The following is a 221,927-nucleotide window of genomic DNA, read 5'->3' as shown; positions in this document are numbered from 1 at the left end:
GGCCTCTGCCACCAGGGCCCGCTCGACGCCTTCTGGCATGAAGCGCCCCACAGCGGGCCCGACCGGGTCCTGCTGCGCCGCTTTGTCAGCTTCCTGATCGCGCGCAGCCAGCTCAACGGAAGCTTCTACAAGGCCTGGCCGAAGGCGGCGGCGAAATCCAGCAACCCGTGGTGCGCCACCGACTGGGGCGAATGGCTCGATCGGTCGCCTCCGGGACCCGAAAAAGGTCTGGCAACCCCCTAGACCGCGGCCCGCGGCCCAGCCGGTAAAATGGCCCCAGTCGTGAGAATACAAGGAACCCAGATGTCCAACCCCACCCCCATCGAACCCGGCCACGCCGCCGCGGTCGAACAAGACGCGGTCGAGTCGATCGTCCCTCTCATGCCCCTGGTTCTGCCGCTGGTGGGCGGGGTGCTGATGCTCCTCCTGGCCTCCATCGCCATCTACATGGCCTGAACCCGGCAGCGCCACCGCGCGGCATTGCGTGCCGCCGGCGGGGCGCAATGCCGCAGCCGGGTCGGTCGTCGCCGCGCCGACCCCTGCCCCGGTCCACACGGTCTTCCATCCAGCCCCCCTCCCTAGACGGAAGCGTTTTCTCCAACGGATTTCGATCGCCCCGCGGCGTCGCGTCCCGTTCGAAAAAACGATTTTCAACTTAGGAGATAGACGATGAACGCACCGCTGAAGGGTCTTGCCATGCAGGCGCCCTCCTACGTCAAGAACGCGAAGCTGATCGCGTGGGTGGCCGAGATGGCCGCCCTGTGCAAGCCCGAGCGCATCCACTGGTGCGACGGCAGCCAGGAAGAATACGACCGCCTCTGCCAGCAGATGGTCGACGCCGGCACCTTCAAGAAGCTGAACCCGGCCAAGCGCCCCAACTCCTTCCTCGCCACCTCCGACCCGAGCGACGTCGCCCGCGTCGAAGACCGCACCTTCATCTGCTCGGCCCGCAAGGAAGACGCCGGCCCGACCAACAACTGGATGGCGCCGGCCGAGATGCGCGCCACGCTCCAGCCCCTGTTCGACGGCTGCATGAAGGGCCGCACGATGTATGTCGTGCCGTTCAGCATGGGCCCGCTGGGCTCGCCCATCGCCCACATCGGCATCGAGCTGTCCGACAGCCCCTACGTCGCGGTCAACATGAAGATCATGACCCGCATGGGCCGTGCGGTGTTCGACGTACTGGGCGACGACGGCGAGTTCGTGCCCTGCGTCCACACGGTCGGCGCGCCGCTGGAAGCCGGCCAGCAAGACGTCGCCTGGCCCTGCAACAAGACCAAGTACATCGTCCACTATCCCGAGACGCGCGAAATCTGGAGCTACGGCTCGGGCTACGGCGGCAACGCCCTGCTCGGCAAGAAGTGCTTCGCACTGCGCATCGCCTCCAACATGGGCCGCGACGAAGGCTGGCTGGCCGAGCACATGCTGATCCTCGGCGTGACCAATCCGCAGGGCCAGAAATACCACGTGGCCGCCGCCTTCCCGAGCGCCTGCGGCAAGACCAACTTCGCGATGCTGATCCCGCCGGCCGGCTTCGAGGGCTGGAAGGTCACGACCATCGGCGACGACATCGCCTGGATCAAGCCCGGCACCGACGGCAAGCTGCACGCGATCAATCCCGAAGCCGGCTACTTCGGCGTCGCGCCCGGCACCAACATGCAGACCAACCCGAACTGCATGGCCAGCCTCGACCGCGACGTGATCTTCACCAACGTCGCGCTGACCGACGACGGCGACGTCTGGTGGGAAGGCATGAGCGAAGCCCCGGCCCACGCGATCGACTGGCAAGGCAAGGACTGGACGCCCGCGATCGCCAAGGAGACCGGCGCCAAGGCCGCGCACCCGAACGCCCGCTTCACGGTCGCAGCCATCAACAACCCGGCGCTGGACGCCGCCTGGGACGACCCCAAGGGCGTCGCCATCGATGCCTTCATCTTCGGCGGCCGCCGTTCCACCACGGTGCCGCTGGTGACCGAGGCCCGCAACTGGGTCGAGGGCGTCTACATGGCGGCCACCATGGGCTCCGAGACCACCGCTGCGGCCGCCGGCCAGCAGGGCGTGGTGCGGCGCGATCCGTTCGCGATGCTGCCCTTCGCCGGCTACAACATGAGCGACTACTTCCAGCACTGGCTCGACCTCGGCAAGAAGCTCGAGGCCTCGGGCGCCAGACTGCCGAAGATCTACACGACCAACTGGTTCCGCAAGGGCGACGACGGCAAGTTCGTCTGGCCCGGGTACGGCGAGAACATGCGCGTGCTCAAGTGGATGATCGACCGCATCGAGCAGAAGGCCGAGGGCAGCGAGCACGTGTTCGGCGTCAGCCCGCGCTACGAAGACCTCAACTGGACCGGGCTGGACTTCAGCGCCAAGCAGTTCGACACCGTCACCAGCATCGACAAGGCCGCCTGGCAGGCCGAGCTGAAGCTGCACGCCGAGCTGTTCGAGCAGCTGTCGCACCACCTGCCGAAGGAACTGCCCGCCACCAAGGCGGCGATCGAGCAGCGCCTCGCGGCCTGATTCGGCAGCGACGCAAAAAAGCCGCCCTCGGGCGGCTTTTTCGTGGGCGGGCCCGAAGGCCCGCGGTGCGCGATCAGTAGTACTGGCCGAGGTTCACGCGGCGCAGGGCGTCGTGCAAGGTCGGGACCGGCGCATCCACCGCCTGCTGGTGGGTGGCGATGACGTTGAGCTCGTTCATGATGCGCGGGTCGTGCTTGGCGTAGGCCAGGAAGCGCTCGTCGGCGCGGGCGGCGGCGCGGCGCTTGGCCACGTTCCGGGCCGCGGCGATGGCGCGGACCGCCAGCGAACGCGCCGTGCCTGCGAAGAAGGCCAGGCCGATGAAGGCCACGGCCCACAGCACCAGCCAGGCCACCATCAGGCCGCCTTCCTGGGTGATCGACACCAGGCGGTCGGCGACGACCAGCAGCGACGACACGATCGCGGCCAGCAGCAGGGCTGCCAGCCCACGCGCGCCGTCGAAACCGCGGCGGGCTGCGCGGACCTGTTCGATCGCCGCCTCGGCGCGAACGATGCCGGGATGGGTGGCGGGCTTTTCAACGTGGATGAAGCTGGTCATGGTGTTCCTCCTGAAAGGACGAGAGGCCGAAGCCGATGCCCTGATATTAGGGGTTACCCTAATGTTTTGCCAATTTATCCTGCTGATGTTTATCATTCACATCACTTATGGACGTCAACTTTCGCACGCTCGACCTGAACCTTCTTCGCGTCTTCGACGAAGTGATGGCGGAGCGCAACCTCACGCGCGCGGCCCGCAACCTGGCGATCACCCAGCCGGCGGTCAGCAATGCGCTGCGGCGGCTGCGCGAGGTGCTGGGCGATGAACTGGTGCGGCGCGCCGGCGCAGGGGTCGAGCCCACGCCGCGGGCCCTGGCGCTCTGGCCGACGGTGCGCGATGCGCTGCGGCAGCTCCAGCACACGCTGGCGCCGGGCGAGTTCGATGCCGGCATTGCCGACACGACCTTCCTGCTGGCGATGGCCGACGCGACCGCCGCCGAGCTGATGCCCGGGCTGATCCGGATCGTCGAGGAGGAGGCGCGCGCGGTGTCGCTGCGGGTACTGCCGCTGACCACCCGCGATCCGCGCCGGATGCTGGAGCAGGAGGAGGTCGACGTCGCGATCGGCTACTTTCCGGCCGTGGTCGCCAGCCTGGCGGCCCGCGGGCAGTCCGGGGTCGGCGAGCCCTTCGAGACCCAGCGGCTGTATGTCGGGCAGTATGTGTGCGTGATGCGCCAGGGCCATCCGCTGGCCGACGCGCCGCTGACGCTCGACAGCTTCTGTGACGCGCGCCACCTGCTGGTCAGCTTCTCGGGGCGGCCCTACGGCTTCATCGACCAGACCCTGGGCGCGCTGGGGCGCGAGCGGCGCATCGTGGTGACGGTGAACCAGTTCTTCACGGCCGGACGCGTGGTGGCCAATTCGGACCTGCTGACCGTGATGCCGCGGCATTTCGCGCGGGTGACCGGGATCGACGACCACCTGGTGCTGCGCGAGCTGCCCTTCGACCAGCCCCTGGTGCACGTGGATGCGCTCTGGCATCGGCGGGCCCAGCACGCGCATGCGCACGGCTGGCTGCGGCAGGCGCTGCTGCGCTCGGCGCAGGCTGCGTTCGCGGGTCCTTAGCGGACGACGCTGAGCCAGGCGCTGGCGGCGGCGCGCAGTTCCTGCGCGTGATGAGCGTCGAGGCCGGCGCGGCTGTCGGCGTTCTGCATCAGGATTGCGGCCGGGCTGGCATCGACAGCCTGGAGGGTCGGACGGAAAAAACGGGCCACGAGGGCAAGAAGGTTAAACATGATGTTGCGCTGCCCAAGCGGGCGGCGCGGAGTGACGATGAATCAAGAATAAGGGTTTTCCCCAATTCTTCAAGCCAAGCGCCATGCACAAAACGCATAACCTCATCCGCTAGACTGCACCCATCCCCATGAAGCTCCAGCTGCTCTCGGACCTCCATATCGAGGTTCATCCGCATCTCCAGGTCGCCCCGGCGGCCGGCGCCGACCTGCTGGTGCTGGCGGGCGACATCGGCTCCTACCAGGCCGGCTCATCGCTGGCCGAGCCCGATTTCGGCCTGGCCCGCTTCTCGCCACGCCATGGCTGGCCGGCGCCAGTGGTCTATGTCCCCGGCAACCACGAGTACGACAACGCCGATTTCGATGCCGTCCACCAGCGGCTGCGCGAGACCTGCGAGGCACTGGACATCCTCTGGCTGGAGCGCGAGACGCTGGTCATCGACGGCGTGCGCTTCGTCGGCACCACGCTGTGGGCCGATTTCGATGCCCTGGTCGAGCCCGGCGACGACCTGGCCGAGGCGCTCAAGAAGCGCGGCAAGGCGATGCGCGCCGCCAACTTCTACCTGCAGAAGGCGGCCACCACGCGCGGTGGCGAGATTTTTCTCGCCGATGCCCTGAGGGAACACTCACTCATATGCCAGGCTTGGCTGCGTGAGGCGCTCGCCCAGCCGTTCGACGGCACGACCGTGGCGATCACGCACTTTGCGCCATCCCTGGCGAGCGCCGATCCCCGCTATGGCCTGAGCCCGGGCACCGCGGGCTTCTGCAACAACCTGGACGAACTGCTGCCGCAAGCCGACCTGTGGCTGCACGGCCACCTGCACTGCCAGTTCGACTACCTGAAGGACGGCTGCCGCGTGGTCGCCAACCCGCTGGGCTACCTGGGCAAGGGGGAGCAGGACAACTTCGACCCGGCGCTGCTGGTCGAGGTGCCGAGCCCCCGGCAGACCCGCGCATCCGCTGCCGGGCGCTAGGCGTGCTCAACGGCCTGTGGCTCGGCTTCTTCCTGACCGCGGCGGCCGCGGCACTCGGCCGCTGGCTGCTCGGCGGCGACGCCACCGTGTTCGCCTCGATGGTCGAGAGCCTGTTCGCGATGGCCAGGCTGTCGGTCGAGGTGATGGTGCTGCTCTTCGGCACGCTGACCCTGTGGCTCGGCTTCCTGCGCATCGCCGAGGCCGCGGGCATCGTCGACCGGCTGGCGCGGCTGCTCGGCCCGCTGTTCCGCCGGCTGATGCCCGAGGTGCCGGCCGGGCACCCGGCACTCGGCCTGATCACGCTCAACTTCGCCGCCAACGCACTCGGCCTCGACAACGCCGCCACGCCGATCGGACTCAAGGCGATGCGCGAGCTGCAGACCTTGAACCCGAGCGCGACCAGCGCGAGCAACGCGCAGATCCTGTTCCTGGTGCTCAACGCCTCGTCGCTGACTTTGCTGCCGGTGACGATCTTCATGTACCGGGCCCAGCAGGGCGCGCCCGATCCCACGCTGGTGTTCCTGCCGATCCTGCTGGCGACCAGCGCCTCGACGCTGGTCGGGCTGCTGTCAGTGGCGTTCATGCAGCGCCTGCGGCTGTGGGACCCGGTGGTGCTGGCCTACCTGCTGCCCGGCGCACTGCTGCTCGGCGGCTTCATGGCCCTGCTGGCGACACTGTCGGCCGCGGCGCTGGCCGCGCTGTCCTCGCTGCTGGGCAACCTGGTGCTGTTCGGGCTCATCGTCTTCTTCCTGGCGGTCGGCGCGCTGCGGCGGGTGAAGGTCTACGAGTGCTTCATCGAAGGCGCCAAGGAAGGCTTCGACGTCGCCAGGAACCTGCTGCCCTACCTGGTCGCGATGCTGAGCGCGGTCGGCGTGCTGCGCGCCTCGGGGGCGCTCGACCTGGCGCTCGAAGGCATCCGCTGGGTGGTGGCGCGCACCGGCTGGGACACTCGCTTCGTCGACGCCCTGCCGACCGCGCTGGTCAAGCCCTTCTCGGGCAGCGCGGCACGCGCGATGCTGATCGAGACCATGCAGAGCCAGGGCGTCGACAGCTTCGCCGCCAAGGTCGCCGCCACCATCCAGGGCAGCACCGAGACCACGTTCTATGTGCTGGCGGTGTACTTCGGCGCGGTCGGCATCCAGCGGGCGCGCCATGCGGTCGGCTGCGCACTGCTGGCGGAACTGGCCGGCGTGGTGGCCGCGATCGCGGTCGGCTACTGGTTCTTCGGCTGAGCGTTCCGGCCGGCGCCAGCGACCGCGCGGCCGATCGGCCAAAATGGACCTCCAACTGCCCCCCTCTTCCGTGACCGCTCCCGCCCAGGCGCAACCGCCCTCCTTCTCCATCGACGAGTTCCGCGCATCGCTCGGCATGTTCGCCACCGGCGTGACCATCGTCACGGCGCGGGCCGCGAACGGCGCCCTGGTGGGCCTGACCGCCAACTCTTTCAATTCGGTCTCGCTCGATCCGCCGCTGGTGCTGTGGAGCCTGGCGCGCAGCGCGGCCTCGATGGCGGCGCTCAGCACCGGCTCGCACTATGCGATCAACATCCTGGCGGCCAACCAGAAGAGCCTGGCGGAGCGCTTCGCGGCCAAGGACATCGACCGCTGGGCCGATGTCGCCTTCACCGAGGGCATCGGCGGGGCGCCGGTGCTCGTGGGCGCCGCGGCCAGCTTCGAGTGCTTCAACCGCAGCCGCTACGACGAGGGCGACCACGTGATCTTCGTCGGCGAGGTCGAGCGCTGCATGCACAGCGCGGGCGCCTCGCCGCTGCTGTTCCACGGCGGGCGCTTCTACACGGAGCATCCGCTTTGAGGGCCACGCCGGCGGTGCTGCTGGCGGTGGCCTGCGCGGTCGAACCCGCAGTGGCCCAGGAGCCGCCCAAGCCGGTCAAGCAAAACTGGTTCGACGATCCCTTCTTCCAGGTGGCGTCGGGCATGCGCAGCTGCCCGGTGCCCGAAGGCCCGCTGCTGACCGCCGAGGAGCGGCGCGCGCAGATGCACTCGCGCCTCGAGCGCGGCACCAGCTGCTGGCTGGCCGGCCGCTGCGCCGACAGCAACGCCTACCGCTACGACAAGCCGCTGGCGCCCAAGGTGCAGGCGGCGCTGGCCGCCGTGCCGGGCGTGCGGCGCGCCAGCGTCTGGGTCGTGATCCAGCGGCGCTGGGTCTACCTGCAGGGCTGCGTGCCCTCGCGCAGCATGGCCGCCGCGCTGGACCGCGCTGCCCGCAGCGTGCCCGACGTTGAAGTGGTGCTGCCCGAGCTGATGGTCGGCACGAACGGCCACCCGCCCTATGCGCTCGCATCTCCCTGACACCGCCCCGCCGGCCCCAGGCCGCATCACAAGAAGAACAGAAATCCCTGGAATGATCGAACGCAAGGAACACCTCGACACCCGCGCCACCGCCCTGCTGATCGCCTGCTGCGCGTTCTGGGGACTGCAGCAGATCCTGATCAAGACCACCGTCGGCGAGGTGCCGCCGCTGTGGCAGGCCTCGATCCGCATGACGGGCGCGGTGGTGCTGCTGTGGATCTGGTGCGTGCGCCGCGGCGTGCCGCTGTTCGCGCGCGACGGCACGCTGCCCGGCGGCCTCCTGGCCGGTGCGCTGTTCGCGGGCGAATTCACCTGCATCTATCTCGGGCTGCAGCTCACGACCGCCTCGCGGCTCACGGTGTTCCTGTACACCTCGCCCTTCGTGGTGGCGGTGCTGCTGCCGCGCTGGGTACCGGCCGAACGGCTGCGGGGCCTGCAATGGGTGGGGCTGGCGATCGCCTTCGCGGGCGTGGTGGTGGCCTTCAGCGAGAGCTTCGGCCACAGCACCTCGGCGCAGCTGCGCGGCGATGCGCTGGCGCTGACCGCCGGCGTGCTGTGGGGCCTGACGACGCTGACGATCCGCGCCACCCGGCTGGCCACCGCCAGCGCCGAGAAGACGCTGTTCTATCAAATCGCGGTGACCGCGGCGGTCTCGCCGCTGCTGTCGCTGCTGCTCGGCGAGCGCTGGGGTTTCGCGTACTCGAGCTACGCCTGGTTCTCGATCGGCCTGCAGACCGTCATCGGCGCCTTCGCCAGCTACCTGGCCTGGATGTGGCTGCTGCGGCACTATCCGGCCACGCGGATCTCATCCTTCACCTTCCTGACGCCGCTGTTCGCGCTGGTGTTCGGCGTCGTGCTGCTGGCCGAGCCGCTGACCTTGCAGCTGGTGCTGGCGCTTTGCGGCGTGGCGCTCGGCATCGTGCTCGTGAACCGGCGCCCGGGAGCCAAGCCATGAACTTCCAGCCCGTGCTCGATGCCATCGAGGCCGAGGTCCGCCCGCTGCTCGGCGCCGAGGGCCAGGTGGCGAGCTACATCCCGGCGCTGGCGCGGGTGCCGGCACGGCAGTTCGGCATCGCCCTCAGGACCTGCGAGGGCCTGGAGGCCGCGGCCGGCGATGCCGACACGCCTTTTTCGATCCAGAGCATCTCGAAGCTGTTCACGCTGACCCTGGCGATGCGCCGCCTCGGCGATGCGCTGTGGGAGCGGATCGGCCGCGAGCCGTCGGGCAACCCGTTCAATTCGCTGGTCCAGCTCGAGAACGAGCAGGGCAAGCCGCGCAACCCCTTCATCAATGCCGGCGCCATCGCGGTGGCCGACCGGCTGGTGAGCCTAGGGCGCGCCGAGGCCGAGCTGATCGCGCTGATGTCGAACCTCTGCGGCGAAGCGATTGCCTACGACGAGGAGGTCGCCGCCTCGGAAGCCGTGACCGGCTTCCGCAACGTCGCGCTGGCGAACTTCATGAAGAGCTTCGGCAAGATCGACAACGACGTGCGCGAGGTGCTGAGCCTCTACTTCCACCAGTGCGCGATCCGGATGAGCTGCCGGCAGCTGGCGCGCGCCGCAGGCTTCCTGTGCCGCGACGGCGCCCACCCGATCGATGGCGAACCCGAGATCACGACCGAGCGCCATGCGCGGCGCATCAACGCGCTGATGCTCACCTGCGGCACCTACGACGCCGCCGGCGACGTCGCCTTCTCGATCGGCCTGCCCTGCAAGAGCGGCGTCGGCGGCGGCATCGTCGCCGTGGTGCCCGACAAGCTCACGCTGTGCGTCTGGTCGCCGGCCCTCGATGGCAACGGCAACTCGCTGCTCGGGCTGAAGGCGCTCGAGCTGTTCACGGCCCGCACCGGCCTTTCCATTTTTTGAATGCTCTCATGACAGACACTGCCGCCCCGATCCAGGAAGCCACCCTCTGGAGCGACGCGCTCTGGACCGCCCGCGTGATCAAGAACGAGGACGACGACGGCTGGGCCGTCGCGATGACCCGCCAGGGCGACCCGGAGCCTGCGCTGGTCGGCCCCTGGACCATGGGCCGCGACAAGAAGAACCCGAAGCCGCTCGACGCGCCGGCCTTCCACACGCTGGTGAAGACCGCCAACGAGGTGCTGCGCCGCCACGAGCAGCAGCTCCATGCGCGCTTGAACAAGCACGTCAGCGTGGGCGCCGGCTCCGGGCGCATCCGCGTGTCGCTGCAGATCGTGCCGGACGAGGACAATCCGCACGCGATGCTGCGGGCACATGACGAATCCGGCAGCGAGCTGGCCGAGCTGCGCGTGAAGCCGGACTTCAGGCTCAACGCCGCCAGCGCCGAGGCCTGGATCGAGAGCGGCTTCGAGAAGCCCCGCTGAAGCCGCGGGCCGCGGCGTTCTGGTCTACGCTACGCCATGTCCCTCCTTCCCGCCCTCCTGCTGTTCCTCCACCTGCTCGCCGCCGCCTTCTGGGTCGGCGGCATGGCGACGATGCACTTCGCGGTCCGCCCTGCCGCGGTCGCGCACCTCGAGCCGCCGCTGCGGCTGCCGTTCATGGCGGCGGCGCTGTCGCGCTTCTTCGTCGGCGTCTCGACCGCCATCGGCGTGCTGCTGGCGAGCGGATTGCTGCTGGTCTGGGCCGCCGGCGGCTTCGCGCGGGTGCACTGGAGCGTGCATGCGATGCTGACGCTCGGGCTGGTGATGATGGCGCTGTTCCTGCACCTGCGCTTCGCACCTTATCCGCGGCTGCTGCGCGCGGTGGCGGCCGGCGAGTGGCCGGTGGCGGCCGCGAACCTGAACCTGATCCGCAAGCTGGTCGCCACCAACTTGGCGCTGGGCGTGCTCGTGTTCGCGCTGGCCGTGGTCGGGCGCGTGCTGTGAACGGCAACGTCGCGAACACGCTGCCTACCGCTGGCTGAACCGCTCGAGGATCTGGAGCACGCTTTCGGTTGCTCCGTCGAGCGTCGCGCGCGGCCGGTGCGCGATGCCCAGATGCCGGGTCAGCTTCGGGCGGAGCGGCAACACCTGCAGCCGCTCGTTGAAGTCCGCGCCCACCGGCTGGTGCAACGGCAGCACCGCCGCGCCGTAGCCCGCCGCCACCAGAGCGAGCATCGCCGCGTCGAAGTTGAGCTCGATGCGCGGGCGCGGCGATTCGCCGATGGCGGCGAACCATTCCATCGTCAGCCGGTACATGTGCGTGGTCGCCTCGTTGAAGATCAAGGGCCTCTCTGCCAGCCAGCGCGGCGTGGCCCGCTTCGGCGCCGCCCACTTCTTCGGGACGAAAGCCATCATGGGCTGGCTGCGCCAGCGCGTGACCATCAGGTCACGCATCGGTGGCTGCGGAATCGCCACCAGACCGATGTCCAGCGTGCCCATCGCGAGGCGCGACATGGCCTCGGACGAGCCGAGGATGCAGACCTCGACGTCGATGCCGGGGTGGTCGCGCTCCAGCTCTTCGAGCACCTGCGGCAACAGTTCGACCACGATGCCGGTCGACGTGCCCAGCCGGACGCGGCCCGTTCGCCCTTCGGCCTGGCGCCGCACGGCATCCACGGCGTCGTCGGCATCGCGCAGCAGGCGCCGCGCGCGCTCGACCAGTGCAGCACCCGCGGCAGTGGGCGTGATCCGGCGGCTGCCCCGCACCACCAGCCGGGTGTCCAGGCGCGATTCGAGTTCGCTGATGTGCAGGCTGACCGTGGGTTGCGCGAGGTGAAGGGCCCGGGCGGCGGCCGAGAAGCTGCCGAGGTCGGCGATGGCCACCAGGGTGCGGAGTTGGTCGAGGTTGAGTTGCCGCATCAGGAAAGCTGATTGGAAGTGACAGGATTCTCAACTTCCACAATAGCACGCAGGCTTGCAAGATGGCTGTCCGTCCATAAGGAGCCATGCCATGCCGTCGACCCAGTCCGCCCTCGTCACCCGCTTGCTCGATGGGGTGCACGCGCTGCGTCGCTGCTGGCTGGACCAGCGCCAGCTGCGCGCGATGAGCGAGCTCGACCTGCGCGACCTGGGCGTGGGCCGCAGCGAGATCCCGTGGCTGCTCAGCGATGCTGCGGCGCCGCCGCGTGCGCCACGCAGCCGTGCGCGGTGTGCTGCGGATGCTCGGCCAGCAAGGCGGCCGTGACGCCGTTGGTCCAGCCGAAGCCGTCCTGCAGCGGGTACTCGCCGCCGGCGCCGCCCGCGGTGTCGTCGCGCTCGACCCGACGCAGGGCGTATTTCTCGACCAGCTTGCCTTCGCGCTCGTAGAGCGCGGCCACGGTCGCAAGCCAGCGCCTGGCGATGGTGCGCGACAGCGCCTCGTGGCCGTAGTCGGCCAGCCCGCGGACCGCCATCCATTGCAGCGCCGCCCAGCCATTGGGGCGGTCCCATTGCTGGTCGCTGCCGCACTCGGTGGTCGACAGCCCGCCGTGCGCCAGCAGCCGCTGCGACACGGTCTCGGCCAGCGCCTCGGCCTGGGCAGCGGTCGCGAGGCCGACGAACAGCGGCACCACGCTGGCCGCGGTCAGGCAGCTGCGGCGCACGCCCCGCCGCCAGTCGTGGTCGAAGAAGGCGCCCTGCTGCGGGTCCCAGAAGCACTCGCCGATCGCGTCCCGGCGCGCCTCGGCTTGCTGCGAATAGGCCTGCGCGGCGGCGGCGTCGCCGGCCTGCCCGCTCAAGGTGGCGAGCGTGCATTCGAGCTGGTGCAGGAAGGCGTTGAGGTCGACCGGCAGGATGTCGGTGGTGCAGAGGCTGGCCAGCGAGGCGGCCGTGGCGGCGCGCACATGGGCGCAGGGCTGCACATCGCCCGGCGGCGGCGGCTCGCGCATCCAGCGGGTGCTGAAGTCCCAGCCCGACTCGCAGGCCGCGCGGATGTCGCGGTAGATCAGGGCTGGCTCGCGATCACAGGCCTGCGCCGTGGCCACGTCTTCGATCCACGACTCCTCGCGCGGCGTGTCGCGCTCGTCCCAATAGCGATTGAGCAGGGCGCCGCCGGCGAGCCGCACCACGCGCCGGCTCGCGTCGCCCGGGGCCAGGCCCTCGCTGCCGGCCATCCACCACGCATGCTCGCGCCGCAGCTGCGGCAGGAAGTCGATCGCATCGACCGCGCCCTGCTGCTGCGCGAGTTCGACCATCAGCGCGAACACCGGCGGCTGCGAGCGGCCGAGGTAGTAGCTGCGGGTGCCGTTCGGCACATGGCCGTGGGTGTCGATCAGGAAGGCGAAGTTTTCGACCATGCCGCGCACCAGCGGCCGGTGGTGTTCGCCGGACAGGCCCAGCAGGGTGAAATAGGAATCCCAGTAGTAGAGCTCGCGGAAGCGTCCGCCCGGAACCACATACGGATGCGGCAGCTGCAGCAGCGAGGAGCGCGGCGGATGCACCTGCGGATGCCGCGTCAGCACCGGCCACAGGTCGGCGATGTGGGCCGCGATCGGTTGGCCCGGCACCGAGACATAGTCGCTCGGCGCCGGCTCGACCAGCTCGAAGTTCGCCTGCACGAAGGCCGCGAGATCGAAGCCGGGTTCGCCGCACTGCGCACGGTAGGCGGCCAGGATGGCTTCCGGCTCGGCGCGCGGCGCGCAATCGACGAAGGTCTTGCTGTCGGCGAACACGCGGCCCGACTGGACCGCGACGAAAAGCTCCTGGTAGCGGTCGGCCGGCGTCAGCGTGTCGGGCGCGGGCGCCGCCGCGGCGCGCGTCGAGCGCTTCGCGGTGGAAGCGCCCGGCGCGTTCACACCACGCCCGCCGCCCGCAGCGCCGCGCGCCTGGCTTCGTCGATGCCGAACTCGGCCAGCACCTCGTCGGTGTGCTGGCCCAGCGCCGGCGGCGCCCGGCGCAGCACCGGGGGCGTGGACTGCAGCCGCAGCGGGCTGGCGACGCCGACGATCTGTTCGATGCCGTCGCCGGCATCGCGCGGCAGAGTCACGGCCAGGCCGCGCGCCTTGACCTGGTCGTCCTCGAAGGCCTGGGCGATGTCGTTGATCGGGCCGCAGGGCACGGCCTTGTCTTCGAGCAGCGCGATCCACTGCGCCGTGCTGCGGGTGCGGGTCACGGCTTCCATCTGGGGGATCAGCACTTCGCGGTGCCTGACGCGCAGCGTGTTGGTGGCGAAGCGCGGATCGGCGGCCCACTCCGGATGGCCGGCGGCTTCGCAGAAGCGCGCGAACTGCCCGTTGTTGCCGATCGCCAGCAGCATCGCACCGTCGGCGGTGCGGAAGTCCTGGTAGGGCGCCAGGCTCGGATGGCTGTTGCCCTGCCGCTGCGGCGCCACGCCGGTGTTGAGGAAGGCGCTGGCCTGGTTGGCCAGGATCGCCATGCCGACGTCGAGCAGCGCCATGTCGATGTGCTGGCCCTCGCCGGTGCGGTGGCGCACTTCGATCGCGGCCAGGATGGCCGTGCTGGCGTAGACGCCGGTGAACAGGTCGGTGAGCGCGACGCCGACCCGCAGCGGCCCGCCGCCGGGCACGTCGTCGGGCCGGCCGGTGATGCTCATCATGCCGGTGGTGGCCTGGATCATCAGGTCGTAGCCGGCGCGCATGGCGTGCGGGCCGTCATGGCCGAAGCCGGTCACGCTGCAATAGATGAGGCGCGGATTGGCGGCCCGCAGGCTCTGGTGGTCGAGGCCGTACTGCTTGAGCCCGCCGGTCTTGAAGTTCTCGACCAGGATGTCGCTCTCGGCCGCCATGCGCTTGAGCAGCGCCTGGCCGTCGGGCGTCGCCATGTCGATCGTGACCGAGCGCTTGTTGCGGTTGCAGGCCGTGAAGTAGGTGGCCTGGTGGGTGTCGTTGCCGTCCGCATCCTTCAGGAAGGGAGGGCCCCAGCCGCGGGTGTCGTCGCCGACCCCCGGTCGCTCGATCTTGATCACGTCGGCGCCCAGGTCGGCCAGGATCTGGGTGCACCACGGGCCCGCGAGCACGCGGGACAGGTCGAGCACCTTGAGGCCGGCGAGGGCGCCTTGCGTGGCGGCGGGGGCTGACATCAGTTCGCGAAGGCGGCGATGCCGGTCTGCGCGCGGCCTAGGATGAGCGCGTGGATGTCGTGCGTGCCTTCGTAGGTGTTGACCACTTCGAGGTTCACTAGATGGCGGGCCACGCCGAATTCGTCGCTGATGCCGTTGCCGCCCATCATGTCGCGCGCCAGGCGGGCGATGTCGAGCGCCTTGCCGCAGGAGTTGCGCTTCAGCAGCGAGGTGACCTCGACCGAGGCCGTGCCTTCGTCCTTCATGCGGCCCAGGCGCAAGCAGCCCTGCAGGCCCAGCGTGATCTCGGTCTGCATGTCGGCCAGCTTCTTCTGGATCAGCTGGTTGGCGGCCAGCGGGCGGCCGAACTGCTTGCGGTCGAGCGTGTACTGGCGGGCACGATGCCAGCAGTCTTCGGCGGCGCCGAGCGCGCCCCAGGAGATGCCGTAGCGGGCGCTGTTGAGGCAGGTGAACGGGCCCTTCAAGCCCTGCACTTCGGGGAAGGCGTTTTCTTCCGGGCAGAACACGTTGTCCATCACGATCTCGCCGGTGATGGAGGCGCGCAGGCCGACCTTGCCGTGGATCGCCGGGGCGCTCAGGCCCTTGAAACCCTTCTCGAGCACGAAGCCGCGGATCGGGCCGACCGTGCCGCTTTCGCTGACTTCCTTGGCCCAGACCACGAAGACGTCGGCTATCGGGCTGTTGCTGATCCACATCTTGGCGCCGGTGAGCGCGTAGCCGCCCGGCACCTTCTTGGCGCGCGTGACCATGCTGCCGGGGTCGGAGCCGTGGTCGGGCTCGGTCAGGCCGAAGCAGCCGATCCATTCGCCGGTGGCCAGCTTGGGCAGGTACTTCTGCTTTTGCGCCTCGGTGCCAAATTCGTTGATCGGCACCATCACCAGCGAGCTCTGGACGCTGGCCATCGAGCGGTAGCCGGAGTCGACGCGCTCGACTTCGCGGGCGATCAGGCCGTAGCAGACGTAGTTGAGGCCGGGGCCGCCGTACTGCTCGGGAATGGTCGGGCCCAGCAGGCCCAGGGCGCCCATCTCGCGGAAGATGGCCGGGTCGGTTTCACCGGTGCGGAAGCCTTCGATCACGCGCGGGGCGAGTCGCTCCTGGCAGTACGCGTTGGCGGCATCGCGCACCATGCGCTCGTCGTCCGTGAGTTGCTGGTCGAGCAGGAGGGGGTCGTCCCATTGAAATGCGGCGTGGGCCATCTGAAAGTCTCCGATGAGGGGGTGCTGGAAGTCGGCCCTGATCGTAAGCGCCGGGGACAGGGAGCGCAAACGACGATTCCACACCCAGTTATGAGTTTGTCGCACTTCAAAGCACAATGTGCCGGCGGGTCGCCGCTTGCGCGACGCGCCAGTCAACTATGTAGCCCTCGCATACCATGCGCCGAAAGATCCCTTCCACCCAGGCCCTCGTCTGCTTCGAGGCCGCCGCCCGCCACGAAAGCTACACGCGGGCGGCACAGGAACTGGCGCTGACGCAGAGCGCGGTGTCGCGCCAGATCACGGCGCTGGAGGACTTCCTCGGCATGGCGCTGTTCCGGCGCACCCGCCACGGCGTGGCGCTGACCCCGGCCGGCGCCGACTATGCGCGCCAGATCGCGCGCCAGCTCGACACCATGGAGCGCGACACCCTCGACGCCATGGCCCGGCAGGGGCTGGGCGGTTCGCTGCAGCTGGCCGCGGTGCCGACCTTCGCCACCCGCTGGCTGATCCCGCGGCTGCCGGACTTCGCGGCCCGGCATCCCGACATCACGGTCCACATCGAGACCCGCACCCGGCCCTTCCTGTTCAACGAGACGCCGTTCGATGCGGCGATCTACACCGGCACGCCGGCGCAGGCGGCCAACTGGGCCGGCACGCGCTCCACCGCGCTGCTCAGCGAAGACGTGCTGCCGGTCTGCAGCCCGGCCTTGATCGCGCCGCGCGGCCAGCTGTCGCCCGCGGCCATCGCCCGGCTGCCGCTGCTGCAGCAGAGCACCCGCCCCGACGGCTGGCGCCAGTGGTTCGATGCCCAACAGGTCGAGGCGCCGCGGGCCCGCAGCGGCCCGCGCTACGAGCTGTTCTCGATGCTCGCGGAGGCCGCGGCGCATGGCCTCGGCGTGGCGCTGATGCCGCGCCTGCTGATCGAGGCAGAGCTCGATCGCGGCGAGCTGGTCGTGGCCTGCGACCGGCCGCTGCGTGGCGAGCGCAGTTATTTCCTGGTGACGCCGGCGGCCCAGGACGAACGGCCGGCGCTGACGCTGTTTCGCGACTGGCTGCTCGCGCAAGCGGGTGGCGATGCCGGCGTGCGCTGATCGGGCGCCAGCGTTCAAGTCGCCAGCGCCGACGCGCCGACCGCGGCCACCAGGGCATCCTGCGTGGACTGCATCCCGGAGACCCCGATGCCGCCGATCACGGCGCCGTCCTTGACCAGCGGGAGGCCTCCTTCCAGGGGACAGGCGCCCTCGGTCGCGAGCAGCCTCAGGCCGATGCCACCCGCGGCCAAGGCTTCTTCGAATACCTTGGTCGGCCTCTTGAACCGCACCGCGCTGGCCGCCTTGTGCTGCGCGATCGCCACGCTGCCGGTTTGCGCGTGGTCCATCTTGTAGAGCGCCACCAGGTTGCTGCCGCTGTCGGTGACCGCGATCACCATCGGCCATCCCTGCTTGCCGGCTTCATCCATCGCCGCCGATGCGACCCGGCGGGCCTCCTCCAGCGTGATCGGGAAACCATAGGGAATCGGCTGTGCGAATTGATTCATTGCGAGCTCCATGTATAAGCAAAACCGTGATGCTATGGACCGATTCCCTTTGTGAGAACTCTCAAGATGCGCACAAGTGATGTGCAAAAACACCCAGTCACCGCAGCGCCCTTCGCCGCCTGGGACGACGTCCGCTTCTTCATCGAGGTATCGCGCGGCAGGGGAGCCTGTCGGGAGCGGCACGGACCCTGGGGGTCGAGCATTCGACCGCGGCGCGCCGGATCGCAGGCCTCGAGTCCGGCATCGGTCTGCGGCTGTTCGATCGGCTCGCCACCCGCTGGCGACTGACGCCGCAAGGCGAGGCGCTCCTTCCGGCGGCACGCCGCATCGAAGTCGAAGCCCTTGCATTCGGCCGCGCCGCCGCTTCCGCCACCGCCGCCGGCGCGACAGTCTGCGTCTCCGCCCCGCCGATGTTCGCCAGCCACTTCCTGGTGCCGCAGCTGGCGACGCGCTTCGACCGCTGGCACGACATCCGGCTCGAGATCGTCGGGGAAGTCCGGTTCGCCGATCACCAGCGCCGCGAAGCGGATCTCGCGCTGCGCTTCATGCGTCCGACGGAGACCGGGTTGGCCGGGCGCAAGCTCGGCGAGCTGGACTTTCGGGTCTACGCCACCGCGGACTGGCTCGGCCGCCCCGAATCGGCCTGGCGCTTCGTCGGCTACAACGAGCCGCTCACGGACGTGCCGCACCAGAAGGCGCTGGCGGCGTTCGCCGCATCCAGGCCGTTCGTCCTTCGCAGCAACAACCTGGGCGCACTCCACAGCGCCTGCCGCTCGGGCCTGGGCCTGGCCATGCTGCCCGGCTTCCTGGCGCACGGCGACGAGCGGCTGGTCGAAGTGCCGTGCGCGCCGAGCGCGACGCGCGAGCTGTGGTCCGTGGTCCACCCGGACGTGCGCCGGGATCCCCGCGTCAAGCGGATCAAGGACCTGATCGCGGTGCTTCTCGCCGAGACGCGGGAAGATGGGGCCGGTCAGGCCATCTAGACGCTCGATGCCGTGCGCCGGGCTCCCCGCCCGGGCTTCGCAGCGGGAGGCGGCTGCGGCCGGTGCGCCGCCGCCATCGCCTCCAGCCCGGCCATCGCGTAGCGGATGAAATCGTCGGCCAGTCCGCCGCTCTCCTTGGCGACCGCGGGCAGCACCCGGGCCGGCACCTCCTTCGGCGCCACCAGGATCACCAAGCAGGGCAGCAGCGCGAACATCAGGCCGCGCTGGACCGCAGGGTGTTCGGGCGGCAGGCCCAGCACCTCGCCGATCAAGCCGAGCAGCACGCGGGACTTGGGCCGGATCGCCTTGTCGATCAGCACCGAGACCGCGGCCGTCGGCGTCATGATTTCGCGCAGCACGACCCGGAAACCCCAGGGCGCCGAGCCCTGCGACGCGAAACCGATCAGGCGTGCCAGCAGCAGGCGAAGCTTCTGCTTCGGATCGCCCGGGCCGTGGGTCAGGGCCAGCAGGTCGTCCAGCGCCATCACCTGCCGATGGGCCTCGATCAGCACCGTCTCGTACAGGGCCTCGCGGCTGCCGAAGTGGTAGTTGACCGACGCCATCGGGGTGCCGGCGCGCTCGCAGATCTCCTTGCTGGTGCCGTCGGCGAAGCCGCGTTCGGCGAACACCTGGCCGGCCGTTTCGAGCAGCAGGGCGCGGGTGGCGTCGCCATCGGGGCGCGGCGTGCGCGCGGCGGATTTCTTCTTGGCGGGGGCGGACATGCGGGCCTTCAAACTTGAGTTTGAATTTAAATTCGGATTCTCGCGGCAAGTCTACTTCAGCCGCCGCCGCGCTTCGTGGATGATCTTGCGCATGACATTGGATTACCTGGATTTCGACTACAGCGAAGACACCGAAGGGGTCGGCGTGTTCGACGCCATGGCGAGCACCGGCCCGCAGCAGGTCGCTGCCGTGGAGGCCGAGGTGGTGCAGGTGCTGGACTGGGCGCACGCCGGCTTCGGCGCGCCGCGCGGGCCGGTCGGCGACGGCGGCGACTGGGACTACGACCTGCAGGGCATGCAGGAAAGCAGCCAGCCGCAGTCGATGATGTTCGACCCGGTCGAGCGCCGGCTGCGCGTGCAGCCCGGCGCGGCGGGCGTCGTGCGGCACACGGTCAGCCTGTCGATCAGCGGGACCGAGGCCTTCTGCGCCGCCTTCCGCGAAGCCTTCGAGCTCGGCTAACCTTCGCCCATGACCACCCGCCCGCCGCTCCCCCCCTTCACGCGCGACAGCGCGATCCAGAAAGTCCGCCTCGCGGAGGACGGCTGGAACTCGCGCGATCCGGCACGCGTGGCCCTGGCCTACAGCGAGGACACGCGTTGGCGCAACCGGGCCGAGTTCGTGGTCGGGCGGGCCGAGGCCGAGGCCTTCCTCGCGCGCAAGTGGGCACGCGAACTCGACTACCGGCTGATCAAGGAACTCTGGGCCTTCGAGGGCGCGCGGATCGCCGTCCGTTTCGCCTACGAATGGCACGACGATTCCGGTCACTGGTTCCGCAGCTACGGCAACGAGAACTGGGAATTCAACGACGACGGCCTGATGCGCGTGCGCCATGCGAGCATCAACGACCTGCCGATCAGGGACGACCAGCGCAAGTTCTTCTGGCCGCTGGGCCGGCGCCCGGACGACCATCCGGGACTGAGCGATCTCGGCCTCTGAGGGCGCCTGCCACACAATGCCTGATGCAGGGCCATGTTAGCGCCACCATCCCACCCGCCTTGAACGACTCCAACGCTCCGCCACGCCCGAGCCGCCGCAGCAGCGGCGGCATCACGCTCGACGACGTCTCCAAGCTCGCCGGCGTGTCCGCGATCACGGTCTCGCGGGCGCTGAACACGCCGGAGCTGGTGTCTCCCAAGACCCGCGAAAAGGTCCGGCTGGCCGTCGAGCGCACGGGCTACGTGCCGAACCTGCTGGCCGGCGGCCTGGCCTCGAACCGCAGCCGGCTGGTGGCCGCGCTGGTGCCGACGATCGCCGGGCCGGTGTTCCTGGAGACCATCCAGGCCCTGACCGAGGCGCTGGCCGAGGCCGGCTACCAGCTCATGCTGGGCCAGGCCGGCTACCACAACTCGCGCGAGGACGCGCTGATCGACGCCATCGTCGGACGGCGGCCGGACGGCATCGTGCTGACCGGCATCATGCGCTCGGCCGAGGGCCGCCGGCGCCTGCTGGCCTCGGGCATCCCGGTGGTCGAGACCTGGGACCTGACGCCGACGCCGGTCGACATGCTGGTCGGCTTTTCTCATGAGAAAGTGGGCGCTGACATAGCGCAATACATCCATCGCAAGGGCTATCGCCACCCGGCGGTGGTCACGGGCGACGACCAGCGGGCGAACCTGCGCCGGGCCGGCTTCGAGCAGGCCTGGCAGGCGCTGGGCGGCGCCGCGCCCCGGGTGCAGACCGTCCCCGCGCCGACCACGCTGGGCAGCGGCCGCGCCGCCCTGAGCGAGTTGCTGGCGACGGATCCGGCGGTCGACGTGCTGGTCTGCAGCTCGGACGCGCTCGCCCACGGCGTGATCACCGAGGCCCAGGCGCGCGGCCTGCGGGTGCCCGAGGACGTCGCCGCCATGGGCTTCGGAGACCTCGGCTTCGCGCGCCATGCCCACCCCGCGATCTCGACGGTGCGGATCGACGGCACCGCCATCGGCCGGCAGGCGGCGCGCTTCATCATCGACCGCGCCGAAGGCCGCGCCGTCGAGCACAAGGTGCTGGACCTCGGCTTCTCGCTGATCGAGCGGGACAGCGCCTGAACCGGGCCGCTGGCCGCTTCGGGCCGGCCTGACCCAGCGCCCCCCGCCGCGCGATTACCCTGTTGACGCGAAGCCGCTCCGCGCCTTAAGATAAAAATGACAGCGCTAACATTCCAAGAGGCAATCCCGATGAGCGAACCGCAATCCCCCCCGCCGGCCGACCCGGGCGACGGCCGCAAGAAGCCCGAGCAGCTGCGCTCGCACCGCTGGTACGGCGCCAAGGACCTGCGCAGCTTCGGCCACCGCTCGCGCACCGCCCAGATGGGCCTCTCGCGCGACGACTACCTGGGCAAGCCGGTGATCGCGATCCTCAATACCTGGAGCGACATGAACTCCTGCCACACCCACTTCCGGCAGCGCGCCGAAGAGGTGAAGCGCGGCGTCTGGCAGGCCGGCGGCTTCCCGGTGGAGATCCCGGCCATGAGCCTGGGCGAGGCGTTCCAGAAGCCGACCACCATGCTGTATCGCAACCTGCTCGCGATGGAGGCCGAGGAGCTGCTGCGCTCCTACCCGGCCGACGGCTGCGTGCTGATGGGCGGCTGCGACAAGACCACGCCGGGCCTGGTGATGGGCGCGCTGGCCATGAATCTGCCGACGATCTTCGTGCCCGCCGGGCCGATGCTGCGCGGCGACTACAAGGGCCAGTTCCTGGGCTCGGGCTCCGACACCTGGAAGTACTGGGCCGAGCTGCGGGCCGGCAACATCAGCGAGCAGGACTGGCAGGACGTCGAGGACGGCATCGCCCGCTCGCCCGGCACCTGCATGACCATGGGCACGGCCAGCACCATGACCAGCGCCACCGAGGTGCTGGGGCTCACGCTGCCCGGTGCGTCGTCGATCCCGGCCGCCGACTCCCGCCACGCGATGATGGCCACCCACACCGGACGCCGCATCGTCGAGATGGTCTGGGAGGACCTGAAGCCGCTCGACCTGCTGACCGCGGCCTCGTTCGACAACGCCGTGACCGCGGTGCTGGGCCTGGGTGGCTCGACCAACGCGATCGTCCACCTGATCGCGATGGCGCGGCGCGCCGGCGTGGCGCTCGACCTGGCGCGCTTCGACGCCCTGGCGCGCAGCACGCCGGTGATCGCCAACCTGCGGCCCGGGGGCAAATACCTGATGGAAGACTTCTTCTACGCCGGTGGCCTGCGCGCCTTCCTGCGCCAGATGGGCGACCTGATCGACGGCAGCCAGCGCACCTGCAACGGCCGCACGCTGGGGCAGAACATCGAAGGCGCCGAGGTCTACAACGCGGACGTGATCCGGCCGCGCGGCGACGCCCTGCTCGAGAGCGGCGGGCTGGCCGTGCTGCACGGCAACCTGGCGCCGAACGGCGCGGTGATCAAGCCGGCGGCGATGGAGCCGCAGCTGCGCCGCCACACCGGCCCGGCGCTGGTGTTCCGCAACTACGACGACCTGGCGGCACGCATCGACGACCCCGAGCTGCCGGTCACCCGCGACAGCGTGATCGTGCTGCAGAGCGCCGGCCCGCAGGGCGCGCCCGGCATGCCCGAGTGGGGCCAGCTGCCGATCCCGCAGAAGCTGCTGAAGGAAGGCGTGCGCGACATGGTGCGCATCAGCGACGCCCGCATGAGCGGCACCAGCTATGGCGCCTGCGTGCTGCACGTCACGCCCGAATCGCACGTCGGCGGCCCGCTGGCGCTGGTGCGCGACGGCGACCTGGTGACGCTCGACATCGAGGCCCGCCGCATCGACATGCAGGTGAGCGAGGCCGAGCTCGCGCGCCGCCGCGCCGATTGGCAGAAGCCGATCCCGAAATTCAGCCGCGGCTACGGCGTGATGTTCCTGAAGCACGTGCAGCAGGCCGACACCGGCTGCGACTTCGACTTCCTGGCGCCCGACTACCGCGCCGACGCGGCCGATGGGCAGCCCGAGGGAGAGCCCGAGATCCACTGATCGAAGCGCGACCGGTCCAGCCGGCGCGAGGGCCAGCGAAGCCGCCTCCTTTTTCTTCTTCCTGGAGCGAGACAACATGAACCCTGCCATCCCGCGCCGCACCGCGCTCCAGGTGCTCGGCGCCGCCGGCCTGGCGGCCGCACTCCCCGCCGTCGCCCGCGCGCAGTCCGCCGACGCCTGGCCGAGCCGTCCGATCACCTACGTGGTGCCCTTCACGCCAGGCGGCTCGACCGACGTGATCGGCCGCCTGATCGCCCAGAAGCTGGCCGAGGCCCTGGGCCAGCCGGTGGTGGTCGACAACAAGCCCGGCGCCGCAGGTGCGGTCGGCGCCAGCTACGTGGCCAAGGCCAAGGCCGACGGCTACACGCTCTTCGGCGGCACCATCAGCACGCATGCGATCAACGCCAGCCTCTACAAGAACCTGCCCTACGACCCGGTGAAGGACTTCGAGCCGATCTCGCTCGTGGCCTTCCTGCCGAACGTGCTGATCGTCGACCCGAACCTGGGCGTGCGCTCGGTGGCCGAGCTGATCGCGCTGCTGAAGAAGGACCCCGCGAAGCGCAGCTTCGCCTCGTCGGGTGCCGGCACCTCGACCCACCTGGCGGGCGAGATGCTGGCCGACATGATCGGCGTCAAGCTGACCCACATCCCCTACAAGGGCACGCCGCAGGCGATGCTGGATGTCTCTTCCGGCCAGGTGACTTTCATGTTCGACCAGATCACGGCCGCCTTGCCGCTGGTGCAGGCCGGCAAGCTCAAGCTGCTGGCGGTCACCACTTCGAAGCGCATGGCACTGGCGCCCGAATTGCCGACCATGGCGGAGGCCGGCGTGCCGGGCTTCGAAATGGCGTCCTGGCAGGCGGTCTATGCGCCGAAGAACCTGCCGCCGGCGATCTCGCAGCGCCTCGCGGGCGAGATCACGCGCATCCTCCAGCAGCCCGAGGTGCGCGACAAGCTCACCAACCAGCTCGGCATGGACGTGGTGGCCGGCTCGCCGGCCCAGCTGGCGGCGTTGATGCAGAAGGAAATCCCGCGCTGGGGCGAGCTGGTGCGCAAGTCCGGCGCCACCGCCAACTGACCCCCTTCCGACCCGACGAAGAAGCATGACCATGACCGACACCCCCCGTACGCCCCTGTCCGACGCCACCCGTGAACTGCTGCGGCACGTGAGCGTCGCCACGCTGTGCACCCAGCTGTTCAAGCGCGGTTTCCGCAATGTCTACCTGCAGGGCGTGGGCCGGCTCACCACGCCCAGCGGCGGCAACCTGGTCGGCCCGGCCTTCACGATGCGCAACATCCCGGCGCGCGAAGACCTCGACCAGATCAGCGCCTTCGACGACCCGAACCATCCGCAGCGCAAGGGCATCGAGAGCGTGCCGCCCGGCCACGTGCTGGTGATCGACTGCCGCGGCGAGACCCGCGTGGCCTCGGGCGGCCAGATCCTCACCACCCGGCTCAAGGTGCGCGGCGCGGCCGGACTGGTGTCGGACGGCCCGGTGCGCGACAGCGGCCCGATCTCGCAGATGGACTTCCCGGTGTACTGCGCCGGCGGCAGCGCGCCGCTGAACCTGATCCACCATCACGCGATCGACCTCGACGTGCCGATCGGCTGCGGCGGCGTGGCGGTCTATCCGGGCGACGTGGTGGTCGGCGACGACGAAGGCGTGGTGGTGGTTCCGCACCATCTCGCCGACGAGGTGGCGCGCGACGCCACCGAGCAGGAAAAGATGGAGGCCTTCATCCTGGCGCGCATCGAGGGCGGCGCCAAGCTCGCGGGCACCTACCCGCCGAACGCCGAGACGCGGGCCGCCTACGAAGCCTCGCGGGCCCAGGTCGCCAAGGATGGCGGCATCCCGCCCGAATGAAAGCAGCAGCGCCGGCGGCCTGACGAACGAACTGGGCCGCCAACCCCCCGTTGTTCGTCCGTTTCGAACGCCATGCCCCCACCGACAATCGGGCATGAGCATCCACAGCCTGCACTTCACGGGACCGGACCTGGGGCCCTGCGTACTGGGCCAGCCCATGCTCGCGCACTACGGCGAGACCCACATCGGCACCCTGGACCCGGTGCCGGTGAGCCGGGGCGGCACCCAAATGCGGATCGAGCACTTCACGCCCGCCGGCACCGAAGCCAGCCGGCACCTCCACAAGGCGAAGATCGGCCGGGTCCTCCTGCCCATGCTGGTGGCCTTCATCGCCGAGCATTTCTCGAGCATCACGCTGGTCCAGATCTCGCTGGCGCGCGACATCGAGGGCTATGGTGAAGGCTTCCGCCTGGCGGCCGAGCGCGCCGCGGTGCTGCAGGCCATGGGTGCCGGCCGCATCCTGATCACGCCCATGCCCGACACCCAGCGCATGGGCCATTTCGTGGTCGCCGGCGTCTGGGAATACAAGCAGGCCAACCTGGCCGCGCTGGCGGCGACGCTCCAGAACGAATGGGCCGCATTCGAAGAACGGCAGGCCGCCGCCGCCCGCGGACCCAGCCGCAAGCGCCGCTGGTTCTTCGCCCGCCGCCCGCTGAACGGCGGGGCCCGCTGGCCGCGGCGTTAAGCGGTTTCTAGTTCGCGGAAGCAGGCCAGCATCGCGGTCACGCCGGGGGCGTCGACCGGCCCCTGCCGCCAGTCGGGCGCCTCGTGGTCCATCTGGGCGCAGAGGTCGTCCCACGCCTGCGCAAGCGCCGCCCATTCGGCCACGCCGGGCTCGGCGATGCGCTGGGCCAGCAGCGGCAGCGCATGCCGCAGGGCCGGCACCTGCTCGATCAGCAGCCGGCAGCGCCGGAACGCGCCGGCGTCGCGCGGCAGCACCGGCAGCCGGTGCCGATAGTGGCGAGGCCGCACGCAGGTCAGCAGCACGAACAGCGAGAGGCTGGCCGGCCCCTGCTCGCCGGCCGCCAGCCAGCGCAGCGATTGCGGATCGAGCCGCAGCGCGGCACGGCCCAGCTGGGCCCGCATCCGTTCGATGGCGGCGGGTGTTTCGCGCAGGCGCAGCCGCGCCAGCGCCGCGGGGGTGCCGATGACGGCGGTGGCGTCCAGCATGCGCGCCATGCCGGCGTGCAGCAGTTCGGTGTCATGGGCCTGCTTCATCAGGGCCAGGAACTCGGGCAATGGCATGTGCCCATAGACCACCCGGCACCCTTCGCGCATCAGGATGCGATAGCCGGGCTCGCCGGATGGGGGAAGGCTCGGAGTGTCCACCCCAAGCTATCGGCAGCGATGGCCGGCCTGAACAGGGGGCGCAGGAAAAAAACTGCGCGCGCGGCTCGTGCAGAATCCGCGCCACCATGCATGCCAAGGTCGTCCGCTATTTCGTCGAGGTGGTCCGCGCCGGCTCGATCCGCAAGGCGGCCGAGCAGCTGCACGTGGTGCCGACGGCGGTCAATCGGCAGATCCTCAATCTCGAAGAGGAACTGGGAGCGCCGCTGTTCGAGCGCATCCACAACACCCTCAAGCTGACGCCGGTCGGGGAGATCGTGCTGGCCCATGCCCGCAGCACGCTGCGCGACTTCGACGCCGTGCGCCAGCGCATCGAGGAAGTGCGCGGCCTGCGCGAAGGCGAAGCCTCGCTGGCGACGATGGCCGGCCTGGCCGGCGCCTTCCTTCCCACCGTGACGCAGCGCTTTCGCGCCGCCCATCCGGGGATCCGGCTGACGCTGCTCGACCTGCCGATCGCCGAGGTGCTGCGCAGCGTGCGCGATGGCGATGCCGACCTCGGGCTGGCCTACGACGTGCCCGACAGCGCCGGCTTCCGGACCCTGTTCACCAGCGAATGGCCGATCGGCGCGGTCGTGCCTCCCGGCCATCCGCTGACCGCGCAGGCGACGACAGTGCTCTCGGAATGCGTCGGCCACCCGCTGATCCTGCCGGCGGCGTCGCTCTCGCTGCGCCCGATCCTCGATGGCGCCTTCCGGCGGTCGGCGATCAGCGTCGCGCCGATCATCGAGACCACCTCGACCGCGCTGATGCGCCGGCTGGTGGTGCAGGGCGTCGGCATCACGCTGCTCAACCGGCTCGACATCGACGAGGAGCGCCGCGCCGGCTCGCTGGTCTTCGTGCCGCTGCGCGACGCCGGCCTGTCGCCGCAGACGCTCAAGCTCGTGATGCGCGCCGGCGGCGAGCCCGAACCGGCCGCGACCCTGCTGGCGGGGCTGGTGATCCGCTGCCTCGACGATCTGCTGGCGCCCTGAGGCCCCTCCGCTGCGCGGCCTGTCCACTTTTTGTGGACGTCATGAGCTGAACAATGACTTTGCGCGTGCACACCCTCGCTGCCTAGACTGCGGCCGTCCTTGCCCCCTCGACGCCCTCAGAAAGGTCCCCTGATGCCTGCCACGCCATTCACGACCCGAGCCCCCGACAGCGACGCGGTCGACCAGAAGATCCCGCTTCCCCGCTGTGCCGCACTGAGCCTGCAGCACGTGCTGGTGATGTACGCCGGCACCATCGCCGTGCCGCTGATCGTCGGCAGCGCGCTGGGGCTGTCGAAGTCGGACATCGCCTTTCTCGTCAACGCCGACCTGCTCGCCGCCGGCATCGCCACGCTGGTGCAGGCGCTGGGCTTCTGGTGCTTCGGCATCCGCCTGCCGGTGATGATGGGCGTCACCTTCGCGGCGGTCGGGCCGATGATCGCGATCGGCGTCGACCCCTCGCTCGGCCTGCCGGCGATCTACGGCGCGACCATCGCGGCCGGCCTCTTCGGCATCGCGGTGGCGCCGCTGATGGGCCGGCTGCTCGGCGTCTTCCCGCCGCTGGTGACCGGCACCGTGATCACGCTGATCGGCGTCTCGCTGATGGGCGTGGCGATCCACTGGGCCGCCGGCGGCCAGCCGACGCAGTCGACGGTGATCGACGGCGTCCGCCATTCGGTGGCCAATCCGGCCTACGGCGATCCGGCCAACCTGGCGATCGCCGCCGTGGTGCTGGCGGTGGTGATCGTCCTGTCGCGCTTCGGCCGCGGGCTGGTGGCCAACATCTCGGTGCTGCTCGGGATCGTGGCCGGCGTCGCGCTGTCGCTGGCGCTCGGCCGCATGCGCTTCGACGGCATCGAGGAAGCCGGCTGGCTGGCGATCACGACGCCCTTCCACTTCGGCCTGCCGCGCTTCGAGTTCGGCGCCATCGTCTCGATGTGCATCGTCATGATGATCACGCTGGTCGAGTCGACCGGGATGTTCCTGGCGCTCGGCGCCATCACCGGACGCCGCATCAGCCCCGACGCGCTGACGCGCGGCCTGCGCGCCGACGGGCTCGGCACCGTGATCGGCGGCATCTTCAACACCTTCCCCTACACCTCCTTCTCGCAGAACGTCGGGCTGGTGACCGTCACCGGCGTGCGCTCGCGCTATGTCGCCGCGCTGGCGGGGCTGTTCCTGATCGCGCTGGCGCTGCTGCCGAAGGTGGCGCACGTCGTGGCATCGGTGCCCACCTTCGTGCTCGGTGGCGCGGGCATCGTGATGTTCGGCATGGTGGCGGCGACCGGGGTGCGCATCCTCGGCTCGATCGACTACAGCCAGAACCGCCATGCGCTGCACGTGATCGCGATCTCGATCGGCCTCGGCCTGGTGCCGACCCTGTCGCCCAACTTCTTCCAGCACTTCCCGGCCTGGACGCATCCCTTCACGCACAGCGGTATCGTGCTTGGAACTTGCGTGGCCGTGCTGCTGAATCTCTTCTACAACGGCGTGCTTTCGAAGGAGCGCGCCCTCGCGCTGGCCGCCGGCACTTCACATGGAACCGAATGACATGACTTCTCCCGCGACGCCCCCCCGCCCACTGATCCTCCGCCACGCCGACGTGCTGGTCACCATGGACGCCGCCCGGCGCGAAATCCCCGACGGCGCGGTCGTGACCGAGGGCCCGGCGATCGCCTGGGTCGGCGCCACGGCGGAGCTGCCGCCGGTCTACGCCGAGGCCCTGGCACGCGGCCAGGCCGAGGCGATCGACCTGCGCGGCCACGTGGTGATGCCCGGGCTGGTCAACACCCACCACCACATGTACCAGAGCCTGACCCGCGCCGTGCCCGAGGCCCAGGACGCCGAGCTGTTCGGCTGGCTCACGAACCTCTACCTGCTGTGGGCCAGGCTCACGCCCGAGATGATCCGGGTCTCGACCCGGACCGCGATGGCCGAGCTGATGCTGTCGGGCTGCACCACGTCGAGCGACCATCTCTACCTGTTCCCGAACGGCGCGCGGCTCGACGACTCGATCGAGGCCGCCGACGCCATGGGCATGCGCTTCCATGCGGCGCGCGGCAGCATGAGCGTGGGCCGCAGCCTCGGCGGCCTGCCGCCCGACGAGGTGGTGGAGAGCGAGGAGGCGATCCTGCGCGACAGCGAGCGGCTGATCGACCGCTGGCACGATCCGTCGCGCCACGCGATGCGCCGCATCGTGCTGGCGCCCTGCTCGCCGTTCTCGGTCTCGCGCGACCTGATGCGGCTGTCGGCCGAGCTGGCGCGCGAGCGCGGCGTCTCGCTCCATACCCACCTGGCCGAGAACGACAACGACATCGCCTACTCGCGCGAGAAATTCGGCATGACGCCGGCCGAGTACGCCGAGGACCTGGGCTGGGTCGGCCGCGACGTCTGGCATGCCCACTGCGTCAAGCTCGACCCGGCAGGCATCGCGCTGTTCGGGCGCACCGGCACCGGCGTGGCGCACTGCCCCTGCTCGAACATGCGGCTGGCCTCGGGCATCGCGCCGATCGGCGCCATGCGGCGCGCCGGCGTGCCGGTCGGGCTCGGGGTCGACGGCAGCGCCTCGAACGACGGTGCCCACCTGCTCGGCGAAGCGCGCCAGGCGATGCTGCTGCAGCGCGTGGGCTTCGGGCCGGCCGCGATGACCGCCCGCGAGGCGCTCGAGATCGCCACCCTGGGCGGCGCCCGCGTGCTCGGGCGCGACGACATCGGCGCGCTGGCGCCGGGCATGTCGGCCGACATCGTGGCCTTCGACCTGCGCGGGGTCGGCCATGCGGGTGCCGGCCACGACCCTGTGGCGGCGCTGGTGTTCTGCCAGCCGGGTGCCGCCGCGCTGAGCCTGATCAACGGCCGGGTGCGGATCCGGGACGGCCGCTTCACCGACCTCGACCTCGCGCCGCTGCTGGCGCGGCATCGCGAACTGGCCCGCACCCTCTACGAACAGGCGCGCCATCCGCACCTGAATTGACATTGCGGCCGACACCCGCTCACCGTTTTCCGTGATGGCGCGATCGCCGATCTCTTTGTAGTCTCGAGGGTTCCGCCCGGGGCGGAGCCCACATCAACGAAGTCAATCGGAATCTGGAAGAGCGAGCCATGCAGCCTGAGGTCGAGATCACGAAACGCGCGGACGGCAACTTCAAGGCGACCGTCGGGACCGGCGACGGCACCCACCACTACGCGCGCGAAGGCCTGGTCTCGCTCGCCGAGTGCCTGCAGGACGCGGCCTCGGTGCTCGGCGACGAATTCAGCTACGCGACCGTCATCTACGACCGCCTGCGCATCGGCAGCTATCCGGTGGCCGTGATGGAGCACCGGGCCTTCGAACTGGCGGACGAGCTGATGATGAAGCTGTCGAACCGGCGCACCTAGTCGATCTCCCGCTGCCAGGCGGCGAACACGCCGGCGACCAGCGCCACCACCGCCATCACGTGGAAGCCGTCGAGCGAGGCCATGAAGGTGGCCTGCTGCTCGAGCATCCGCGACAGGGTGGCGAGTGCCATGGCGTGCGCCTCGCCGATCGCGTGGCCCGAAGCCGTGAAACCGCGCGTGATCATGTCGAGCGACTGCACGAAGCTCGGGTTCGAGAGGCTGGCCGTCTCGCTCAGCCGGGTCTGGTGCAGCGCGACCCGATGCTGCTGGAGCGCGATCGCGCTGGCGGTGGCGAACGAGATGGCGAGCTGGCGCACCAGGTTCTTGAGCCGGTAGCCGTGCGCGAAGGCCTCGGCCTGGAAGGAGCGGAAGGTCAGGTTGGCCACCGGCAGCACGACGAACAGCATCATCAGCCCGCGCAGCAGCAGCGGGCCCGCCAGCTGCGCGCGGCCGACCTCGGGCGACATCCGGGCGAACCACCAGGCGGCTGCCGCGGCAATGCCGAAGCCCGGCACGATCAGCCACTTCTTGCGGGTCACGCGCGCCGAGTACTTCAGGTAGACGAACAGCAGCAGCCCCGACAGCAGCGAGGTCGCGCCAGTGAAATAGCCGGCGTCGCCGACCGTGAAGCCGAGCCCGCCTTCCATCAGCCTCGGCAGCAGGTAGCTCTAGCCGGTCGACAGGTAGTAATAGACCACGTAGAGCGCCAGCCCGACCTGGAAGGTGCGCTCGCGCAGCGCGTCCAGCCGCACCAGCGGCGCCGGATGGCGCCACTGCTGCCAGCCGAACCAGCCCAGCCCCGCGACCGCGGCGATGGCCAGGCCGATCAGGGTCGGCGAGCCCGAGAACAGCTCGAAGTGGGTGCGCGTCAGCACCACCTGGAGCGCCGCCTGCGCCAGGGCGAACACGCCATAGGCCAGGTAGTGCGGCGCGGTGCGCTCGTGCGGCGCGACATCGCCGATGTCCGGCAGCGTCCAGAGCGCGAGCAGGCCCGCGATCGCGGCCACCGGCGCGCTGCAGAAGAACAGCGAGCGCCATTCGAGATGGGTGACCAGGAAGGCGCCGGCGATCGGCGCCAGCACGCCGCCGAAGACGATGAACACCATGAAGGCGCGCAGCGCCCTGGCCCGCCGCTGCGGCGGGACGCCGATCTGGATCAGTATCCGGCAGGCGCCCAGCATGGGTCCGACGAAGTAGCCCTGGAAGGCCCGGGCCGCCATCAGCTGGACCGAGTTGTCGGACAGCGCCGCGCCGACGCCGCCGATCGCGAAGGCGAACATGCACAGCGCGAGGTAGCGGCGGTAACCCAGGCGCTCGATCCAGGCGTGCTGCTGCAGGATGCCGAGCACCGCGCCCAGCGCATAGGCGCTGGAGGCCCAGACCAGTTCGTCGGCCGAGGCGTTGACGCCGCCCGCGATGTAGCTCGCGAAGAAGGCGAACAGCGCGTTGTCGAAGTAGTCGATGCCGGTCACCAGGCCGATCACCCAGGGCATCAGCGCGGCCAGCTCGAAGCCGCGCCCGCCCGGCGCGGCGGCGGAGGCCGTCGGGATCGGCGCGTTCACTTCGGCCGCGGCGCCCGGCCGCGCTCCTTCAGGGCCGCCTCGAGCGGCTCGCCAGCCAGGCGGCGCTCGACGTAGTCGAGGTCGCGGCGCAATTGGGACTGCAGTGCCGCGGCCTCCTTGAGTTCGCGCCGGACCTGCGCGATGCGCCCGTCGAGCCCCGCGACCTGCTCGGCCAGCGTGTCCCGCAGCTCCTTCAGCGAGGCGTTCGACAGCCGCGGGCGGCCGCCGTCGACCGGCACCTCGAAGGGCTTCTGCAGCATCGCAGTGATCGCGGTCAGCGAGAAGCCGAGCGAACGCATGCGCAGCACCCTGGCCAGCTTGTCGAGATCGGCGGGCTCGTACAGGCGGTAGCGGCTCTCGCTGCGCACCGGCACCACGATGCCGAGCTCTTCGTAGTACTTGAGCGTGCGCGGCGTGACGCCAAGCCTGGCGGCAGCGTCGCGCACCGTGAGGGCGTCGGGGGAGGAGGTCACGGCGCCAGTCTAACCAAACGTGTACGTTCACGTACATGTTTGCCGGAATGACCCCGATCGCGACGCCGGCATGCCGTCCGGCGCCGATATGATGGCCGGTCATCTACGAACCCGCGAGCCCCCGTCATGCTGAATTCCCTGGCGCCCTTTCTCCTGCACTGGGCCATCACGGCACTCTCGCTCTGGGTCGCCAGCTACATCTTTCGCGGACTCAAGTTCGAGAGCACTGGCTCGCTGGTGATCTCGGCGCTGCTGCTCGGTTTCGCCAACGCGGTGGTCAAGCCGCTGCTGATCATCCTGACCCTGCCGCTGACCTTCCTGACCTTCGGCCTGTTCCTGCTGGTGATCAACGCGCTGATGATCCTGCTGGTGTCGGCGCTGGTGCGCGGCTTCAAGGTGTCGGGCTTCTGGACCGCGCTGTTCGCGAGCATCTTCATCTCGCTGCTGAGCGTGTTCCTGGGTGCGCTGGTGGACACCAGCGGCCCCGATGCGATCCAGATGCCTTCGAGCGGCAACTGGCTATAGCCGGCGTTCGGCGAAAGCCACGTACCAGTCGAGGCTGGCCGGGTTGGCCATTGCCTCGCGGTTCACGACCTTGTCGAGCGGCTGCCCGAGCAGCAGCTTCTTGATCGGCAGCTCCTGCTTCTTGCCCGACAGCGTGCGCGGGATCTCCGCCACCTGGAAGATGTCGTCGGGCACGAAACGCGGCGACAGCGAGCTGCGGATCGCCTGGTTGAGCCGGCCGCGCAGCGCGTCGTCGAGCGCGACGCCCGGACGCAGCACCACGAACAAGGGCATGTAGCTTTCGCGGCCAAGGTATTCGAGGTCGACCACCATCGAGTCGAGCACCTCGGGCAGGGCCTCGACCGCGTTGTAGATCTCGCTGGTGCCCATGCGCAGGCCCTGGCGGTTGATGGTCGCGTCGCTGCGGCCGTAGATGATGCAGCCGCCGTCGGCGCCGATCCGGATCCAGTCGCCGTGGCGCCAGACGCCCGGGTAGGTGTCGAAGTAGCTCGACAGGTAGCGCGCGTTGCCTTGGTCGCCCCAGAAACAGAGCGGCATCGACGGGATCGGCCGGGTGCAGACCAGTTCGCCGACCTCGCCGATGACCGGCCGGCCCTGGTCGTTCCAGGCCTCGACCGCATGGCCGAGCTCGCGGCACTGCATCTGGCCGGGCACCTCGGGCAGCTCGCGGTTGCCGCCGACGAAGGCGCCGCAGAAGTCGGTGCCGCCGGAAATATTGCACCACCACACCGCCTCCGAACCGGCATCGAGCACCTGCTGCGAGCCCCAGCGCTGCACCTCTTCCGGCAGCGGCGAGCCGGTGCTGCCGAGCGCGCGCACGCGTGAAAGGTCGCCGCAATCCCGGGCGATGAGGCCGGCCTTCATGCAGTGGGTAAAGTAGGCCGCGCCGGCGCCGAAGAAAGTGACCTTGTGCCGCGCGACGAAGCGCCACAGCACGCTCCAGTCGGGCTTCTCCTTGCTGCCCGCCGGGTTGCCGTCGTAGATGCAGATGGTGGCGCCGAAGGCCAGGCCCGAGAGCTGCGAGTTCCACATCACCCAGCCGGTGGAGCTGTACCAGTGGTAGCGCTCGCCGAAGTTGTTGGCGCCGTAGCTGGCGCCGACGTCGTTGTGCAGGCCGCAGGCATGCATCGTGAGGATGATGCCGCCCTGGCCGTGCACGATGGGCTTGGGCAGTCCGGTGGTGCCGCTCGAATAGACGATCCAGATCGGGTGGTCGAAGGGCAGCCACTCGGGTTCGAAGGCCGCCACCTGGGCATCGTCGCGCCCGGCGGCCTGCTGCCATTCGACATCGTGCGACACCTCGCCGGCGGCGAACGGGGTCTTCACCAGCAGCAGCTTCTGCACGCTCGGCAGCTGGCCGCGCAGCGCCTGCAGCACCGCGCTGCGGTCGAGCCCCTTGCCGCCGTAGTGCACGCCGTCGACCGCGATCAGCAGTTTGGGCTCGATCTGGCCGAAGCGGTCGGCCACGGCCGGCGTGCCCATGTCGGGCGCGCACACGCTCCAGATCGCGCCGATGCTGGAGCAGGCCAGGAACGCGATCATGGTCTCGGGCACGTTGGGCATGTAGGCCGCGACGCGATCGCCGCGGCCCACGCCGAGCGACCGCAGCGTGAGGGCCACAGAGGCGACCTGGCGCCGCAGCTCGGGCCACGACATCTCGCGCACTTCGCCGAGCTCGTTGTCGCTCACGATGGCCGGCATGCCCGCGGCATGGGCGGCGTCGGCGTGGCGCAGCACCTCGCGTGCGTAGTTGACCTGGGCGCCGGGAAACCAGCGCGCGCCGGGCATGCGGGCGTCGGCCAGCACCGCCGTGTGCGGCGTCGGCGAGCGCAGCCCGGCGTAGTCCCAGATGCTCTGCCAGAAGGCATCGAGATCGGTGACGGACCAGCGCCAGAGCGCGTCGTAGCTGTCGAAGCGAAGGCCGCGGGTCTGGTTCAGCCAGTCTTGATAGAGGCGGAGCTGGGGAATGTTGGGGGCACGCATGCACCAAGCCTAGCGCCGCGGCCGGCCGCGCTCAATCGGGGTTGACCTCAGGGTTTGTACGTGTGTTCAATTAATTTGTACAACCGTTCAATACGGGCCATGAACAGCCGTCCCCTGCCGGTCAAGCGCCGAGCGACCCGAGCGGCCGCCGCCGAGGCGGCGCGGCCCGATCGCAAGCAGGCGATCCTGCTGGCGGCCGAGAAGCTGTTCGCGCGCCACGGCTACCACGTGGTGACGATCCGCCAGATCGCCGAGGAAGCCGGCGTGCCGCTGGCGCTGGTGGGCTACTACTACGGCCAGAAGCACGAGCTCTTCCACGCCATCTTCGCGCACTGGGGCCACTCGATCGAGGAACGCCTCGCCGGCCTGCGCGCGGTCGACAACGACCCGGCCGACCCGCGCACCCTGCCGCGCATCATCGAGGCCTTCATCGGCCCGGTGCTGGCCCTGCGCGCCAGCGCCGAAGGCGAGTACTACGCGCTGCTGGTGGCGCGCGAGCTGTACCACGCGACCGAGGAGGCCGACCGCGTGCTGCGCGGCTACTTCGACCCCCTGGCCGAGGCCTACATCGACGCCCTGCACATCGCGCTGCCACATGCCACGCGCGGCGAAGTCGCCTGGGGCTACCAGTTCGCGCTCGGCGCCCTCTTGCACCACCTGAGCGACAACCGCATCGAACGGCTGTCGCGCGGCGAGAACCGCCGCGGCGATCCGGCGGCGGCGCCGATGCTGGTGCGCTTCATCGTCGGCGGCCTGCGCGCCGCGCTGCCACGGCCCCGGACCCCGAACAAGAAAACCCACCCCAGGAGACAGACATGATGAAACGACGCAAGCTGCTGTCGGCGCTCGGTGCCGCCGGCGTCGCGGCGGCGCTGCCCGCGCGCGCCCAATCCGCCGGCCGGATCGTGTTCGGCTACACCGCCGTGACCGATTTCGCCTCGGTCTTCGTGGCCGCCGAGGAGGGCTACTTCAAGAAGCGCAGCCTCGACGTCGAGCTCAAGTTCATCCCGCTGAACTCCACCATCCCGGCCGCGCTGCAGTCCGACTCGCTGCAGATCGGCGGACCGACGCCGTCGGTGTTCCTGCAGGCGGTCGACGGCGGGCTCGACCTGGTGCTGGTGGCCGGCGGCGGCCTGACCTCCAAGACCATCACCGGCTTCGGCCTGGTGGCGCGCGCCGGCTCGGGCATCAAGACGGCGCAGGACTGCGTCGGCAAGAAGATCGGCGTGCCGGGCCTGGGCGCCTTCCTGCACGTGACCTTTCGCGCCTACCTGAAGGACAACGGGGTCGACTACCGCAAGGTGAACTTTGTCGAGGCCGCCTTCCCGCAGCACGGCGACCTGCTGCGCGGCGGCTCGGTCGACGCGGTGGTGTCGGCGGACCCGTTCATGAGCCGCATCACCGACAGCGGCGCCGGCTACGTGGCCTCGTACTACTCGACCTTCCTGCCCGAGGGCAACCAGACCATCGTCCATGCCGCCAAGCGGGAATGGGTGCAGAAGAACGGCGCCGCGGCGCGCGGCTTCCGCGAGGCGGTGCAGGAGGGCGCGGCCTTCATGCAGCAGCCGAAGAACGACGCCCGTGTGCGCGCCAGCATCGGCAAGTACATCAAGCTGCCGCCGGAGGTGCTGGCCAAGGTGCAGATCTCGCCGCCCGGCCCGCTGGTGAGCGAGAAGCAGCTCGCCTACTGGGTCGGCCTGATGAAGGAGCAGGAGATGCTGAAGACACAGGTCGACGTCTCGCAACTGGTCGTGAAGTGAACGCGCGCGAGATCGAGGCCCCGGAGCTGCTCAGCATCGAGGCCGTCAGCATCCGCTACGACGGCCGCGAGGTGCTGTCGCCGACCTCGTTCGAGGTGGCGCGCGGCGAGTTCGTGTGCATCGTCGGCCCGAGCGGCTGCGGCAAGACCACCCTGCTGCGCGCCGCCAGCGGACTGGTCGCGCCCAGCGGCGGCGCGGTGCGGCGCCACGGCCTGCCGATGACCGGGCCGTCGCGCGAGGTGGCTTTCGTGTTCCAGGACTACGGCCGCGCCCTGCTGCCCTGGCGCACGGTCGAGGGCAACGTGAGCCTGGCGCTGGAAGCCGCCGGCGTGCCCGCCGGCCTGCGCGCCCCGCGCATCGCCGAGGCGCTGGACAAGGTCGGCCTGGGCCGGCATGCGCGCAAGTTTCCGCTGCAGCTGTCGGGCGGCATGCAGCAGCGGGCGCAGATCGCGCGCTGCCTGGCCCAGAAGCCCGAGCTGATGATGATGGACGAGCCCTTCGGCGCGCTCGATGCGCTCACCCGCCAGGGCCTGCAGGACGAACTGGCGCGCCTGGTGCGCGAGGACGGCCTCACGGTGCTGTTCGTCACCCACGACCTCGAGGAGGCGATCTACCTCGGCGACCGCGTGATCGCGCTGCAGGCCGACCCCGGACCGGGGCGGCCGAGCATGGCGCGGATGATCGCCGTCGACATCCCCCGCCCGCGCGACCAGCTGACGACCAAGGAACACCCCGAGTTCCTGCGGCTGCGGCGCGAGCTGTTCTCTTTCATCGCGCAGGGCCATGACTGACAGGCCCCCACGCTCGTCACTGCGTGTACTCGCTGCCCCCCCAGGGGGCGCAGGCCGGCTTGGGGCGGCCCGGCGCCGGCCTGAGCACCGCCGCATCGCCCCCTTGCTGCGCCCCTGGCTGCTGCCGGCCCTGCTGCTGGGTGCCTTCGAGTGGTATGCGCGCCGCGCCGCCGCCCTGGGCAGCGATGCGCTGGCGCCGCCGAGCGCCGCGGCGCGGGCCTTCGCCGGCGCGGCCCTCGATGGCTCGCTCTGGCAGGCCACCGCCTTCACCCTCGGCACCGCTGCGCTCGGCCTGCTGGTCGGCGCGGTGCTGGGGATCGGCGGCGGCGTCTGGCTCGGCCTCTCGCGGCGCGCCGCCGATCTGGGGCTGCTGTCGATCGAGGTGCTGCGGCCGGTGCCCTCGGTGGCGCTGATCCCGCTGGCGATGCTGATGTTCGGCTTCGGCGTGCGCATGGAGCTCGCGATCGTCGCCTTCGCCACCTTCTGGCCGATGCTGATCCTGGTGCAGGCGGCGGTGCGGCAGGTCGACCCGCGCCTGCTGGAGGTCAGTCGCGTGCTCGGCCTGTCGAAGCGCGACCGGGCCTGGAAGATCGTCCTGCCGGCCATCGTGCCGCGGCTGTTCGTGGCGCTGCGCCTCGGTGTGGCGGTGGCGCTGGTGGTCGCGGTGACAGTCGAGATCGCCGCCAATCCGAACGGCATGGGCTACGCGATGATGATCGCGCAGCAGAGCTTCGACCCGGCGCTGATGCTGGCCTGGCTGGGCTGGATCGGCATCGTCGGGTATGCGATCAACGCCGCGATGCAGCGGCTGCAGCGGCGCGTGGCGCGGCGCATGGGCGTCACGCCATGAACCGCCGCCTCGGCCCCTGGATCGGCTCGGCCGGCGTACTCGCGGCGCTGGTCGCGCTGTGGTGGGCCGCCAGCCACGCCGGGTGGGTCAGCCGGGTGTTCCTGCCCACGCCCGAAGCCACGGCGGCGAGCCTGGGCGAGGGTCTGCGCGGCGACCTGCTCGGCTACACGCTGGCGACCGTGGGCCGGATGCTCGAAGGCTGGCTGCTGGCCTCGGTCTTCGGCGTCGTGCTCGGCGCGGCCATCGGGGTGTCGCCGTCGGTGCGCGCCTGGGTCCAGCCGACGCTCGAATTCATCCGCCCGCTGCCGGCCTCGGCCCTGCTGCCGCTGGCGATCTCGATCTTCGGACTCAATCCCGCCATGGTGCTGTTCGTGGTGGCTTTCGGCGCCATGTGGCCGGTGCTGCTGGCGACCGTGCATGGCTTCGCGGCCGTCGAGCCGCGGCTGTCCGAGGTGGCGCGCTGCCTGCAGCTGCCGCGCGCCGCCTTCGTCTGGAAGATCGGCCTGCCGAATGCGCTGCCCGACATCCTGGCCGGCATGCGGCTGTCGATGACCATCTCGCTGATCGTCGCGGTGGTCGGCGAGATGATCGCTTCGCAGAGCGGGCTGGGCCAGGCCATCCTGCTGGCGGCGCGCAGCTTTCGCGCCAGCGAACTGTTCGCCGGCATCGCGCTGCTGGGCCTGATCGGCTTTGCCAGCAATGCGCTGCTGGCCGTCGCGGAAAAGAAATTGCTGCGCTGGCAGTACTCGTGAAACCTTGCGGGACAGACCAAGAAATGATGCAGTCATTTTTGCTCTGTCCTCAACTGATTGAGACCTTGCGGGACAGACCAAGAAACTGCGCAGCAGTCTTTGCTCTGTCCTCAACTAATTGAAACCCTTGCGGGACAGACCAAGAAGCGACGCAGTCATTTTTGCTCTGTCCTCAACTAATTGAACCCTTGCGGGACAGACCAAGAAATGACGCAGTCATTTTTGCTCTGTCCTCAACTGATTAAAAAAGGAGCCCACCATGACCCGCAAGTTCGTCGACCTGTCCATCTTCCTCGAGAACGACGTGATGTCGGACCCGCCCGCTTTCGCGCCGAAGATCCAGTACTTCACGCACGAGCAGACCTACGAGCAGATCGAGCCCTTCTTCCCCGGCCTGAAAAAAGAGGACCTTCCCGACGGCGAAGGCTGGGCCGTGGAGCTGGTGCAGCTGTCGACCCACAACGGCACCCACCTCGACGCGCCCTACCACTTCCACTCCACCATGGACAAGGCGCTGGGCGACAAGAAGCCCGCGATCGCGATCCACGACGTGCCGCTCGAGTGGTGCTTCCAGCCCGCGGTGAAGCTCGACTTCCGCCACTTCGAGGACGGCTACGTGGTGACGGCCGACGACGTCGAGGCCGAGCTCCAGCGCATCCGCCACACCCTCAAGCCGCTGGAGATCGTGGTGGTCAACACCCGCGCCGGCTCCCGCTACGGCCACAACGACTACGTGTCGGCCGGCGCCGGCATGGGCTACGAGGCGACGATGTACCTGCTGGAGCGCGGCGTGCGCCTCACCGGCACCGACGCCTGGAGCTGGGATGCGCCCTTCGTCCACACCGCGAAGAAATACGGCGAGACCCAGGACGCCTCGCTGATCTGGGAGGGCCACAAGGCCGGCCGCGACATCGGCTACTGCCACATCGAGAAGCTGCACAACCTCGAGGTGCTGCCGCCCGACGGCTTCTTCATCAGCTGTTTTCCGCACAAGATCCGCGGCGCCTCGGCCGGCTGGACGCGCGCAGTCGCGATCTTCGACGACGCGCTGATGGCGAGCGCCTGAGATGCCCATGCCACTCGACCACACGCACGACCCCGCGGCGCGCAGCTGGCTCGCTTCGGCCCAGGCCGCGGGCTGCGACTTTCCGATCCAGAACCTGCCGTTCGCGGTGTTCCGCCTCGCAGGTACGCAGGAGGCCTTTCGCGGCGGGGTGGCGATCGGCGACCAGGTCGTCGACCTGGCGGCGCTGGCCGCGGCCGGGCTGCTCGACGGCGCGGCGCAGCAGGCGGCGCTGGCGGCTGCGCAGCCCGCGCTCAACGACTTCTTCGCCCTCGGCCCGGCCGCCTGGCGGACGCTGCGCCATGCGCTGTTTGCCGCATTGAACGCAGACGCCGCCGCAACCACCGCCGATGCGATGCGCGCCTGCCTGCGGCCCCAGTCCGCGGCCGAATTCACGCTGCCGGCGCGCATCGGCGACTACACCGATTTCTACACCTCGATCGACCATGCGCTGAACATCGGCCGCCTGCTCAAGCCCGACGATCCGATCACGCCGAACTTCCAGTGGATCCCGATCGCCTACCACGGACGGGCGTCGACGCTGGGCGTCAGCGGCCAGCAGTTCCACCGGCCGATGGGGCAGATGATGGCGCCCGGCGCCGGCGCTCCGATCTACGGCCCCTGCGCGCGGCTCGACTACGAGCTCGAACTCGGCATCTACATCGGTCGCGGCAACCCGGCCGGCGAAGCGATTCCGCTCGACCGGGCCGAAGACCACGTCTTCGGCATCTGCCTGCTCAACGACTGGTCGGCGCGCGACATCCAGTTCTGGGAAATGGCGCCGCTCGGGCCCTTCCTGGCGAAGAACTTCGCCACCACGGTGTCGCCGTGGATCGTCACGATGGAGGCACTGGCCCCCTATCGCACCGCCTGGAGCCGGCCGGCCGGCCACCCGCAGCCGCTGGGCTACCTCGAGGGCGAGGCCAACCGCGCGCAGGGCGCGATCGACATCCGGCTCGAGGTCTGGCTCGAGAGCGCGCGCGATCGCGCCGCCGGCAGCGCGCAGACGCGCCTGTCGGGGACCAGCTTCCGCCACCAGTACTGGAGCATCGCCCAGATGGTCGCGCACCACACGGTGGGCGGCTGCAGCCTGAACCCGGGCGACCTGTTCGGCAGCGGCACGATCTCCGGGCCCGGGCCGGGCGAGGCCGGCGCCATGATCGAGCTGACCCGCGGCGGGCAGGCGCCGGTGGCGCTCGCCGACGGCGACACGCGGGCCTTCCTCCAGGACGGCGACGCCGTGATGCTGCGCGGCTGGTGCGAGAAGCCGGGCGCGGCCCGGATCGGCTTCGGCGAGAGCCGCGGGATGGTGCTGCCGGCCCGCGTGCCGACGCCGTCCTGACGCCCGCCTTGTCCGGGCCGGCCGATCGTGGTGTACTTTCCGCCAGCCCAGACAAGGACCGACTCCGGGATGGCCATTCCACTCGCCCGCTTCTTCTTGCTTGCCGTGACGCACCTGCGCCGGTGCGCCTGGCTGCTGGCCTTGGCGATGAGCGCGGCGGCGGCTGCCGCATCCGCCCAGGAAGCCCCGCCCACCGGCGCCACGCTGAAGGTCTGGAACCGCACGGTCTTCGTCTTCCGGGTGCCGATGTTCGGCCTGTCGCCGCAGCAACGCGCCGACCGTGCCGCCGAGCGCATCGGCGACCTGCCGCCGGCCAGCCTCGGGGCGCCGGTCGAGGTCGCCAACTTCAGCCACGAAGGCGTGCCCGGCTACGCGGTGATGCTCGACGGCGGCACCCTGTTCGCGGTGTTCGCCAACGACCTGGAGCCCGGCGACCCGGCGCTCGCGCAGGTGGCCGCGCAGGCGGCCTCGCGGCTGCACGAGGCGCTGCTGGCACGCCAGGCGCAGGCCAGCACGCGCCAGTTCGCAATCGCGATCGGCTGGTCCGTGCTCGCGACGCTGGCGCTCGCGGCGGTGGTCCTGGCGCTGCAGTTCATGGCCGGGCGCATCGAGGCGCGGATCCAGGGCCTGCGCGAGCGGACGTCTGCAAGGCCTGTGTTCCATGCCCACCGGATGGCCGTGTCCTTGCTGGGCTATGCCGTCCAGTGGCTCAAGATCGGCCTGGTCCTGATGGCGGCCTATGTCTGGCTGGCCTACGTGCTGACCCGCTTCCCCTACACCCACCCCTGGGGCGACACGCTCGACACCTCGCTGGTCGGGGTCGCCTCCCGGGTCGCGGTCGCGGTGCTGCATGCGTTGCCGGACCTGGCGATGGTCGCCGTGATCTTCTTCCTCGCGCACCTGGCGGTGCGCGGGCTGCACACACTCTTCAACGCCGCCCATGCGAGCGGCGTGAAGGTCGCCGCGCTGCAGAGCGACACCATCGGCGCCACCCGGCGGCTGACGGTGGTGCTGGTCTGGCTGTTCGCGGCGGTGGTCGCCTATCCCTTCATCCCGGGCTCGGATTCCAACGCGTTCAAGGGGCTCAGCGTCTTCTTCGGGGTCCTGGTCACGCTCGGGTCGTCCGGCGTGGTGTCGCAGATCATGTCGGGCTTCGTCCTGATCTACTCGCGCGCGCTGCGGCCCGGGGACTACGTCCAGATCGGCGAATCCGAGGGCTACGTGGTCGAACTCGGCACGCTCTCGACCAAGCTGCGCAACCGGCTCGACCAGGAGGTCACGCTGCCCAACTCGGTGGTGGTCGGCACCCGGATCCTGAATTCGAGCGACACCACCAGGCCCAGCGGTGGCGGGATCGCGCTGGCCACCTCGGTCACGATCGGCTACGACAGTCCTTGGCGCCAGGTCCAGGCGATGCTCCTTGTGGCCGCCGGACGCACGCCCGATCTGCTGGCCGCGCCGGCGCCGACGGTGCGGCAGGTGGCGCTGCAGGACTTCTACATCGCCTACGAACTGAATGTCTTCATGCGGGTGGGCGCGCCCAAGTACGACGTGCTGGATGCGCTGCACGGCCACATCCAGGACGTCTTCAACGAGTACGGCGTGCAGATCATGTCGCCGCACTTCGTGTTGCAGCCGCGCGACCCGGTGCTGGTGCCCAAGGAAGGCTGGCGGCCGGCGCCGGCGAAGTGAGGGCGGCACGGCCACCCCGGCGCTGACTTGCCGCCGGTCCGCAAAAGGATCATCCTCTCTGCGCGACAGGGGCCGAAGCCCCGCCACAGGAGGACTCGATGACCGCGTCGTTCCGTGATTTCGAGCATGCGGGCTGGACCGACCCCGCGGTGTGCGCCAGCTACGAGGACCTCATGGCGGGCCTGACGGCGCAATCGATCGAGGCCCTGCTCGACGGTGCCGGCGTGGCCCCCGGGCAGTCGGTGCTCGACGTCGCGACCGGCGCCGGACATGCAGCCGCCGCGGCCCAGGCGCGCGGCGCCGAGGTCACCGGGGTCGACTTCTCGGCCGAGCAGGTGCGGCTGGCCAGGCGCCGCTACCCGGCCGTGCGTTTCGAGGAGGGCGACGCCGGCCGGCTGCCCTTCGAGGACCGGCGCTTCGACGCCGTCATGGCCAACTACGGCGTGCTGCATTTCCCCGAGCCCGAGCGCTTCTTCGGCGAGGCCTTCCGGGTGCTGAAAGCGGGCGGCCGGCTGGCCTTCACGGTCTGGGACCTGCCGCAGAAGACCCGGCTGTTCGGCGCCGTGCTCGACGCCGTCCGCATCCACGGCGCGCTCGATGTCGGGCTGCCGGCGGGGCCCGGCATGTTCATGTTCGCCGACCCGTCGGTGAGCCGCCCCGTGCTGGCCGCGGCCGGCTTCGTGGCGTGCTTCGTGACGCCGGTGCCGCAGACCTTCAGGGCCGCCTCCGGCGAAGCGATCCTGCGCACCCTGAAGACCGCCACGGTGCGCATGCGCGGCACCCTGCAGCGCCAGCAGGACGGCAGCGCGGACGCGATCGACGCCGCGATCCTGAGGGCGCTCGAGCCCTACCGCGACGCCGAGGGCTACGCGGTGCCGATGCCGGCGATCCTCACGGTGGCGACGCGGCCCTGAGCGTGGAGACCCTCAGGACGGCAGCCGGAACAGGCTGGTCGCCTCGAGGTCGAGCACCGGCAGTTCGCGCTGGTTGAAGAGCCGCCAGCGCCAGCGCAGGATGCCCAGGTGCGGCCGCTTCTCGGAGCGCCGCACCTCGATCACGTCGGCCACCAGCCGCAGGGTGTCGCCCGGGCGCACCGGGTTCGGCCACTTGAGGAAGGCCAGCCCGGGCGAGGCGAAGGACTCGGAACCCGCCAGCGCGGCGTCGGTGACCAGCCGCATCGCGATCGCGCTGGTGTGCCAGCCGCTCGCGATCAGGCCGCCGAAAGGGCCCTCGGCGGCGGCCTCGGCATCGGTGTGGAACCACTGCGGGTCGTAGGCCCGGGCGAACTGCAGGACCTCCGCCTCGGTGACGAGGTAGGGCCCGGCCTCGATGGTCTGGCCCTCGTGGAAGTCCGCGAATTTCATCAGTAGGTTTCCAGGTGCAGGCGCCCTTCGCGCTTGAGCCCTGCGCCGACCGTGTCCCAATCCAGCCCGGCCTCGGTCGCGACATCGCGCAGCGCCAGCACCACCCCCTCTTCCATGCTCTTCAGGCCGCAGACATAGAAGTGCGTCTGGCCATCCTTCAGCAGTTCGGCCAGGTCGGCGGCGCGTTCGCGCATCAGGTCCTGCACGTAGCGCTTGGGCTGGCCCTGCGTGCGCGAGAAGGCGAAGTTGATGTCGATGAAGTCCTTCGGCAAGGTCTGCAGCGGGCCGAAGTACGGCAGCTCCTGCTGGGTGCGGGCGCCGAAGAACAGCATCAGCTTGCCGCCCTCGAACTTGCCGCTCTTGCGAAGGCGCCGGCGCCATTCGGTCATCGCGCGCATCGGCGCGCTGCCGGTGCCGGTGCAGATCATCACGATGTGGGACTTCGGGTGGTTCGGCATCAGGAACGACGATCCGAAGGGCCCGATCACCTGCACCTTGTCGCCGACCTTGAGGTCGCACACGTAGTTGCTGGCGACGCCGCGCACCGGCTTGCCCTGGTGGTCTTGCAGCACCCGCTTCACGGTCAGCGAGATGTTGTTGTAGCCGGGCCGCTCGCCGTTGCGCGGGCTGGCGATCGAGTACTGGCGCGCGAAGTGCGCCTTGCCGTTGGCATCGGTGCCGGGCGGGATGATGCCGATCGACTGGCCTTCGAGCACCGGGAAGGGCATGGCGCCGAAGTCCAGCACGATGTGGTGGGTCTGGTTCTCGTAGCCGGCCTCGGTGCAGTTGAAGTTGCCGACCACGGTGGCGGTGGTCGGGCTCTTCGGCGGATGCAGGTTGGTGTAGGCGTGGGCCGCCGACCAGGGCGGCACGGTGGCGCCGTACTGGGCCGAATTAAAGGCGGTTTCGCCGGGTGCGGCGGGCGGCTGCGGCGAGGCCGCGGGCACCTGCTGCAGCGCCTCCTGCGGCTCGCCCACGCCCTCGGCCTCCAGCTGCTCGGGCGTGAGCTCGGCCGGCAACTCGTCCCAGGTCAGCTGCTCCTCGATCGAATAGGCGCGCACCACGGGCATGGTGCGCCAGTTGTCGATCGAGCCGGTCGGGCACGGCGAGATGCAGGCCATGCAGCCGTTGCAGACATCGGCGCGGACGACGTAGTTGCGGTCGTCATGCGTGATCGCATTGACCGGGCAGGTGGCTTCGCAGGTGTTGCAGCGAATGCAGATCTCGGGGTCGATCAGGTGCTGCCTGATGACCGAAACGTCGACTGCCATGTCCATCGTGAATCTCCTTTATCGCCCGGACGGTCCACACCGTTCAGAGTATCTGTACTGCCCCGGCCGCGCAACGCGCAGGCCCCTTCGTGAAACACCGCGGAACTGGCTTTGCCAGGCCGCTGGTGTTGCCCCCGGCAGGGGGTGGGCGCCCGGACACGAAGTGCCGGGCAACCTGGGGGCGAGCAACATTTCAGCCGAAGCGGACGTATTCGAAATCCACGGGCTGGCGATTGATGCCCATCACCGGCGGCGCGATCCAGCCGGCGAACTTGCCCGGATCGACCACGCGGCCCATCAACGATGCCACGAAAGCGAAGTCGTCGGGGGTCGGCAGCCATTCGTTCTTCTTGGCGGCCCACTCCTGCTCGTTCACCACCCGGCCGTCAGGCGACATCTTGATGCCGGCCAGGGCACCGATCTGGCGGTTGAAGGCCTTGTGCGGCACGGTCAGGCGGGTCGGGATGCCGGCCTTCTCGAGCACCTTGTTCCAGCGTTGCACGCCGGCCACCGAATCCTTGATGAAGTCGTCGCGCAGCACTTCGTTGAGCGCGTTGAGCATCGGCACATCCTTCTCGACCAACTGGCCGTTGACCACCTCGAGCACCTTGTAGGTCTGGCCCTTGAGCACGTGGTCGTCGGTGCGCTTGCCCTCTTCGTAGCGGCCCTTGAGGCCCGAGCTGTAGAAGATCGCGGCGTTGCTCGACTGGTCGGCGCCGAACAGGTCGATGGTCACGCTGTAGTGGAAGTTCAGGTAGCGCTGGATGGTGCCGAGGTCGATGGCGCCGGCCGCACGCACCTTCTGCGGGTCGTCGGTCTTGAGCTCGTTCATGACCTGCGCGGTGCGCTGCAGCACGCGCGACACGCCGCTTTCGCCCACGAACATGTGGTGCGCTTCCTCGGTCAGCATGAACTTGGTGGTGCGCGCCAGCGGATCGAAGGCGCTCTCGGCCAGCGCCGACAGCTGGAACTTGCCGTCGCGGTCGGTGAAGTAGGTGAACATGAAGAAGGCCAGCCAGTCGGGCGTCTTCTCGTTGAAGGCGCCCAGGATGCGCGGGTTGTTGGCATCGCCCGACTGCCGCTGCAGCAGCGCCTCGGCTTCCTCGCGGCCATCGCGGCCGAAGTGCTTGTGCAGCAGGTAGACCATCGCCCACAGGTGGCGGCCCTCTTCCACATTGATCTGGTAGAGGTTGCGCAGGTCGTACATGCTGGGCGCGGTCAGGCCCAGGTGGCGCTGCTGCTCGACCGAGGCCGGCTCGGTGTCGCCCTGCGTCACGATGATGCGGCGCAGGTTGGCGCGGTGTTCGCCGGGCACATCCTGCCAGGCCTTCTCGCCCTTGTGGTCGCCGAAGTGGATCTCGCGGTTGGCGTCGCCCGGGTTCAGGAAGATGCCCCAGCGGTAGTCGCGCATCTTGACGTGGCCGAACTGGGCCCAGCCCTGCGGGTCGACGCTGACCGCGGTACGCAGGTAGACCTCGTAGGCGGTCGAGCCGTCCGGGCCGACATCGTCCCACCAGTTGACGAAGTTCGGCTGCCAGCCTTCGAGCGCGCGCTGCAGGGTGCGGTCTTCGCCGAGGTTGACGTTGTTGGGAATCTTTTCGCTGTAGTTGACCGTGCTCATTTGGTTGTCCTTGGTTCGTTGCGAAGCGGATGGATCAGACGCGGTTGAGGTCGAAGCCGGCCTTCTCGCCGGTGCCGTAGACCTTCAGGGCGCCCTTGGCGCCGACCGCGTTCGGACGGTTGAAGATCCAGTTCTGCCAGGCGGTGAGCCGGCCGAAGATGCGGGTGTTCATGTTCTCCTTGCTGGCGAAGCGCAGGTTGGCCTCCAGGCCGGTGAGCGCGTCGGGCGACATCGCGGCGCGTTCCTCGATCGCCATGCGGATCTCGTCGTCCCAGTCGATGTCGTCGGGCGCCATCGTGACCAGGCCGAGCTGGAGCGCTTGGTCGGCGTCGAGGGCCTTGCCGGCGGCGCCGCGGGCGGCTTCCAGCGGCGCGGTCTCTTCGTAGAAGCGGCGCTGCAGGCGGCTCTGGTCGTTGACCATCGGGAAGAAGCCGAAGTTGAGCGCGTCCAGCGTCAGCTTGGGCGCCTTGTCGGCATCGTCGGGCAGGGCCAGCATGTAGGCGCGGTCGGCGGCAAAAGCCAGTTCCGCCAGCAGGCCGGCGAAGCACGAGCCCGATTCGATCAGCGCGAACAGGCTGCGCGAAGAGACGTCGAGACGCGCCAGCGTGCGGCGCAGCGCGCCCAGCGTTTCGCGCACCAGCCAGTGGTCCTTGTTGGCCAGCATCGTGGCGTCGCTGGCCAGCACGGCCTGGGCGTCGCCCTCGGTCTTGAGCAGCCAGGTGCCGATGTCGAGTTCGTTGGTGCGCAGGTTCAGGATCGCGTCGTCGAGCTGGCGCGCCATCGCCAGCGGCCACCAGGCGGCGCCGGCGGCTTCGATCGCGGCGATGTCGGCCGGCTGGGCGCCGGTGGGCGCCTTCACGGTCAAGGTCGCGGTGCGGCGGGCGCGGTCGATCTCGACCGTGACATGCTCGTAGCGCAGGCTGTCGGCGCCGTCCTGGCGCTCCAGACGGGTCAGGCTCACGCCCTTGCCGTTGGCCGGGCGGTCGCTGCCCTCGGCCAGCTTGGCGGCGCGCTCCTGGACCGCGGCGCCGAACTGGGCCGGCTTGGCGATCGCGTCGACCAGGCGCCAGTCGACCGCGCGCTGGCCGCGCACGCCTTCGACGCTCGTGCAGAAGATATCGGCCAGGTCATGGCGCACGCGGCGCTTGTCGGTGACGCGGGTCAGGCCGCCGGTGCCGGGCAGCACGCCGAGCAGCGGCACTTCGGGCAGCGAGACGGAAGACGAGCGGTCGTCGACCAGGATGATCTCGTCGCAGGCCAGCGCCAGCTCGTAGCCGCCGCCGGCGCAGGCGCCGTTGACCGCGGCGATGAACTTCAGGCCTGAATGCTTCGAGGTGTCCTCGATGCCGTTGCGAGTCTCGTTGGTGAACTTGCAGAAGTTCACCTTCCAGGCGTGGCTGGAGACGCCGAGCATGAAGATGTTGGCGCCCGAGCAGAAGATCCGGTCCTTGCCGCTGGTGACGATCACCGAGCGGACTTCGGGGTGCTCGAAGCGCACGCGGTTGAGCGCGTCGTTGAGTTCGATGTCCACGCCCAGGTCGTAGCTGTTGAGCTTGAGCTTGTAGCCGGGGCGGATGCCGCCGTCTTCCGCGATGTCGAGCGACAGCCGGGCCACCGGGCCCTCGACGCTGAGTTTCCAGTGGCGGTATTGAGTGGGGTCGGTGCGGTAGTCCACGCGAAGGGCTTGGGTGCTGTCGGTCATGCAGGTCTCCTGGGGTGTAGCGGGGCTGGCTAGGAACAATAGTGCACTTGTCGATCGCCAGAACATGCATCATGCTGCATGTTCTGGCGCGCGTCAACCCTTCGAGGACTTTTTTACTTCCTGCGAAGACTCAGCCCTCAGTCGGCCTGCGCCATCGCCTCGCGCACCGCGGTTCGCAAACGCGCGAAGCTCTGAGCCAGGTCCTGCCCACCGGTGTCGACGCTGAGGTCGGCCTTCGAATAGAACGCGGCCCGCCCGCTCAGGATGCGCCGCAGGTCGTCCATGGCTTCCTTGCTGGCCGCCATGGGCCGGGTGTCGCCCTGGGCCGCCACGCGGCCCATGTGCTCCTCGGGCGCGGCCTGCAGCCAGACCGTGGTGCAGTGCGCCAGCAGCTGGTTGAAGGTGGCCGGATCGGAGACGATTCCGCCCGGCGTGGCGATCACCACCTCGCTGTAGATCTGCACGGCTTCTTCGAGTGCACGGCGCTCGTAGCGGCGGTAGGCGTTGGTGCCGTAGAGATCGTGGATCTCGCGCACGCTGCAGCCGGCGATCTTCTCGATCTCGCGGCTGAGTTCGATGAAAGGCACGTCGAGATCGTCGGCCAGCATCTGGCCCAGGGTGGACTTGCCGGCGCCGCGCAGCCCGATCAGCGCGATCCGCCGGTGCCGCGCCGGGTCGCCGGCCGCGGTGCCGAGCAGTTCGCCGAGCGCGACCCGGGCCCGGCGGAGGTCGGCCTCGCTGCGGTTCTCGAGCAGTTCGCGGATCAGCAGCCACTCGGGCGAAATGGTCGTGACGTCGCCGACCAGTTCGGCCAGCGAGCACTGGAGCGCGGTCGCCACCTGCTGCAGCACCAGGATCGAGGCGTTGCCGATGCCGTATTCGAGATTGGCCAGGTGCCGCTCGGACACGTCGGCCGCCAGCGCCACCGCCTTGCGCGTGAGGCCACGGCGGGCGCGCAGGTTGCGCACGCGCTCGCCGAGCGCCGCCAGCAAGGGGTTCTTGGCTTCCTCGGCCGGCGCCGGGACTTCGGGAGAGACGGACAGCACCGCCTCCTCAGCTCGCTGATTCATGACTCGCTTTCGCTCTGCCGGCGGTTCGGCTCAGGGTTAACACCAGTACATGCATTATATTGCTTGACACCTCAGTGCTCGGTGCTTATGGTTCGCTCACAGGCAAGATACTGCACACAGTCGATTGCCGCAAGTTCAATCCCACGCGTGAGCACACTTCCATGTCCAAAGACAGCTTCCACGAACTCGTCGCCGAGCTGACGGGCCAGATCGCCGGCCGCCCGCTCGACCAGGACCTCGACCGCTGGCTCAACAGCCAGCATGGCGCCGGCAGCCCGAGCTACGAAGCGCTCAAGCAGGCCTGCATCGCTGGCGTCGCCGAAGGCTGGATGTGCGACCGCGAAGGCGGCGGCATCCGCTACGGGCGGGTCTTCAAGGCCGAGGACGCGCTGAACCGATTCTCGGTCGACGTCGTAGACATGCGCGACCTCGCAGGCCCTCACCACACGCATCCGAACGGCGAGATCGATTTGATCATGCCGATCGAAGGCGACGCGACCTTCGACGGCCGGCCGGCCGGCTGGTGCGTCTACCCGCCCGGCAGCGCCCACCGTCCCACCGTCGCCCAAGGCCGCGCGCTGGTCCTCTATCTGCTGCCCGAAGGGCAAATCAAATTCACCCAATGACCGAACTCCTCTCCAACTACGTCGGCGGCCGCTGGCAGGCCGGCAGCGGCGCCGGCACGGCGCTGGTCGATCCGGTGCTCGGCACCGAACTCGCGCGGGTCGACGCCACCGGGCTCGACCTGCCCGAGGCTTTCCGCTTTGCGCGCGACACCGGCGGTGCGGCGCTGCGCGCCCTGACCTACCGCCAGCGTGCCGGACTGCTGGCCGCGATCGTCAAGGTGCTGCAGGCGAATCGCGACGCCTACTACGAGATCGCGACGGCCAATTCGGGCACCGTGAAGAACGACTCGGCGGTCGACATCGACGGCGCGATCTTCACGCTCGGCCAGTACGCCAAATGGGGCGACGCGCTCGGTGACGTGCGCGCGCTGCGCGACGGCGACGCGGTGAAGCTCGGCAAGGAACCGGTCTTCCTGTCGCAGCACCTGCAGGTGCCGACGCACGGCGTGGCGCTGTTCATCAACGCCTTCAACTTCCCGTCCTGGGGCCTCTGGGAAAAGGCCGCCCCGGCGCTGCTGTCGGGCGTGCCGGTGATCGTCAAGCCCGCCACCTCGACCGCCTGGCTCACGCAGCGCATGGTGCGCGACGTGGTCGAAGCCAGCGTGCTGCCGGCCGGCGCCCTGTCGGTGATCTGCGGCAGCTCGGCCGGCCTGATGGACCAGCTCCAACCCTTCGACGTGGTCTCGTTCACCGGCTCGGCCGAAACCGGCGCCGTGATCCGCTCGCACCCGGCCGTGGCCCAGCGCTCGGCCCGCGTGAACATCGAGGCCGACAGCCTCAACTCGGCCCTGCTGCTGCCCGACGCGGGCCCCGGCAGCGAGGCCTTCAACCTGCTGGTGCGTGAAGTGGTGCGCGAGATGACCGTGAAGTCGGGCCAGAAGTGCACCGCGATCCGCCGCATTCTCGTGCCCGCCGCGGTCTACGACGCTGCCGCCGAAGCCATCGGCGCCAAGCTGGCCGGGGTCACGGTCGGCAATCCGCGCAACGACAGCGTGCGCATGGGCTCGCTGGTGAGCCGTGCCCAGTTGGTCGCGGTGCGCGAGGGCCTGGAAGCGCTCAAGACGCAAGCCGCCGTGCTGCACGACGGCAGTGCCAAGGCCCTGGTCGACGCCGACCCGGCCATCGCGGCCTGCATCGGCCCGGTGCTGCTGGGCGCGCGCGATGCCGACGCGGCCGATCGCGTGCACGACATCGAGGTCTTCGGTCCGGTGGCCACGCTGCTGCCCTACCGCGACCTGGCGCATGCGGTGGCCCTAGCCCATCGCGGCCAGGGCTCGCTCGTGACCTCGCTCTACGGCGCCGACGACGCGGCGCTCGGCCAGGCCGCGGTGCAGCTCGCGGCCAGCCATGGCCGCGTGCACGTGATCTCGCCCGAGGTCGCGCAGGCCCAGACCGGCCACGGCAACGTGATGCCGATGTCGATGCACGGCGGCCCTGGCCGCGCCGGCGGCGGCGCCGAACTCGGCGGCCTGCGGGCGCTGGACTTCTATCACCGCAAGAGCGCGGTGCAGGCCAGCCCCGGCGTGCTGGCGCAGCTCGGCATCCAGTAGCCAGTAGCCAGTAGCCAGTAGCCAGTAGCCAGTGAGGAGACCCACGATGACCCTGCCCGACACCTTCAACTTCGCCGAGCACTTGTTCGCGCTGAACCGCGGCCGCGCCACCAAGGCGGCCTATGTCGACGACCGCGGCGCGCTCGGCTACGGCCAGCTCGAGGACCGCGCGCGCCGGCTGGCCGCCGCCCTGCTCGCCAGCGGCGTGCGGCGCGAGGACCGCGTGCTGCTGCTGATGCTCGACGGCAGCGACTGGCCGGTCAGCTTCCTGGGCAGCCTCTATGCCGGCGTGGTGCCGGTGGCGGTCAACACGCTGCTCACGGCCGACGACTACGCCTACATGCTGGCCCACAGCGGCGCCACCGCGGCGCTGGTGTCGGGCGCGCTGCTGCCGGTGCTGCAGGAGGCGATGGCGAAGGCGCCGAACGCCGTGCAGGCGCTGTTCGTGTCGCAGCCCACGGGCGCCCTGCCCGACGGCGCGCAGAACTTCGACTCGGCCATCGCGCGCAACGAAGCGCTGGCGGCGCCGGCCGCCACCACGCCGCAGGACCATGCCTTCTGGCTCTACTCCTCGGGCTCGACCGGCAAGCCCAAGGGCACGGTCCACACCCACGGCAACCCCTGGTGGACCGCGGAGCTCTACGGAAAGCCGGTGCTTGGCCTGACCGAAGACGACGTCTGCTTCTCGGCCGCGAAGATGTACTTTGCCTACGGCCTTGGCAATGCGCTGACCTTCCCGCTGTCGGTCGGCGCCACGGTGCTGCTGATGGGCGAGCGGCCGACGCCCGACGCCACCTTCAAGCGCTGGACCGGCCAGGGCGGCGTCAAGCCGACGGTCTTCTTCGGCGCCCCGACCGGCTTCGCCGGCATGCTGGCCTCGCCCCGGCTGCCGGCGCGCGAGGCAGTCGCGCTGCGGATGTGCTCGTCGGCCGGCGAAGCCCTGCCGGGCGAGATCGCCCAGCGCTTCAAGGCCCATTTCGGCTGCGAGATCGTCGACGGCATCGGCTCCACCGAGATGCTGCACATCTTTTTGTCGAACCGGCCCGGCGACATCCGCTACGGCACCACGGGCAAGCCGGTCGAGGGCTACGAGATCGAGCTGCGCGGCGAAGACGGCCAGCCGGTCGCGGACGGCGAAGTCGGCGATCTCTACATCAAGGGCCCGAGCACGGCGGTGATGTACTGGGGCAACCCCGAAAAAAGCGCCGAGACCTTCCGCGACGGCTGGACCAAGAGCGGCGACAAGTACTCGCGCGACGCCGACGGCTACTACACCTACGCCGGGCGCAGCGACGACATGCTCAAGGTCAGCGGCATCTACGTCTCGCCCTTCGAGGTCGAGGCCACGCTGATGCAGCACCCGGCGGTGCTCGAGGCTGCGGTGATCGGCAAGGAAGACGCCGACGGCCTGACCAAGACCAAGGCCTACGTGGTGCGCAAGGACGGCCAGCCGGTCGGCGAGGACGAGCTCAAGGCCTTCGTCAAGGAGCGCCTGGCGCCCTACAAGTACCCGCGCTTCATCGAGTTCGTGGACGAGCTGCCCAAGACCGCGACCGGCAAGATCCAGCGCTTCCGCCTGCGCGAACGGGAAAAAAAATGACCCCCACGTTCGGCACTTCGTGTCCTCTCTGCCCCCCGAGGGGGCGCGTTTCGCCTTGGGGCGGCCCGGCGGCGAAACAATGCTGACCGACTCCGAATTCGCCGCCATCCACTGGCGGGGCAAGGACGTGCGCGTCGAATACCAGCGAATCGCACCCGAGCGCAGCGACGCGCCGCTGCTGGTCTTCCTGCACGAAGGCCTGGGCTCGATCTCGATGTGGAAGGATTTCCCCGAACGCCTGTGCACGGCCGGCGGCTTCCGCGGCCTGGTGTTCTCGCGCCCCGGCTACGGCCGCTCGACGCCGCGCGACGCCGACGAGACCTGGGACGTGGACTTCATGCACCGCCAGGCGCACGAGGTGCTGCCGGCCTTCTTCGAGGCGATCGGCCTGCAGGAAAAACCCTGGCTGTTCGGCCACAGCGACGGCGGCTCGATCGCGCTGCTGTACGCGGCGGAATTCCCCGACCGCGTGGCCGGGCTGGTGGTCATGGCGCCGCACATCCTGGTCGAGGACGTGACCGTTGCCAACATCGAGCTGGCGCGCCAGGCCTACCTGGACACCGACCTGCGGCAGAAACTCGGGCGCTACCACGACGACGTCGATTCAGCCTTCTGGGGCTGGAACCGGATCTGGCTGCACCCGCCCTTCAGGCAATGGAACATCGAAGGCGAGCTGGCCACCATCCGTTGCCCGATTCTTGCTATCCAGGGAATCGATGACGAGTACGGCACACTGCGCCAGATCCGCGGCATCGCCGAGCGCGTGCCCCAGACCCGGCTGCTGGAGATTCCCGACTGCGGGCATTCCCCGCATCGCGATCAGCCCGAAACGGCGATAGTGGCGACCGTTTCATTTGTCAAGTCGGAAAGCTCTCCCTGATCACCCGCCTCGTCCGCGCGAGCGGAACGGTGGTCCTTGGGGGAAACTCTTACTTGAGTCATGAATAGTTTAGCAGTAAAGTAATTTCATCAACCGAAGGAGTCAGTTCAATGAGCCACCGCATCGCTCGCACCACCCTCACCGCCCTGGCGCTCGCTTGTGTCGCCACGCTCGGGCACGCCCAGCAGGGCAAGCTGAAGGTGGGCTTGATGCTGCCGTTCAGCGGCACCTACGCCGCGCTGGGCGTCGCCATCGAGAACGGCTTCCGGTTGCGCCTCGAGGAGCAGGGCGGCAAGTTCGCCGGCCGCGAGATCGAATTCGTCAAGGTCGACGACGAATCGGACCCGGCCAAGGCCACCGACAACGTCAACAAGCTGATCAAGCGCGACAACGTCGACGTCATCATAGGCACGGTGCATTCGGGCGTGGCCATGGCGATGGCCAAGGCAGCCAAGGAAAGCGGCACCGTGCTGATCGTGCCGAACGCCGGCGCCGATGCGGTCACCGGCCCGATGTGCGCCCAGAACATCTTCCGCAGCTCGTTCTCGAACTGGCAGCCGGCCTACGCGATGGGCGAGGTCTCCGGCAAGCAGGGCAAGAAGAAGGCGATGACCATCACCTGGAAGTACGCGGCCGGCGACGAGTCGGTGGCCGGCTTCAAGGAAGGCTTCGAGAAGGCCGGCGGCAAGGTCGACAAGCAGCTCACGGTGCCGTTCCCGAACGTCGAGTTCCAGGCCCTCCTGACCGAGATCGCGGCGGCCAAGCCCGACGTGGTGTATGCCTTCTTCGCCGGCGGCGGCGCGGTCAAATTCGTCAAGGACTATGCGGCGGCCGGCCTCAACAAGACCATCCCGCTGGTCGGCCCCGGCTTCCTGACCGACGGCACGCTCGAGGCGCAGGGAGAATCCGCCCAGGGCATGCAGACCACGCTGCACTATGCCGACGGCCTGAACACGCCGCGCGACACGGCCTTCCGCACCGCCTATGCCAAGAGCTTCAAGCTGCAGCCTGATGTGTACGCGGTGCAGGGCTATGACGCGGCGCAGATCCTCGGCATCGGCCTCGCGGCAGTGAAGGGCGACATCTCGAAGAAGGCCGAGTTCGCGGCCGCGGTCGAGAAGGCCAAGATCGACAGCCCGCGCGGCACGTTCACGATGAACAAGGCGCACAACCCGGTGCAGGACGTCTACCTGCGCAAGGTCGAGGGCAACGAGAACAAGCTGGTGAACATCGCCGTGAAGAATCTCGCCGACCCGGCGCGCGGCTGCAAGCTGTAATCGAGAGCGAAGACACTGCATGGACTTCGGTACCTTTCTCGTTCAGTGCCTGAACTCCGTGCAGTACGGACTGCTGCTGTTCCTGGTCGCTTCCGGCCTGACGCTGATCTTCGGCATCATGGGCGTGATCAACCTGGCGCACGGCAGCTTCTACATGCTCGGGGCCTACATGGCCTTCGCGCTGTCGCCGCTGTTCGGCGACCAGTTCATCGTGATGCTGGCGGTCGGCGTGGTGCTGGCCGCGGTGTTCGGCTACTTGCTCGAGTGGGCCTTCTTCAGCTATCTCTACCAGCGCGACCACCTGCAGCAGGTGCTCATGACCTACGGACTGATCCTGGTGTTCGAGGAGCTGCGCTCGATCCTGGTGGGCAACGACGTCCACGGCGTCAAGGCGCCGCCCTGGCTCGAGGGCAGCTTCGCGCTCGGCGATCTCATGAGCTACCCCTGGTACCGGCTGTTCGCCTCGGCGGCCTGCGTGGTGCTGGCGATCGGGCTCTATTACGTGGTCAACCGCACGCGCCTGGGCATGATGATCCGGGCCGGCGCCAGCAACCGCGACATGGTGCGCGGGCTGGGCATCGACATCCGGCGGCTCTACCGCATCGTGTTCGCGGCCGGCGTCGCGCTCGCCGCGCTGGCCGGCATGATCGCGGCGCCGATGTCCTCGGTCTACCCGGGCATGGGCGCCAGCGTGCTGATCATCTGTTTCGTGGTGGTGGTGATCGGGGGCATCGGCTCGATCACCGGCGCACTCGTGGCCTCCCTGCTGGTCGGCTTCGTCGACACCTTCGGCAAGGTCTTCTTCGCCGAGCTGAGCGGCATGGGCGTGTACGTGCTGATGGCGATCGTCCTGATATGGCGCCCCGAAGGCCTGATGGGGCGCAAGGTCTGACATGCATTGCCCCCACGCTCATCACTTCGTGTATCGCTGCCCCCCGAGGGGGCGCTCAATGCCCTTCGGGCGGCCGGGCGGACATTGACATGCAACGCCTCTCCCATTCCATCCCCCTGCTTTGCGCCATCGTCCTGGCCGTGTTCGGCCCGATGCTGAGCCCCTACCTGTCCGACCTGGTGGTCAAGGTGATGATCCTGTCGATCTTCGCGCTGAGCCTCGAGCTGCTGGTCGGCATGACCGGCCTGGTGAGCCTGGGCCACGCGGCCTTCTACGGCATCGGCGCCTACGCGACCGTGCTCGGCTCTGGCAAGGACGGCGGCTCGATCGCACTGCTGCTGCCGCTGGCCATGGGCTCGGCCGCGGCCTATGCGCTGGCGGTCGGGGCGCTGAGCCTGCGCACCCGCGGCGTCTACTTCATCATGGTCACGCTGGCGTTCGCGCAGATGGCCTTCTTCGTCTTCCACGACACCGCACTCGGCGGCGGCAGCGACGGCATCTACATGTACATCCGCCCGACCCTCGGCGCGCTCGACATGGAGAACCGCTACACGCAGTTCTATGTGGTGCTGGCGGCGCTGGTGCTGACCTATGGCCTGCTGGCGCTGATCCGGCGCTCGCGCTTCGGCGCCGCGCTGGCCGGCATCCGGGTCAACGAGCAGCGCATGCGCGCGGCCGGCTTCGCGGTCTACGGCTACAAGCTCGCCGCCTTCGTGATCGCCGGCGCGCTGGCCGGGCTGGCGGGCTTCCTGCTGGCTTCGCGCGACGGCGTCGTCAACCCCGAGCTGCTGGCCTGGCACAACTCGGGCGAGGTGCTGCTGATGATCATCCTGGGCGGCCTCGGCCACCTGCGCGGCGCGGTGATCGGCGCGGTCGCCTTCACCCTGCTGAAGGAGCTGCTCTCCACCCACGCGCTGGTCGGGCCGCTGGCCGACCACTGGCAGCTCACGCTGGGGCTGGCGATCATCGCCTTCGTGGCGCTGCTGCCCAAGGGGATCATCGGCATCGCGGCCCGCATCTCGCCCGCTGCGGCCAAACCGGCCAAGGGAGCTGCCGCATGACCACCCTGCTTGCGGTCGAATCGCTCACCCGCCGTTTCGGCGGACTGGTCGCGGTCAATGCGGTGAACCTGGACCTGCGGCGCGGCGAGGTGCATGCGGTGATCGGCACCAACGGCGCCGGCAAGTCGACCTTGATCAACATGCTGTCGGGCGAGATCGACGCGTCGGACGGCCGCATCTCGCTCGACGGCGAGGACATCACGACCCGGGCGCAGTTCCGCCGCGCGCTGGCCGGCGTCGGCCGCAGCTACCAGCGGACCACGATCTTTCCCGAGTTCACGGTGCTGGAGAACTGCCGCCTCGCGGCGCAGGCCGCGAACCCGCGGCCGTGGGCCATCTGGCAATCGTCCAGCCATTGCGCCGAGAGCAATGCGTCGGCCCGCGAGGCGCTGGCCGCGGCCGGCCTCGACGGCGTGGCCGAGCGCATCGCCGGCACGCTGAGCCATGGCGCCAAGCGCCAGCTCGAGGTCGCGATGTGCCTGGCGACCCGGCCGCGCGTGCTGCTGCTCGACGAGCCTCTGGCCGGCATGGGCGCCGAGGAAACCGAGCGCATGCTGGCGCTGCTCACGCGCCTCAAGGACTCGCACGCGATCCTGCTGGTGGAGCACGACATGGACGCGGTGTTCCGCATCGCCGACCGCATCACGGTGATGGTCAACGGCACGGTGATCGCGACCGGCGACCCGGATTCGATCCGGACCAATCCCGAAGTGCGGACAGCCTACCTCGGCGAGGACCATTGAATGAACCGCCCCGCTGACATGCTCCAGATCGAAGCACTCAACACCTACTACGGCGACAGCCACATCCTGCGCGGCGTCGACGTCGCGATGCCGGCCGCCACCTCGGTCGGCTTGCTCGGGCGCAACGGCATGGGCAAGACCACGCTGATCCGCTCGCTGATGGGCTACGTGCGGCCGGCCTCGGGGCGCGTGCGGCTCGACGACCAGGACGTGACCGGCTGGACGCCCGAGAAGATGGCGCGGCGCGGCATCGGCTACGTGCCCGAAGGACGCGGCATCTTCCCCAACCTGTCGGTGCGCGAGAACCTCGTCATGAGCGCGCGCCCCGGCATCGATGGCAAGCGCGAGTGGACCTTCGAGCGCGTGATGGCGACCTTTCCGCGGCTCACCGAACGGCTATCGCACGGCGGCCAGCAGCTGTCGGGCGGCGAGCAGCAGATGCTGTCGATCGGCCGCGCGCTGATGACCAACCCGCGGCTGATGATCCTCGACGAGGCCACCGAAGGCCTGGCGCCGCTGATCGTGGCCGAGATCTGGCGCGTGATCGCCGGCATCCGCTCGACCGGCATCGCGACTTTGATCGTCGACCGCGACTGGCGCCGCGTGCTCGGCCACACCGACCTCGCGGTGGTGATGGAAAAAGGCCGCATCGTGCGGCATGGCGCCTCGGCCGAGCTGCTGGCCGAGCCGGCCGTGCTGGAAGAGCTGCTGGGGGTCTGAGCGGTCCGCCGCTAGCGGGCCGGCGCAACCGCGAAGGCCTCGCCGATCTCGCGCGTGACCCGCAGGAAGCGGTCGATGTCGGCCGCCGAATTGCAATGCAGCGGCGACACCCGCACCGCACCTTCGAGGCCGAACGAATCCAGCATGCGCTTCGAGTACAGGCTCGACGCCACCCGCTCGTAGACGATGACGCCGCGCTTCTCGTACTCGCGCACCGCCTGGGCGTGCTCGAGATTGTCAATGCCGATCGCGAGGATCAAGTCGCGTTTCGTCAGGTCTTCGAAGTCGAGGAAGACCTGGACGCCGTCCATCGCGCGCAGGCCCGGCGTCTGCGCCGTGCCGTCGAGCAGGCGCGCCAGCAAGGCGCGTTCGTGCAGCTCGATCTTCTCGATGCCGGAGGCAAACCGGGCTCGCCGGTCGTCGCTGTCGACGAACTGGCCGCCCAGCCAGCACACGTAGTCGACGATCGCGGTGACGACCGCGAACTGCCACGGCGCGGCGCTGCCCAGGTCCCAGAAATCCTTCTTCTTGCCCGCAAGCTTGTGGTGCGGCAGCACGGCGGCGCGCTCCGACACCCACGACATGCCGGAGCCCCGGCAGCCGAAGAACTTGTAGGGCGCGATGTTGATGCCGTCCACCGGCGTCTGCTGCAGGTCGATCAGCCCATGCGGCGCGTGCTGCACGGCGTCCACGACGATGTAGAGGTCGGGCTTGATCGCCCGCGCGCGCTTGACGATCTCGCTCACATCGAGCTTGGCGCCGGAGATGTTGGAGGCGTAGATCACGCTCAGCAAGCACGTGTCCTGGTCAACCAGTCGGACGATGGCGTCGACGTCGACGCCGCCCGTCACGGGGTTCGAAGGCGCGACGCGCAGTTGCTTGCCGGTGCGCCCGGCATAGAGCGACATGGCGTCGAAGGAGGACGGATGCTCGAGCACCGTGGTCACCATGTTCTTGCCGGGCACGTTCTCGGCGATGGCGCGAACCATGTCGAACATCGCGCCCGACGCCGTCAGCGACGCGTACACGCTGCCGCCCCTTGCGTTGAGGATCGTGCGGAGGTCGTCGCTGCCCCTGGCCTGGACCTGCTGCAAGAAGATCGCAAGCTCGTGGATGCGCTCGGGGCAGTCGGGCAGTGCGTCGATCAGGGCGAACTGTTCGACCGCCGCCTTGAGGCGGAAGGACCCGCCAGCGTTGTCGAAGAACAGGCGCTCGCGGCCCGACATGTCGTGGTCGACGTAGTGGAACCGGCTCTTGATCTGCGCGATCAATGCGTCGGAGAAGAGCTCGCCTTGCGAGTGAGCGGTCATGGCTGGTTTTCCTTCATTTCTGGAAGCGATGTGATTCGCTACGATTCGGCGAGTAAAAGCGATCGATCACCACGCCAGGAGCCAGCCTTTCATGATGACCTTCAAGCAGCTCGAGGCGCTCTACTGGATCGGCGAACTCGGCAGCTTCGCGCTCGCGGCCAACAAGCTGCATACCTCGCAGTCGGCCATCTCCAAGCGCGTGCACGAACTCGAGACGGCCTTCGACACCGCGCTCTTCGACCGCAGCCAGCGCTCGGCGCGACTGACGGACAAAGGCGAGGAGATGTTCGTGCTGGCCAGGCAGCTGCTCGCGCAGCGCGATGCCGCGGTCGAGCAGTTCGGCCGCATCGACGTGATCGAGCGGCGCGTGCGCATCGGTGTCACCGAGCTCACCGCCATGACCTGGCTGCCGCGCTGGGTCGAGCTGATCCAGGTGCACTATCCGAAGGTCACGCTCGAGCCCGACGTCGACAGCAGCGTCAACCTGCGCGAGAAGGTGCTGGCCGACGAGCTCGACCTGATCATCGTGCCCGACGCCTTTTCCGACACCCGCATCCCGGCCAAGGCAGTGGGCAGCGTCGAGAGCGCCTGGATGTGCAAGCCGGGCGTCGTGCCGGCCGGCAAGCCGATCCGGCTGCACGAACTCGCGGGCCACCAGATGCTGCTGCAGGGCTCGCGATCGGGCACCGGGCTTCTCTACGACAGCTGGATGAAGGACCTCGGCGTGCAGCCGGCCAGGCCGATCGTGATCCACAACCTGGTCGCGCTGATCGGCCTGACCATCTCGGGCCTGGGCGTGAGCTACCTGCCGAAGGACGCGGTCGCGCAAATGCTCGACGACGGCCTGCTGGTGCAGCTCGACGTGCTGCCCGCCCTGCCCCCGGTGGCCTACGTCGCGATGTACAAGGGCGAGCATCGGAGTTCGCTCCTGGCCTCCATCATCATGCTGGCGCAGGAGTGCTGCGACTTCACGCGGATGTTCCAGGCCAGCTAGGGTGAACATGCCCTGGCTCAGACACCCTTGTTGTTCGGATGCCGGTAGGCGTCCTTGACGGCATCCGTCATCGGGAAGTTGAGGTTCGCATTGGCCGGCGGGATCGGCTTCATGAACCACTTCGTGTAGATCTCGTCGATGGCGCCCGACTTCATCAGCTCGGTCACGGTGCGGTCGACGATCTCCTTGAATTGCGGGTCGTCCTTGCGGTACATGATCCCGTAGGGTTCCTGGCGCAGCGACTCCTGCGTCAGGATCCTGAAGTCGCCGGGGTTGGGGGACGTGGCGATCAGGCCCGCCAGTTGCACGTCGTCCAGGATGTAGGCCGCGGTGCGGTCGGAAGCCAGCAGCAGGAAGCCGTCCGCCGTGTCCTTGGCCGCCAATTCCTCGACCTCGATGTTTCCGCTCTTGCGGTAGCCGCGCAGCAATTGGACGCCGGTGCTGCCGGCGACGGTCGAGATCTTCTTGCCGTTGAGGTCGGCGAACGAGTGGATCGCCGAGTTCTTCTTCACTGCCGCGGTGATGCTGGTGACGAAATGGCTCGGCGCGAAGTCCACCTGCTGCTGGCGCTGGACCGTGTTGGTCGTGGTCGCGCAGTCGAGGTCGACGGTGCCGTTGGTCAGGAGCGGGATCCGGTTGGTCGAGGTCAGCGTCGTGTAGCGCACCTCGAGTTTCGGCATGCCGAGTCTGGCCTTGACCGCATCGACGATCTTCAGGCAGACGTCGTTGGTGAAGCCGACCGGATCGGCACTGCCGCCCGGCTTGTACGAAAAGGGGATCTGGCTGTCGCGGCTGCCGATGGTGATGGCACCACTGGCCTTGATCTTGGCCAGCGTGTCGGACTGGGCGAAGGCAGTGCCGCCGGCGCACAGGAGCAGGGCGGCAAGGCCGAGCGACGAAGAACGGAGGAATCTCATTTCAAGGCCTTTCAGAGGTGGGCTCGCGGCGGGGGGCCGCCGAGGCGACGGCGAAGCCCGCATCACGCTTCGAAGGCCGATTCTGAAAGGAAGTCAGTGCGTCAAAAAGCGATTTAATTTCAAGACGATGCAGTCGAAAAAGTGATTGCCCCGGCCGTCAATCCACGAGGTCGGGGTCGCTGCGGATGATCTCGTCCCAGAGCGTCTGGAACGACAGCCAGCCGAAGGTCGGCGACCCGAGCACCGACGCCAGCCAGCGGGCGTCCTCGGGCGGCCACTGCGTCGGCGTGCCCGCGGCCTCGGCCAGCAGCTGCGCTTCGCAGCATCGGTTCATGAGCACGAACCACCAGGCGGCTTCGTCGATGGTCTGGCCGGTCGTGAAGATGCCGTGGCCGCCATGGATGGCCATGCGGTGCTGGCCGAATCCCTCGGCGAAGCGGCGCGCCGTCTCGGCGTCCCGCACCACGCGCGGCGCCAGGATGAGCGCCTGGTTCTCGAAGAAGATGCAGGCGTCCTGGGTGATGGGGTCCAGCCGGCGCTCGAAGGACGACCAGGTCGACGCATGCAGCGCATGGGCGTGGCAGACCGCGTTGACCTCGGGGCGCGCCCGGTGCACCGCGGTGTGGAGCAGCAGGCCGACCGGGTTGACCATGCCGCTGCCGCGCACCACCTGGCCTTGCGGATCGACCTGGACCAGGTGCGAGACCTTGACCTGGTGCATGGCGATCCCCACCGGGTTGACCCAGAAATGGTCGGGGAGCTCGGGGTCTCGCAGGGTGACGTGGCCCAGCAGCCCGTCGGAGAAGCCGCGCCGGCCGAAGATGCGGCAGGTGGCCGCGAGGCGCTGCAGCGAATGCGCGCGCTCGGCCTCCCTGGATTCGAAACGCGGCGGGGCACGGGTCGCGAAGTTCTGTACGCCGATCTGCACGGTGGCGCTCCTTGGGATGGCCGAGGCGAGGACCATACTCCGAAGGCGGCGCCGGGCCAAGCGATGCACAATCCGCTGCGCGCACCACCGAGGAGCCCTGCCATGACAGTCCCACTGACCCCGGCCGCAGAACTCGCAAGGCTGGCGAAGACGCCCTTCCCCGGCGCATCGGCCGACTACGAGACGGCCCGCCAGGCGCTGCTGGCGCAAGAGATCGAGTTCCGCCGCCACATGACGCGACTGACCGTGCAGCGCCGCGCGCTGCCGCCCGGGCCGGTGATCGAGAAGGACTACCGCTTCAAGGACGAGCAGGCCTTCGAGGTCGGCCTGATCGACCTCTTCGGCGACAAGGACACGCTGGTCACCTATTTCTGGATGTACGGGCCGCAGCGCGAACGGCCGTGTCCGATGTGCACCAACTGGCTCGGCGCGGTGAACGGCAATGCGGCCGACATCAAGCAGCGGGTGGCGCTCAAGATCCTGGGGCGCTCCTCGGTCGAGCGGCAGTTCGCCTTCGCGCAGGAGCGCGGCTGGCGCGACCTGAACTTCGTCCAGACCGTCGGCGACGACTACGCCAGGGACCTCGGAGTGCTGTTGCCGGACGGCAGCGAATATCCGGCGTTGATCGTGTTCCGGCGCGATGGCGACCGGGTGCGGCTGTTCTGGGCCAGCGAGATGACGCGCGAGATGGCCGACCCCGGCCAAGATCCGCGCGACGCGCCCGACATCGCCTCGCTCTGGTCGGTGCTGGACCTGACCCCGGGCGGCCGCGGCACCGACTGGTATCCGAAGCTCAACTACTGACTCGGTTCAACGCTCGCTCGCAGCACGAAGGGTCGCGGGTGAATGCCGCCGCAAAATGGCGCCCATGGACCTCCGCACGCTGCGCTACTTCATCGCCGTCCTCGAAGCCGGCAGCCTCTCGCGCGCGGCCGGTTCGCTCTACATCGCCCAGCCTGCGCTCACGGCGCAGATCAAGAAGCTCGAAGGCGAACTCGGCGCCCAGCTGTTCGAGCGTTCGCACGTCGGCGTGACACCGACGCCGGCCGGCCTCCAGCTCTACCAGGATGCGCGCCGGCTGCTCTCCGATGCCGACGCGATGCGCGACCGCATCCAGCGCGTGCCCGAGGGCCCCGAAGGCTCGGTCACGGTGGCCGCGCCCTTCCTGCTGGCGGCGCTGCTGCTCGGCCCGGTGCTCGCCGCGCTGAAGCTGTCGCATCCGCGGATCCGCGTCTTCGTGCTCGACGACCTCAGCCTCATGGTGAAGAAGGCCATGGTCGAGCGGCGGGCCGACGTCGGCATCCTGGTCGACGCACCGCTGGTCGACGGGCTGCGCTGCGAGCCGCTGGCCTGCGAGTCGATCTTCCTGTGCGGGCGCGATGCCGACGGCACGCTGGCGCCTCGGTTGCGGTCGCCGCGCGGACGCAAGGCCGCAAGGCCCGAGATCGACTTCGAGCAGGCGGCCCGGCTGCCGCTGGTGCTGCAGTCCAGGCGCTTCTCGATCCGCCAGCGCGTCGAGGATGCCGCCGCGACGCTCGGCGTCACCCTGAACGTGGTGCACGAGCAGGACTCGGCCCGCGTGATCCGCTCGCTCTATGTCTGCGGCGCCGGCTTCACGTTCACGCCTGCCTGCACCCTGGGCGACACGGCGCCCGGATCGCGGGACTGGATCGTCGCCCGGGTGGTGCGCCCGGAGCTGCAGCGCAGCTACTTCCTGGCCACGCCATCGGACCGCACGATCGAGCCGGCGACGAGCGTCGTCATGGATGCGCTGGCCGAGCAGACCGCCCGGCTGATACGCGACAAGGTCTGGGACGCCCGGCTGCTGTCCCCTTCCTGAGCCCTGCGCGGCCCGGCCATCACTTCGATTGATGGCCCGGCATCAGCAAACGGTATTTCCTTGCGCGGCACCGATTCTGGAACAGTCGGGTCCCGTGCCATGCAGCACATGGCGAAGACAAGGAGACACCGTTGAACACCAGCCAGAACCCACCCCGCGCCGTCGCCAATGTCGGTGAACTCGTCGCGCGCTGTGCGCGCGCCTACGGCCGGCAGACCGCCGTCAGGAGCCCGGCACGCAGCCTGACCTACGCTGAACTGGAGCAGCGCTCCAACCGCCTCGCGAACGCGCTGCTCGGCGCCGGGCTGAAGCGCGGCGACCGCGTCGGCATCTACCTGCCGAACTGCGTCGAGATCGTCGAGATCGAGCTGGCCTGCTACAAGGCGGCGCTGGTCAAGGCACCCTTCAATGCCCGGCTGTCGCCGAAGGAGGTCGGCGACATCGTCGCCAACAGCGAGGCGGCACTGGTCGTGACCACCGCCGAACGCGCCGAGTCGTTCCGGCCGCACCTTGGCGCCAGCGCTCCGCGCCTGCTGCTCGTCGACGGCCCGGCGGACGGGCCGGATGCCTACGAACGGCTGCTGGGCCGCGCCAGCGACAGCTTCACGCCGGCCGTCGTCGATGCCGACGAGGTGGCGGTGCTGCACTACACCTCGGGCTCCTCGGGCGTGCTCAAGGCCGCGATGCAGACCTTCGGCAACCGGCTGGCGCAGCTGCGCAAGTTCCTCACGCGTTCAGAAGGCATGCATGCCGGCCACCTGCTCGGCCTGGTCGGGCCGATCACGCATGCCTCGGGCATGCAGATCGTGCCGGCGCTGTGCAGCGGCGCCACCATCCGGCTGTTCTCGAACTTCGAGCCCGGCCGCTTCCTGGCCGACATGAAGGCCGACCGCGTGACCCACACCTTCATGGTGCCGACCATGATCAACATGCTGCTGGCCGAGCTCGGCGGACGCTACCGTCCGCTGCCCGACCTGCTGCGCCTGGGCTATGGCGCAGCGCCGATGGCGCCGGCGCGGATCCTGCGCGCCATGGACGTCTTCGGCCCGGTCCTGTCGCAAGGCTACGGCGCCGGCGAGACCACCTCCGGCGTCTGCGGCCTCAGCGTCGAAGACCACCTGTTCGCCCGGGCCGCCATGCCGGAACGGCTGGCGTCCTGCGGCCGCCCCTTCCTGGAATCCAAGGTCGAGATCGTCGACGACGCGGGCCGGCCGGTCGGCAGCGGCGAGATCGGCGAGATCGTGGTCAGCGGCGCCGACGTCTTCGCCGGCTACTGGCGTGCGCCCGCGCTGACGGCCGAGGTGCTGAAGGACGGCCGCTATCACACCGGCGACCTGGCGCGCATGGACGCCGACGGCTACGTCTACATCGTCGACCGCAAGAAGGACATGGTGATCAGCGGCGGCTTCAACGTCTATCCGTCGGAGGTCGAGGCGGTGCTCTACCAGCACGAGGCGGTGGAGGACGCCTGCGTCTTCGCGATCCCCGACGACAAATGGGGCGAGGCGGTGGCGGCGCAGGTCGTGCTCAAGCCCGACTGCGCAGCCGACGCGCAGGCGCTCGAGAGCTTCTGCGCCCAGCGCCTGGGCGGTTTCAAGCGGCCGCGCCATATCGAGTTCGTGCGCGCCCTGCCGAAGAACCCGAACGGCAAGGTGGCGCGCAAGCAGATCCAGGCCCCCTACTGGGCCGGCCACAGCCGCATGGTCAACTGACAGGAGCACCCGAACCATGACCACCTCTCCCCCCGCCGTGCCGCTGCGTCCGGCGCCGCTCTTCGCCACCGCCTTCGAGGGCTCGGCGCGCGCCGCCGAATTGATCGGGCGCATCGGCGACTTCCTGCACGGCGAGCTCGATGCGCTGGCGCGCACGCAGGGTATCGACCACGAGCACGGCGCCGACCGCCAGACGCTGCAGCGCATCTGGCGCCGCTCGCACGAACTGGGCTTCTACGGCATGACGCTGCCGGTGTCGATGGGCGGCCTCGGCCTCTCGGTGCTCGACCACGTGCTGATCAAGGAAGCGATCTACGCCAGCGGCTCGCCGCTGGCGCCCCATGTCTTCGGCGAGCTCAGCGGCCCGCCGCGGGTCGGTGCCCTGGCCCGCAAGGCCACGCCCTACCAGCTGGAGCGCTTCATCGTGCCGGTGGCGCAGGCCGAGAAGGCGATCTGCTTCGCGCTCACCGAAGCCGAGGCCGGCTCCGACGCGGGCGCCGTGCAGACCCGCGCGGTGCGCGACGGCGACGGCTACGTGATCGACGGCCGCAAGCGCTTCATCTCGGGCTCGCCCTTCGCCGACTTCGCGGTGCTGATGGCCTCGACCTCGGACGATCCGCAGCGGCGCGAGGTATCGGCTTTCTTCGTCGACCTGGCGCAGCCCGGCGTGCGCGTGGAGTCCGGCTACAAGACGATGGCCGGCCAGTCGCACACCGGCGACATCGTGCTCGCGCACTGCCGCGTGCCGGCCGCCAACATGATCGGCGAGCCGGGCCGCGGCCTGGCGCTGGCGCTGGGCCGGATCACGGTCAACCGGCTGCTGCACTGCCCGGCCATGGTCGGGCTGGCCACGGTCGCCCTGCGCGACGCCCGCGACTATGCCTGCCGGCGGCGCCAGTTCGGCCGTGCGATCGGCGAGTTCCAGGCCATCCAGCACATGCTGGCCGACATGGCGACCGACCTGGTCGCGGCGCGCTCGCTGATGATCGCCACCGCGCGCCAGATCGATGCCGGCGGCGAGGCGCGCGCCGAGGCCTCGATGGCCAAGCTGTTCTGTTCCGAGGCCGCCTTCCGCATCGCCGACAGGGCGGTCCAGATCCATGGCGGCGAAGGCATCGTGCAGGGGCGGCGGGTCGAGTTCCTGTTCCGCATGCTGCGCATGTACCGGGTGCTCACCGGCACCAGCGAGATCCAGCGCAACACGATCGCGCGCGAGCTGATCGGCGAGCCGGGCTGAACGCCTTCCCACCCACAAAAAAGGAGACTGAGATGAACCCCCTGCAACGACGCAGGCTGCTTGGCTGCGCGGCGGCCGCGGCCCTGCTGCCCGCCGCCTGGCCCGCCTTCGCGGCCGATCCCTGGCCCTCGCGACCGATCAAGTGGGTGCTTCCCTACCTGGCCGGCACCGGCCCCGACATCACGGCACGGATCCTGGCCGAAGCCGTGTCGCCGCTGCTCGGACAGCCGGTGGTGATCGAGAACCGGGCCGGCGCCGGCGGCAACATCGGCGCCCGGCTGGTGGCCAAGTCGCCGCCCGACGGCTACACCTGGATCTATTCGGCCGCCCCGATGGCCGCCAACATGCGCATGTACAAGGTGCCCGGCTACGACGCGCTGAAGGACTTCCGGCACGTGATGCGGCTCACCACGTCCGACATCGTGCTGATCGTGAACCCGGACTCGGGCATCCGGACGCTGGACGATCTGGTGGCGCGGGCCCGGGCCAACCCCGGCAAGCTGAACTATGCGTCGGGGGGCGTCGGCACGCCCTCGCACCTCGGCGTCGAACTGCTGCTGAACGCGGTCGACGCCCAGGCCACGCACGTGCCGTACAAGGGTGCGTCGGAGCTGGTCAACGCCGTGCTCGGCAACCAGGTGAGCTTCGGCACGCCGATCTTCTCGGTCGCCTTCACGCAGATCCAGGCCGGCAAGCTGAAGGCGCTGGCGGTGGCGGGCAGCGCGCGCAATCCGCTGCTGCCGGAGGTGCCCACGCTCGCGGAGTTGGGCGTGCGCGGCGTCGACCTGACCTCCTGGGGCGGCGTCTCGGTGCCGGCCGGCACGCCGGACGCCATCGTCGCGCGGATCCGTTCGGCCTTCGAGAGCGCGCTGAAGCAACCGGCCGTGGCGCTCGCGCTGGTCGAACGCGGCGGCCAGGTCAGCCCCCAGGGCCCGGAGGCCTATGCGCGCGGCTTCACGCAGGAGATCGCCCTGACCGAGGCGATGATGAAGCGCGCAGGGCTCGAGCCGCAGTGAGCGCGATGGCGCCGGTTGCGATGGCTACACTGGGCAGCCCGACTCCGACCCGGTTCCCATGCCCCCCGACGCAGCCGAACCATCGCCCCCTGCAGCCGGCTTCTTCGCGGAGCTGCCGCTGCTCGCCAACGAACGCGACACCTTCGAGCCGGACGGCTGGCGGCCGGCACCGGGCGACTGGGCGCTCGCGGTGACCGACATCGTCGACTCGACGGGTGCGATCGCCAGAGGGCTCCACAAGACGGTCAATTTCGTGGCGGCCATGGGCATCGCGGGCCTGCGCAATCTTTGCGCACCCGTCCGCATCCCTTTCCTGTTCGGCGGCGACGGGGCGGTCGTGCTGGTGCCGCCGGCATGCATCGAGCGGGCCCGCGTCGAGCTCGCGCGGGCCCGCGGGCAGGCGGCGCGCGATTTCGGCCTCACGCTGCGCGCGGGCCTGGTCCCGGTCGACACCCTGCGCCGCTTCGGCTGCGACGTGCTGGTGGGCCGGTTCGAGCCGACGCCGGGCAACAGTTTCGGTGTTTTCCTCGGCGGCGGTGTCGGCGTTCTCGAAGCCGCGGTCAGGGGGCACGGAGATGCCGAGCTGGGCCGCCTCGCCGCCATCCCCGAATCGCTGGACGACGGCGAGCCGGTCGACCTGGAGGGCCTGTCGTGCCGGTGGGGCACCCTGCATTCGACCCGCGGCACGATGCTGACCATGATCGTGCGCGGCCGGGCCGGGCTGCGCGAGGTCTATGCCGACATCCTCCGACTCGCCGGCCCGGACGACCAGTCGCGCCCGGTCAGCCTGAACACCCTGCGGGCGCGCTGGCCGCCGAAGGGCTTCATGCTCGAGGCGCGCGCGCGGCGACGCAAAGGGTCGCTGCTGGCCTGGACCGCGCGGGTGCTGGCAGAGACCTTGCTGGCGCGGATCGTCCTGGCGCGCGGCAAGCCCATCGGCGGCTTCGATCCCGAGCGCTATCGGCGCGAGATCGTCACCAATACCGACTTCTGCAGGCACGACGAAACGCTGTGCTTCGTCATCGACTGTCCGCTGGCGGCGGTCGAGCCGATCAGGAAGTACATGGCCGAGAAAGCACTGTCGGGCGGCATCCGCTACGGCATCCATCTGTCGGACACCGCGCTCATGACCTGCCTGGTGACCTCGCCGGCCGACAGCCTTCACGTGCACTTCGTCGACGGCGGCGGCGGYGGCTATACGAGCGCGTCCAGGAGCCTCAAGGGCGTGCAGCCCTAGCGCGCCGCGCCCAGCGCCAGCGGGATCTCGGTGCGGTCGTCGCCATAGCTGATCTCGAGCTTGCCGTCGGCGCTCCCACGCGGAATCACGAATTTCACGCGGCCCTCCTTGGCCGACCGCGCGGGCACCAGTTCGTTCAGGCCGCCATCGGGCGCCATGGGCACGCCGCCGACGATCCATCGGAACGAGCGGTCCCAGAAGTTCGTGTCGTAGTTGCCGTGGTTCGTGAGGCGCAGCCGGATGGTCAGCGCCTCCTGCTCGGCGGTCTGGGGCGACAGCTCGGCCTGCAGCAGCGTGAAGGTCACGTTGCCCGAGCCCGGGCCGAGCGTGTAGTCGCGCAGGGCGGGGAGCTCGACGGCGCGGGCGGCCGCGCCGGAGGTCGGCGGCGCGCTGGGCACAGGCGGGGCTGCTGGCACCTGCGCCGACGACTGCGTGGCGGCTGGCGGGCTCGGGGGCCCGATCCAGCCCGCCTGCCTGACCGCGACGATCAGCCCGGCCACTGCGGTCACGGCCGCGGTCAGGCTCGTGATGACACCGGGCAGGGTCTGCCACCAGCGCCTGGGCTTCTCTTCGTCGCTCATGGATCCTCCTGAAAGGCCGACAGGCATCGAATTCTGAGACGCGAAGGGGCGGCTGTCACTCGCCGAGGTCTAGCCGCACGGGGGCGCGTACGGCCGCTCGGCGCCGACGTAGCGTCGCCACTCCTCGACCGTCAACGCGCGTCCGGCGAGTCGGCAAGCCACTTGCGCCCATCGGCCGACGTCGGCCTCGAACACGTAGCGTTGCTCCGCCTGCGAACCGGTGCCGGCGATCCAGCCCGCGCCATCCGGTGCCGCGCCGAGCAGCCGGGCGCCCGGCGGCAGCGCGACCGCGGTATCCAGCGGCGCGGCGGCGGGCAGGTCCCAGAACAGCAGCCGGCCGCCGACCTGCACCGCGACCCGCGTGCTGTCGGTCGCGAACACGGGGTTTCCGGCGATCGATTCGCCCATCTCGCCCGGCAGCTCCGCGCCGTCCAGGACCGGCTGGCGATCGCTGGCGCGGACCACGGTCAATCGCGGCACTTCCACGCTGGCAAGACCGCTGGTGTCGACGTTGAAGGGCGACGGCGCCGGTGCCGTGGTGCCTGGCCAGACGATCCAGCGTCCGTCCGGGCTGCGCACGCCGCGCGCCTCGGACCGCGGAGGCGCAGGCGCCGGCCCGGTCCATGGCTGCCAGCGGCCGCGGTCGACCGGCAGCGTCACGAACAGCCTGCCGTCCTGGCCGGCCGAGACCAGCGTGCGTCCGTCGGCCGCGAACGCCAGGCCGCGCACGGCGCCCGCATGGCGCAGCAGCACCTGCCCCGGCCATGGCTGCGCATCGGCCGCCCATGACCAGCGCATCACCGCGCCGTTGCCGTGGCCGGTCGCGATGAAGCGGCCGTCCGGGGACACCGCCATCCGCTCGAGCGCGCCTTGCCCGGGCACGTCCTGCGTCGCGACCCGCTCGCCGCTCCGGGCATCGAAGACCTCGATGCGTCCGCCGCGCGAGGCGGCGAACAACCAGCGGCCGGAGGCGTCGAACGCCAGCGCCGCCACCGTGCCGATGGCCGTAGTCGCGAACCTGGGAGCGGCGGCGCCGGGCGCGACGGCGACGGCCTGCATGTAGCCCTGGTCGCCGCCTGCGACGACCCAGCGGCCGTCAGGGCTGAAAGCCACGGCCGCGAGGTCGACCGTCGAGCTCAGCAGCAGCCGGGCGCTGCGGCTGGCGAGGTCGTGCAGCCGCAGCGACCTGCTGCTGGACACGGCGGCCAGCGTCGTGCCGTCCGGGCTGAATGCCAGGCCGAAAACGAAGCTCGGTGTAGCCTCGCCGATCTTGTCGCCATCCGGCAGGGTGCTGCTGCCCGTGCCCGTGTGCACGCTGATCTCGCGGCTGGACCCGGCATGCGCCCAGGCCTGGCCATCGGGCGCGAAGGCGATGGCCGTGACGGCACCGTAGAGGTTGATGCCGACCTTTGGCGCCACGACAGTCTCGACCGCATGCTGGTCCAGCGCGCCCCGCAGCACCGCGCCATGCGCGTCGGCGAGCGCCAGCGCATCGCCCTGGGGGCTCACCGCCAGGGCGGCGAAGGCCGCCTGGTGCTGCTGCAGGCGCGTGACGGGCAACGACGACATGGCGCCCAGCAGGGCGGCGTCCGATGCGGGCGTGCGCGTGATCGCCTGCGACTGCACCGCCAGCAGCAGCGCGCGCACCGGATCGCGCACCAGCGACGCCGTCGACTGCGCCGCGAGTTGACGCGAGAGCGCCTGGTCGCGCAGCGCGTTGGCCCGGTCGCGCTCACGCACGGCGACCAAGGCCTGCCAGGCCGCGAGGGCCGCCAGCACGGCCAGGCCCAGCCCCACCCCGGCGACCAATGCACGCCACAGCCGGTTCGCCGTCAGCCTGCGCGGCGCCGTGAGCAGCCGCGCCACGAGCGGGTCGGTCGCCAAGCCTCGGGCCGCTGGATCGGACTGTTCATCGAGCCAGATGCTGCCGGCGTGCTGCAGCCACGGCTGCACGGCATCGGACAGCGCGGGGTCGCGGAAGCTGCCGTCGAGGCAGACCGGGATCACCGGCCGGCCCGGCCGCTGCGCCCTGAAGGTCTCGACCTCGGTGCGCACCCAGTTCGGCTGCTCCAGCGTGCCGCGGTTGACGACGACCACCAGCAGCTTCGAGCGCAGCAGCGCCCGCCTCAAGGTGTCGGACAGCGGTTCGCCGGGCGGCGCCTCGTCTTCGCTGAAGAACACGCTCAGGTCCCGCTCGCGCAGCCTCCTGGCGAGGTCCGATGCGTAGCTCTGCGTGCCGCGCGGCGGCCCGCCGAGCGCGAAGGAGACGAACACGTCGTAGCCGAAAAGTCGCGAGGCGAACGAGGCCTTCGGGGCTTGCGGGGAAGGCGATGGGGCCGGCGTGTCCTTCACGGGGGCATTCTGGCGGAAGGCGCCGGGTGGCGCACGCGTCGCTCGGCCTCGGCTCCCGCTTCACTGGCAATCAAAGGTCGCGATCGGCCACGGTCGCCCCTGCATCGACATCACCCTTCCTGGGGACGACACCCGGCCCGCGCGCGCCCACGATGCCCGAGCCGCCCCGAGCGCAACGCGATCGCTCGAGAGGATGCACGGACCACGAGAAGGGATTCGCCATGAGCTACGCAACAGCCCGCGACGACGAACAGATGAAGGTGCTGGGGCCTGCGATCGACAAATTCATCGAGCGGTACAACAACAACCCGGGGCTGGCAAATGGCAGACGGCGCACGGTCTTCCTGTTCCCTGGCGGCATGGCCAGCCGGTTGATCCGTGCGACGACGCCTTACGACCCTGCTGCTGCGGACCAGGACCTCAAGTACGAAACGATATTTCCCACACTCGAATGCTTCCTGGACGGCACCGCATGCGACATGGCGCTGACGCGAAAACCTGAGAACGGCATCGACTACTACGAGGACACCGAACAGCGCTTGGTCCTCGCCTGCGACGCCATCGACCTCGAAGGCGCCCTGATTCCGTTCGATCCGGTCCCCTTTCCTCCCGCCGAGGCGATCGAGCACTTCCTGAAGAGCATCTCGCCGTACGCCGACTTCCTGCAATGGTGCGAGGACAACCATCTCGACTACTTCGTGTTCGGCTGGGACTGGCGCCGGAGGATGCAGGAGACCGGCGTGTTCTTCAGGGACACGTTCCTGCCGGAGTTCCAGGCTCGAGTGAAGGCCGAGTGCGGCGCCGATCCGCTCGACGACTATTCGCTGGTCGGCCACAGCGCCGGCGGCATGGTGGTCAACTGGCTCCTGCGCAACATCGTCGACAGCAGTCACATCAGCCACGTCATCACGGTGGGCACGCCGTTCTACGGCTATGTCAGCCAGGTCCACCGCTGGTTCGAAGGGGATTCGTACTTCAACGGTCCCGGCAACATCTACCGGGACGCCATCATCCGGACGGTCTGTGCGCTGCCTGCCTGCTACGCCTGGCAGTTCCTGAACGAGCAGACCTTTGTCGACCACAAATATGACTTCCTGGCCGACACTGAATTCCCGCTCCTGAGCTATCCCAGCCTGGACAAGGCCACGGGGAACATGGCCGACCCCTACAACCCGCAACCGGGGCCGAATGGAGAGGACCGCTACCCGGGCAGCACGGGCTTCGACCCTGTGGAGCTCGACGCCGCGGAAGCGCTGGTGGTGGAGTTGGCGCAGCCACTCGATTCATACGACAAGTTCTTTAACGTCCGGGGTGTCCAGCTGAAAGTGCACTTCCCCAAGCCGAGGCCCGCGGACCGGACGAGGGGCGCCGTCTGGTGGGGGTGGGCTGACGAGGCGCAACCGATTGTCGATGCCGTCAGCGTGCCTGGAGACGGCACCCAGCCGGCGTACTCGGCGCGCCTTCTGGAACTCTTTCTGCAGCAGGGCGACCACGTCTTCACCCTCGAGGACTACAAGATCCAACACATGCTCATGATGAACCAGAAGCCCACGCGCGACGCACTGGCCGGACTGCTGCTGAATTGAGGAGATCGCCATGAAAAGGAAGCCCATCGCCCCCCGGACGGATCCCTACACGACGTGGGTGAGGCCGGCCGCGACGTCGGCGGACGCGCTCAGGTTCATCCGGAATGCGCAATCCATGTTCAGACACTACGAGCCCACTCCGGAGAACAGGGAGCGCCTGCTGAAGTACGTGTCTCAGGCGAAGCCCGCCTGGCTGCGCATGCTGTCGCGACGCATCATGATCGACATTGGAGAGGGGCGGCAGCCGGAGGCCGCGGCCTTCGAGCACCGCGCTCCCGGAAAAAAGGGACGGTGAAACGTCGCCGCGCCGCCCCGCTGGCACGGCGTGAGCGATCCCGACCCTGCGCCAGGTCCTCGAAGGTCAGCTTGCGCAGTTCCTTGGCGACATTCTCCGACTTCGAGAACGTCTGCAGCTCGAGGGCCCTGCAGGGCTTGCGGACCGCGGCCTGTCTCAGGACGTGGTCCGCAATCCCGGAAAGAGCTTGAAGGCGTCGTCGCGAAGCATCGCGATGGCCTCTGCGCCGGTGAGATTGGCGTCCGGCGAGACGGGGGGCACCGCGGCGCCCAGGGCTTTCTCGAATGCCAGCATGCTGTGCACCAGCGCCTTGCCGAGCGGCGACAGCGGCAGATCGGGTGGAAGCAAGGCGACATCGAACTTCGGAACCGGCCTTGGCGTGACCTCAGGCCATTGTTCCGGTGCCCTCGGCTGGTCGAGCGAAAGAACGGGCGCGAGGTCCGGTGCCGAGGCGTCGCGTGCGGTGAGAGGGCGCCCGAGCGACCACCGCTTGCGCAGGGTCTGGATCAATGCGGTGTGGCGGTATTCGTCATTGACCACGGTGCGCTCGGGAACCCATGCCGAGACCGCGATCGCAGGCACCCGCGCGCCTGACCGATTGAACGTGAACCCCATCTGGCCGGCAGGTGCCGAGCGGGTCGGCGGCACGGCGGGCGGGGGCGGGACATGATCGTAGGTTCCACCCGATTCGTCGAAGGTGACCAGCAGGAATGTATTGAGGTAGTTCGATCCGCGCGGCGACGACGAAGAACGAACTGCGTCGTAGACCGACGCGAGCAGCGCGTCGCCGCCCAGAAGCGATGACGGCGGGTCGTACGGCACGCCGTGAAGCAGCGCCGAGATCGGCGGGTGCATGTCATTGTGGCCGTGCCACAGGTTCGGCTCGATGAACGAGTAGGTCGGCAGGCGGCCTCTCCTGGCGTCATCGAGAAAATCGGCGACGGTCGAGAAGTTGGTTGCGAAGCGGATGCGCAAGCGTGAGGCGTGAATGATCCCGGTGAAGGAGGCCGGGCTCGGCGAGTCGCAATACACGCGCCATGTCAGCCCCTTGGCCTCCAGGCGTTCGAACAGCGTCTCGGCCTTGTTGCGAAGGGGAAAGGAATCCGGAGGAGACATGTTGACGACGAACCCCGAAGCCGTCCCCGCATGGAAGAAGGATCGGTTGGTGAACGTCTGCGACGGCACTTCACAGAACCAGTGGTCGAAAACAGCGAAGCCACGCGCCAGCGCCGAGGTCACCGGCATCTGCTCCGGCGTGTACCCCGTCATGATCCGGGCGTACTCGTCGTAGGTGGGCTGCCGCTTCATCTCGGCCGTGAAGGCGCTGATGTAGTCCATGACGAACCCGTCCATCGTCGGCTGCTGGCGCGGATCACTCGGCGCGTTGTACGGCGCCACCATGCGCTCCAGCGGCATGAAACGGTTCTTCGGATCCAGCGTCCCGAACAGATCCGTGTTGATGTGCGGATACTCCTCGCCAGGATCCGGTTGCGGCGTGTTCATCGTGGGCGACACGCCGTAGGGCACGAACTTGCGCTCGGCGCCTTGCTCGGCCCATTCCGGAATCGGGTTCTTGAGATCCTTGCCGATCACGCCCTCGAACGACTTGACTTCGCCCGGCGCATAGAGGCGGCCGAGCAGGTTGTCGAACGAGCGGTTCTCGAACATGAGCACGACCACGTGGTCGAGCGCCTTGCCCCGGTCGTTGCGGGACCGTTGAGCCCGAGTGATCTCGGGAAAGGCAACGCTGGCGGCTGCCGCACCGACGATCTCGATCACCTTGCGCCGTGTTGTCATGGCTTATCCCGCTGGCCTGAACATCGACCCGGACATTGCCGCGCACGCCGCGGCGATCGGTCGGGTCGCAGCGCGAAAGACTAGCTTCGTTGCGCCGTTTGACAATCCCAGCGCGCACGTAATCCACGTACGTGGGTCTTCGAGGCGGCTAGTGAGATGCTGATCAATTGATCGATCCGGCACCGCGTATGCATGCATGAAACCCCGGCGAAACGCCTGTGAGCGGCGACCGCCTTCGCAGACCAGCGCGACCAAAAATGCCCGATCCTTGCCGGAATATCCCCTCATTTGGGGATGTGGACGGCCATATCGAGCCCCCGAAGCGTTTCACCAGCTTATTGTCACTAAAATGTAACAAAAAGAATATGGAGAAACGAAATGCAAAGAAGAGATGGGAGCCCCGTGCCTCCAACCATCATCAATGTCTGGTCGGTCGGCTGGGTGATCCTGGCACCCTTGGCTCTATGGCTGCTCTTTGACAAGAGCAGCAAGGTCCTGTCCGCCTCGGCGTGGGCGGGGAGCATGCCTGATTCGGATGATTTCGTTTCGACAGTGCGCTGGCTCTCCAGCCTCAAACTGTTCCGGCTGGTGTTCGCGCTGTTCGCCGGGTATCTGATTCAACGCATCGTTTTCCCAGGCCGCCGCTGGACGGCGCCGCTGATCGGCGTGTCGATCATTGTCCTGGCAGTTCTTGGCGTCTCTGTCGCGCACCGCGACAGTCCGCTGGCCACCCTGTCGCACTGGCTCGAGGGCGCCGCACCACTCGGGTGGATGCTCCTGGTGTGCCTTTGGCGAGACGCGGTCTGCGTGGCGCTTCTAGCCATGGGCATCTCGACGCTGCTGGCAGTCACGCCGGCGTCCGCGCGGTGGTTCATCGTCCGTTCCGTGCAATGGGGTTCTGTCCTGATCTGTCTCGCGGTCGGCATCGAATGGACCTACGAGCTTGCAACGGGTCAACCACTGAGCTTTCGGGTCGTGCTCCTTGGAGCCCGGCATCCAATGGAATTCCTGCCAATGGTGAGAGCGGAAACCACACCCTTCAGGGTCTTTGCGCTGATTGGAGGCAGCGTATTGGCAATGTGGTGGGGATGGCATTGGCGCTGGCTGGCGAGCGCGTCATTGCAGCGCGTCCCGAAGCTTTCTGCTGCCACGCTGGGCGGGGCGCTCGGCCTCGCGGCATGGGTTGCTCCGGTGCCTGCACTGGGCTTCGTGGAGGCCGAGCGGCATACGGAAGGGACGTTGCACGCCCTCTACAAGAGCGCGCTTCCGAGCCTGTCCGATGAATTGCGGGACGAGGCGCAACTCGCCTACCAAAGAACTGGAAACGCTCGCTGGCACAACACAGAGATGGCTCTCGAGCCCACGGACCGGGCCCGCGCGGCGAATGTCGTGATCGTGATGATGGAATCGATACGTGCGTCATCGACCACGATGCATCGCTCGGAACTGGCAACCATGCCCTATCTGCAGAAACTCGCGAACTCCGGGATGTGGATCGACGACATGAACGCGGTCATCCCACGCACGACCGCGGCATGGCATGCGATCCTGACCGGCCTGTATCCGCTGACGAATGAGGAAACGCATGTCTGGGCCAAGGAGAATGCCAAGGCGGAGCGACCCCGGAAAACCCGCAGCCTGGTGAGTGCGATGGGCGAGATTGGCTATTCCACCGCGTTCTTCACGCCCACACATCTCGATTTGCTGGATGACTCATACGTCATCGAAGCCATGGGATTCGACCGGGTCTCGACAATGAAGGACATCCTCCGCCCAGGCGTGGAGAAGGCCAACTACCTTGGGGTGGCAGACGATTTGATCGTCGAGCCCCTCCTGGAGTGGGCGTCCTCACAAAGTCGGAATGGGAAACCCTCGTTGACCGTCTACATGACCAACGTGGGCCATCACGCCTATGAGACGCCAGACTCCTGGAAGAAAATCGATTTCCCGAACGTCACCAAGCCGATACTGAACGACTACTACAACTGCTTGCGTTACATCGACAGCGTGCTCGAAACGCTGGTCACGGGATATGAGCGCCTGGGCCTCCTGGACAACACGATATTCGTGATTCTCGGAGACCACGGTCAGATGTTTGGCGAGCACGGCCTCAAGCAGACGTTCAATGCCATCTATCAGGACGGCATTCATGTTCCGGCCGTCATTTACGCACCGGGCCTCATCAAGGAGGGCGTCAAGGTGAGCGGACCCAGGCAGCAGATCGACATTCTTCCGACGCTTGCGGATTTGCTCGGCTATCGCGTCGTGGATGCGGAGTTGCCTGGCATCTCTCTGCTGGCCGACGTCGACGCCTCACGCGCCCTCTTCTTCAGCAGCAGCATTGACTGGTCCTTTCTCGCAATGCGGAAGGGACCGCGCAAGTACATCTACGACTACGACCGCAGCCCTCTGGAGATCTACGACCTTGCCAGCGATCCCGGCGAGGCACGCCCTTTGCAGGCCAGCACCCTGGAGCGCAATGAAATTCGAACGCAGTTGCTGCGATGGAAAATTGACACAGCCTTGGCGATGTACGGCGTACCTTCGGCAAGTTATCGCGTGCGACGCTCCTGGAAGATGGAAGATCCTGCCGCGGATTGACGCAGACGCCTTTCGGACGCTTGCGCTCGCCTCTGCTGCCGTCGTCGCGATCACGCGATCCGTGGGCGCGACGCCGCAGGCCTGCTGCAGGTAGCCGGCCATGGCTTCGACCTGCGCCAGCAGTTCGGCGTAGCTGATCCCCGACGGCAACGCCGCCTACGAGGCGGTCATCCGGCCGCTGAATCGGCGGGCCGAGCCGACAGCCTGAGCCTTCCGGCCGCTCAGATCTGGTCCACGAACCGCCGCAGCCCTTCCAGGTCGACCACGGTGATCCCCCCATACTCGATCTGCAGCAGCCCCGCCGCCCGCAGCCGGTTCAAGGCCGCGTTGCAGCGCTGCCGCGACAGCCCGGAAAGATTGGCGATCTCCTCCTGCGACGTCTCCAGGTGCGCCTGCCCCAGCGGATGCAGCCAGGGGTGGAACAGCCCCGCGATCGCCCTGGCCACCTGGCTGTCGGCGTCCAGCAGGCGCTGGGCTGCGTAGTTGCCCATGAACCAGTGCAGCCGCTCGTTGATCTGCACCAGCAGGAAGTGGTTGAAGCTCAGCTGCGTGCGGTGCAGCCACTCGAAGGTCTCGATCGGCAGCACCGCCACCCGGCTGTCGCGCAGCGCGATGATGTCGGCCGTGCGCGGCACCGCGCGCAGCAGCGTGCCCTCGCCGAACCAGCTGCCCACCGACAGGCCGCCGAAGGTCACCGAGCGGCCGTCGTCCGAGGTGATCGACCACTTGAGCAGGCCTTCGAGCGTGCCGTACCAGTGCAGCGGGGTCTCGCCGCGCCGGCACAGCGCCGCGCCGGCCGCCACGTGCTCCTCGCGCATCTCGTCCAGCACCCGGGCCTGGGCGTCGGCATCGAGCTCGGCGAACCAGCCCGAGACTTCGAGCAGGCCCGGGATGGAGAGGGAAAGGGACTCGTGTTGTCTCTGATGGTGCGGCTTGTGGGGCATGGGCGATCCTCGCCTCGTAAACCCTGATCCAAAATGTCGTCGCGATGACTGCCAGGGGGATGCAGGCCAAAAATAATACCCTGCTGTTCACAGGAGACCACCGATGTCGAAGCGCAAAGTGATCGTGACCATCGCCCCCACCGGCGGCATGGCCCACAAGTCGCAGAACCCCCACCTGCCCACCCAGCCCGCCGAGATCGCCGCCGACGTCGTGGCCTGCTGGCGGGCCGGCGCCAGCGTGGTCGCCCTGCACGCCCGCCGCCCCGACGACGGCGCCACCTGCAACGCCGACGTCTACCGCGACATCAACACCCGCATCCGCGCGGCCGGCTGCGACATCGTCATCAACAACTCCACCGGCGGCGGCGTGCACGGCGACATGGTCAAGCCGCTTCCGGGCGACCGCTGGGAGATCGCCTTCGAGGAGCGCATCAAGGGCATGGACGCCGGCGCCGAGATGTGCACGCTCGACGCCACCACGCTCAACCTCTCGTTCGAGGGCCGCGAGATCCTCATGGACACGCCCCTGACCAAGGGCCGGGCCCTGGCCGCCGGCATGAAGGCGCGCGGCATCAAGCCCGAATGGGAAGTGTTCAGCCCCACCCACATCCTGCAGGACACGACCACGCTGATCCAGGAAGGGCTGGACGACGAGCCCTACTTCATCAACCTGGTGATGAACGTGCACCGCAACTTCCAGAACGCGATGCCCTACTCGCCGCGCAACCTGCAGCTGATGGTCGACACGCTGCCCAAGGGCGCGATCTTCGGCGTCAGCGGGATCGGGCCGTCGCAGCTCGAGGCCAACATCGCGGCGCTGCTGCTGGGCGGCCATGCGCGCGTGGGCCTGGAAGACAACCTCTACTACCGGCACGGCGAGCTGGCCACCAACCTGCAGCTGACCGAGCGCATCGTGCGGATCATCCGCGAGATGGACATGGAACCCGCCACGCCGGCCGAGGCGCGCGAGATCATGGGCCTGCCGCGCGTCGGCGCACCCCGGCCCGAGTTCGCGCCGCACTGAACATGACAGGCACCGAGATGAGCCACACGCCTTCGGACGTGAAACGGGCGGCGGTGGTCGCCACCGGCGTCATCGGCGCCAGCTGGGCCGCCTACTTCCTGGCGCGCGGGCTCGATGTAGACGCCACCGACCCTTCGCCCGGCGCCGAGGCGCGGCTGCGCGAAGCGGTGGCGCAGCACTGGCCGACGATGGTCCGCTTCGGGCTCGCCGACGGCGCCGCGACCGAGCGGCTGCGCTTCCACGCCCGGCTCGAGGACGCGGTCGCCCAGGCCGATTTCGTGCAAGAGAACGGCCCCGAGCGCATCGACATCAAGATCGACCTGTTCCGCCGCATGGATGCGGCGGCGCCGCCCGCCACCTTGCTGGCGTCGAGCTCCTCGGGGCTGGCGATCAGCGCGGTGCAGTCCGAATGCAAGCACCCCGGGCGCGTGGTGCTGGGCCATCCGTTCAACCCGCCGCACCTGATCCCGTTGGTCGAGGTGGTCGGCGGCGAGCACACCTCGGCCGAGGCGATCGCGCGGGCCATGGCTTTCTACAGCGCCATCGGCAAGCGCCCGATCCACGTCCGGCGCGAGGTCAAGGGCCACATCGCGAACCGGCTGCAGGCGGCGCTGTGGCGCGAGGCCTTCCACCTGGTCGAGCAGGGCGTGGCCACGGTCGCCGACATCGACACCGCGATCGCGCACGGCCCGGGCCTGCGCTGGGCGCTGATGGGCCCGTTCATGAACCTGCACCTGTCGGGCGGCGCCGGCGGCATCGCGCACCTGCTCGACCACCTGGGCGGGCCGATCGAGGACTGGTGGCACGACCTCGGCGCCCCTTCGATGACGGCCGAACTCAAGCGCCAGGTGGCCGAGGGCATGGCCGACGAACTGGGCGGGCGACGCAGCGCCGACCTCGAAGCGGCGCGCGACGCCCTGCTGCTGGACCTGATCCGCGCCAAGGCCGCCTCGGCCACGCTCGAATAAGACAAGACCACGAGGCCCGACAGCGGCCTGGAGACACTCGTATGGCCCCCAACGGCTTCCTGGACGACGCGCGCCAGATCGCGCCGCCGCGCGCGCTGCGCATCGACTTCGACGACGGCTCCTTCGCCCTGCGCTCGCCGGTGGCGCTGCGGCCCTACGCCCGCTGCGTCGGCGAGTGGCTCGAGCGCTGGGCGCGCGAGACGCCCGACGCGATCGCGCTGGCCGAGCGCGACGACAGCGGCGAGGGCTGGCGCCGGCTCGACTACCGCGCGCTGCGGCAGGCCGTGGGCGCGGTGGCGCAGGGCCTGCTCGACCTCGGCGTGCCGGCAGGGCGGCCGGTGGTGATCCTGTCCGACAACGCGATCGACCATGCCGTGCTGATGCTGGCGACCCTGCACATCGGCCGCACGGCCTGCTCGCTGTCGAGCGCCTACTCGCGCATGGCCAAGGACCCGGCGCGGCTGCACGGCATGCTGCGCGCGCTCGACCCGGCGCTGGTCTATGCGTCGGACGCCAGGCTCTACGGCGCCGCGCTCGACGGCCTGGCGCTCGACGCGGCGCGGGTCTTCAGCCGGCATGCCGACAGCGTGCCGGGCGCGCTGTCCTTCGAGCGCCTGCTGCAGACGCCCGAGACGCCGGCCGTGATGCAGGCCTTCGAGGCGATCCTGCCCGACGCCCATGCCAAGTACCTGCTGACCTCGGGCTCGACCGGGCGGCCCAAGGTGGTGATCAACACCCACCGCATGCTGTGCGCCAACCAGCAGATGATGGCGCAGACCTGGCGCTTCCTGGACGACGAGAAGCCGGTGCTGGTCGACTGGCTGCCGTGGAGCCACACCTTCGGCGGCAACCACAACCTGCACATGGTGCTGTGCCATGGCGGCGCGCTCTACATCGACGAGGGCCGGCCGGCGCCGGGACTGATCGAGAAGACGCTGCGCAACCTGCGCGAGGTGCGCCCGACCTTGCTGTTCAACGTGCCGCGCGGCTTCGACATGCTGCTGCCCTTCCTGGAAGCCGACGATGCGCTGGCGGCCGAGGTGATGTCGCGGCTGCGGCTGGCCTTCTATGCCGCGGCGGCGCTGGCGCCGTCGACCTGGCAGCGGCTGGAGGCGGTCGCGCGGCGCGTGCGGCCGGGGCATCCGCTGTGGCTCACCACCTCGTGGGGCGCCACCGAGACCTCGCCGGCCATCACCTCGGCGCACTGGCGGCTCGACGGCGCCGGCTGCATCGGCGCGCCGCTGCCGGGGCTGGAGCTGAAGTTCGTGCCCAACGGCGACAAGCTGGAGATGCGGGTCAAGGGCGTGTCGGTGTTCCCGGGCTACCGCAACGCGCCGCGCGAGACCGCCGAGGCCTTCGACGACGAGGGCTACTACCGCATCGGCGACGCCGGCTACCTGGCGGACCCGGCGCGGCCCGAGCGCGGCGTGATGTTCCACGGCCGCGTGGCCGAGGACTTCAAGCTCGCCAGCGGCACCTGGGTCTCGGTCGGCACGCTGCGGGTCGACCTGGTGTCGCGGCTGGCGCCGCTGGTTCAGGACATCGTGGTCACGGGCCACGACCGCAGCGAGATCGGGCTGCTGGTGTTCGCCAGCCCGCAGGCCGCGGCGCAACCGCGCGAGGCCCTGCACGCCGCCCTGCTCGGCGTGATGCGCACGCTGCGCGATGCCGGCGCCGGCTCCTCGCAATCGCCGGTGCGGGCGCTGGTGCTGGGCGCGCCGCCCGACATCGACGCCGGCGAGATCACCGACAAGGGCTACATCAACCAGCGCGCGGTGCTCACGCGGCGCGCCGCCGAGGTCGAGCGGCTGCATGCGGACGCCGACGACCCGGAAGTGGTCAGACTCGCGTAAGCGGCGCGCATCCGCCGCTGGCTAGAATCGAAAATTCATCGCCGGCGGAGATTTCTCGACGTGAGAAGGTGGTTCGTGTTGTTCGGATTGTTCGCCTGCCAGGTCCAGGCGCAGTCCCCCTGGTTCACCGTCACCGGCAATCCGGCCGATCCCGCCGTCGACACGGTCGAGGTCGATCCGGTCGCGGTGCGCGCCGACGGCGCGCTCAAGACCATGAACGTGCGCGTGAGCCGTGCCGCCGAGCGGCGCAACTGGGACGGCCTGCCCTACCGCTCCTATGAATCCCGGGTGGTGTTCGACTGCCGGGCCCGCAAGGCCTCCTACGTAGAGGCGACCTTCTATCCCGTGCCGCTGTGGCGCGGGTCCCCGAAAGCCACGGTCGACTACGGCGCCAACCCCCAGCCGATGCTGTTCCGCGACGTCGAGCCGAACCCGACCCAGCGGCTGATCCGCGCCGCCTGCCAGCCGCGCTAGCGTTTCGGGGCCCCCGGCGGGAAGTCGGCGAACAGGCGGTCGAGCGTGCGCTGCACCGTGGCGTCGAGCCGCGACGGATCGTCGGGCAGCACGCCCTCGGCACTGCCGCGCCAGATCGCGCGCCGGCTCTTGGCGTCGAACATGTCGACCACCAGCGTGCCGGCCCGGTAGTTGTCGACCGACATGGTCACGCTGTCGCGCGCGCCGCTGACGCCCAGCCAGCGCAGGTCGTGGCCGATGCCGCTGTAGAAGTTGTTGAAGGTCTGGCCGTCGCGCGTGGTCACGTGGGCCGCGACATGCACCTCGCCATCGGCGACCCGCTTCCAGCCGCGCGCCTGCAGCCGGGTGTCGATGCCCTGGATGACGCTCTGCGGCACCAGCGCCGGGTCGCCCGCCGGCTCGGCGATCCAGCTGTAGCTGCGCAGGGCGCCGAAATCGGTCTTGACGTCGAAGTCGGTCTTGACGGTCACCGGGCTCGCACAGGCCGCCAGCAGGCTCGCCAGCGCGAGGGCAAGGAATCGTCGTCCGATCATGGATTCTCCTGAGTGGCGAGCGTCCGACGGACGCCCTGCGGCAGGATGGTACAGCCGGGCCGCGGCGGCCCCGAGCTCAGGCGACGGCGGCGAGTGCGTTCGAGGCCAGGTGGCCGTTGGTGCGCGCGTAGTGCAGCGCCTGGGTCCGGCTGTTGACGCCGATGCGGCGGTACAGGCGCCACATGTGGACCTTGACCGTGTCCTCGCTGATCTCGAGCCGCTCGGCCATCTCGCGGTTGCCCAGCCCCTCGGCGATCAGCTGCACCAGCTGGACCTGGCGCCGGGTCAGGCCGGCGCTGCTCTCGGGCGCGGCGGCCGGCGCTTCGTCCTTGTCCTGTTCCGACTTCAGTACGCTGCGCAGGCCCTTGATCAGGCCGGCGGCGTCGGAAGCCTTCTCGATGTAGATGTCGGCGCCGGCCGAGAGGCACAGCGCCTCCATGTCGGCCGCGGGCAGCGCGGAGTAGACCGCGATCGGCACTTCGGGGTGCTCGCGCCGCGCCGCCTCGACGCCGTCGCAGCCCTTGGTGTCGGGCAGGTTGAGGTCGAGGCAGATCAGGTCGGCGGCGCCGTTGCGCTCGACCGCGCCGGCCAGCTTGTCGAGACGATCGATCTCGACGATGCCCGCCGCCGGCTGCAGCCGCCGCAGCATCAGGGCAATGGCGTCTCTCATCATCGGGTGGTCGTCCACCACGTAGAAGACATTGCGCGCTTTTCTCATTACCAGGTTCTTTCCGACACTCGGGATGGGCTACGGCGAACAGATTCGCCGAAAGGGCCGAGCGTAGTGGACGAAACAACCGATTGCGAGCACCTTCCGGCGTCCGGGCCCTCGCGAGCGCGACCTAAGTCTCAGTTTTCGGAACTCGATCGACTTCAGGAATCGCCCGGCGCTGCCGAAATGCGATCACCTCAACCAACCGAGCAACGAGATTGAAATGTCCAGACTCATCGTCCTGACCCGCCACGGAAGCGTCCGGCAGGTCAACATCAAGGGCCCGATCACCACGATCGGGCGCGATCCGTCATGCGGGGTCCACATCGACAGCCTGGGGGTCAGCCGCCATCACGCCGCGATCCACTGGACCGGCGACCGCTTCGTGCTGACCGACCTGGCCAGCCGCAACGGCACCTTCGTCAACAAGGTGCGGATCCGCGAGCGCGCCCTGGCCAACGGCGACGCGATCAGCACCGGCGACTGCCAGCTGCGCTTCCTGTACGAGACCCGGCCGCTGCCCACCGAGGAAGCGCTGCGGCTGGTCACGCTGTCGCACGCGCCGGTCGATATCGATGCCGCCGTGCGCGAGCGCAGCGACTGGGCGACCTTCTTCCGCCAGGGCGCCCGGGCCCGGCATGGCGACGGCCACCGTTCCGGCCGCGGCGAGCGGCGCGTCTGACCGGCCGCCGAAGCAAAAAAAGGCCCGCACGAGGCGGGCCGAATGATCCCTGGTCAGAAGATCCCTGGAGAACCAGCCTTGTTATCGACAGATCGTGGAAAAACTTGAGAGTTGGCCGCCAGTTCCGAAACTGTTACCGAGGCGACACGTGTAAGTGAACCCTCGCTCAGTCAACTTATCCTATGGAGTCCTCCCGCTACCACTCCAACACGGACATCAGATGAAGACGAAGTTTTTTGCACTCGCAGCCCTTGCCGCCCTCGGATCGGGCAGCGCCCTGGCCCAGAAGGCCGGCGATTGGCAGGTCGGTGCCGGCTGGCTGCACTTCGCGCCGCAAGACTCGAGCAAGCCCCTCACCTTCACCTCGCCGATCGCCGCCGTGGTGCCGGGCTCCGGCGCCAGCGTCGGCACCTCCGACACGCTCGGCCTCAACCTCACCTATTTCATCGACAGCCACTGGGCGGTCGAAGGCGTGATGGGCGTGCCGCCGAAGTTCAAGCTCTCGGGCGAAGGCACGCTGGGCCCGATCGGCGAGCTCGGCGAAGCCAGGCAGTGGAGCCCGACCCTGCTGGCCAAGTACTACTTCAACGACGGCGAAGCCAAGTTCCGCCCCTACGTCGGCCTCGGCGCAACCTACGTCTGGTACAGCGACGTCAAGCTCACGCCCGGCCTGCAGGGCGCGCTCGCCAACCGGCTGGGCCTGCCGCCATCGGCCCTGTCGGCGACCACGGCCAAGCTCGACAGCTCGTTCACGGCGGTGTTCAACGCCGGTGTCGCCTACCAGTTCGATCCCCACTGGGGCATGGCCTTCTCGGTCTCGTACATTCCGCTGAAGACCACGGCCAAGCTGACCACCACGGCCCGCGGCTTCCCGGTCGCCACCAGCGAGTCGAGCCTGAAAGTGAATCCGATCGTTCCGTACCTGGCGGTCACCTACAAGTTCTGAGCCGGGCCGCGCCCGACGGCCGTGATCCTGACGGACGGGGCGAGACCTCAAGTTTTTCGGCGGGCTGCCGATATACCTGGGCGTTCTCCCTTCGTCCCCTCTGGAATCACGACCATGTTCTTGAACAATTTTTCGATAGGCAGGCGCCTGGCCCTCGTGCTGGGCGCCATCCTGGCCCTGTTCCTCACCACCAGCTTGTTCGCGGTGCTGAAGCTGCGCGAGCTCGGCGTCGAGATCGAGGGCATGGTGACCGACAACGTCAAGACCGAGCGCGCCGGCTCCGACTGGCTGCGCCACACCAACTCGGGCGTGCAGCGCGCGGCCGCGATCGCCAAGAGCAGCGATCCGAGCCTGATCGCCTACTTCGCGCCGGCCACCGCGGCCTCGATCAAGGACACCAACGCACTGCAGAAGTTCATCGAAGGCCAGATGACCGCGCCCGAGGAACGGGCGCTGTTCCAGAAGGTGGGTGAGTTGCGCAAGGACTACCTCGCCGCCCGCGAAGAAGTGAGCAAGCTCAAGCTCGCCGGCGACCTCGAAGGCGCCGAACGGGTCTTCAGCTCGCGCTTCGAACCGACCTCGGTCAGCTACCTGGCCGGTGTCCAGCAGATGGTCGACCTGCAGCGCGCCGCGCTCGACGCTGCCGCCGAGCGGGCCCAGGCCATGCGCGCGCAGACCACTACCCTGCTGATGGTCTGCTCCGCGGTCACGCTGGTGCTCGGCAGCCTGCTGGCCTGGGGCCTGTCGCGCAGCATCACGCGGCCCCTGCGCCGCGCCGAGGCCACCGCCCAGGCAATCGGCGCGATGGACCTGAGCGGCACGGCCGAAGCCAGCTACGCCAAGGACGAGACCGGCCTGCTGCTGCGTGCGATCGACGGCATGCGCACGGCCCTGCAGACGTCGCTGCAGCAAGTGCATGGCGTGGTCGCGAACGTGTCGACCGCCAGCACGCAGATCGCGACCGGCAACCAGGACCTGTCGTCGCGCACCGAGCAGCAGGCCAGTTCGCTGGAAGAGACCGCTGCCTCGATGGAAGAACTGACCTCGACGGTGAAGCAGAACGCCGACAACGCCCGCCAGGCCAACCAACTCGCGGTCTCGGCTTCCGAAGTCGCCGTCAAGGGCGGCAGCGTGGTGAGCCAGGTGGTCGACACCATGGGTTCGATCAATGCCTCGTCGCGCAAGATCGTGGACATCATCGGCGTGATCGACGGCATCGCCTTCCAGACCAACATCCTGGCGTTGAATGCGGCGGTCGAAGCCGCTCGCGCCGGTGAGCAGGGCCGCGGCTTCGCGGTGGTGGCGTCGGAAGTGCGCAGCCTGGCGCAGCGCTCGGCGGCGGCGGCCAAGGAGATCAAGACCTTGATCGGCGACTCGGTGGAGAAGGTCGAAGAGGGCAGCAAACAGGTGGCGGAGGCGGGTCGCACGATGGAAGAGATCGTCGACAGCGTCAAGCGGGTGACCGACATCATGGGCGAGATCACGGCGGCCAGCCAGGAGCAGACCTCCGGCATCGAGCAGATCAACCAGGCGATCACGCAGATGGACCAGGTGACGCAGCAGAACGCGGCACTGGTGGAAGAGGCTGCGGCCGCGGCGCAGTCGCTTCAGGAGCAGGCCGGCAACCTGTCGCAGGTGGTGGGCGCGTTCAAGCTCGAGAAGAGCTACGGCTGAGCCTAGACCTCCGCCTCTTCGTCCTTCTCCGCATGCGTTTCGCTGAAGCGCCGTTCGGCGGCCGTGAGGTGGGTGGTGAGCACGTGCGAGATCAGGTTGATGCCGATCCCGGCGAACAGCGCCGGCAGCAGGTAGAGCGCCACCCGGATCTCCGAGACGAAGAACACGTCGTCCGCCAGCGAGGGCGTGACGGCGGCCAGGCTGGACAGCCGCTGCAGGAAGTAGACGTTGACGGCCGCTATCGCGACCAGCGAGAAACCCAGCGCCAGCACCGTCCAGCGTGAGATCGCCTGCTTGAAGATCATCACCGCGTAGAGCGTGAACGGCAGCACCACCGAGAAGGCCACCATCAGCCAGAAGATCGTTTCCGTGAAGACAGAGTTGCTGATGCGCATGGCGGGAACCTCGGGATGGGCGGTGCTGGCACGGGACGCGGACGTGGCGTCGGCGCGATTCTCGCCGCTGTCGCCGAGCGCCATCAATGCGGCTTCGCCGGCGGCTTCTTCTTGTCGTCGCTGCCGAACAGCCTTTCCATCTGCTGGCCGATGCGGGCACCGATCGCGGTGCCGACGCCCGGCAGCACGGCCGAGCCCACGGCGGCCCCGGTCAGCGCGCCGCCGGTCAGCGACAGCTCGGGCGCATCGAGCGTGCCGCCCACCTTGAGCGGCACGCCGACCACGCCGTCGACCAGGTCCACCGCCAGTTCGCCGTCGAGGCGGCGGTTCAGCACCGTGGCGCTGCCGCTGGCGGTCAGCACGCCCGAGCGCGCCTTGACGGCGCTGTAGCGCAGCACCGTGCCGTCCTCGCCGGCCTGGGTGTCGAGGATGCCGCTGAGGCTGTCGAGCGAAGTGCGGCCGCCCCGGCTGATGCCGGCGCTGCGCACCGCCTTGGCGAAGTCGAAGCCATTCAGCGTCGCGGGCGCGATCGTGAAGCGGGTGCGGGTGTGCAGCCGCCGCACCAGTTCGCCGGCATCGGCGCCCTCGGCGTCGACCGTGGTCTGGCCGCCGAGCTTGCCCTCGACCGCCGCGTGGCGACCAAAGCTGCGCAGCAGCGCGACAACGTCGACGCCCCGGGGCTCGAGCTCGGCGCCGAGGCGAACGCGGCCGTTGTCCAGCACCTGCAGCACGGTGCTGCCGTTCCAGGTGCCGCCGCCGATGTCGATCAGCGTGCGCCAGCGGTCCTGCCCGCCTTCGCGCTCGAGCCGCAGGCGGGCCGGCGGCGTGAGCCCGGCACGCCGCAGCTCGGCCTCGCGCGGGCGCCAGCCCGGATCGAACAGCACGTCGGCGTCGTAGGCCAGCGCGATCTCGCGGCGGTCGATCCAGACCACGTCGCGCAGGCGCAGGCGCGCCAGCGGCACTTCGGCCAGGGTCCAGGCGGCGCCCGCCAGAAGGCCCGGCGCGCCGACGCCTTCCGCGTTCCAGCGCCCGCGGAAGGCGCGCACCGAGGCCCGCGGCAGCACGGCGCCCTCGATCTCCAGCGACTCGATCGCGATGCGGCGCCCCCATAGCGCAGCCAGCCGCGGCCGGATGACGACCCGGCGCGCCGTGATCGGTGCCGGCTGCTCGGTCGCCAGGTCCGACAGCACGACCACCGGCGAGGGCCGCAGCGACCAGTGGGCCGACCCGACCTTCAGCCCGATGCCTGAAGCCTTCTGGAAGCGGGCACCGACTTCCGCCGCCAGTTCGCCATCCGTGGGCAGCCACAGGTTGAGCAACAGCGCGCCCCCGCCCAGCAAGAGAGCTGCCGCAGCGGCGAGGCCGGCGATCCATCGCAGGGGGCGGGTCATGTCGAGGAGCATCGCCCCGCCCGGCCGCGTGCGCTGTCAGCCATGGGCGCGTTTACGCCCTGCCGGCCGGCGCGACCTTGTCGCTATAGTTTTGACAATCCCGACACGGAGCTTTTCATGCGCATCTGGAAGAAAGACATCTCGATCGAAGCCCTGACCCGGAGCCACGCGAACACCGCGACGGCCTTGCTGGGCATCGAATTCCTCGCCATCGGCGACGACACCATCAGCGCCCGCGTGCCGGTCGACCATCGCACCGTGCAGCCCTACGGCATCCTGCATGGCGGGGTCTCGGTGGTGCTGGCCGAGACGCTGGGCTCCTGCGGCGCCTACTACTCGGCGCCCGAGGGCCAGCGCGCGGTCGGGCTGGACATCAATGCCAACCACATCCGCGCCGTCACCTCGGGCTGGGTCACCGGCACGGCGCGGCCGGTGCACCGCGGCCGCACCACGCAGGTCTGGCAGATCGACATGTACAACGACGCCGGCGACCTGACCTGCGTCTCGCGCATCACCATGGCGGTGCTGGCCCCGCAGGCTGGCTGAACGCTCCCCGGCCCGCGCGCCGGCCAAGAACAACAACCGAGGAAGAAGAAGACCATGAGCGATTCCTACCTGCCCCGCTGGCGCAAGGTGTCTGCCACCGCGGGCACCATCGTCGCACCCGACGAGCGCCTGCCATGGCCGCAAACGGCCGCGATGGGCGTGCAGCACGTGATCGCGATGTTCGGCGCCACCGTGCTGGCGCCGATCCTGATGGGGTTCAACCCCAACATCGCGATCCTGATGAGCGGCATCGGCACCCTGCTGTTCTTCTTCATCACGGGCGGCCGGGTGCCGAGCTACCTGGGCTCCAGCTTCGCCTTCATCGGGGTGGTGATCGCGGCCAGCGGCTATTCGGGCACCGGGCCAAACCCCAACCTGGGCGTGGCGCTCGGCGGCATCATCGCCTGCGGCGCGGTCTACCTGCTGATCGGCGTGCTGGTGGCCTTCACCAACGAGCGCCGCACCAAGGCGGCGCCGGTGCGCGGGCTCGAAGGCCTCGAGGTCGAAGAGGTCGAGCAGGATGTCGCCGTGCACTGGATCGAACGGCTGATGCCGCCCGTGGTGACCGGCGCGGTGGTCGCGGTGATCGGGCTCAACCTGGCGAGCGTGCCGATCAAGAACATGGCGCCGACCGGCTTCGACACCTGGATGCAGGCCGTCACCTTCCTCAGCGTGGGCCTGATCGCGGTCTATGCGCGCGGCATGGCGCAGCGGCTGCTGATCCTGATGGGCCTGATCGCCGCCAGCCTGGTCTACGCCGTGCTGACCAACGGCATGGGTCTGGGCAAGCCGATCGACCTGGGTGCGCTCGCGGCGGCGCCCTGGTTCGGGCTGCCGACCTTCTCGAAGCCGGTGTTCGAGGTCAACGCGATGCTGCTGATCGCGCCGGTGGCGATCATCCTGGTGGCCGAGAACCTGGGCCACCTGAAGGCCGTGGGCGCCATGACAGGGCGCGACCTGAACCCGATGCTGGGCCGGGCCTTCATCGGCGACGGCGTGGCGACCATGGTGAGCGGCGCGGTCGGCGGCACCGGCGTCACGACCTACGCCGAGAACATCGGCGTGATGGCGGCGACCAAGATCTATTCGACCGCGATCTTCGTGGTGGCGGCGCTGATCGCGCTGGTGCTGGGCTTCAGCCCCAAGTTCGGCGCCCTGGTGCAGGCGATCCCGCTGCCGGTGATGGGCGGCGTGAGCATCGTGGTGTTCGGCCTGATCGCGGTCGCCGGCGCCAAGATCTGGGTCGACAACAAGGTCGACTTCTCGCAGAACAAGAACTTGATCGTGGCCGCGATCACGCTGATCCTGGGCACCGGCGACTTCACGCTCAAGTTCGGCCAGTTCGCCCTCGGCGGCATCGGCACCGCGACCTTCGGCGCCATCCTGCTGTATGCGCTGCTGAGCCGCGCGCGCGACTGACGAAAAAAAGCCCCGCGCGGGCGGGGCCTTGGAGACCGCGCAGCCCGGGAGGGCCGCGCAGTGACTTGCTTCAGTTGGCCGGGATGCGGGTCGAGAATCCCTTCAGGAACAGCACCTGCTGCGCGCTGGTGGCGGAGAGCTGGAACAGGTTGATGCTGGTGCCGCCGTTATAGACCGAGTTGCCGTTGATCGTGGTGCAATGGTTGTCGGTGCCGCCTTCCGACGAACAGTAGACCTTCGCCTTGCGCGCCGAGCTGGCGACGTCGACCTTGTCCTCGAACTGCACGCTGCTCGACGAGGCGCCGTAGACCGTGAAGGCGGTCGGGGCCGGGGCGCCGTCGGGCACGGTCCAGGCGTCCAGGTCGCCCTCGGCGCTGAAGTCGACCAGGCTGGGCTCGTTGGCGGTCGGCGCATCGAAGACCAGCGCCTGGGCCGGCGCGATGCCCTTGATCTCGTTGCGCATGCCGGCCGTGAGGTCGGCGAACTTCAGCTGCCTGGCCTCGGCGATGGTCGGCACCCGGGTGATCATGCGGTGCGTCTGGACCACGTTGGCCTTGTTGGTGTCGACGTGGAAGAACTCGACCTTGAAGGCGCCCTGCTCCGGCAGCTGGCGCAGCTGCTCGTCGCTGAGCTGCGGGCTCAGGAAGTACGAGCTTTCGAAGTCGGCCGGGCTGCCGCTCTTCGACGTATCGCGGAAGCCCGCGGCCAGGCGCAGCAGCGAGGTGCCGGCCGAGCTGCCGTCCGGCTTGTCGACCACCAGGTTGGCATTGCCCGCACCCGGCCTGTAGGTGTAGCTGGCGCCGTTGGGTGCCGTCACGACCGCCTTGGTGAAGATCGCATTGCCCTGGCCGTCCTTCCGGTTGGGGATCGAGACGTCGTAGGACACGCTGAGGTAGTTGTAAGCAGGCGCGCTCACGAAGTCGCGGTCCTGCACGGTCGGCGCGACGCTGACCGAGTAGTTGTACTGGTTGCCGATCAGCTTGAAGGTGCCGCCGACGTCGCGCGCGACGATGGTCTGGTTCTGCACCGCGCCCGTGCCGTCGGTGGTGCGGTAGCTCAGCACCTGGTCGCCGTTGGCACGGAAGAACTGATGCTCGCCGCGGTCGTACTTGACGCCCGTGGCGCCAGGACGGAACAGGCCGGCGAAGGCGCCCTGGTTGTTGATGTCGCGGCCGACAGTGCTGCCGTTGCTGAGGTAGCTGGCCGGGTTGTCGTTGACGAACAGCGTGCGGCACTCGGTGGCGATGACCTGGTCCGGGCCACCCGTCACGGCGGTGCTGTCGTTGGCCGCGGTGACGCGCTTGCTCAGCGGCAGCGCGAAGCACTGGGTCAGGCGGTCGAACAGCGAGGCCACGGCCAGCGAGGCGCCGGCCGGCGCGAGCGTTGCGTTGGCAACGGATTGCGGCAGCGCCGGCAGCGTCGCGTCGCTGCGGAAGCTGATCGAGAGCGGGGCGGCGTCCTCGCTGGTGGGCACGGCCTTGACCGTGATCTCGATATTGGCGCCCGCGCCGTCGGGGCGCACGCTGACCGAGATCGAGTCCAGCAGCCGGTCGTGGCCCGAGCCGTCGGCCGTGAAGGCGCCGCTGATCGGGTCGACGGCGTCGCCCAGCAGGGTCAGCAACGGCTTCAGCGCGGCGACCAGCTCGGCCACCTGCTGCTTGACCGTGCTGTCGGTCACGGTGTCGGGCTTGGTCGCGATGGCACCCGCCAGGCTGGCCGGGTTGCCGTCGGGCGACAGCCGCGAGACGATGATGGTCGTCAGCGGCGTGACGTTGACGTTGCCGCCGGTGGCGCTGGCGGTCGTGCTGTAGAGGGTCAGGTCGTCGCGGGCGGCCGTGACCACCAGCGGCGCCTTGGTGTCGGCCGGCAGGGTGCATTCGTAGGCGCCCTTGGCATCGGTCTCGGTGGTGCACACCGTGACGCCGCGCTGGTCGACCACCGTCACCTTGGCGCCGGCGAAGGCGGCGCCGGTGGCGGCGATGCCGTTCAGCTTGGCGGCGGCCGTGGTGCCGCTGTTGCCGCCGCCGGTGGTGCCCGAGCCGGTGCCCGCGGTGGTGCCAGTGGGCAGGAAGCCGCCGCTCCCGCCTCCCCCGCCGCCGCAGGCGGCGAGCGACAGCAGCAGCGCTGTGGACAGGGCAATTCGGCTTTTCGGGTGGGTGCGCAACAAAATCAGACTCCTCGGGTGATATTTGGTCCGCTAACGAACTGTTACAGCGGTGCAACGAGTCTCGGTGCCGATGGCGGCGCGATGAATAGTGCAATTGCACTAAGCGAGTGCGGGCGCGGGCCGCGGGGCGTGAGGGATGTCACGGGGCGGGGCGAATCGATGGGTCGCCCAAGTGAAACCTGGTGCAAGAAATGTTGTCCGCGAGGCCGTTTGGAGCGCCCTTTTTCCACGCGGAGCCCCGTGCCCGTTAGACTCCAACGCTTTTCGCACCAAGCTTTTCCATGGCAGATGCATCCGCCGCGCGCACCAGGGCGGTATTCGAATTCAAGAGCGCCACGCTGCCGCTCATCGCGGTCATCCTCAAGACATCCGATCTCGAGGTGCTGGCGGAAGCGCTCGACGCCCAGCTGGCGGACTCGCCCGACTTCTTCGAGCAGGAGCCGGTGGTCATCGACCTCTCGCAATTGCCCGAAGAAGACCCGGCGGACGCCGGACGCGCGCTCGACTTCACCGCCCTGCGCGGCCTGCTGGCGCGCCACCAGACCCAGCCGGTGGCGGTGCGCGGCGGCAGCGATGCCCAGAACGCCGCGGCCCGCGCGGCCGGCCTGTCGGTCACCGCGATGCCGGTGGCGCCGGTGCCCCGCCCTGCCCCGGCGCCCGCCGAAGCCCCGGCGCCGGCCCCCGAAGCGCCCCAGATCGTGCGCGAGGTGCCGGTGCCGGCCAACGGCACGCTGGTGATCGACAAGCCGCTGCGCTCGGGCCAGCAGGTCTACGCCCGCGGCGGCGACGTCATCGTGACCGCGCTGGTGAGCTACGGCGCCGAAGTCATCGCCGACGGCAACGTCCATGTGTACGCGCCGCTGCGCGGCAAGGCCATTGCCGGTGCCCGGGGCGACACCTCGGCGCGCATCTTCACGACCTGCATGGAGGCCCAGCTGGTGGCCATCGCGGGCATCTACCGCACAGCGGAGGTGGCGCTGCCGGCCGAGATCGCCGGCAAGCCGGCCCGGATCTCGCTCGACGGCAAGAAAATCGTCATGGAGCCGATCCTGTGATCGGGGGCGTGTGCGCCCGGCGACCCAATAACTGAAACGAACGAACGAAGAAGGAATGGCATGGCCAAAATTGTGGTGGTGACCTCGGGCAAGGGCGGCGTCGGCAAGACGACCACGAGCGCGAGCTTTGCATCGGGACTGGCATTGGCAGGCAAGAAGACGGCCGTGATCGATTTCGACGTCGGCCTGCGCAACCTGGACCTGATCATGGGCTGCGAGCGGCGCGTGGTGTACGACCTGGTCAACGTGATCCAGGGCGAGGCCAACCTGAGCCAGGCGCTGATCAAGGACAAGCAGTGCGACAACCTGTTCGTGCTGGCTGCCTCGCAGACCCGCGACAAGGAAGCGCTGACGCAGGACGGCGTCGAGAAGATCCTGAAGGAACTGGCCGAGCAGGGCTTCGACTACATCGTCTGCGACTCGCCGGCCGGCATCGAGACCGGCGCGATGATGGCGATGCACTTCGCCGACGAGGCGCTGATCGTGACCAACCCCGAGGTGTCTTCAGTGCGCGACTCGGACCGCATCCTGGGCATGCTGGGCTCCAAGACCAAGCGCGCCAAGGAAGGCGGCGAGCCGATCAAGGAACACCTGCTGATCACGCGCTACAACCCCAACCGCGTGGCGGGCGGCCAGATGCTGTCGCTGGAAGACATCCAGGACATCCTGCGGATCAAGCTGATCGGCGTCATCCCCGAGTCCGAATCGGTGCTGCAGGCCTCCAACCAGGGCGTGCCGGCGATCCACGACAAGGACACCGACGTGGCGCAGGCCTACAGCGACGTGGTGGCGCGCTTCCTGGGCGAGGACAAGCCGATGCGCTTCGTCGACGCCGAGAAGCCGGGCTTCTTCAAACGCATCTTCGGAAGGTAGCCATGTCCCTGTTTTCCTTTCTGCTGGGCGAGAAGAAGAAGACGGCGAGCGTCGCCAAGGAGCGGCTGCAGATCATCCTGGCCCACGAGCGCAGCAGCCTGGGCGCCAAGCGGCCGGACTACCTGCCGGAACTGCAGCGCGAGCTGATCGCGGTGATTTCGAAGTACGTGTCGATCAAGGCCGAAGACATCAAGGTGCACCTGGAGAAGCAGGACGACCTGGAGGTGCTGGAGGTGAAGATCGAGCTGCCGGACGCGCTGGTGGTGCGGGGGTAGAGGTTCGGCGGGGCTGCGGCGGGATGTCGGCGCGCTTGCTTGAATGAAGGTCAATTCGATCACTCTGCATCGACTGTGGATGCTGCTCGCCCAAGCTGTGACCGTGGGTGCCGGCCTGCTGATCGCCTGGCAAGCATTCCGCCCTGCCGCGTCGCCGCCCGCCCGCAACGACATCGTCACGATTCATGAGGCAGGCGGCAGCTCATCGCTGGCGAACACGATACTTGGGCGGCGCGACACGGGCTATCGCTTGGCGGCGCGCAAGGCGTCGGCCTCGGTGGTCAACATCTACACGCGCGGCGCGCCAAGCCGCCGCAGCCGGCGCGGGCAGGATTCGCTGAGCCTGGGCTCCGGCGTGATCGTCGCGGCACAGGGCTATATCCTGACCAACAACCACGTGGTCGACGGTGCGACTGAAATCGCCGTCATGCTGCCGAGCGGCAAGGTGGCTGACGCGCAGCTGCTTGGCCGCGACCCCGACACCGATCTCGCCGTGCTGAAGATCGATGCGACGGGCCTCCCGCCGATCACATTCGCGGAGGCGGGTTCGGTCCAGGTGGGTGACATCGTGCTTGCCGTGGGTGACCCGTTCGGGGTCGGACAGACCGTGACTCAGGGCATCGTGAGCGCAACCGGCCGGAATCGGCTTGGCATCAACACGTTCGAGAACTTCATCCAGACCGACGCAGCCATCAACCCCGGCAACTCGGGCGGCGCATTGGTGGACATCGACGGCAACCTGGTCGGAATCAATGCGGCCATCTACTCGGAAAGCGGAGGATCCCAGGGCATCGGCTTCGCGATCCCGGTGAGCCTGGCGCGCGAGGTGATGGACCAGATCATTGCGCATGGGCGCGTCGAGCGAGGCTGGATCGGCGTGGTCGCGCGCGATGCCAAGCGCAGCGCCCCCGATGCATCCGGCGCGGTGGTAGAGAAGGTCCAGCGCGGTGGGCCGGGCGAGAAAGCCGGATTGCGCGTGGGCGATACCGTCACTTCGATGAATGGCAAAAGCATCGCCGATGCCACGGCCCTCATCAATGAGACGGCGATGCTGGCACCCGGCAGCCGCGTCGAATTCAAGTTGACTCGCCAAGGCGTGGCCATGGCCGTGGCCGTTGAACTGGGCCGGCGTCCAATGCCGGCAGACAGGCGCCGGTGATCGTCGTCACGGCCAAAGAGGTTTGTGTCACGAAGAAGTGCTGATGGCCCGGGGTGAAAGGTGAACCGACAGCCCGACGGGAGACATCGTGAGCGACATGTATTCGGCGAAGCTAAGCGGCGCACGTGAAGGCCCGTCGGCTGACCCGCCTTGGAGGGAAGGGTTTCTACCGGTTGTTCCTGCGGCCTGCAGCGCCACTTCACCTGCTGTGTCTTATTGGGACGGAGCATGGCGAGCATCCAAGTAGAGTGCGAGAGTCGGAACATCGACTGCTTGTTTCATTTCAGCCCTGTCGAGCACCTCGACAGCATCCTGAAGCACGGGCTTCTGGTGCCCTCGGCCTGCGCGGCGTTGGGCACCGGCATGAAGCCGAACGATGCAGTCAGGCACGACGGACAAGATGCGATTTGTCTGTCCGTGGAGTGGCCAAACTACAAGCTGTTCTATAGTTTTCGCCAGCGCGACGCCAATCGGCAGTGGGCGCTCATCGCAATCCAGCACCGCGTGCTCTGGGAGAAGCGAGTCTGCTTCAACACAACGAACGCGGCCGACAACTCGATGAGTGCTCAGACCTTCGCAGCACGACAAGGGCTCGCAAAGTTCCAGGCGCTGTTTGGCGACTGCTGCGGTAAGGTCCGAACTGACTTGAAACTCACCGACAACCTGCCGACCAACCCGCAAGCCGAGGTGCTTTGCTTGGATACGATCGCGCCGGCGTACTTCTACGGCGTTTTTCTCAGCGAAAGCGCTACCTACAATACCTACAAATCGAAGTACCCAGACACCGAATTCATGCAAGACACGAGCTACTTCAGCTACCGCACCGACTGGAGCTACTGGAAGAATGGCTGAACGTCCCGTCTTCGTTCCCGGTTTGATAGGTCCGACGCTGGTTCGGACCTGGGACATTTCCTTCACCTGGTCCGCCGGCATGTCGGTCAAGCAAGCGCAGAAGAGCATCGACTCCCTGCATGAGGCGGCCAAGCAGAGGATGAAGGTCGACAAGGTCCTAGAGATATCGTCGAAATCGAAGGACCCGATGGGGGTCAGGTTGAGCGCGTTCAACTTGATGATCAGCACGAAGAAGTACAACCAAAAGTTCAGCGTTGAATGCGCGTACCAATCCGCGAAGGTGTTCGAGCGCGGCGGGCCGTACAAGGACCTTCGTGAGAGGACTTCACGTGAGGCGAAGCTCGACCCGCGCTTGAAGGAGAGCGGCAGGCTGGTGAAATTCCAGTTCTTCGAGGTGGACTGGGCCCTTGAGCCAAAGACCGCTTTCTACGACTGGCTCTACATCAATGCACTGCACAACGAGCCCGCGCTGGCGGACTACGTGCTGCAGCACCGTGCCTTTTCCGACATCGCATTCAACCCCGAAAAGTCCCTAAATTGTCAGGCTTACTCTGCGGCGCTTTACGTCGCACTGCACGAGCGCGGTCTGCTAACGCCGGACGTGCTGCATCGAAAGGAGAGTTACCTTGAGGCGCTGAGGGGGATTTTTAGCACACATGGAACTTCAGCAGGGGATCGGCAGGAGCCAACACCCGAGCAGGACCAGCCCGACATGTTCGGCAGCGCTCATGTGTCGTACGTACCTGTTGAGCCCGTCGAGCCCGTCGAGCCAAAGAGGATCATCGAGCTTGAGATTCCGGACCGCGCGGAGATTCCTCATGGCCATGGCATGAGCTTCAAGCGAGGCGTCGTAGCGGGCCTGATGGAAGTACCTGACAGCGACGACGAGCCGCAGCCGACTGGCCATAGCTACAGCTACCGGCGCGGCAAGCAGATCGGAGAACAATTGCGCGCCGAGGTCGCCAAGCTGGTCAAAGACTAGAAAGGGTGCCCGCTGTAACGCAAGTGGGCGGCCGGAAACGTACTGCGCCTTGTCGAAACTCGACCGCGCTGCGCGCACTGAACTTGCGAGCGTGCTCATCTCAACAATCGAGGAAGACTTCCCCCAAGCCGATTCCGCGGCAACGGCGGAAAGGCCACAAAAACTCTCACACGGCGATCCCATCTGGTGTCGAGCAATGCACCCGGGCGCGGGATGCCTCTTCGCGTGGGTATAGTCGCCCTCCACTGGAAAGCGGCGATCGGCCGGCGGAGGTGTCCTAAGTGACCGACTGGAAAGTAGCGAGTTGAAATCTTGAAGAACTGGGGTTTTGACTCAGAGGAACAGCTGGTGCAGGCAATATTGGCCTGCACGAAACGCGCACGCCGTCATGACTATCGCGTTGAACTGGAGGTGGACGCTGGGGTAGGGGTTGCCGACTTGGTACTCACCAAGCGAGCGCCGCGCAGCACTGAGGGGCTGCGAGCTCTTGCCAGCGTATCGCCTCGTCTGGCCGTCCTCCTGAGTCGAGAGGTCGGTGACTCCATCAAGAGCCGGCAAGCGCTGGCGGCCAGTCTTGGGACTTCAGATGCAGCTACTCGGCGCGTCATCACACAACTGTCGATCGCGGGCATGGCGAAGCAGTCTCGGGACTCGATAGAGCTCTTTACCGTCAGAACCCCGCCGTTCGAGCGCCTCATCGCCGTTGAGGCGAAGATCAGCGCCTGGCAGCGAGTGCTCGTGCAGGCTTACCGAAATCTTCAGTTCGCGGACGAGTCCTGGGTCGTGCTCGACCACGCGTTCATCCGCCCGGCGATGGCTCAGTTAGAACGATTCAAGGCTGCTGGCGTAGGGCTCGCGTCGATGGATCGAGGGCGGGGCCTGCTTGTCCACCATGCTGCAACACTTCAGGGGCCGGTGAGCCTCGGCAAGCGATGGCAGGCCCAAGCGGTGCTAGCTTCGCGCTTACTGGCGAGGCGAATCGTGTCAGAGGCCGCTTGAGGGCTTCGATTTCGCAGATGTGCGGAGGTCGCCGTGGATAGAGCGAACTGACTAAGTTCCGTTAGAACGTTTGCAGCGCTGCCCGCCAGCCGTGGAGATGCGTGGCGCCCCCATGCTTTTCCAATTGAAGGCCTGGCGGAAGATCTCGGTACGCGGCCATGGCTTCCTCCACTCTGTCAAACAAATAGCGCCGTCGGTCAGAGGCCGCGACTTGACGCAGTGCGTTGATTTGGTGGTTCATATTCAGGAAATAGTGTTTGTACAGGGCTGGCTGATTGAAGGTCGGTTCGACAGCCTGGGCAAGGGCATCATCCGCCCATTGAGTCGGCACGTAGACGCGATTCCATATGCGCGGTGCGAGCTGACGGATTCGCTTCGCATCTTCGAACTGAACCCAGTTCAAAAGGCCTGCTAGGTAGATGCGCGCCTTCGGTCCACGTCGATCGCCTTCTGACTCGACGAATTTGTCCACCGAGAAGATGCGCGTGTTCTCGAAGGAGCCCATCGTGATGTTGAGATCCCCGGATGCGGAGAATAGTAGCCCCTCCGTATTGGTGTAACCCACAGTTAGCGCCAGGCCGGTGCTCAACACGTCGGAGAAGAACCTCAAGCAGTCTCGGAGGAACTCGCCATCCTGGACTTGCTTGTAGTCACGCACGTGCTCGTACATGAGATACACCTCATCCACGGCAGGGAACGACGTGATCCAGTTCAACAGGCTCTGCCTCCATGCAGGGTGCTGGATCATCGGCGCTGTGACGGCCAGAGACAGACAAAGCGACCTGTCGCCTGCATGTTCCATGAACGCATCGACCGTGAATGCGTTATGCAGGTCGAAGTAGTCAGGAAACGGTTGGCTCAAGAAGCGCGTCGGAACGACGATTTTTCGGAAACCTTGCTCGATCTGGAAATCGATGCAGTCCCTTGCCACTGCCGGCGCATGCGCCGCGAACGTTGACGTCTGGAAACCTCCGTCAACTTGTTCAGGGAAGAAGGAATATGTCTGGAGCTTCTGCTTCCTTGAGTTCGGCAGGTAGAACTGTGGATCGAAAATCGACGCCGCACGGGTGCTCGCGCTCAGTCGCTCGACCGTGGCCCTCGCTTGATGAAGCGGGCTGAGGATGAGACCGTCCCCACACGACTCTCTTTCGAATGATTCGACGTTCCAGTTGCTGTTATGGCCAACCTGATGGAGCAATCCAAGCGGCATGAGTTTTCCTCCTTCTACTTCGAGTACAGGGTCTGAAGTTCTTGAATGAACAGCCCGGGCGTGCGCTGTCTCTTGAATGGCTCCTTTTGGAGCGCCTTCGTGACGAAATCGGAGAACGCTTGCGACGAGTTCGCCGCGATGGCCAGCGGGGTTGGGTGGTGCATTTGTGCCGCCATCATGATTTCATGCATCGCCATGCCAGGTCGAGGTTGAAACGGCTCCTTCCCCGAGAGCAGGCGATACATCAAAACACCGATGGAGAAGAAGTCAGTCTTGAAGCTAACCGAAACCCTATCATTGGCAATCTGCTCAGGCGCTGCGTAGCCCGCGGTGAACGGTGCCCGGCCCCATCCGGTCTCGGTCAAGCCCTGGGCCCCCGTCTCTCGGGCGATTCCCAAGTCAATGACGACCACCTCACCGCTGCGGCGGATAAGGATGTTCGCCGGTTTGATGTCACGGTGCACAAAACGCTTGGGGTGTTGCCACAACGGCAACAGCGCGTTAGCGATGCCGAGAGCCAACTCGACAACGCGTTTTTCATTCCCAGCACACTGGGTGAAAAGTTCGTCAAGCGACGTCGAATCAATGAACTCCTCGACGGTAACGTAGAGTCGTTCTGGCAAGCGCTCTTCAGTAAGCGGGTTTTCGGTGAATAGGTTGCTATATAAAAGCTTGGGGAAGTTCGACGGGCGCACATCCTCGAGGATTGCAGTCTCCGCTTGAAGCCGAGCGAGCGTTTGCGAGTCAGCCCCCGAAACGACCTTCACAACGATTTCGCCCCAAGCCCCCCAGCCGTACAGGAAAGGCTTCTCGTCCGGGTCGTCCCCGGTCGATGGGCGCACATCCGGTGGAATCTGAGCGTCGTCGAAGTGGGCGAGGTAGACCACGCGCTGACCAGACTCGGCGAGCGGACGGTCGATCGCGAGACTTGGCAGGCACGCGAGCAGATCGTCGCGCAGCTGCAGCGAATCTTTTGGCAAGGAGATCCTCCGGCGTTCTTGTTGGCCTCGGCTCCCTGGCGACGCTCAGGGAGTCTGGCAATGATGTAACGAAGATACCAGAGGTGAGTTGCCAGCGGGAGCTGGGAAGCGACGGTGGCTGTTTGACCTTGGCCTTCTAGTCGACCAGCCATAAACGATCGAGCGGCCGCGCATCGATAAGACGCTGTGTTCGCTCTGCAAGCCCAGAGCCGCAGTTCGTGATCGCGATCTGAGAAGCGGCTATCGCTACTCAGCAGAAGTCCAAGGTAATGAATCGATCGGCCAATGCTGCCATCGCCTCTCGGCAGTCCACGCTCCCGCCGAAGTTCATCTAGCCTTCCCACGCTCAAACTCATGCAACAACGCCAACATGATCCGGCGCTGCTCCGCCGTCAGCGCATGAAACCGCTCAGCGAACGCTTTCCCGCTGATCTCCTCGCCCGACACCCTCGACGTCTTGCGATTGCCCTGCGGATCCGGCCCGTAGTGCAACCAGTGCGGCGACACGTCGAGAAACTTCGCGATTCGCTCGATGCTGTCGACTCGCGGTATGGCGCGACCCGTCGCCCACTTGTGAGCGGTCTGAACGCTGACGCCCGACCGAAAAACCGGCGCGAGTGCATCGGCGAGCGCCGTTCCTCCAAATTTCTTGTATCCGCGCTGCGCCATCGCGAGACGCAAGCGATCAGTAAAGGCTTCGGATTCTTTGGTTCGGTCTACCACCCACCGATTCTCAGGAGCAGTTGATTTTTATCATTCACCCGAGATGGCTAAATTTAGCTTATGCAAGTTAAAATCGAAAGCAGCCGTGAGACGTCCAGCAATGCATTGGACGTCGACGGTCATCGCAGAACTTCGTTTTTTAGGGAGGAGACCAAATGCCTTGCAACGACAAGGTTCGGACAGGGACGCCCGAGCCATGAAGACCCGACAAGTCCCCTCCCCCTTCCCGACTGCGCGCCCCCTCAGGCTGCCGCCGTCGCTCTACCTGCCGACGCCCAAGGCCAAGCCCACGCGCAGCGCACCTGCCGCCCTCGTCGGAACCCAGGTGAACCGCCTGCGCCGGGCTGCCGGCGTTTCGGCCCTGGAGCTCACAAAGCGCTCGGGTGTCTCGCGCTCCATGCTCTCGCGCATCGAGAACGGCCAGGTATCGCCCTCCGTCGAGATGTTGGACCGGCTGGCAAACGCATTGGGCGTTCCGCTTTCACGCCTCTTCGCGGACCACCGCTGGCACGCCGACTTCAGCCATGTGCCCTCAGGCAAGGGCCTTCGGGTCGAACGCCTGGGCACCGTCGCGGACTACCGCTACGAGCTGCTCGGCCATGTGCTCTCTGGCAACCTGTTCGTCGAGCCCTACCTCGTCATGCTCGAAGCCGACGCTCAACCCCATGTGACCTTTCAGCATCCGGGCTTGAAGTTTCTCTACTTTCTGTCGGGCGACGTCACCTATCGCTATGGGCCCCGACGCGTGAAGCTGGGCGTCGGTGATTCGCTGCTCTTCGACGCCACCGCCATGCACGGTATCGAAGACCTCGGCACGCTGCCGGTGTCGTACCTCTCCGTCGTCTTCACCTTGCGCGGCTAGGCCTTCGTTCGCGGCCTGCCGCGATGCTTGTCGCAGGTCAATGAGCCCCGCGCGTGGGAGGGCTAGCCTTGTGTCTTTCCTTTCAATGCGGAGAAGACACATGGCAGCATCGCTTTCGCTCGATTTGCCCTTCATGGACCGGGCGCACGAGCAGTTCACGGCCCTGCTGAAGCGCGTCGACGAAGCCGGCGACGCCGAGCTGCCGGCCGCTTGGCAGCGGGTGGTCGACCTGGCTGCCCAGACCTTCGCGCGCGAGGACGAGTGGATGCAGGCCACCCGCTTCTCCTGCCGCAAGGACCACACGCTGCAGCACCGGGTGGTGCTGGAGGTCATGCGCGAAGGCATCGTGCAGGCCCGCGAGGGCCAGCTGCTGCAGGTCCGGCAGATGTCCTGGCAGTTTCGCGACTGGTATCTCAAGCACGTGCAGTCGATGGATGCGGCGCTGGCGCTGCATCTGCGGGGGGCGCGGTTCGAGCCGGCGAATTGGGGGGATGAGGGTGGGCGTGGAGAGGCGCGGGTGCGGGTGTCCAGTTGAGGACGGGTGGCTCGCAGCGGATGTCGCAGATGGGCCCACTGGATTCACACGATTTTCTCCAAAGCCGTCACAAAGCAGCGCTCGTCGGGTCGGTGAGCTGAATAACTTTCCGTGGCCGATTTGTCTCCGTCCGCTTGACATCCCCCTTTGGCAAACTGAAGATGGCCGCCCCTCAACGAGCGGAGCACACCATGCATCGCTTTCCATCGATTCTTGGTTGCAGCGCCATCGTCCTGGCCGTTACTGCACCTTGGACGGCACAGGCCCAATCCGCCATCCCGCCAATGCAGGCACAAGGCGACGTGAAGTATGTCTGTGGCGGAATCGGCTCGAGGCAGTCAACCGCATTTCGCGGCGCGATGAGAGATCACACACTTTCGCTGATGTTTGTGAACACGCGCGGCGAGTTCCTGGCCGCGGTCGCGGTCACGGTCAAGAACGATGCAGGCACGGGCGTGCTTTCAATTCCCTCCTCGGGCGGACCAATTTGCCTTATCGACCTGGCGCCTGGTCGATACACGGTTACAGCGGAGCCCCAGGGGAAAGCGGCACAGACCCGCATGGTCGGGGTCGGAAGAGGTAGTAGCTCGCTTGAGTTCAGGTTTTAGATCCGCCCCAGTGGCGTTGCAAGAGAGGTCCTTTCTCGCGCTCGAACGCGGGCGCAGTCGCGCTGCATGGGGGCTTGATCAGGAAGAACGGAATCACGGCGCAGTGACCGTCGTGAAAGGAACACCATGATGTCTGGCAAGCGTCTCGGCCTGATGCTGGCCGTCCTCGCGGCGGTTCTTTCACTGTTGCAGGCATGTTCGCAGCCCATCGTTTCGCAAGCGCCGGAGTCCGGCGTGCAGCGTCTCTACATCCTGAACTGTGGCGAAGGCGTCGCGGGGGACATCTCCCGGTGGTCACCGGGCGTCAACGTGGGCAAGTCGATGCCATTCGCCGGAAGCTGCTATCTCATCAAGCACGCGCAGGGCTGGATGCTTTGGGACACGGGCCTCGCCGACTCGGTCGCGGCCATGCCCGAGGGCTTGCGACCCTCGGACCCGCGCGCGATCACCTGGCGCCTGCCGAAGACGCTCGCAGCGCAGATCGATGAACTCGGATTGAAGCCGTCGAACATCAAATACGTCGCGGTGTCTCATAGCCACCCCGATCACATCGGCAATGTCGACATGTTCCGGAATTCGATGCTGATGGTGCAAAAAGCCGAATACGACTCCCCGGGCGGAAGCTCCCTTCGGTCCCGACCCAATGCGACAGTGACCACGATCGAAGGCGACCGCGACGTGTTCGGCGACGGCAGCGTCATCATCATCTCGACACCCGGGCACACCGTGGGGCACCAATCGCTGCTCGTCAAGCTGCCCCGCACCGGCGCCGTCCTGCTGTCCGGTGATGCTGTCCACTTCAAGGAGAACTGGGACAACAGACGCGTCCCATCGATCAATTTCAACGCGGAGCAGACCGCCGCCTCTATGCAGCGGCTCGCGCACATCATGGCCAGTGACAAGGCCCAGCTCTGGATCAACCACGACAAGGCGCAGCGCGACGGACAGAAGCTGTCGCCCGCGTTCTACGAGTAGGCGGAGCGGACGGGGTCACTGCTGGCATATTTCCAAAAACGTTCCAGTCTTTGGCTGGTCGACCGTTCCCGGTCGCTCCTCTTCGCCGTCTCACGCCTCGCCGGGTTTCCAATCCGGGCTGTAACCGCCAAGCGCCGGGTGGTACATCTCGTCCCCGTCGTGCTGAGTGAACTCGACGTTGAGCCGGTTCTCCTGCAGGCCGAGAATGTCGATGCAGTGCTGGCAGAGGGCCTTTGCTACTTGCATTCGCAGCTCGGCGGGCCGCCCTCGGCGGATGTCCAGCATGAGCATCGAGACGGGAGTCGGCTCGTCTCCCACTTCTGGAATGCGCCACACCCCGCCCTCGCCCAGCTCACGGATGGCGACGCTGATTCGCCGAATGTCCACGGACATCATGCGCGCGTAGGTCTCACTCATCGCCGCAGCCAACCGCTTCTTGTCGCCTGTGGAATAGCTGCAGGTCACGTCCAACTGAAGGTACGGCATATGAACTCCATCGAGGCACGATTCTCGGCGGCGTTGAATAGGATCCTGTCGCGAAGCGCGCCGCCGCGATCATCGGTTCCGCGATCTTCCTGGTCATCTCGGCCGCATCAGGATGTTCGGCTTCGTTGCGGTGGCAATCGGTGCTCCTTCGAGGGTTGGCGGGCGCGCAATCTCCGACATCATCCGCCGCGATGGCCCGCGGCGGAATTGCACCTTGGTGCAGCGCAGCGCCTGGCTGCGCGTGTTGGCGCGGGGCCCCATGAAGAATATGCTACGCCCGCGGGGTCCCGCGTCGCGTTCGCTGAATCCTGTGGTCCATCAACCGAAAGGAGCCTGAATGACAACCAAGCAACCCAACATCCTGATCCTCTGGGGCGACGACATCGGCATTTCGAACATCAGCCACAACAGCCGGGGCCTCATGGGCTATCGGACCCCCAACATCGATCGCATTGCAGAGGAAGGGGTGACATTCACCGACTACTACTCGCAGCAGAGTTGTACGGCCGGCCGTGCCTGCTTCATATGCGGCCAGAACCCGATCCGCACCGGCCTGACCAAGGTCGGGATGCCGGGCGCCACCGTCGGCCTGCAGAAAGAGGACCCGACCATCGCCGAATTGCTGAAGCCGCTCGGCTATGCCACGGGCCAGTTCGGCAAGAACCATCTCGGCGACCGCGACGAGTTCCTGCCGACCATGCATGGTTTCGACGAATTCTTCGGCAATCTCTATCACCTGAACGCCGAGGAAGAGCCCGAGCTCCCCGACTACCCGAAGGATCCCGAGTTCAAGAAGCAGTTCGGTCCACGCGGCGTGCTGCACTGCATCGCCGACGGCAAGGGCGGGCAGACGATCAAGGACACCGGCCCGCTGACCAAGAAGCGCATGGAAACCATCGACGAGGAGATCACCGACAGTGCGATCGCCTGGATGGAAAAACAGGCGAAGGCGGATCAGCCCTTCTTCCTTTGGTACAACTCGACAGCGATGCACTTCCGCACGCATGTCGCCGAGAAGAACCTCGGCAAGAGCGGACAGGACCCCTACAGCGATCGCATGGTCGTCCACGACGAGCAGATCGGGCAGATGCTCGCCAAGCTCGACGAACTGGGCATTGCCGACAACACGATCGTCATGTACTCCACCGACAACGGCCCGGAGAACGACACCTGGCCCGACGGCGCCACCACCCCGTTTCGGGGCCAGAAGGACTCCAACTGGGAGGGCGGCTGGCGCGTGCCGTGCTTCATGCGCTGGCCGGGCAAGATCAAGGCCGGCTCGGTGCTGAACGGCATCGTCTCGCACATCGACATGTTCCCGACCTTGCTCGCGGCCGCCGGCAATCCGGATGTGAAGCAGCAATTGCTCGACGGCTGCACGGTCGACGGCAAGAAGTTCAACGTCCATCTCGACGGCTACAACCAGATCCCCTACCTGACCGGCGCGGTGAAAGAGAGCCCGCGAAATGCCATCGTGTACTTCAGCGATGACGGCGAGGTGATCGCGGTGCGGGTTGGCGACTACAAGTTCCACCTGGCCGTGCAACGCGCGAATACGATGCGGCAGTGGGCCGAGCCGTTCGTGAAGCTTCGGCTGCCGTACATCATGAACCTGCGCCGCGACCCTTACGAGCGGGCCGAATTCAATTCGAACACCTACCTGGACTGGATGGTCGACCACGTGCCGCAGATGTACCTCATGCAGGCGGTCATTGCGGAGCAGGTCGCCGACTTCGCCAAATTCCCGCCTCGGCAGAAGCCGGCCTCGTTCAACCTGGATGCGGTGTTGGCGCAGGTGGCGGGACACGGCCATTCCTGAGCTCCGCGAGGCGCACGGGGTGGACGTCGAACGGGTGGCGCGGGAGGTGAGCGCGTTCTACGAACGCCATCCCTACCCGCCTCCGGTCGACGACCTGGAGCCCTACCGAAAACTGTGGACCGATGACCGGCGGCGCGCCGATGCCCATCTCTACTGGCCGCAGGCCGCTTATCGGGACGATCGGACCCTGCTGGTGGTCGGATGCGGCACTTCGCAGGCGGCGAGGCACGCGCTGCGCTGGCCGCGGGCGAAAGTCGTCGGGATCGATGTCAGCTTGACGAGCATCGAGAGCACCGAACGCCTCAAGCACAAGTACGGCCTGGACAATCTCGAGTTGCTCCAGCTTCCGGTGGAGCGCGCAGCCGGACTCCGGCGCAGCTTCGACCACATCGTCTGCACCGGCGTGCTGCACCACCTGCCTGACCCCGACGCGGGCCTGAGGGCCCTGCACGGCGTGCTGGCGCCCGACGGCGCCATGCAGCTCATGGTCTACGCGCCCTATGGCCGTGCCGGTGTGTACCTGTTGCAGGACTACTGCCGACGGCTCGGGATCGGGGCGACGGCACAAGAGATCAAGGCGCTCGCGCAGAGCCTTCAGGCCATCCCGCCGGATCATCCGCTGATGCCGGTGCTGCGCAATTCGCCGGACTTCGGCAACGAAGCGGCGCTGGCCGATGCGCTGCTTCATCCCTGCGACCGGGCCTATTCGGTCCCGCAGCTGATGCACTTCATCGAGGCTGGCGGCTTCCGGTTCGGGCGCTGGATCGAGCAGGCCGCCTACCTGCCGCAATGCGGCGTGCTGGCGTCGACGCCCCATCACGCCCTGCTCGCCCGACTCCCGCCGCCGGAGCAGTATGCCGCCGTGGAACTCTTCCGGGGATCGATGATTCGCCACAGTGCCGTGGTCTACCGGAACGATCGACCCGATCATGAGCCGATCAGCTTCCAGGGCGAAGCGTGGCTCGACTACGTGCCGGTCCGTGTCCCGGACACGATCATGGTGGAGGAGCGATTGCCGCCCGGCGCCGCAGCGGTGCTGATCAACCGGCATCACACCTACACCGATTTGTATCTGCCGATCAACCTGCATCAGAAGCAGCTGGTCGATGCGATCGATGGCAAGAGGTCCATCGGCGAGATGGTGTCAGGAAGCGCGCTTCGCAACGTCGCGCGCGTCCTGTTCGAGGGGCTCTGGTGGTACGACCAGGTGGTGTTCGACGCATCGCGCGCCCGAAATCAAGCTTTCAGTTTCCCGCGGGCATGAGTCCGCCCAGCAGCCAGCGCATCAGGTCCTGCACCGGCCGGATCTGGTTGCCGAAGGGCAGCCGCCCCGCGCCGCGGAAGAACAGCCCCTGCCCGGTGCGGCCCGCCAGCGCGTGGCCCAGCATCTTGTCGATGCAGAACTTGCCCCAGCCCGGCGTGCCGTCGCGCAGCCCGCAGTGCGCCAGGCAATCGAAGCGCATGGTGCAGGCTGTTTCACGGTGGACCTTGGCCATCAGCCGCGGCTCCAGCCGCAGATACTTGTCGAGCCAGGGCGTGCGCACCGCGCGCGCCGGCAGGCCCGCGACACTGGTGAACTCGACCAGATCCTCGGGCGCGGCATCGGCCAGCACGCGCTTGAAGGCCGGGTCGGCATCGCATTCGGTGGTCACCGCGAAGGCGGTGCCGAGCTGCACCGCCGAGGCGCCGAGCGACTGCAGCCGGCGGATGTCATCCAGGTTCTCGATGCCGCCGGCCGCGATCAGCGGAATGCGGCCCTCGATGCCCGCGGTCCTGAAGAAGGCCTGCACCTGCGGCAGCACGACGTCGAACTCGAAGCGCGGGTCGTTCAGGTCGCCGACCCTGGCAGCGCCGAGGTGGCCGCCCGCCAGCCGCGGATGCTCGATCACGATGGCATCGGGCAGGCGGCCCTTCTTCTCCCACTTGCGCACCACCAGTTGCACGCCGCGCGCATCCGACAGGATCGGGATCAGCGCCACGCCGGGGTGCTCACGCGCCAGGTCGGGCAGGTCGAGCGGCAGCCCGGCACCGACCACCAGCGCATCGGCGCCGCAGGCCATCGCATGCCGCACCTGCGCCTCGTAGGCGGTGAGCGCCTTCATGACATTGACCGCGACCAGGCCGCGGCCGCCGGCGAGCTGCCGGGCCTTCTTGATCTCGCGGCCCAGCGCCTCGAGGTTGGCGGCGTCGATGCGCGCACCGGCATCGGGCTCGGCCTCGATGTTGGCGGTCCGGGCCCACAGGTCCGGGTGCAGGCGGCGCAGGTCGACCGACGACACGGTGCCGGCCAGCCGCCCGGCCGACACCCCGACGCCCATGCCACCCTGCACCACCGGCAGCAGCTCGCGGCCCGCCAGCGTCCAGCGCCGCAGGCCGGAAGCGCTGGCCAGCGCCCCGAGTCGCCCGGCGGCGACCTGTACTTGATCGGAAACCTCGCTCATCCGGCGCTATCGGAGCACCAGCACCGGCAGGGTGGAATGGGTCAGCACGTGCTGGGTCTCGCTGCCGATCAGCATCCGGCCGAGGCCCTTGCGGCCGTGCGAGGCCATCACGATCAGGTCGCAGGCCTGGTTGCCGGCTGCGGCAATGATCGATTCGGCGACCTGGGTCGAATGGGCCACCAGCGGATGGCAGGAGACGCCGCGCCCGCGGGCCCGCTCGCCGATGGCAGCCACCAGGGCCTGTGCGTTCTCCTGGCGCTGCTTGTCGATGGTCGCGCTTTCCACCGACTCACGCACCGTCGAGCCATCCATGTAGCTCTTGGGCGGCCGGCGCGCCACCGTGAAGACGACCAGTTCGGCGCCGTGATGCCGCGCCAGTTCGATGGCACTCTCGACCGCCTTTTCGGACAGCGGGGAACCATCGGTGGCGACCAGGATTTTCTTGAACATGATGGAGGTCTCCGGTTGAAGGCCTCCAGTCTCGGCCAGCCGCGGCCCGCCCGGATTGACAGGGATCAAGCTTGCATCGCGTGCCGCTGCGGCGTGCCGGGAGTCAGCGCGGGGCCGAGGCCGATCGGTGCCGGCACGGCATTGACGATGCGGGTGTAGAGCGCGCGGTAGGTGTCGTCGGGTTCGTGGCCGGTGAAGGGATCGCGATGGGCGCCGAAGGCGGCGTCGAGATCGCGCCAGTCGTCTTCGGTGAGCACGCGCTCGGCCAGCGGCAGGATTTCCTTCTCCTCCTGCGCCATGTGGGCCAGGTAGAAGTCGGTGTAGCGCGCGATCGCTCGCTCGAAAGGCTCGCGGTGCGCCTCGCCGAGCATCTCGTAGACCAGCAGGGCATGTTCGACTTCACGGATGTTGCGCTCGCCGAGCGCATGGTCCCGGTCCAGGTGGTCGAGCAGTTCGCGCGACAGCGGCGTGCGGGCGCGCAGCTTGGGAAACAGCAGCTCGGTCTCGTGGCGGTGATGGCGCTGCTCGGGAAACTGGTCGACATAGAACAGCATCGCCCGCAAGGCCGAGAAGTCGGGCGTGCTCTGCTGTCTTCGATGGACATCGAGCAGCAGGAGGATCGAGCGCAGCATCGCCGAAAGGGCCGCGTGCTCGTCGCGGATGATGCGGGTGGTGGCGTGTGTCATTTTCGAGTCTCCGGAGTGGAGTCCCCAGCTTTCCACGGCCGGCGCCACGCGGCCTTGCCCCAGATCAACAAGACGCCGTGTCGCCCCGTGTTGCCAACGGTCAACACGGCGGCCTGCGCTGGCCGGATACTGGCGGCATCTCAAGCTTCGGCAGGAGCGCGCCATGTACCAACGGATCCTCGTCCCCCTCGACGGCAGCGCGACATCGAAGCAGGGCCTCGACGAAGCGATACGGCTCGCTGCCAAGACCCACGGGCGGCTGCGGCTGGTGCACGTGGTCAACTCGCAGTCGATGGCCATGGCGATGGGCCTTGCCGCCGGCCCGGTCGGCGACTGTTTCGAGGTGCTCGCGCGCAACGGCCGGCAGATCCTGGACGACGGCCAGGCCGCGGCCGCCGCGGCGGGCGTCGAGGCCGAGACGCTGCTGCATGACGGCGCGTCGAACCCGGTCCCTGAACTGATCGCCGCCGACGCCGGCCGATGGCCCGCCGACCTGATCGTGATCGGCACCCATGGCCGCCGCGGCGTCGAGCGCTTCGTGGGGGGCAGCTGCGCCGAGTACCTGCTGCGCTGCACGCCGGTGCCGGTGCTGCTGGTGCGGGCGCCGGCCGACGGCGACGCGCACGCGCACCGTCACGCCCATTGACAGGGGCCCCGAGGGTGCGCGCATGATGCGGGCCCCCGGTTCATCCGCAGAGGCGCCATGAGCATCCGCCACCTCGACCGACTGCTTTTGCCGCGATCCGTCGCCGTGCTCGGTGCCTCGCACCGGCCCGGCGCGATCGGCACCCGCGTCTGGCAGCACCTGCGCGCGGGCGGTTTTGCCGGCCCGGTCTACCCGGTCAACCTCAAGCATGCGCGGCTCGACGGCCTGCCCGTCTTCGCGCGGGTGGCCGACCTGCCCGCGGCGCCGGACCTGGCCCTGATCTGCACGCCGGCGCGCACGGTGGCGCGGCTGGTGGCCGAACTCGGGGCGGCCGGTTGCCGGGCCGCGGTGATCGTCGGCACCGGGTTGAGCGCCGCCGAGCAGCAGGCCGCGCTCGACGCCGCCCGGCCGCACCTGCTGCGCCTGCTGGGCCCGGACTCGCTCGGCGTCCTGAGCCCGCACATCGGCCTCCGTGCCGGCCTGGCCCACGTCGCCGCACGGCCGGGCGAGCTGGCGTTCATCTCACAGTCAGGCGCGGTGGCCAGCGCGATGCTGGACTGGGCCGCCAGCCGGGGCATCGGCCTGTCGCACCTGGTGGCGCTGGGCGAGCACTGCGACGTCGATGCCGGCGACCTGCTCGACCGGTTCGCGAGCGACGGCCGCACCCGCGCCATCCTGCTCTATGTCGAATCGATCGCCTCGCCGCGCAAGTTCATGTCGGCCGCGCGCGCCGCGGCGCGCAACAAGCCGGTGATCGTCGTCAAGGCCGGCCGCGCGGGCCAGGGCCTGCGTGCCGCCGCCTCGCACTCCGGCGCCCTGGCCGGCTCCGACATCGTCCATGACGCGGCCATCCGCCGCGCCGGCATGCTGCGGGTGGACACGCTGCAGGAGCTGTTCATGGCGGCGGCGACGCTGGCGCGGTTCCGCCTCAACCGCAGCGAGGCTCTGACCATCCTCGGCAACGGCGGCGGCGCCGGCGTGATGGCGGCCGACGCCGCCGCCCGCGCCGGGATCCGGCTGGCCGAGCCCGGTGCCGCGCTGCTCGAGCAGCTCGGCCGTGCCTTGCCGCCGGAGGCTTCCTGCGCCAACCCGATCGACATCCTCGGCGACGCGCCGGCGGCGCGCTATGCCGCGGCGCTGTCGGCGCTGCTGGCGGACCCCGCGAGCGGCGCCGTGCTGTTCATCCACGCCCCGACGGTGGCCGAGCGCAGCGACGAGATCGCCCGCGCCTGCGCGCCGCTGGTCCGCGCCAACGACCCGCGCGTGATGGGCTGCTGGCTCGGCGATGCCGACATGGCGCCGGCACGCCAGCTGTTCGAGGCGGCCGGCATTCCCGACTACCCGACGCCCGAAGACGCCGTGCGCGCCTTCGGCATGCTGCAGACCTACCGCAGCAACCAGGCGCTGTTGATGGAGGCGCCCAGCGCCAGCGAGAACCCGGCGCCCGATGTGCCGGCGGCGCAGCGGCTGCTGGAAGCAGCCGCCGCCGACGGCCGCGAATGGCTGGCCGAACACGAGGCCAAGGCGGTGCTGCAGGCCTACGGCGTGCCGGTGGTGCGCACGCGGATGGTCCCGGCGTCGGCCGCAGGCCTGCTGGACGCGGCCCGCGAGCTCGGCTATCCGGTAGTGCTCAAGATCGTGTCGCGCGATGTCGCCCACAAGACCGATGTCGGCGGCGTCAGGCTGGACCTGCGCGACCCGGCCGCGCTTGAACAGGCCGTGGGCGAGATGCGGCAGGCGCTGGCCGCCCTGCAGCCCGGCGCGCGCATCGACGGCTTCACCGTGCAGCCGATGGTGCACCGCCCGCACGCGCAGGAGGTGATCGTCGGGGCCAGCATCGACGCGGTCTTCGGCCCGGTCATCCTCTGCGGCGGCGGTGGCATCGCGGTCGAGGTGACGGCCGATGTCGCGGTCGCGCTGCCGCCGCTCAACCGCAGCCTGGCGCGCGAGCTGGTCTCGCGCACCCGCGTGTCTCGGCTGCTGGCCGGCTACCGCGACCATCCGCCGGCCGATCTCGATGCACTGCACGACGTGCTGATCGCGGTGTCGCAGATGCTGGCCGACCTGCCGCAGCTGGCCGAGCTCGACATCAATCCGCTGTGGGTCGACGAGCACGGCGCGCTGGCGCTCGACGCCCGGCTGCGGGTCGCGGCCGGCCGGGTGGCCGGCGCCGCCAACTTCGCGATCCGGCCCTATCCCACGCAGTGGGTCCGCCAGGCCGAGTGGAACGGCCGTCCGATCACGATCCGGCCGATCCGCCCGGAGGACGAAGGCCAGCACCGGCGCTTCCTGCGAAGGCTCACCCCCGAGGACGTGCGCATGCGGCTCTTCCAGGCGCGCAGCGAACTGCCGCGCAGCGAACTGGCCCGGCTGGCCCAGATCGACTACGACCGCGAAATGGCCTTCATCGCCGAGGCCACGGCGGCGGACGGCCAGCCCGAGACGCTCGGCGTCGCCCGCACCGTCTGCGACCCCGACAACGTCGAAGCAGAGTTCGCGCTGCTTGTGCGCTCCGACCTCAAGGGCGGCGGCCTCGGCCGGATGCTGTTCGAGCAGCTGATCGCGCACGCCCGCAGCCGCGGCACCCGGCGCCTGGTCGGCATGATCCTGCGCGAGAACACCCGCATGCTGAAGCTGTCGCGGGCGCTGGGCTTCGAGCGCGTGCCCAGCCTGGAGGATTCCGCCGACGTGTTGCACGTGGCCCTGAACCTGGAACCGCCGCCGCCCGCCGCCTGAGCGGCACGGGCCCCTCGCTCAGCGGCACCAGGCCTCGACCTGGTGCGCGAGGTCGAGCCAGAGCGCCTGCAGCGCCACCGCCGCGAGCATCGCGCCCGCCAGCCGCGTGCCCCACTGCTGCGACAGGATGCCGGCGCCCGACCGCAGGCGCTGCCACAGCCAGGGCGCCAGCAGCAGCGACAGCGCGCTGCCGGCCGCGAACAGCGCCATGACGGCCGCGCCTTCGAGCACGCCGTTGCCCAGGGCCGCCAGCATCAGCGCCGAGTACAGCAGGCCGCAGGGCAGCGCGACCCAGAGCGCGCCGGCCGCCAGCACGCCGAAGGGGCTGCGGGTCATGGGCTGCAGCCGCGCCGACGCCCAGCGCCCGAAGCGGTGCGCCCAGGCGGGCTGCCGGCCCGAGGCGGCCAGCAGCAGGCCCCACGCCAGCACGAACACATGCAGCAGCAGCCAGGCCGGGCGCAGCGCGCTGACCTGCTGGCCCGCCAGCGCCAGGCCCTGGGCAGCGGCGGCCGCCACCGCCCCGGCGGCCGCATAGCCGGCCACCCGGCCCACGTGGAACAAGGCGCCCGCCGGCAGCGAGCGGCCCGGGGACTGCAGCGCGGCGACGCCGCCCGCCGGTGCCCGCACGATGCGGATCACGCCGGCGCAGGCCGCGCCGCACATCGCGACGCAGTGCGGCCCGCCGGCCAGCCCCATCACGAATGCGGTGGCGAGCAGGGCGGACTGCATGGGGGAGCGTGCGGGCTCATCACACGATGCGCGAGAAGCGCGTGCGGTTGCGGTCAGCCTGCAGGTAGCGGTCGAACACCATGGCGATGGCGCGGACGAAGAACCAGCCCAGCGGCGTGACCTCGAGGTGGCGATCGCCGACCACCACCAGGCCCTGCGCCTCGAGCGGCGCCAGCGCTTCGAGCTCGGCCGCGAAGCAGCGCTCGAAATCGACCAGGTGGGCCGAGCCGATGGTCTCGAAATCGACCCGGCCCTGGCACATGATCGCCATGATCACGGTGCGCCGCAGCACGTCGTCGCGGGTCAGCGCCAGGCCGCGCACCACCGGCAGCCGGCCCTGGTCGAGCAGGTCGTAGTACTCCTCGAGCGTCTTGGCGTTCTGGCTGTAGGTGGCGCCGACCCGGCCGATCGCCGACACGCCCAGCGCCACCAGGTCGCAGTCCGGCTGGGTGCTGTAGCCCTGGAAGTTGCGGTGCAGCCGGCCCTGCCGCTTGGCCACCGCCAGCGCGTCGCCGGGCAGCGCGAAATGGTCCATGCCGATGTAGACGTAGCCGGCCTCGGTGAACGCGGCGATAGAGCGCGACAGCATCTCGACCTTGGCCGCCGCATCGGGCAACGCCTCGGTCGCGATGCGGCGCTGGGCCTTGAAGCGCTCGGGCAGGTGGGCATAGGCATAGAGCGCGATGCGGTCGGGCCGCAGCGCGCAGACCTGGGCCAGCGTGCGGTCGAAGGAGGCCGCGCTCTGGCGCGGCAGCCCGTAGATCAGGTCGACGTTGACCGAATCGAAGCCCAGCCCGCGGGCCGTCGCCATCAGGTCGAACACCTGCCCGGCCGGCTGGATCCGGTGCACCGCCTTCTGCACGTCGGGGTCGAAATCCTGGACGCCGAAGCTCAGCCGGTTGAAGCCCAGCGCGGCCAGGGTCACCAGGCGTTCGCGGTCGACGGTGCGCGGGTCGATCTCGATCGAATGCTCGCCGTCCGGCGACAAGGTGAAGGCCTCGCGCAGCATGCCCATCAGCGTCCGCAGGCCGGCATCGTCGAGAAAGGTCGGCGTGCCGCCGCCGAGATGCAGCTGGCGGACCACGGCGCCGCGGCCGAGCCGCTCGACCTGCAGAGCGATCTCGCGCGCCAGGTAGTCCAGGTACTCGCGCCCCTTGCTCTTGTGGCGGGTCACGATCTTGTTGCAGGCGCAGTAGTAGCAGAGCGATTCGCAGAACGGGATATGCACGTAGAGCGACAGCGCCCGCGCGCTGGCGCCGGTGCTGCCGCGCTGTTCGAGCGTCTGGGCATAGTCCTCGGCCGTGAAGGCGTCGACGAAGCGGTCCGCGGTCGGGTAGGAGGTGTAGCGCGGCCCGGCGCAGTCGAACCGCTGCAGCACGGACGGCGCGGGCACCACGATGGGCGGCGTGAGGGCTGGAGCGGAGACGGGAGGCATCGCGGACGCAGGCATGGGCTTCGGTGTGTCACTATGCCGCCGTCGCGATCCGCAAACCTTGACCTGCATCAAGCATCCGGCCCACCCCCCCACGGACAATCCCCGCATGACCCCGACTGCATCAATGAAGCCCGAAAATATCAAGGTCGCCTGTTCCAACTGCAACCTGCGCGAGCTGTGCATGCCGGTCGGACTGGCGCCCGGGGAGCTGCAGCGCCTCGACGACCTGGTCGCCACGCGGCGCAAGATCAAGCGGCGCGAGACGCTGTTTCGCAATGGTGAGCCCTTCACCTCGCTCTATGCGATCCGCACCGGGGTCTTCAAGACCCGGGTCACCAGCGAGGACGGGCGCGACCAGGTCACGGGCTTCCAGATGGCCGGCGAGATCATCGGCCTCGACGGCATCGTCAACGACCAGCACACCTGCGACGCCGTCGCCCTCGAAGACTCCGAGGTCTGCGTGATGCCCTTCGAGCGCATCGAGGAACTGTCGCGCGAGGTGACGGCGCTGCAGCGCCACGTGCACCAGATCATGAGCCGCGAGATCGTCCGCGAGCATGGCGTGATGCTGCTGCTCGGCAGCATGCGGGCCGAGGAGCGGCTGGCGGCCTTCCTGCTGAACCTGGTGCAGCGGCTGCATGCGCGCGGCTTCTCGCGCTCCGAGCTGGTGCTGCGCATGACGCGCGAGGAAATCGGCAGCTACCTCGGCCTCAAGCTCGAGACCGTGAGCCGGACGATGTCGAAGTTCGCGGCCGACGGCATGGTCGAGGTCGAGCAGCGCAACGTGCGCATCCTCGATCCCGAGGCGCTGCGCCGCATCGTCAATCCGCCGGGCTGTTGAGCTCGGCCGCCGGCCGGGCCAGCAGCAGCGTCAAGGCGCCCGCCGCCGTGGCCAGCAGCCAGAAGGCAAAGAACCCGGCCGTGTAGACCGCCTGGCGAGAGGCGCCCAACGCCTCGCCGCGCCAGTTGAGGTCGCCCGGATCGACCAGTGCGAACACCAGCACCTCGAGCGCGCAGGCCAGCAGGAATGCCGGCCAGAGTATCCACATCCAGCGTTGCGCCTGCATGTTCAGCGCCTCGGCGACGGCACGTCGGCGCTCGGGGTGGCCGCGTGGTTGCGCCCGGCCACCGCCGGCATGAGCTTCTTGTCGGCCAGCGTGCGGTTGATCTCCACGCCCTTGCGGTAGTAGTCCTCGTCGACCACCGGGTCGGGCGTGCGCAGGGCCAGCCACAAGGTGGCGAAACTCGCGATCACCACCAGGCCCGGCCCGCCGATCACCATCCACACCAGCCCGAAGCGCCACCAGGGTGGACAGGGACGCGTCGCTTCGTCATGGCTGCTCTTGTCGGTCATCTTCTGCCTCCTTGGGGCCTGGATTTCATCGCGGGACCAGGAACACGGCCTTCTCGGACACGCTGCCCTGGCCGCCCTCCGCTCGAACGTCGAAATACACCTTGTGGGAACCGGCCGTCGCCGCACCGTAGGGCAGCTGCAGCCGCACCGCCACCCAGCGCGACTGCGCCGGCGCGACCTCGACCACCGGCTCCGAGGACACGTGCAGACCCTCGAGGCCGCTGGCTTCGATCCGGTAGCGCTGCACCTGCTCGGTGGCGTTCATGATCTGCAGGCGGTAGACGTTCTCGAGCTGGCCGCCCTCGACGATGCGGGCCAGCGAGGCGCGGTCGCGCACCACGTCGACCTTCAGCGGCGTGCGCGTCACCAGGCTCGCCAGCAGGCCGATGCACAGCGCGCCGAGCACCGCGGTGTAGACCAGCACCCGCGGCCGCAGAACGCGGCGCAGCACCTGGCGCGGCGTCCAGCGCCCGGCCATGCTGTTCTGCGTGGCGTAGCGGATCAGGCCGCGCGGGGTCGACATCTTGTCCATCACGATGTTGCAGGCATCGACGCACAGGCCGCAGCCGATGCATTCGTACTGCAGCCCCTGGCGGATGTCGATGCCGGTCGGGCAGACCTGGACGCACAGCTTGCAGTCGATGCAATGGCCGAACTCCGATGCGGCAGCGGCCGCCCGACCCTTGGCCGGCACGCCACGCGGTTCGCCGCGTGCCGTGTCGTAGCTCACGATGAGCGTGTCGCGGTCGAACATCGCGCTCTGGAAGCGCGCATAGGGGCACATGTACTTGCACACCTGCTCGCGCATGAAGCCAGCGTTGCCGTAGGTGGCGAAGCCGTAGAACAGCACCCAGAAGACTTCCCAGGAGCCCATCCGGGTCTGCAGGAATTCCATGGCCAGTTCGCGGATCGGCGTGAAGTAGCCGACGAAGGTGAAGCCGGTCCACAGGCCGATCGATATCCAGACCACGTGCTTGAACCACTTCTTGACCAGCTTCTCGGCCGAGAAATCGCCGCTGTCGAGCCGCATGCGCGCGATGCGGCTGCCCTCGATCTTCTCCTCGACCCACATGAAGATCTCGGTGTAGACCGTCTGCGGGCAGGCGTAGCCGCACCACAGGCGCCCCGCCACGGCAGTGAACAGGAACAGCGACAGCGCCGAGACCACCAGCAGCCCGGTCAGGTAGATCAGGTCCTGCGGATAGAGCACCAGCCCGAACAGGAAGAAGCGCCGCGCGCCGAGGTCGAACAGCACCGCCTGGCGCTGGCCCCACTCGAGCCAGGGCAGGCCGTAGAAGACCCCCTGCGTCGCGAACACCAGGGCCCAGCGCCAGCGGGCGAAATAGCCGCTGACGCTGCGCGGATAGATCTTCTTGTGGGCCGCGTAGAGCCCGACGTCCTCCTCGGCCGCCGCGATCGGGATCACGGTGCGCGGCTGCTGTGGCGTCGTCTGCTCGGTCATGGAAACGCTCATGGACAAGACTCGGGCGGCAGCCTCATTGCCCCGCGACGGTGGCCGCCTTGTTGTTCGACAGGCCCCAGACATAGGCGGTCAGCACGTGGATCTGCGCCTCGGTCAGGCGGCCCTGCTGCGCCGGCATCTGGTTGGTCTTGCCGCCGTTGATCATCGCGATGATCGCTTCCTGGCCATAGCCGTGCAGCCAGATCTTGTCGGCCAGGTTCGGCGCGCCCACCGCCGGGTTGCCGACGCCGCCGATGCCGTGGCAGGCCGCGCACGCCGTGAACTTGCTCTTGCCGAGTCCGGCGCGCACCGAATCGTGCGGGCTGTCAGACAGGCTCAGCACGTAGTTGGCGAGGTTCTTGACGTCCTCGGCCGATCCGACCGCCTCGGCCATCGGCGGCATCGTGCCGATGCGGCCGAGCGCGATGGTCTCGTGGATCTTCTCGGGCGTGCCGCCATGCAGCCAGTCGCCATCGGTGAGGTTCGGGAAGCCCTTGCTGCCGCGCGCATCCGAGCCGTGACACTGGGCGCAGTTGTTCAGGAACAGGCGCTCGCCGACGGCCATGGCGCCGCCGTCGGAGGCGAGCTTCTCGACCGGCTGCGCGGTGTAGGCGGCGTACACCGGGGCCAGCTCGGCGTTGGCCTTCTCCACCGCCTTCTCGTACTCGCCCTGGGTGCTCCAGGCCAGGGTGCCGCGGTAGCTGCCCAGCCCTGGGAACACCACCAGGTAGCCGATGCCGAACACGATGGTCAGCACGAACAGGCCCATCCACCAGCGCGGCATCGGGTTGTTCATCTCGCGCAGGTCCTCGTCCCAGACATGGCCGGTGGTGTTGTCGGCGTTCGAAGGGCCGCGGAAGCGGGCCGTCAGCCACAGCAGCAGCGCGCAGGCCAGGATGCCGCCGAGCGCGATCGCGGTGACGAAGTGCGACCAGAAGGCGTTGACGAAGTCGCTCACGACGGGTCCTCCTCGAACGGCAGGCGTGCCGCCTCTTCGAAGGCCTGCGCGTTGCGGCGCGAATACGCCCAGACCAGGATGCCGATGAAGGTCGCGAACGAGACCAGCGTGGCGGCGATTCGCAGGGTGGTGATGTTGTCCATCGCGGTTGTCCTCACTTGAGTGCCAGGCCGAGCGACTGCAGATAGGCGACCACGGCGTCCATCTCGGTCTTGCCCTTGACCGCGGCCGGCCCGGCCGAGATCTGCTCGTCGGTGTAGGGCACGCCGACCCGGCGCAGCGCCGTCATGTGGGCGGCCGACTCGGCGCCGTCGAGCGGCGCCTTCTCGAGCCAGGTGTAGGCCGGCATGTTCGACTCCGGCACCACGTCGCGCGGGTTGTTGAGGTGGATGCGGTGCCACTCGTCGCTGTACTTGCCGCCCACCCGGTGCAGGTCGGGGCCGGTGCGCTTGCTGCCCCACTGGAACGGGTGGTCGTAGACGAACTCGCCGGCCACCGAATAGTGGCCATAGCGCAGCGTCTCGGCGCGGAACGGCCGGATCATCTGCGAGTGGCAGTTGTAGCAACCCTCGCGCACGTAGATGTCGCGGCCCGCGAGTTGCAGTGGCGTCAGCGGCTCGACGCCGGCGACCGCCTCGGTGGTCGACTTCTGGAAGAACAGCGGCACGATCTCGACCAGGCCGCCGACCGCGATCACGAGCAGGATCAGCACGATCATCAGGAAGTTGTTGGTCTCGATCTTCTGGTGCGAGAAGCCCGGGGGAATGTTCGAACTCATGGGAGTGTCCTCAGGCGTGGGCCATGGCGGGCTGCGGGATCGGCGCGGGCTTGCTGAAGCCCGAGATCACCGTCATCCAGACGTTCCAGGCCATCACCAGCATGCCGCTCAGGTACAGCACGCCGCCGAGCACGCGCACCACGTAGTAGGGATAGGTGGCCTTCACGCTTTCGACGAAGGTGTAGGTCAGCGTGCCGTCGGGGTTGACCGCGCGCCACATCAGGCCCTGCATCACGCCGGCGATCCACATCGCGGCGATGTAGAGCACGATGCCGATGGTCGCCATCCAGAAGTGCAGCTCGATCGCCTTCACGCTGAACATCTCGGTGCGGCCGTACACGCGCGGGATGAGGTAGTACAGCGAGCCCATCGAGATCAGGCCGACCCAGCCGAGCGCGCCCGAGTGCACGTGGCCGACGGTCCAGTCGGTGTAGTGCGAGAGCGCGTTGACGGTCTTGATCGACATCATCGGACCCTCGAAGGTCGACATGCCGTAGAACGACAGCGAGACGATCAGGAAGCGCAGGATCGGGTCGGTGCGCAGCTTGTGCCAGGCGCCCGACAGCGTCATCACGCCGTTGATCATGCCGCCCCAGCTCGGCGCCAGCAGGATCAGCGAGAACACCATGCCGATCGACTGGGTCCAGTCGGGCAGCGCCGTGTAGTGCAGGTGGTGCGGGCCGGCCCACATGTAGGTGAAGATCAGGGCCCAGAAGTGCACGATCGACAGCCGGTACGAATACACCGGGCGGCCGGCCTGCTTCGGCACGTAGTAGTACATCATCCCGAGGAAGCCCGCGGTCAGGAAGAAGCCGACGGCGTTGTGGCCGTACCACCACTGGACCATCGCATCCTGCACGCCGGCGTAGGCCGAGTAGCTCTTCATCGCACCGGCCGGGATGGCCGCGCTGTTGACGATGTGCAGCAGCGCCACCGCGATGATGAAGGCGCCGTAGAACCAGTTGGCGACGTAGATGTGGCGCACCTTGCGAACGCCGATGGTGCCGAAGAAGACGATCGCGTAGGCCACCCAGACGACCGCGATCAGGATGTCGATCGGCCATTCGAGCTCGGCGTATTCCTTGCCGCTGGTGTAGCCCAGCGGCAGGCTGATGGCCGCCGCCACGATCACCGCCTGCCAGCCCCAGAACACGAACGAGGCCAGCGCCGGCGCGAACAGCCGGACCTGGCAGGTGCGCTGCACGACATGGAAGCTGGTGGCCATGAGCGCACAGCCGCCGAAGGCGAAGATCACCGCGTTGGTGTGCAGCGGGCGCAGTCGCCCGTAGCTGAGCCACGGGATGCCGAAGTTGAGGTCGGGCCAGGCCAGCTGCGAGGCGATGACCACCCCCACCAGCATGCCCACCACTCCCCAGACGACGGACATGAGAGCGAATTGCCGCACGACCGTATCGCTGTAGACAGGCGCGGAAGAACTCGGAGCTTGCATCGCAGAGCCTTGTTGTATGGAACGGGCCCAGTGTCCGGTTGGGGGCCGCCAGCCGGCTTGATGCAAATCAATCGTTGCGCAGAATGCGCTCGCCTTCGCCCTCGACGTCGTCGAATTGGCCACGGTCCACCGCCCACCAGAGACCGGCGAGGATGATCAGCACCAGCACCACCGAGAACGGGATGAGCAGGAACAGGATGTCCATCAGGCCGCCCCCGCGCGCAGCGGCCGGCCGGCCAGCCGCGCCGCGTTCAGCACCACGGCCAGCGAGCTCGCGGCCATGCCCAGCCCCGCGAGCCACGGCGGCAGCCAGCCGACGATCGCCAACGGCACGCAGACCGCGTTGTAGCCGGCCGCCCACCAGAGGTTCTGCCGCACCACGCGCAGGGTGCGACGCGCCTGCGCGATGGCGCCGGGAATGACATCGAGCGTGGCGCCGAGGACCACGAAGTCGGCGTTGGCGCGCGCCAGCGGCACCGCGCGTCCGAACGCGAACGAGGCATGCGCATGCGCGAGCACCGGCCCGTCGTTGAGTCCGTCGCCCACCATCGCGACCGCGCGGCCCTGCGCCTGCAGGTCCTTCATGCGGGCCAGCTTGTCCTCGGGCGTGCAGTCGCCGAGCACCAGCGCGATGCCGGCGCGCTGCGCCACCTCGCGCGCCGCGGCGCCGCTGTCGCCCGACAGCAGCCACACCGCCTGGCCCTGCGCCTCCAGCGCCGACACGGTGGCCGCGGCGTCCTCGCGCAGGTCTTCTGCCAGCACGAAGCTCGCGACCCAGCCCTGGTCGTCGCTGAGATGGACCTGTGCCGCCTGCACCGCCAGCGGCGTGACGCCGCAGAATGCGGCCGAGCCCAGGCGCAGGCGCCGCCCGGCACCGCCGCCGCGGCGGTTCAGCGTGCCCTCCAGGCCCTCGCCGGCATGCTCGACGAGCTGCACCGGGGCCCAGTCCGGCGCCAGACGGTGCTGGTCGTTCCAGGCCTGCACCAGCGCGCGCGACGCCGGGTGCAGGGACTGCGCCGCCAGCGCGGCCGCGAGTTCCACCGCATCGCCCGGCCGCACGCCCTGGCGGCTGTAGACCCGGTCCAGCCGCGGCGTGTCGCGGGTCAGGGTGCCGGTCTTGTCGAACACCACTGTGTCGACCGCGGCCAGCGACTCCAGCGCCTGCAGGTTGCGAACCAGCACCCCGCCGCGCGCCAGCGTGCCGGCGCTCGCCAGCATCGCGGCCGGCGTGGCCAGCGACAGCGCGCAGGGGCAGGTGACGATCAACACCGCCACCGCGACCATCAATGCCTTGCCCGGGTCCACCTGCCACCACCACGCGGCGGCCCCGGCCGCGGCCGCCAGCACCGCGAGCAGGAAGGGCCGCGCCGCGCGATCGGCCAGGCGCGCGAGCCGCGGCTTCTGCAGCGAGGCGTTTTCCATCAGGGCGACGATCTGGGCGAACCGGGTGTCGGGCCCGAGCGCCTCGACCCGGACCTCGACCACCGCGCCGACGTTGTGGCTGCCTGCCAGCACCCGGGCACCGCAAGGACGCGCGACCGGCCGCGACTCGCCGGTGATCAGCGCCTCGTCGGCCGAGGTGTCGCCCGCGACCACGCGGCCGTCGGCCGGGAAGGCTTCGCCCGGCAGCACGCGCAGCATGTCGCCGACCGCCAGCCGCCGCACCGCGACGCGCTCGAACTCGCCGTCGGCACGGCGCCGCAGCACGCTGTCGGGCAGCCGGTTCATCAGGGCGTCGAGGGCCCCGGCGGTGCGGTCGCGCAGCCGCGATTCGAGCCAGCGGCCGGTCAGCAGGAAGAACACGAACATGGTCAGCGAATCGACATAGAGTTCGTGGCCCAGCGGCCCCTCGGGATCGAAGGTGGCCGCGGTGCTGACGACGAAGGAGATCGCCATGCCGAGCGCCACCGGCAGGTCCATGCCGATGCGGCGCCGCCGCAGGTCGCGCCAGGCGCTGCGAAAGAAGGGGGTGCAGCAGAACAGCACGACCGGCAGGGTGAGCACCCACGAGGCCCAGCGCAGCAGCTGCGCGGCATCGGGCGACATGTCGCCGGGCCGGGCGATGTAGGCCGGGTAGGCGTACATCATGACCTGCATCATGCAGAAGCCGGCCACCAGCCAGCGCCAGAGCGCGAGCCGCGATTCCCGCGCGCGACGCGCACTCGCCAGCATGTCGCCGGCCGGCACCAGCCGGTAGCCGGCGGCGGCGCAGGCCTCGAACCAGCGCGATGGCTTGACCTTGGCGGGCGACCAGACCACCCGGGCGCGGCGGCTGGCCGCATTGACCTCGGCCGAGACCACGCCCGGCACCTGCATCAGCGCCGCCTCGACCGTGAACGCGCAGGCCGCGCAGTGCATGCCCTCGACCGCGACCTGCGACTCCCAGCGCGCCGCGGCATCGCCGGGCGCGAGCGAACGACCGAATCCCGGCCATTCCGCCGGATCGTCCAGCAGCGACCAGGCCGGCTGCGAAGCGGCAGGCAAGCCAGGAGCGAGGGAGAGCACGGCTTCCATCCCCCGAGGCTAGCGGTCGCGGCGCGGCGCGACTTGACCTGGATCAAAGGCTGTCGCCGCGGCCTTGATCCAGGTCACGCGACCTCGGCGGCGAGTCATCACAATCGGGTCGTCGACGCGCACCATCGCGCGCGCCATTTATTTCTGGAGAACCTCCCCCATGCTTCGCCATCGTCTCGCCGCCCTCGCCGTGCTGGCCTTCGCCTCCGTCCCCGCCCTCGCCGCCGACTGCACCGTCGAGATCGAAGGCAACGACGCGATGCAGTTCAACAAGCCCGCCATCGAGGTCAGCCAGTCCTGCAAGGAGTTCACGGTCAAGCTCAAGCACAGCGGCAAGATGCCCAAGCAGGCCATGGGCCACAACTGGGTGCTGGCCAAGACCGCCGACGTGCAGGCGGTCGCCGCCGACGGCATCGCCGCCGGCCTGCCCCAGAACTACGTCAAGGCCGGGGACGCCCGCGTCGTGGCCCACACCAAGATCGTCGGCGGCGGCGAGAGCGACAGCGTGAGCTTCGCCCCGGCCAAGCTGGCCGCCGACGGCAGCTACACCTACTTCTGTTCCTTCCCCGGCCATTCCACGCTGATGAAGGGGACGCTCAAGCTGGTCAAGTGAGCGAAGGGCTTTCATGAAACGCCCTTCTGGGCGTATCGTGGCGACCCCAACCTTCAAATCCGGAGACACCGCACATGGCCACCAGCAAGTCGAGCACCACCGCCGCGAAGAAGACGCGTTCGACCGGCATCCCCACGCCGGCCGACGTCCAGGAAGCCTTCGTCAAGCCGCTCAAGGGCATGGCGGAGCGACTGCAGAACCTGCCGCTGGCGGGCGCCGCGGGGGCGATCGTCGAGAGCGGGCGCAAGGACCTGCAGGCGCTGGTCAAGGCCAACGAGAAGTCCTACGAGGGGCTGCAGGCCGTGGTGCAGCGCCAGACCGAGATGCTCAAGACCTCGATCGAGGAATGGCAGGGGACCATGAAGGGGCTCTCGGCCAAGGACCCGCGCGAGGGCTTCGCCAAGCTCGACGCCATGGGCAAGGCGGCCTTCAAGCAGGCGCTGGACGACATCCGCGAGCTGTCCGAAATGGCGGCCAAGTCGCAGTCCGACGCCTTCGAGGTGGTGCGCGAGCGCATCCGCTCGAACGTCGACGAGGTCAGCAAGCTGTTGCAGCCGCGCAAGTAACACCGCCCCGCGGGGCTCGATCTGCATTGTCCTGCGCAATAACGAGAAATAGGTCCGTGACTGGCGCCGCAGGAAGCGTACATTGGTGCGATTCCTCAGCGATTGGAACGAACCAGCATGGCATCGAATTCTCAGACGCGCATTTCGGAACGGGCCGCCAACGAGGCCGCAGCGCGCGAGCGGCTGCGGCAGGCCCTGCCCGCCACGGTCGACCATCTGCAGAACCATCAGGCAGACCGGATCGACGACAACGACATCGATGCCTACGTGCGGCTCAACTGGCTCGAATGGCACGGCGGCGGGCTGCGGCTCACGATCACCGGGCGCAATGTCTGCGCCCAGCTCACGCCAACCGCCTGAGCCCGGTCACTGGCCGATGACGATCTGGGCGATCAGCCCCGTCGCCACTGCGGCCAGCACGAAGTCGCCACCCACTCCCATCCACTGGTAGCCGCGCGGCGGCTGCTGCAGCCGGTGCCCGCGCCAGTCGTTCACGACATACTGGCGGCCGCGGTACTCGCTCGGCATGCGCCCGCCGCGGCGCCATTCGGCGTGCGGATTCGGATACGCGCGATGATCGAATCGGTCCGGACCCGGACGGTAGGCACCTCGGTAGTCGCGACGGTAGTCGGGACCGGGACGGTAGTCGGGACGGGCGTCGGCGCGATAGCCGGGCTGTGCCCGGTCATTGCGGTCGGGTCCGCGATCGAAGCGCGAATCCTGCGCGAAGGCGCTTCCCGCCATGCACATCGCGAGCGCTGCGGCGGCAGCTGCCATGCTCTTGGACTTGATCATTGTCGGAACTCCTTCTGCGTTGATGAGGAGTCCAGTGTGGAAGCCGCAGGTGTCGCGCTTGGCGCTCGCATGTACGCGCCACGTGAAGCAAGGTAAAGCCGGGTCGGATTCAGGGCGAGTTGCCTTGAGGCCCGACGGCCGGCGCGGCCGGCTTGTGGCTGCCGGCGGGCGTGATCTTGCGGCCCAGGGCCTCGCCCCAGCGGCGCACCGGCGCGCTGGCGCGCTCGGCCGTGTGGTCGACGCCTTGCCGGGTCGCATGGGCGCCGCGCTCGATGCCGCGGCCCGCGGCGTCGCTGCCGCGCTCGATGCCGTTCAGCACCTTGCTCTCGGCGCCTTGTGCGGACAGCGGCACCAGCGCGACGGCGCCCAGCAAGGCCAGGGCGGCGCCTGCGGTGCGCATGCGGGATTTGCTCGTGAGGAACATGGGTTCGATCTCCTTTTCGTCTCGCATTCAATCCTGGGGCTCGGCCGCGGCGCGCGCCATGCGTTCGCTCTTCCAGTAGACGTCGTCGCCGCCATCGACCCGGTTGAGCACGCGCGCGAGCACGAACAGCAGGTCGCTCAGGCGGTTGAGGTAGTGGCGCAGCGCGGCGTTGATCTCCTGCTGTGCGCCCAGCGCCACCACCGCGCGTTCGGCGCGCCGGGCGACGGTGCGGCAGACATGGGCCAGCGAGGCGGCGCGGGTGCCAGCGGGCAGGATGAATTCAGCCAGCCGCGGCAGGGTCGCGTTGTGCTCGGCCAGCGCATTGTCGAGCTGCAGCAGGGCCTCGGCCTTGAGCAGCGTGTAGCCCGGCATCGACAGCTCGCCGCCGAGGTTGAACAGCTGGTGCTGCACGTCGACCAGCAATTCGCGCACCGCGGCCGGCATCGGCTCGCAGAGCAGCACGCCGATCTGCGAATTGAGCTCGTCGACGTCGCCCATCGCGTGCACGCGCAGGTGGTCCTTGGGGACGCGGGTGTTGTCGCCGAGGCCGGTGCTGCCGTCGTCGCCGGTGCGCGTCGCGATCTGTGTCAGGCGGTTGCCCATGGGTGTGGTCTCTGGTGCGGGTTGAAGGAGCGGTTCGTAGAATGTTAGACCCTTCAGGAGACCGCCCCGATGAATGCGCCCACCGCCCCCTCCCATCTCACGCCCGAGATCGCGCTGCGCGCGGTGCCCGACGCCCTCATCGAGTCGCTGAAGGCCCGCTTCGGCGAGCGCTGCTCGACCGCGCTGGCGGTGCGCACGCAGCACGGCCGCGACGAGTCCTCCTTCGACGCACCGCCGCCCTCGGCCGTGGTCTTCGCCGAGAGCACGCAGGACGTGGCCGACACGGTCGCGCTGGCCAGCGCGCACAGCGTGCCGGTCATCCCGTTCGGCGTCGGCTCCTCGCTCGAAGGCCACCTGCTGGCGGTGCAGGGCGGCATCAGCATCGACGTCAGCCGCATGAATCGCGTGCTGTCGATCAACGCCGACGACCTCACGGTGACCGTGCAGCCCGGCGTCACGCGCAAGCAGCTCAACGACGAGATCAAGAGCACCGGCCTCTTCTTCCCGATCGACCCTGGCGCCGATGCCTCGATCGGCGGCATGGCGGCCACCCGCGCCAGCGGCACCAACGCGGTCCGCTACGGCACCATGCGCGAGAACGTGCTGGCGCTCGAGGTCGTCACGGCCAGCGGCGAAGTGATCCGCACCGGGACCCGGGCCAAGAAGTCCTCGGCCGGCTACGACCTGACCCGGCTCATCGTCGGCAGCGAGGGCACGCTCGGCGTGATCACCGAAGTCACCTTGCGCATCTACCCGCTGCCCGAGGCGGTGTCGGCCGCGATCTGCTCGTTCCCGAGCATCGAGGCGGCGGTGCGCACCACCATCGAGATCATCCAGCTCGGCGTGCCGATCGCGCGGGTCGAGCTGATCGACGTCAACACGGTGCGCATGGTGAACGCCTACGCCAAGCTCGGCCTGCGCGAGGAGCCGATGCTGCTGATGGAGTTCCACGGCTCGCCGGCCGGCGTCAAGGAACAGGCCGAGACGGTGCAGGAACTCGCCAGCGGCCACGGCGGCAAGGCCTTCGAGTGGGCCAGCACGCCCGAGGAGCGAACCCGCCTCTGGACCGCGCGCCACAACAGCTACTTCGCGGCGGTGCAGTCGCGCCCCGGCTGCCGCGTGATCTCGACCGACACCTGCGTGCCGATCTCGCGGCTGGCCGACTGCCTGCTCGAGTCGGTGGCCGAGGCCGATGCCAGCGGCATCCCCTACTTCCTGGTCGGCCATGTCGGCGACGGCAACTTCCACTTCGGCTACCTGCTCGACCCCAACCTGCCCGAGGAGCGCGTGACCGCCGAGAAGCTCAACCATGCGCTGGTCTCGCGCGCCCTGGCGCTCGAGGGCACCTGCACCGGCGAGCACGGCGTCGGGCTGCACAAGATGGACTTCCTGGTGACCGAAGCGGGTGCCGGCGCGATCGACATGATGCGCACCATCAAGCGCGCGCTCGACCCGAAGAACATCATGAATCCGGGGAAGATCTTTAACTTGTGAGACCTTGCGGGACAGACCAAGAAACTTCTTGAAGACCTTGCGGGACAGACCAACAAACTGCGCAGCAGTTTTTGCTCTGTCCTCAACTGATCAAATCTTCTTCAGATCCAGCCCTTCTCGAAATCGAGCCCCCATGAAAAACCCCGGCCACTCGCCAGAGCGACCGGGGTTTTTCTCACCCTGAGCGTTGCCCCTATTTCTGCGTGCTGCTCCCGCGGCGAGCCGGCGCGGGTTGCGGCGCCGAGGTCTGCGACGGCGGCGCCGCGCCGTCTACCCCGAGCCGGCCGCCGCCGCCCAGCCCCTGGCCCTGCACCGTCTGCGCCTTGTAGTTGCGCAGCGAGATGACCATCTGGTTGAACGCGTCCATGAAGGCGGCGCTGATCACCTTGCCCTGGGCCGTGTTGGTGTAGCCGCCCAGCGCGCCGCCGGCGCTGCCGCCGAACACCGAGCCGAAGGCGCCGAAGTCGGTCTTCGAGGCGCTGCCCTCCGACGCCGCGACCTGCACCCCCGACCGGTTGTCGATCAAGGTCAGCATCGCGCTGGCCTCCTTGGTCTGCATGCTGCCGCCGACCGCGGACAGCACGCCGCTGTAGCGGCCGCCGACCAGGCCGCCCAGCGCGCCGCCCATGCCGCCCGCGTTCTGGTTGCTGAAGACGATCTCGGGCGACATGCCGTAGTCGGAGGCCACCATCTGGCCGCCGCCGAAGTTGCTGCCCTGACGCATCTCACCCGATTGCGACAACTGGCGCTCGCGCGACATGGCGTTCATGCCGGCCGCGCCGCGCTCGACCACCACGAAGCAGTTCGACTGCTGGATCAGCAGCCGCAGCAGGTTGGACGTCGGCGGCAGCTTGTACTCGTTGCGCAGAATCGTGTACCAGCCGGCCGACTGGTTCTCGATCAGCGACACCGTGCCCAGCGGCGAGGCGCATTTCTCGAGCGCGCTGCTGGTGTTGGCGCTGGCACTGCCCGCAGCGCTGCCGGTGGCCACCGTCTTGGCGCTCTGGCTGCCCATCTGCATGTCGGTGGTTTCGCAGCCCGCGAGCAGCATCGCAGCCGCGGCCATGGCGGCCCATGGTGATATGCGTTGTCCCATGTGATTCCCCTCTTAGAACTTTTGATTTAAAAGTTGTAGCGGGAGCATAGGACGGGTAACTGGTTGAAATCAATTCAACCAGAAGCAAGGGACGCCGGGCGGCGAGCTAGGCCGTTTGGCGGATGCGGTCGATGAGGCCGTTGAGCGCGTCGAGCGAGCCGAAGTGGATCGCCAGTTCGCCGCTCTCCTCCACCTTGCCGCCGCGCCGGGTGCGCTTCTTGATGCGGACTTCGACTTCGGCCGCCAGCAGGTCGGCCAGCTCCTCCTCGACCCGAAGCAGGTCGCGCGACTTCTCGGCGGCGCCGCGCCGGGGCGACGGCGAGAGACTGAACTCGGCCGCCAGTTTCTTGACCAGCGCTTCGGCTTCGCGCACCGACATCTTCTTGGCCGCGATCTGGTTGGCCGCGGTGATCTGCGTGCCCTTGTCGAGCGACAGCAGCGCGCGCGCATGCCCCATGTCGATGTCGCCGGCCATCAGCATGGCCTGGGCGGGCTCGGCCAGGTTGAGCAGGCGCAGCAGGTTGCTGGCCGCACTGCGCGAACGCCCCACGGCCTGTGCGGCGGACTCGTGAGTAAGCCCAAACTCTTGCACCAGCCTTTGCAGGCCTTGGGCCTCTTCGAGCGGATTGAGGTCTTCGCGCTGGATGTTCTCGATCAGCGACATGGCGGCGGCCGCCTCGTCGGGCACGTCGCGTACCAGTACCGGCACGCTTTCCAGGCCGGCCAGCCCGGCGGCACGGAAGCGCCGCTCGCCCGCGATGATCTCGAACTCGGCCTTCTTCTCGCGCGCCGCATCGCTGTCGAGCCGGCGCACCAGGATCGGCTGCATGATGCCCTGCGCCTTGATGCTCTCGGCCAGCTCGTAGAGCGCGCCCTCGTCCATCCGCGTGCGTGGCTGGTAGACGCCAGGCACCATCTGGTCGAGCTGCAAGGTGGTCGGATTCGGTACCACCGAGTCGTCGTTGACCGCGGTGTCCGAACCGTTGAAGGTCGGGCCCAGCAGGGCCTCGAGGCCGCGGCCGAGGCCCTTTGGTTTTTTGGTGGCCATGGAGGTCATTGGTCTTTCAGTAGTTGGTTCAGCAGTGCGCGGCCTTCGGGCCAGTCGCCCAGGCCGGATTCGCCGTTGATGTGGCCGCGGGCGCCGGCATCGACGAAGCGTGCGCCCCAGTCGCGCGCCATCTGGCGCGAACGCGCGGCCTCGCAGTACGGGTCGTCCTGGCCGGCGATCATGAGCGAAGGAAATGGCAGCGGCTGGCGCACGATCGGCGCCCAGCCGGGAATCATCTGGCGCAGGTCGTCGCGTTCCAGGTCGCCGGGCGCCACCAGCAACGCGGCCCGCACCTTGGCCGTATGGCCCGAGTGCGCGGCCCAGGCGGCCACCAGGATGCAGCCCAGGCTGTGCGCGACCAGCACCACTGGACCCGGGGCGGCCAGCACCTCTTCTTCGAGCCGGGCGCTCCAGTCGCCCCGCAGCGGCCGCATCCAGTCGTGCTGCTCGACCCGGTGATCGCCATGGAGCGCTTCCCAGCGGCTCTGCCAGTGGGCCTCGTCGCTGTTCTGCCAGCCGGGCAGCAGCAGGATCCTGGGGGCGGTCAAAGGCTGTCCGGCAGTTGGACCGCCACCGGCGGTGCGTCCATCGGGGCGGGCACGGGCGGGCTTGCGGCCTCCGATGCCATCGCGCTGGCCGGCGGCATCTTGTCCACCAGCTCCTGGGCAAAGGCGACGAAGGCCAGGCTGCCCTTGGCCGGCGGATCGAAGACCACCCCCGGCAGGCCGTAGCTCGGCGCTTCGGCCAAGCGCACGTTGCGCGGGATCACGGTGTCGAACACCTTGTCCCCGAAATGCGCCTTCAGTTGCTCGCTCACCTGCTGCTGCAGGGTGATGCGCGGGTCGAACATCACCCGCAGCAAGCCGATGATCTGGAGGTTCTTGTTGAGGTTCGCGTGCACCTGCTTGATCGTGTTGACCAGGTCGGTCAGCCCCTCGAGCGCGAAGTACTCGCACTGCATCGGCACGATCACGCCGTGGGCGGCACACAGTCCGTTGAGGGTCAGCAGGCTGAGGCTCGGCGGGCAATCGATCAGGATGTAGTCGTATTCGGCGCCGACCGCGGCCAGGGCGGTGCGCAGGCGTTTCTCGCGCCGGTCGAGCGCCACCATCTCGACCTCGGCACCGGCCAGCTCGCGGTTGGCGCCGAGGATGTCGTAGCCGCAGGCTTCGGACCGAACCCGGGCCTCGGCGACCGACGCCGATTCGAGCAGCACGTCGTACACCGTGGTCTCCAACTGGCGCTTGTCGACACCCGAGCCCATGGTGGCGTTGCCCTGCGGATCGAGGTCGATCATCAGGACCCGCTGCCCGACCTTGGCCAAGCCGGCCGCCAGGTTCACCGTGGTCGTGGTCTTGCCGACGCCGCCCTTCTGGTTCGCTATGCAGAAAATCTTTGCCATGTCAGCGAGAGATGGCCAGTTTGAAGCCGAAGGCGATCAGGAACACGCCCGCCAACTTGCCCAGTGCACCCGAAACCTTGGGATTGGCGCGCAGGCGCTCGGCCAGGAAATAGGTCAGCAAGGTCACGATCAGTCCGTACATGAAGGTCAGGAAAGCGATCGTGGCGGCCATCGCCCCGAAGGTGGCCAGGCCTTGGTGGCGGCTGGGATCGATGAAAAGCGGGAAGAAAGCCATGTAGAAGACGATGGCCTTGGGATTCAGCAAGGTGATGGTCACGGCCTGCTGGAAGTACTGCCTCGGCCGTATGTTCAGGATCGGGGCCGCGCCGGGCTTGGCCCGGATCATCTTCAGGCCCAGCCAGGCCAGGTAACCGGCGCCGAGCCATTGGACGGCACTGAATGCGGCCGGATAGGCGGTCAACAGTGCGGCGACGCCGGCCACGGCGGCCCACATCAGCACCTGGTCGCCCGCGATCACCCCGAAAGTGGCGGCCAAGCCGCCGCGGATGCCGCCTTTGCCCGTCGACGTGATCAGCGCGAGGTTGCCAGGCCCGGGAATCGCGAGAAATAGAACGATGGCCGCGACGAACGCGCCGTAATCAGCGATGCCGAACATGCAAAGTACCTCAATGGGGAGTGCGTCGAGTCTAAGCGAGGTCGACGCGCGGAGCGTCGATCAGACGCCGGGTTTTCGCATCCAGACGATGCAACGCTCGGCGTCCAGCCCCGGAACCGTGAGTTGTTCCACGTGAAACACCTCACAGCTGGCCGGAAGCTGGGCGATTTCGTCATCCGGCGCCCTGCCCTTCATGGCCATCCACTTGCCGTGCGGCGCCAGCAGGTGTTGCGAGCCCGAGACAAAATCCGCCAGCGAGGCGAATGCGCGAGAGCTGATCAGCTCATAGCTGCCTTGCAGCGCCTCTACCCGGGCGTGCAGCCCGCGCAGATTCTTCAACCGGAGCTCCGACGCCACCTGCTGGACGAAGGCCGCCTTCTTGGCCACGGCATCGAGGCAAGTGACCTGGACGTCGTCGCGCAGGATGGCGATGACCACCCCGGGCAGCCCCGCGCCGGCGCCAACGTCCAGCAAATTCGCGGCGCCTGGACACTCGCGACGCAACGGTGCGATCACGGACAGGCTGTCGAGCAGATGGTGCGTCAGCACCGTCGCCGGATCGCGCAGCGCGGTCAGGTTGTAGACCTTGTTCCACTTGAGGATCAGTGCGCCGTAGGCCAGCAGGCGCTCGCATTGAACGTCGGTCAGCGCCAGGCCCAGCGCGGCCGAGCCTTCGCGCAGCAGTTGCTCCTGGCTCATTCGGCGGCCGGGATTTCTGCTTCGAGCGTGTCGCGGGCGAACGCCTGGTGCCCGCCCTTTCGAAGATGGATCATCAGCAGCGAGATGGCTGCCGGCGTGACACCGGAAATGCGCGAGGCCATGCCCAGCGTCTCGGGCCGGTGCTTGGCCAGCTTCTGCCGCACCTCGAAGCTCAGCGCCTTGACCTGGCCGTAATCGAAGGTCTCGGGCAGCTTGAGGTTCTCGAAATGAGCGGCGCGCTCGACCTCGTCATGCTGGCGGTCGATGTAGCCCGAATACTTGGCCGCAATCTCGATCTGCTCGATTTCGACCGCACCCGGAGCCTCGGGCGCGCTGTACTTTCCGCCGTCCAGCGACATCAGCGAGGCGTAGCTGACGTTCGGGCGGCGCAGCAGGTCGCCGAGGTTGTATTCGTGGTCGATCGCCTTGCCCAGCACCCGCTCCGACTCGGCAGCCGGCAGGTTCCGCGGATTGACCCAGATCGAACGCAGCCGCTCTGTTTCACGTGAAACAACGTCGCGCTTGCGGGAGAAGGCGTCCCAGCGCGCATCGTCGACCAGGCCAAGCTTGCGACCCGCCTCGGTCAGGCGCATGTCGGCGTTGTCCTCGCGCAGCTGCAACCGGAATTCGGCCCGGCTCGTGAACATGCGATAGGGCTCGGTCACGCCCTTGGTGATCAGGTCGTCGACCAGGACGCCCAGGTAGGCCTCGTCGCGCCGCGGCAGCCACGCGGCTTCGCCCCGGCATTGCAGGGCCGCATTGATGCCCGCGAACAGCCCCTGGGCTGCCGCTTCTTCATAGCCCGTCGTGCCGTTGATCTGCCCAGCGAAGAACAAGCCCTGGATCGCGCGCGTCTCGAAATTGCTCTTGAGTTCGCGGGGATCGAAGTAGTCGTATTCGATGGCGTAGCCGGGACGCAGGATGTACGCGTTCTCGAGGCCCGCCATCGAGCGCACCAGCTGGTACTGGATGTCGAAGGGCAGGCTGGTCGAGATCCCGTTGGGGTAGAACTCGTGGGTGGTCAGCCCTTCGGGTTCGAGGAAGATCTGGTGGCTTTCCTTGTCGGCGAAGCGGTTGATCTTGTCCTCCACGCTCGGGCAATAGCGCGGGCCGATGCCGTCGATCTTGCCCGTGAACATCGGGCTGCGATCGAATCCCGAACGGATGATGTCGTGGGTACGGGCGTTGGTGTTGGTGATCCAGCAAGGCACCTGCTGCGGATGCATCTCCGCCCGGCCCATGAAGCTGAACACCGGCATCGGGCCGGCGCCGCCCGGCATCCCGTCCCCGGGCTGCTCGGCGCACTTCGAGAAATCGATGGTCCGGCCATCGAGCCGCGGCGGCGTGCCGGTCTTCAGGCGCCCCTGGGGCAGCTTGAGTTCCTTGAGCCGGGCCGACAGGCTGACCGCCGGCGGGTCCCCTGCCCGGCCAGCCTGGTAGTTGTCGAGACCCACATGGATGCGCCCGTCCAGGAAGGTGCCCGCCGTGAGCACCACCGCCCGCGCCCGGAAGGCGATGCCCACCTGCGTGATGGCGCCCACAACCCGATCGCCCTCGATCATGAGGTCGTCGACCGCCTGCTGAAACAACGACAGATTCGGCTGGTTCTCGAGCCGGCGGCGAATCGCCGCCTTGTACAGGATGCGATCGGCCTGCGCCCGGGTCGCCCGAACCGCGGGCCCCTTGCTCGAATTGAGGATCCGGAACTGGATTCCGCCTTCGTCCGTCGCGATCCCCATCGCGCCGCCGAGTGCGTCGACTTCCTTCACGAGATGCCCCTTGCCGATGCCGCCGATCGAGGGGTTGCAGCTCATCTGGCCCAGGGTCTCGATGTTGTGGGTCAGCAGCAAGGTGCGAGCGCCCATGCGGGCGGAGGCCAGCGCGGCTTCAGTGCCGGCATGGCCGCCGCCGACGACGATCACATCGAATTCTTCGGGGTACAGCATGGGATGGGGCGCACCACGCGTGCGCGCTCGGGAAGGGGCGGTGATTTTAATCGCCGACGCACTTCCGTGCAGTCGTGAGGGTAAGGCGGTCGTCCCGATGCCGGGCGCCGATGGCCACCGGCATTGGATCCGATGCTATCATTTTGATAGCATCTGGAACTCAATCGATGGCGCTGACCTCGTGCGCCGACGCCAGTTCCTGCGTCGGCAGCGCCACCGGCTTTTCGATGCCCACGATCTGACCGCTCGGACGCGGCTCGACCGGCGCAGCCTGGCGCTCATCCTGAAGTTCGTGCACGCTCAGCGTCTTGGCCGTCATGGTCACGGGGCCGAAGAGGGTGCAGAAAGCCACATCCTTGGCATCCCGCCCGGTGCCGACGCGCACCAGCCGGTCGACCGGCGCCATCCGCGTCGCATCGAACAGCACCCATTGCCCGCCCAGCCAGGCCTCGAACACCGCATGGAAGTCCTGCGGCGGCTCGTCGAACCAGACATAGCCCACCACCAGCCGGGCCGGGATGTTCAGCGCCCGGCAGAAGGTGATGCCGAGATGGGCAAAGTCGCGGCAAACCCCGGCACGCTGGACGAAGACCTCGCGCGCCGTGGTGGTCGAGTCGCTGCTGCCCGGCTCGTAGGTGATGCTGTCGTGGATCCAGTCCACGATCGCCTGCACGCGCCCGATGCCCGGCGGCAGGTCGCCGAACAGCTGGAGCGCACAGCGCGACATCAGGTCCGACTCGCAGTAGCGGCTCGGCATGAGGTAGTGGAGGATCTCGTTCGGCACCTCGTTGACCGGCACTTCCGCCAGGTCGGTCGGGACCTCCGCCCAGGCGCGCTGCACGTGGGCCTTGTAGCGGATCCTGAGCGGCCCGGGCGCCGCATCGAAGCGCACGAAGCGGTTGCCGCTGCCTTCGTCGCAGAAGGCCTGCAGCGGCACCGCGGGCTCGATGACCAGGTCTTCGCTGATCAGCGCCTGCGCGCCGCTGCGCGCGGCCTCGATGTTGAACAGCAGGTGCGAAGGTGCGGCGACCTCGTATTCGAGCAGCGCATCGATGTGGGAGAAGTGCATGGGCAGGCGCTCAGTCCAGGGCTTTCTTCACCGCGCCCACGCCGAGGGCGGCCAGCACGAGGAAGACGACCGCGAGCACCAGGAACAGCCCGAACAGCACCTTGGCGATGCCGGCCGCGCCGGCCGCCACGCCGCCGAACCCCAGGGCACCGGCGATCAACGAGATGACGGCGAAGACAATGGCGTACTTCAACATGAGTGGACTCCTTGAACGACGGACCCCGTCGCGGTGCCCGCAAGCTTAGGAACCCGCGCGCGAAGGCCCCATAGTCGCGGCGCCCAAGGCACCGTAGGACAAAAACGCGCGCCGTGAAACCGCTTAGCATCGCTGTCGCGTCGTCAAGAACGCGTCAAAAACGCATTTCGCCTATTCACTGGAGTTTTTCGAATGAAGCTGTACTACTCGCCGGGCGCCTGCTCGCTGTCGCCCCACATCGCCCTGCGCGAAGCGGGCCTCGCCTTCGAACCGGTTCTCGCCAGCACCAAAAGCCACAAGCTGCAGGATGGCACCGACTACTACGGCATCAACCCGCTGGGCTACGTGCCGATGCTCGAACTCGACGACGGCACCCGCCTGCGCGAAGGCCCGGCCATCTTGCAGTACATCGCCGACCTGGCGCCGACCAAAAACCTGGCGCCGGCCAACGGCACGATGCCGCGCTACCGGCTGCAGGAATGGCTGACCTTCATCGGCACCGAGATCCACAAGAGCTTCTCGCCGCTGTTCAATCCGGGCATGCCTGAAGAAGGCAAGGCCATCTCCAAGACCAAGCTGCGCTCGCGCTATGAATGGCTCGACAGCCAGCTGGCCGACAAGGACTACCTGATGGGCGACACCTTCAGCGTCGCCGACGGCTACCTGTTCGCGGTCACCAACTGGGCCAAGCCCACCGGCGTCGACATCGCCGACCTGCCGAAGCTCAGCGCCTGGCACGCGCGGGTCGCCGCCCGCCCCGCGGTCCAGGAAGCCTTGAAGGCAGAAGGCCTCACAAAGTAATCCGTTGAGGCCTCAAGCGGGCCGTTGACGCCACGCCAGCAAGGCGCCGGCCCACAATGCGAGGGCCGACGCGACCAGGCCGCCGGCGAGGCCGCCGCGGCCGTCGGAGATCCAGCCGGTCACGGTCGGGCCGACGATCTGGCCGAGCGCGAAGACGATCGTGAACGCGCTGATGCCGGCCGCCCATTGCGCGGCCGGCAGGTTGTGCCGCACCAGCGCCGTCGTCGACGCCACGACCGACAGGAAGACGGCACCGAACATCAGGCCCGAGGCCAGCGTCACGGGCCAGGCCGGACTGAGCACCGGCAGCAGGGTCGCCACCCCGAGCAGCGCGTTCAGCAGTGCCTGCGGGCCGCCGCCGCGGAAGCGGTCGAGCAGGCCGGCCCACAGGCGGGCCGACGCCACGCAGGCGACGCCCAGCAAGGCGTAGAACAGCGTGATGTCGCCGGGGCTCGCGCCCTGCTCGCGCAGCAGCGCGATGACGAAGGTCATGTAGCCGATGTAGCCGGCACCGAACAGCGCATAGCCCGCCAACGCCCAGCCGAAGCGCCGGATCGGCCAGGCCGGCCGGCCCGCCGCGGGCGCCGGTGTCGGCGCTGCGGCAACGGCACCCTCCCCCGGCAACGCGCGCACCGCGAACGCCAGCACCGCGGTGGCCGCGACGCTGGCCAGCGCCAGCGCCCACCAGGCCCAGGCCCAGCCATGCGGTGCCCCGGCCGCGGCCTGCAGCACCGCGGGCACCAGCAGCGCAGACAGCGTGATGCCGAAGCCGGTGCCGCCGTAGTAGAGCCCCAGCAACAAGCCCGCGCGCGACGGCTGCGCGCTGCCGAGCCGGGCCGCGAGCAGGCCGCCTGAAACGAACACCCAGGCACTGGCCAGGCCGGCCAGCAGGCGCTGCAGCAAGAGCGCCGGCGCCGAAACGACGAAGCCGCTGGCCGCCATGAAGAGACTGGCCGCGACCGCACCGCCGACCAGCAGCCGCACCGCGCCGAAGCGCCGCATCAGCGCCGGCGTCAGCAGCGCACCCAGCAGGTAGCCGGCGGCATTGGCGGTGTTCATGCCGCCGGCCAGTGCATAGCTCCATCCCAGGTCCGCGCGCATCGGTGGCAGCAGCAGGCCATAGGCGAAGCGGGTGATGCCGAGCGAGACGGCTGCCCCCAGCGACAGCGCCAATGCGAGACGGAGTGCTTGGGCGGGCGTGAGCGAGGCGGGCGTCGAAGGCATGCGGATCCGCCCATTCTGCGGCAGTGACTAGCACCAACAGGACAACCGTGCGACAGCAGGGTTGCGATTCGGGGTTTACCCTTGCGCGTTCTCTTCCCTCATCTTCAACAACAGGCACTCCGTTCATGTCCTCTCTCTTCGATCCCGTCCAGGCAGGCGATCTGGCGCTCGACAACCGCATCGTGATGGCGCCGCTGACGCGCAACCGGGCCCCCAATGCCGTGCCGCGCGACATCACCGCCACCTACTATGCGCAGCGCGCCTCCGCCGGCCTGCTGATCACCGAAGCCACCGCGATCAGCCAGCAAGGCCAGGGCTATGCCGACGTGCCGGGCCTCTACGGCACCGACCAGCTCGACGCCTGGAAGCGCGTCACCGATGCGGTGCACGCCGAGGGCGGCAAGATCGTGGTCCAGCTGTGGCACGTCGGGCGCGTCTCGCACACCGAGCTGCAGCCCGACAACGGCCAGCCGGTCGCCCCCTCCGCGATCACCGCCAAGACCAAGACCGTGCTGATCAAGGACGGCGTGCCGACCTTCGTCGAGACCTCCGAGCCGCGCGCACTCGATGCGGCCGAGCTGCCCGGCATCGTGCACGCCTATGCCGCCGCGGCGCGCAACGCGGTCGAGACCGCCGGCTTCGACGGTGTCGAGATCCATGGCGCCAACGGCTACCTGCTCGACCAGTTCCTGAAGACCGGCAGCAACCAGCGAAGCGACGACTACGGCGGCAGCATCCCCAACCGCGCCCGCCTGCTGCTGGAGGCCACGCGCGCGGTGGTCGACGCGGTGGGCGGTGGCCGCACCGGCATCCGCCTGTCGCCGGTGACGCCGGCCAACGACGTCCACGACGCCGACCCGCAACCGCTGTTCGACTACGTGGTCCGCCAGCTGGCACCGCTCGGCCTGGCCTACATCCACGTCATCGAGGGCGCCACCGGCGGCCCGCGCGAACTGGACGACCGGCCCTTCGACTACGAGGCGCTGAAGGCCGCCTACCGCGCGGCCGGCGGCAAGGGCGCCTGGATGGTCAACAACGGCTATGACAAGCCGCTGGCCGAAGAAGCGCTCAAGGAAGGCGACGACCTGGTCGCCTTCGGCCGGCCCTTCATCTCGAACCCGGACCTGGTGCGTCGCTTGCGCGAAGGGGCGCCGCTGAATCCGTGGGACAAGAACACCTTTTACGGCGGCGGCGAAGCCGGCTACACCGACTACCCGGCCCTGGCCTGAACGGCCGCCTGCGCGTCGGCGGCGAAAGCCACGCTGACGCGCAGCCCGCCCTCGTCGGAGGCCCGCGCGAAGCTCAGCTCGGCGCCGAGCAGCTTCGCGTAGCGGGCCACGATCGCCAGGCCCAGCCCGGCGCCCTGGCCGAGTTTCTGGCCAGCCGGGCCCTGTGCCCAGCGCTGCAGCAGGTCGGGCTGGGCATCGGGCGCGATGCCCGGGCCGTCATCGACCACGCTCAGCGTGCGGCCCGACAGTTCCACGGTGATGGTATGGCCGCCGTAGCGCAGCGCGTTGTCGATCAGGTTGTCGAGGATGCCCTCGACCAGCGCCGCATTGGCAGCCACCGTGACCCCTTCCTCGAGTCCGAGACCGCCGAGATCGACGCCCTGGGCATCGGCGCGCGCCAGGTGCCGCAGCACCGCCTGCTGCCCCAGCTGGTCCAGCCGCAGGGGCTCGCGCTGCAGCCGGGTATGGCCCTCGTCCGCCAGCGCCAGCGCCAGCAGCTGGTCGACCAGGTGGCTGGCCCGTACCTGGCTGGCGAGGATCTGCTGCAGCTGTTCGCGCCAGGCCGCCGGATCGCGCTGCGCCAGGCCGTAGTCGGCCAGTGCACGGATGCCCGCCAGGGGCGTGCGCAGCTCGTGCGCGACATTGCCCGCGAACTCGCGCTGCGCGGAGGCGCTGCGTGCCAGACGCTCGAACAGCGCGTTGAGCGTGTCGCCGAGCTGCTCGAGCTCGCGCGAACTGCGAGCCACCGGCACCGGCGCCAGGTCATGGGCATCGCGGCGCTCCAGCGTGCGCCGCAGGTCGCCCAGCGGGTGCAGCTCGCGATCGATGCCGCGCCAGATCCAGGCCGCCAGCAGCGCCAGCAGCACCAGTTGAGGCGCCAGCGAATACGCCAGCAGCTTCTCGACCAGCGAGGCGCGCCCGCGCGTGGTCTGCGCGATGACGACCCGATAGGCGAGCGGCTCTTCCTGGTTGAGCACCACCGCCCGCAACGCCTGGCCCTGGTAGTCGATGCGCGAGAAGCGGTGGCGTGCGCCGTCCTGCGGCGCCGGCGCACGGAGGCCGGCGTCGCCGGCCAGCAGCGAGCCATCGGGCCGCAGCACCGCGAAGTAGACCGTCTCCGCCTGGTCGAACAGCAGGTTGTTCATCTCGCGCGGCGACAGCAGAAGCTCGACGCCGCGCTCGCCGGCCCGCACGTTGGCCGACACCGAATAGGCGTCGTCCAGCATCGCGCGGTCGAAGGCCTGCTCGGCGAAATAGCTGGCGACGACCAGCGCCACCGCGGTGCCCAGCAGCCATGTCAGGCCCAGCGGCAGCAGCACGCGACGCAGCACCCGCGCGATGAGCGAGGGCGCGGCCGCCGCGCCGCCGCTCACGTCTCGGCTTCCATCAGGTAGCCGATGCCGCGCAGCGTGCGAATGGCGGCACCGCTGGCGACCAGCTTCTTGCGCAGCCGAGAAATGAAGGCCTCGAGCGCGTTGTCGCCGAGCGATTCGTCGAAGGTCGAGAGCTTGTCGGACAGCTCGCGCTTGCTGACCGTGCGCCCGGGCGGGCTCATCAGCTCCCACAGCACCTCGAACTCGCGCGCCGGCAGGTCCAGCGGCACGCCCCCGACGGCGAAGCGGCGCGCCCGCCGGTCGAGACGCAGCTGTCCGAGCAGCGCGATGTCCTCGGTGCCCTGGGCCCGGCGCACCAGCGCCCGCAGCCGGGCTTCGACCTCCGCCAGGTCGAAGGGCTTGCCGAGGTAGTCGTCGGCACCGGCGTCCAGGCCGGCGATGCGCTCGTCGGTGCGGTCGCGGGCGGTCAACACCAGAACCGGGGTGCGGTCGCCGCGGGCCCGCGCCTGGCGCAAGGCCGCAAGGCCGCTCGCGAGGCCGCTGGTCGGGCTGGAGGTCGCCGGCAGGTTCAGGTCGAGCAGCACGGCATCGAAGGTCTGCACCCGCCACAGGTGGTCGGCGTCCTCTACGTTGGCCGCCACGTCGACGCGGTGGCCCGCGTCACCCAGGCTGCGCAGCATCACGCCGCGCAGGACCTCATCGTCTTCGACCAGAAGGATTCGCATGGGTGGGTAGTGAAGTGAAAAAACTTGCTGTTTGTACCGCAGGAAGCGCCCCCTCACTGGACATTGACATGGGGGAAAGGTTCAAACTCGCGCTTCAACCACATGAAGGAGCCATCACGATGAGCCAGAAGTTCCAGGTCACGGGCATGAGTTGCGGCCACTGCGCCGGCGTGGTGCAGAACGCGGTCCAGACGATCGATCCCAGCGCGCAGGTCACGGTCGACCTCGAGACCGGGCATGTCGACGTCGTCAGCCAGCACCCTCGGCAGGACATCATCGTCGCGATCGAGAACGCCGGCTACCGGGCGCAGTAGCCCGGCGGCCGTCCCGGCCCGGGAATGCTCAGGAGGTCGGGATGCGGATGCGCAGCTGTCGCCGGGACGGGTCCGGCGCCGCCTCGGCGGTCAGCGGTGCGAGCTTGGCCGGCAGCACCAGGGCCCGCGCCAGGGCGGGCGATTCCTTCTGGAAGCGCTCGAGCCGGGTCAGGATCCGGTCGATGCGCGCCAGCTGGCCGCCCAGCCGGGCACCGGCTTCCGGCGACTTCTTCGCCTCCTCGGCGGCCACCTCGTCCTGGAAGCCCTGCCAGTTCGACGGGTCCAGCATGTTGGTGCAGACCGAGATCGAGGTCGACAGCGCCCGCGCGGCATGCCACCAGCGCGCCGGCACGAAGATCATGTCCCCGGGCTTGAGCACGGTCCGGTAGAGCGTCGCCTTGGCGAGCAGCGGAAAACGCTCGCGGTTCTGCATCACCGGGTCGTCGACGGTCGAATGATTGGGGAACGCCACCCGCGGATACAAATAGGGCGTGTCGGTGGGCGGAAAAACCACGAATTCCTTGTCGCCATAGATCTGGGTGATCTGGGCGTGGGCGTTCTCGCCGTCGAAATGCATCACCGGAAACTTGCTGCCGACACCGCCGATCAGCAATTTCAGGTAGCCGTCCGGGCGGCGCCATTTCTCCGGCATCAGCGGGCTAGAGAAGCGGCGCGGGAAGGCGAACTTGTTCTGCGGCACCACGTCCGGCAGCAGTTCCGGCAACACTTCGTGCAGGAACGAGCGGTACATGTAGGGGCCGGGGTTCTCCGCGCTGGAGGCGATCACCTCGTCGATGAAGCGGTCGAAGGGCATGTTCCGCTCGTAGCCGATGGCGACCGGCTTGCTGCCGAAGCGCTGCTTGAAGTACTCCGGCGTCCAGGTGCGCATGGCCGCCCAGCCCTTGCCGACATTCGAGATCACGACCGGCCGGTTCCCGTGCATGTAGCGGGCGAGGAAGTCGTCGTAACTCAGCGAATTGCCATCCACCCGCTCGATCGGCAGCCAGGGCGCAGCCGTGCGCCCGCGGCTGGCAGTCACCGGCGGAGCAGCAGAAGCAGAATCTGTGAGATTTTGTACTTGCATACTTACATACTACAAAAAGTGAGTGCGGTTGCATAGTGTTCGTTCGTCATACGGCCAAACTTCAGAGACCAGCGCCGCACCGGCGCCCCGGCTGGCTACCATCGCCGCATGCTCTCCAACCCGCGGATCCTGATCGCCGAAGACGAGTCCGGCATCGCCGACACCCTGCAGTACGTACTGCGCACCGACGGCTTCGTCCCGGTCTGGTGCGCCACGGCCGCCCAGGCCATCGCGCAATTCACGGCCGAGCCGCCGGCGCTCGCGATCCTCGACGTCGGACTGCCCGACATGAACGGCTTCGAGCTGTTCAAGCGGCTGCAGGCCCTGCCCGGCGGGGCGCAGGTGCCGATGCTGTTCCTGACCGCACGCAGCGACGAGATCGACCGCGTGGTCGGCCTGGAACTCGGCGCCGACGACTACATCGCCAAGCCCTTTTCGCCGCGCGAGCTGGTGGCGCGGGTGCGGACGATCCTGCGCCGCAGCGGCCGCGGCGCCCAGGGAGTGCCGGCGGCGGCCACCTCCCCGGCGCCGGCCCCCGCCCCGGCCGCGCCCGCGACGCCGTTCGCGCTCGACCTCGAACGCATGCAGATCCGCTACTACGGCCGCCTGCTCGAACTCTCGCGCTACGAGTACGGCGTGCTGCGGCTGCTGGTGCAGCGGCCCGGGCGGGTCTACACCCGCGACGACCTGCTGCGGCTGGTCTGGGACGAGGCCAGCGACAGCTTCGACCGCACCGTGGACGCGCACGTGAAGACGCTGCGTGCCAAGCTCAAGGCGATCGCGCCCGAGGTCGATCCGATCCGCACGCTGCGCGGCACCGGCTATGCGCTGAACGAAGAACTGCCGCCTGCTCCATGAGTACCAGGCCGGCGCCGGGCCGCTCCCAAGGCGGCCTGCGGCCCCCTCGGGGGGCAGCGACCCACACGCAGTGGGGGAGCGTGGGGGCCATGCCGTGACCAGCCGGACCCGCATCTTTCTCGGCATTCTGCTGATCTACACGGCGGGCATCGCCTTCCTGCTCTACCGCGTGGTGATCGACATCGACCCGCGCTATCGCGAGTCGGCGGAAGAATCGCTGGTCGAGGCCTCGCAGCTGATGGCCAGCCTGGTCGAGCAGGACGTGATCGCCGGGGCGATCAACACCGCGCGGCTCGAGCCCCTGTTCCGCTCGGTCTATGCCCGCCAGTTCTCGGCCCAGATCTACAACCTGCACAAGCGCCACGTGGAACTGCGGATGTACGTGACCGACCGCAACGGCCGGGTGCTGTTCGATTCGCAGGGCCGCAACCTGGGCGCCGACTTCTCGCGCTGGAGCGACGTCAGCCGCTCGCTGGCGGGCACCTACGGCGCGCGCACCACGCGCGACATCGCCGGCGATCCGCTGAGTTCGGTGATGTACGTGGGCGCGCCGGTGCGCTGGGGCAGCGAGATCGTCGGTGTGGTCAGCGTCGGCAAGCCGGTGCAGAGCTTCGGCCAGTTCGTCGAGGACGCGCGGGCCCGCACGCTGTGGGTCGGCGTCGGCTCGGCGCTGGCCCTGCTGGTGGGCGCGGTCATCGTCTCGATCTGGCTGGTGCGTCCCTTCGGGCTGATCTCGGACTACGTCGGCTGGCTGCGCGCCCAGCGCAGCCTGAGCCTGGGCCGCATGCTGCGCCGGGCCGCCGACACGCTGCGCAGCGGCCTGGGCGAGATGCGCGACGCCTTCACCGGCCGCAACTACGTGGCCGACTACGTGCAGACCTTCACGCACGAGATCAAGAGCCCGCTGTCGGCCATCCGCGGCGCCGCCGAGCTGATCCAGGAGCCGTCGATGCCGCAGGCCGAGCGTGAGCGCTTCCTCGGCAACATTGCGCACGAAACCCAGCGCATCCAGGAGATCGTCGACCGCATGATGGAGCTCACAGCCCTCGAGACCCGGCGTGCACTGGACCGCAGCGAGCCGGTGGCGCTGGGGCCCCTGCTGCGCGAGGTGGCTGCCGGTGCCCAGGCCGCGGCCGCGCGGCGCGAAGTGCGCGTGCAGGTCGCGATCCATGCCGAGGCCAGCGTCGAAGGCGACCCCTTCCTGCTGCGCCGCGCGATCAGCAACCTGCTCGACAACGCGATCGACTTCTCGCCCGCGGGCGCCGAGGTGCTGCTGGCGCTGGAAGCCAGTTCGCGCCGGGCCACCGTCAGCGTGCGCGACCGCGGTCCGGGCATCCCGGACTATGCGAAGGACAAGGTCTTCGAGAAGTTCTACTCGCTCGCCCGGCCCCACAGCCAGAAGAAGAGCACTGGGCTCGGGCTGGCCTTCGTGAAAGAGATCGCCGCCCTGCATCGCGGCCGGGTCGAACTCGCGAACGCGCCGCGCGGCGGCGCGCTGGCGACGCTCACGCTGCCGCTGCTGTCACTTCACTGACCGGTGAGCGCCGCGTAGGCCTTGCGGGTCTCGGGGCTCACGGCGTCGAGCACCTGCGCGTGGGAGGTCTTGTGGCGTGCCAACAGCCGCGCCGAGGCCACCGCCTTCGACTTGCAATACCAATGGCAGCTGTGCTGCATCAGGAACAGTTCGGCCGACATCATGTAGGCCTTGGCCTTCGGCGAGCGCTGCGCTTCGTTGCGCATCACGCCGGCGATTCCGCGGGCATGGATCGCGAAGGCCTGGCGCAGATCGAAGGTCGCGGCCGGCAGCAGCTGCGCAACGAAGGGCAGCGCCAGCGGCAGCTTGCTGACCCGCGCCTCGCTCTCGCCGACCTGCGCGAATTCGGCCGCGAAGCTGTCGAACTGCGCCGACAGCTTGGCCTCGGTGCTGTCGAGCAGGCCCCAGATCTGGGCCCGGCGGTCGGGATCGTCCTCGCCGAGACAGCGCAGGTAGCCTTCGGTGAGGTTCTCCATCAGCTTCTCGATCTGGTAGTGGCCGAGGTGGCTGCCCAGCAGCGCGATGCGCCGGCGCTGCTGCTGCGAGTTGACGAGATAGGCGCCGATGACGATCAGGGTCACCAGGGTGAGAGTTTCCATCGGCCCCGAGTGTAGGGGGCGCGGCTACCTGAAGAAGTCGAGGATGCGGTTGCGCTCGGCCGGCGCCGCCGGGGGCGCCACCTGCGCGCCGGCCAGGTCCTCGGCCGGCAGCGGCGCCAGTGCGGGATCGAGCCCCAGGCTGGCCACGCCGTGCCCCGGCGCGTAGTCGTCGAAGTACCACTCGCCATCGACCTGCATTACCCCGTCGGGCGCCTTCAGCGCGGCCACCGGAACGCCCTTGAGCGCCGCCTGCATGTAGCCGGTCCAGATCGGCAGGCTCAGGCTGCCGCCGGTCTCGCCGCGCACGCCGAGCTGGCGCGGCGTGTCGTAGCCGACCCAGGCGATGCCCACGCGGGTCGGCTGGAAGCCGGCGAACCAGGTGTCGAACGAATCGTTGGTGGTGCCGGTCTTGCCGTACAGGTCGTCGCGCCGGATCGCCTGGTAGGCGCGCGACGCGGTGCCGCCCTTCACCACGCTCTGCAGCAGCGAATCCATCATGAACGCATTGCGCTCGGGGATCGCGCGCCGGGTCTCGTCGAGCACCGGCGGCTCGGTCTCCATCAGGATCTTGCCGCGGGCGTCAGTGACCCGCGTCACCAGGTAGGGATTGACGCGAAAGCCGCCGTTCGCGAACACCGCATAGCCGGCGGCCATCTGCATCGGCGTCACCGAGCCGGCACCCAGCGCCATCGGCAGATTGGCAGGCTGCTTCTCGCGCTCGAAGCCGAAGCGCGTGACCCAGTCCTGCGCATAGCCGGCGCCGATCGACTGCATGACGCGCAGCGTGACCAGGTTCTTCGACTGCTGCAGTGCGCGCCGCAAGGTGATCGGGCCGTCGTAGCCGCCGTCGTAGTTCTTCGGCTCCCAGGCCGTGCCGCCGGCGCCGGCTTCGAAGAACAGCGGCGCATCGTTGACCACCGTGGCCGGCGTGAAGCCCTTCTCGAGCGCGGCCGAATAGATGAAGGGCTTGAAGCTCGAGCCCGGCTGGCGCCAGGCCTGCGTCACGTGGTTGAACTTGTTCTTGCCGTAGTCGAAGCCGCCCACCAGCGCCTGGATCGCGCCGCTGCGCGGGTCCAGCGCCACGAAGGCGCCCTCGACCTCGGGCAGCTGCGTGATCTCCCAGGCGTTCTTCGGCGTCCGCGCCACGCGGATCACCGCGCCCGGCCGGATCCGGATGTTGCGCGCCGCCTTGTCGGCCAGCCCCGACTGCACGGGCCTGAGCCCCTCGCCGGCGATCTGCAGCGTCTCGCCGTTGGCGCGCACCGCACGGACCTCCTTGGCGCTCGCCTGCAGCACCACGGCGGCCACCAGGTCGCCGTTGTCCGGGTGCTCGGCCAGCGCGTCGTCGACCGCGTCGTCGAGTGCCTTCGGGTCGTCGGGCAGGTCGACGAAGGCCTCGGGCCCGCGATAGGGCTGGCGCCGCTCGTAGTCCATGATGCCCTTGCGCAGCGACCGGTAGGCCGCCTGCTGCTCGGCCGCGACCAGCGAGGTCGTCACCTTGAGCCCGCTGGTGTAGATGCTGTCGCCGTACTGCGCATGCATCAGCTGGCGCACGGTCTCGGCCACGTACTCGGCATGCAGCCGCGACGGGTCCGCGGCATCGCGCAGCTGCAGCGGTTCGCGCCGTGCCGCATCGGCCTGCGCGGCGGTGATGAAGCCGGTCTCCTGCATGCGGTCGATCACGTAGAGCTGGCGGGCCCTCGCGCGGCGCGGATTCGCCACCGGGTTGTTGGTGCCCGGCGCCTTCGGCAGGCCGGCCAGCATGGCGGCCTCTGCCACCGTAATGTCCGCGAGCGGCTTGCCGAAATAGGTCTCGGCGGCCGCCGCGAAGCCGTAGGCGCGCATGCCCAGGTAGATCTGGTTCAGGTAGATCTCCAGGATCTGGTCCTTCGTGAGCTGGCGCTCCATGCGCATCGCCAGCAGGATCTCCCAGGTCTTGCGCTGCACGGTGCGCTCCGAGCTCAGGTAGACGTTGCGTGCGACCTGCATCGTGATGGTCGAGGCGCCCTGCTTGCGGCCGCCCTGCAGGCTGGCCAGCGCGGCGCGCGCGAAGCCCTTGTAGTCGACCCCGCCGTGTTCGTAGAAGCGCGCGTCCTCGACCGCCAGCACGGCGTCCTTCATGACCTGCGGAATCTGCGCGAAGGGCGTCAGGTTGCGGCGCTCCTCGCCGAACTCGCCGATCAGCGCGCCGTCGGCCGAATAGACCCGCAGCGGCTGCTTGGGCTGGTAGTCCGACAGCTCGGAGATGTCGGGCAGCCGCGGGTAGATGGTGGCCACCGCGATGCCGCCGGCGATCGCCAGCACGACCACGGTGCCGGCCGACAGCGCGGCGATCCAGGCGACCGGACGGCGCCAGCCGGGTGCGCGGGAGGGGGTTTCGGACGGAGAAGTCATGGCAAGGAGGGAGCAGGAACAGGCCGCGATGGTTCCCCATCCGGGCGATGCCTGTGTGAAGGCCCTGTTCGCAGGACTTCACACAGGCTTCACACAAGGCTGTTTTCGCGCCGCCGGACTTCGAACGGCCTTCCAACTGGCTTCTCGCTCGCTCCGGACAGTGGCTCCCGTGCAAGTTCGCACGAGAAGGAGAAGGAAAAACACCATGGACGCCCCCCTCTACCGCTCCGGCCGACGGCTCTGGCTCGTCACCCTGACGCTGGCCGTCGCCAGCTTCCTCGCGCTGAGCGTGCGGCCGCTGCATGCACAGGAAGCGCCGGGCCCGCGCGCCAAAACCGAGAGCCCGTATTTCTTCGTCAAGAGCGACGACCCCGAACTCGATCGCCTGCCGCTCAAGGGGACCGAGGTGGACGTCAGGATCTCCGGGGTGATCGCCGACGTCACGGTCACGCAGACCTACCGCAACGAAGGCCAGCGCGCGATCGAGGCCCGCTATGTGTTCCCGGGTTCGACCCGGGCCGCGGTCGGCGCGCTCCAGGTGCGCATCGGCGAGCGCCTGATCACGGCGCAGATCCGCGAGAAGGCGCAGGCCCGCATCGACTACGAGGCCGCGAAGAAGGAGGGCAAGACCGCCGCGCTGCTCGAGCAGCACCTGCCCAACGTGTTCCAGATGAATGTCGCCAACATCCTGCCGGGCGACGAGGTCCGGGTGGCGCTGCGCTACACGGAGCTGCTGGTGCCGCAGGGCGGCAACTACCAGTTCGTCTATCCGACCGTGGTCGGGCCGCGCTACAACAGCCCGCAGTCGGAGAACGCGCAGGCGCGCTGGGTGGCGCAGCCGACGCTGCGCGCGGGGGTTGCGCCGGGCACCGCCTTCAAGCTGAAGGTCGCGCTCGACATGCCGATGGCGCTGCAGGAGGTGCGCTCGCAGACGCACGCGATCTCGCTGGCACGGCGCGATGGCGACGCCCATGCCGACGTCACGCTGGCGCCCGGCAGCGGCCCCGCGGACAACCGCGACTTCGTGCTCGACTACCGGCTCGCCGGCGATCGGGTCCAGTCCGGGCTGATGCTCTACCAGGGCCAGGGCGACGGCGCCGAGAACTTCTTCCTCGCCATGGTCGAGCCACCGAAATCGGTGGCGGCGAACGCCATCTCGCCGCGCGACTACATCTTCGTGGTCGACATCTCGGGCTCGATGCACGGCTTTCCGCTCGACACCGCGAAGGCCATGCTGGAGCGCCTGATCGGCGGCCTGCGGCCCAGCGACACCTTCAACGTGCTGCTGTTCTCGGGCAGCAACCGCATGCTGTCGCCGCACTCGGTGCCGGCCACCCGCGCCAACATCGCACAGGCCCTGGCGACGATCCAGAACTACGGCGGCAGCGGCAGCACCGAGCTGATCCCGGCCCTGCAGCGCGCCTATGCCGAGCCGAAGGCCGAAGGCGTCTCGCGCACGCTGGTGGTGGTGACCGACGGCTATGTCACGGTCGAGCGCGAGGCCTTCGAGCTGGTGCGCAAGAACCTGGGCCGCGCCAACCTGTTCGCCTTCGGCATCGGCTCCTCGGTCAATCGCCACCTGATGGAAGGCCTGGCACGCGCCGGCATGGGCGAGCCCTTCGTGATCACCGATCCGGTCCAGGCGCCCGAGCAGGCCGCGCGCTTCCGCCGCATGGTGGAGTCGCCGGTGCTGACCCAGGTGAAGGCGCGCTTCGAGGGCCTCGACGTCTATGACGTCGAGCCGGCGGTGCTGCCCGACGTCCTCGGCGAACGCCCGGTGATCGTGTTCGGCAAGTGGCGCGGCGAAGCCCGCGGCCGGCTCGTGGTCGAGGGCCGCGGCGCCGAGGGCCCCTACCGGCAGGCGCTGAAGATCGACCCGGAAGCGCGCCGCGATGCGGCCGCACTGCGCAGCCTGTGGGCGCGGCATCGCATCGCCAGCCTGTCCGACCAGGAGGCGCTCGAAGGCGGCGACGCGCTGCGCCAGCGCATCACCGACCTCGGCCTGCGCTACGGCCTGCTCACGCAGTACACCAGCTTCATCGCCATCGACCGCGTGGTGCGCAACCCGGCGCCGCAGAGCGCCGCCGGTGTCGACCAGCCGCAGCCATTGCCCCAGGGTGTCGCCGAGAGCGCGCTCGGCCAGGACCTGGGCGCCGAGGTGCCGAGCACGCCCGAGCCCGAGACGCTGGGCGCGATCGCGGTGGTGCTGTCGATGCTGGCGATGTTGAGGCGGCGTGCACGGCGCAATGACAACCGGAGGTTGACCTCCTGAGACCTTGCGGGACAGACCAAGAACTGCGAAGCAGTTTTGCTCTGTCCTCAACTGATCAGAAGAAACACCACCACCATGACCCCAACCTCCCTTGCCACCCGCCACCCCCGCCTCTTCGAAGCCGGCATCCGCCTCGACCGCCTGCCCGCCCTCGCCTGGCTCGCGCTCCAGGCCGCCGCGCTGGCCCCCACCTGGACCTGGATGGCGCGGCGCATGCTGGACCGCTCCGACGATCCGCTCGGCCTGCTGGCGATCGCGGCGCTGGCGCTGCTGGTGTTCACGCTGCGGCACGGGCTGCGCGCGGCGCCGCGCCTCGGCTGGCTGGCGCTGGCGGCTCTGGCGACCCTGGCCGCCACCCTGGGCCGCACCGGCATCGGCCCGGTGCCGCCGCTGCCGCCACTGGCCGCCGCGCTGCTGGCCATGGCCGCGCTGGCCTGCGCACTGCTGGCCTTCCTGCCGAGCGAGGTCCCCGCGACGCCAGTCGCCGGGCTGGCGGTGCTGGCGCTGCCGCTGCTGTCCTCGCTGCAGTTCTATGCCGGCTACCCGCTGCGCGTCGTGACGGCCGAGGCCAGCCGCTGGCTGCTGGCGTCGGGCTTCGAGGTCGCGCGCGAAGGCAGCAGCCTCTGGATCGATGGCCGGCTGGTGATCGTCGACGCGCCCTGCTCGGGCGTGCAGATGGCCTGGTTCGGCTACTTCACGGCCTGCGTGGTCGCGCTCTGGGCGCTGCGCGACGACCGCGCCTTCCTGGCCCGGCTGCCTGCGGTCGGCCTGCTGGTGCTGGCCGGCAACATCGTGCGCAACAGCCTGCTGGTGGCCCTGGAGGCGGCCGGCCAGGCGCCGCCGCCCTGGCTGCACGACGCCTTCGGCCTGGCCTTGCTGGCGGCGGTCTGCGGCGGCATCGCCTGGGTCATGAACCATTTCCGAGGAGACCGCCATGGCCATCGCCGTGCTTGACCGCTGCTTCGCCAACCGCCTGGTGCATCGCATGCTGCACAAGGCCCTGTTCGGCGTCGCCATGCTGCTCTGCCTGGCCTGGTCGGGCAGCGCGGCGCTGCATCGGGCGCCGCCGGCCGCGGCCGCGGCGGCCTTCCACGAATGGCCGAGCGAATGGGACGGCGCGCCGCTGCGCCCGCTGGCCCTGAGCGAGGTCGAAAACCGCTTCGCCGAGCGCTTCCCGGGCAGCATGGCGCGCCTGACCGACGGCCAGCAGGTGCTGGTGCTGCGCCAAGTGAACGCGCCGACGCGCATGCTGCATCCGGCCGCCGACTGCTACCGCGCGCTAGGCTACGGCATCGCGCAGGCCCGGCTGGAGCGCGACCTGCACGAGCGACTGTGGCGCTGTTTCGTCGCCGAGCGCACCGGCGGTCGAAAAATCCGGGTCTGCGAGCGTATCGTCGACGCCGGGGGCGGCGCTTTCACCGACACTTCAGCCTGGTACTGGGCGGCGGCCAGTGGCCGCTCGAACGGTCCCTGGCAAGCCGTCACCCTGGCGAAACCGATCGAGTGAGAGTGATTTGCTGAAGAAAGCGCTGGTTTACCTGCTGTTCGCGACCCTGGCCCTGATTCTGACGGCGGCGGTCGCGGTGTTCCTGATCCTGAAGCTGGCGCTGGCACCCGGCCGCGACGAATGGCCGGCCCGCTTCCAGGCCGGCCCGGTGGCCGTCGACGTCGGCGTGCCGACCGCGATCCGCCTGGCGACCTCCTCCTGGTTCGCCCCCTGGCTGGCCGGCCGCACGCTGGACACCCCCCACGGCCCCGTCCGCTTCGGCTGGAACGCCGCGAGCGAGACCCTGGAACTCGACTGCGCGCCCTGCAGCGCCACGGTCCCGGCCCTGGGCAAGGCGCCGATCCGGCTCGACAGCCTGCGCGCGACGGTGCGCCGCGACGCCGGCGTGCTGAGCGGCACGCTCGAAGCCGCGCCGCCTGCCCGGCCGCTGGCGGTCGGCGACCGCAGCGACGACGGCATCCTGCGTGGACGCTGGACCGGGCGGCTGACGCAGCAGGCCCTGCACATCGACATCCACGTCCCCGAGACGCCGATCGCGCGCTGGTATACGGTGCTGGCGCCCGAGCTGGCCGAACTGCAGCGCGCCCGCATCGGCGGCACGCTGGCGCTGGGCGCCCAGGTCGGCCTGCCCGCCGGCACCTTCGCGGTGCAGCCGCGCATCGCCGAATTCACGGTCGACGGGCTGGGAACCGAGACGCTCGCCAACGCACGCACCACCTGCGGCGCCCCGAGCCGGCTCGGCCCCGACAGCTGGCTGGCGCGCGCGGTGATCGCGGCCGAGGACCAGCGCTTCTTCACCCATCCGGGCTACGACATGACCGAGCTCGCGGCCTCGCTGGAAATCAACCAGAAGGCCTCCAAGGCCGAGCGCGGGGGCAGCACCCTGAGCCAGCAGCTGGCCAAGATCCTCGTGACCGGCGGCGAACAGAGCGCCGACCGCAAGCTGCGCGAGCTGCTGTATGCGGTCGAGATGGAACAGACGCTGGGCAAGGCGCGGATCCTCCAGCTCTACCTCGACAACGCCCCCTGGGGCGCCCGGATTTGCGGCGCCGATGCCGCGGCGCGCACCTATTTCAAGCGTCCGGCGCGCAACCTCGAGCCGGTGCAGGCGGTCTGGCTGGCGGCCATGCTCAACAACCCGGCCCTGGCCGTGCGCAAGTGGCAGCAAGAGGGCAACATCAACCTCGACCGGGCCAAATGGGTGGCCGAGGGCGTGCGCGGCATCAGCAAGGCGCAGCGCGATGCCCTGCTGCGCAGTGTCGCCACGGCCCGCTTCGCACCACCTTGACGCAGCTGGCGCCGCGCACCAAGTCGGCGCATCGCGGATCCCGCCACCCGCTTCTTCGCTGGCACATGTCTTGCGATGGCATCCCCAATGGATGCTGTCACCGCCCCCCCGCCCGCAGCTGTTGAAATCGTCGCGCTGAGCAAGCGCTACGCCGCCGGCACGCCGCCCGCCGTCGACCAGATCGACCTGCGGATCGCCAGCGGCAGCTACTGCTGCCTGCTCGGTCCGTCCGGCTGCGGCAAGAGCACGACGCTGCGGATGGTGGCGGGCCACGAATCGGCCTCCGGCGGCGACATCCTGCTGGACAACCGCAACATCACCAACCTGCCGGCCGCGGCGCGCGGCACGGCGATGATGTTCCAGAGCTTCGCGCTGTTTCCGCACCTGTCGGCGCTCGACAACGTCGCCTTCAGCCTCAAGATGAAGGGCGTCTCGAAAAGCGAGCGCCACAAGCGCGCCGGCAACCTGCTCGAGCGGGTCGCGATGGGCCACCTGGCCGGGCGCAAGCCGGGCGAGCTGTCGGGCGGCCAGCAGCAGCGCGTGGCGCTGGCGCGGGCCCTGATCACCGAGCCTCGCGTGCTGCTGCTCGACGAGCCGCTGTCGGCGCTCGACCCCTTCCTGCGGATCCAGATGCGCGCCGAGCTGCGGCGCTGGCAGAAGGAGCTGGGCCTGACCTTCATCCACGTCACCCATTCGCAGGAAGAGGCGATGGCGCTGGCCGACACCATGGTGGTGATGAACAACGGCCTGATCGAGCAGGTCGGCTCGCCGCACGAGGTCTACAACCATCCGGCGAGCGAATTCGTGGCGCGCTTCATGGGCGGCCACAACGTGTTCGCGCTGGACGACGGCAAGGTCGCGGTGCGCAACGACCACACGCGGATCGCGCCGGCCACCGGCGCGGCGGGCGAGCCGGGGCTGGCGGCGCAGGTCACCGACGTCGAGTACCAGGGCACCTATGTCCTGCTCGGCCTGCGCCTGACCGGCGTGCCTACGGAGCAGAGCGGCATCTCGGTGCTGCTGTCCGAGCAGGAATTCGCCGGCCACCGCTACGAGGTCGGCGACAGCGTGCGCGTCTCGTGGGCCGAGTCCGATGCCCGGACGCTGGGCCCCGGCGCCACGCGCCCCGAAGCACGCGGCGGCGGCACATCGCCGCCGAGACGCGCGCCGCTGGCGGCCCTGGCGGCGATGGCGGCCTGACAGCGCCCGCGACCGGCCCCGGCCTCTTCCCCCTTTTTTCCACCACCGCCTCTCAGGAGACCTCCCATGTCCAAAAAAATCGAAACCCCGACCCTCGGCGTCCAGCGCCGCACGCTGCTGCAGGGCACGGCGGGCATCCTCGCGGCGGGTGTCTTCCCGGCCATCCATGCGCAGGAAAAGATCGTGCTGCGCTACCTCGGCACCGCCGTCAACCAGGACAAGGCGATCGCCGAGAAGTTCAAGGCCGACACCGGCATCGAGATCCAGTACGTGGCCGTCACCACCGACGACGTCACCAAGCGCGCCGTGACCGCGCCGAACAGCTTCGACCTGATCGACACCGAGTACTTCTCGCTGAAGAAGATCGTGCCCACCGGCAACCTCAAGGGCATCGACACCAAGCGCGTCAAGAACGCCGACAAGATCACCTCGCTGTTCACCAAGGGCGAGGTCGCCGGCAAGAAAGTCGGCGACCAGGGCACGGCGCCGATCAAGGTGATCTTCCTCGAGGGCGAGAAGAGCAAGGCCTTCTCGAAGACGCCGACGCAGTTCATGTCGCTGATCCCGACCACCTACAACGCCGACACGCTGGGCATCCGGCCCGACCTGATCAAGCGGCCGATCGGCTCCTGGGCCGAGCTGCTGAACCCCGAGTTCAAGGGCAAGGCCGCGATCTTGAACATCCCGTCCATCGGCATCATGGACGCGGCGATGGTGGTCGAGGCCAAGGGCATCCACAAGTACGCCGACAAGGGCAACATGACCAAGGCCGAGATCGACCTGACGATCAAGACCTTGATCGAAGCGAAGAAGGCCGGGCAGTTCCGGGCCTTGTGGAAGGACTTCAACGAGTCGGTCAACCTGATGTCCTCGGGCGAGGTGGTGATCCAGTCGATGTGGTCGCCGGCCGTGACCGCGGTGCGCAGCAAGGGCATCGCCTGCACCTTCCAGCCGCTCAAGGAAGGCTATCGCGCCTGGGCCTCGGGCTTCGGCCTGCCGGCCACCCTGTCGGGCAAGAAGCTCGACGGCGCCTACGAATTCATCAACTGGTTCCTCGACGGCTGGGCCGGTGCCTACCTGAACCGCCAGGGCTACTACAGCGCCGTGCTGGAAACCGCCAAGGCCAAGATGGAACCCTACGAGTGGGCCTACTGGATGGAAGGCAAGCCCGCCACGCAGGACATCAAGAGCCCGCAAGGCGACGTCATCGCCAAGGCCGGCGCGCTGCGCGACGGCGGCAGCTACGAGGAACGCATGGGCGGCATCGCCTGCTGGAACGCCGTGATGGACGAGAACGAATACATGGTGCGCAAGTGGAACGAGTTCGTGGCTGCATGACGACAGGATGAGCGCGCCCCCGACCACCAGCCACGCGACCTTGCTGCCTGCCCACGCCGTCAAGGCCTGGTGGCAGGCGGCGCCGTTCGCGCTGGTGTTCCTGTTGTTCTTCCTGATCCCGCTGGCGCTGATCGCGATGGTCAGCCTGTGGAACTTCAACGAGTACGAGCTGATTCCGGCGATCTCGCCGCGCAACTACTTCGCGATCTTCGAGGGCTGTTCGCACCTCACCGACAACGGCGACCTCTGCGTCACCTTGTCGACCTACCTCAGCACGCTCAAGTTCTGCCTGCTGGTCTGGGGCATCACGCTCGTGATCGGTTTCTCGGTGGCCTACTTCCTGGCCTTCCACGTGCGCTCGCCGGGCATGCAGACGCTGCTGTTCGTGCTGTGCACGGTGCCGTTCTGGACCTCCAACGTGATCCGCATGATCTCGTGGGTGCCGCTGCTGGGCCGCAACGGGCTGGTGAACCAGGGGCTCATGGGCCTGGGCCTGGTCGATGCGCCGGTCGAGTGGCTGCTGTTCTCGGATTTCTCGGTGGTGCTGGCCTTCGTGCATCTCTACACCATGTTCATGATCGTGCCGATCTTCAATTCGATGATGCGCATCGACCGCTCGCTGCTCGAAGCCGCCAGCGACTCCGGCGCCTCCGGTTGGCAGACGCTGTGGAACGTGATCGTGCCGCTGTCGCGCACCGGCATCCTGATCGGCTCGATCTTCGTCATCACGATCGTGATGGGCGACTTCGTCACCATCGGCGTGATGGGCGGCCAGCAGATCGCCTCGGTCGGCAAGATCATCCAGGTCCAGACCTCGTACCTGCAGTTCCCGCTGGCGGCGGCCAACGCGATGATCCTGCTGGCGGTGGTGCTGATGATCATCTGGGGCCTCACGCGGCTGGTCGACATCCGGAAGGAGCTGTGACTTGAGCCACCGGATTGGTGAACAGCGCAGCGCCGGCTTCTGGCCCCTGGCCCTGGTCTTCACGCTGTTCGTGGTCTTCCTCTACGGCCCGATGATCACCATCTTCGTGCTGAGCTTCCAGGGCCCCGAGGGCGGCCTCACTTTTCCGCTGCGCGGCGTGTCGCTGCACTGGTTCCGCAAGCTCGCCGAGGGCTTGGGCACGGTCGACATCGGCGCCGCCTTCGGCCGCTCGCTGATGCTCGGCGCGGTGGTCATGGGCTTCACGGTGGTGCTGTCGGTGCTGGCCGGCCTCGCGTTCCGCAAGCGGCTGCGAGGTGGCGACGCCCTGTTCTTCGTCACGGTGGCGAGCCTGATCATGCCGTCGATCATCGTCTCGCTGGGCATCGGGCTGCAGTTCCGCCTGCTCGACACCGGCCTCAAAGGCGCGCTCGGCGCGATCGGCGCCGAGGGCCTGCTCGAGAACTACGGCACCGCCCTCGGTCTGCTCACCTCGGCCCTCGGCGCCCACCTGACCTGGACGCTGCCCTTCGGGCTGTTGATCATGTTCGCGGTCTTCAATCGCTTCAATCCGGCCTACGAAGAAGCCGCGCGCGACCTCGGCGCCACGCCCTGGCAGAGCTTCCTGCACGTGGTGCTGCCGCTGATCGGGCCGTCGGTGGTCGGCATCGGCATGTTCGGCTTCACGCTGAGCTGGGACGAGATCGCGCGCACCTCGCAAGCCATCGGCGACGTCAACACGCTGCCGCTCGAACTGCAGGCGCTGACCTCGACCGTGACCACGCCATCGATCTACGCGCTCGGCACGGTGACCACCGTCGTGTCGTTCGCCGTGATGGCGATCGCGCTGGGCTCGGCGGCGCTGCTGGGGCGGCGTTCGACGCGGCGCCGCTGACTCCAGCGGTCCACCATGAAGCGGCTGCTGGTCATCAACCCGAACACCTCGGCCTCGGTGAGCGCGCTGCTCCAGCAGCACCTGCAGAAGCAACTGGAGGGGACCCTGGCGGTGCACACGCTCACCGCGCGGTTCGGCGCGCCGTACATCGCCAGCGAGGCCACCTACGCGGTGGCGCAGCATGCGGTCCTCGATGCCTGGGCCAGCGCCCATGCGCACGGCGAGCGGCCCGACGCGATCCTGATCGGCTGCTTCGGCGACCCGGGCCTGTTCGCCCTGCGCGACGGCGCCGGCGTACCGGTCGGCGGGCTGGCCGAAGCGGCCTTCGCGACGGCCGCCCGGCACGGCCGCTTCGCCGTCGTGACCGGCGGCGAACGCTGGCGGCCGATGCTCGAACGGCTGGCGTCGTCGCTCGGCTTCTCGGCCTCACTGGCCGGCATCCACACGGTGGCGCCGAGCGGCGCCCAGCTGGCCCAGGACCCGGTCGGCGCCCGCAGCCTGCTGGCCGAGGCTTGCCGCGAGGCCGCGACCCGCTTCCAGGCCCAGGCGGTGATCCTCGGCGGCGCCGGCCTGGCGGGCATGGCGGGCGATTTCGCCGCTTCGGTGCCGGTGCCCCTGATCGACAGCGTCAGCGCCGGCGGCCAGTGGGCGCTCGAGGCTGTCCGCGGCGGCGAGACGCCGGCCACGCCCCCGGGATTCGGCGTGGCTTGGCAGAACGTGTCCTGGGAGCTCGAGTCGCTGGGCTGACTGGCCCCACCGCCAGCACGGTCGGCCGGACCGTGCCACCATGCCTGCATGAGCACCAACTCCCACGCCCATCCGTCCCCCGCGGTCGAGCCGCTGTCGCTCTCCCAGCCGCGCGGCATCGACCAGATCGTCGCCGGCGTCTCGACCAGCGACGGCGACGGCGTCAAGCTCACGCGCGTGCTGCACCAGCCGCTGCAGCAGCGCCTCGATCCCTACCTGATGCTCGATGCCTTCAGCAGCGACAACCCGGGCGACTACATCGGCGGCTTCCCGAGCCACCCCCACCGCGGCTTCGAGACCGTGACCTACATGATCTCCGGGCGCATGCGCCACCGCGACAGCGCCGGCCACGAAGGCCTGCTGTCGAACGGCGGCGTGCAGTGGATGACCGCCGGGCGGGGCCTGATCCACAGCGAGCTGCCCGAGCAGGAAGAAGGCCTCATGGAAGGCTTCCAGCTGTGGCTCAACCTGCCGGCCAAGGACAAGATGCGCGAGCCCTGGTATCGCGACATCCAGAGTCCCGAGATCCCGGAGTTCATCACCCCGGCCGGCGTCCACGTGCGCGTCATCGCGGGCGTCAGCCACGGTGTCCACGGCGCGGTCCAGCGGGAACACACCGAGCCGCTCTACCTCGACATCACGCTGCCGCCCGGGGCCGAGTTCGCCCAGCCGCTGCTGGACGACCGCAACGCGCTGGTCTACGTGTTCCGCGAGTCGCTCTACATCGGCAGCGCCGAGATCCCGACCAAGCGCATGGCGATCCTGGCCAACGAGCCCGGCAGCGATGGCGTGGTGCTGCGGGCGCCGGCCTCGAACCACAGCCCGGCGCGCGCGCTGCTGATCGCCGGCAAGCCGCTGCACGAGCCGATCGCCCAGTACGGGCCGTTCGTCATGAACACGCGCGAACAGGTCACCCAGGCGGTGCACGACTTCCAGAACGGCAAGCTCGGCTGACCGCGCGGGAGGGCGAGTCGCGAGCGCCCGCCGTTCATGCTTCTTTACCAGACCTCACCCCGGGCTCACGATCGCGATACATGGCGGCGCCAGACTTCCTCTCACCTGCTGCCCATCGGCGGCAGGCTTCTTCGAAAGGAAGCACTCTCATGATCCCGTCTCGCAAAAGCCTTCTCTGGGCCGGTCTGCTGGCCTCGGCCACTTTCGCCTCGTCCGGTGCCTTCGCACAGGCGCCGCTGACGGCTCCCCCGCCGGCCGCCGCCGCCCAGCCCGGGGCCCAGGCGCCGGCCACGCCGCAGCGCCATGAGGCAGACCGCGCCGAACGCTTCGAGCGCATGCAGGCCCACCGGGCCCAGCGGCTGGCGGCCCTGAAGGAAAAGCTCAAGCTGACACCGGCCCAGGAAGGCGCCTGGAACAGCTTCACCACCGCCCAGCAGCCCCCGGCTCGCCCGGCCGGCCAGCCGGGTGCCGATCGCGCCGAATTCGCCAAGCTGACGACACCCCAGCGCCTCGACAAGATGCAGGCGCGCCAGGCCGAGCGCAGCGCGATGTTCGCCAAGCGTGCCGATGCCACGCGCAGCTTCTACGCGGCCTTGTCTCCTGAGCAGCAGAAGACCTTCGATGCCGAATCGATGCAGCGCTTCGGCCCCCGCGGTGCGGGCGTTCCTGGCGGCCACCACCATCACCCGGCCCCGCCGCCCGCCAAGAGCTGATCCAGTCCTCCGCGGCAAAGCCCCCGTCACCTGCGTGCCGGGGGCTTTTTTCATACGGCCGCTTACTTCGGCGTGCCGGTCTTGTCGATCGGATTGGTGGGCACTTCAGGCCGCTCGCCCTTTTCGCCGAAATGCGGCTTCACCTTCCGGCCCGACTGGCTGACTTCGATGCGCGACATCTCGCCGGTCGGCGCCGGCATCGCGTTGGGCTGGTGATTCACCGTGGTCGACGCCTCGCCCTTGGGCACGTTGTTGGTGGCATTGCTGCGGTTGTGAATCCGGGCTTCCGATTTCACAACCTCCCGCGAGGCCGGGTTGCTGCCGTCCGGCCGCTGGGTCGGATTGGCCACCCCCGCCGGCGTCTTGGTGCTGGCTTGGCCCGCGACCGCGGGGTCGGGCTGGGCCGGCATCGCGGTGGTGCCCTGGGCCATGGCGAGGCCTGCCATGCCCATCAGTCCGGCGAGAACGGTGGTGGCGACGAATCGTTGCTTCATGATGGCTCCTGTCTCTCTGGGTCGTTCGTTGAACAAGTCGAGCCCTTTTCTTCAAGCTCTGGTTGCACCGTAGAAGGGCACGGCCGGCCGCCATGTGGGGCTGCGGCCGGGCTGCCTGTAGGCGCCATGCCCCCTTGCGCGCAGGCCGTCGAAGGAGGTGGTCCGTTCCTACAGCCGCGGCGCCTGGCCCGGCTTACAACCATGCTTGTGAAGCCTCCTTTGCATACGGGCGCCACCGCCGCGCCGGTGACCTCGCTCAAGGTCATGACCGTGAACACCCACAAGGGCTTCACGGCGCTGAACCGCAAGTTCATCCTGCCGGAGCTGCGCGATGCGGTGCGCACGGTGGGCGCCGACGTGGTGTTCCTGCAGGAGGTGCTGGGCACGCACTCGCGCCACTCGCGCAAGGTCGACAACTGGCCCGAAGCGCCCCACTACGAATTCCTGGCCGACACCATGTGGCCGCAGTTCGCCTACGGCCGCAACGCGGTGTATCCCAAGGGACACCACGGCAACGCCGTGCTGTCGAAGTTCCCGATCGTTCACTACCGCAACCACGACGTCTCGATCGTCGGGCCCGAAAAGCGGGGCTTGCTGCACTGCGTGCTGCGGCTGCCGGCGCGGCCGATCGACGTCCACGTGATCTGCGCCCACCTGGGGCTGGCCGAGACCCACCGCCTGCAGCAGCTCGAGCTGCTGTGCCACATCGTGCGCGACGAGGTGCCGGCCGATGCACCCCTGATCGTCGCCGGCGATTTCAACGACTGGCGCGGCCGCGCCCACCGGATCCTCGCCCAGGGGGCTTCGCTGAGCGAGGTCTTCGTGCAGGCCCATGGCAGCGCGGCGCGAACCTTTCCCGCCCGCTTTCCGCTGCTGTCGCTGGACCGCATCTACGTGCGCAACGCCCGCGTCCATTCACCGGTGGTGCTGCCGCGCCGGCCCTGGTCGCACCTGTCGGACCATGCCCCGCTGGTGGCGGAGATCGCGCTGTGAGCAGCGACAGCCCCGACACGGCCGCCGCCGGCCGCCGCTGGACCGACGGCAACCGCGTCGCGCTGCTGGAAAACGGAGAGCAGTTCTTTCCGCGCGTGTTCGAGGCCATCGGCGAAGCCCGGCGCGAGGTGATCGTCGAGACCTTCATCCTGTTCGAGGACAAAGTCGGCGAGCAGCTGCACGCGGCGCTGAGCGCGGCGGCAAGGCGCGGCGTCAAGGTCGACCTGATGATCGACGGCTTCGGCTCGCCCTCGCTGTCACCCGGCTTCATCGCCGGCCTGATCGCGGCGGGCGTCAAGGTGCGGGTGTTCGATCCCGGCAAGCGCATCTTCGGCCAGCGGCTCAATGTCTTCCGGCGCATGCACCGCAAGATCGTGGTGGTCGACGGCACGCTGGCCTTCGTCGGCGGCATCAACTATTCGTCCGACCACCTGCTCGACTTCGGCCCCAAGGCGAAGCAGGACTACGCGGTCGAGCTGACCGGCCCGATCGTCTCCGAGATCCATCGCTTCGTGCTGCATGCGATCGCGGTCGGCGGCAAGGGCGCAGGCTGGTTCCGGCGCCGCATCCGGGCCTCCGCGCAAGACGACAACGCGCCCACGGGCGAGGCCGCGGCGCAATTCGTCACCCGCGACAATCGGCGCCACACCAACGACATCGAGCGCCACTACCTCGCGGCCATCCGCAGCGCCCGCCAACGCATCGTGATCGCCAACGCCTATTTCTTTCCCGGCTACCGCCTCATCAAGGAGCTGCGCCGCGCCGCCCGGCGCGGCGTCGACGTGCGGCTGATCCTGCAGGGCGAACCCGACATGCCGATCGTCAAGGTGGCGGCCAGCATGCTCTATCACCACCTGCTGCATGCCGGCGTGCAGATCCACGAATATTGCGAGCGCCCGCTGCACGGCAAGGTGGCGCTGGTGGACGAGCGCTGGAGCACCGTCGGTTCGAGCAACCTCGACCCGCTGAGCCTGTCTCTCAACCTCGAAGCCAACGTGATCGTGCGCGACCGGGACTTCAACCAGACGCTGTGGGAGCGGCTCGACGCGCTGATGCAGAACAGCTGCAAGCGGATCGAGGCCTCCGATCTGGACGAATGGAGCGGCTGGCGGCTGGTGCGCAGCTTCTTCATCTTCCACCTGCTGCGCTGGTACCCCTCCTGGGTCGGCTGGCTGCCGCGCCACGCGCCGAAGCTGGAGCCGCTCGACACACCCCTGCACCAGGGCGGCGGCGCCACGCGGACGGACGCGGCATGAAGGCTCAGGCAGAGGCTCCGGCCGCCGGCGGCTGGCGGCTGGTGAAACGCGTCGGGGCCTGGCTCTTCTTCGCCGCGGTGCTGGCGCTGGTCGTGCGACAGGCCCGCACGATCGACTGGAACGAGGTGCTCGACGCGCTGCGCGCCATTCCACGGCCCGCGCTGCTGGCGGCCGCGGCGCTCGCAGCCTGCAGCCACCTGCTCTACAGCACCTTCGACCTGCTGGGCCGCCGCATGACGGGCCACCGGCTCGGCACCCGCATCGTGATGCGCGTCACCTTCATCAGCTATGCCTTCAACCTGAACCTCGGCGCCCTGGTCGGCGGCGTCGCCTTCAGGTACCGGCTCTACTCGCGGCTGGGCCTGGACAACCTGACGATCACGCGGGTGCTCGGTTTCAGCATGCTGACCAACTGGCTGGGGTACCTGGTGCTGGCGGGCGCGGTCTTCTGCTTCTTTCCGATGGTGCTGCCGCCCGACTGGAAGATGGACGGCGAAGGGCTCCGCATCCTTGGCGCACTGCTGCTGGCCGGGGGCGCGGCCTACCTCGGCCTGTGCGCGATAGCGCGGCAGCACACCTGGCGGGTGCGCGGCCACGAACTGGACACGCCGTCGCTGCGCATGGCGCTGCTCCAGCTCGCGATGTCGATGCTGAACTGGTCGCTGATCGGCGGGATGATCTGGCTCCTGCTGCAGCGCCAGCTGCCCTACCACGAGGTGCTGGCCGTGGCGCTGGTCGCCGCGGTCGCCGGCGTCATCACCCACGTGCCCGGCGGCCTCGGTGTGCTGGAGGCCGTGTTCCTCGCGCTGCTCGGCCACCGGGCGCCGCAGGGCACGCTGCTCGGCGCGCTGCTGGCCTACCGGGCCATCTACTACCTGCTGCCCCTGATCTTCGCCGCCCTCACCTACGTAGCCACGGAGCTGCGGGCCCGGCAGCTCCGGCGGCGGCTGCCGAGCGCCTCTTCCTGAGCGCCCGGCGCGCCTCGGCCGCGCCAGCGCAGGCCTCTGCGCTTTACGCCTGAACGCCTACAGGTGCGGCCTTGGGGCGGCCCTAAGTTGATGCCATGGCCCCGCACACCATCACCCTCGCCGGCAACATCGACTCCGACGGCTTCCGGCGCGAGGCACGCTCGCTGCTGGCCGCCCTGGTCGCGCCGGACCAGGTCGACTGGGTCATCGACGCCGGGGCCGAGACGCAGCGTTTCTCGAGGCCGGCCGGCCCCGCCGCCCCGCGCGGTGCGGCGAGCGCCGGCATCACGCATCCGCTGGTTCCGCGCTCCTTCATGTCGATGTGCGAGACCGTCATCCTGCACAACGCACCGCTGCGCTTCGGCCTGCTCTATCGTCTGCTGTGGCGATTGGTGCACGAACCCGGCCTGCAGCACGACCCGCGTGATCGCGACCGGGTCCAGGCGCTGCACATGGCCCAGGCCGTGCGGCGCGACATGCGCAAGATGAAGACGCTGATCCACTTCAGCGTCGTCGCCGACGCTCCGGGCGCCGAGGCGCTCCACCTGGCCTGGTTCGATCCCGACCACCATGTGGTGGAAGCGGTGGCGCCCTTTTTTGCGCGCCGCTTCGCGCAGCTTCGCTGGGCCATCCTGACGCCCGAACGCAGCGTCCGCTGTCAAGGTCAGGTGCTCGAGTTCGGGCCCGGCGTACCACCGAACGCGGCGGCCGACGGCCTGGAACGCTATCGCAACGTCTTCGAGACCCTCGCGGCGCGTCGCCAGCCCGCCATCAATAGCGATAGAGGTAGCGCAAGCGCACGAAATTCTCGCCCGGGTTCGGCTCCTTGATGCCGGCGTTCGAGAAGTGCTGGACGCGCAGCGACACCTCGTGCGCGCCCTGCGCCCCGAGGCTCAGGCCGACACCGAGTTGCTCCGTGAACTGGAAGGCGGTGCTGAACTCCCGGTCGGGCGTGCGGTAGAGCTGGTCCATCACGGTGGCGCCTATGCCGGCCTCGACGAACCACGGCGACTCGCCCTGATTGAAGCGCCAGCGCCAGTTGGCGATCGCCCCGAGCTGCGTGTAGCTGCGCTTGTCCGCCCCATTCGGGGGCAGCGGCGCGCGCCACTGGCTGAGAAAGAAATCCCAGTAGAACGAAAGCGGCCCGCCCGGTGCCGGCGACCCGCGCCATGACCAGGGCATGGCGTAGCCGAGGGTCAGCGAATCCGTGTCCGTGTCGCCTCGCCCGAGATCGATGTAGATGCCTGGCGTGCTGTCTGAGGGAGCGGCCATGGAGGCCAGGGGGAAAGCCAGGCTCGCAGCACACAGCAGGGCCCCGACGCAGCGCAATGAGTGAGTCATTCGTATGAGGATGAGTTGCATTGTGAATGTAACAAGCAACGCAAGACCCGTGCTCGCCCCCAAGTGGCATTTCTCTCTGTAGGATGCCATCCCCAATCGATGCTGCACTGCAGCAAAAAGGCGCTGCTCGGTCTATCATGGCGCCATGAACCCCAGCTTCTCCTCGACGCGCTTCTTCAACCCGCTCATGCTGTGGGTGGACGTGGCCTTGACGACCAACGAGATGCTGCTGTCGGCCGGCTCGGTGATCCAGATGCGCACGGAACGCATGGCCAAGGCGGGCCTGTCCCCCAACGAGGTCGACCTGGCCGAATTTCAGCTCATGGGCCACGAAAAACTGGCGGCGGCCAGCGAATCCGGCGCTGCGATGGCCAACCAGCTCCACACCACCCAGTTCGCGCTGGTGAACCGCGCCGTGAAGCACTGGCTGGGCAGCGGCCTGGCCTTGTTCTCACTGGCGACCAGCACCAGCCCGGCGCAGGCCGTCAGCCATGCCGAAGCCTTTGGCAACGCGGCCACCCGCTCGGCCGAAGCCGTGAACCACCTGTCGAGCGCGAGTGCCCGGATCGTCCAGCGCGGCCTCAAGCCGATCCACGCCAAGACCACCTCGAACGCCCGCCGGCTCGCGATCGAGCAGGCCTGACGCTCAGGCCCGCAGCAGGCGCAGCAAGGTGATTTCGGAGGGCGCGCCGAAGCGCTTCGGCGGCCCCCAGTAGCCGGTCCCGCGGCTGGTGTAGACCCACATCTCGTGCAGCTTGTGCAGCCCCGCCGTGAACGGCTGCTGCAACGGCACGAACAGATTCCACGGGAAGAACTGGCCGCCGTGCGTGTGGCCCGACAGCTGCAGGTGGTAGCCCGCTTCGGCGGCCTCGGGCGCGCTGCGCGGCTGATGCGCCAGCAGCACCCGGGTGTGCACCAGCGGGGGCGCGTCGGCCAGCGCGCCGTGCGGGTCGCTGGCGTGGGCGGCATCGAAATGGCCGGCGGTGTAGTCGGTCACCCCGGCCACCAGCAGCGCGCTTTCGAGCACTTCCTCGTCGGTCTGCGCGCCCTTCACGTTGCGGGTCTGGAGCACCACGTGCTCGTTGAGCAGCACGCGCAGGCCGAGGCGCCGGAGTTCGTCGATCCAGGCATGCGCCCCGGCGTAGTACTCGTGGTTGCCGGTCACGACGAAGGTGCCGTGGCGCGCCTTGAGCTGCTGCAGCGGCGCGATGTGGTCGCGCAACTCGGCCACCGTGCCGTCGACCAGGTCGCCGGTGATCGCGATCATGTCGGCGCCGAGTCCGTTGACCGCGTTGACGATGCGCTGGATGTAGCCGCGCTTGATGGTCGGCCCGACATGGATATCGCTGAGCTGCGCGATCGTGAAGCCGCTCAGCGCCGAGGGCAGGTCGCGGATCGGCACGTCGATGCGCACCACGCCCGCCGTCCGGCGCGCGTTCAGCAAGCCGACCAGCGAAGTCGCGCTGGCCAACAGCGGCACGGCGGCCGCGCTCCACAGCTGCCAGCGCGCCCCATCGAGCGTCAGCCCGGACACGGACGCGCCGAGCCAGCCGAGCAGCAGGCCGGCATCGCGCACCACGGTGAGCACCAGCAACGACGAGAACCAGCCCATGCTGATGAGCCCGATCCATTTCCAGACGTCCGCGAACTGGCGCCGCCGGGACCGCATCCCGACGAAGGGCAGCGGCATGGTGACGGCCGACACGAGCAGTGCCAATCCCAGCAGCGGCCCCGCCAAGGGCAGGCCCGCCAGCGCGGGCAGCAGCCGCAGACCGATATAGGCGTGCAGCAGCGTGGTGAGGAGAACGAGGGGACGAAGCGGCATCGGGGCCTAGGAAGACGGGACTGCGCCCGGACACACCATGTGCGAGCGACACGACCCACATTCAAGGTGCGTGCCATGCGCGGGCAACCTTGAATTTTCCCATGGCCGGCCCTGCGCGGCCTTCAGCATCTTCTGAAAGAGCGCCCGGGCGCTCCCGGACTTCAGGAACGCGGGACTTGCACGCCGGCGGGCCAGACGAACACGGTCCGCTTCGACTGCCAGGGCAGCAGCTCGATCTCCTGCGTGAGGGTCTGGCCTCCCCGCGTGGCCTCGACCTGGTAGCGGCCCGGCTCGAGCCGGGCCACCAGGAACGGGCCACCCGCTTCGACCTGGCTCAGCAACTCGCGGCCGGATGCATCGCGCACCGTCACGACGACATCGGCGGCCGAGACCTGTCGCGTCCCGTCCTTGACCGCGAACTCGAAGCTGGCGGGCCAGCGAGGCTCGACGCTCTGCATCAGCGCCGCCTCTTCGCTGCTGCCGCCGCCGCCCATGTACTCGATGCCGTTGGCCATGCGGATCGGCGGGTTGTAGACCGCATGCGCCGCCAGCGCACCGGACAGCGCCGCTGCGCCCAATGCCAGGGCAGCCAGCGGCCGCCAGGATCGACCTGTGTTCATCGCGGAATCCTTTGCTCGGGTTGGCGTGAAGGGAGCTTCACGCCGCCACTGTCGGCAAGGCGCCTTAAGCGAACCTGATTTCAGCGCCCGGACGCCGGGCGCCGGGGCTCAGTTGCCGGTGCGCACCGAGGCCTGCTGCTCGGCCCGCGGCAATCCCATCGCAGCGGCGAAATCGACGTTCGACGGCCAGACGAACTGCGCCTTGGCGCTCAGGCCGTTGAACACGGTCAGGGGCTGCTGCAGCGTGATCCCGGCCAGCGTGGCCTCGACCTCGTAGGCGCCGGGGTCGAGCCGGGCCAGCATGAACGGCGAGCCGGTGGCGGTCTCCATCACCAGCCGGCCCGAATAGCGGTCGCGCACCACCACCTTGACGTCGCTCGGGAACTGGCCGGGCTTGCCTCGGCTGACCGCGAATTCGAAGGTCGCGGCCCAGCGGGGCGCCACCGTCTGCATGAAGGCCGCTTCGGCGCTGCTCTTCCCGCCGCACATGTACTCGATGCCCTGGGCCACGCGGATCGGCGGATTGGTCAGCGCCTGCGCCGAGGTGAACATGCCGAAGATCGCCAGGGCCGCGGCGGAGTGCCAGAAGCGGGTCGGGTTCATTGCTGTGCTTTCCTTGCTGAGAAATGGAAATGGCGGCGAGTTCGCCGGCAATTTTCCTTAGCAAGAGTCGGGCTAGGAATAGCGTTTACACGCAGTCGTGCCGGTGCCACGCGCCAAGACCAAAAACCGCATGAGGTCCGACGGTTTTCATTGTTGGCGTCCCGGAAATAGAGATGTTCCGCACGGCGCTGCGAGGGCCGCCTCGACGCCGTCAGACTCGACAGCCCACAACAGACGGTGGATTGCCACACATGAACGCCCCCTGCTCCCCCTGCACCGATGCCCTTTCCGAAGCCGCTCCCGACACCTCCCGGTCCGCCTGGCTGGCCGTCGGCTCGATCGCCGTCGGCACCTTCGCGATGGTCACGACCGAATTCCTGCCGATCGGCCTGCTGACCGACATCGGTGCCGGGCTGCAGGTCAGCGACGGCACCGCCGGGCTGATGGTCACGATGCCGGGCGTGCTGGCGGCCTTCGCCGGGCCGGCGCTGATCGTCGCCTCCGGCCGACTGGACCGCCGCACCGTCATGGTGACGCTGACCGCCATGCTGGTGGCGTCGAACCTGCTGGCGGCTTTCGCACCGAATTTCGCGACGATGCTCGTGGCCCGCCTGCTGCTGGGCCTGTGCATCGGCGGCTTCTGGACCTTCGCGCCGAGCGCCGCCACCCAGCTGGTGGCATCCGGTTCGCAGGCGCGCGCCATGTCGCTGGTGCTGGCCGGCGTCTCGGCGGCCACCGTGCTCGGCGTGCCTGCCGGCGCGCTGGTCGGCACTTTGGCTGGCTGGCGCGCCGCCTTCGGGCTCACGGGCGCACTGGCGGCGGTCGTGCTGGCGATCCAGGTCTGGCTGCTGCCCGCGATGCCGCCGGCCCGCGCCATCCGGCCGCGCGACCTGCTGACGCCGCTGACACGGCGCATGGCGCAGGTCGGCCTGCTGGCGGTGCTGTTCCTTGTGGCCGGCCATTTCGCCGCCTACACCTATCTCAAGCCGCTGCTGCAGCAGGTCTTCGGGCTCGACGCCAACGGCGTCACGACATTGCTGCTGGCCTACGGCGCGGTCGGCTTCTTCGGCACTTTCGTCGGCGGCTCGCTGGTCGCCCGCAGCGTGCGTGCGGCGGCGCTGCTGGCGGCCGTGCTGCTCGCGGCCGCGCTATTGCTGTCGACGGTGGTGGGCAGCGGCTTCCTGGCCGGCGCCGCGGTGGTGGTCACCTGGGGCATCGCCTTCGGCATGATCCCGGTCGCCCTGACCGGCTGGATGATGGAGGCCGTTCCGGATGCGCCCGAAGCCGGCCAGGCCTTGCTGGTGAGCGGCTTCCAGGTCGCGATCGCCTCGGGCGCCCTGCTCGGCGGCCTGGTGGTCGACGGCTGGGGCATCTCGAGCGCGATGCTGCTGAGCGGTGGACTGGTGCTGGTGGCCGCCGTCGTGGTGGGTGGGCTGGGGCGGGCGCCCCGGCGCGCAACACTGGCCGCGTCGGCTGAGCGGGGCTGAGCCCATCGGCAACCTCGGGCACGGAAGCAAGCGCCATCAATCTGCTTCCTTATGGACTAGCAAATTATATAAGATTGCTGCATCATAAGGTATCATGTTGCTATTCCAAGAAAGCCTATGGGCTAGCAAATGTCCCCTGAGCTGAGCCGGCTTCGACTCGAACAACTGCAAGCCACCATGTCTGCCTTCGCAGACATGATGAAGCGGCCTCGGCCGTCACGCGGATGGCTGAAGCTGATTCGAGAAGCGCTGGGGCGCACCGAACGCCAGCAAGCCCAGCGCCTGGGGATCTCGGGGCCCACGCTGCACAAGTCCGAACAGTCGGAAGCCGACGACCGCATCACGCTGGGCCAGTTGCGCAAGCTCGCAGACGGGCTCGACTGCGAGCTCGTCTACGCCCTGGTGCCCCGCCGCCCATTGACGGACATGGTCGAGGAGCGCGCCCGAGCCATCGCCATCGAAGAGGTCGGCGGGGTGGCCCACACGATGAGCCTCGAGGACCAGCGCCCCGGCGCGGAGCGACTTCGCAAGCAGGTGGACCGCAGGACCGAGGAACTGCTGCGCGGGCGCTGGTCAGACCTGTGGCGATAGACCTCGACGAGCAAGATGGCCAGACGCCTCTGGACCCGGATGAGAACGCCGGGCTCATCCCGGACCATCTGGCCACCAAGAGCGAACTGAACGACTGGGAGCAGGAGAACATCCTGCGCGCCGTGCGTTGGCTGAAGCGGGCGCGTTCGCCCGACGTGCTCAGCGAGGGCTTCTGCCGGCAGTTGCATCAGCAGATGTTCGGCAAGACCTGGACTTGGGCCGGCACCTTCCGCCGCTCGGACAAGAACATCGGCTGCGACTGGACTCACGTTGCGGTGAGGCTCAAGGATCTGTTCGACAACACGCGCTGGTGGGTCGACAACGCCACGTTTCCATTCGACGAGATCGCGGCGCGCTTTCACCGCGACCTGGTCTGGATTCACCCTTTCCCCAATGGCAACGGCCGACACGCACGCATGATGGCCGACGCGCTTTTGCGCAGCCTTGGCCAGCCTGCGTTCTCCTGGGGAGGCGGCGGCGATCTGGTGTCCGCCAACGATGCGCGCTCGCGGTATTTGGCGGCCCTGCGCGCCGCCGACCAGGGTGACCATCACCCGCTGCTTGCGTTTGTCCGCAGTTGAGTCCGGCGCCCCGCTCAGCGTCCCTCAAACGTCGATATTCGCCGCCCGCAGCGCGTTCTGCTCGATGAACTCGCGCCGCGGCTCGACCTCGTCGCCCATCAGCATCGTGAACACGCGGTCGGCCTCGATCGCGTCGTCGATCTGCACCCGCAGCAGGCGGCGCACCGCCGGGTCCATCGTGGTTTCCCACAACTGCTCGGGGTTCATCTCGCCCAGCCCCTTGTAGCGCTGGCGCGCCGTGGCGTTCTCGGCCTGTCCAATCAGCCAGCGCATCGCCTCGCGGAAGTCGTTGACCTTTTCTTCCTTGGCGCGCTCGCCCTCGCCGCGCTTGACCACCGCACCTTCGCCCAGCAGGTCGCGAAAGGTCTTGGCCGCCTCGGACAAGGCCGCGTAGTCGGCGCCGTGGACGAAGTCCTGCGTCAGCACGCTGCTCTTGATGTTGCCGTGGTGGCGGCGGCTGATGCGCAGCAGCGGCTTGTCGGTGCGGGTGTCGAACTCGCTCGACACATCCGCCGGCGCGCCGGTGGTGTTGAGTTCGCGCAGCTTGTTCTGCAGTGCCACGGCCGAGGCCTCGGCGCTGGCCGTGGTGTCGAGGTCGAGCGACACGCCGTCGGCGATCGCGCGCAGCGCCGCCGCATCGAGAAACACGCCGAGCCGGGCGATCACGGCTTCGGCCAGTTGGTGCTTGCGCGCCAGTTCGGCCAGGGTGTCGCCGTTGAGCAGGGTCGGACTCGCGCCGCCGGTGGACACGCTCGCATCCTTCAGCGCCACCTTCAGCAGGAAGGCGTCGAGCGCCGGACCGTCCTTGAGGTACTGCTCTTCCTTGCCGACCTTCACCTTGTAGAGCGGCGGCTGCGCGATGTAGATGTGGCCGCGCTCGACCAGCTCGGGCATCTGCCGGTAGAAGAAGGTCAGCAGCAAGGTGCGGATGTGGGCGCCGTCGACGTCGGCGTCGGTCATGATGATGATCCGGTGGTAGCGCAGCTTGGCGACGTTGAAGTCGTCGGCGCCGCCGCCCGAGGTCGTCGCGCCGGCCCGGCCGATGCCGGTGCCCAGGGCGGTGATCATGGTCAGGATTTCGTTGCTGGTCAGCAGCTTCTCGTAGCGCGCCTTCTCGACGTTCAGGATCTTGCCGCGCAGCGGCAGGATGGCCTGGAATTTCCGGTCGCGGCCCTGCTTGGCGGAACCGCCGGCGGAGTCGCCCTCGACCAGGTAGACCTCGCACAGCGCCGGGTCCTTCTCCTGGCAGTCGGCCAGCTTGCCCGGCAGGCCCATGCCGTCGAGCACGCCCTTGCGGCGCGTCATCTCGCGCGCCTTGCGGGCGGCTTCGCGCGCGCGGGCCGCCTCGACGATCTTGCCGCAGATGATCTTGGCGTCGTTCGGGCGCTCCTGCAGGTAGTCGGTCAGCAGGCGGCCGACGATGTCCTCGACCGGCGCGCGCACCTCGCTCGACACCAGCTTGTCCTTGGTCTGGCTCGAGAACTTGGGCTCGGGCACCTTGACGCTCAGCACGCAGCAAAGGCCTTCGCGCATGTCGTCGCCGGTGACCTCGACCTTGGCCTTCTTGGCGAACTCGTTCTCTTCGATGTACTTGTTGATGACCCGGGTCATCGCGGCCCGCAGGCCGGTCAGGTGGGTGCCGCCGTCACGCTGCGGGATGTTGTTGGTGAAGCACAGCACCTGCTCGTTGTAGCCGCTGTTCCACTGCATCGCGACCTCGACCCCGATGTGCGTGCCCGGAATGCCGCCGTAGGTATCGGCCGGCTTCTCGCCCATCGCGTAGAACACGTTCGGGTGCAGCACCGTCTTGCCCTTGTTGATGAACTCGACAAAGCCCTTGACGCCGCCGGCGCCCGAGAAGTCGTCTTCCTTGCCGGTGCGCTCGTCGATCAGGCGGATCCGCACGCCGTTGTTCAGGAAGCTCAGCTCGCGCAGCCGCTTGCTGAGGATCTCGTAGTGGAAGTCGGCGTTTTCCTTGAAGATCTCGKTGTCGGGCAGGAAGTGCACCTCGGTGCCGCGCTTCTCGGTCTCGCCGATGACCTTCATCGGCGACACCTCGACGCCGCCCACCGTCTCCAGCAGGCGGTTCTGCACGAAGCCCTTGCTGAACTCGAGCGTGTGGACCTTGCCGTCGCGCCGCACCGTCAGGCGCAGCATCTTGCTGAGCGCGTTGACGCAGCTCACGCCGACCCCGTGCAGGCCGCCCGACACCTTGTAGCTGTTCTGGTTGAACTTGCCGCCAGCGTGCAGTTCGGTCAGCGCGATCTCGGCCGCCGAGCGCTTCGGCTCGTGCTTGTCGTCCATCTTGACGCCGGTCGGGATGCCCCGGCCGTTGTCGGTCACGGAGACCGAGTTGTCGGTGTGGATCGTGACCACGATGTCGTCGCAGTAGCCCGCCAGCGCCTCGTCGATCGAGTTGTCGACCACCTCGAACACCAGGTGGTGCAGGCCGGTGCCGTCCGAGGTGTCGCCGATGTACATGCCCGGGCGCTTGCGCACCGCCTCCAGCCCTTCGAGGATCGTGATGGAGCCTTCGCCATAGGAGGTGTCGCCGGCCGGTGTCACCTCGATCGGAATCGCGCTGTCGATTTCAGGGGTGTAAACCGGCTCGGTGTGCGGCACTTCCGGCTTGTTTTCTTCGCTCATCACTTTCTTTCTCTCTCGGCGCCGCGCTGGGCACCGTCTGTTCGGGAGATACCGCGGAACCGGCTTTGCCGGGCCGCTGGTATCGCCCCCTGCAAGGGGGTGGGCGGCTACACGAAGTGAGCCAACCTGGGGGTGTGCCAGGTCCTTGTGCTAAATCCTCATCGGCATGACGACGTACTTGAACGACGCGTTCTCGGGAATCGTCATCAGCACCGAGCTGTTGGAGTCCGCCAGGTCCAGCTTCACCATGTCCTGGCTCATGTTGGCCAGGGCATCGATCAGGTAGGTCACGTTGAAGCCGATCTCGATCGCGTCGCCGCCGTAGTCGATGTCGAGTTCGTCCTGCGCCTCTTCCTGCTCGGCGTTGTTCGACGCGATGCGCAAGGTGCCGGGCTCGATGTTGAGCCGCACGCCCTTGAACTTCTCGCTGGTCAGGATCGCGGTGCGCTGCAGGCTGGCCAGGAGCGGTGCGCGGCCCAGCGTGACCGTGTTCTTGTGGGTCTTGGGGATCACGCGGTTGTAGTCGGGGAACTTGCCCTCGACCAGCTTGGTGACGAACTCCATGCCGCCGAAGCTGAACTTGGCCTGGTTGTTGGCGAACTGCATCTCGATCGCGCCTTCGGCGTCGGACAGGAGACGCTGCATCTCCAGCACGGTCTTGCGCGGCAGGATCACCTCCTGGCGCGGCACCTCGACGTCGAGGGTGGCCGAGGCGAAGGCCAGCCGATGGCCGTCGGTCGCGACCAGGCTCAGCTGCTTGCCTTCGGCGACGAACAGGATGCCGTTGAGGTAGTAGCGGATGTCGTGCACCGCCATCGCGAACGACACCTGGCCCAGCAGGTCCTTCAGGGTCTTTTGCGGCACGCTGAACACCGGGCCGAAATTGGCCGACTCCTGCACCAGCGGGAAGTCTTCGGCCGGCAGCGACTGCAAGGTGAAGCGGCTCTTGCCGCCCTTGAGCACCAGCTTGCTGGCGCTCGACTCGAGGCTCACGGTCTGGTCGGCCGGCATGGTGCGCAGGATGTCGATCAGCTTGCGGGCGCCGATGGTGGTCGTGAAGTTGCCTTCGTCGCCGCCGAGTTCGGCATGGGTGCGGATCTGGATCTCGAGGTCGCTGGTGGTGAGCTGCAGCTGGCCGCCGGTCTTGCGGATCAGCACGTTGGCCAGGATCGGCAGCGTGTGGCGGCGCTCGACGATGCCCGCCACGGACTGCAGCGCGGCGAGGACTTTGTCCTGGGTAGCCTTCAAAACGATCATTGTCTTACCTCTTCCTTATTTCTTTAATTCAAATTAGTAGTAGTAGATAAGGGACGCACTGTGCTGTGGACAGCGTCGTTTTCCGCTTTCGTGACAGGCACTTGGCGCTGCCGGCCGGCTGTGCGCAGCCCTGCTTCGGGGCTGTCGCGCCAGGGCGCACAACTTCGGCGCGCAGCGCCCGCCTGTGGACAAGCCCTTTCTTGTGCCGGAACTGTCCCCAGAGTTGTCCTTTGACAGGGGTCGATGGTGATGGCTGTACCGCACGCATCGCTCAGCCCTTCAGGGTCTGCTCCAGCACGTGCAACTGCTGGTTGAGTTCGGTGAGCTGCTGCCGCTCGCCCGAGATCTTGCGCACCGCATGCAGCACCGTCGTGTGGTCGCGGCCACCGAACAGCTCGCCGATCTCGGGCAGGCTCTTCTGGGTCAGCTCCTTGGCCAGGTACATCGCGATCTGGCGCGGCCGCGCGATCGAGGCCGGACGCTTCTTCGAGTACATGTCGGCGACCTTGATCTTGTAGTAGTCGGCCACCGTCTTCTGGATGTTCTCGACCGAGATCTGCCGGTTCTGGATCGACAGCAGGTCGCGCAGCGCCTCGCGCGCCAGGGCGATCGAGATCTCTTTCTGGTTGAAGCGCGAGTAAGCCAGGATCTTGCGCAGCGCGCCTTCGAGCTCGCGCACGTTGGAGCGCACGTTCTTGGCGACGAAGAAGGCGACTTCTTCGGGCATCTCGGCGCTCTCGGCGCGCGCCTTGTTGATGAGAATCGCGACGCGCATCTCGAGCTCGGGCGGCTCGATCGCGACCGTCAGCCCCGAGTCGAAGCGCGAGACCAGCCGCTCGTGGATGTCCGCCAGTCCCTTGGGATAGGTGTCGCTGGTCATCACGATGTGCGACTTCTTGGCCAGCAGCGCCTCGAAGGCATTGAAGAATTCTTCTTGCGTGCGGTCCTTGTTGGCGAAGAACTGGACGTCGTCGATCAGCAGCAGGTCGAGCGAGTGGTAGCGTTCCTTGAACTCGTCGAAAGTCTTGCGCTGATACGCTTTGACCACATCCGAGACGAATTGCTCGGCGTGGATGTAGAGAACTTTGGATTCGGGGCGGTCGGCCAGCAGGCGGTTGCCCACCGCGTGCATCAGGTGGGTCTTGCCGAGGCCGACCCCGCCATAGATGAAAAGCGGGTTGTAGAGGTGGCCCGGCATGCCGGCCACGTGCATCGCCGCGGCACGCGCCATGCGGTTCGCCGTGCCTTCGACCAGGGTGTCGAAAGTGAGGCCCGAGTTGAGCCGGTTCTTGAAGGCGGCGGCGGCCAGGTCTTCGCCCGAAGGCACCATTTCGCGCGGCACATCGGTTTCAGACACGATCGCCATAGATGCCGGCCGGCTGGCGATTTCCCGAGGAGCGAGCGCTAACTCAATGATGACTGGCTGGCCATAGAGCTTCTCGGCCATCGAGGCGATCTTGCCGGCGTACTGGGCCCGGATCCAGTCGAGTTTGAAGCGGTTGGCCACGAACACCGTGACCCGCGACAGATCGTCCGTGACCTTCGCGGTCAGCGGCTTGATCCAGGTGTTGAACTGCTGTTCGGACAGTTCCTGTGCGAGCTGGTCGACACAGGCCTGCCAGAGGCTGTCACCGATGCCTTCACCCGGCATGGGCGCTCTGAAAAGTGGTTTGTCCCTCAGCCATTCTCTCGTCTTGGTATTGTGGATAGTCGCACCCGCGATGCGCCCTGGATTCTAACTTGTCAAAACCTTATCCACATGGTCTGGACGGTGGCGGAAACGCTTGCGAACCAACCGGTCATTGTGGCGCAACCGAAACTTTGCGATAATCGCGGGTTTCCCTGAAAACCTTCTTTGTGTGTTTCGGGGTATTCGCATCATCGCGCCTCGCCGGGCCCTTCCGGTTGCGCGGTAGAGAACAGTCCCCGGCCCCTCGAGGCCCGGAGGCTCAAAAACGCCGGCCCAGCCGGTGAATCAGGAAATCATCATGAAACGCACGTATCAAGCATCGAAAGTCCGCCGCGCCCGTACCCACGGCTTCCTGGTCCGCATGAAGACCCGCGGCGGCCGCGCCGTGATCAACGCACGCCGCGCCAAGGGCCGCAAGCGCCTGGCCGTCTAAGGCCAGACACTTTCGCCGGCTCCGTTGCCAGTCGACCCGCTGCCGCCCTCACCGTTCGACGGCGTCCCGCGGTTGGCTTCCATGCAGCGGCTCAAGACCCGCGCGCAGTTCCAGGCCGTCCTCGCAGGTGCCACCGTGGCGCGCACAGCCCACTTCGCACTGCACCGCTGCGCGCTCGACGCGCCGGGCGGGGCTGCGCCGCTGTTCGCTTCCGACGATGTCTGGCTGGGCGCCATGGTTCCCAAGCGCTGGGCCCGTCGGGCGGTCACCCGCAACGCGATCAAACGCCAGATCTACACCGTGAGCGCTGCCGTCGCCGAGTCGCTGCCGCGCGCGGCGCACGTGGTGCGCCTGCGTGCGGCCTTCGATCGCAAGCAATTCGTCAGCGCGTCGTCCGACGCGCTCAAGGCCGCCGTCCGCACCGAACTCCAGCAGCTGCTGGCGCGGGCCGGGGCGGCGCGCGCATGATGCGGCGCCTGCTGATCGCCCTGGTCAAGGGCTACCGGCTGCTGCTGAGCCCCTGGCTCGGGCAGTCCTGCCGCTTCGAGCCGACCTGCTCCGTCTACGCGATCGGCGCGCTCGAGCAGCACGGCGCCGCCAAGGGCAGCTACCTGACACTGCACCGCATCGCGCGCTGCCAGCCCTGGTGCCAGGGCGGCCACGATCCGGTGCCTCCAAAGACACAGCGACCGGCGCCCAGGCGCGGGTCGCTGTTCGCCTTTCTCTCCCCCGACGACAAGAAGTCTTCTTCATGAACGATATCCGCCGCACCATCTTGTGGGTGATTTTTGGTTTCTCGCTGGTGTTGCTGTGGGACCAATGGCAGGTCTACAACGGCCACAAGCCGACCTTCCTGCCCTCGGCCAAGACCGCCGCCCCCGCCGATTCGTCGGCGCCGCCCGCTGCCAGTGCCAGCGGCGTCCCGGCGGCTGCCGCACCGGCGGCCGGTGCGGTCCCGGTGCAGGGCTCGGCGCCCGCCATCGGCGAGAAAGTCACGGTGTCCACCGACGTCTTCAAGGCGACCATCGACGGTGAAGGCGGCACGCTGTCCGAACTGCAGCTGCTCCAGTTCCTCGACCAGACCAACCACGGCGGCCTGGTCGAATGGGCCCGCCGCCTGGTCGGCCTGCCGGTGCCGCAGAACGAGGTCCGGCCGGTCATGCTGATGGAGAACGGCTCGCCCGCCACCCGCTACGTGGCCCAGACCGGGCTGCTGAACACGGTGGACACCGGCGACCGCTTCCCGAACCACCTGAGCCTGATGACCGCGCGCCCCGGCCCGCGCGAACTCGCCGAAGGCCAGAACAAGCTCGAAGTCGTGTTCGAGTCGCAGCCCGTGGGCGGCATCAAGTACGTCAAGACCTACGTGTTCCAGCGCGGCGACTACACGATCCGCGTCAATCACCAGGTCGTCAACGTGAGCGACAAGCCGCGCGACGCCCAGCTCTACCTGCAGTTCACGCGCCACGGCACGGTCGCCGCCGGCACCATGTTCGGCACCAACACCTTCACCGGCCCGGCCATCTACACCGAGCAGAAGAAGTTCCAGAAGATCGCCTTCACCGACATCACCAAGGGCAAGGTCGAACTGCCCGCGCCGGCCGACAACGGCTGGGTGGCGATGGTCCAGCACTACTTCGTCTCGGCCTGGCTGCTCAACGTGCCCGGCAGCGACACCATCAAGCGCGAGTTCCGGGTCGCCGACCTCGGCAACAACCTGTTCTCGGTCGCGATGGTGCTGAAGCTGCCCGAGCTGGCACCGGGCGCCTCGCAGGCGATCGACAGCAACCTGTTCGCCGGCCCCGAGGAAGAGAAGAAGCTCGAGGCGATCGCCACCGGCCTCGACCTGGTCAAGGACTACGGCATCTTCGCGATCATCTCCAAGCCGCTCTACTGGCTGCTCAACAAGCTGCACGGCATCCTCGGCAACTGGGGCTGGTCGATCGTCGCGCTGGTGGTGCTGCTGAAGGCGGCGTTCTACTGGCTCAACGCCAAGGCCTACGCGAGCATGGCCAAGATGAAGGCCATCAATCCGAAGATCATGGAGATGCGCGAGCGGCTCAAGGACAAGCCGCAGGAGATGCAGCAGGAGATGATGCGCATCTACCGCGAGGAGAAGGTCAACCCGATGGGCGGCTGCTTCCCGATCGTGATCCAGATCCCGGTGTTCATCGCGCTCTACTGGGTGCTGCTGTCGTCGGTCGAGATGCGCCACGCCCCGTGGATCCTCTGGATCCATGACCTCTCGGCACCGGACCCGTGGTTCATCCTGCCGGTGGTCATGACCGCCACCTCGCTGTTCCAGACCTGGCTCAACCCGACGCCGCCGGACCCGATGCAGGCCAAGCTGATGTGGATCATGCCGCTGGCTTTCAGCGTGATGTTCATCTTCTTCCCGGCCGGCCTGGTGCTCTACTGGATCACCAACAACGTGCTGTCGATCGCGCAGCAGTGGTTCATCAACAAGCGCCTGGGCGTGCTAGGCAATCCGCCCAAGAAGCCGAAGGCGCCGATCCTGGCGAAGCCAGGCAAGTAAGGCTTCGGCCATCGACCCGAAGGGCCGCGAAAGCGGCCCTTTTTACTGGAAGAATCGTTCCCATGCTCGCCCGCACCGCCGATCCGATCGTTGCCATCGCCACCGCCTCAGGCCGCGGGTCGGTCGGGATCGTGCGGGTCTCCGGCCGCGAGCTGGCGCCGCTGATCGACGCCCTCTGCGGCCGCGCGCTGAAGCCGCGGGAGGCCAGCTACCTTCCGTTCCGCGATGCCGACGGCTCGCCGATCGACCGCGGCCTGGCGCTGCACTTTCCGGCCCCGCATTCCTTCACCGGCGAGGACGTGTTCGAACTGCAGGCCCATGGCGGCACGGTGGTGCTGCAGCTGCTGCTGGCGCGCTGCCTGGCGGCGGCCGCCGAGACCGATCCGGCGACCGGCCGGCCGCGCCTGGCGGGCCTGCGGGTGGCCGAGCCCGGCGAGTTCAGCCAGCGCGCCTTCCTCAACGGCAAGATCGACCTGGCGCAGGCCGAGGCGATCGCCGACCTGATCGACGCCAGCACCGAAGCCGCGGCGCGCAGCGCCAGCCGGTCGCTGTCGGGCGCCTTCTCCGACGAGATCCACACCTTGCTCGAGGCCCTAGTGCGCCTGCGCATGCTGGTCGAGGCGACGCTCGACTTTCCCGACGAGGAGATCGACTTCCTGCAGGAGGCCGACGCCGCGGGCCAGCTGGTGGCGCTGCAGTCCCAGCTGGCCGCGGTGCAGCAGCGGGCCCGCCAGGGCGCCCTGCTGCGCGAGGGCATCAAGGTCGTGATCGCCGGCCAGCCGAATGCCGGCAAGAGCTCGCTGCTGAATGCGCTGGCGGGCGCCGAGCTGGCGATCGTCAGCGCGGTCGCGGGCACCACCCGCGACGTGGTTTCGCAGACCATCCAGATCCAGGGCGTTCCGCTGCATGTCGTCGACACCGCCGGCCTGCGCGACAGCGTCGACGAGGTCGAGCAGATCGGCATCGCCCGCGCCTGGAGCCAGATCGAAGGGGCCGACGCGGTGCTGTTCCTGCACGACCTGACCCGCAGTGCGGCCCCTGCCTATGCGCAGGCCGATGCCGACATCGCTGGGCTGCTGGCCGGCCGGCTGCCCGCCAGCGTGCCGGTGATCGATGTCTGGAGCAAGCTCGACGCGCTGCCCGCCACGCAGCCGCCGCCCGACAGCGGCGTCAGCCTGTCGGCGCGCACCGGGGCCGGCATCGAAACCCTGCGTCGCCGACTGCTCGAGGTCGCCGGCTGGCAGGCGGTTCCGGAAGGCGTCTACCTGGCGCGGGCCCGCCACGTGCAGGCGCTGTCGCGGGTCGAGGAACACATCGCGCTGGCGACCGCCCACCTGGCAGCCCATGCCCAGTTGCTCGACCTGCTGGCCGAAGAGCTGCGGCTGGCGCAGAACGCACTGAACGAAATCACCGGCGAGTTCGGCGCCGACGACCTGCTCGGCGTGATCTTTTCCCGCTTCTGCATCGGCAAGTGAGCGAGAGTGTGTCATTCTGTGACATCTGTCACCACAGATTTGGCCTTTCGCAGATACTTCCGACGCACAGCAGGACAAACGAACGATGTCATCCAGCATTCAGGATCTTTGCCGCGCGATCGCCCAGAACACCAGCTACGACGCCTTTGCGCCGGCGCTCAATTCGCTGCAATGGGAAACGGTGGCTGCCTATCTGCAGCCCTTCGACCTGGCCGCGGGCCAGGTGCTGATCGACCAGGGCGCCCAGGACCGCACGGTGTTCTTCATCGAGAGCGGCGCACTCAGCGTGCACCTGATCGGCGACAAGGGCCAGATGCAGCTGGCGATCCTGAATCCGGGCTCGGTGGTCGGCGAAGGCTCCTTCTTCTCGCGCGCACCGCGTTCGGCCAACGTGGTCGCCACCGGGGCGGCCCGGGTCTGGCGACTGACCGGGATCCGCTTCGCCGAACTGTCGAACCGGCAGCCCAACCTGGCCCTGGAGCTCACGATGGGGCTCGGCGCCGTGATCGCCAAGCGTCTGGTGAACAAGCAGAAGCGGGTGGCGGTGACCTGAGCGCACGATGACCCTGGTGTGCGCGGACTGCCGCACGGACAACCGTGACGGCGCCAAGTTCTGCAAGGGCTGCGGACGGAGGCTGGTCGCGTTGACCGCACCGCAACCGGCCGCCCTCCCCGGCGCCGAAGCGGAATGGCCCGCCACCCAGCGCATGGCGAGGGACGTGGAGCTTCCGCCGCCGCTGCCGACCCCCCGTCCCCGTCGGCCGGCCATCCCCTCCAACGGGAAGGCGCCCCCTCGCGAAGCGTCCCCCACGCCCCGGAAGCATCCGCCTCGAGCCGGCGCCCCGCCGCGCCCGAACCCGCTGCGCACGGCCGTGATCGGCCTGGCGGCCGTGGGTCTTGTGGTGGCGCTGGCCGCCTGGTTGTTCTCGTCCGGTTCGCCGCCGCCGGTGGCGGTGGCGGTGTCCGCGCCCCCTTCGCCGGCGGCCACGCCGGCGCCCGCTCCGGTCGAGGCGGCGGTACCCGTTGCGCCCACGCCTGCGGCCGAGCCCCAGCCGCAGGCCGAGGCCCCGGCGCCAGAGCCCGTCGCCAGCGCGCCTGTTGCAGAGCCACCGCCGCCGGCGCCAACGGCCCAGGCGGTCGCGCCACCAGCCGCCCCCGCCAAGCCCAGCCCGCCAAAACCCCGCAAGCCGTCAGCACCGGCGGCCGCACCGGCGCCCGTGGCCGCCGCACCTGCCCCGCAGCCGGAACCCGCGCCAGCCCCGCCGCCCCCGCCCCCGAACCCGCAGGCGCAATGCGCCGGCCTGAACTTCATCGCCCGCGCCCAGTGCATGGCCGCGCAGTGCGCCAGGGCGGAATTCAGGACGACGGCCCAGTGCGACGCGGTCCGCCGACAACAGCAGGTCGAGGAAGAAAAGCGCAATCCGACGCTGCTGAACTGAGCGGTCCCCGCGCTCAGCCCTTCTGCAGCTTGTCGATCGCCACCGCCAGCGCGCCGGGCTTGCCCGACAACACCAGCGTGTCGCCGTCGGCCAGCACCGTGTCGTCGTCGGCATCGGCGGCCTTGCCGTCGCGGCGGCGCAGGCTCGCCACGCGCACGTTCAGCCCCGCCAGCGCCAGCCTGGCCAGCGGCTGGCCGATGGCGCGCGCGCCGGCCGTCAAGGTGAAGGTGTTGAGGCGCTCATGGTCGATCTCGTCGGCGTTGTCGTCGTCGGCGCCGTGGAAATAGCCGCGCAGCAGGTTGTAGCGCGCATCGCGCTGGTCCTGGACGACGCGGATCACGCGCCGCATCGGCACCCCGACCAGCGCCAGCGCATGGCTGGCCAGCATCAGCGAGCCCTCGATCGCCTCCGGCACCACCTCGGTCGCGCCGGCCGCCTGCAGCTTCTCGAGGTCGCGGTCGTCCTGGGTGCGCACGATGACCGGCACCTGCGGCGCATGGGCGCGTGCGTTGGCCAGCACCTTCAGCGCTCCCGGCACGTCCTGGTAGGTCACGACCAGGGCGCTGGCGCGCGCGAGGCCCGCCGCCATCAGCGCCTGCAGCCGGGACGCATCGCCGAACACCACCGAATCGCCGGCCGCGGCCGCCTGCCGGACCCGGTCCGGATCGAGGTCCAGCGCCAGGTAGGGGATGCCCTCGCGCTCCAGCATCCGCGCCAGGTTCTGGCCGCAGCGGCCGTAGCCGCAGATGATCACGTGGCGTGCCGTGTTGATCGTCTTGCGGGCGATCGTGGTCATCTGCAGCGACTGCTGCAGCCAGTCGCTGGCCACCAGCTTGCGCACGATCCGGTTGCTGTACATGATGATGAAGGGGGTCGACAGCATCGACAGCACCATCGAGGCCAGCACCGGATTCGCCAGCCACGCCGGCAGCAGGTCCTGGCCCTGGGCCAGCGCCAGCAGCACGAAGCCGAACTCGCCGGCCTGCGCCAGGTAGAGGCCGGTGCGCAGCGAGACGCCGGCCGTGGCGCCCAGGACCCGCGCCAGTGCCGTCACCAGCACCAGCTTGAAGGCCAGCGGCAGCAGCAGCAGCACCGCCACCAGCGCCCAGCGCTCGACCACCACGTGCCAGTCGAGCGACATGCCGATGGTGATGAAGAAGAGCCCGAGCAGCACGTCGTGGAACGGCCGGATGTCGGTCTCGACCTGGTGCTTGAACTCGGTCTCCGACACCAGCATGCCGGCGACGAAGGCACCCAGCGCCAGGCTCAGGCCGGCGAGTTCGGTCAGCCAGGCCAGGCCGAGCGTGACGAGCAGCAGGTTGAGCATGAACAGCTCCTCGCTGCGCCGGCGCGCAACCAGCGTGAGCCACCAGCGCATCACGCGCGGCCCGCCATACAGCAGCACGCCGATCAGGAAGCCGGCCTTCAGCAGCGCGAAGCTGAGCGCCTTCAGCAAGGTCTCGGGCGGGGCGCCGAGGGCCGGGATCAGCACCAGCAGCGGCACCACCGCCAGGTCCTGGAACAGCAGCACGCCCATCACCCGCTTGCCATGCTCGCTGTCGATCTCCAGCCGCTCCGCCATCAGCTTGACGACGATCGCCGTGCTGCTCATCGTGAGTGCGCCCGAGAAGACCAGCGCGGCCTGCCAGTGCAGCCGCCAGGCCGGCGGCAGCCAGTGCGACAGCAGCAGCGCACCGACGGTGGCCACCGAGATCGTCAGCATCACCTGCAGCAGGCCGAGCCCGAACACGTGGCGGCGCATCGCCCGCAGCTTGGGCAGGCTGAACTCGAGCCCGATGACGAACATCAGAAAGACGACGCCGAATTCGCCCAGGTGGCGGATGCCCTCGGAGTTCTGCGCCAGTGCCAGCGCATGGGGTCCGATCAGCACCCCGGCCGAGAGGTAGCCGAGCATCGGCGGCAGCCGCAGCAGGCGGCAGACAACCACGCCGATCACCGCAGCGAGCAAATACATCAGCGTCAGATCGAGCGAGGACATGCCCGCATGCTAGCAACACGCCTGCCCGCTTCCGGCGCCATTTCATCCCCATGGGGGACTCGACGCGGCCGGCCGATAAAATCCGCCGATGAGCTCCCGCCCCCCCGCGACCCCCTCCGTCGATCCCGACGCCCTGCTGGCGCGCGCGCGCGTCACTTTCGACATCGAGGCGGCTGCGGTGCTCGGGCTCAAGGAACGGCTCGGTCCGAGCTTTCCTGCCGCGGTGCAAAAGATCCTCGACGTCCGCGGCCGCGTGGTCGTGATGGGCATGGGCAAGAGCGGCCATGTCGGCCGCAAGATCGCCGCCACCCTGGCTTCGACCGGCACGCCGGCGATGTTCGTGCATCCGGCCGAAGCCAGCCATGGCGACCTCGGCATGATCAAGGCGGTCGACCTGGTGCTCGCGATCTCCAACAGCGGCGAGGTCGAGGAACTCACCACCATCCTGCCGGTGGTCAAGCGCCAGGGCGTGCCGCTGATCGCGATCACCGGCCGCAGCGACTCGACCTTGGCGCGCCATGCCGACATCGTGCTCGACAGCGGGGTCGAGAAGGAAGCCTGCCCGCTGAACCTCGCGCCGACCGCCAGCACCACCGCCCAGATGGCGATGGGCGATGCGCTCGCGGTGGCGCTGCTCGACGCCCGCGGCTTCGGCACCGAGGACTTCGCCCGCTCGCATCCGGGCGGCGCGCTGGGCCGCAAGCTGCTGACCCACGTCAGCGACGTCATGCGCTCGGGCGACGAGGTGCCGCGCGTGGCTCCCGGGGCGAGCCTGAGCGAGATCATGCGCGAGATGAGTGCCAAGGGGCTCGGCGCCACCGCGGTGGTCGGCCCCGACGGCCGCGCGATCGGCATCTTCACCGACGGCGACCTGCGGCGCCAGGTCGAGACCGGCGCCGACCTGCGCGCCCTCACCGCCGCCGACGTCATGCATGCCGGACCGCGCACCTTGCGCGCCGACGCGCTGGCCGCCGAGGCGGCCGACCTGATGGAGCAGCATCGCATCACCAGCGTGCTGGTGGTCGACGCGGCCGGGCTGCTGATCGGCGCGCTCAGCATCAACGACCTGATGCGCGCGAAGGTCATCTGATGGGCGTCGAATTCAGCCCCGAGACCCTGCTCGCCGCCCAGGACATCCGGATCGCCTTCTTCGACATCGATGGCGTGCTGACCGATGGCGGGGTCTATTTCACCGAGCACGGCGAAACCCTCAAGCGCTTCAGCATCCTCGACGGCTACGGCCTCAAGCTGCTGCGCAGCGCCGGCATCACGCCTGCCGTCATCACCGGCCGCGACTCCAAGCCGCTGCGCGTGCGGCTCGAGGCGCTCGGCATCGCGCACGTGCGCTACGGCACCGAAGACAAGCTGCCGGCCGCCGAGGCGATGCTGGCCGAGCTCGGCTTCGACTGGTCGCAGGCTGCCGCGATCGGCGACGACTGGCCCGACCTGCCGGTGCTGTCGCGCGTCGCCTTCGCGGCCGCGCCGGCCAATGCCCATGCCGAGGTGCGCGCCATCGCCCGCCATGTCACCGCCGCGCGCGGCGGCGAGGGGGCGGCACGCGAATTCTGCGACCTGCTGCTGACCGCCGGCGGCCACTACCGCCGCCTGCTGGACCGCGCGCGAGGCCGGGCCGAATGAAGTCCGCGTGGCGCGTGCTGCGCGATGCCTTCGACCGGCTGACCATCTACCTGCCGATCATCCTGACGGCGGTGCTCGCGCTGGGCACCTACTGGCTGGTGCGCAACGCGCCCGAGATGCTCACGCCGCAGCCGGCCGAAGCGCCGACGCACGAGCCCGACTACTTCATGCGCGGCTTCTCGGTGAAGAACTTCCAGCCCAACGGCGACCTGCGCACCGAAGTCTTCGGCAAGGAGGGCCGTCACTACCCGGACACCGACACGCTCGAGGTCGATCAGGTGCGCTGGCGCTCGATCTCGCCCCTCGGGCTGGTCACGCACGGCTCGGCCGACCGCGGCGTGTCCAACGGCGACGGCACCGAGATCCAGCTGTTCGGCAATGCGATCGTGATCCGCGACGCCGCCAAGGCGGCCGACGGCACGCTGCTGCCGCGCCTCGAGTTCCGCGGCGAGTTCCTGCATGCCTTCATCGACACCGAACGCGTGAAGTCCCACAAGCCGGTCACGCTGATCCGCGGGTCCGACAAGTTCACCTCCGATGCGATGGACTACGACAGCCTGACCGGCATCGCCAATCTCCAGGGCCGGGTGCACGGCCTGATCATGCCGCCGCCTTCGGCCGTGGCGCCGGCACCGAAGCGCTGAGTCCATGGCCTCCACCCAGACCCCCCTGCTGTTCGTCACCGGCGCCTCGAGCGGCATCGGGCAGGCGCTGGCCATGCGCTTCTACGACGCCGGCTACGACCTTGCACTGGTGGCCAGGCGAACGGCCGAGATCGAGGCCTGGGCGTCGGCGCGCCAGCTGGACCCCCGCCGCTGGCGGGTCTACGGCGCCGACGTCGCCGAGCTCGACGCCATCGTCTCGGCTGGCGCCGCCTGCATCGCGGAGCAAGGCCTGCCGGACGTCGTGATCGCCAACGCCGGCGTCAGCATCGGCATGGACACCGCCGTCCGCGGCGACCTCGATGTGATGGCCCGCACCTTCGCCATCAACAACCTCGGCCTGGCGGCGACCTTCCATCCTTTCGTGGCCGCCATGGCGGCACGCGGCAGCGGCCGCCTGGTCGGCATCGGCAGCGTGGCCGCGATCCGCGGCCTGCCGGGCCACGGCGCCTACTGCGCGAGCAAGGCCGGGGTGGTGGCCTACTGCGAAAGCCTGCGCGGCGAAATGAACGCCAGCGGGGTCAAGGTCGTCACCCTCTGCCCCGGCTATGTCGACACGCCGCTGACACAGGGCAACCGCTACGCCATGCCGTTCCTGCTGCAGCCGGCCGAGTTCGCCGACCGCGCCTTCCGCGCCATCCAGGCCGGCACCAGCTACCGCGTGATCCCGTGGCAGATGGGCGTTGTCGCCAAGCTGATGCGGATGCTGCCGAATCCGCTGTTCGACCGGCTCTTCAAGGGCCGCGGCCGCAAGCGCCGCCAGGGCGAGTGAGCCTCGCGCGGCCATGAAAAAAGGCTCCTGCAGGAGCCTTCTTGATGGGGGTTCGCGTTGGGGGCGCGATCAGTAGCCGCTGTTGCCACCGTTGCCGCCGCCATAGCCGCCGCGACCACCGCCGCCGCCACGCGGGCCAGCGCCGTACGGGCTGCGGAAGCCGCCGTCACCGCCGCCGCCACCGCTGCGGCCACCGCCGCCATAGCCGCCGCCACCGCCGCTGCGACCACCGCCGCCGCCGCCATAGCCGCCGCCACCACCACCGTAGCCGCCGCCGCCGCCACCACCGCCATAGCCACCACCGCCGCCGCCGTAGCCGCCGCCACCGCTGCGCGGCGGACGGGCTTCCATCGGACGCGCTTCGTTGACGACCACGCTGCGGCCGCCGAGCGGCTGGCCGTTCATGCCGTTGATGGCTGCTTGTGCTTCTGCATCACTGCCCATCTCGACAAAGCCGAAACCCTTGGAGCGACCGGTGTCGCGTTCCATCATGACCTTGGCGCTCGTCACCGCGCCGAATTGGCCGAAGGCCTGCTCGAGATCACCGTCGCGCACCGAGTAAGGCAGGTTACCGACGTACAGTTTGTTGCCCATCAAGGGACTCCTATAAACACATCAAGAAAAGCGATGGAGTCCCGAGAGCAGCAATCCGGCGGAACATCCGCCGAGTTGCGCGAAACTGACCGATCACCGATTCGCCCTCGAATTTTGAAGGAAGGCTCGTGCATTATGGGTGAAATGCGACAAATGCAAGTAGGAATTTGCACGCACCCCGGCGCCCGGCAAATATTTTTGAAGTCAGTACTTGCATACATAATTGCTGCCGGACACGCTACAATCGACGAGTCATTGGGGAGTAGCCGCCTTCCATCGTGAGAAGGGTTTGCGTCAACAGACTTGTACTGCCTCCGGCAGCACATGGCGCAAGCAGCAGCCAGCCTGGCGAGACCTTTGACCGCGCAACTTCGGGATTCGGCCGAAGGTGTTGCGCGGTCAATTGCGTCCTTCGGCCGTAGGAGTCCCTTTTTTCATGGAAGCATTTTTCGTCGCTACCGGCGTGGTTGCGCTCGCCGAGATGGGCGACAAGACTCAGCTCCTCGCCTTGATCCTCGCGGCCCGGTTCCGCAAGCCCTGGCCGATCGTGGCGGGCATCTTCGCCGCCACCGTCCTGAACCACGCGCTCGCCGGCGCGGTCGGCAACTGGGTCACTCACTTCCTCGGGGCCGACCTGCTCCGATGGATCCTGGGCGGGTCCTTCATCGCGATGGCGCTGTGGATGCTGATTCCCGACAAGATCGACGACGGCGACGTGCCCAAGTCCTCGAAGTTCGGCGTCTTCGGCACCACGGTGCTCGCCTTCTTCCTGGCCGAGATGGGCGACAAGACCCAGATCGCCACCGTGATGCTCGCGGCGCGCTACGTGGACGCCTACGTCTGGGTCGTGATGGGCACCACGCTCGGCATGATGCTGGCCAACGCGCCGGTGGTCTGGCTCGGGGACCGGATCGTGAAGCGGGTGCCGATCAAACTCGTGCACGGCATCTCGGCCGCGATCTTCCTGGTGCTCGGCGTGGTCGCGTTGATCGGCTGGGGTTGAGCCGCATATACTTCTTCCACGCGCCGATTTGCTCCAGCTTGCGGGCGCTCTACAAATGCAGCTAAAGACGGACGCCGGGACCCGGCTCGTTTTTGGCGAGGCCGGGTCTTTTTCATTCATGTCCTTCGTCGTCACTCCGCAATCGATGCAGTTCGAGGGCCCGCTGGCACTCCGCAGCGGCGCATCGATCAGCCACTACACGCTGGCCTACGAAACCTACGGCCGGCTCAACGCCGACCGCAGCAACGCGGTGCTCGTGTGCCACGCGCTCAATGCGTCCCACCACGTCGCCGGCGTCTATGCCGACCAGCCGAAATCCGAAGGCTGGTGGGACAACATGATCGGTCCCGGCAAGCCGGTCGACACCGACCGCTTCTTCGTCATCGGCATCAACAACCTCGGCTCCTGCTTCGGCTCCACCGGGCCGATGCACGACAACCCCGCCACCGGCCGCGCCTACGGCGCCGACTTCCCGGTGGTCACGGTCGAGGACTGGGTCGCGGCGCAGGCCGCGCTGCTCGACGCGCTCGGCATCGAACGCCTGGCGGCCGTGATGGGCGGCAGCCTGGGCGGCATGCAGGCGTTGTCGTGGACGCTGCAGTACCCGCACCGCGTGCAGCACGCGGTGGTGGTCGCGAGCGCGCCGAGCCTCACGGCACAGAACATCGCCTTCAATGAAGTGGCGCGCCGCGCAATCGTCACCGACCCCGACTTCAACGGCGGACACTTCTACGAGCAGGGCGTGATCCCGCGGCGCGGCCTGCGCATCGCCCGCATGATCGGCCACATCACCTACCAGAGCGACGACGTCATGAACGAGAAGTTCGGCCGCGCCCTGCGCAGTGCGGTCGAAGGCAGCGCCGCCAACACCGAGTTCCTCTATTCGACCCAGGAGGTCGAGTTCCAGATCGAGAGCTACCTGCGCTACAACGGCGACAAGTTCAGCGAGTATTTCGACGCCAACACCTACCTGCTGATCACGCGTGCGCTCGACTACTTCGACCCGGCGCGCGACTTCGGCGGCGACCTGCGCGCCGCACTGGCGCAGGCCAGCGCCAAGTTCCTCCTGGTGAGCTTCAGCACCGACTGGCGCTTCTCGCCGGCGCGCAGCCGCGAGATCGTGAAGGCACTGCTCGACAACCGCCGCAACGTCAGCTACGCCGAGATCGATGCGCCGCACGGCCACGACGCCTTCCTGCTCGACGACGCGCGCTACATGAGCGTGGTGCGCTCCTACTTCGAGCGCATCGCCGCCACCTTCGAAGGAGCTGCCCAGTGAGCGACAGCCCGACCCAGAACCTGATCGCCCGCCTGGTTCCCGAAGGCGCACGCGTGCTCGACCTCGGCTGCGGCGACGGCGCGCTGCTCGATCTGTTGCAGCGCGAGCGCGGCTGCACCGGCTACGGCGTAGAGATCGCCGACGGCAACGTGCTGCAATGCGTGCGCCGTGGCGTCGACGTGATCCAGCTCAACCTCGACGAGGGCCTCGCGATGTTCGACGACGCCTCTTTCGACGTCGTGCTGCAGATCGACACCCTGCAGCACCTGCGCAATGCCGAGGTGATGCTGCGCGAGACCGCGCGCGTGGGCCGCATCGGCATCGTCGCCTTCCCCAATTTCGCCCACTGGCCGAACCGCATCAGCATTGCGCGCGGCCGCATGCCGGTGACGCGCCGGCTGCCCTACCAGTGGTACGACACGCCCAACATCCGGGTCGGCACCTTCAAGGACTTCGAGGTGCTGGCGCGCAAGAACCGGCTGCGCGTGCTCGATGCCTTCGGCCTGCAGGAAGACCGCGAGGTGCGCTGGCTGCCCAATGCGCGCGCCAGCACCGCGGTCTTCAAGTTCGAGCGGGAATAGACGGACGGGGCCATGCCGTTCACTCTCGCCGCCGCGCGCCATAGCGAGCTGATCGTCAAGAAGAGCCGCTTCATCGGCTGCGTCCAACCGGTGGCCGACCGGGCCGGGGCCCTGGCGGTGGTCCAGGCGCTGCGCGTCGCGCATCCGGCGGCGGCGCATGTGTGCTGGGCCTTGATGGCGGGCGGGCAGTCCGCGGCCAACGACGACGGCGAGCCCGGCGGCACCGCCGGACGGCCGATGCTCGAAGTGCTTAGGCACCACGATCTCGACGGCGTGCTGGCGACGGTGGTGCGCTACTTCGGTGGCGTCAAGCTCGGTGCCGGCGGACTCGTGCGGGCCTACACCGACAGCATCGCGCAGACGCTGATCGACGCACCGCTGCTGCCGCAGGTGCGCCAGCGCACGCTGCACTGCGCCGTGCCCTATGCATTCGAAGGCCTGCTGCGGCGCGAACTCGCGGCCGCCGACGCGACCTTGAACCAGGTGCGCCACGAAGGCCTCGTGCACTTCGACTTCAGCCTGCCCGATCCGAACGCCGGGGCTCTCATCTCCCGGCTGGACGATGCCACGCAGGGACGCGCCGCCTGGCTGCAGCCTTGAGGGGTCGAGATACCGCAAACAGTAGGCAAAAGTTCGCGATTCTCCGCCGAGGACGATTTATTCAGTTACGCCTCTTGCGCAATGAAGTACGGTGAGGCGAAATGTCGTTCTTACGATAGACGTTTTGAGGAGCTACCCATTGGCCACACAGTCCCCCTTCTTCGGTAAACGCGATCGCGAAGCCGAAAGTCTTACCTCCCGTCCCGCGCCGCTGATGGGTTCGAACACCAATCTCTCGGGCACGCCGGTCAATCCGTCGACGCTCACGACCCAGGCCGCCAACGCCGCCGCCAGCGTCGCCAAGGAAGGCGGCAGCAAGCTCACCGTCGGCCCCAACATCAAGCTCAAGGGCGTCGAGATCACCGATTGCGACACGCTGGTGGTCGAAGGCCTGGTCGAAGCGACCATGGATTCGCGCGTCATGCAGATCGCCGAACAAGGCGCCTTCAAGGGCTCGGCCGAGATCGACATCGCCGAGATTCGCGGCCTGTTCGACGGCAACCTGACGGTGCGCGAAAAGCTCGTGATCCACTCGACCGGCAAGGTCACCGGCAAGATCCGCTACGGCAAGATCGTCGTCGAAGAAGGCGGCCAGCTGTCGGGCGAGATCAGCTTCGGCACCTCGGCACCGTCGGCCGGCGCATCGAAGCCCGCCGCAGCCCTGCAAGCCGCGGCCTGATCACCGGGCCGGCTGGGCGTCAGCCCAGCCTTTCGATCAAGGCACTCGCAGCCGCGGGTGCCTTTTCTTTTGCGCCGTTGATGAAGAAGACGAAGACATCGCGTGCCTTGCCGGCCTTGGGCGCGCTGTCCTCGACATGCGGCAGCGCCGCCGGTGCCTTGCCTGCGGCCCAGGTGCGCGCATGCTCGGCCCAGGCATCGAGCGCCTTCGGTGCGTAGCCGGTCTTCTGGGCCGCATCGCTGTTCATGAGCCGCGCGTAGACGAAGTCGCCCGTCAGGTCGGCGAAGGACGGAAACTTGTCCGAATCGGTGAACACGGTCGCCGCCTTGTGCTCGCGCGCGAGCGCGAGGTATTCGGGCGCCTTGAAGCTCTCGTGCCGGACGTCCATCACGTGGCGCAGCGCACGGCTGCCGGCCTTTTCCGGCAGCAGCGCCAGGAAGCCCGCGAAGTCCTCCGCGTCGAAGGCCTTGGTCGGCATGAACTGCCACACGATCGGCCCGAGCTTGTCGCCGAGCTCCTCGATCCCGCTGTCGATGAAGCGCGCAATCGAATCGCCGGCGGTCGCGAGCAACTTCCGGTTGGTCGCGAAGCGCGAGGCCTTCAGCGTGAACACGAAGCCCTCGGGCGTCTCGTCGTGCCACTTCTTGAAGCTGGCCGGCTTCATGGTGCTGTAGTAGGTGCCGTTGACCTCGATCGCCGTGAGCTGTCGGCTGGCGTAGGCCAGCTCCTGGGCGTGAGGCAGCTTGGCCGGGTAGAAGTTGTCGCGCCAGGGCTCGTAGGTCCAGCCGCCGATGCCGACCCGGATGCGCAGCGGGGTCGTTGGGGAGTCCTTGTCGGTGCGCGCGCTCATGGCTGGCCTTGGTCGCTGTGGCGAAGCCCGCATTTTTATCGCATCCGGCGCGGCGGTGCCATCCGGGCAGAAGGTCGCAAGACGCACTAACATCGTTCTCCCGACCCCGCGGAGAATTCCATGAACGCCCCCCTTCACCGTGAAATGCCGGCCGGACTGCTCGATGCCGGCCGCGCACTGGCCGACGTCTCGTCCCAATGGGACCGCGACATCGTCAAGCAGCTCACCGACTACATCGCCATCCCCGCCAAGTCGCCGGGCTTCGACAAGGACTGGTCGCGCAACGGCTACCTCGAAACCGTGCTGCGCAACGCCGCCGCCTGGGTCGAAGCCCAGAAGGTCGAGGGCCTGAAGCTCGAGATCGTTCGCCTCGAAGGCCGCACGCCGGTGCTGTTCTTCGAAGTGCCCGCCAGCGGCACCGACATGAAGGAGACCGTGCTGATGTACGGCCACCTCGACAAGCAGCCCGAGTTCACCGGCTGGCGCAACGACCTGGGCCCATGGACGCCCAAGTACGAGAACGGCCTGCTCTACGGCCGCGGCGGCGCCGACGACGGCTACGCGGTGTATGCCAGCGTGGCGGCGCTGCAGGCGCTGAAGGCCCAGGGGGTGGCCCATCCGCGCATCGTCGGCCTGATCGAGACCTGCGAGGAATCGGGCTCCTACGACCTGCTGCCGTATGTCGATGCGCTGCGCCCGCGCCTGGGCGAGGTGTCGCTCGTCATCTGTCTCGATTCGGGCGCCGGCAACTACGACCAGCTGTGGCTCACGACGTCGCTGCGCGGCATGGCGAGCGGCACGCTGAAGGTCGAGATCCTGACCGAAGGCATCCATTCGGGCGACGCCTCGGGCCTGGTGCCGTCGAGCTTTCGCATCATGCGGCAGGTGCTCGACCGCCTCGAGGACAGCAAGACCGGACGGCTGCTGCCCGAAAGCTTCCATTGCGAAGTGCCGGCCGGACGCCTGGCGCAGGCGCGTGCCACGGCCGCGATCCTCGGCGAGGAGGTCTACAAGCGCTTTCCGTGGGCGCACTACGACTGCGGCGGCTCGACCACCTTCGCCCTGCCGACTACCACCGACCCGGTGGAAGCCCTGCTCAACCGGACCTGGAAGCCGACCTTGTCGGTCACCGGCGCGGAAGGCTTCCCGGCCCTCAAGGACGCCGGCAACGTGCTGCGTCCCTACACCGCCTTCAAGCTCTCGCTGCGCCTGCCGCCGCTGGTCGATGCCGACCAGGCGGTGCAGCAGCTCAAGCAGCTGCTCGAGGACAACGCGCCCTACCAGGCCAAGGTGACCTTCGACAGCGGCGGCGGCGCCACCGGCTGGAACGCGCCCGAAACCGAATCCTGGTTCGAGCGCGCCCTGAACACCGCTTCGCAAGCCCATTTCGGCGCCGACTGCGGCTACATCGGACAGGGCGGCACGATCCCGCTCATGAACATGCTGAGCCGCGGCTTCCCGAAGGCCCAGATGATGGTCTGCGGCGTGCTGGGCCCGAAGAGCAACGCCCACGGCCCGAATGAATTCCTGCACGTGCCCTATGCGAAGAAGCTGACGGCTGCGGTGGCCGAGGTGATCGCCGCGCTGCCGGCCGCCCGCAGCGCCGCCGCTTGACGACCCTGCGCACACCCGACGGCGAGACGCTCGCGCTGCGCGACTGGCCGCTCGCGGCCGGCGCCGCCCGGGCCGTGGTCGTGCTGGTGCACGGACTCGGCGAGCATGCGGGCCGCTACGGCCCGCTCGCCGCGCGGCTCAACGCCTGGGGCTTCGCGGCGCGCGCCGCGGACCACCACGGGCATGGCGCATCGAGCGGCGCACGCGGCGGCCTTCCGTCCCCGACCCGGCTGGTCGACGACCTGGCGCTGGTGATCGACGACACCCGAAACGCCTTCCCCACGCTGCCGCTGGTGCTGCTCGGCCACAGCCTGGGCGGCCTGGTGGCGGCCAGTGCCGTGGCGCTCGGACTGCGAAAGGTCGACGCGCTGGTGCTGTCCTCGCCGGCGCTCGACGCCGGACTCAGCGCCTTCCAGAAGCTGCTGGTCGCCACCCTGTCGCGCCTGGCGCCCGGCCTGCGCGTAGGCAACGGGCTCGCGCTCGACGCCCTCTCGCACGCGCCCGCGGTGGTCGACGCCTACCGGGCCGATCCGCTGTGCCACGACCGCATCGGTGCCCGACTGGCACGCTTCCTGGCCAACGAGGGTGCCGCGGTGCAGGCGGCGGCGCCGGCCTGGCGGGTGCCCACCTTGCTGCTATACGCCGGCGACGATCGGCTCGTGAACCCGGCCGGCAGCCGAGCCTTTGCCGATGCGGCGCCGCAGGCGGTCGTCGGCAGCCTCTGCTTCCCGGCGCTCTACCACGAGATCTTCAACGAGCGCGATGCCGAGCCGGTGTTCGATGCCCTGCGGGCCTGGCTCGATGCCCGATTCCCGAATGGCTAGGCCACCGCGGCCGCGGCACTGCGGCGGTGTCGCGCGAGCCACAGCAGCGCGGCGCCGGTCAGCACCACCGGGACCAGCGATCCGAGGTTGAGCAGCCGCCAGCCTTGCGTCGTGACCAGCACGCCCGACGCGAACGAACTCAGCGCCAGTGTCGCGAAGATGCAGAAGTTGAGCGCACCCTGCGCGCGGTCCCGCTCCTCGGGGGAGTAGGCGCTGAGCGAGAGCGTGGTGCTGCCCGTGAAAAGGAAGTTCCAGCCGACGCCGAGCATGAACAGCGCGATCACGAACTGGTGCAGGTCCACGCCCGACAGCGCCACCCCGATGCAGCCCAGGTTGAGCGCCAGCCCCACGCCCATGACCGGCAGCACGCCGAGCCTGCGAATCAGATGGCCGGTGAAGAAGCCCGGCGCGAACATGCCGATCACGTGCCACTCGAGCACCAGGGCGACGTCCTCGAAGGGCAGGCTGCAGACCTGCATGGCGATCGGGGTCGCGGCCATCAGCAGGTTCATGACGCCGAAGCCGAGCGCGCCCGCCACGGCGGCCACGATGAACACCGGCTGGCGCGCGAGCACCGCCAGCGGACGCCCGCCCTGCGCCGCGGAACGGGCCGCCAGCGGCGGAAATTCGATGAACCGCATCAGCGCCAGCGACAGCAGCGCCACCGCCGCCAGGGACAGGTAGGCGCCGGCGAAAGGCACCGCGAACCAGTGGCGCGTGACGGCGGCGAGGTTCGGACCCGCCACCGCGCCGAGCAGGCCGCCCGCCATCACGAGCGAGACCGCCTTCTCGCGCCATTCGGGCTGCGCGAGTTCGGCCGCGGCGAAGCGGTAGAGGCTGGCATTGGCGTTGTAGTAGCCGGCCACCACGGTGGCCGCGCACAGCAGCCAGAAGTTCTGCCAGACCGCGGCCTGGGCGCACAGCAGCGCCGACCCGAAGGCCACCGCGATCCCGATCTGGAACGAGCGCCGGCGCCCCCAGCGCTTCTGGGTGCGTGCCACCAGGCCGGTGGCCAGCGCACCGCCGATCACGTAACCCATCACCGGCAAGGTCGCCATCCAGCCGCGCGGCGCCAGCGAAAGCCCGACCAGTCCGTTGATGGCGATGAAGGTGACGTTGTTCGTGAGGAACAGGCCTTGGCAGATGGCGAGCAGCCAGAGATTGCGGTTCATGGGGCCGGGGGCTGAAGGTGGATGCCCGTTCTATCACGGCCGACCGCTGCCTCGCGCCAAAGAAAAGGCGCCTCGCGGCGCCGTTCGATCTCGAAGTCGAGGCAGATCGTTCGCTAGCTTTTCTGCAGCAGGCCGCTCAGCGACGCCAGCAGGTCGTCGTGCGTGCCCAGCCCTTCGGCCGGCACCTGGCCCTTGGGCGTGAGGTGATCGATCAGCGTCGGCAGCAGGGTGGCCAGCATGGGCAGCAAGGTCGCGCTGTTGATGCCGAGCTTCTGGGCGATGCCCGAGATCGCATCGCTGCCCAGCACGTCCTGCAACTGCCCGCCCGTGATCGGCGCGTTCTCGCCCTTGCCGACCCAGGAGCCGATGACGTCTCCCATGCCGGCCTGTTCGAACTTGGAGACCAGCCCGCCCAGCCCGCCCTGCTCGCCGTTGTTGGCGAGCAGGCCGCCGAGCGCGCCGGCCAGGCCACCGAGGTTGCCCGCCGAGCCGCCGGCGCCGCCGAGCAGCGCACCGAGGTCACCGAGGCCGCCGCCGCCCTGGGGTTGCTGCTGCGCCCCGCCGAGCACTTGACCGAGTACCGAATCGAGCAATCCCATGATGGGCTCCTGAATGTGGAAGGGTGGAACGAGGGCTAGCGGGCTCGCGGCGGCCGCCTGGCCAGCAGGGGTTCGCTCACGCCCTGCACGCCGACCAGCCCGAGCACGGTCACCAGGGCATTCTGCGCGCCCTGCCAGGCATCTGTCACGTCGATCCATTCGGACAACGCGTGAAAGCCACCTGTCCTGCCGCCGGTGCCGATCGTGATCGCCGGGATGCCGAGCGACATCGCCACGTTCGCGTCGGTGCTGGCGCCCACCAGCAGGGTGCGGTGGCCGAAGGCGGCGTTCGAGCGCACGACCGCCTCGACGATCACCGAATCGACCGGCGTGCGTCCGCCGGGCCGGTCGCCGATCAGCTTCGTCGACGCGCTCAGGGTGTTCACGTTCCAGCGCTTGTTCTCCGCCGCCACCGCCTCGTCGATGGCGGCCAGCACCTTCTTCTCGGTGTCCAGCAGCGGACCCGTTTCGTCGGAGCGGATGTCGACCGTCATGCGGGCGTCCGGCGCGATGGTGTTGACCGAGGTGCCGCCGCTGACGGTGCCGACCGTGAAGGTGGTCCGCGGCGAGGCCGGGGTCTCGATGTCGGCGATCCGGGCGATCGCGCGACCCATGCCATGGACCGCGCTGGGCACTTGGCCGAAAGCGCCGTAGCTGTGGCCGCCGGGGCCCTTGAAAGTCACTTCGTAGCGATGGCTCGCCGTGCCGAGCACCAGCACCGTGCCGTCGGCCGCCGGCTCCAGCCCGACCATGCCGTCGATGTCGAGGTGGTCGCGAAAGATGGCCTTCATGCCGCGCAGGTTGCCCAGTTCCTCTTCGCCCACATTGCCCACGAAGATCAGGTCGCCGACGGTCTTCACCTGCTGGTCGTTGAGCACCTTGAGCCAGGACAGCAGCACCGACAGGGCGCGCGTGTCATCAGAGATGCCGGGGGCGTGGAGCCGGCCGTCGCGCTCTTTCACGCGGACATCGGTGCCGGCCGGAAAGACGGTGTCGAGATGGGCCGAGACCAGCAGCCTCGGGCCGTTGCCGCTGCCCCTGCGGACACCGATCACGTTGCCTTCGGCGTCGATCCGGGCGTCGGCGAGTCCCAGCACCTTCATGCGGGCCAGGAACGCCTCCGCGCGCCGCTGTTCCTTGAAGGGCGGCGCCTCGATCTCGGTGAGCATCCGCAGGTCCTCGATCGAGCGTTCGTGGTCGGCCTTCACGGCATCGAGCAGCTTGCGCACCGTGGGCGCGGCGAGCAGTTGCGAATAGACCTGGTCGACCACCGGGCGCACGTAGGTCGGCGTCGGCGCCACCGCGGAGTTCTGGGCCTGGGCGCCGCCGAATGCCAGGGTGGCAATGGCCAGGACCATGATGGCGGTGGCGGGCCGCTGCTTCGGCCCCGGAAAGCGCGGCGCCATCGTCAGCGCCCAGCCAGCCCGACGAGCGCGGCCAGGGCGGCGGTTTCGGCGCGCAGCACGCGCGGACCGAGCGTCAGCGGCGCAAAGCCCTGCGCGATCGCGGCCTGTTCCTCGGTCGCGCTCAGACCGCCCTCCGGGCCGCTCAGCACCCAGGCCCCGCGCTGCAGGTCCTGCGCGGCATCGGCGACGCCGCGCGTGCCGGGCGCCAGGCTCAGGATGAAACGCGCGGCGTCCCCCAGCGGCGCGTCCAGCCAGGCGCCGAAGGTCCGCACCGGATGGATCACCGGCACCCGGTTGCGCCCGCACTGCTCGCAGGCCGCAATCGCGATCGCTTCCCAGTGGGCGCGCTTCTTGTCGGCGCGCTCGCTGTTGAGCCGCAGCACGCCGTGCGCGGTCATCAGGGGCTGGATGCCGGCCACGCCCAGTTCGGTGGCCTTCTCGACCAGCCAGTCCATGCGTTCGTTGGCCGGCATGCCGACCGCCAGCTGGATGGGATGCGGCGCTTCGCGCTCGATCGCCGCGTGCGCGCCGACCTGCACCGAGACCTCGCTGCGACCCATGCGTTCGACGGTCGCGGCGTACTCGCCGCCGAGGCCGTTGAACAGCGTGATCGCATCGCCCGGCTGCATCCGCAGCACCTGGACGTGGCGCGCGGCACCCGCCGGCAGCACCAGCACGCTGTCGGCGGCGAGCGCCGACTCGCAGTGGAAACGCGCCGTCACATGCGTCCGTAGGCAAAGCCGGTCTGGGCCTGCGTGCCTTCGATCTCGTCGACCACGCGCAGGAGCGGCGTCAGTTCGCGGTAGCGGCCGGCGGTGGCTCGGATGTAGGCGATGAAGCGCGGCGTGTCGGCCAGGTACTTCGGCTTGCCGTCGCGCAAGGTCAGCCGGGCGAAGATGCCGGCCACCTTCAGATGGCGCTGCAGGCCCATCCATTCGACCGCCCGGTAGAAGGCGCCGAAATCGGGGTCGACCGGCAGGCCGGCCCTGCGGGCCCGCTCCCAGTAGCGCACCGTGACGTCGAGCACGAATTCCTCGTCCCAGCTCAGGAAGGCGTCGCGCATCAGGCTCGCGATGTCGTAGGTGACCGGCCCGTACACCGCGTCCTGGAAGTCCAGCACCCCGAGGGCATCGGCGTCGCCGACCATCAGGTTTCGCGGCATGAAGTCGCGGTGCACGTAGACGGGTGCGGCCGCGAGGTTGTTCTCGACGATCGCCTTGAAGCTGCGCTCCAGTCGCTCCTTCAAGGTACCTTCGACCGCGACGCCGCGATGGCGCGCGACATACCAGTCGGGGAACAGCGCCAGTTCGCGTTCCAGCAGCGCCCGGTCGTAGGGCGGCAGCACGCCCGGCCTGGACGCCAGCTGCCAGCGGATCAGGGCATCGATGGCCTGGTCGTAGAGCGGCCGGGCCGCCTGCGGGTCGTTCGGATCGATGACATCCAGCATCGTCTGCCGGCCGAGGTCGTCGAGCAGCAGGAAGCCGTCGGCCGACTCCCATTCGAGCACCTGCGGCGCGCGCACGCCGGCCTCGGCCATCAGCTGGGCGACCTGCACGAAAGGCGCGCTGTTCTCCTGCGCGGGTGGCGCGTCCATCACGATCCGGGTCGGCGCGCCGGCGCTCGCATCGACGCGGAAATAGCGCCGGAAGCTGGCGTCGGCCGAGGCCAGGCGCACGGTCGCGGGCAGCAGGTGGTGGCGATCGGAAATGCGCGCCATCCATTGCTGGAACGCGCTGGCGCGGGCCGGATCGCTCCAGGCCGGTGCTTCGGGACGGGGGGCGGCGGCGCCGGACGGTGGCTGGGGGGCTGTCATGGATAATCGATTCTACAAATCCGCCTGGCGCGGAGCTCCGCAACCCGTCGGCCCGAGTCGCCGCCCTCCCCCTCCCAGACGAAATTTGCCCCCGTACCGATGCCTGACTTGAACCGAGCCAACCGGCGCCGGTGCCGCCCGCCCTTGCCCCTGGCGCTGCTGTCGCTGGCGCTGCTGCATGCGCAAGGCGCATGGGCACAGGATGCAGACCTCGACCGGCCGCTCGTTCTCAAGCGCACGCCCCAGCTCGCGGAGACCATCCCGCCGCTGCTGCGCAGCCAGCTGCCGACCTTCGTCGACGGCGACAAGATCTCCGGCCGGCCCGACCTCGAGACCGTGGTCGAGGGCAATGCCACCCTGCGCCGCGGCGACATGTCGATGCGGGCCGACCGGCTCGAGTTCTACCAGCCCGAGGACCGCGCCCGCGCCACCGGCAACGTGCGCATCAACCAGGCCGGCAACGAGTACGAAGGCCCGGAGGTCGAGCTCAAGATCGAGACCTTCGAGGGCTTCTTCAACAAGGTCCGCTATCGCTTCCTCGCTACCGGCGGCCACGGCGACGCCGAGCGCATCGACTTCGTCGACAGCAACGTGTCGGTGGCCCGCCGGGCCACCTACACCACCTGCCGGCCGGAGGACTATCCGGGCTGGATGCCGGCCTGGCTGCTGAGCGCCGCCACCCTCACCACCGACACCGAGGACAACGTCGGCGTCGCCACCAATGCGCGGCTGACCTTCATGGGCATCACCACGCCGCCGTTTCCGTCGCTGAGCTTTCCGCTCAGCAACGACCGCAAGTCCGGCATGCTGCCGCCGGTCATCGGCCTCGACAGCGTGAACGGCATCGACATCACGACACCGTACTACTGGAACATCGCGCCCAACCGCGACGCCACGCTGTACCCGACCGTGATGAGCAAGCGCGGCATCAACCTCGGCACCGAGTTCCGCTACCTCGAAGAGAAGTACAGCGGCGAGATCCGGGCCGACTACATGCCGGACGACCGGCTGCGCGACGGCCGCGACCGCTGGGGCGTCTGGACGCACCACTCCCAGACCTTCGATGCCCAGTATTTCGGCCTCGATTCGCTGGTCGGCACGCTCGCCATCAACCGCGTGAGCGACAACGACTACTGGCGCGACTTCACCCGCACGCCCTCGCTGACCCAGCGCCTGCTGGCCAACGACGGCTCGCTCAACTGGACCAAGGGCGACTGGAGCGGCGTCGCCCGGGTGTTGAGCTACCAGACGCTGCAGTACGCACCGGCACCGATCGTGCCGCCCTACGACCGGATGCCGCAGATCACGGCGAACTACAACAAGTTCGACTGGAACGGCTTCGACTTCTCGCTCAACAACGACTACACCCGCTTCGAGGCCAAGCCGCTCGAGCAGGGCGGCCAGCCCAACGGCGAGCGGGTGTTCTCGGTGGCGTCACTGAGCAGGCCCTTCCTGACCCCGGGCACTTTCGTGGTCCCGAAGGTGATGCTCAACGCGACCGCCTACCAGTTCGACGGCCCGCTCCTGACCAACGGCGCGACCCATGCCGACCGGGTGGTGCCGACCTTCAGCCTGGACAGCGGCCTGATCTTCGAGCGCGATGCCAACTACTTCGGGCGGGCCTTCCGCCAGACGCTCGAACCGCGTGCCTTCTACGTCTACACGCCGTTCCGCAACCAGAACTACCTGCCGGTCTACGACACGGCGCAGAACGATTTCAATTTCGCCACCGTCTACACCGAGAACGCGTTCTCGGGCGACGACCGCATCTCCGACAGCAACCTGCTGACCCTGGGCGTGACCACCCGGCTGATCGACCCCGACACCGGCGCCGAAGCCGCCCGCTTCGGCATCGCACAGCGGCTGCGCTTCGCCGACCAGCTGGTCACCATGCCCGGCGGCGTGCCGGTCACCGACCGCTTCAGCGACCTGCTGCTGGGTGCCCAGATCAACTGGACGCCGAAATGGAGCGTGGACGGCACGGTGCAGTACAACCCCGACACCCAGACCTCGGCGCGGACCGCGCTCAGCGCGCGCTACAACCCGAGCCCCTATCGCACCATCAGCGCCGCCTACCGCTACCAGGCCGACACCACGCCCACTTCGAACGACGGCAACCGGGCGGTCGACGTCAGCTGGCAATGGCCATTGAACGACCTCTGGGGCGACAAGGGACAGGACCTCGGCCCCGGCAGGGGTCAAGGCGGCGGGCGCTGGTACGCCGTAGGCCGTTTGAACTACAGTCTGGAATCCAGCAAACTGACCGATGGCGTGCTCGGCTTCGAATACGACGGCTGCTGCTGGATCGGCCGCGTGGTGCTGGAACGCGTCACCACCGGACAGGTCACAGCCAGCACGCGGATCATGTTCCAGCTCGAGCTGGTCGGATTCGCGGCCCTGGGCTCGAGTCCGAGACGCACTTTGACGCAGAACATCCAGCGCTACACCCCGTTGCGTACCCCGAGCATCGGCCCGAGCCGCTTCACCAATTACGACTGAGATCGAGCTTCGCCATGACACCCATCCGATCCCTCATCACCCTGGCCTGCCTTGCGACCCTGACCGCCACGGCCGGCGCCCAGGGCATCACCGACATCATGCGCGGCAACCAGCGGCTGGGGCCGGCCCCGCTGCCGTCCGAGCCGCGACCGGCCGCGGTACCGACCCGGCGATCGGCCGAGTACATCGTCGCCCTGGTCAACTCCGAGCCGGTGACCAATACCGAAGTGCAGTCCCGCATGCAGCGCCTGCTGCGCGAAAGCCCCGAAGCCCAGCGCATGCCCCGGCCCGAACTGGCCCGCATCGTGCTCGAGCGGCTCATCAACGAACGGGCCCAGCTCCAGCTCGGCAAGGAAAACGGCGTCAAGGTGGACGACCTGGCGGTCGACCAGGCCGAGCAGACCGTGGCGCGGCAGAACCAGATCAGCGTCACCGAGCTGCGCCGCCGGGTGGCGGCCGAAGGCATGTCGCAAGAGCAGTTCCGACGCGACCTGCGCGATCAGCTGACACTCACCCGCCTGCGCGACCGCGAGATCGAGGCCAAGGTCAAGATCACGGATGCCGACGTCGACCAGTTCATCAAGGAGCAGCGTGCCGGCGCCAATGCGGCGATCGCCGCCAACCTCAACATCGCCCAACTGGTCGTGCTGGTGCCCGAAGGCGCCAGCGACGACGAAGTCGCCAAGGCACTGCAGCGGGCCCAGGCGCTGGCCCAGCGCGCCCGCGCCGGCGAGGACTTCCCGACGCTGGTGCGCCAGAACTCCGACGCGCCGGACCGCTCCGGCGGCGGGCTCATGGGCATGCGCAGCGCCGACCGCTATCCGGGCATCTTCGTCGAGGCCACGCAGTCGACGCCGATCGGCGGCATTGCGGGCCCAGTCCGTTCCAGCGTCGGCTTCCACGTGCTCAAGCTGATGGCCAAGTCGCAGCCGGGCGCGAGCGACGCCGTCGTCACGCAGACCGAGGTGCGGCACATCCTGCTGCTCAACGACCCCAAGCGCAGCACCGCCGAAGCGGTGGCCCAGCTGGCCGAGTTCAAGCGCCGGATCCAGAACGGCACGGCCGATTTCGCCGGCCTGGCGCGCGACAACTCGCAGGATGGCAGCGCCAAGCAAGGCGGCGACCTGGGCTGGTCGCGGCCCGGACTCTTCGTGCCCGAGTTCGAGGAAGTCGTGAACCGGCTGGCCCCGGGCGAGATCAGCGATCCGGTCGTCACGCGATTCGGCGTCCACCTGATCCAGGTCCAGGGCCGGCGCGAAGCCAAGCTGAGCCAGGCCGAGCAGCGCGAAGCCGTGCGCGCCGTGCTGCGCGAGAAGAAGGTCGAGCAAGCCACCGAGACCTGGGCCCAGGAAGTGCGCGCCCGCGCCTACGTCGAATACCGCGAGCCGCCGCAGTCATGAAGCCGTTCCAAGGCGCCGGCTCGTGAAGCATGTCGCGCGCAAGCGCTTCGGCCAGCACTTCCTGACCGACGGCGGGATCATCGACGCCATCGTGCGCGAAATCGCGCCGAAGGCCGGCGATGCGATGATCGAGATCGGACCGGGCCTGGCGGCCCTGACGCAGCCACTGGTCGAACGACTGGGCCGGCTGACGGTGATCGAACTCGACCGCGACCTGGCCCAGCGGCTGCGCGGCCACGGCCAGCTCGACGTGATCGAGTCCGACGTCCTGAAGGTCGATTTCGCCGCCCTGGCCGCGAAGTTCTCGCCTGCGCCCCTGCGCGTCGTCGGCAACCTGCCCTACAACATCTCGACGCCGATCCTGTTCCACCTGCTCGGCTTCGCGCACCTCATCGCCGACCAGCACTTCATGCTGCAGAAAGAAGTCATCGACCGCATGGTGGCGCGGCCGGCGACTTCCGACTACAGCCGGCTCAGCGTCATGCTCCAGTGGCGCTACGAGATGGACAACGTGCTGTTCGTGCCGCCGGAAAGCTTCGACCCGCCGCCGCGGGTCGACAGCGCCGTGGTGCGCATGGTGCCGCTGGCGCAGCCGCCGGCGGTCGATGCCGCGCGCCTCGGCGAGATCGTCCAGGTCGCCTTCAGCCAACGGCGCAAGCTGCTGCGCCACACGCTGGGCCAATGGCTGGACCAGCACGGCTTCGCCGGCAGCTTCGACACCCAGCGCCGCGCGGAAGAAGTGCCGGTGGCCGAATACGTCGCGCTGGCGCAGGCGGCGCCCCAATGAAAAAAGCCCGTCGCTGACGGGCTTTCGTTCGAAGGGCGCTGGGTCAGGCCGCGGCCAGCCAGTAACCCGCGTTGAAGGGACTGCTCATGCGCAGCGCCAGGGGCGACACGTCGACCAGTTTGTCGGTCGGCATCTTTTCTGCGGCCGGGTCGGTGTTCTGAAGGTCGATGCCGGGCGCCGGAGCGGCCGCATTGTCCTGCGAAGCCTCGTTCGCCCGTTCTGCTTGGCTGGTGTGTGCAGAACGGGCTACAGAAAAGAATAGAAGCACCTGAACGGTATCTTCCGGTCTCCCCAGTAGTCCGAGGCGTCACGGAAGATGTCCAGCAGCTGCTCGCGCGCCTCCTTGTCGAACTTGGCGTTGGCCGGGATCTGCTCGAGCACGATGACGAAACCCGGTTGCGGGCCCGATTTGTGCAAGGGATCGGTCATGCAGTCGTACAACGCGTCGAAGTTCTTGCCGAAGTGCTGCGGGAAGGTGAATTGCTGGGCAATCAGGTCAAGCACATCCTGCTTGGTCTGGGCATTGCCCAGGTTCGCATACAGGAAATGCTGACCGGCCGCATGCGCCGCTTCCTGCAAGTCGTTCACGCGGAAGGCGCGAATCGACTGCACGATGTTGGGTCGCACTGCACGAAGGGATAAGGTCATCTCCGCTGGTCTTTCCGTGGTTGTCGTCGTCGTCATTTCTTCAGGACGCCTTGCAGCGCCGCTCCAATTCAGTTGCTCGCTCATGGCACGATCCGCCGAAAGCTCGCGTAATGGTCTGCCGTATACCAGCAGGCCGATGGCGCCGTGCGCTCGCCTCCACAGACGATGCGCTTGGCGCCACGATCACGCGAACCGGGCGTATCGACCGTGTATTCTCGGTAGTGGCCTCGCCGTTCCTGCGGCAAGAGGCGTTCGCGGTTGCCGAACACCGTGCCGTCTTTTTCGTGCCGGAAAGGACCACCGTTCAAAATGGCCCCGTAGGTACGCTGGCCTTGCACCGGCAGTTCGGCCAGCGCGACCGTTTCCTGTGCCGGCATGCCGGCACCGGTGCCGAACCATTCGCGAGCCTGGGCTCCCGCCGTCAGGGCCACCAGCAGGACGCTAGTGAGCGCAAACTTGGAAACCGGGGACGAGATCGAGGCGTAAGCCGCCATGGAGCACCAGAAGGAATAGAGCGAGAACCGAACCGGGGGTCGACCGACCAGGACACACTCCGCAGCGCATCTTGGGGTTAACCCGCAAATTCAAGCCCGCAAGTGTGCACCAGGGACGCGCAAATAGCAAGCGCCTGCTCAATCTTTGAGCAGGCGACAGGGGCAAGCGACCGTTTTGAAGTTAGCGATCGCTATCGACAAGCGGCTTAGCGGTCGGCGTTGGCATCCGCCACGGTCAGAGCTGTCATATTCACGATCCGGCGCACCGTGGCGCTGGGTGTCAGGATGTGCACGGGTTTGGCCGCACCCAGCAGAACCGGGCCGATCGCGATATTGCCGCCGGCCGCGGTCTTCAGCAGGTTGTAGGAGATGTTGGCGGCGTCGATGTTCGGGAACACCAGCAGGTTGGCGTTGCCGGCCAAGGCGCTGTGCGGCATGACCTGCGCGCGCTGCTTGCCGTCCAGCGCAACGTCGCCGTGCATTTCGCCGTCGACCTCCAGCCAGGGTGCCTGGACCCGCAGCAGGTCGAGCGTGCGCCGCATCTTGACCGCGCTGGGCTGGTTGCTGGTGCCGAAATTCGAATGCGACAGCAGCGCCGCCTTCGGTTTCAGGCCGAAGCGCATCATTTCCTCGGCCGCCATCGTGGTGATTTCGGTCAGTTCCTCGGGCGTCGGGTCGTAGTTGACGTGGGTGTCGACCAGGAACACCTGGCGGTCCGGCAACAGCAGGCCGTTCATGCAGGCGTAGATCGGCAGGTCCTGCGAGGTGCTGGCGCAGCCGCCGGGGCGCTTGCCGATCACCTGGTCGATGTGGTGCAGGTGGATCGCCGTCGTGCCCCAGGTGCCGCAGATGAGGCCATCGACCTCGCCCTTGTGCAGCAGCATCGAGCCGATCAGGGTCAGGCGGCGGCGCATCTCGATCTTGGCGGTCTGCACCGTCGTGCCCTTGCGCTCGGTCATCCGGTGGTAGGTCTGCCAGAAGTCGCGGTAGCGATGGTCCTGCTCGACGTTGACGATGTCGTAGTCGAGTTCTTCCTTGAGCCGCAACCCGAACTTCTCGATCCGCTGGGCGATGATCGCCGGCCGGCCGATCAAGGTCGGCCGGGCGATGCCTTCGTCGACCACGATCTGGGCCGCGCGCAGCACGCGCTCTTCCTCGCCTTCGCTGAAGGCGACGCGCTTCTTCGGCGCCCGCTTGGCGGCATCGAAGATCGGCTTCATCATGCTGCCGGAGGTGTAGACGAAGGTCTGCAGCTTGTCGCGGTAGGCGTCCAGGTCGGTGATCGGGCGCAGCGCCACGCCGCTGTCGGCCGCGGCCTTGGCGACCGCCGGCGCGATCTTCATCATGAGCCGCGGGTCGAAGGGCTTCGGGATCAGGTATTCGGGCCCGAAGCTGAGCTTTTCGCCCGCATACGCCGCGGCCACGCGCTCGCTCTGCTCGGCCTGCGCCAGCTCGGCGATCGCATGCACGGCCGCGACTTCCATCTCGTCGGTGATGGTGGTGGCACCGCAGTCCAGCGCGCCGCGGAAGATGTAGGGGAAGCACAGGACGTTGTTGACCTGGTTCGGGTAGTCGGTGCGCCCGGTGGCCATGACCACGTCGTCGCGCACCGCGTGCGCGTCTTCCGGCGCGATCTCGGGGCTCGGGTTGGCGAGCGCGAAGATCACGGGCTTGGCCGCCATCTTGGCGACCATGGCGGGCTTCAGCACGCCGCCGGCCGACAGGCCGAGGAAGACGTCGGCGCCTTCGATGATGTCGTTTAGGCTGCGGGCGTCGGTCTTCTGCATGTACTGGCGCTTGTCGTCGTCCATCAGCTCGGTACGGCCTTCGTAGACCACGCCGGCGAGGTCGGTCACGAAGACGTTCTCGCGCTTCAGCCCGACCTTCAGCAGCAGGTTGAGGCAGGCCAGCGCCGCGGCGCCCGCGCCCGAGGTGACCAGCTTGACCTGGCCGATGTCCTTGCCGACCACTTTCAGGCCGTTCAGCATCGCCGCCGCCACCGTGATCGCGGTGCCGTGCTGGTCGTCGTGGAAGACCGGGATCTTCATGCGCTTGCGCAGCTCGCGCTCGACGTAGAAACAGTCGGGGGCCTTGATGTCCTCGAGGTTGATGGCGCCGAAGGTCGGCTCCAGCGCGGCGATCACCTCGACCAGCTTGACCGGGTCCTTCTCGTCGATCTCGATGTCGAAGACGTCGACGCCGGCGAACTTCTTGAACAGTACGCCCTTGCCTTCCATCACCGGCTTGGAGGCCAGCGGCCCGATGTCGCCGAGGCCGAGCACGGCGGTGCCGTTGGTGATGACGCCGACCAGGTTGCCGCGCGCCGTGTACTTGAAGGCGTTGACCGGGTCCTTGACGATCTCTTCGCAGGGGGCCGCCACGCCAGGCGAGTAGGCCAGTGCGAGGTCGCGCTGGTTGACCATCTGCTTGGTGGCCGCGATCGAGATCTTGCCCGGGACCGGATGCTCGTGGTACTCGAGCGCGGCGCGGCGCAGTTCGGCGCGCTTGTCTTCTGGCGTGGGGATCTGCGAAGTCGAATCGGACATTGGGCCGTGCCTCCTAGGACGCTTCTTGTAAAGGGCGCCGATTGTAGACCTCGATGCCAACGCCCTGCGGCGCGCACGGCTCTGGATCGCCCAGCTCGGCCAAAGACGGAAAACGGCTGTTGCTATCTTTTCTTCTTATTCTTCTTATTTAAATTAGTAGTAGTAGTAAGGGCGCGCCTTCGCTGTGGACAGGCGCATTTTTTCCATGTGCGACAAGGACTTGCGGCAGCCCGCTGGCTGTGCGCAGGCGCGCTTCGCTGCTGTCGCGCCGAGGCGAACAACTTCGGGCCGGGCCGTCGGCCTGTGGACAAGTGCCTTGTTGTGCCGGAACTGTCCCCAGGGTTGTCCTTTGGGCGCTGTGGCAATATGCCGCCACAGAAACACCCTTCGACGAGGAGCCGGCATGGCGCTGATGGATTTCATCAAGAAGCAGTTCATCGACATCATTCAGTGGACCGAGTCCGGCGACGGCACGCTGGCCTGGCGCTTCCCGATGGCCGACATGGAGATCCAGAACGGTGCGTCGCTGACCGTGCGCGAGTCGCAGGTGGCGGTGTTCGTCAACGAGGGCCAGGTAGCCGACGTCTTCGGGCCCGGCCTCTACAAGCTGACGACGCAGACGCTGCCGGTGCTGACGTACCTCAAGAACTGGGACAAGCTCTTCGAGTCGCCCTTCAAGAGCGACGTCTATTTCTTCAGCACCCGCCAGCAGGTCGACCAGAAGTGGGGCACGCCGCAGCCGATCACGGTGCGCGACAAGGATTTCGGCGCCGTGCGGCTGCGCGCCTTCGGCAACTACAGCTTCCGTATCGGCGACGCCAGGCTGTTCCACACCGAGATCTCGGGCACGCGCGAGATCTACACCGTGGCCGACATCGACGGCCAGCTGCGCGGCCTGCTGCTGCAGAACATCAGCAACGCGATCGCCGGCAGCGGGGTGCCGTTCCTCGACCTGGCGGCCAACCAGGTCCAGTTCGCCGAGGCGCTCGCCAAGCAGCTGGTGCCGGAGTTCGCGAAGCTCGGGATCCAGCTCGAGACCCTCACGGTGCAGAACGTCTCGCTGCCCGAAGAACTGCAGAAGATCCTCGACCAGAAGATCGGCATGGGCATGGTCGGCAACGACATGGGCAAGTTCATGCAGTACCAGACCGCCCAGGCGATCCCGAAATTTGCCGAAGGCGCGGGCGGCGGCGGCGGCATCGCGGGCGACGCGATGGGTCTCGGCGCGGGTGTTGCGCTGGGCCAGGTGCTGGCGCAGAACTTGTCGCAGGGGCTGCAGGCGCAGCCGGCCGCGGTGCAGCAGCAGCCGGCGGTGGCCGTGGTGAATCCGGCCGACGTGATGACCACGCTCGAGAAGCTCGGTGAACTCAAGGCCAAGGGCATCCTCACGCAGGAAGAATTCGACGCCAAGAAGGCGGAGCTGCTGAAAAAGCTCGTGTGAGCGCGAGCGGCAGCCAGCGCTACTACCGCGCGCCCTGCCCCGGTTGCGGTGCGCCGGTCGAATTCCGATCGGCGCAGTCGACGCACGCCGTCTGTCCCTATTGCCAGAGCACCGTGGTGCGCGAGGGCGAGACCCTGGCGCGCACCGGCAAGATGGCGGAGCTGTTCGACGACTTCAGCCCACTGCAGCTGTTGGCGGCCGGCCGCATCGACAACCAGCCATTCACCCTGGTCGGCCGGCTGCAATACAGCTACGCCGGCGGCCGCTGGACCGAATGGATCGCCGCGCTCGACGGCGACCGCAGCGGCATCCTGAGCGAGGACAACGGCGCCTTCGTGTTCGCACTGCCGGTCGACCTGCAGCGCGCCGCGCCGCCGCCGGCCGAATTGCGCGTCGGCGCGACCACCGCCTTCAATGGCCAGGCCTACACCGTGGCTTCGAACGAGCAGGTGGCGCTGGTCTCGGCCCAGGGCGAACTGCCGCGCTTGCCGGAGCTCGGCCGACCGTTCGCGGTGGTGGAGCTTCGCAGCGACCAGGGGCAGGTACTCAGCCTCGACTACGACACCGATCCGCCGGGCGCCTGCCTCGGCCGCTCGGTGCGGCTCGAAGACCTGCAGCTCACCGGGCTGCGCAGCGAATCGGCCAAGGACGAGAAGGGCCGCAGCTTCAACTGCCCCAACTGCGGTTCGCCGGTGACGGTGAATTTGATCGACAGCAAGAGCGTCACCTGCCGTTCGTGCAACGAGATCATCGACCTCTCGCAGGGCATCGGCGGCGAGCTCCGGCATGCGGCCCAGCACGAGCCGGTGCAGCCGCTGATCGCGCTCGGCAGCATCGGCCAGCTGCAGGGCGCCGACTGGCAGGTGGTCGGCTTCCAGCACCGGATGGGCGTGGCGCCCGGCGATGACGAGCACTTCGGCTGGAGCGAGTACCTGCTCTACAACAAGAAGCGCGGCTTCAGCTTCCTGGTCGATGCCGAAGACGGCTGGAGCCTCGTGAAGCCGACCACCGGCGCGCCCACCATGGCCGAGAGCGGGGCCCGCGCGACCTACCTGGGCAAGGTCTATCAACAGCAGTACGCCTACAACGCCGAGACCGGCTACGTGGCGGGCGAGTTCTACTGGCGGGTCGAACGCGGCCAGAAGACTTTCAACCGCGACTTCGCCAACGGCAGCGCGCTGCTGTCGATGGAGCGTTCGGCCAACGAGCTGACCTGGTCGTCCGGCAACCGGATCGACAGCGCGGCCGTCGCGGCGGCGTTCAAGCTGGAACGCAAGAAGGACATGTTCAGGCGCAGCGACGTGCTGCCGGTGAGCGCGGCGTCGAGCCTGGGCTGCGGCACCATCGTGCTGATCGTGGTGGTGATCATCGTGCTGCTGATCATCCTGAGTACCTGCAGCGGTGGGGGCGGCTCCGGCGGCTCGCGCAGCGCGGGCGGCTCGTATGGCGGCTATTCGAGTGGCGGCGGCCACAAGTGAACGTTTTTTTCGGAGGTTCTCATCATGGGAATTGAATGGTTGAAGCCGGCCGTGATCTTCGGATCGCTGATCTATGCGGTGATCGGCCTGGCGGTCTTCTGGCTGGCCTTCCTGCTGATCGACAAGCTCACGCCCTATGACCTGTGGCAGGAGATCGTCGAGAAGCAGAACTTGGCGCTCGGGCTGGTGGTGGCGGCGATGAGCCTCGGCATCTGCATCATCGTCGCCGCGGCGATCCATTGAGGGAGGCGGCCTTGTCGGCGCTGCCCGTCGAGCGGGCAGGACCGCGGCCGGTCGAGATCGCGCTGCTCGCCAGCGTCTTCGTGGTCGCGGCCTGCGGGCTGGTGTACGAACTCAGTGCCGCGGCTTTGAGTTCATACCTGCTCGGCGATTCGGTGCTTCAGTTCAGCACCATCATCGGCACCTACCTGTTCGCGATGGGCGTCGGCTCCTGGCTGTCGCGCTACTTCGAGCGCCAGTTGCCGGCGCACTTTCTGCGCATCGAGCTCATGGTGGCCCTGGTCGGCGGTGCCCTGCCGGCGCTGCTGTTCATCGCCAACGCCTACGTGCCGGGCGCCTTCCGGCTGCTGCTCTACGGCTTGGTGCTGGTGGTCGGCACGCTGGTCGGGCTCGAGATCCCGCTGGTGATGCGGATCCTGCGGCGCAATGTGGCGCTCAAGGACCTGGTGTCGCAGGTCCTGACCTTCGACTACCTGGGCGCGCTGGCGGTGTCGATCGCCTTCCCGCTGCTGCTGGTGCCGCAACTCGGCATGATCCGCACCGGGCTGCTGTTCGGATTCATGAATGCGGCGGTGGCGGTCTGGGCGCTCTGGCTGTTCCGGCACGAGCTGCGCCGCGTCGGCGCCCATGCGCTGGCCTGCACGCTGGCGCTCTCAGCACTGGCGGTGGCATTCGCGTTGGCGGACCGCATCACGACGCTGGCGGAGGACAAGTTCTACCAGGACCGCATCGTCTTCAGCGAGAGTTCGCCCTACCAGCGCATCGTGGTCACCCGCGGGGCCGCCGGGCATCGGCTGTTCCTGAACGGCAACCTGCAGTTCGCCGAGCGCGACGAGTACCGCTATCACGAGGCGCTGGTGCATCCGGTGATGGCGGCGCACGGCGCGCCGCGCAAGGTGGCGGTGCTGGGCGGCGGCGACGGCATGGCGGTGCGCGAGATCCTCAAGTACCCCTCGGTCGAGAGCGTGACCTTGGTGGAACTCGATCCGAACATGACCCGGCTGTTTCGCGATCACGAGACGCTGGCGGCGCTCAACGGCCATTCGCTGGCGTCGCCGAAGCTGAAGATCGTCAACACCGATGCCTTCCAGTGGCTGCAGCAGGCCGGCGAGGTCTTCGATGTCATCGTGGTCGACTTTCCCGATCCGACCAACTTCGCGATCGGCAAGCTCTACACCAGCTCGTTCTATGCGCTGCTCGACCAGCGGCTGGCTGCGAGCGGCTATGCGGTCGTCCAGACCACCTCGCCGCTGGTGGCGCGCAAGAGCTTCTGGACCGTGGCGACCACCATCGAGTCGGTCGGCCTGACCGCGACGCCGTACCACGCGCACGTGCCGAGCTTCGGCGAATGGGGCTACATCGTCGCCAGCCGGCGGCCGTTCCGGATGCCCGACGCATTGCCCGAGGGCCTGCGCTTCCTGTCGGTGGCGACCCTGCCCCTGCTGTTCGACTTTCCGCGCGACATGGCGCGGGTCCCGACCGAGGTGAACCGGCTCTCCAACCAGATCCTCGTGACCACCTACGAGCACGAGTGGGGCACGCGATGAGGCGGCGCGCGTTCCTGGGCGCGGCTGCCGCGGCGGCGACACTTGCCGGCTGCGAGCGGGCGCCCGCCATCGAGGGCGGGTTCACGGGCATCGACGTCGGGCGCGGCCACGCCCTGCGCGACGGCGCGCTGGGTGCGAAGGCTGCACCCGATGTCACCCGGCGAACCCGGGTCGTGATCGCGGGCGGCGGCGTGGCGGGACTGGCGGCGGCGCGGGCGCTGCGCCTGGCCGGGATCGAGGAGTTCGCGCTGCTCGAACTCGAGGACACGGCCGGCGGCAACAGCCGCGCCGGCGAACTGCAGGGCATCGCCTGCCCGCTCGGTGCGCACTATCTGCCGTTGCCTGGCGACCAGGCCCCCGAAGTGCAGGACCTGCTCGAGGAGCTCGGCCTGCGCCGGCGCGTGGCCGGCCGCTGGACCTACGACGAGCGGCATCTCTGCCACAGCCCGCAGGAGCGCCTGTTCTTTCAAGGCAGCTGGCAGGACGGCTTGCTGCCGATGCAGGGCGTGGGCGCCGGCACGCTGGATGCCTACCGTCGCTTCTCGGCCCGCGTGGACGCGCTGCGGCGCGAGGCGCGGTTTTCGATCCCGACCTTGCGCGCCGAACTTGCGCCCGCGCTGCTGGCGCTGGACGCGCTGCCCTTCGAGACCTGGCTGGCGCGCGAAGGCTTCACCGACGCGCATCTGCGCTGGTACCTCGACTACTGCTGCCGCGACGACTATGGCGCCGGCCTGGCCCACGTATCGGCCTGGGCCGGCATCCACTATTTCGCCAGCCGGCACGGCTTCCATGCGCCCGGCGATGACGACGGCGAGCGCGAGGCGGTGCTGACCTGGCCCGAAGGCAACGCCTGGCTGGCCCGGCGGCTCGCGCAGCCGCTCGGCGACCGGCTGCGGACCGGCCAGGTCGTGACCCGCATCGCCGAGACGCGCCATGGGGTCGAAGTCGATGCGGTCGATGTCGCCAGCGGGTCGCGGGTGCGCTGGCAGGCCGAGCGCTGCATCGTGGCGCTGCCGGCGTTCATCGCCGCCCGGGTGGTGGAAGCCGCGCCCGAGCGCTTGCGGCAGGCGGCGGCCACCTTGCGCTACGCGCCCTGGCTGGTGGCCAACGTGCATTTGCGCGCAGCGCTCGCCGATCGGCCGGGCGCCGCGCCCTCGTGGGACAACGTGGTTCACGGCGGCGCAGGGCTCGGCTATGTCGATGCGCGGCACCAGGCGCTCGACCCGACGCCGCGGGCCACGGTGCTGACCTGGTACCGGCCGCTCGGCCCGAGCCGCTGGGATGGGCCCGACGCCCGGCGCCAGCTGCTGGAGCGACCCTGGAGCAACTGGCGCGACGCGCTGCTGGCCGAGCTGTCGCTGCCGCATCCGGACATCGCCGCACTGGCGACCCGGATCGACATCACGCGCCATGGCCACGCGATGGCGATCCCGGCGACCGGCTGGCTGGCGCGCATGGGCGCACCGGCGCGCGTGCAGGCCGGCCGGCTGGCCTTCGCCCACGCCGACTGGTCGGGCTACTCGATCTTCGAGGAGGCTTTCACGCGCGGCCACCTCGCGGCGGCTTGACGGGCCCCGGGGGCCCGCGCATCAGCCGCGCATCAGCCGCGCATCAGCGCCTCGATCTCGTCGGCCTTGACCGGCACGCCGCGCGAAATCAGTTCGCAGCCGGTCTCGGTGACGATGGCGTCGTCCTCGATGCGGATGCCGATGTTGTGGAACTGTTCCGGCACGCCCTCCGCCGCCCGCACGTAGATGCCGGGCTCGATGGTCAGCACCATGCCAGGATGCAGGATGCGGCTGGGCCGGTTCTGGATCAGTTCGTTGGACAGCGGGTCCCGGCGCTCGCTCACTTCGCCGACCTGGGTCGGCTCGATGTAGCTGCCGCAGTCGTGCACGTCCATGCCCAGCCAGTGGCCGGTGCGGTGCATGTAGTAGGCGAAGTAGGCCCGCTTCTCGATCACGTCGTCGACCCCGCCCACCTTGTCGGCGTCGAGCAGCCCGAGGTCCAGCATGCCCTGCGACAGCACCCGCACGGTGGCCTCGTGCGGGTCGGTGAAGCGCTGGCCGGCCCGGGTCGCCGCTACGGCGGCGTCCTGGCTGGCTAGCACCAGGTCGTACAGAGCGCGCTGCGGGCCGGTGAAGCGGCCGTTGGCCGGGAAGGTGCGGGTGATGTCGCTGGCGTAGCCGTCCAGTTCGCAGCCGGCGTCGATGAGCACCAGTTCGCCGTCGCGCACCGGCGCCGCATCGGCGCGGTAGTGCAGCACGCAGGCGTTGGCGCCGGCGGCGACGATCGAGCCGTAGGCTGGATACTGCGAGCCGCCGAGACGGAACTCGTGCAGCAACTCGGCGTCGAGGTGGTATTCGCGCACTTCCCGGCCCTCGCGCAGCATGCGCGCCGACAGCTGCATGGCGCGGACATGGGCCCGGGCGCTGATCTGGGCGGCACGGCGCATGGTCTCCTGCTCGGTCGCGTCCTTGACGAGCCGCATCTCGTCCAGCGGACCGCAGAGGTCTCGCTGCTCTTCGGGACAGAGCGCGCCGTAGCGTACCCGGGCTCGCACCGACGACAGCCACCCGTCGACCCGCGTTTCTAGGCCCTTGTGGGTCGCGAACGGATACCAGACGACGCTCTTGTTCTCGAGCAGGCGCGGCAGCCGGGCGTCGAGCTCCTCGATCGAATAGGCCTCGTCCACCCCCAGCGCCGCCGGTGCCGCTTCCGGGCCGAGCCGGTATCCGTCCCAGATTTCGCGCTCCAGGTCCTTCGGGGCGCAGAACAGGGTCGAGCGCCCGTCGCCTGCGATCACCAGCCAGGCATTGGGCTCGGTGAAGCCGGTCAGGTAATAGAAGTAGCTGTCGTGCCGGTACAGGAAGTCGCTGTCCCGGTTGCGCTGCCGTTCGGGCGCCGTCGGGATGATGGCGATCCCGTCCTTTCCTATATTAGAAGAAAGTAGTAATCGACGCTGGACTTGATAATTCGCGGTCATAAGGTCACCATGCGCTACTGATGTAACGGCTGTAGGAAGAGGCTGAAAAACATCAAGAAAAGAAATGCAAGAAGGGTTGCCCTGTAGGACCACTCCCACGTACAAACCACCAACTTGTCATTTTGGAGGTGTTTTTCTTGAAAGTTCTACACAACAGCGCGATTTTGCTCGCAGTAGCTGCAACCGCGCTTGTGGGGTGTGGCGGAGGCGGTGGCGGCGGTGGGGGCGGGAGCATCGCCGCATTGGGCGCTGCCAGCGCTGGCAGCGCTGGCACAACGACGCCGGCCACGGCAGCGGCGGCCACCACGACCACCGGCCAACCTCACCTATGTCGCCGACGATCCGTCGCAGCGCATGGGCGTCACCGATCTGCAGATAACCGGCTACCAGTACAACACCTTCGCCCAGACGCCCCAGCTCAGCTGGACCGTGGGCGGGACGGCCGCCGGCCTCATGGACAGCTTCACTGCCGCGAGCTACAAGARGGCCGGCGTCGTCACCGGCGATCCCGTGGCGATGGGCCGCTGCAGCGGCCAGACCGGCTTCTGCAACCAGAGCCTGGTGGCTTACCAGAACGGCGTGATCGGCACCGCCGGCTCGAACACCGCGAGCACCCCGACGACCGTCAAACTGCCTGCGAACAAGGTGCCKACCGGCATCGCCATGACCAACGACAGCGAATTCGCGCTGGTGACGGTGTGGGACACGACCGCCCTCAAGGGCCAGGTCGCGGTGGTCGCGCTGGCCGGCCTGTGCCCTGGCTGYGATCCGTACTCGCCCTCGASCACCGTCAACTACTGGTACGAGTGGGGCGCCGCCTACCCGGGCCTGTTCAACGTGGGCAACATCGCCTTCATGAAGATCCTGGGCTACGTCGACCTGCCGGGGATGACGGCGCCGACCGAGATCGCGGTCACGACCGGSCTGRACCAATGGCTCACGCTGGACATCAACGGCCGCGGGATCGCCTGGCAGACGCCGCTGACCAGTCAGACCAACCGCCAGAGCTTCCTGCCCGGCGGTGCCAACTACGGCCGCTATGCCAAGGGCGGGGTGGCGGTGGTGATCTCCAAGTCGGAGCAGAAGGTGGCTTTCATCGACCTGAAACCGCTGTTCACCTACGTCAACAGCGTCTATTTCGGCGGCGACCAGGCGACCTTCAAYKCACGSATGGCGAGCCTGGGGCAGGCCGACAACCAGTGGCCCTACACCTTCACGCAGCAGCCTTCGCAGGTGCCGACGGTGGTGAAGACGGTGTCGCTG

At 68.6% G+C, this 221,927-nt stretch carries 217 protein-coding genes, 4 pseudogenes and 1 riboswitch (1 of these 222 running past the window's edge); of the genes and pseudogenes, 135 read left to right on the top strand and 86 right to left on the bottom strand.

All coding sequences use genetic code 11. From position 1 onward, the window contains the following. The 3 genes from AC1DF3_RS03315 to AC1DF3_RS03305 all read left to right on the top strand — a co-directional run. Positions 1-243, top strand: the end of a protein-coding gene (locus AC1DF3_RS03315; RefSeq protein ID WP_478138811.1) for a capsule biosynthesis protein. 1,035 nt of this gene lie to the left of the window's left edge; the window shows 243 of its 1,278 coding nt (coding positions 1,036-1,278); its start codon lies beyond the left edge, outside the window; it ends in the stop codon at positions 241-243. A gap of 60 nt (positions 244-303) precedes the next feature. Continuing rightward, positions 304-456, top strand: coding sequence for a hypothetical protein (locus AC1DF3_RS03310; RefSeq protein ID WP_286372168.1), 153 nt, complete (start codon positions 304-306; stop codon positions 454-456). A gap of 213 nt (positions 457-669) precedes the next feature. Continuing rightward, positions 670-2,517 (top strand): phosphoenolpyruvate carboxykinase (GTP), encoded by a 1,848-nt coding sequence (locus tag AC1DF3_RS03305; protein WP_478138810.1) that lies wholly within the window; start codon positions 670-672, stop codon positions 2,515-2,517. 73 nt (positions 2,518-2,590) lie between these two features. Here the strand turns inward: AC1DF3_RS03305 and AC1DF3_RS03300 are convergent, their stop codons facing one another. Next, positions 2,591-3,073, bottom strand: coding sequence for a hypothetical protein (locus AC1DF3_RS03300; RefSeq protein ID WP_286535220.1), 483 nt, complete (start codon positions 3,071-3,073; stop codon positions 2,591-2,593). A gap of 107 nt (positions 3,074-3,180) precedes the next feature. On the opposite strand from AC1DF3_RS03300, the gene AC1DF3_RS03295 reads away from it, so the two are divergent. Next, a complete protein-coding gene (locus tag AC1DF3_RS03295) occupies positions 3,181-4,137 on the top strand; it encodes a LysR family transcriptional regulator (protein WP_286535221.1) in 957 nt (318 codons plus the stop codon). On the opposite strand, the gene AC1DF3_RS03290 is transcribed toward AC1DF3_RS03295, so the two are convergent. After that, positions 4,134-4,307, bottom strand: a complete 174-nt coding sequence (locus tag AC1DF3_RS03290; protein WP_286535222.1) for a hypothetical protein — start codon at positions 4,305-4,307, stop codon at positions 4,134-4,136. The two genes, AC1DF3_RS03295 and AC1DF3_RS03290, sit on opposite strands and share 4 nt — an antisense overlap. 128 nt (positions 4,308-4,435) lie before the next feature. Between AC1DF3_RS03290 and AC1DF3_RS03285 the strand changes: the two genes are divergently transcribed. Genes AC1DF3_RS03285 through AC1DF3_RS03250 form a run of 8 tightly spaced genes read left to right on the top strand, consistent with a single transcriptional unit; the run spans position 4,436 to position 10,436 of the window. After that, entirely contained in the window at positions 4,436-5,278 is an 843-nt protein-coding gene (locus AC1DF3_RS03285) for a metallophosphoesterase (RefSeq protein WP_478138809.1), read from the top strand. Positions 5,279-5,280: 2 nt separating this feature from the next. Further along, positions 5,281-6,510, top strand: coding sequence for a nucleoside recognition domain-containing protein (locus tag AC1DF3_RS03280; RefSeq protein WP_286535226.1), 1,230 nt, complete (start codon positions 5,281-5,283; stop codon positions 6,508-6,510). Positions 6,511-6,553: 43 nt separating this feature from the next. Next, a complete protein-coding gene (locus AC1DF3_RS03275; RefSeq protein WP_286535228.1) occupies positions 6,554-7,090 on the top strand; it encodes a flavin reductase family protein in 537 nt (178 codons plus the stop codon). Next, positions 7,087-7,587, top strand: a complete 501-nt coding sequence (locus AC1DF3_RS03270) for a BON domain-containing protein (protein WP_478138808.1) — start codon at positions 7,087-7,089, stop codon at positions 7,585-7,587. Before AC1DF3_RS03275 ends, AC1DF3_RS03270 begins: the two co-directional genes overlap by 4 nt. Positions 7,588-7,639: 52 nt before the next feature. After that, positions 7,640-8,542 (top strand): DMT family transporter, encoded by a 903-nt coding sequence (locus tag AC1DF3_RS03265; protein ID WP_478138807.1) that lies wholly within the window; start codon positions 7,640-7,642, stop codon positions 8,540-8,542. After that, positions 8,539-9,453 (top strand): glutaminase, encoded by a 915-nt coding sequence (locus tag AC1DF3_RS03260; RefSeq protein WP_478138806.1) that lies wholly within the window; start codon positions 8,539-8,541, stop codon positions 9,451-9,453. The genes AC1DF3_RS03265 and AC1DF3_RS03260 overlap by 4 nt, the downstream gene beginning before the upstream one ends. A gap of 8 nt (positions 9,454-9,461) precedes the next feature. Continuing rightward, on the top strand, positions 9,462-9,935 hold the full coding sequence (locus AC1DF3_RS03255; RefSeq protein WP_286535235.1) for a hypothetical protein: 474 nt from the start codon (positions 9,462-9,464) through the stop codon (positions 9,933-9,935). Between the two features lie 36 nt (positions 9,936-9,971). After that, entirely contained in the window at positions 9,972-10,436 is a 465-nt protein-coding gene (locus AC1DF3_RS03250; protein ID WP_478138805.1) for a CopD family protein, read from the top strand. 24 nt (positions 10,437-10,460) lie between these two features. Here the strand turns inward: AC1DF3_RS03250 and AC1DF3_RS03245 are convergent, their stop codons facing one another. The 4 genes from AC1DF3_RS03245 to AC1DF3_RS03230 form a co-directional block, all read right to left on the bottom strand. After that, positions 10,461-11,351, bottom strand: a complete 891-nt coding sequence (locus tag AC1DF3_RS03245) for a LysR family transcriptional regulator (protein WP_478138804.1) — start codon at positions 11,349-11,351, stop codon at positions 10,461-10,463. A 242-nt stretch (positions 11,352-11,593) separates the two neighbouring features. Beyond that, positions 11,594-13,264 carry an alpha,alpha-trehalase TreF gene (gene treF / locus AC1DF3_RS03240; protein WP_286535241.1) on the bottom strand — a complete coding sequence of 557 codons (1,671 nt, stop codon included), beginning with the start codon at positions 13,262-13,264 and terminating at the stop codon, positions 11,594-11,596. Next, positions 13,261-14,508: a CaiB/BaiF CoA transferase family protein gene (locus AC1DF3_RS03235; RefSeq protein WP_478138803.1), complete on the bottom strand. Its 1,248-nt coding sequence runs from the start codon at positions 14,506-14,508 to the stop codon at positions 13,261-13,263. The genes treF and AC1DF3_RS03235 overlap by 4 nt, the downstream gene beginning before the upstream one ends. Continuing rightward, positions 14,508-15,704, bottom strand: coding sequence for an acyl-CoA dehydrogenase (locus tag AC1DF3_RS03230; RefSeq protein WP_478138802.1), 1,197 nt, complete (start codon positions 15,702-15,704; stop codon positions 14,508-14,510). The genes AC1DF3_RS03235 and AC1DF3_RS03230 overlap by 1 nt, the downstream gene beginning before the upstream one ends. Positions 15,705-15,880: 176 nt before the next feature. Here AC1DF3_RS03230 and AC1DF3_RS03225 point away from each other — a divergent pair, with 176 nt between their 5' ends. Then, positions 15,881-16,795, top strand: a complete 915-nt coding sequence (locus tag AC1DF3_RS03225) for a LysR family transcriptional regulator (RefSeq protein ID WP_478138801.1) — start codon at positions 15,881-15,883, stop codon at positions 16,793-16,795. Between the two features lie 14 nt (positions 16,796-16,809). On the opposite strand, the gene AC1DF3_RS03220 is transcribed toward AC1DF3_RS03225, so the two are convergent. Beyond that, positions 16,810-17,241 (bottom strand): GlcG/HbpS family heme-binding protein, encoded by a 432-nt coding sequence (locus AC1DF3_RS03220; protein WP_286535247.1) that lies wholly within the window; start codon positions 17,239-17,241, stop codon positions 16,810-16,812. A gap of 119 nt (positions 17,242-17,360) precedes the next feature. On the opposite strand from AC1DF3_RS03220, the pseudogene AC1DF3_RS03215 reads away from it, so the two are divergent. After that, positions 17,361-17,483, top strand: a pseudogene (locus AC1DF3_RS03215) (helix-turn-helix domain-containing protein); the annotation flags it as partial. 168 nt (positions 17,484-17,651) lie between these two features. Continuing rightward, positions 17,652-18,224: a LysR substrate-binding domain-containing protein gene (locus tag AC1DF3_RS03210; protein WP_478138800.1), complete on the top strand. Its 573-nt coding sequence runs from the start codon at positions 17,652-17,654 to the stop codon at positions 18,222-18,224. Here the strand turns inward: AC1DF3_RS03210 and AC1DF3_RS03205 are convergent. Continuing rightward, a complete protein-coding gene (locus AC1DF3_RS03205; RefSeq protein WP_286535249.1) occupies positions 18,221-18,946 on the bottom strand; it encodes a TetR/AcrR family transcriptional regulator in 726 nt (241 codons plus the stop codon). The genes AC1DF3_RS03210 and AC1DF3_RS03205 overlap by 4 nt on opposite strands. A gap of 91 nt (positions 18,947-19,037) precedes the next feature. Between AC1DF3_RS03205 and AC1DF3_RS03200 the strand changes: the two genes are divergently transcribed. The 7 genes from AC1DF3_RS03200 to AC1DF3_RS03170 all read left to right on the top strand — a co-directional run bounded on the left by AC1DF3_RS03200 (position 19,038) and on the right by AC1DF3_RS03170 (position 25,441). Beyond that, a complete protein-coding gene (locus AC1DF3_RS03200) occupies positions 19,038-19,406 on the top strand; it encodes a hypothetical protein (RefSeq protein ID WP_286535250.1) in 369 nt (122 codons plus the stop codon). A 9-nt stretch (positions 19,407-19,415) separates the two neighbouring features. Beyond that, the gene (locus AC1DF3_RS03195; RefSeq protein ID WP_286535251.1) at positions 19,416-19,883 is read left to right on the top strand and encodes a nuclear transport factor 2 family protein; all 468 of its coding nucleotides are present in this window, start codon (positions 19,416-19,418) and stop codon (positions 19,881-19,883) included. A gap of 59 nt (positions 19,884-19,942) precedes the next feature. Continuing rightward, positions 19,943-20,974 (top strand): LacI family DNA-binding transcriptional regulator, encoded by a 1,032-nt coding sequence (locus AC1DF3_RS03190; RefSeq protein ID WP_478138799.1) that lies wholly within the window; start codon positions 19,943-19,945, stop codon positions 20,972-20,974. 129 nt (positions 20,975-21,103) lie between these two features. Next, on the top strand, positions 21,104-22,891 hold the full coding sequence (araD, locus tag AC1DF3_RS03185) for an L-arabinonate dehydratase (protein WP_478138798.1): 1,788 nt from the start codon (positions 21,104-21,106) through the stop codon (positions 22,889-22,891). Between the two features lie 76 nt (positions 22,892-22,967). Beyond that, a complete protein-coding gene (locus AC1DF3_RS03180) occupies positions 22,968-23,969 on the top strand; it encodes a Bug family tripartite tricarboxylate transporter substrate binding protein (RefSeq protein ID WP_478138797.1) in 1,002 nt (333 codons plus the stop codon). Between the two features lie 31 nt (positions 23,970-24,000). Next, a complete protein-coding gene (locus tag AC1DF3_RS03175) occupies positions 24,001-24,756 on the top strand; it encodes a ribonuclease activity regulator RraA (RefSeq protein WP_478138796.1) in 756 nt (251 codons plus the stop codon). A 94-nt stretch (positions 24,757-24,850) separates the two neighbouring features. Further along, entirely contained in the window at positions 24,851-25,441 is a 591-nt protein-coding gene (locus AC1DF3_RS03170; protein WP_478138795.1) for a hypothetical protein, read from the top strand. On the opposite strand, the gene AC1DF3_RS03165 is transcribed toward AC1DF3_RS03170, so the two are convergent. Beyond that, a complete protein-coding gene (locus AC1DF3_RS03165) occupies positions 25,438-26,085 on the bottom strand; it encodes a hypothetical protein (RefSeq protein WP_478138794.1) in 648 nt (215 codons plus the stop codon). The two genes, AC1DF3_RS03170 and AC1DF3_RS03165, sit on opposite strands and share 4 nt — an antisense overlap. A gap of 86 nt (positions 26,086-26,171) precedes the next feature. Between AC1DF3_RS03165 and AC1DF3_RS03160 the strand changes: the two genes are divergently transcribed. The 4 genes from AC1DF3_RS03160 to AC1DF3_RS03145 all read left to right on the top strand — a co-directional run bounded on the left by AC1DF3_RS03160 (position 26,172) and on the right by AC1DF3_RS03145 (position 30,446). Further along, a complete protein-coding gene (locus tag AC1DF3_RS03160; RefSeq protein WP_478138793.1) occupies positions 26,172-27,074 on the top strand; it encodes a LysR family transcriptional regulator in 903 nt (300 codons plus the stop codon). Between the two features lie 132 nt (positions 27,075-27,206). After that, a complete protein-coding gene (locus AC1DF3_RS03155; protein WP_286535259.1) occupies positions 27,207-28,622 on the top strand; it encodes a nucleobase:cation symporter-2 family protein in 1,416 nt (471 codons plus the stop codon). Between the two features lies 1 nt (position 28,623). Next, a complete protein-coding gene (locus tag AC1DF3_RS03150) occupies positions 28,624-30,042 on the top strand; it encodes an 8-oxoguanine deaminase (protein ID WP_478138792.1) in 1,419 nt (472 codons plus the stop codon). A 128-nt stretch (positions 30,043-30,170) separates the two neighbouring features. Further along, entirely contained in the window at positions 30,171-30,446 is a 276-nt protein-coding gene (locus tag AC1DF3_RS03145; protein ID WP_286535261.1) for a hypothetical protein, read from the top strand. Here AC1DF3_RS03145 and AC1DF3_RS03140 read toward each other — a convergent pair. Beyond that, a pseudogene (locus AC1DF3_RS03140) lies at positions 30,443-31,939 on the bottom strand (MFS transporter). The gene AC1DF3_RS03145 and the pseudogene AC1DF3_RS03140 sit on opposite strands and share 4 nt — an antisense overlap. 65 nt (positions 31,940-32,004) lie before the next feature. Beyond that, positions 32,005-32,481 carry a MerR family transcriptional regulator gene (locus AC1DF3_RS03135; protein WP_286535262.1) on the bottom strand — a complete coding sequence of 159 codons (477 nt, stop codon included), beginning with the start codon at positions 32,479-32,481 and terminating at the stop codon, positions 32,005-32,007. A 126-nt stretch (positions 32,482-32,607) separates the two neighbouring features. On the opposite strand from AC1DF3_RS03135, the gene AC1DF3_RS03130 reads away from it, so the two are divergent. Next, entirely contained in the window at positions 32,608-33,006 is a 399-nt protein-coding gene (locus tag AC1DF3_RS03130; protein WP_286521644.1) for a phage holin family protein, read from the top strand. On the opposite strand, the gene AC1DF3_RS03125 is transcribed toward AC1DF3_RS03130, so the two are convergent. Beyond that, positions 33,001-34,989 (bottom strand): acetoacetate--CoA ligase, encoded by a 1,989-nt coding sequence (locus tag AC1DF3_RS03125; protein ID WP_478138791.1) that lies wholly within the window; start codon positions 34,987-34,989, stop codon positions 33,001-33,003. The genes AC1DF3_RS03130 and AC1DF3_RS03125 overlap by 6 nt on opposite strands. Positions 34,990-35,088: 99 nt before the next feature. Here AC1DF3_RS03125 and AC1DF3_RS03120 point away from each other — a divergent pair, with 99 nt between their 5' ends. The 9 genes from AC1DF3_RS03120 to AC1DF3_RS03080 all read left to right on the top strand — a co-directional run bounded on the left by AC1DF3_RS03120 (position 35,089) and on the right by AC1DF3_RS03080 (position 44,153). After that, entirely contained in the window at positions 35,089-35,808 is a 720-nt protein-coding gene (locus AC1DF3_RS03120) for a TetR/AcrR family transcriptional regulator (protein WP_286535264.1), read from the top strand. Continuing rightward, positions 35,805-36,749, top strand: a complete 945-nt coding sequence (locus AC1DF3_RS03115; protein ID WP_286535265.1) for an ABC transporter substrate-binding protein — start codon at positions 35,805-35,807, stop codon at positions 36,747-36,749. The genes AC1DF3_RS03120 and AC1DF3_RS03115 overlap by 4 nt, the downstream gene beginning before the upstream one ends. Beyond that, positions 36,746-37,540 carry an ABC transporter ATP-binding protein gene (locus AC1DF3_RS03110; RefSeq protein ID WP_286535266.1) on the top strand — a complete coding sequence of 265 codons (795 nt, stop codon included), beginning with the start codon at positions 36,746-36,748 and terminating at the stop codon, positions 37,538-37,540. The genes AC1DF3_RS03115 and AC1DF3_RS03110 overlap by 4 nt, the downstream gene beginning before the upstream one ends. Before the next feature lie 103 nt (positions 37,541-37,643). Then, positions 37,644-38,390, top strand: coding sequence for an ABC transporter permease (locus AC1DF3_RS03105; RefSeq protein WP_286535267.1), 747 nt, complete (start codon positions 37,644-37,646; stop codon positions 38,388-38,390). Further along, positions 38,387-39,142 (top strand): ABC transporter permease, encoded by a 756-nt coding sequence (locus AC1DF3_RS03100; protein ID WP_478138790.1) that lies wholly within the window; start codon positions 38,387-38,389, stop codon positions 39,140-39,142. The genes AC1DF3_RS03105 and AC1DF3_RS03100 overlap by 4 nt, the downstream gene beginning before the upstream one ends. 259 nt (positions 39,143-39,401) lie before the next feature. Further along, a complete protein-coding gene (locus AC1DF3_RS03095; protein ID WP_286535269.1) occupies positions 39,402-40,208 on the top strand; it encodes a cyclase family protein in 807 nt (268 codons plus the stop codon). A 7-nt stretch (positions 40,209-40,215) separates the two neighbouring features. After that, positions 40,216-41,547, top strand: coding sequence for a fumarylacetoacetase (gene fahA / locus AC1DF3_RS03090; protein WP_478138789.1), 1,332 nt, complete (start codon positions 40,216-40,218; stop codon positions 41,545-41,547). 69 nt (positions 41,548-41,616) lie between these two features. Continuing rightward, complete coding sequence (locus tag AC1DF3_RS03085; protein ID WP_286535273.1) at positions 41,617-43,239, top strand: mechanosensitive ion channel family protein; 1,623 nt, start codon at positions 41,617-41,619, stop codon at positions 43,237-43,239. 98 nt (positions 43,240-43,337) lie between these two features. Beyond that, positions 43,338-44,153 (top strand): class I SAM-dependent methyltransferase, encoded by an 816-nt coding sequence (locus AC1DF3_RS03080; protein WP_286535276.1) that lies wholly within the window; start codon positions 43,338-43,340, stop codon positions 44,151-44,153. A gap of 12 nt (positions 44,154-44,165) precedes the next feature. On the opposite strand, the gene AC1DF3_RS03075 is transcribed toward AC1DF3_RS03080, so the two are convergent. From AC1DF3_RS03075 to AC1DF3_RS03055, 5 genes are all read right to left on the bottom strand, one after another. Beyond that, entirely contained in the window at positions 44,166-44,603 is a 438-nt protein-coding gene (locus tag AC1DF3_RS03075; protein WP_478138788.1) for a MaoC family dehydratase, read from the bottom strand. Continuing rightward, on the bottom strand, positions 44,603-45,880 hold the full coding sequence (boxA, locus tag AC1DF3_RS03070; RefSeq protein ID WP_286656815.1) for a benzoyl-CoA 2,3-epoxidase subunit BoxA: 1,278 nt from the start codon (positions 45,878-45,880) through the stop codon (positions 44,603-44,605). The genes AC1DF3_RS03075 and boxA overlap by 1 nt, the downstream gene beginning before the upstream one ends. A gap of 187 nt (positions 45,881-46,067) precedes the next feature. Beyond that, a complete protein-coding gene (gene boxB / locus AC1DF3_RS03065) occupies positions 46,068-47,495 on the bottom strand; it encodes a benzoyl-CoA 2,3-epoxidase subunit BoxB (RefSeq protein ID WP_286521627.1) in 1,428 nt (475 codons plus the stop codon). Between the two features lie 34 nt (positions 47,496-47,529). Next, the gene (boxC, locus tag AC1DF3_RS03060) at positions 47,530-49,197 is read right to left on the bottom strand and encodes a 2,3-epoxybenzoyl-CoA dihydrolase (protein ID WP_478138787.1); all 1,668 of its coding nucleotides are present in this window, start codon (positions 49,195-49,197) and stop codon (positions 47,530-47,532) included. Positions 49,198-49,334: 137 nt separating this feature from the next. Beyond that, positions 49,335-50,267: a helix-turn-helix transcriptional regulator gene (locus tag AC1DF3_RS03055; protein ID WP_478138786.1), complete on the bottom strand. Its 933-nt coding sequence runs from the start codon at positions 50,265-50,267 to the stop codon at positions 49,335-49,337. A 161-nt stretch (positions 50,268-50,428) separates the two neighbouring features. On the opposite strand from AC1DF3_RS03055, the gene AC1DF3_RS03050 reads away from it, so the two are divergent. The 9 genes from AC1DF3_RS03050 to AC1DF3_RS03010 all read left to right on the top strand — a co-directional run bounded on the left by AC1DF3_RS03050 (position 50,429) and on the right by AC1DF3_RS03010 (position 59,616). Continuing rightward, positions 50,429-50,893, top strand: coding sequence for a DUF4863 family protein (locus tag AC1DF3_RS03050; RefSeq protein WP_286535280.1), 465 nt, complete (start codon positions 50,429-50,431; stop codon positions 50,891-50,893). Further along, on the top strand, positions 50,890-52,443 hold the full coding sequence (locus tag AC1DF3_RS03045) for a 3,4-dehydroadipyl-CoA semialdehyde dehydrogenase (RefSeq protein WP_478138785.1): 1,554 nt from the start codon (positions 50,890-50,892) through the stop codon (positions 52,441-52,443). Before AC1DF3_RS03050 ends, AC1DF3_RS03045 begins: the two co-directional genes overlap by 4 nt. A 46-nt stretch (positions 52,444-52,489) precedes the next feature. Next, on the top strand, positions 52,490-54,043 hold the full coding sequence (locus tag AC1DF3_RS03040; protein WP_478138784.1) for a benzoate-CoA ligase family protein: 1,554 nt from the start codon (positions 52,490-52,492) through the stop codon (positions 54,041-54,043). A gap of 79 nt (positions 54,044-54,122) precedes the next feature. Next, positions 54,123-54,923, top strand: coding sequence for an alpha/beta fold hydrolase (locus tag AC1DF3_RS03035; RefSeq protein WP_286535283.1), 801 nt, complete (start codon positions 54,123-54,125; stop codon positions 54,921-54,923). Positions 54,924-55,033: 110 nt separating this feature from the next. Continuing rightward, positions 55,034-56,200: an ABC transporter substrate-binding protein gene (locus AC1DF3_RS03030; RefSeq protein ID WP_286521616.1), complete on the top strand. Its 1,167-nt coding sequence runs from the start codon at positions 55,034-55,036 to the stop codon at positions 56,198-56,200. A 19-nt stretch (positions 56,201-56,219) separates the two neighbouring features. Then, a complete protein-coding gene (locus AC1DF3_RS03025; RefSeq protein ID WP_286535284.1) occupies positions 56,220-57,092 on the top strand; it encodes a branched-chain amino acid ABC transporter permease in 873 nt (290 codons plus the stop codon). An 89-nt stretch (positions 57,093-57,181) separates the two neighbouring features. Beyond that, the gene (locus tag AC1DF3_RS03020; protein WP_301804339.1) at positions 57,182-58,153 is read left to right on the top strand and encodes a branched-chain amino acid ABC transporter permease; all 972 of its coding nucleotides are present in this window, start codon (positions 57,182-57,184) and stop codon (positions 58,151-58,153) included. Continuing rightward, the gene (locus AC1DF3_RS03015; RefSeq protein WP_286535286.1) at positions 58,150-58,896 is read left to right on the top strand and encodes an ABC transporter ATP-binding protein; all 747 of its coding nucleotides are present in this window, start codon (positions 58,150-58,152) and stop codon (positions 58,894-58,896) included. The genes AC1DF3_RS03020 and AC1DF3_RS03015 overlap by 4 nt, the downstream gene beginning before the upstream one ends. Positions 58,897-58,914: 18 nt before the next feature. Further along, positions 58,915-59,616 carry an ABC transporter ATP-binding protein gene (locus tag AC1DF3_RS03010; RefSeq protein WP_286521613.1) on the top strand — a complete coding sequence of 234 codons (702 nt, stop codon included), beginning with the start codon at positions 58,915-58,917 and terminating at the stop codon, positions 59,614-59,616. An 11-nt stretch (positions 59,617-59,627) separates the two neighbouring features. Here the strand turns inward: AC1DF3_RS03010 and AC1DF3_RS03005 are convergent, their stop codons facing one another. Beyond that, entirely contained in the window at positions 59,628-60,926 is a 1,299-nt protein-coding gene (locus AC1DF3_RS03005) for an aminotransferase class V-fold PLP-dependent enzyme (protein ID WP_478138783.1), read from the bottom strand. A 94-nt stretch (positions 60,927-61,020) separates the two neighbouring features. Between AC1DF3_RS03005 and AC1DF3_RS03000 the strand changes: the two genes are divergently transcribed. Next, positions 61,021-61,920, top strand: coding sequence for a LysR family transcriptional regulator (locus AC1DF3_RS03000; protein WP_301804624.1), 900 nt, complete (start codon positions 61,021-61,023; stop codon positions 61,918-61,920). A 17-nt stretch (positions 61,921-61,937) separates the two neighbouring features. Here the strand turns inward: AC1DF3_RS03000 and AC1DF3_RS02995 are convergent, their stop codons facing one another. Together AC1DF3_RS02995 and AC1DF3_RS02990 are read right to left on the bottom strand one after the other, a co-directional pair. Continuing rightward, positions 61,938-62,837 carry an amino acid ABC transporter substrate-binding protein gene (locus tag AC1DF3_RS02995; RefSeq protein WP_286535288.1) on the bottom strand — a complete coding sequence of 300 codons (900 nt, stop codon included), beginning with the start codon at positions 62,835-62,837 and terminating at the stop codon, positions 61,938-61,940. A gap of 157 nt (positions 62,838-62,994) precedes the next feature. Then, a complete protein-coding gene (locus AC1DF3_RS02990) occupies positions 62,995-63,765 on the bottom strand; it encodes a class II aldolase/adducin family protein (RefSeq protein WP_478138782.1) in 771 nt (256 codons plus the stop codon). A 102-nt stretch (positions 63,766-63,867) separates the two neighbouring features. Between AC1DF3_RS02990 and AC1DF3_RS02985 the strand changes: the two genes are divergently transcribed. The 6 genes from AC1DF3_RS02985 (at position 63,868) to AC1DF3_RS02960 (ending at position 70,807) form a co-directional block, all read left to right on the top strand. Continuing rightward, the gene (locus AC1DF3_RS02985) at positions 63,868-64,569 is read left to right on the top strand and encodes a DUF899 family protein (RefSeq protein WP_478138781.1); all 702 of its coding nucleotides are present in this window, start codon (positions 63,868-63,870) and stop codon (positions 64,567-64,569) included. 64 nt (positions 64,570-64,633) lie between these two features. Continuing rightward, on the top strand, positions 64,634-65,605 hold the full coding sequence (locus tag AC1DF3_RS02980; RefSeq protein WP_478138780.1) for a LysR family transcriptional regulator: 972 nt from the start codon (positions 64,634-64,636) through the stop codon (positions 65,603-65,605). A 131-nt stretch (positions 65,606-65,736) separates the two neighbouring features. Further along, on the top strand, positions 65,737-67,317 hold the full coding sequence (locus AC1DF3_RS02975) for an AMP-binding protein (RefSeq protein WP_286535291.1): 1,581 nt from the start codon (positions 65,737-65,739) through the stop codon (positions 67,315-67,317). Between the two features lie 16 nt (positions 67,318-67,333). Continuing rightward, positions 67,334-68,554, top strand: a complete 1,221-nt coding sequence (locus AC1DF3_RS02970) for an acyl-CoA dehydrogenase family protein (RefSeq protein WP_478138779.1) — start codon at positions 67,334-67,336, stop codon at positions 68,552-68,554. Positions 68,555-68,586: 32 nt separating this feature from the next. After that, positions 68,587-69,570: a Bug family tripartite tricarboxylate transporter substrate binding protein gene (locus tag AC1DF3_RS02965; protein WP_286535293.1), complete on the top strand. Its 984-nt coding sequence runs from the start codon at positions 68,587-68,589 to the stop codon at positions 69,568-69,570. Positions 69,571-69,628: 58 nt separating this feature from the next. Further along, complete coding sequence (locus AC1DF3_RS02960) at positions 69,629-70,807, top strand: DUF3095 family protein (protein ID WP_478138778.1); 1,179 nt, start codon at positions 69,629-69,631, stop codon at positions 70,805-70,807. Here AC1DF3_RS02960 and AC1DF3_RS02955 read toward each other — a convergent pair. Beyond that, entirely contained in the window at positions 70,804-71,388 is a 585-nt protein-coding gene (locus AC1DF3_RS02955; protein WP_478138777.1) for a hypothetical protein, read from the bottom strand. The two genes, AC1DF3_RS02960 and AC1DF3_RS02955, sit on opposite strands and share 4 nt — an antisense overlap. 69 nt (positions 71,389-71,457) lie before the next feature. Beyond that, the gene (locus AC1DF3_RS02950; RefSeq protein WP_286535296.1) at positions 71,458-73,740 is read right to left on the bottom strand and encodes a toll/interleukin-1 receptor domain-containing protein; all 2,283 of its coding nucleotides are present in this window, start codon (positions 73,738-73,740) and stop codon (positions 71,458-71,460) included. A gap of 221 nt (positions 73,741-73,961) precedes the next feature. Between AC1DF3_RS02950 and AC1DF3_RS02945 the strand changes: the two genes are divergently transcribed. Together AC1DF3_RS02945 and AC1DF3_RS02940 are read left to right on the top strand one after the other, a co-directional pair. Then, entirely contained in the window at positions 73,962-75,326 is a 1,365-nt protein-coding gene (locus AC1DF3_RS02945) for an esterase/lipase family protein (RefSeq protein ID WP_286535297.1), read from the top strand. Between the two features lie 10 nt (positions 75,327-75,336). After that, positions 75,337-75,621: a hypothetical protein gene (locus tag AC1DF3_RS02940; protein WP_286535298.1), complete on the top strand. Its 285-nt coding sequence runs from the start codon at positions 75,337-75,339 to the stop codon at positions 75,619-75,621. A gap of 156 nt (positions 75,622-75,777) precedes the next feature. On the opposite strand, the gene AC1DF3_RS02935 is transcribed toward AC1DF3_RS02940, so the two are convergent. After that, the gene (locus AC1DF3_RS02935; RefSeq protein WP_286535299.1) at positions 75,778-77,418 is read right to left on the bottom strand and encodes an alkaline phosphatase family protein; all 1,641 of its coding nucleotides are present in this window, start codon (positions 77,416-77,418) and stop codon (positions 75,778-75,780) included. A 402-nt stretch (positions 77,419-77,820) separates the two neighbouring features. Here AC1DF3_RS02935 and AC1DF3_RS02930 point away from each other — a divergent pair, with 402 nt between their 5' ends. After that, positions 77,821-80,019: an LTA synthase family protein gene (locus AC1DF3_RS02930; RefSeq protein ID WP_478138776.1), complete on the top strand. Its 2,199-nt coding sequence runs from the start codon at positions 77,821-77,823 to the stop codon at positions 80,017-80,019. 221 nt (positions 80,020-80,240) lie between these two features. Here AC1DF3_RS02930 and AC1DF3_RS02925 read toward each other — a convergent pair whose 3' ends face one another. Then, a complete protein-coding gene (locus AC1DF3_RS02925) occupies positions 80,241-80,963 on the bottom strand; it encodes a Crp/Fnr family transcriptional regulator (protein ID WP_286535302.1) in 723 nt (240 codons plus the stop codon). Between the two features lie 103 nt (positions 80,964-81,066). On the opposite strand from AC1DF3_RS02925, the gene AC1DF3_RS02920 reads away from it, so the two are divergent. The 4 genes from AC1DF3_RS02920 to AC1DF3_RS02905 all read left to right on the top strand — a co-directional run bounded on the left by AC1DF3_RS02920 (position 81,067) and on the right by AC1DF3_RS02905 (position 85,282). After that, positions 81,067-81,987, top strand: a complete 921-nt coding sequence (locus AC1DF3_RS02920) for a beta-keto acid cleavage family enzyme (protein WP_286535303.1) — start codon at positions 81,067-81,069, stop codon at positions 81,985-81,987. A 2-nt stretch (positions 81,988-81,989) separates the two neighbouring features. Continuing rightward, a complete protein-coding gene (locus AC1DF3_RS02915) occupies positions 81,990-82,955 on the top strand; it encodes a 3-hydroxyacyl-CoA dehydrogenase NAD-binding domain-containing protein (protein ID WP_478138775.1) in 966 nt (321 codons plus the stop codon). Between the two features lie 41 nt (positions 82,956-82,996). Further along, a complete protein-coding gene (locus tag AC1DF3_RS02910) occupies positions 82,997-84,808 on the top strand; it encodes a feruloyl-CoA synthase (protein ID WP_286535305.1) in 1,812 nt (603 codons plus the stop codon). Positions 84,809-84,883: 75 nt separating this feature from the next. After that, on the top strand, positions 84,884-85,282 hold the full coding sequence (locus AC1DF3_RS02905; RefSeq protein ID WP_478138774.1) for a surface-adhesin E family protein: 399 nt from the start codon (positions 84,884-84,886) through the stop codon (positions 85,280-85,282). Here the strand turns inward: AC1DF3_RS02905 and AC1DF3_RS02900 are convergent. Continuing rightward, positions 85,279-85,815, bottom strand: a complete 537-nt coding sequence (locus tag AC1DF3_RS02900) for a DUF4136 domain-containing protein (protein WP_286535307.1) — start codon at positions 85,813-85,815, stop codon at positions 85,279-85,281. The genes AC1DF3_RS02905 and AC1DF3_RS02900 overlap by 4 nt on opposite strands. Before the next feature lie 76 nt (positions 85,816-85,891). Continuing rightward, the gene (locus AC1DF3_RS02895; protein ID WP_478138773.1) at positions 85,892-86,533 is read right to left on the bottom strand and encodes a response regulator transcription factor; all 642 of its coding nucleotides are present in this window, start codon (positions 86,531-86,533) and stop codon (positions 85,892-85,894) included. 217 nt (positions 86,534-86,750) lie between these two features. Between AC1DF3_RS02895 and AC1DF3_RS02890 the strand changes: the two genes are divergently transcribed. From AC1DF3_RS02890 to AC1DF3_RS02880, 3 genes are all read left to right on the top strand, one after another. Next, complete coding sequence (locus AC1DF3_RS02890; RefSeq protein ID WP_286535309.1) at positions 86,751-87,209, top strand: FHA domain-containing protein; 459 nt, start codon at positions 86,751-86,753, stop codon at positions 87,207-87,209. Between the two features lie 220 nt (positions 87,210-87,429). Continuing rightward, entirely contained in the window at positions 87,430-88,155 is a 726-nt protein-coding gene (locus AC1DF3_RS02885; RefSeq protein WP_286535310.1) for an OmpW/AlkL family protein, read from the top strand. A 114-nt stretch (positions 88,156-88,269) separates the two neighbouring features. After that, positions 88,270-89,829: a methyl-accepting chemotaxis protein gene (locus AC1DF3_RS02880; RefSeq protein ID WP_478138772.1), complete on the top strand. Its 1,560-nt coding sequence runs from the start codon at positions 88,270-88,272 to the stop codon at positions 89,827-89,829. A gap of 2 nt (positions 89,830-89,831) precedes the next feature. Here AC1DF3_RS02880 and AC1DF3_RS02875 read toward each other — a convergent pair whose 3' ends face one another. After that, the gene (locus tag AC1DF3_RS02875; RefSeq protein WP_478138771.1) at positions 89,832-90,308 is read right to left on the bottom strand and encodes a hypothetical protein; all 477 of its coding nucleotides are present in this window, start codon (positions 90,306-90,308) and stop codon (positions 89,832-89,834) included. After that, on the bottom strand, positions 90,308-91,615 hold the full coding sequence (locus tag AC1DF3_RS02870; protein WP_286535313.1) for an AsmA family protein: 1,308 nt from the start codon (positions 91,613-91,615) through the stop codon (positions 90,308-90,310). Before AC1DF3_RS02870 ends, AC1DF3_RS02875 begins: the two co-directional genes overlap by 1 nt. A gap of 117 nt (positions 91,616-91,732) precedes the next feature. Between AC1DF3_RS02870 and AC1DF3_RS02865 the strand changes: the two genes are divergently transcribed. After that, the gene (locus tag AC1DF3_RS02865; protein WP_286535314.1) at positions 91,733-92,161 is read left to right on the top strand and encodes a hotdog fold thioesterase; all 429 of its coding nucleotides are present in this window, start codon (positions 91,733-91,735) and stop codon (positions 92,159-92,161) included. A gap of 54 nt (positions 92,162-92,215) precedes the next feature. Then, positions 92,216-93,580, top strand: a complete 1,365-nt coding sequence (locus AC1DF3_RS02860; protein WP_478138770.1) for a solute carrier family 23 protein — start codon at positions 92,216-92,218, stop codon at positions 93,578-93,580. A gap of 70 nt (positions 93,581-93,650) precedes the next feature. Here the strand turns inward: AC1DF3_RS02860 and AC1DF3_RS02855 are convergent, their stop codons facing one another. Next, entirely contained in the window at positions 93,651-95,747 is a 2,097-nt protein-coding gene (locus tag AC1DF3_RS02855; protein ID WP_478138769.1) for a carboxypeptidase regulatory-like domain-containing protein, read from the bottom strand. A gap of 281 nt (positions 95,748-96,028) precedes the next feature. Between AC1DF3_RS02855 and minC the strand changes: the two genes are divergently transcribed. From minC to AC1DF3_RS02820, 7 genes are all read left to right on the top strand, one after another. Beyond that, complete coding sequence (minC, locus tag AC1DF3_RS02850; protein WP_286535318.1) at positions 96,029-96,802, top strand: septum site-determining protein MinC; 774 nt, start codon at positions 96,029-96,031, stop codon at positions 96,800-96,802. Between the two features lie 60 nt (positions 96,803-96,862). Continuing rightward, positions 96,863-97,675, top strand: coding sequence for a septum site-determining protein MinD (minD, locus tag AC1DF3_RS02845; RefSeq protein ID WP_286529352.1), 813 nt, complete (start codon positions 96,863-96,865; stop codon positions 97,673-97,675). A 2-nt stretch (positions 97,676-97,677) separates the two neighbouring features. Continuing rightward, positions 97,678-97,950 (top strand): cell division topological specificity factor MinE, encoded by a 273-nt coding sequence (gene minE, locus AC1DF3_RS02840; protein WP_286535319.1) that lies wholly within the window; start codon positions 97,678-97,680, stop codon positions 97,948-97,950. Between the two features lie 43 nt (positions 97,951-97,993). After that, a complete protein-coding gene (locus AC1DF3_RS02835) occupies positions 97,994-99,109 on the top strand; it encodes a S1C family serine protease (RefSeq protein WP_478138768.1) in 1,116 nt (371 codons plus the stop codon). A gap of 228 nt (positions 99,110-99,337) precedes the next feature. Next, positions 99,338-99,961, top strand: a complete 624-nt coding sequence (locus AC1DF3_RS02830) for a DarT ssDNA thymidine ADP-ribosyltransferase family protein (RefSeq protein ID WP_478138767.1) — start codon at positions 99,338-99,340, stop codon at positions 99,959-99,961. After that, positions 99,954-100,943: a DarT1-associated NADAR antitoxin family protein gene (locus tag AC1DF3_RS02825; RefSeq protein WP_478138766.1), complete on the top strand. Its 990-nt coding sequence runs from the start codon at positions 99,954-99,956 to the stop codon at positions 100,941-100,943. Before AC1DF3_RS02830 ends, AC1DF3_RS02825 begins: the two co-directional genes overlap by 8 nt. A gap of 312 nt (positions 100,944-101,255) precedes the next feature. Next, complete coding sequence (locus AC1DF3_RS02820; protein ID WP_478138765.1) at positions 101,256-101,942, top strand: hypothetical protein; 687 nt, start codon at positions 101,256-101,258, stop codon at positions 101,940-101,942. Between the two features lie 61 nt (positions 101,943-102,003). Here the strand turns inward: AC1DF3_RS02820 and AC1DF3_RS02815 are convergent, their stop codons facing one another. The 3 genes from AC1DF3_RS02815 to AC1DF3_RS02805 form a co-directional block, all read right to left on the bottom strand. Continuing rightward, positions 102,004-103,152: a hypothetical protein gene (locus AC1DF3_RS02815; RefSeq protein ID WP_478138764.1), complete on the bottom strand. Its 1,149-nt coding sequence runs from the start codon at positions 103,150-103,152 to the stop codon at positions 102,004-102,006. A gap of 14 nt (positions 103,153-103,166) precedes the next feature. Next, positions 103,167-104,132: a serine/threonine protein kinase gene (locus tag AC1DF3_RS02810; RefSeq protein ID WP_478138763.1), complete on the bottom strand. Its 966-nt coding sequence runs from the start codon at positions 104,130-104,132 to the stop codon at positions 103,167-103,169. Between the two features lie 327 nt (positions 104,133-104,459). Continuing rightward, positions 104,460-104,855, bottom strand: coding sequence for a helix-turn-helix domain-containing protein (locus AC1DF3_RS02805; RefSeq protein WP_478138762.1), 396 nt, complete (start codon positions 104,853-104,855; stop codon positions 104,460-104,462). Between the two features lie 325 nt (positions 104,856-105,180). On the opposite strand from AC1DF3_RS02805, the gene AC1DF3_RS02800 reads away from it, so the two are divergent. The 4 genes from AC1DF3_RS02800 to AC1DF3_RS02785 all read left to right on the top strand — a co-directional run bounded on the left by AC1DF3_RS02800 (position 105,181) and on the right by AC1DF3_RS02785 (position 107,835). Continuing rightward, the gene (locus AC1DF3_RS02800) at positions 105,181-105,717 is read left to right on the top strand and encodes a helix-turn-helix domain-containing protein (protein ID WP_478138920.1); all 537 of its coding nucleotides are present in this window, start codon (positions 105,181-105,183) and stop codon (positions 105,715-105,717) included. 100 nt (positions 105,718-105,817) lie between these two features. Further along, the gene (locus AC1DF3_RS02795) at positions 105,818-106,252 is read left to right on the top strand and encodes a bacteriohemerythrin (RefSeq protein WP_478138761.1); all 435 of its coding nucleotides are present in this window, start codon (positions 105,818-105,820) and stop codon (positions 106,250-106,252) included. A gap of 191 nt (positions 106,253-106,443) precedes the next feature. Next, entirely contained in the window at positions 106,444-106,860 is a 417-nt protein-coding gene (locus AC1DF3_RS02790; RefSeq protein WP_286533130.1) for a carboxypeptidase regulatory-like domain-containing protein, read from the top strand. A gap of 126 nt (positions 106,861-106,986) precedes the next feature. Further along, entirely contained in the window at positions 106,987-107,835 is an 849-nt protein-coding gene (locus AC1DF3_RS02785; protein WP_478138760.1) for an N-acyl homoserine lactonase family protein, read from the top strand. A gap of 90 nt (positions 107,836-107,925) precedes the next feature. On the opposite strand, the gene AC1DF3_RS02780 is transcribed toward AC1DF3_RS02785, so the two are convergent. After that, positions 107,926-108,321, bottom strand: a complete 396-nt coding sequence (locus tag AC1DF3_RS02780) for a tautomerase family protein (RefSeq protein WP_286533133.1) — start codon at positions 108,319-108,321, stop codon at positions 107,926-107,928. A 337-nt stretch (positions 108,322-108,658) separates the two neighbouring features. Here AC1DF3_RS02780 and AC1DF3_RS02775 point away from each other — a divergent pair, with 337 nt between their 5' ends. Together AC1DF3_RS02775 and AC1DF3_RS02770 are read left to right on the top strand one after the other, a co-directional pair. Continuing rightward, positions 108,659-110,140 carry an arylsulfatase gene (locus tag AC1DF3_RS02775; RefSeq protein ID WP_286533134.1) on the top strand — a complete coding sequence of 494 codons (1,482 nt, stop codon included), beginning with the start codon at positions 108,659-108,661 and terminating at the stop codon, positions 110,138-110,140. After that, positions 110,100-111,404 (top strand): class I SAM-dependent methyltransferase, encoded by a 1,305-nt coding sequence (locus tag AC1DF3_RS02770; protein WP_478138759.1) that lies wholly within the window; start codon positions 110,100-110,102, stop codon positions 111,402-111,404. The genes AC1DF3_RS02775 and AC1DF3_RS02770 overlap by 41 nt, the downstream gene beginning before the upstream one ends. Here AC1DF3_RS02770 and AC1DF3_RS02765 read toward each other — a convergent pair. The 3 genes from AC1DF3_RS02765 to AC1DF3_RS02755 all read right to left on the bottom strand — a co-directional run bounded on the left by AC1DF3_RS02765 (position 111,385) and on the right by AC1DF3_RS02755 (position 113,717). Beyond that, the gene (locus tag AC1DF3_RS02765; RefSeq protein ID WP_478138758.1) at positions 111,385-112,581 is read right to left on the bottom strand and encodes an NAD(P)H-dependent flavin oxidoreductase; all 1,197 of its coding nucleotides are present in this window, start codon (positions 112,579-112,581) and stop codon (positions 111,385-111,387) included. The genes AC1DF3_RS02770 and AC1DF3_RS02765 overlap by 20 nt on opposite strands. 6 nt (positions 112,582-112,587) lie before the next feature. Further along, complete coding sequence (locus AC1DF3_RS02760) at positions 112,588-113,031, bottom strand: universal stress protein (RefSeq protein ID WP_286533138.1); 444 nt, start codon at positions 113,029-113,031, stop codon at positions 112,588-112,590. Positions 113,032-113,096: 65 nt separating this feature from the next. Next, positions 113,097-113,717, bottom strand: coding sequence for a hemerythrin domain-containing protein (locus AC1DF3_RS02755; protein ID WP_286533139.1), 621 nt, complete (start codon positions 113,715-113,717; stop codon positions 113,097-113,099). Positions 113,718-113,880: 163 nt separating this feature from the next. Here AC1DF3_RS02755 and AC1DF3_RS02750 point away from each other — a divergent pair, with 163 nt between their 5' ends. Both AC1DF3_RS02750 and AC1DF3_RS02745 read left to right on the top strand, forming a co-directional pair. Next, positions 113,881-114,363 carry a universal stress protein gene (locus AC1DF3_RS02750; protein WP_286533140.1) on the top strand — a complete coding sequence of 161 codons (483 nt, stop codon included), beginning with the start codon at positions 113,881-113,883 and terminating at the stop codon, positions 114,361-114,363. A gap of 57 nt (positions 114,364-114,420) precedes the next feature. Further along, positions 114,421-117,099: a bifunctional acetate--CoA ligase family protein/GNAT family N-acetyltransferase gene (locus tag AC1DF3_RS02745; protein ID WP_478138757.1), complete on the top strand. Its 2,679-nt coding sequence runs from the start codon at positions 114,421-114,423 to the stop codon at positions 117,097-117,099. 18 nt (positions 117,100-117,117) lie between these two features. Here AC1DF3_RS02745 and AC1DF3_RS02740 read toward each other — a convergent pair whose 3' ends face one another. Together AC1DF3_RS02740 and hemN are read right to left on the bottom strand one after the other, a co-directional pair. Beyond that, positions 117,118-117,828, bottom strand: a complete 711-nt coding sequence (locus AC1DF3_RS02740; RefSeq protein WP_478138756.1) for a sulfite exporter TauE/SafE family protein — start codon at positions 117,826-117,828, stop codon at positions 117,118-117,120. 19 nt (positions 117,829-117,847) lie between these two features. Beyond that, a complete protein-coding gene (gene hemN, locus AC1DF3_RS02735) occupies positions 117,848-119,263 on the bottom strand; it encodes an oxygen-independent coproporphyrinogen III oxidase (protein WP_286533810.1) in 1,416 nt (471 codons plus the stop codon). A 124-nt stretch (positions 119,264-119,387) separates the two neighbouring features. Between hemN and fnr the strand changes: the two genes are divergently transcribed. Continuing rightward, positions 119,388-120,104 (top strand): fumarate/nitrate reduction transcriptional regulator Fnr, encoded by a 717-nt coding sequence (gene fnr / locus AC1DF3_RS02730; protein WP_286533143.1) that lies wholly within the window; start codon positions 119,388-119,390, stop codon positions 120,102-120,104. On the opposite strand, the gene AC1DF3_RS02725 is transcribed toward fnr, so the two are convergent. From AC1DF3_RS02725 to AC1DF3_RS02685, 9 genes are all read right to left on the bottom strand, one after another. Next, positions 120,085-120,330 (bottom strand): hypothetical protein, encoded by a 246-nt coding sequence (locus tag AC1DF3_RS02725; RefSeq protein ID WP_286533144.1) that lies wholly within the window; start codon positions 120,328-120,330, stop codon positions 120,085-120,087. The two genes, fnr and AC1DF3_RS02725, sit on opposite strands and share 20 nt — an antisense overlap. A 2-nt stretch (positions 120,331-120,332) precedes the next feature. Then, on the bottom strand, positions 120,333-120,617 hold the full coding sequence (locus AC1DF3_RS02720; RefSeq protein WP_286529318.1) for a FixH family protein: 285 nt from the start codon (positions 120,615-120,617) through the stop codon (positions 120,333-120,335). A gap of 25 nt (positions 120,618-120,642) precedes the next feature. Continuing rightward, complete coding sequence (gene ccoG, locus AC1DF3_RS02715) at positions 120,643-122,079, bottom strand: cytochrome c oxidase accessory protein CcoG (protein ID WP_478138755.1); 1,437 nt, start codon at positions 122,077-122,079, stop codon at positions 120,643-120,645. Between the two features lie 34 nt (positions 122,080-122,113). Further along, positions 122,114-123,037, bottom strand: coding sequence for a cytochrome-c oxidase, cbb3-type subunit III (gene ccoP, locus AC1DF3_RS02710; RefSeq protein ID WP_478138754.1), 924 nt, complete (start codon positions 123,035-123,037; stop codon positions 122,114-122,116). Then, positions 123,034-123,180, bottom strand: coding sequence for a cbb3-type cytochrome oxidase subunit 3 (locus tag AC1DF3_RS02705; protein WP_286529313.1), 147 nt, complete (start codon positions 123,178-123,180; stop codon positions 123,034-123,036). Before AC1DF3_RS02705 ends, ccoP begins: the two co-directional genes overlap by 4 nt. An 11-nt stretch (positions 123,181-123,191) precedes the next feature. After that, positions 123,192-123,815, bottom strand: coding sequence for a cytochrome-c oxidase, cbb3-type subunit II (gene ccoO, locus AC1DF3_RS02700; protein ID WP_286533148.1), 624 nt, complete (start codon positions 123,813-123,815; stop codon positions 123,192-123,194). Positions 123,816-123,825: 10 nt separating this feature from the next. Further along, positions 123,826-125,265, bottom strand: coding sequence for a cytochrome-c oxidase, cbb3-type subunit I (gene ccoN, locus AC1DF3_RS02695; RefSeq protein WP_286533149.1), 1,440 nt, complete (start codon positions 125,263-125,265; stop codon positions 123,826-123,828). 67 nt (positions 125,266-125,332) lie between these two features. Beyond that, positions 125,333-125,470: a cbb3-type cytochrome oxidase assembly protein CcoS gene (gene ccoS, locus AC1DF3_RS02690; protein ID WP_286529309.1), complete on the bottom strand. Its 138-nt coding sequence runs from the start codon at positions 125,468-125,470 to the stop codon at positions 125,333-125,335. Then, positions 125,470-127,779, bottom strand: coding sequence for a heavy metal translocating P-type ATPase (locus tag AC1DF3_RS02685; RefSeq protein WP_478138753.1), 2,310 nt, complete (start codon positions 127,777-127,779; stop codon positions 125,470-125,472). Before AC1DF3_RS02685 ends, ccoS begins: the two co-directional genes overlap by 1 nt. A gap of 160 nt (positions 127,780-127,939) precedes the next feature. Between AC1DF3_RS02685 and azu the strand changes: the two genes are divergently transcribed. From azu to AC1DF3_RS02670, 3 genes are all read left to right on the top strand, one after another. After that, complete coding sequence (gene azu, locus AC1DF3_RS02680; RefSeq protein ID WP_286529305.1) at positions 127,940-128,392, top strand: azurin; 453 nt, start codon at positions 127,940-127,942, stop codon at positions 128,390-128,392. Positions 128,393-128,466: 74 nt separating this feature from the next. Then, complete coding sequence (locus tag AC1DF3_RS02675) at positions 128,467-128,958, top strand: phasin family protein (protein ID WP_286533153.1); 492 nt, start codon at positions 128,467-128,469, stop codon at positions 128,956-128,958. 117 nt (positions 128,959-129,075) lie between these two features. Beyond that, positions 129,076-129,318, top strand: coding sequence for a hypothetical protein (locus AC1DF3_RS02670; RefSeq protein ID WP_286529301.1), 243 nt, complete (start codon positions 129,076-129,078; stop codon positions 129,316-129,318). Positions 129,319-129,324: 6 nt separating this feature from the next. Here AC1DF3_RS02670 and AC1DF3_RS02665 read toward each other — a convergent pair whose 3' ends face one another. The 3 genes from AC1DF3_RS02665 to AC1DF3_RS02655 all read right to left on the bottom strand — a co-directional run bounded on the left by AC1DF3_RS02665 (position 129,325) and on the right by AC1DF3_RS02655 (position 130,780). Next, positions 129,325-129,753, bottom strand: a complete 429-nt coding sequence (locus tag AC1DF3_RS02665; RefSeq protein ID WP_478138752.1) for an RcnB family protein — start codon at positions 129,751-129,753, stop codon at positions 129,325-129,327. Between the two features lie 109 nt (positions 129,754-129,862). Continuing rightward, positions 129,863-130,177, bottom strand: a complete 315-nt coding sequence (locus AC1DF3_RS02660; protein ID WP_478138751.1) for a hypothetical protein — start codon at positions 130,175-130,177, stop codon at positions 129,863-129,865. 27 nt (positions 130,178-130,204) lie between these two features. Continuing rightward, complete coding sequence (locus AC1DF3_RS02655) at positions 130,205-130,780, bottom strand: cob(I)yrinic acid a,c-diamide adenosyltransferase (RefSeq protein ID WP_286533156.1); 576 nt, start codon at positions 130,778-130,780, stop codon at positions 130,205-130,207. 69 nt (positions 130,781-130,849) lie between these two features. Here AC1DF3_RS02655 and AC1DF3_RS02650 point away from each other — a divergent pair, with 69 nt between their 5' ends. After that, the gene (locus AC1DF3_RS02650; RefSeq protein WP_478138750.1) at positions 130,850-132,274 is read left to right on the top strand and encodes an FAD-binding oxidoreductase; all 1,425 of its coding nucleotides are present in this window, start codon (positions 130,850-130,852) and stop codon (positions 132,272-132,274) included. 193 nt (positions 132,275-132,467) lie between these two features. Here AC1DF3_RS02650 and AC1DF3_RS02645 read toward each other — a convergent pair whose 3' ends face one another. From AC1DF3_RS02645 to AC1DF3_RS02600, 10 genes and pseudogenes are all read right to left on the bottom strand, one after another. Beyond that, a complete protein-coding gene (locus AC1DF3_RS02645; RefSeq protein WP_286533158.1) occupies positions 132,468-133,370 on the bottom strand; it encodes a CsgG/HfaB family protein in 903 nt (300 codons plus the stop codon). 106 nt (positions 133,371-133,476) lie between these two features. Next, positions 133,477-134,418 carry a ParB/RepB/Spo0J family partition protein gene (locus AC1DF3_RS02640; protein ID WP_286529290.1) on the bottom strand — a complete coding sequence of 314 codons (942 nt, stop codon included), beginning with the start codon at positions 134,416-134,418 and terminating at the stop codon, positions 133,477-133,479. Between the two features lie 5 nt (positions 134,419-134,423). Continuing rightward, complete coding sequence (locus AC1DF3_RS02635; RefSeq protein ID WP_286533159.1) at positions 134,424-134,966, bottom strand: RBBP9/YdeN family alpha/beta hydrolase; 543 nt, start codon at positions 134,964-134,966, stop codon at positions 134,424-134,426. Then, positions 134,963-135,820: a ParA family protein gene (locus AC1DF3_RS02630; RefSeq protein ID WP_286533160.1), complete on the bottom strand. Its 858-nt coding sequence runs from the start codon at positions 135,818-135,820 to the stop codon at positions 134,963-134,965. The genes AC1DF3_RS02635 and AC1DF3_RS02630 overlap by 4 nt, the downstream gene beginning before the upstream one ends. Before the next feature lies 1 nt (position 135,821). Next, the gene (locus AC1DF3_RS02625) at positions 135,822-136,436 is read right to left on the bottom strand and encodes a LysE family transporter (RefSeq protein WP_286529284.1); all 615 of its coding nucleotides are present in this window, start codon (positions 136,434-136,436) and stop codon (positions 135,822-135,824) included. 60 nt (positions 136,437-136,496) lie between these two features. Next, positions 136,497-137,135 carry a 16S rRNA (guanine(527)-N(7))-methyltransferase RsmG gene (rsmG, locus tag AC1DF3_RS02620; RefSeq protein WP_286533161.1) on the bottom strand — a complete coding sequence of 213 codons (639 nt, stop codon included), beginning with the start codon at positions 137,133-137,135 and terminating at the stop codon, positions 136,497-136,499. Beyond that, on the bottom strand, positions 137,132-139,081 hold the full coding sequence (gene mnmG, locus AC1DF3_RS02615) for a tRNA uridine-5-carboxymethylaminomethyl(34) synthesis enzyme MnmG (RefSeq protein WP_478138749.1): 1,950 nt from the start codon (positions 139,079-139,081) through the stop codon (positions 137,132-137,134). The genes rsmG and mnmG overlap by 4 nt, the downstream gene beginning before the upstream one ends. Before the next feature lie 160 nt (positions 139,082-139,241). Continuing rightward, positions 139,242-140,150, bottom strand: a complete 909-nt coding sequence (locus AC1DF3_RS02610; protein ID WP_286533163.1) for a transglutaminase-like domain-containing protein — start codon at positions 140,148-140,150, stop codon at positions 139,242-139,244. A 10-nt stretch (positions 140,151-140,160) separates the two neighbouring features. After that, positions 140,161-140,346 (bottom strand): DUF1328 family protein, encoded by a 186-nt coding sequence (locus tag AC1DF3_RS02605; protein ID WP_286510477.1) that lies wholly within the window; start codon positions 140,344-140,346, stop codon positions 140,161-140,163. Between the two features lie 45 nt (positions 140,347-140,391). After that, positions 140,392-140,463 (bottom strand): annotated as a pseudogene (locus AC1DF3_RS02600) (twin-arginine translocation signal domain-containing protein); the annotation flags it as partial. Between the two features lie 75 nt (positions 140,464-140,538). Here AC1DF3_RS02600 and gstA point away from each other — a divergent pair. Beyond that, positions 140,539-141,147, top strand: coding sequence for a glutathione transferase GstA (gstA, locus tag AC1DF3_RS02595; protein WP_286533164.1), 609 nt, complete (start codon positions 140,539-140,541; stop codon positions 141,145-141,147). Between the two features lie 12 nt (positions 141,148-141,159). On the opposite strand, the gene AC1DF3_RS02590 is transcribed toward gstA, so the two are convergent. Beyond that, positions 141,160-142,371 carry a YbfB/YjiJ family MFS transporter gene (locus AC1DF3_RS02590; protein WP_286533165.1) on the bottom strand — a complete coding sequence of 404 codons (1,212 nt, stop codon included), beginning with the start codon at positions 142,369-142,371 and terminating at the stop codon, positions 141,160-141,162. A gap of 125 nt (positions 142,372-142,496) precedes the next feature. Between AC1DF3_RS02590 and AC1DF3_RS02585 the strand changes: the two genes are divergently transcribed. After that, the gene (locus tag AC1DF3_RS02585) at positions 142,497-143,600 is read left to right on the top strand and encodes an alkene reductase (RefSeq protein ID WP_286533166.1); all 1,104 of its coding nucleotides are present in this window, start codon (positions 142,497-142,499) and stop codon (positions 143,598-143,600) included. On the opposite strand, the gene AC1DF3_RS02580 is transcribed toward AC1DF3_RS02585, so the two are convergent. Beyond that, the gene (locus AC1DF3_RS02580; protein ID WP_286533167.1) at positions 143,582-144,973 is read right to left on the bottom strand and encodes a sensor histidine kinase; all 1,392 of its coding nucleotides are present in this window, start codon (positions 144,971-144,973) and stop codon (positions 143,582-143,584) included. The genes AC1DF3_RS02585 and AC1DF3_RS02580 overlap by 19 nt on opposite strands. Further along, positions 144,970-145,659: a response regulator transcription factor gene (locus tag AC1DF3_RS02575; protein ID WP_286533168.1), complete on the bottom strand. Its 690-nt coding sequence runs from the start codon at positions 145,657-145,659 to the stop codon at positions 144,970-144,972. Before AC1DF3_RS02575 ends, AC1DF3_RS02580 begins: the two co-directional genes overlap by 4 nt. A gap of 119 nt (positions 145,660-145,778) precedes the next feature. Here AC1DF3_RS02575 and AC1DF3_RS02570 point away from each other — a divergent pair, with 119 nt between their 5' ends. Then, positions 145,779-145,973 carry a heavy-metal-associated domain-containing protein gene (locus AC1DF3_RS02570; protein ID WP_286510471.1) on the top strand — a complete coding sequence of 65 codons (195 nt, stop codon included), beginning with the start codon at positions 145,779-145,781 and terminating at the stop codon, positions 145,971-145,973. A 28-nt stretch (positions 145,974-146,001) separates the two neighbouring features. Here AC1DF3_RS02570 and AC1DF3_RS02565 read toward each other — a convergent pair whose 3' ends face one another. After that, the gene (locus tag AC1DF3_RS02565; RefSeq protein WP_286533169.1) at positions 146,002-147,012 is read right to left on the bottom strand and encodes a cupin-like domain-containing protein; all 1,011 of its coding nucleotides are present in this window, start codon (positions 147,010-147,012) and stop codon (positions 146,002-146,004) included. A gap of 153 nt (positions 147,013-147,165) precedes the next feature. On the opposite strand from AC1DF3_RS02565, the gene creB reads away from it, so the two are divergent. Both creB and creC read left to right on the top strand, forming a co-directional pair. Beyond that, positions 147,166-147,915 (top strand): two-component system response regulator CreB, encoded by a 750-nt coding sequence (gene creB / locus AC1DF3_RS02560; protein WP_286533170.1) that lies wholly within the window; start codon positions 147,166-147,168, stop codon positions 147,913-147,915. A gap of 94 nt (positions 147,916-148,009) precedes the next feature. Continuing rightward, complete coding sequence (gene creC / locus AC1DF3_RS02555; protein ID WP_478138748.1) at positions 148,010-149,449, top strand: two-component system sensor histidine kinase CreC; 1,440 nt, start codon at positions 148,010-148,012, stop codon at positions 149,447-149,449. Here creC and AC1DF3_RS02550 read toward each other — a convergent pair. Next, positions 149,443-150,048, bottom strand: coding sequence for a hypothetical protein (locus tag AC1DF3_RS02550; RefSeq protein ID WP_478138747.1), 606 nt, complete (start codon positions 150,046-150,048; stop codon positions 149,443-149,445). The genes creC and AC1DF3_RS02550 overlap by 7 nt on opposite strands. A 24-nt stretch (positions 150,049-150,072) precedes the next feature. Next, complete coding sequence (locus AC1DF3_RS02545; protein WP_478138746.1) at positions 150,073-152,442, bottom strand: penicillin-binding protein 1A; 2,370 nt, start codon at positions 152,440-152,442, stop codon at positions 150,073-150,075. A 205-nt stretch (positions 152,443-152,647) separates the two neighbouring features. On the opposite strand from AC1DF3_RS02545, the gene AC1DF3_RS02540 reads away from it, so the two are divergent. The 11 genes from AC1DF3_RS02540 to AC1DF3_RS02490 all read left to right on the top strand — a co-directional run bounded on the left by AC1DF3_RS02540 (position 152,648) and on the right by AC1DF3_RS02490 (position 164,278). After that, positions 152,648-154,714 (top strand): VIT and vWA domain-containing protein, encoded by a 2,067-nt coding sequence (locus AC1DF3_RS02540; protein WP_478138745.1) that lies wholly within the window; start codon positions 152,648-152,650, stop codon positions 154,712-154,714. 75 nt (positions 154,715-154,789) lie between these two features. Next, a complete protein-coding gene (gene xrtQ / locus AC1DF3_RS02535) occupies positions 154,790-155,668 on the top strand; it encodes an exosortase Q (protein ID WP_478138744.1) in 879 nt (292 codons plus the stop codon). After that, positions 155,649-156,221 (top strand): hypothetical protein, encoded by a 573-nt coding sequence (locus AC1DF3_RS02530; RefSeq protein ID WP_478138743.1) that lies wholly within the window; start codon positions 155,649-155,651, stop codon positions 156,219-156,221. Before xrtQ ends, AC1DF3_RS02530 begins: the two co-directional genes overlap by 20 nt. 7 nt (positions 156,222-156,228) lie before the next feature. After that, on the top strand, positions 156,229-157,509 hold the full coding sequence (locus tag AC1DF3_RS02525) for a biosynthetic peptidoglycan transglycosylase (protein WP_286533188.1): 1,281 nt from the start codon (positions 156,229-156,231) through the stop codon (positions 157,507-157,509). A gap of 87 nt (positions 157,510-157,596) precedes the next feature. Next, the gene (locus AC1DF3_RS02520; protein WP_286533189.1) at positions 157,597-158,709 is read left to right on the top strand and encodes an ABC transporter ATP-binding protein; all 1,113 of its coding nucleotides are present in this window, start codon (positions 157,597-157,599) and stop codon (positions 158,707-158,709) included. A gap of 66 nt (positions 158,710-158,775) precedes the next feature. Further along, a complete protein-coding gene (locus AC1DF3_RS02515) occupies positions 158,776-160,047 on the top strand; it encodes an ABC transporter substrate-binding protein (RefSeq protein WP_286533190.1) in 1,272 nt (423 codons plus the stop codon). Between the two features lie 7 nt (positions 160,048-160,054). Continuing rightward, a complete protein-coding gene (locus AC1DF3_RS02510; protein ID WP_286533191.1) occupies positions 160,055-160,972 on the top strand; it encodes an ABC transporter permease in 918 nt (305 codons plus the stop codon). A 1-nt stretch (position 160,973) separates the two neighbouring features. Next, complete coding sequence (locus AC1DF3_RS02505) at positions 160,974-161,864, top strand: ABC transporter permease (protein WP_478138742.1); 891 nt, start codon at positions 160,974-160,976, stop codon at positions 161,862-161,864. A 15-nt stretch (positions 161,865-161,879) separates the two neighbouring features. After that, entirely contained in the window at positions 161,880-162,611 is a 732-nt protein-coding gene (locus tag AC1DF3_RS02500; RefSeq protein WP_286533194.1) for an aspartate/glutamate racemase family protein, read from the top strand. 48 nt (positions 162,612-162,659) lie between these two features. After that, on the top strand, positions 162,660-163,565 hold the full coding sequence (locus AC1DF3_RS02495) for a pirin family protein (RefSeq protein ID WP_286533196.1): 906 nt from the start codon (positions 162,660-162,662) through the stop codon (positions 163,563-163,565). A 149-nt stretch (positions 163,566-163,714) separates the two neighbouring features. Then, the gene (locus AC1DF3_RS02490; protein WP_478138741.1) at positions 163,715-164,278 is read left to right on the top strand and encodes a Spy/CpxP family protein refolding chaperone; all 564 of its coding nucleotides are present in this window, start codon (positions 163,715-163,717) and stop codon (positions 164,276-164,278) included. Between the two features lie 62 nt (positions 164,279-164,340). On the opposite strand, the gene AC1DF3_RS02485 is transcribed toward AC1DF3_RS02490, so the two are convergent. Then, on the bottom strand, positions 164,341-164,772 hold the full coding sequence (locus tag AC1DF3_RS02485) for a serine/threonine protein kinase (RefSeq protein ID WP_286533199.1): 432 nt from the start codon (positions 164,770-164,772) through the stop codon (positions 164,341-164,343). Positions 164,773-164,973: 201 nt separating this feature from the next. Between AC1DF3_RS02485 and AC1DF3_RS02480 the strand changes: the two genes are divergently transcribed. The 4 genes from AC1DF3_RS02480 to AC1DF3_RS02465 all read left to right on the top strand — a co-directional run bounded on the left by AC1DF3_RS02480 (position 164,974) and on the right by AC1DF3_RS02465 (position 168,819). After that, positions 164,974-165,765 (top strand): endonuclease/exonuclease/phosphatase family protein, encoded by a 792-nt coding sequence (locus tag AC1DF3_RS02480; protein ID WP_478138740.1) that lies wholly within the window; start codon positions 164,974-164,976, stop codon positions 165,763-165,765. Then, a complete protein-coding gene (gene clsB / locus AC1DF3_RS02475) occupies positions 165,762-167,021 on the top strand; it encodes a cardiolipin synthase ClsB (RefSeq protein WP_478138739.1) in 1,260 nt (419 codons plus the stop codon). The genes AC1DF3_RS02480 and clsB overlap by 4 nt, the downstream gene beginning before the upstream one ends. After that, positions 167,018-167,989 (top strand): lysylphosphatidylglycerol synthase domain-containing protein, encoded by a 972-nt coding sequence (locus AC1DF3_RS02470; protein ID WP_478138738.1) that lies wholly within the window; start codon positions 167,018-167,020, stop codon positions 167,987-167,989. The genes clsB and AC1DF3_RS02470 overlap by 4 nt, the downstream gene beginning before the upstream one ends. Positions 167,990-168,084: 95 nt before the next feature. Continuing rightward, positions 168,085-168,819: a DUF4130 domain-containing protein gene (locus AC1DF3_RS02465; protein WP_286533205.1), complete on the top strand. Its 735-nt coding sequence runs from the start codon at positions 168,085-168,087 to the stop codon at positions 168,817-168,819. Here the strand turns inward: AC1DF3_RS02465 and AC1DF3_RS02460 are convergent. Next, the gene (locus AC1DF3_RS02460) at positions 168,761-169,261 is read right to left on the bottom strand and encodes an acyloxyacyl hydrolase (protein WP_286533206.1); all 501 of its coding nucleotides are present in this window, start codon (positions 169,259-169,261) and stop codon (positions 168,761-168,763) included. The genes AC1DF3_RS02465 and AC1DF3_RS02460 overlap by 59 nt on opposite strands. 214 nt (positions 169,262-169,475) lie before the next feature. Here AC1DF3_RS02460 and AC1DF3_RS02455 point away from each other — a divergent pair, with 214 nt between their 5' ends. Next, the gene (locus AC1DF3_RS02455; RefSeq protein WP_286533207.1) at positions 169,476-169,973 is read left to right on the top strand and encodes a polyhydroxyalkanoate granule-associated phasin; all 498 of its coding nucleotides are present in this window, start codon (positions 169,476-169,478) and stop codon (positions 169,971-169,973) included. 3 nt (positions 169,974-169,976) lie between these two features. Here the strand turns inward: AC1DF3_RS02455 and AC1DF3_RS02450 are convergent, their stop codons facing one another. The 3 genes from AC1DF3_RS02450 to AC1DF3_RS02440 all read right to left on the bottom strand — a co-directional run bounded on the left by AC1DF3_RS02450 (position 169,977) and on the right by AC1DF3_RS02440 (position 172,378). Continuing rightward, the gene (locus AC1DF3_RS02450; protein WP_286533209.1) at positions 169,977-171,155 is read right to left on the bottom strand and encodes a metallophosphoesterase; all 1,179 of its coding nucleotides are present in this window, start codon (positions 171,153-171,155) and stop codon (positions 169,977-169,979) included. A 161-nt stretch (positions 171,156-171,316) separates the two neighbouring features. Further along, complete coding sequence (locus AC1DF3_RS02445; RefSeq protein ID WP_478138737.1) at positions 171,317-171,775, bottom strand: hypothetical protein; 459 nt, start codon at positions 171,773-171,775, stop codon at positions 171,317-171,319. Positions 171,776-171,883: 108 nt separating this feature from the next. Continuing rightward, the gene (locus AC1DF3_RS02440; RefSeq protein ID WP_286533213.1) at positions 171,884-172,378 is read right to left on the bottom strand and encodes a hypothetical protein; all 495 of its coding nucleotides are present in this window, start codon (positions 172,376-172,378) and stop codon (positions 171,884-171,886) included. A gap of 251 nt (positions 172,379-172,629) precedes the next feature. Between AC1DF3_RS02440 and AC1DF3_RS02435 the strand changes: the two genes are divergently transcribed. The 3 genes from AC1DF3_RS02435 (at position 172,630) to AC1DF3_RS02425 (ending at position 175,037) form a co-directional block, all read left to right on the top strand. After that, positions 172,630-173,865 (top strand): MFS transporter, encoded by a 1,236-nt coding sequence (locus AC1DF3_RS02435; RefSeq protein ID WP_478138736.1) that lies wholly within the window; start codon positions 172,630-172,632, stop codon positions 173,863-173,865. A gap of 177 nt (positions 173,866-174,042) precedes the next feature. After that, the gene (locus AC1DF3_RS02430) at positions 174,043-174,456 is read left to right on the top strand and encodes a mobile mystery protein A (RefSeq protein ID WP_478138735.1); all 414 of its coding nucleotides are present in this window, start codon (positions 174,043-174,045) and stop codon (positions 174,454-174,456) included. Continuing rightward, the gene (locus AC1DF3_RS02425; protein WP_478138734.1) at positions 174,447-175,037 is read left to right on the top strand and encodes a mobile mystery protein B; all 591 of its coding nucleotides are present in this window, start codon (positions 174,447-174,449) and stop codon (positions 175,035-175,037) included. The genes AC1DF3_RS02430 and AC1DF3_RS02425 overlap by 10 nt, the downstream gene beginning before the upstream one ends. Positions 175,038-175,061: 24 nt before the next feature. Here the strand turns inward: AC1DF3_RS02425 and gyrB are convergent, their stop codons facing one another. The 3 genes from gyrB to dnaA form a co-directional block, all read right to left on the bottom strand. Then, positions 175,062-177,686: a DNA topoisomerase (ATP-hydrolyzing) subunit B gene (gene gyrB / locus AC1DF3_RS02420; protein ID WP_478138733.1), complete on the bottom strand. Its 2,625-nt coding sequence runs from the start codon at positions 177,684-177,686 to the stop codon at positions 175,062-175,064. Positions 177,687-177,833: 147 nt separating this feature from the next. Beyond that, positions 177,834-178,940, bottom strand: a complete 1,107-nt coding sequence (gene dnaN, locus AC1DF3_RS02415) for a DNA polymerase III subunit beta (protein WP_286519625.1) — start codon at positions 178,938-178,940, stop codon at positions 177,834-177,836. Between the two features lie 271 nt (positions 178,941-179,211). Beyond that, positions 179,212-180,591, bottom strand: a complete 1,380-nt coding sequence (dnaA, locus tag AC1DF3_RS02410) for a chromosomal replication initiator protein DnaA (RefSeq protein ID WP_286519626.1) — start codon at positions 180,589-180,591, stop codon at positions 179,212-179,214. A gap of 337 nt (positions 180,592-180,928) precedes the next feature. On the opposite strand from dnaA, the gene rpmH reads away from it, so the two are divergent. The 7 genes from rpmH to AC1DF3_RS02375 all read left to right on the top strand — a co-directional run bounded on the left by rpmH (position 180,929) and on the right by AC1DF3_RS02375 (position 186,513). Continuing rightward, positions 180,929-181,063: a 50S ribosomal protein L34 gene (rpmH, locus tag AC1DF3_RS02405; protein ID WP_007834827.1), complete on the top strand. Its 135-nt coding sequence runs from the start codon at positions 180,929-180,931 to the stop codon at positions 181,061-181,063. A gap of 81 nt (positions 181,064-181,144) precedes the next feature. After that, positions 181,145-181,531, top strand: a complete 387-nt coding sequence (locus AC1DF3_RS02400) for a ribonuclease P protein component (protein ID WP_286533812.1) — start codon at positions 181,145-181,147, stop codon at positions 181,529-181,531. Beyond that, positions 181,528-181,818: a membrane protein insertion efficiency factor YidD gene (gene yidD, locus AC1DF3_RS02395; protein WP_286519627.1), complete on the top strand. Its 291-nt coding sequence runs from the start codon at positions 181,528-181,530 to the stop codon at positions 181,816-181,818. The genes AC1DF3_RS02400 and yidD overlap by 4 nt, the downstream gene beginning before the upstream one ends. Further along, entirely contained in the window at positions 181,815-183,599 is a 1,785-nt protein-coding gene (gene yidC / locus AC1DF3_RS02390; protein ID WP_286533222.1) for a membrane protein insertase YidC, read from the top strand. Before yidD ends, yidC begins: the two co-directional genes overlap by 4 nt. Before the next feature lie 62 nt (positions 183,600-183,661). After that, positions 183,662-185,074, top strand: a complete 1,413-nt coding sequence (gene mnmE / locus AC1DF3_RS02385; RefSeq protein ID WP_478138732.1) for a tRNA uridine-5-carboxymethylaminomethyl(34) synthesis GTPase MnmE — start codon at positions 183,662-183,664, stop codon at positions 185,072-185,074. Between the two features lie 85 nt (positions 185,075-185,159). Next, positions 185,160-185,627, top strand: coding sequence for a Crp/Fnr family transcriptional regulator (locus AC1DF3_RS02380; protein ID WP_301803882.1), 468 nt, complete (start codon positions 185,160-185,162; stop codon positions 185,625-185,627). Between the two features lie 91 nt (positions 185,628-185,718). Beyond that, the gene (locus AC1DF3_RS02375; RefSeq protein ID WP_478138731.1) at positions 185,719-186,513 is read left to right on the top strand and encodes a zinc ribbon domain-containing protein; all 795 of its coding nucleotides are present in this window, start codon (positions 185,719-185,721) and stop codon (positions 186,511-186,513) included. A gap of 13 nt (positions 186,514-186,526) precedes the next feature. On the opposite strand, the gene AC1DF3_RS02370 is transcribed toward AC1DF3_RS02375, so the two are convergent. Next, positions 186,527-188,512, bottom strand: a complete 1,986-nt coding sequence (locus AC1DF3_RS02370; protein WP_478138730.1) for a cation:proton antiporter — start codon at positions 188,510-188,512, stop codon at positions 186,527-186,529. Positions 188,513-188,600: 88 nt separating this feature from the next. Here AC1DF3_RS02370 and AC1DF3_RS02365 point away from each other — a divergent pair, with 88 nt between their 5' ends. Genes AC1DF3_RS02365 through AC1DF3_RS02350 form a run of 4 tightly spaced genes read left to right on the top strand, consistent with a single transcriptional unit; the run spans position 188,601 to position 191,584 of the window. Further along, a complete protein-coding gene (locus AC1DF3_RS02365) occupies positions 188,601-189,602 on the top strand; it encodes a KpsF/GutQ family sugar-phosphate isomerase (protein WP_478138729.1) in 1,002 nt (333 codons plus the stop codon). Beyond that, positions 189,602-190,150, top strand: a complete 549-nt coding sequence (locus AC1DF3_RS02360) for a KdsC family phosphatase (protein WP_286510435.1) — start codon at positions 189,602-189,604, stop codon at positions 190,148-190,150. The genes AC1DF3_RS02365 and AC1DF3_RS02360 overlap by 1 nt, the downstream gene beginning before the upstream one ends. Beyond that, entirely contained in the window at positions 190,147-190,794 is a 648-nt protein-coding gene (lptC, locus tag AC1DF3_RS02355; RefSeq protein ID WP_286533235.1) for an LPS export ABC transporter periplasmic protein LptC, read from the top strand. The genes AC1DF3_RS02360 and lptC overlap by 4 nt, the downstream gene beginning before the upstream one ends. A 4-nt stretch (positions 190,795-190,798) precedes the next feature. After that, positions 190,799-191,584, top strand: coding sequence for an SDR family oxidoreductase (locus AC1DF3_RS02350; protein ID WP_478138728.1), 786 nt, complete (start codon positions 190,799-190,801; stop codon positions 191,582-191,584). Between the two features lie 69 nt (positions 191,585-191,653). On the opposite strand, the gene AC1DF3_RS02345 is transcribed toward AC1DF3_RS02350, so the two are convergent. Further along, positions 191,654-192,178: an RNA recognition motif domain-containing protein gene (locus AC1DF3_RS02345; RefSeq protein WP_028249862.1), complete on the bottom strand. Its 525-nt coding sequence runs from the start codon at positions 192,176-192,178 to the stop codon at positions 191,654-191,656. Positions 192,179-192,423: 245 nt separating this feature from the next. Continuing rightward, a riboswitch (yybP-ykoY riboswitch) is annotated at positions 192,424-192,600 on the top strand. A gap of 14 nt (positions 192,601-192,614) precedes the next feature. Between AC1DF3_RS02345 and AC1DF3_RS02340 the strand changes: the two genes are divergently transcribed. From AC1DF3_RS02340 to AC1DF3_RS02320, 5 genes are all read left to right on the top strand, one after another. Continuing rightward, positions 192,615-193,181, top strand: a complete 567-nt coding sequence (locus AC1DF3_RS02340) for a TMEM165/GDT1 family protein (protein ID WP_286533239.1) — start codon at positions 192,615-192,617, stop codon at positions 193,179-193,181. Between the two features lie 118 nt (positions 193,182-193,299). Beyond that, positions 193,300-194,460 carry a homoserine O-succinyltransferase MetX gene (gene metX, locus AC1DF3_RS02335; protein WP_301804615.1) on the top strand — a complete coding sequence of 387 codons (1,161 nt, stop codon included), beginning with the start codon at positions 193,300-193,302 and terminating at the stop codon, positions 194,458-194,460. Further along, entirely contained in the window at positions 194,457-195,041 is a 585-nt protein-coding gene (gene metW / locus AC1DF3_RS02330) for a methionine biosynthesis protein MetW (protein WP_286533241.1), read from the top strand. Before metX ends, metW begins: the two co-directional genes overlap by 4 nt. A gap of 12 nt (positions 195,042-195,053) precedes the next feature. Next, a complete protein-coding gene (locus AC1DF3_RS02325) occupies positions 195,054-195,641 on the top strand; it encodes an IMPACT family protein (RefSeq protein WP_286533243.1) in 588 nt (195 codons plus the stop codon). Between the two features lie 139 nt (positions 195,642-195,780). Continuing rightward, the gene (locus AC1DF3_RS02320) at positions 195,781-196,320 is read left to right on the top strand and encodes a bactofilin family protein (protein WP_286533244.1); all 540 of its coding nucleotides are present in this window, start codon (positions 195,781-195,783) and stop codon (positions 196,318-196,320) included. 19 nt (positions 196,321-196,339) lie between these two features. Here the strand turns inward: AC1DF3_RS02320 and AC1DF3_RS02315 are convergent, their stop codons facing one another. After that, positions 196,340-197,170, bottom strand: a complete 831-nt coding sequence (locus AC1DF3_RS02315; RefSeq protein ID WP_478138727.1) for a DUF72 domain-containing protein — start codon at positions 197,168-197,170, stop codon at positions 196,340-196,342. Between the two features lie 120 nt (positions 197,171-197,290). Between AC1DF3_RS02315 and AC1DF3_RS02310 the strand changes: the two genes are divergently transcribed. Together AC1DF3_RS02310 and AC1DF3_RS02305 are read left to right on the top strand one after the other, a co-directional pair. Further along, on the top strand, positions 197,291-198,784 hold the full coding sequence (locus AC1DF3_RS02310; RefSeq protein ID WP_286533246.1) for a M20 family metallopeptidase: 1,494 nt from the start codon (positions 197,291-197,293) through the stop codon (positions 198,782-198,784). Next, positions 198,781-199,608, top strand: coding sequence for a lysophospholipase (locus AC1DF3_RS02305; protein WP_478138726.1), 828 nt, complete (start codon positions 198,781-198,783; stop codon positions 199,606-199,608). Before AC1DF3_RS02310 ends, AC1DF3_RS02305 begins: the two co-directional genes overlap by 4 nt. Here AC1DF3_RS02305 and AC1DF3_RS02300 read toward each other — a convergent pair. The 5 genes from AC1DF3_RS02300 to AC1DF3_RS02280 form a co-directional block, all read right to left on the bottom strand. Next, complete coding sequence (locus AC1DF3_RS02300) at positions 199,605-200,780, bottom strand: MFS transporter (RefSeq protein ID WP_478138725.1); 1,176 nt, start codon at positions 200,778-200,780, stop codon at positions 199,605-199,607. The genes AC1DF3_RS02305 and AC1DF3_RS02300 overlap by 4 nt on opposite strands. 113 nt (positions 200,781-200,893) lie before the next feature. Then, the gene (locus tag AC1DF3_RS02295) at positions 200,894-201,379 is read right to left on the bottom strand and encodes a YidB family protein (protein WP_286533249.1); all 486 of its coding nucleotides are present in this window, start codon (positions 201,377-201,379) and stop codon (positions 200,894-200,896) included. 35 nt (positions 201,380-201,414) lie between these two features. Continuing rightward, positions 201,415-202,785 (bottom strand): M20/M25/M40 family metallo-hydrolase, encoded by a 1,371-nt coding sequence (locus AC1DF3_RS02290; RefSeq protein WP_478138724.1) that lies wholly within the window; start codon positions 202,783-202,785, stop codon positions 201,415-201,417. A 2-nt stretch (positions 202,786-202,787) separates the two neighbouring features. Continuing rightward, positions 202,788-203,507, bottom strand: coding sequence for a 16S rRNA (uracil(1498)-N(3))-methyltransferase (locus AC1DF3_RS02285; protein WP_286533251.1), 720 nt, complete (start codon positions 203,505-203,507; stop codon positions 202,788-202,790). Next, on the bottom strand, positions 203,504-204,598 hold the full coding sequence (locus tag AC1DF3_RS02280; RefSeq protein ID WP_286533252.1) for an aminoglycoside phosphotransferase family protein: 1,095 nt from the start codon (positions 204,596-204,598) through the stop codon (positions 203,504-203,506). Before AC1DF3_RS02280 ends, AC1DF3_RS02285 begins: the two co-directional genes overlap by 4 nt. 99 nt (positions 204,599-204,697) lie before the next feature. On the opposite strand from AC1DF3_RS02280, the gene AC1DF3_RS02275 reads away from it, so the two are divergent. From AC1DF3_RS02275 to rsmA, 3 genes are read left to right on the top strand one after another with little or no spacing between them, the layout of a single operon-like run. After that, the gene (locus tag AC1DF3_RS02275) at positions 204,698-207,097 is read left to right on the top strand and encodes an LPS-assembly protein LptD (RefSeq protein WP_478138723.1); all 2,400 of its coding nucleotides are present in this window, start codon (positions 204,698-204,700) and stop codon (positions 207,095-207,097) included. A gap of 14 nt (positions 207,098-207,111) precedes the next feature. Next, positions 207,112-208,497, top strand: coding sequence for a peptidylprolyl isomerase (locus AC1DF3_RS02270; protein ID WP_478138722.1), 1,386 nt, complete (start codon positions 207,112-207,114; stop codon positions 208,495-208,497). A 22-nt stretch (positions 208,498-208,519) separates the two neighbouring features. Further along, positions 208,520-209,284, top strand: a complete 765-nt coding sequence (rsmA, locus tag AC1DF3_RS02265; protein ID WP_478138721.1) for a 16S rRNA (adenine(1518)-N(6)/adenine(1519)-N(6))-dimethyltransferase RsmA — start codon at positions 208,520-208,522, stop codon at positions 209,282-209,284. Between the two features lie 246 nt (positions 209,285-209,530). On the opposite strand, the gene AC1DF3_RS02260 is transcribed toward rsmA, so the two are convergent. The 3 genes from AC1DF3_RS02260 to AC1DF3_RS02250 all read right to left on the bottom strand — a co-directional run bounded on the left by AC1DF3_RS02260 (position 209,531) and on the right by AC1DF3_RS02250 (position 212,972). Beyond that, positions 209,531-209,968 (bottom strand): barstar family protein, encoded by a 438-nt coding sequence (locus AC1DF3_RS02260; RefSeq protein WP_286520210.1) that lies wholly within the window; start codon positions 209,966-209,968, stop codon positions 209,531-209,533. Between the two features lie 44 nt (positions 209,969-210,012). Continuing rightward, positions 210,013-210,426 (bottom strand): guanyl-specific ribonuclease, encoded by a 414-nt coding sequence (locus AC1DF3_RS02255; RefSeq protein ID WP_286519657.1) that lies wholly within the window; start codon positions 210,424-210,426, stop codon positions 210,013-210,015. Between the two features lie 206 nt (positions 210,427-210,632). Next, a complete protein-coding gene (locus AC1DF3_RS02250; protein ID WP_478138720.1) occupies positions 210,633-212,972 on the bottom strand; it encodes an NADP-dependent malic enzyme in 2,340 nt (779 codons plus the stop codon). 403 nt (positions 212,973-213,375) lie between these two features. Here AC1DF3_RS02250 and AC1DF3_RS02245 point away from each other — a divergent pair, with 403 nt between their 5' ends. The 5 genes from AC1DF3_RS02245 to AC1DF3_RS02225 are packed head-to-tail and all read left to right on the top strand — an operon-like array spanning position 213,376 to position 219,246. Further along, positions 213,376-214,413: an SPFH domain-containing protein gene (locus tag AC1DF3_RS02245; RefSeq protein ID WP_478138719.1), complete on the top strand. Its 1,038-nt coding sequence runs from the start codon at positions 213,376-213,378 to the stop codon at positions 214,411-214,413. Continuing rightward, positions 214,410-215,891: a DUF4178 domain-containing protein gene (locus AC1DF3_RS02240; protein ID WP_478138718.1), complete on the top strand. Its 1,482-nt coding sequence runs from the start codon at positions 214,410-214,412 to the stop codon at positions 215,889-215,891. Before AC1DF3_RS02245 ends, AC1DF3_RS02240 begins: the two co-directional genes overlap by 4 nt. Positions 215,892-215,915: 24 nt before the next feature. Beyond that, a complete protein-coding gene (locus AC1DF3_RS02235) occupies positions 215,916-216,134 on the top strand; it encodes a DUF350 domain-containing protein (protein WP_286533261.1) in 219 nt (72 codons plus the stop codon). An 11-nt stretch (positions 216,135-216,145) separates the two neighbouring features. Then, positions 216,146-217,678 (top strand): polyamine aminopropyltransferase, encoded by a 1,533-nt coding sequence (locus AC1DF3_RS02230; protein ID WP_478138717.1) that lies wholly within the window; start codon positions 216,146-216,148, stop codon positions 217,676-217,678. Then, complete coding sequence (locus AC1DF3_RS02225) at positions 217,675-219,246, top strand: FAD-dependent oxidoreductase (RefSeq protein WP_478138716.1); 1,572 nt, start codon at positions 217,675-217,677, stop codon at positions 219,244-219,246. The genes AC1DF3_RS02230 and AC1DF3_RS02225 overlap by 4 nt, the downstream gene beginning before the upstream one ends. A 32-nt stretch (positions 219,247-219,278) precedes the next feature. Here AC1DF3_RS02225 and AC1DF3_RS02220 read toward each other — a convergent pair whose 3' ends face one another. After that, entirely contained in the window at positions 219,279-220,664 is a 1,386-nt protein-coding gene (locus AC1DF3_RS02220; RefSeq protein WP_478138715.1) for an aminopeptidase P N-terminal domain-containing protein, read from the bottom strand. 189 nt (positions 220,665-220,853) lie between these two features. Here AC1DF3_RS02220 and AC1DF3_RS02215 point away from each other — a divergent pair. Then, positions 220,854-221,927: pseudogene (locus tag AC1DF3_RS02215) on the top strand (hypothetical protein); the annotation flags it as partial.

The organism is Variovorax sp. 10N432, from assembly GCF_056394465.1.
The sequence above is the reverse complement of the archived record's forward strand: the minus strand, read 5'-3'. Positions and strand labels throughout refer to the sequence as shown.

Excerpts from the sequence above, each read along its gene's own strand:
- AC1DF3_RS03310 (WP_286372168.1), top strand. The coding sequence starts at position 304 with ATGTCCAACCCCACCCCCATCGAACCCGGCCACGCCGCCGCGGTCGAA.
- AC1DF3_RS03305 (WP_478138810.1), top strand. The coding sequence starts at position 670 with ATGAACGCACCGCTGAAGGGTCTTGCCATGCAGGCGCCCTCCTACGTC.
- AC1DF3_RS03300 (WP_286535220.1), bottom strand. The coding sequence starts at position 3,073 with ATGACCAGCTTCATCCACGTTGAAAAGCCCGCCACCCATCCCGGCATC.
- AC1DF3_RS03295 (WP_286535221.1), top strand. The coding sequence starts at position 3,181 with ATGGACGTCAACTTTCGCACGCTCGACCTGAACCTTCTTCGCGTCTTC.
- AC1DF3_RS03290 (WP_286535222.1), bottom strand. The coding sequence starts at position 4,307 with ATGTTTAACCTTCTTGCCCTCGTGGCCCGTTTTTTCCGTCCGACCCTC.
- AC1DF3_RS03285 (WP_478138809.1), top strand. The coding sequence starts at position 4,436 with ATGAAGCTCCAGCTGCTCTCGGACCTCCATATCGAGGTTCATCCGCAT.
- AC1DF3_RS03275 (WP_286535228.1), top strand. The coding sequence starts at position 6,554 with ATGGACCTCCAACTGCCCCCCTCTTCCGTGACCGCTCCCGCCCAGGCG.
- AC1DF3_RS03265 (WP_478138807.1), top strand. The coding sequence starts at position 7,640 with ATGATCGAACGCAAGGAACACCTCGACACCCGCGCCACCGCCCTGCTG.
- AC1DF3_RS03260 (WP_478138806.1), top strand. The coding sequence starts at position 8,539 with ATGAACTTCCAGCCCGTGCTCGATGCCATCGAGGCCGAGGTCCGCCCG.
- AC1DF3_RS03255 (WP_286535235.1), top strand. The coding sequence starts at position 9,462 with ATGACAGACACTGCCGCCCCGATCCAGGAAGCCACCCTCTGGAGCGAC.
- AC1DF3_RS03250 (WP_478138805.1), top strand. The coding sequence starts at position 9,972 with ATGTCCCTCCTTCCCGCCCTCCTGCTGTTCCTCCACCTGCTCGCCGCC.
- AC1DF3_RS03245 (WP_478138804.1), bottom strand. The coding sequence starts at position 11,351 with ATGCGGCAACTCAACCTCGACCAACTCCGCACCCTGGTGGCCATCGCC.
- AC1DF3_RS03235 (WP_478138803.1), bottom strand. The coding sequence starts at position 14,508 with ATGTCAGCCCCCGCCGCCACGCAAGGCGCCCTCGCCGGCCTCAAGGTG.
- AC1DF3_RS03230 (WP_478138802.1), bottom strand. The coding sequence starts at position 15,704 with ATGGCCCACGCCGCATTTCAATGGGACGACCCCCTCCTGCTCGACCAG.
- AC1DF3_RS03225 (WP_478138801.1), top strand. The coding sequence starts at position 15,881 with ATGCGCCGAAAGATCCCTTCCACCCAGGCCCTCGTCTGCTTCGAGGCC.
- AC1DF3_RS03220 (WP_286535247.1), bottom strand. The coding sequence starts at position 17,241 with ATGAATCAATTCGCACAGCCGATTCCCTATGGTTTCCCGATCACGCTG.
- AC1DF3_RS03210 (WP_478138800.1), top strand. The coding sequence starts at position 17,652 with ATGTTCGCCAGCCACTTCCTGGTGCCGCAGCTGGCGACGCGCTTCGAC.
- AC1DF3_RS03205 (WP_286535249.1), bottom strand. The coding sequence starts at position 18,946 with ATGTCCGCCCCCGCCAAGAAGAAATCCGCCGCGCGCACGCCGCGCCCC.
- AC1DF3_RS03200 (WP_286535250.1), top strand. The coding sequence starts at position 19,038 with ATGACATTGGATTACCTGGATTTCGACTACAGCGAAGACACCGAAGGG.
- AC1DF3_RS03195 (WP_286535251.1), top strand. The coding sequence starts at position 19,416 with ATGACCACCCGCCCGCCGCTCCCCCCCTTCACGCGCGACAGCGCGATC.
- araD (WP_478138798.1), top strand. The coding sequence starts at position 21,104 with ATGAGCGAACCGCAATCCCCCCCGCCGGCCGACCCGGGCGACGGCCGC.
- AC1DF3_RS03180 (WP_478138797.1), top strand. The coding sequence starts at position 22,968 with ATGAACCCTGCCATCCCGCGCCGCACCGCGCTCCAGGTGCTCGGCGCC.
- AC1DF3_RS03175 (WP_478138796.1), top strand. The coding sequence starts at position 24,001 with ATGACCGACACCCCCCGTACGCCCCTGTCCGACGCCACCCGTGAACTG.
- AC1DF3_RS03170 (WP_478138795.1), top strand. The coding sequence starts at position 24,851 with ATGAGCATCCACAGCCTGCACTTCACGGGACCGGACCTGGGGCCCTGC.
- AC1DF3_RS03160 (WP_478138793.1), top strand. The coding sequence starts at position 26,172 with ATGCATGCCAAGGTCGTCCGCTATTTCGTCGAGGTGGTCCGCGCCGGC.
- AC1DF3_RS03155 (WP_286535259.1), top strand. The coding sequence starts at position 27,207 with ATGCCTGCCACGCCATTCACGACCCGAGCCCCCGACAGCGACGCGGTC.
- AC1DF3_RS03150 (WP_478138792.1), top strand. The coding sequence starts at position 28,624 with ATGACTTCTCCCGCGACGCCCCCCCGCCCACTGATCCTCCGCCACGCC.
- AC1DF3_RS03145 (WP_286535261.1), top strand. The coding sequence starts at position 30,171 with ATGCAGCCTGAGGTCGAGATCACGAAACGCGCGGACGGCAACTTCAAG.
- AC1DF3_RS03130 (WP_286521644.1), top strand. The coding sequence starts at position 32,608 with ATGCTGAATTCCCTGGCGCCCTTTCTCCTGCACTGGGCCATCACGGCA.
- AC1DF3_RS03125 (WP_478138791.1), bottom strand. The coding sequence starts at position 34,989 with ATGCGTGCCCCCAACATTCCCCAGCTCCGCCTCTATCAAGACTGGCTG.
- AC1DF3_RS03120 (WP_286535264.1), top strand. The coding sequence starts at position 35,089 with ATGAACAGCCGTCCCCTGCCGGTCAAGCGCCGAGCGACCCGAGCGGCC.
- AC1DF3_RS03115 (WP_286535265.1), top strand. The coding sequence starts at position 35,805 with ATGATGAAACGACGCAAGCTGCTGTCGGCGCTCGGTGCCGCCGGCGTC.
- AC1DF3_RS03100 (WP_478138790.1), top strand. The coding sequence starts at position 38,387 with ATGAACCGCCGCCTCGGCCCCTGGATCGGCTCGGCCGGCGTACTCGCG.
- AC1DF3_RS03095 (WP_286535269.1), top strand. The coding sequence starts at position 39,402 with ATGACCCGCAAGTTCGTCGACCTGTCCATCTTCCTCGAGAACGACGTG.
- fahA (WP_478138789.1), top strand. The coding sequence starts at position 40,216 with ATGCCACTCGACCACACGCACGACCCCGCGGCGCGCAGCTGGCTCGCT.
- AC1DF3_RS03085 (WP_286535273.1), top strand. The coding sequence starts at position 41,617 with ATGGCCATTCCACTCGCCCGCTTCTTCTTGCTTGCCGTGACGCACCTG.
- AC1DF3_RS03080 (WP_286535276.1), top strand. The coding sequence starts at position 43,338 with ATGACCGCGTCGTTCCGTGATTTCGAGCATGCGGGCTGGACCGACCCC.
- AC1DF3_RS03075 (WP_478138788.1), bottom strand. The coding sequence starts at position 44,603 with ATGAAATTCGCGGACTTCCACGAGGGCCAGACCATCGAGGCCGGGCCC.
- boxA (WP_286656815.1), bottom strand. The coding sequence starts at position 45,880 with ATGGACATGGCAGTCGACGTTTCGGTCATCAGGCAGCACCTGATCGAC.
- boxB (WP_286521627.1), bottom strand. The coding sequence starts at position 47,495 with ATGAGCACGGTCAACTACAGCGAAAAGATTCCCAACAACGTCAACCTC.
- boxC (WP_478138787.1), bottom strand. The coding sequence starts at position 49,197 with ATGACCGACAGCACCCAAGCCCTTCGCGTGGACTACCGCACCGACCCC.
- AC1DF3_RS03055 (WP_478138786.1), bottom strand. The coding sequence starts at position 50,267 with ATGAATCAGCGAGCTGAGGAGGCGGTGCTGTCCGTCTCTCCCGAAGTC.
- AC1DF3_RS03050 (WP_286535280.1), top strand. The coding sequence starts at position 50,429 with ATGTCCAAAGACAGCTTCCACGAACTCGTCGCCGAGCTGACGGGCCAG.
- AC1DF3_RS03045 (WP_478138785.1), top strand. The coding sequence starts at position 50,890 with ATGACCGAACTCCTCTCCAACTACGTCGGCGGCCGCTGGCAGGCCGGC.
- AC1DF3_RS03040 (WP_478138784.1), top strand. The coding sequence starts at position 52,490 with ATGACCCTGCCCGACACCTTCAACTTCGCCGAGCACTTGTTCGCGCTG.
- AC1DF3_RS03035 (WP_286535283.1), top strand. The coding sequence starts at position 54,123 with ATGCTGACCGACTCCGAATTCGCCGCCATCCACTGGCGGGGCAAGGAC.
- AC1DF3_RS03030 (WP_286521616.1), top strand. The coding sequence starts at position 55,034 with ATGAGCCACCGCATCGCTCGCACCACCCTCACCGCCCTGGCGCTCGCT.
- AC1DF3_RS03025 (WP_286535284.1), top strand. The coding sequence starts at position 56,220 with ATGGACTTCGGTACCTTTCTCGTTCAGTGCCTGAACTCCGTGCAGTAC.
- AC1DF3_RS03020 (WP_301804339.1), top strand. The coding sequence starts at position 57,182 with ATGCAACGCCTCTCCCATTCCATCCCCCTGCTTTGCGCCATCGTCCTG.
- AC1DF3_RS03015 (WP_286535286.1), top strand. The coding sequence starts at position 58,150 with ATGACCACCCTGCTTGCGGTCGAATCGCTCACCCGCCGTTTCGGCGGA.
- AC1DF3_RS03010 (WP_286521613.1), top strand. The coding sequence starts at position 58,915 with ATGCTCCAGATCGAAGCACTCAACACCTACTACGGCGACAGCCACATC.
- AC1DF3_RS03005 (WP_478138783.1), bottom strand. The coding sequence starts at position 60,926 with ATGACCGCTCACTCGCAAGGCGAGCTCTTCTCCGACGCATTGATCGCG.
- AC1DF3_RS03000 (WP_301804624.1), top strand. The coding sequence starts at position 61,021 with ATGACCTTCAAGCAGCTCGAGGCGCTCTACTGGATCGGCGAACTCGGC.
- AC1DF3_RS02995 (WP_286535288.1), bottom strand. The coding sequence starts at position 62,837 with ATGAGATTCCTCCGTTCTTCGTCGCTCGGCCTTGCCGCCCTGCTCCTG.
- AC1DF3_RS02985 (WP_478138781.1), top strand. The coding sequence starts at position 63,868 with ATGACAGTCCCACTGACCCCGGCCGCAGAACTCGCAAGGCTGGCGAAG.
- AC1DF3_RS02980 (WP_478138780.1), top strand. The coding sequence starts at position 64,634 with ATGGACCTCCGCACGCTGCGCTACTTCATCGCCGTCCTCGAAGCCGGC.
- AC1DF3_RS02970 (WP_478138779.1), top strand. The coding sequence starts at position 67,334 with ATGACCACCTCTCCCCCCGCCGTGCCGCTGCGTCCGGCGCCGCTCTTC.
- AC1DF3_RS02965 (WP_286535293.1), top strand. The coding sequence starts at position 68,587 with ATGAACCCCCTGCAACGACGCAGGCTGCTTGGCTGCGCGGCGGCCGCG.
- AC1DF3_RS02955 (WP_478138777.1), bottom strand. The coding sequence starts at position 71,388 with ATGAGCGACGAAGAGAAGCCCAGGCGCTGGTGGCAGACCCTGCCCGGT.
- AC1DF3_RS02945 (WP_286535297.1), top strand. The coding sequence starts at position 73,962 with ATGAGCTACGCAACAGCCCGCGACGACGAACAGATGAAGGTGCTGGGG.
- AC1DF3_RS02940 (WP_286535298.1), top strand. The coding sequence starts at position 75,337 with ATGAAAAGGAAGCCCATCGCCCCCCGGACGGATCCCTACACGACGTGG.
- AC1DF3_RS02935 (WP_286535299.1), bottom strand. The coding sequence starts at position 77,418 with ATGACAACACGGCGCAAGGTGATCGAGATCGTCGGTGCGGCAGCCGCC.
- AC1DF3_RS02925 (WP_286535302.1), bottom strand. The coding sequence starts at position 80,963 with ATGCCCCACAAGCCGCACCATCAGAGACAACACGAGTCCCTTTCCCTC.
- AC1DF3_RS02920 (WP_286535303.1), top strand. The coding sequence starts at position 81,067 with ATGTCGAAGCGCAAAGTGATCGTGACCATCGCCCCCACCGGCGGCATG.
- AC1DF3_RS02915 (WP_478138775.1), top strand. The coding sequence starts at position 81,990 with ATGACAGGCACCGAGATGAGCCACACGCCTTCGGACGTGAAACGGGCG.
- AC1DF3_RS02910 (WP_286535305.1), top strand. The coding sequence starts at position 82,997 with ATGGCCCCCAACGGCTTCCTGGACGACGCGCGCCAGATCGCGCCGCCG.
- AC1DF3_RS02900 (WP_286535307.1), bottom strand. The coding sequence starts at position 85,815 with ATGATCGGACGACGATTCCTTGCCCTCGCGCTGGCGAGCCTGCTGGCG.
- AC1DF3_RS02895 (WP_478138773.1), bottom strand. The coding sequence starts at position 86,533 with ATGAGAAAAGCGCGCAATGTCTTCTACGTGGTGGACGACCACCCGATG.
- AC1DF3_RS02890 (WP_286535309.1), top strand. The coding sequence starts at position 86,751 with ATGTCCAGACTCATCGTCCTGACCCGCCACGGAAGCGTCCGGCAGGTC.
- AC1DF3_RS02885 (WP_286535310.1), top strand. The coding sequence starts at position 87,430 with ATGAAGACGAAGTTTTTTGCACTCGCAGCCCTTGCCGCCCTCGGATCG.
- AC1DF3_RS02880 (WP_478138772.1), top strand. The coding sequence starts at position 88,270 with ATGTTCTTGAACAATTTTTCGATAGGCAGGCGCCTGGCCCTCGTGCTG.
- AC1DF3_RS02875 (WP_478138771.1), bottom strand. The coding sequence starts at position 90,308 with ATGGCGCTCGGCGACAGCGGCGAGAATCGCGCCGACGCCACGTCCGCG.
- AC1DF3_RS02870 (WP_286535313.1), bottom strand. The coding sequence starts at position 91,615 with ATGACCCGCCCCCTGCGATGGATCGCCGGCCTCGCCGCTGCGGCAGCT.
- AC1DF3_RS02865 (WP_286535314.1), top strand. The coding sequence starts at position 91,733 with ATGCGCATCTGGAAGAAAGACATCTCGATCGAAGCCCTGACCCGGAGC.
- AC1DF3_RS02860 (WP_478138770.1), top strand. The coding sequence starts at position 92,216 with ATGAGCGATTCCTACCTGCCCCGCTGGCGCAAGGTGTCTGCCACCGCG.
- minC (WP_286535318.1), top strand. The coding sequence starts at position 96,029 with ATGGCAGATGCATCCGCCGCGCGCACCAGGGCGGTATTCGAATTCAAG.
- minD (WP_286529352.1), top strand. The coding sequence starts at position 96,863 with ATGGCCAAAATTGTGGTGGTGACCTCGGGCAAGGGCGGCGTCGGCAAG.
- minE (WP_286535319.1), top strand. The coding sequence starts at position 97,678 with ATGTCCCTGTTTTCCTTTCTGCTGGGCGAGAAGAAGAAGACGGCGAGC.
- AC1DF3_RS02835 (WP_478138768.1), top strand. The coding sequence starts at position 97,994 with ATGAAGGTCAATTCGATCACTCTGCATCGACTGTGGATGCTGCTCGCC.
- AC1DF3_RS02830 (WP_478138767.1), top strand. The coding sequence starts at position 99,338 with ATGGCGAGCATCCAAGTAGAGTGCGAGAGTCGGAACATCGACTGCTTG.
- AC1DF3_RS02825 (WP_478138766.1), top strand. The coding sequence starts at position 99,954 with ATGGCTGAACGTCCCGTCTTCGTTCCCGGTTTGATAGGTCCGACGCTG.
- AC1DF3_RS02815 (WP_478138764.1), bottom strand. The coding sequence starts at position 103,152 with ATGCCGCTTGGATTGCTCCATCAGGTTGGCCATAACAGCAACTGGAAC.
- AC1DF3_RS02795 (WP_478138761.1), top strand. The coding sequence starts at position 105,818 with ATGGCAGCATCGCTTTCGCTCGATTTGCCCTTCATGGACCGGGCGCAC.
- AC1DF3_RS02790 (WP_286533130.1), top strand. The coding sequence starts at position 106,444 with ATGCATCGCTTTCCATCGATTCTTGGTTGCAGCGCCATCGTCCTGGCC.
- AC1DF3_RS02785 (WP_478138760.1), top strand. The coding sequence starts at position 106,987 with ATGATGTCTGGCAAGCGTCTCGGCCTGATGCTGGCCGTCCTCGCGGCG.
- AC1DF3_RS02780 (WP_286533133.1), bottom strand. The coding sequence starts at position 108,321 with ATGCCGTACCTTCAGTTGGACGTGACCTGCAGCTATTCCACAGGCGAC.
- AC1DF3_RS02775 (WP_286533134.1), top strand. The coding sequence starts at position 108,659 with ATGACAACCAAGCAACCCAACATCCTGATCCTCTGGGGCGACGACATC.
- AC1DF3_RS02770 (WP_478138759.1), top strand. The coding sequence starts at position 110,100 with ATGCGGTGTTGGCGCAGGTGGCGGGACACGGCCATTCCTGAGCTCCGC.
- AC1DF3_RS02765 (WP_478138758.1), bottom strand. The coding sequence starts at position 112,581 with ATGAGCGAGGTTTCCGATCAAGTACAGGTCGCCGCCGGGCGACTCGGG.
- AC1DF3_RS02760 (WP_286533138.1), bottom strand. The coding sequence starts at position 113,031 with ATGTTCAAGAAAATCCTGGTCGCCACCGATGGTTCCCCGCTGTCCGAA.
- AC1DF3_RS02755 (WP_286533139.1), bottom strand. The coding sequence starts at position 113,717 with ATGACACACGCCACCACCCGCATCATCCGCGACGAGCACGCGGCCCTT.
- AC1DF3_RS02750 (WP_286533140.1), top strand. The coding sequence starts at position 113,881 with ATGTACCAACGGATCCTCGTCCCCCTCGACGGCAGCGCGACATCGAAG.
- AC1DF3_RS02745 (WP_478138757.1), top strand. The coding sequence starts at position 114,421 with ATGAGCATCCGCCACCTCGACCGACTGCTTTTGCCGCGATCCGTCGCC.
- AC1DF3_RS02740 (WP_478138756.1), bottom strand. The coding sequence starts at position 117,828 with ATGCAGTCCGCCCTGCTCGCCACCGCATTCGTGATGGGGCTGGCCGGC.
- hemN (WP_286533810.1), bottom strand. The coding sequence starts at position 119,263 with ATGCCTCCCGTCTCCGCTCCAGCCCTCACGCCGCCCATCGTGGTGCCC.
- fnr (WP_286533143.1), top strand. The coding sequence starts at position 119,388 with ATGAAGCCCGAAAATATCAAGGTCGCCTGTTCCAACTGCAACCTGCGC.
- AC1DF3_RS02725 (WP_286533144.1), bottom strand. The coding sequence starts at position 120,330 with ATGCAGGCGCAACGCTGGATGTGGATACTCTGGCCGGCATTCCTGCTG.
- AC1DF3_RS02720 (WP_286529318.1), bottom strand. The coding sequence starts at position 120,617 with ATGACCGACAAGAGCAGCCATGACGAAGCGACGCGTCCCTGTCCACCC.
- ccoG (WP_478138755.1), bottom strand. The coding sequence starts at position 122,079 with ATGACCGAGCAGACGACGCCACAGCAGCCGCGCACCGTGATCCCGATC.
- AC1DF3_RS02705 (WP_286529313.1), bottom strand. The coding sequence starts at position 123,180 with ATGGACAACATCACCACCCTGCGAATCGCCGCCACGCTGGTCTCGTTC.
- ccoO (WP_286533148.1), bottom strand. The coding sequence starts at position 123,815 with ATGAGTTCGAACATTCCCCCGGGCTTCTCGCACCAGAAGATCGAGACC.
- ccoN (WP_286533149.1), bottom strand. The coding sequence starts at position 125,265 with ATGCAAGCTCCGAGTTCTTCCGCGCCTGTCTACAGCGATACGGTCGTG.
- ccoS (WP_286529309.1), bottom strand. The coding sequence starts at position 125,470 with ATGGACATCCTGTTCCTGCTCATCCCGTTCTCGGTGGTGCTGGTGCTG.
- AC1DF3_RS02685 (WP_478138753.1), bottom strand. The coding sequence starts at position 127,779 with ATGGAAGCCGTGCTCTCCCTCGCTCCTGGCTTGCCTGCCGCTTCGCAG.
- azu (WP_286529305.1), top strand. The coding sequence starts at position 127,940 with ATGCTTCGCCATCGTCTCGCCGCCCTCGCCGTGCTGGCCTTCGCCTCC.
- AC1DF3_RS02675 (WP_286533153.1), top strand. The coding sequence starts at position 128,467 with ATGGCCACCAGCAAGTCGAGCACCACCGCCGCGAAGAAGACGCGTTCG.
- AC1DF3_RS02670 (WP_286529301.1), top strand. The coding sequence starts at position 129,076 with ATGGCATCGAATTCTCAGACGCGCATTTCGGAACGGGCCGCCAACGAG.
- AC1DF3_RS02665 (WP_478138752.1), bottom strand. The coding sequence starts at position 129,753 with ATGATCAAGTCCAAGAGCATGGCAGCTGCCGCCGCAGCGCTCGCGATG.
- AC1DF3_RS02660 (WP_478138751.1), bottom strand. The coding sequence starts at position 130,177 with ATGTTCCTCACGAGCAAATCCCGCATGCGCACCGCAGGCGCCGCCCTG.
- AC1DF3_RS02655 (WP_286533156.1), bottom strand. The coding sequence starts at position 130,780 with ATGGGCAACCGCCTGACACAGATCGCGACGCGCACCGGCGACGACGGC.
- AC1DF3_RS02650 (WP_478138750.1), top strand. The coding sequence starts at position 130,850 with ATGAATGCGCCCACCGCCCCCTCCCATCTCACGCCCGAGATCGCGCTG.
- AC1DF3_RS02645 (WP_286533158.1), bottom strand. The coding sequence starts at position 133,370 with ATGGGACAACGCATATCACCATGGGCCGCCATGGCCGCGGCTGCGATG.
- AC1DF3_RS02640 (WP_286529290.1), bottom strand. The coding sequence starts at position 134,418 with ATGGCCACCAAAAAACCAAAGGGCCTCGGCCGCGGCCTCGAGGCCCTG.
- AC1DF3_RS02630 (WP_286533160.1), bottom strand. The coding sequence starts at position 135,820 with ATGGCAAAGATTTTCTGCATAGCGAACCAGAAGGGCGGCGTCGGCAAG.
- AC1DF3_RS02625 (WP_286529284.1), bottom strand. The coding sequence starts at position 136,436 with ATGTTCGGCATCGCTGATTACGGCGCGTTCGTCGCGGCCATCGTTCTA.
- rsmG (WP_286533161.1), bottom strand. The coding sequence starts at position 137,135 with ATGAGCCAGGAGCAACTGCTGCGCGAAGGCTCGGCCGCGCTGGGCCTG.
- mnmG (WP_478138749.1), bottom strand. The coding sequence starts at position 139,081 with ATGCTGTACCCCGAAGAATTCGATGTGATCGTCGTCGGCGGCGGCCAT.
- AC1DF3_RS02610 (WP_286533163.1), bottom strand. The coding sequence starts at position 140,150 with ATGCACTTCTCCCACATCGATGCGCTGCTCGAATACGAGGTCGCCGCA.
- AC1DF3_RS02605 (WP_286510477.1), bottom strand. The coding sequence starts at position 140,346 with ATGTTGAAGTACGCCATTGTCTTCGCCGTCATCTCGTTGATCGCCGGT.
- gstA (WP_286533164.1), top strand. The coding sequence starts at position 140,539 with ATGAAGCTGTACTACTCGCCGGGCGCCTGCTCGCTGTCGCCCCACATC.
- AC1DF3_RS02590 (WP_286533165.1), bottom strand. The coding sequence starts at position 142,371 with ATGCCTTCGACGCCCGCCTCGCTCACGCCCGCCCAAGCACTCCGTCTC.
- AC1DF3_RS02585 (WP_286533166.1), top strand. The coding sequence starts at position 142,497 with ATGTCCTCTCTCTTCGATCCCGTCCAGGCAGGCGATCTGGCGCTCGAC.
- AC1DF3_RS02575 (WP_286533168.1), bottom strand. The coding sequence starts at position 145,659 with ATGCGAATCCTTCTGGTCGAAGACGATGAGGTCCTGCGCGGCGTGATG.
- AC1DF3_RS02570 (WP_286510471.1), top strand. The coding sequence starts at position 145,779 with ATGAGCCAGAAGTTCCAGGTCACGGGCATGAGTTGCGGCCACTGCGCC.
- creB (WP_286533170.1), top strand. The coding sequence starts at position 147,166 with ATGCTCTCCAACCCGCGGATCCTGATCGCCGAAGACGAGTCCGGCATC.
- AC1DF3_RS02550 (WP_478138747.1), bottom strand. The coding sequence starts at position 150,048 with ATGGAAACTCTCACCCTGGTGACCCTGATCGTCATCGGCGCCTATCTC.
- AC1DF3_RS02545 (WP_478138746.1), bottom strand. The coding sequence starts at position 152,442 with ATGACTTCTCCGTCCGAAACCCCCTCCCGCGCACCCGGCTGGCGCCGT.
- AC1DF3_RS02540 (WP_478138745.1), top strand. The coding sequence starts at position 152,648 with ATGGACGCCCCCCTCTACCGCTCCGGCCGACGGCTCTGGCTCGTCACC.
- xrtQ (WP_478138744.1), top strand. The coding sequence starts at position 154,790 with ATGACCCCAACCTCCCTTGCCACCCGCCACCCCCGCCTCTTCGAAGCC.
- AC1DF3_RS02530 (WP_478138743.1), top strand. The coding sequence starts at position 155,649 with ATGGCCATCGCCGTGCTTGACCGCTGCTTCGCCAACCGCCTGGTGCAT.
- AC1DF3_RS02520 (WP_286533189.1), top strand. The coding sequence starts at position 157,597 with ATGGATGCTGTCACCGCCCCCCCGCCCGCAGCTGTTGAAATCGTCGCG.
- AC1DF3_RS02515 (WP_286533190.1), top strand. The coding sequence starts at position 158,776 with ATGTCCAAAAAAATCGAAACCCCGACCCTCGGCGTCCAGCGCCGCACG.
- AC1DF3_RS02510 (WP_286533191.1), top strand. The coding sequence starts at position 160,055 with ATGAGCGCGCCCCCGACCACCAGCCACGCGACCTTGCTGCCTGCCCAC.
- AC1DF3_RS02500 (WP_286533194.1), top strand. The coding sequence starts at position 161,880 with ATGAAGCGGCTGCTGGTCATCAACCCGAACACCTCGGCCTCGGTGAGC.
- AC1DF3_RS02495 (WP_286533196.1), top strand. The coding sequence starts at position 162,660 with ATGAGCACCAACTCCCACGCCCATCCGTCCCCCGCGGTCGAGCCGCTG.
- AC1DF3_RS02490 (WP_478138741.1), top strand. The coding sequence starts at position 163,715 with ATGATCCCGTCTCGCAAAAGCCTTCTCTGGGCCGGTCTGCTGGCCTCG.
- AC1DF3_RS02485 (WP_286533199.1), bottom strand. The coding sequence starts at position 164,772 with ATGAAGCAACGATTCGTCGCCACCACCGTTCTCGCCGGACTGATGGGC.
- AC1DF3_RS02480 (WP_478138740.1), top strand. The coding sequence starts at position 164,974 with ATGCTTGTGAAGCCTCCTTTGCATACGGGCGCCACCGCCGCGCCGGTG.
- AC1DF3_RS02470 (WP_478138738.1), top strand. The coding sequence starts at position 167,018 with ATGAAGGCTCAGGCAGAGGCTCCGGCCGCCGGCGGCTGGCGGCTGGTG.
- AC1DF3_RS02465 (WP_286533205.1), top strand. The coding sequence starts at position 168,085 with ATGGCCCCGCACACCATCACCCTCGCCGGCAACATCGACTCCGACGGC.
- AC1DF3_RS02460 (WP_286533206.1), bottom strand. The coding sequence starts at position 169,261 with ATGGCCGCTCCCTCAGACAGCACGCCAGGCATCTACATCGATCTCGGG.
- AC1DF3_RS02455 (WP_286533207.1), top strand. The coding sequence starts at position 169,476 with ATGAACCCCAGCTTCTCCTCGACGCGCTTCTTCAACCCGCTCATGCTG.
- AC1DF3_RS02450 (WP_286533209.1), bottom strand. The coding sequence starts at position 171,155 with ATGCCGCTTCGTCCCCTCGTTCTCCTCACCACGCTGCTGCACGCCTAT.
- AC1DF3_RS02445 (WP_478138737.1), bottom strand. The coding sequence starts at position 171,775 with ATGAACACAGGTCGATCCTGGCGGCCGCTGGCTGCCCTGGCATTGGGC.
- AC1DF3_RS02440 (WP_286533213.1), bottom strand. The coding sequence starts at position 172,378 with ATGAACCCGACCCGCTTCTGGCACTCCGCCGCGGCCCTGGCGATCTTC.
- AC1DF3_RS02435 (WP_478138736.1), top strand. The coding sequence starts at position 172,630 with ATGAACGCCCCCTGCTCCCCCTGCACCGATGCCCTTTCCGAAGCCGCT.
- AC1DF3_RS02430 (WP_478138735.1), top strand. The coding sequence starts at position 174,043 with ATGTCTGCCTTCGCAGACATGATGAAGCGGCCTCGGCCGTCACGCGGA.
- dnaN (WP_286519625.1), bottom strand. The coding sequence starts at position 178,940 with ATGATCGTTTTGAAGGCTACCCAGGACAAAGTCCTCGCCGCGCTGCAG.
- dnaA (WP_286519626.1), bottom strand. The coding sequence starts at position 180,591 with ATGCCGGGTGAAGGCATCGGTGACAGCCTCTGGCAGGCCTGTGTCGAC.
- rpmH (WP_007834827.1), top strand. The coding sequence starts at position 180,929 with ATGAAACGCACGTATCAAGCATCGAAAGTCCGCCGCGCCCGTACCCAC.
- AC1DF3_RS02400 (WP_286533812.1), top strand. The coding sequence starts at position 181,145 with ATGCAGCGGCTCAAGACCCGCGCGCAGTTCCAGGCCGTCCTCGCAGGT.
- yidD (WP_286519627.1), top strand. The coding sequence starts at position 181,528 with ATGATGCGGCGCCTGCTGATCGCCCTGGTCAAGGGCTACCGGCTGCTG.
- yidC (WP_286533222.1), top strand. The coding sequence starts at position 181,815 with ATGAACGATATCCGCCGCACCATCTTGTGGGTGATTTTTGGTTTCTCG.
- mnmE (WP_478138732.1), top strand. The coding sequence starts at position 183,662 with ATGCTCGCCCGCACCGCCGATCCGATCGTTGCCATCGCCACCGCCTCA.
- AC1DF3_RS02380 (WP_301803882.1), top strand. The coding sequence starts at position 185,160 with ATGTCATCCAGCATTCAGGATCTTTGCCGCGCGATCGCCCAGAACACC.
- AC1DF3_RS02370 (WP_478138730.1), bottom strand. The coding sequence starts at position 188,512 with ATGTCCTCGCTCGATCTGACGCTGATGTATTTGCTCGCTGCGGTGATC.
- AC1DF3_RS02365 (WP_478138729.1), top strand. The coding sequence starts at position 188,601 with ATGAGCTCCCGCCCCCCCGCGACCCCCTCCGTCGATCCCGACGCCCTG.
- AC1DF3_RS02360 (WP_286510435.1), top strand. The coding sequence starts at position 189,602 with ATGGGCGTCGAATTCAGCCCCGAGACCCTGCTCGCCGCCCAGGACATC.
- lptC (WP_286533235.1), top strand. The coding sequence starts at position 190,147 with ATGAAGTCCGCGTGGCGCGTGCTGCGCGATGCCTTCGACCGGCTGACC.
- AC1DF3_RS02350 (WP_478138728.1), top strand. The coding sequence starts at position 190,799 with ATGGCCTCCACCCAGACCCCCCTGCTGTTCGTCACCGGCGCCTCGAGC.
- AC1DF3_RS02345 (WP_028249862.1), bottom strand. The coding sequence starts at position 192,178 with ATGGGCAACAAACTGTACGTCGGTAACCTGCCTTACTCGGTGCGCGAC.
- AC1DF3_RS02340 (WP_286533239.1), top strand. The coding sequence starts at position 192,615 with ATGGAAGCATTTTTCGTCGCTACCGGCGTGGTTGCGCTCGCCGAGATG.
- metX (WP_301804615.1), top strand. The coding sequence starts at position 193,300 with ATGTCCTTCGTCGTCACTCCGCAATCGATGCAGTTCGAGGGCCCGCTG.
- AC1DF3_RS02325 (WP_286533243.1), top strand. The coding sequence starts at position 195,054 with ATGCCGTTCACTCTCGCCGCCGCGCGCCATAGCGAGCTGATCGTCAAG.
- AC1DF3_RS02315 (WP_478138727.1), bottom strand. The coding sequence starts at position 197,170 with ATGAGCGCGCGCACCGACAAGGACTCCCCAACGACCCCGCTGCGCATC.
- AC1DF3_RS02310 (WP_286533246.1), top strand. The coding sequence starts at position 197,291 with ATGAACGCCCCCCTTCACCGTGAAATGCCGGCCGGACTGCTCGATGCC.
- AC1DF3_RS02300 (WP_478138725.1), bottom strand. The coding sequence starts at position 200,780 with ATGAACCGCAATCTCTGGCTGCTCGCCATCTGCCAAGGCCTGTTCCTC.
- AC1DF3_RS02295 (WP_286533249.1), bottom strand. The coding sequence starts at position 201,379 with ATGGGATTGCTCGATTCGGTACTCGGTCAAGTGCTCGGCGGGGCGCAG.
- AC1DF3_RS02290 (WP_478138724.1), bottom strand. The coding sequence starts at position 202,785 with ATGGCGCCGCGCTTTCCGGGGCCGAAGCAGCGGCCCGCCACCGCCATC.
- AC1DF3_RS02280 (WP_286533252.1), bottom strand. The coding sequence starts at position 204,598 with ATGACAGCCCCCCAGCCACCGTCCGGCGCCGCCGCCCCCCGTCCCGAA.
- AC1DF3_RS02275 (WP_478138723.1), top strand. The coding sequence starts at position 204,698 with ATGCCTGACTTGAACCGAGCCAACCGGCGCCGGTGCCGCCCGCCCTTG.
- AC1DF3_RS02270 (WP_478138722.1), top strand. The coding sequence starts at position 207,112 with ATGACACCCATCCGATCCCTCATCACCCTGGCCTGCCTTGCGACCCTG.
- AC1DF3_RS02260 (WP_286520210.1), bottom strand. The coding sequence starts at position 209,968 with ATGACGACGACGACAACCACGGAAAGACCAGCGGAGATGACCTTATCC.
- AC1DF3_RS02255 (WP_286519657.1), bottom strand. The coding sequence starts at position 210,426 with ATGGCGGCTTACGCCTCGATCTCGTCCCCGGTTTCCAAGTTTGCGCTC.
- AC1DF3_RS02250 (WP_478138720.1), bottom strand. The coding sequence starts at position 212,972 with ATGTCCGATTCGACTTCGCAGATCCCCACGCCAGAAGACAAGCGCGCC.
- AC1DF3_RS02245 (WP_478138719.1), top strand. The coding sequence starts at position 213,376 with ATGGCGCTGATGGATTTCATCAAGAAGCAGTTCATCGACATCATTCAG.
- AC1DF3_RS02235 (WP_286533261.1), top strand. The coding sequence starts at position 215,916 with ATGGGAATTGAATGGTTGAAGCCGGCCGTGATCTTCGGATCGCTGATC.
- AC1DF3_RS02225 (WP_478138716.1), top strand. The coding sequence starts at position 217,675 with ATGAGGCGGCGCGCGTTCCTGGGCGCGGCTGCCGCGGCGGCGACACTT.
- AC1DF3_RS02220 (WP_478138715.1), bottom strand. The coding sequence starts at position 220,664 with ATGACCGCGAATTATCAAGTCCAGCGTCGATTACTACTTTCTTCTAAT.